At 58.9% G+C, this 230,686-nt stretch carries 192 protein-coding genes, 1 tRNA gene, 1 other RNA gene and 1 pseudogene (1 of these 195 cut by a window edge); 76 read left to right on the forward strand and 119 right to left on the reverse strand.

From position 1 onward, the window contains the following. From AAE484_RS01960 to AAE484_RS01970, 3 genes are all read right to left on the reverse strand, one after another. The coding region (locus tag AAE484_RS01960) for an NAD(P)-binding protein (RefSeq protein WP_341936648.1) at positions 1–231 on the reverse strand (231 nt) is incomplete at its 3' end. A gap of 306 nt (positions 232–537) precedes the next feature. Beyond that, positions 538–1,596, reverse strand: coding sequence for a FecR family protein (locus AAE484_RS01965; RefSeq protein WP_341936649.1), 1,059 nt, complete (start codon positions 1,594–1,596; stop codon positions 538–540). Continuing rightward, entirely contained in the window at positions 1,593–2,153 is a 561-nt protein-coding gene (locus AAE484_RS01970) for an RNA polymerase sigma factor (protein ID WP_341936650.1), read from the reverse strand. The genes AAE484_RS01965 and AAE484_RS01970 overlap by 4 nt, the downstream gene beginning before the upstream one ends. A gap of 274 nt (positions 2,154–2,427) precedes the next feature. On the opposite strand from AAE484_RS01970, the gene ppk1 reads away from it, so the two are divergent. Next, positions 2,428–4,518 (forward strand): polyphosphate kinase 1, encoded by a 2,091-nt coding sequence (ppk1, locus tag AAE484_RS01975; RefSeq protein WP_341936951.1) that lies wholly within the window; start codon positions 2,428–2,430, stop codon positions 4,516–4,518. A gap of 197 nt (positions 4,519–4,715) precedes the next feature. Here ppk1 and AAE484_RS01980 read toward each other — a convergent pair whose 3' ends face one another. Further along, complete coding sequence (locus AAE484_RS01980) at positions 4,716–6,215, reverse strand: Ppx/GppA phosphatase family protein (protein WP_341936651.1); 1,500 nt, start codon at positions 6,213–6,215, stop codon at positions 4,716–4,718. Between the two features lie 52 nt (positions 6,216–6,267). Continuing rightward, a complete protein-coding gene (locus AAE484_RS01985) occupies positions 6,268–8,154 on the reverse strand; it encodes an ATP-binding cassette domain-containing protein (RefSeq protein WP_341936652.1) in 1,887 nt (628 codons plus the stop codon). Positions 8,155–8,196: 42 nt separating this feature from the next. Here AAE484_RS01985 and AAE484_RS01990 point away from each other — a divergent pair, with 42 nt between their 5' ends. Further along, entirely contained in the window at positions 8,197–8,688 is a 492-nt protein-coding gene (locus AAE484_RS01990) for a TIGR02444 family protein (protein ID WP_341936653.1), read from the forward strand. A gap of 131 nt (positions 8,689–8,819) precedes the next feature. Here AAE484_RS01990 and AAE484_RS01995 read toward each other — a convergent pair whose 3' ends face one another. Then, complete coding sequence (locus AAE484_RS01995) at positions 8,820–9,911, reverse strand: histidine kinase (RefSeq protein WP_341936654.1); 1,092 nt, start codon at positions 9,909–9,911, stop codon at positions 8,820–8,822. Positions 9,912–10,204: 293 nt separating this feature from the next. Between AAE484_RS01995 and AAE484_RS02000 the strand changes: the two genes are divergently transcribed. Next, entirely contained in the window at positions 10,205–10,939 is a 735-nt protein-coding gene (locus tag AAE484_RS02000) for an FKBP-type peptidyl-prolyl cis-trans isomerase (protein ID WP_341936655.1), read from the forward strand. A gap of 97 nt (positions 10,940–11,036) precedes the next feature. Here the strand turns inward: AAE484_RS02000 and AAE484_RS02005 are convergent, their stop codons facing one another. The 3 genes from AAE484_RS02005 to AAE484_RS02015 all read right to left on the reverse strand — a co-directional run bounded on the left by AAE484_RS02005 (position 11,037) and on the right by AAE484_RS02015 (position 13,155). Further along, positions 11,037–12,044 (reverse strand): WD40 repeat domain-containing protein, encoded by a 1,008-nt coding sequence (locus AAE484_RS02005; RefSeq protein WP_341936656.1) that lies wholly within the window; start codon positions 12,042–12,044, stop codon positions 11,037–11,039. A 50-nt stretch (positions 12,045–12,094) separates the two neighbouring features. Next, on the reverse strand, positions 12,095–12,562 hold the full coding sequence (rsd, locus tag AAE484_RS02010) for a sigma D regulator (protein WP_341936657.1): 468 nt from the start codon (positions 12,560–12,562) through the stop codon (positions 12,095–12,097). Between the two features lie 80 nt (positions 12,563–12,642). Further along, the gene (locus tag AAE484_RS02015) at positions 12,643–13,155 is read right to left on the reverse strand and encodes a disulfide bond formation protein B (protein ID WP_341936658.1); all 513 of its coding nucleotides are present in this window, start codon (positions 13,153–13,155) and stop codon (positions 12,643–12,645) included. 112 nt (positions 13,156–13,267) lie between these two features. Between AAE484_RS02015 and AAE484_RS02020 the strand changes: the two genes are divergently transcribed. After that, positions 13,268–13,723 carry a flagellar basal body-associated FliL family protein gene (locus AAE484_RS02020; RefSeq protein ID WP_341936659.1) on the forward strand — a complete coding sequence of 152 codons (456 nt, stop codon included), beginning with the start codon at positions 13,268–13,270 and terminating at the stop codon, positions 13,721–13,723. Between the two features lie 57 nt (positions 13,724–13,780). On the opposite strand, the gene gshA is transcribed toward AAE484_RS02020, so the two are convergent. Continuing rightward, positions 13,781–15,388 (reverse strand): glutamate--cysteine ligase, encoded by a 1,608-nt coding sequence (gene gshA, locus AAE484_RS02025; RefSeq protein WP_341936660.1) that lies wholly within the window; start codon positions 15,386–15,388, stop codon positions 13,781–13,783. 59 nt (positions 15,389–15,447) lie between these two features. Next, positions 15,448–15,786 carry a hypothetical protein gene (locus tag AAE484_RS02030; RefSeq protein ID WP_341936661.1) on the reverse strand — a complete coding sequence of 113 codons (339 nt, stop codon included), beginning with the start codon at positions 15,784–15,786 and terminating at the stop codon, positions 15,448–15,450. A 309-nt stretch (positions 15,787–16,095) separates the two neighbouring features. Here AAE484_RS02030 and AAE484_RS02035 point away from each other — a divergent pair, with 309 nt between their 5' ends. The 5 genes from AAE484_RS02035 (at position 16,096) to AAE484_RS02055 (ending at position 24,094) form a co-directional block, all read left to right on the forward strand. Continuing rightward, positions 16,096–17,910, forward strand: a complete 1,815-nt coding sequence (locus AAE484_RS02035; RefSeq protein WP_341936662.1) for a hypothetical protein — start codon at positions 16,096–16,098, stop codon at positions 17,908–17,910. 283 nt (positions 17,911–18,193) lie between these two features. Beyond that, positions 18,194–19,258, forward strand: a complete 1,065-nt coding sequence (locus tag AAE484_RS02040) for a LacI family DNA-binding transcriptional regulator (protein ID WP_341936663.1) — start codon at positions 18,194–18,196, stop codon at positions 19,256–19,258. A gap of 96 nt (positions 19,259–19,354) precedes the next feature. Then, entirely contained in the window at positions 19,355–20,854 is a 1,500-nt protein-coding gene (locus AAE484_RS02045) for a xylulokinase (protein WP_341936664.1), read from the forward strand. 66 nt (positions 20,855–20,920) lie between these two features. Further along, complete coding sequence (gene xylA / locus AAE484_RS02050) at positions 20,921–22,252, forward strand: xylose isomerase (RefSeq protein ID WP_341936665.1); 1,332 nt, start codon at positions 20,921–20,923, stop codon at positions 22,250–22,252. Positions 22,253–22,669: 417 nt separating this feature from the next. Beyond that, positions 22,670–24,094, forward strand: a complete 1,425-nt coding sequence (locus AAE484_RS02055) for a sugar porter family MFS transporter (protein WP_341936666.1) — start codon at positions 22,670–22,672, stop codon at positions 24,092–24,094. A 97-nt stretch (positions 24,095–24,191) separates the two neighbouring features. Here the strand turns inward: AAE484_RS02055 and AAE484_RS02060 are convergent, their stop codons facing one another. From AAE484_RS02060 to AAE484_RS02100, 9 genes are all read right to left on the reverse strand, one after another. Next, a complete protein-coding gene (locus AAE484_RS02060) occupies positions 24,192–24,734 on the reverse strand; it encodes an NUDIX hydrolase (RefSeq protein ID WP_341936667.1) in 543 nt (180 codons plus the stop codon). Between the two features lie 39 nt (positions 24,735–24,773). Then, positions 24,774–25,091 (reverse strand): DUF3301 domain-containing protein, encoded by a 318-nt coding sequence (locus tag AAE484_RS02065; RefSeq protein WP_341936668.1) that lies wholly within the window; start codon positions 25,089–25,091, stop codon positions 24,774–24,776. A 306-nt stretch (positions 25,092–25,397) separates the two neighbouring features. After that, the gene (locus AAE484_RS02070; protein WP_341936669.1) at positions 25,398–25,610 is read right to left on the reverse strand and encodes a cold-shock protein; all 213 of its coding nucleotides are present in this window, start codon (positions 25,608–25,610) and stop codon (positions 25,398–25,400) included. A gap of 296 nt (positions 25,611–25,906) precedes the next feature. After that, complete coding sequence (locus AAE484_RS02075) at positions 25,907–26,245, reverse strand: hypothetical protein (RefSeq protein WP_341936670.1); 339 nt, start codon at positions 26,243–26,245, stop codon at positions 25,907–25,909. A 173-nt stretch (positions 26,246–26,418) separates the two neighbouring features. After that, entirely contained in the window at positions 26,419–27,171 is a 753-nt protein-coding gene (locus AAE484_RS02080; RefSeq protein ID WP_341936671.1) for an AAC(3) family N-acetyltransferase, read from the reverse strand. Positions 27,172–27,178: 7 nt separating this feature from the next. Next, a complete protein-coding gene (locus tag AAE484_RS02085) occupies positions 27,179–28,429 on the reverse strand; it encodes a UbiH/UbiF/VisC/COQ6 family ubiquinone biosynthesis hydroxylase (protein ID WP_341936672.1) in 1,251 nt (416 codons plus the stop codon). Next, positions 28,422–29,738 carry a 2-octaprenyl-6-methoxyphenyl hydroxylase gene (gene ubiH, locus AAE484_RS02090; protein WP_341936673.1) on the reverse strand — a complete coding sequence of 439 codons (1,317 nt, stop codon included), beginning with the start codon at positions 29,736–29,738 and terminating at the stop codon, positions 28,422–28,424. Before ubiH ends, AAE484_RS02085 begins: the two co-directional genes overlap by 8 nt. A 48-nt stretch (positions 29,739–29,786) precedes the next feature. Then, the gene (gene pepP, locus AAE484_RS02095; RefSeq protein WP_341936674.1) at positions 29,787–31,109 is read right to left on the reverse strand and encodes a Xaa-Pro aminopeptidase; all 1,323 of its coding nucleotides are present in this window, start codon (positions 31,107–31,109) and stop codon (positions 29,787–29,789) included. Between the two features lie 57 nt (positions 31,110–31,166). Beyond that, positions 31,167–31,766, reverse strand: coding sequence for a UPF0149 family protein (locus AAE484_RS02100; RefSeq protein WP_341936675.1), 600 nt, complete (start codon positions 31,764–31,766; stop codon positions 31,167–31,169). Between the two features lie 165 nt (positions 31,767–31,931). On the opposite strand from AAE484_RS02100, the gene AAE484_RS02105 reads away from it, so the two are divergent. From AAE484_RS02105 to AAE484_RS02120, 4 genes are all read left to right on the forward strand, one after another. Then, positions 31,932–32,141, forward strand: a complete 210-nt coding sequence (locus AAE484_RS02105; RefSeq protein ID WP_341936676.1) for a TIGR02449 family protein — start codon at positions 31,932–31,934, stop codon at positions 32,139–32,141. Beyond that, the gene (locus AAE484_RS02110) at positions 32,138–32,446 is read left to right on the forward strand and encodes a cell division protein ZapA (protein ID WP_341936677.1); all 309 of its coding nucleotides are present in this window, start codon (positions 32,138–32,140) and stop codon (positions 32,444–32,446) included. The genes AAE484_RS02105 and AAE484_RS02110 overlap by 4 nt, the downstream gene beginning before the upstream one ends. A gap of 111 nt (positions 32,447–32,557) precedes the next feature. After that, a non-coding RNA gene (gene ssrS, locus AAE484_RS02115) (6S RNA) lies at positions 32,558–32,737 on the forward strand. A gap of 28 nt (positions 32,738–32,765) precedes the next feature. Beyond that, positions 32,766–33,401 (forward strand): 5-formyltetrahydrofolate cyclo-ligase, encoded by a 636-nt coding sequence (locus AAE484_RS02120; protein WP_341936678.1) that lies wholly within the window; start codon positions 32,766–32,768, stop codon positions 33,399–33,401. A 28-nt stretch (positions 33,402–33,429) separates the two neighbouring features. On the opposite strand, the gene AAE484_RS02125 is transcribed toward AAE484_RS02120, so the two are convergent. Next, a complete protein-coding gene (locus AAE484_RS02125) occupies positions 33,430–33,570 on the reverse strand; it encodes a hypothetical protein (RefSeq protein ID WP_341936679.1) in 141 nt (46 codons plus the stop codon). Between the two features lie 364 nt (positions 33,571–33,934). Further along, positions 33,935–35,449, reverse strand: a complete 1,515-nt coding sequence (ilvA, locus tag AAE484_RS02130; RefSeq protein WP_341936680.1) for a threonine ammonia-lyase, biosynthetic — start codon at positions 35,447–35,449, stop codon at positions 33,935–33,937. Positions 35,450–35,633: 184 nt separating this feature from the next. On the opposite strand from ilvA, the gene rpiA reads away from it, so the two are divergent. After that, entirely contained in the window at positions 35,634–36,311 is a 678-nt protein-coding gene (gene rpiA / locus AAE484_RS02135) for a ribose-5-phosphate isomerase RpiA (protein WP_341936681.1), read from the forward strand. A gap of 53 nt (positions 36,312–36,364) precedes the next feature. Here the strand turns inward: rpiA and AAE484_RS02140 are convergent, their stop codons facing one another. Together AAE484_RS02140 and AAE484_RS02145 are read right to left on the reverse strand one after the other, a co-directional pair. Next, positions 36,365–37,045, reverse strand: a complete 681-nt coding sequence (locus AAE484_RS02140) for a vWA domain-containing protein (protein ID WP_341936682.1) — start codon at positions 37,043–37,045, stop codon at positions 36,365–36,367. Beyond that, a complete protein-coding gene (locus tag AAE484_RS02145) occupies positions 37,042–38,514 on the reverse strand; it encodes a hypothetical protein (protein WP_341936683.1) in 1,473 nt (490 codons plus the stop codon). The genes AAE484_RS02140 and AAE484_RS02145 overlap by 4 nt, the downstream gene beginning before the upstream one ends. 190 nt (positions 38,515–38,704) lie before the next feature. Between AAE484_RS02145 and AAE484_RS02150 the strand changes: the two genes are divergently transcribed. The 10 genes from AAE484_RS02150 (at position 38,705) to AAE484_RS02195 (ending at position 52,892) form a co-directional block, all read left to right on the forward strand. After that, positions 38,705–39,496: a response regulator transcription factor gene (locus AAE484_RS02150; protein ID WP_341936684.1), complete on the forward strand. Its 792-nt coding sequence runs from the start codon at positions 38,705–38,707 to the stop codon at positions 39,494–39,496. 24 nt (positions 39,497–39,520) lie between these two features. Further along, positions 39,521–41,203 (forward strand): sensor histidine kinase, encoded by a 1,683-nt coding sequence (locus AAE484_RS02155; RefSeq protein WP_341936685.1) that lies wholly within the window; start codon positions 39,521–39,523, stop codon positions 41,201–41,203. Between the two features lie 220 nt (positions 41,204–41,423). Further along, positions 41,424–41,753, forward strand: coding sequence for a thioredoxin TrxA (gene trxA, locus AAE484_RS02160; protein ID WP_341936686.1), 330 nt, complete (start codon positions 41,424–41,426; stop codon positions 41,751–41,753). A 532-nt stretch (positions 41,754–42,285) separates the two neighbouring features. After that, on the forward strand, positions 42,286–43,545 hold the full coding sequence (rho, locus tag AAE484_RS02165) for a transcription termination factor Rho (RefSeq protein WP_341936687.1): 1,260 nt from the start codon (positions 42,286–42,288) through the stop codon (positions 43,543–43,545). 143 nt (positions 43,546–43,688) lie between these two features. Continuing rightward, positions 43,689–45,155 carry a 4-hydroxy-3-polyprenylbenzoate decarboxylase gene (gene ubiD / locus AAE484_RS02170; RefSeq protein WP_341936688.1) on the forward strand — a complete coding sequence of 489 codons (1,467 nt, stop codon included), beginning with the start codon at positions 43,689–43,691 and terminating at the stop codon, positions 45,153–45,155. Positions 45,156–45,198: 43 nt separating this feature from the next. Continuing rightward, positions 45,199–46,413, forward strand: coding sequence for a hypothetical protein (locus tag AAE484_RS02175; RefSeq protein ID WP_341936689.1), 1,215 nt, complete (start codon positions 45,199–45,201; stop codon positions 46,411–46,413). A 285-nt stretch (positions 46,414–46,698) separates the two neighbouring features. Further along, on the forward strand, positions 46,699–47,475 hold the full coding sequence (locus AAE484_RS02180) for a ThuA domain-containing protein (RefSeq protein WP_341936690.1): 777 nt from the start codon (positions 46,699–46,701) through the stop codon (positions 47,473–47,475). A gap of 190 nt (positions 47,476–47,665) precedes the next feature. Then, on the forward strand, positions 47,666–50,803 hold the full coding sequence (locus AAE484_RS02185; protein WP_341936691.1) for a S8 family peptidase: 3,138 nt from the start codon (positions 47,666–47,668) through the stop codon (positions 50,801–50,803). 232 nt (positions 50,804–51,035) lie between these two features. Continuing rightward, positions 51,036–52,574, forward strand: a complete 1,539-nt coding sequence (locus AAE484_RS02190; RefSeq protein ID WP_341936692.1) for a methyl-accepting chemotaxis protein — start codon at positions 51,036–51,038, stop codon at positions 52,572–52,574. A 24-nt stretch (positions 52,575–52,598) separates the two neighbouring features. Beyond that, positions 52,599–52,892 (forward strand): hypothetical protein, encoded by a 294-nt coding sequence (locus AAE484_RS02195; protein WP_341936693.1) that lies wholly within the window; start codon positions 52,599–52,601, stop codon positions 52,890–52,892. A gap of 92 nt (positions 52,893–52,984) precedes the next feature. Here the strand turns inward: AAE484_RS02195 and AAE484_RS02200 are convergent, their stop codons facing one another. After that, positions 52,985–53,278: a hypothetical protein gene (locus tag AAE484_RS02200; RefSeq protein ID WP_341936694.1), complete on the reverse strand. Its 294-nt coding sequence runs from the start codon at positions 53,276–53,278 to the stop codon at positions 52,985–52,987. Between the two features lie 280 nt (positions 53,279–53,558). Between AAE484_RS02200 and AAE484_RS02205 the strand changes: the two genes are divergently transcribed. Further along, positions 53,559–53,897, forward strand: coding sequence for a hypothetical protein (locus tag AAE484_RS02205; RefSeq protein WP_341936695.1), 339 nt, complete (start codon positions 53,559–53,561; stop codon positions 53,895–53,897). Positions 53,898–53,950: 53 nt separating this feature from the next. On the opposite strand, the gene AAE484_RS02210 is transcribed toward AAE484_RS02205, so the two are convergent. Further along, positions 53,951–54,289, reverse strand: coding sequence for a P-II family nitrogen regulator (locus AAE484_RS02210; protein ID WP_024461944.1), 339 nt, complete (start codon positions 54,287–54,289; stop codon positions 53,951–53,953). Between the two features lie 179 nt (positions 54,290–54,468). Further along, the gene (locus AAE484_RS02215) at positions 54,469–55,737 is read right to left on the reverse strand and encodes an ammonium transporter (protein WP_341936696.1); all 1,269 of its coding nucleotides are present in this window, start codon (positions 55,735–55,737) and stop codon (positions 54,469–54,471) included. 348 nt (positions 55,738–56,085) lie between these two features. On the opposite strand from AAE484_RS02215, the gene prsK reads away from it, so the two are divergent. The 7 genes from prsK to AAE484_RS02250 all read left to right on the forward strand — a co-directional run bounded on the left by prsK (position 56,086) and on the right by AAE484_RS02250 (position 65,093). After that, complete coding sequence (gene prsK, locus AAE484_RS02220; protein WP_341936697.1) at positions 56,086–58,125, forward strand: XrtA/PEP-CTERM system histidine kinase PrsK; 2,040 nt, start codon at positions 56,086–56,088, stop codon at positions 58,123–58,125. 20 nt (positions 58,126–58,145) lie between these two features. Further along, positions 58,146–59,519: a PEP-CTERM-box response regulator transcription factor gene (prsR, locus tag AAE484_RS02225; protein ID WP_341936698.1), complete on the forward strand. Its 1,374-nt coding sequence runs from the start codon at positions 58,146–58,148 to the stop codon at positions 59,517–59,519. A 130-nt stretch (positions 59,520–59,649) separates the two neighbouring features. Then, positions 59,650–60,609, forward strand: coding sequence for a glycosyltransferase family 2 protein (locus AAE484_RS02230; protein WP_341936699.1), 960 nt, complete (start codon positions 59,650–59,652; stop codon positions 60,607–60,609). Then, complete coding sequence (locus AAE484_RS02235) at positions 60,602–62,128, forward strand: lipopolysaccharide biosynthesis protein (protein ID WP_341936700.1); 1,527 nt, start codon at positions 60,602–60,604, stop codon at positions 62,126–62,128. Before AAE484_RS02230 ends, AAE484_RS02235 begins: the two co-directional genes overlap by 8 nt. A 24-nt stretch (positions 62,129–62,152) precedes the next feature. Then, on the forward strand, positions 62,153–63,061 hold the full coding sequence (locus AAE484_RS02240; protein ID WP_341936701.1) for a glycosyltransferase family 2 protein: 909 nt from the start codon (positions 62,153–62,155) through the stop codon (positions 63,059–63,061). A gap of 53 nt (positions 63,062–63,114) precedes the next feature. After that, the gene (locus AAE484_RS02245; RefSeq protein WP_341936702.1) at positions 63,115–64,149 is read left to right on the forward strand and encodes a GNAT family N-acetyltransferase; all 1,035 of its coding nucleotides are present in this window, start codon (positions 63,115–63,117) and stop codon (positions 64,147–64,149) included. Further along, positions 64,146–65,093 (forward strand): sulfotransferase family protein, encoded by a 948-nt coding sequence (locus AAE484_RS02250; protein WP_341936703.1) that lies wholly within the window; start codon positions 64,146–64,148, stop codon positions 65,091–65,093. Before AAE484_RS02245 ends, AAE484_RS02250 begins: the two co-directional genes overlap by 4 nt. Positions 65,094–65,156: 63 nt before the next feature. On the opposite strand, the gene AAE484_RS02255 is transcribed toward AAE484_RS02250, so the two are convergent. Further along, positions 65,157–70,007 carry a Kelch repeat-containing protein gene (locus AAE484_RS02255; protein WP_341936704.1) on the reverse strand — a complete coding sequence of 1,617 codons (4,851 nt, stop codon included), beginning with the start codon at positions 70,005–70,007 and terminating at the stop codon, positions 65,157–65,159. 570 nt (positions 70,008–70,577) lie between these two features. Here AAE484_RS02255 and AAE484_RS02260 point away from each other — a divergent pair. The 3 genes from AAE484_RS02260 (at position 70,578) to AAE484_RS02270 (ending at position 73,485) form a co-directional block, all read left to right on the forward strand. Next, on the forward strand, positions 70,578–70,814 hold the full coding sequence (locus AAE484_RS02260; protein ID WP_341936705.1) for a hypothetical protein: 237 nt from the start codon (positions 70,578–70,580) through the stop codon (positions 70,812–70,814). 244 nt (positions 70,815–71,058) lie between these two features. Then, positions 71,059–72,171: a glycosyltransferase family 4 protein gene (locus AAE484_RS02265; protein ID WP_341936706.1), complete on the forward strand. Its 1,113-nt coding sequence runs from the start codon at positions 71,059–71,061 to the stop codon at positions 72,169–72,171. Continuing rightward, on the forward strand, positions 72,172–73,485 hold the full coding sequence (locus AAE484_RS02270; protein ID WP_341936707.1) for an O-antigen ligase family protein: 1,314 nt from the start codon (positions 72,172–72,174) through the stop codon (positions 73,483–73,485). 254 nt (positions 73,486–73,739) lie between these two features. Here the strand turns inward: AAE484_RS02270 and AAE484_RS02275 are convergent, their stop codons facing one another. Together AAE484_RS02275 and AAE484_RS02280 are read right to left on the reverse strand one after the other, a co-directional pair. Beyond that, entirely contained in the window at positions 73,740–74,861 is a 1,122-nt protein-coding gene (locus AAE484_RS02275; protein ID WP_341936708.1) for a hypothetical protein, read from the reverse strand. Positions 74,862–75,200: 339 nt separating this feature from the next. After that, entirely contained in the window at positions 75,201–76,298 is a 1,098-nt protein-coding gene (locus AAE484_RS02280) for an acyltransferase family protein (protein ID WP_341936709.1), read from the reverse strand. A gap of 341 nt (positions 76,299–76,639) precedes the next feature. Between AAE484_RS02280 and AAE484_RS02285 the strand changes: the two genes are divergently transcribed. Together AAE484_RS02285 and AAE484_RS02290 are read left to right on the forward strand one after the other, a co-directional pair. Beyond that, complete coding sequence (locus tag AAE484_RS02285) at positions 76,640–77,173, forward strand: hypothetical protein (RefSeq protein ID WP_341936710.1); 534 nt, start codon at positions 76,640–76,642, stop codon at positions 77,171–77,173. Between the two features lie 52 nt (positions 77,174–77,225). Next, entirely contained in the window at positions 77,226–78,437 is a 1,212-nt protein-coding gene (locus AAE484_RS02290; protein ID WP_341936711.1) for an IS256 family transposase, read from the forward strand. Positions 78,438–78,617: 180 nt separating this feature from the next. Here AAE484_RS02290 and AAE484_RS02295 read toward each other — a convergent pair whose 3' ends face one another. The 16 genes from AAE484_RS02295 to AAE484_RS02370 all read right to left on the reverse strand — a co-directional run bounded on the left by AAE484_RS02295 (position 78,618) and on the right by AAE484_RS02370 (position 98,566). After that, positions 78,618–79,619 carry a glycosyltransferase gene (locus tag AAE484_RS02295; protein ID WP_341936712.1) on the reverse strand — a complete coding sequence of 334 codons (1,002 nt, stop codon included), beginning with the start codon at positions 79,617–79,619 and terminating at the stop codon, positions 78,618–78,620. A gap of 16 nt (positions 79,620–79,635) precedes the next feature. Next, positions 79,636–80,706 carry a glycosyltransferase gene (locus AAE484_RS02300; protein WP_341936713.1) on the reverse strand — a complete coding sequence of 357 codons (1,071 nt, stop codon included), beginning with the start codon at positions 80,704–80,706 and terminating at the stop codon, positions 79,636–79,638. 44 nt (positions 80,707–80,750) lie between these two features. Next, complete coding sequence (locus AAE484_RS02305; protein ID WP_341936714.1) at positions 80,751–81,539, reverse strand: polysaccharide deacetylase family protein; 789 nt, start codon at positions 81,537–81,539, stop codon at positions 80,751–80,753. A 191-nt stretch (positions 81,540–81,730) separates the two neighbouring features. After that, complete coding sequence (locus AAE484_RS02310; protein ID WP_341936715.1) at positions 81,731–82,639, reverse strand: glycosyltransferase family 2 protein; 909 nt, start codon at positions 82,637–82,639, stop codon at positions 81,731–81,733. Continuing rightward, on the reverse strand, positions 82,627–83,973 hold the full coding sequence (locus AAE484_RS02315; protein WP_341936716.1) for a phenylacetate--CoA ligase family protein: 1,347 nt from the start codon (positions 83,971–83,973) through the stop codon (positions 82,627–82,629). Before AAE484_RS02315 ends, AAE484_RS02310 begins: the two co-directional genes overlap by 13 nt. Next, positions 83,957–85,096: a glycosyltransferase gene (locus AAE484_RS02320; protein ID WP_341936717.1), complete on the reverse strand. Its 1,140-nt coding sequence runs from the start codon at positions 85,094–85,096 to the stop codon at positions 83,957–83,959. The genes AAE484_RS02315 and AAE484_RS02320 overlap by 17 nt, the downstream gene beginning before the upstream one ends. Positions 85,097–85,163: 67 nt before the next feature. Next, on the reverse strand, positions 85,164–86,303 hold the full coding sequence (locus AAE484_RS02325) for a glycosyltransferase family 2 protein (RefSeq protein ID WP_341936718.1): 1,140 nt from the start codon (positions 86,301–86,303) through the stop codon (positions 85,164–85,166). 3 nt (positions 86,304–86,306) lie between these two features. After that, positions 86,307–87,782: an exosortase gene (gene xrt / locus AAE484_RS02330; RefSeq protein ID WP_341936719.1), complete on the reverse strand. Its 1,476-nt coding sequence runs from the start codon at positions 87,780–87,782 to the stop codon at positions 86,307–86,309. Between the two features lie 150 nt (positions 87,783–87,932). Then, positions 87,933–88,661, reverse strand: coding sequence for a PEP-CTERM sorting domain-containing protein (locus AAE484_RS02335; RefSeq protein ID WP_341936720.1), 729 nt, complete (start codon positions 88,659–88,661; stop codon positions 87,933–87,935). A 203-nt stretch (positions 88,662–88,864) separates the two neighbouring features. Then, entirely contained in the window at positions 88,865–91,483 is a 2,619-nt protein-coding gene (locus AAE484_RS02340; RefSeq protein ID WP_341936721.1) for a tetratricopeptide repeat protein, read from the reverse strand. 150 nt (positions 91,484–91,633) lie between these two features. Continuing rightward, complete coding sequence (locus AAE484_RS02345) at positions 91,634–92,284, reverse strand: fibronectin type III domain-containing protein (RefSeq protein WP_341936722.1); 651 nt, start codon at positions 92,282–92,284, stop codon at positions 91,634–91,636. 474 nt (positions 92,285–92,758) lie between these two features. Further along, entirely contained in the window at positions 92,759–94,096 is a 1,338-nt protein-coding gene (locus tag AAE484_RS02350; protein WP_341936723.1) for a hypothetical protein, read from the reverse strand. Positions 94,097–94,128: 32 nt separating this feature from the next. Next, entirely contained in the window at positions 94,129–94,944 is an 816-nt protein-coding gene (locus tag AAE484_RS02355; RefSeq protein ID WP_341936724.1) for a tyrosine-protein kinase family protein, read from the reverse strand. Positions 94,945–94,962: 18 nt separating this feature from the next. Continuing rightward, a complete protein-coding gene (locus AAE484_RS02360; protein ID WP_341936725.1) occupies positions 94,963–96,477 on the reverse strand; it encodes an XrtA system polysaccharide chain length determinant in 1,515 nt (504 codons plus the stop codon). 13 nt (positions 96,478–96,490) lie between these two features. Next, entirely contained in the window at positions 96,491–97,108 is a 618-nt protein-coding gene (locus AAE484_RS02365) for an XrtA/PEP-CTERM system exopolysaccharide export protein (RefSeq protein WP_445928821.1), read from the reverse strand. Between the two features lie 39 nt (positions 97,109–97,147). Then, positions 97,148–98,566, reverse strand: coding sequence for a TIGR03013 family XrtA/PEP-CTERM system glycosyltransferase (locus tag AAE484_RS02370; RefSeq protein ID WP_341936726.1), 1,419 nt, complete (start codon positions 98,564–98,566; stop codon positions 97,148–97,150). Between the two features lie 259 nt (positions 98,567–98,825). Here AAE484_RS02370 and tviB point away from each other — a divergent pair, with 259 nt between their 5' ends. From tviB to AAE484_RS02395, 5 genes are all read left to right on the forward strand, one after another. After that, positions 98,826–100,100 carry a Vi polysaccharide biosynthesis UDP-N-acetylglucosamine C-6 dehydrogenase TviB gene (tviB, locus tag AAE484_RS02375; RefSeq protein WP_341936727.1) on the forward strand — a complete coding sequence of 425 codons (1,275 nt, stop codon included), beginning with the start codon at positions 98,826–98,828 and terminating at the stop codon, positions 100,098–100,100. 34 nt (positions 100,101–100,134) lie between these two features. Continuing rightward, positions 100,135–101,142 (forward strand): NAD-dependent epimerase, encoded by a 1,008-nt coding sequence (locus AAE484_RS02380; RefSeq protein WP_341936728.1) that lies wholly within the window; start codon positions 100,135–100,137, stop codon positions 101,140–101,142. A gap of 127 nt (positions 101,143–101,269) precedes the next feature. Further along, entirely contained in the window at positions 101,270–102,175 is a 906-nt protein-coding gene (locus tag AAE484_RS02385; RefSeq protein WP_341936729.1) for an XrtA system polysaccharide deacetylase, read from the forward strand. 239 nt (positions 102,176–102,414) lie between these two features. Further along, positions 102,415–102,491 (forward strand) — tRNA-Arg (locus tag AAE484_RS02390). Between the two features lie 132 nt (positions 102,492–102,623). Continuing rightward, on the forward strand, positions 102,624–102,770 hold the full coding sequence (locus AAE484_RS02395) for a hypothetical protein (RefSeq protein WP_341936730.1): 147 nt from the start codon (positions 102,624–102,626) through the stop codon (positions 102,768–102,770). A gap of 184 nt (positions 102,771–102,954) precedes the next feature. On the opposite strand, the gene AAE484_RS02400 is transcribed toward AAE484_RS02395, so the two are convergent. The 3 genes from AAE484_RS02400 to AAE484_RS02410 form a co-directional block, all read right to left on the reverse strand. Next, on the reverse strand, positions 102,955–105,369 hold the full coding sequence (locus AAE484_RS02400; RefSeq protein WP_341936731.1) for an acyl-CoA dehydrogenase: 2,415 nt from the start codon (positions 105,367–105,369) through the stop codon (positions 102,955–102,957). A gap of 375 nt (positions 105,370–105,744) precedes the next feature. Then, the gene (locus tag AAE484_RS02405; RefSeq protein ID WP_341936732.1) at positions 105,745–107,043 is read right to left on the reverse strand and encodes an ABC transporter permease; all 1,299 of its coding nucleotides are present in this window, start codon (positions 107,041–107,043) and stop codon (positions 105,745–105,747) included. A 1-nt stretch (position 107,044) separates the two neighbouring features. Beyond that, positions 107,045–107,767, reverse strand: a complete 723-nt coding sequence (locus tag AAE484_RS02410) for an ABC transporter ATP-binding protein (RefSeq protein WP_341936733.1) — start codon at positions 107,765–107,767, stop codon at positions 107,045–107,047. A 38-nt stretch (positions 107,768–107,805) separates the two neighbouring features. On the opposite strand from AAE484_RS02410, the gene AAE484_RS02415 reads away from it, so the two are divergent. Next, on the forward strand, positions 107,806–108,408 hold the full coding sequence (locus tag AAE484_RS02415; protein WP_341936734.1) for a DUF3299 domain-containing protein: 603 nt from the start codon (positions 107,806–107,808) through the stop codon (positions 108,406–108,408). A gap of 131 nt (positions 108,409–108,539) precedes the next feature. On the opposite strand, the gene AAE484_RS02420 is transcribed toward AAE484_RS02415, so the two are convergent. From AAE484_RS02420 to AAE484_RS02455, 8 genes are all read right to left on the reverse strand, one after another. After that, positions 108,540–109,550 (reverse strand): CobW family GTP-binding protein, encoded by a 1,011-nt coding sequence (locus AAE484_RS02420; protein WP_341936735.1) that lies wholly within the window; start codon positions 109,548–109,550, stop codon positions 108,540–108,542. A gap of 93 nt (positions 109,551–109,643) precedes the next feature. Further along, positions 109,644–110,090 (reverse strand): group I truncated hemoglobin, encoded by a 447-nt coding sequence (locus AAE484_RS02425; RefSeq protein ID WP_341936736.1) that lies wholly within the window; start codon positions 110,088–110,090, stop codon positions 109,644–109,646. A gap of 3 nt (positions 110,091–110,093) precedes the next feature. Then, entirely contained in the window at positions 110,094–110,972 is an 879-nt protein-coding gene (locus AAE484_RS02430) for a DUF3034 family protein (protein ID WP_341936737.1), read from the reverse strand. Further along, positions 110,969–113,293: a putative bifunctional diguanylate cyclase/phosphodiesterase gene (locus tag AAE484_RS02435; RefSeq protein WP_341936738.1), complete on the reverse strand. Its 2,325-nt coding sequence runs from the start codon at positions 113,291–113,293 to the stop codon at positions 110,969–110,971. Before AAE484_RS02435 ends, AAE484_RS02430 begins: the two co-directional genes overlap by 4 nt. Before the next feature lie 69 nt (positions 113,294–113,362). Continuing rightward, positions 113,363–114,004 (reverse strand): methylamine utilization protein, encoded by a 642-nt coding sequence (locus AAE484_RS02440; RefSeq protein ID WP_341936739.1) that lies wholly within the window; start codon positions 114,002–114,004, stop codon positions 113,363–113,365. A gap of 106 nt (positions 114,005–114,110) precedes the next feature. Beyond that, positions 114,111–115,688: a GGDEF domain-containing protein gene (locus tag AAE484_RS02445; protein ID WP_341936740.1), complete on the reverse strand. Its 1,578-nt coding sequence runs from the start codon at positions 115,686–115,688 to the stop codon at positions 114,111–114,113. Between the two features lie 165 nt (positions 115,689–115,853). Beyond that, positions 115,854–116,492 (reverse strand): thiol:disulfide interchange protein DsbA/DsbL, encoded by a 639-nt coding sequence (locus AAE484_RS02450; RefSeq protein WP_341936741.1) that lies wholly within the window; start codon positions 116,490–116,492, stop codon positions 115,854–115,856. 120 nt (positions 116,493–116,612) lie between these two features. Further along, positions 116,613–117,299: a c-type cytochrome gene (locus AAE484_RS02455; protein WP_341936742.1), complete on the reverse strand. Its 687-nt coding sequence runs from the start codon at positions 117,297–117,299 to the stop codon at positions 116,613–116,615. Positions 117,300–117,452: 153 nt separating this feature from the next. Between AAE484_RS02455 and yihA the strand changes: the two genes are divergently transcribed. Then, complete coding sequence (gene yihA / locus AAE484_RS02460; RefSeq protein ID WP_341936743.1) at positions 117,453–118,094, forward strand: ribosome biogenesis GTP-binding protein YihA/YsxC; 642 nt, start codon at positions 117,453–117,455, stop codon at positions 118,092–118,094. Between the two features lie 349 nt (positions 118,095–118,443). Here the strand turns inward: yihA and polA are convergent, their stop codons facing one another. Continuing rightward, positions 118,444–121,194, reverse strand: a complete 2,751-nt coding sequence (polA, locus tag AAE484_RS02465) for a DNA polymerase I (protein WP_341936744.1) — start codon at positions 121,192–121,194, stop codon at positions 118,444–118,446. 353 nt (positions 121,195–121,547) lie between these two features. On the opposite strand from polA, the gene AAE484_RS02470 reads away from it, so the two are divergent. Next, the gene (locus AAE484_RS02470) at positions 121,548–121,826 is read left to right on the forward strand and encodes a hypothetical protein (protein WP_341936745.1); all 279 of its coding nucleotides are present in this window, start codon (positions 121,548–121,550) and stop codon (positions 121,824–121,826) included. Between the two features lie 152 nt (positions 121,827–121,978). On the opposite strand, the gene AAE484_RS02475 is transcribed toward AAE484_RS02470, so the two are convergent. After that, a complete protein-coding gene (locus tag AAE484_RS02475) occupies positions 121,979–122,911 on the reverse strand; it encodes a zinc ABC transporter substrate-binding protein (RefSeq protein ID WP_341936746.1) in 933 nt (310 codons plus the stop codon). A gap of 84 nt (positions 122,912–122,995) precedes the next feature. On the opposite strand from AAE484_RS02475, the gene AAE484_RS02480 reads away from it, so the two are divergent. The 5 genes from AAE484_RS02480 to AAE484_RS02500 all read left to right on the forward strand — a co-directional run bounded on the left by AAE484_RS02480 (position 122,996) and on the right by AAE484_RS02500 (position 126,372). Further along, complete coding sequence (locus AAE484_RS02480) at positions 122,996–123,487, forward strand: Fur family transcriptional regulator (RefSeq protein WP_341936747.1); 492 nt, start codon at positions 122,996–122,998, stop codon at positions 123,485–123,487. Then, positions 123,480–124,235, forward strand: coding sequence for a zinc ABC transporter ATP-binding protein ZnuC (znuC, locus tag AAE484_RS02485; RefSeq protein WP_341936748.1), 756 nt, complete (start codon positions 123,480–123,482; stop codon positions 124,233–124,235). The genes AAE484_RS02480 and znuC overlap by 8 nt, the downstream gene beginning before the upstream one ends. After that, the gene (locus AAE484_RS02490; protein WP_341936749.1) at positions 124,228–125,010 is read left to right on the forward strand and encodes an iron chelate uptake ABC transporter family permease subunit; all 783 of its coding nucleotides are present in this window, start codon (positions 124,228–124,230) and stop codon (positions 125,008–125,010) included. Before znuC ends, AAE484_RS02490 begins: the two co-directional genes overlap by 8 nt. A gap of 156 nt (positions 125,011–125,166) precedes the next feature. Continuing rightward, positions 125,167–125,370, forward strand: a complete 204-nt coding sequence (locus AAE484_RS02495) for a hypothetical protein (protein ID WP_341936750.1) — start codon at positions 125,167–125,169, stop codon at positions 125,368–125,370. Positions 125,371–125,520: 150 nt separating this feature from the next. Then, entirely contained in the window at positions 125,521–126,372 is an 852-nt protein-coding gene (locus tag AAE484_RS02500) for a UDP-2,3-diacylglucosamine diphosphatase (RefSeq protein ID WP_341936751.1), read from the forward strand. 58 nt (positions 126,373–126,430) lie between these two features. On the opposite strand, the gene AAE484_RS02505 is transcribed toward AAE484_RS02500, so the two are convergent. The 5 genes from AAE484_RS02505 to AAE484_RS02525 all read right to left on the reverse strand — a co-directional run bounded on the left by AAE484_RS02505 (position 126,431) and on the right by AAE484_RS02525 (position 130,656). Continuing rightward, the gene (locus AAE484_RS02505; protein ID WP_341936752.1) at positions 126,431–127,129 is read right to left on the reverse strand and encodes an SCO family protein; all 699 of its coding nucleotides are present in this window, start codon (positions 127,127–127,129) and stop codon (positions 126,431–126,433) included. A gap of 35 nt (positions 127,130–127,164) precedes the next feature. Continuing rightward, on the reverse strand, positions 127,165–128,094 hold the full coding sequence (gene cyoE / locus AAE484_RS02510; protein WP_341936753.1) for a heme o synthase: 930 nt from the start codon (positions 128,092–128,094) through the stop codon (positions 127,165–127,167). A 35-nt stretch (positions 128,095–128,129) separates the two neighbouring features. Further along, a complete protein-coding gene (locus AAE484_RS02515; protein WP_341936754.1) occupies positions 128,130–129,167 on the reverse strand; it encodes a COX15/CtaA family protein in 1,038 nt (345 codons plus the stop codon). Between the two features lie 20 nt (positions 129,168–129,187). Further along, positions 129,188–129,820: a hypothetical protein gene (locus tag AAE484_RS02520; protein ID WP_341936755.1), complete on the reverse strand. Its 633-nt coding sequence runs from the start codon at positions 129,818–129,820 to the stop codon at positions 129,188–129,190. Between the two features lie 92 nt (positions 129,821–129,912). After that, positions 129,913–130,656 carry an SURF1 family protein gene (locus AAE484_RS02525; protein ID WP_341936756.1) on the reverse strand — a complete coding sequence of 248 codons (744 nt, stop codon included), beginning with the start codon at positions 130,654–130,656 and terminating at the stop codon, positions 129,913–129,915. 108 nt (positions 130,657–130,764) lie between these two features. Between AAE484_RS02525 and AAE484_RS02530 the strand changes: the two genes are divergently transcribed. Then, on the forward strand, positions 130,765–130,989 hold the full coding sequence (locus AAE484_RS02530) for a DUF2909 domain-containing protein (protein WP_341936757.1): 225 nt from the start codon (positions 130,765–130,767) through the stop codon (positions 130,987–130,989). A gap of 24 nt (positions 130,990–131,013) precedes the next feature. On the opposite strand, the gene AAE484_RS02535 is transcribed toward AAE484_RS02530, so the two are convergent. From AAE484_RS02535 to coxB, 4 genes are read right to left on the reverse strand one after another with little or no spacing between them, the layout of a single operon-like run. Continuing rightward, the gene (locus AAE484_RS02535; protein ID WP_341936758.1) at positions 131,014–131,934 is read right to left on the reverse strand and encodes a cytochrome c oxidase subunit 3; all 921 of its coding nucleotides are present in this window, start codon (positions 131,932–131,934) and stop codon (positions 131,014–131,016) included. Between the two features lie 25 nt (positions 131,935–131,959). Continuing rightward, a complete protein-coding gene (locus tag AAE484_RS02540) occupies positions 131,960–132,532 on the reverse strand; it encodes a cytochrome c oxidase assembly protein (RefSeq protein WP_341936759.1) in 573 nt (190 codons plus the stop codon). Positions 132,533–132,552: 20 nt separating this feature from the next. Then, positions 132,553–134,103, reverse strand: a complete 1,551-nt coding sequence (gene ctaD, locus AAE484_RS02545) for a cytochrome c oxidase subunit I (RefSeq protein WP_341936760.1) — start codon at positions 134,101–134,103, stop codon at positions 132,553–132,555. Positions 134,104–134,114: 11 nt separating this feature from the next. Next, positions 134,115–135,257 carry a cytochrome c oxidase subunit II gene (gene coxB / locus AAE484_RS02550; RefSeq protein ID WP_341936761.1) on the reverse strand — a complete coding sequence of 381 codons (1,143 nt, stop codon included), beginning with the start codon at positions 135,255–135,257 and terminating at the stop codon, positions 134,115–134,117. Between the two features lie 399 nt (positions 135,258–135,656). Here coxB and AAE484_RS02555 point away from each other — a divergent pair, with 399 nt between their 5' ends. Together AAE484_RS02555 and AAE484_RS02560 are read left to right on the forward strand one after the other, a co-directional pair. After that, positions 135,657–137,018, forward strand: coding sequence for an MATE family efflux transporter (locus tag AAE484_RS02555; RefSeq protein WP_341936762.1), 1,362 nt, complete (start codon positions 135,657–135,659; stop codon positions 137,016–137,018). A 233-nt stretch (positions 137,019–137,251) separates the two neighbouring features. Continuing rightward, the gene (locus tag AAE484_RS02560; RefSeq protein ID WP_341936763.1) at positions 137,252–137,902 is read left to right on the forward strand and encodes a hypothetical protein; all 651 of its coding nucleotides are present in this window, start codon (positions 137,252–137,254) and stop codon (positions 137,900–137,902) included. On the opposite strand, the gene AAE484_RS02565 is transcribed toward AAE484_RS02560, so the two are convergent. Next, positions 137,892–138,446: a peroxiredoxin gene (locus AAE484_RS02565; protein WP_341936764.1), complete on the reverse strand. Its 555-nt coding sequence runs from the start codon at positions 138,444–138,446 to the stop codon at positions 137,892–137,894. The two genes, AAE484_RS02560 and AAE484_RS02565, sit on opposite strands and share 11 nt — an antisense overlap. Before the next feature lie 493 nt (positions 138,447–138,939). Between AAE484_RS02565 and AAE484_RS02570 the strand changes: the two genes are divergently transcribed. Beyond that, positions 138,940–141,132, forward strand: a complete 2,193-nt coding sequence (locus AAE484_RS02570) for an alpha-amylase family glycosyl hydrolase (RefSeq protein ID WP_341936765.1) — start codon at positions 138,940–138,942, stop codon at positions 141,130–141,132. Here the strand turns inward: AAE484_RS02570 and AAE484_RS02575 are convergent. The 8 genes from AAE484_RS02575 to AAE484_RS02610 form a co-directional block, all read right to left on the reverse strand. Beyond that, a complete protein-coding gene (locus tag AAE484_RS02575; RefSeq protein ID WP_341936766.1) occupies positions 141,113–141,850 on the reverse strand; it encodes a polysaccharide deacetylase family protein in 738 nt (245 codons plus the stop codon). The two genes, AAE484_RS02570 and AAE484_RS02575, sit on opposite strands and share 20 nt — an antisense overlap. Positions 141,851–141,852: 2 nt before the next feature. Further along, positions 141,853–143,070, reverse strand: coding sequence for a glycosyltransferase (locus AAE484_RS02580; protein ID WP_341936767.1), 1,218 nt, complete (start codon positions 143,068–143,070; stop codon positions 141,853–141,855). Next, the gene (locus AAE484_RS02585; RefSeq protein ID WP_341936768.1) at positions 143,067–144,194 is read right to left on the reverse strand and encodes a sulfotransferase; all 1,128 of its coding nucleotides are present in this window, start codon (positions 144,192–144,194) and stop codon (positions 143,067–143,069) included. Before AAE484_RS02585 ends, AAE484_RS02580 begins: the two co-directional genes overlap by 4 nt. A 35-nt stretch (positions 144,195–144,229) precedes the next feature. Further along, a complete protein-coding gene (locus AAE484_RS02590; protein WP_341936769.1) occupies positions 144,230–146,824 on the reverse strand; it encodes an EAL domain-containing protein in 2,595 nt (864 codons plus the stop codon). 201 nt (positions 146,825–147,025) lie between these two features. After that, entirely contained in the window at positions 147,026–147,664 is a 639-nt protein-coding gene (locus AAE484_RS02595; protein WP_341936770.1) for an RpiB/LacA/LacB family sugar-phosphate isomerase, read from the reverse strand. 184 nt (positions 147,665–147,848) lie between these two features. Further along, the gene (locus AAE484_RS02600) at positions 147,849–149,678 is read right to left on the reverse strand and encodes a fasciclin domain-containing protein (RefSeq protein WP_341936771.1); all 1,830 of its coding nucleotides are present in this window, start codon (positions 149,676–149,678) and stop codon (positions 147,849–147,851) included. A 183-nt stretch (positions 149,679–149,861) separates the two neighbouring features. Further along, positions 149,862–151,562, reverse strand: a complete 1,701-nt coding sequence (locus AAE484_RS02605) for a GMC family oxidoreductase (RefSeq protein WP_341936772.1) — start codon at positions 151,560–151,562, stop codon at positions 149,862–149,864. Between the two features lie 2 nt (positions 151,563–151,564). Next, positions 151,565–152,155: a gluconate 2-dehydrogenase subunit 3 family protein gene (locus AAE484_RS02610; RefSeq protein ID WP_341936773.1), complete on the reverse strand. Its 591-nt coding sequence runs from the start codon at positions 152,153–152,155 to the stop codon at positions 151,565–151,567. A 200-nt stretch (positions 152,156–152,355) separates the two neighbouring features. Here AAE484_RS02610 and AAE484_RS02615 point away from each other — a divergent pair, with 200 nt between their 5' ends. Next, positions 152,356–154,515: a TonB-dependent siderophore receptor gene (locus tag AAE484_RS02615; protein ID WP_341936774.1), complete on the forward strand. Its 2,160-nt coding sequence runs from the start codon at positions 152,356–152,358 to the stop codon at positions 154,513–154,515. Positions 154,516–154,607: 92 nt separating this feature from the next. Here AAE484_RS02615 and AAE484_RS02620 read toward each other — a convergent pair whose 3' ends face one another. The 12 genes and pseudogenes from AAE484_RS02620 to AAE484_RS02670 all read right to left on the reverse strand — a co-directional run bounded on the left by AAE484_RS02620 (position 154,608) and on the right by AAE484_RS02670 (position 161,132). Then, a complete protein-coding gene (locus tag AAE484_RS02620) occupies positions 154,608–155,510 on the reverse strand; it encodes a DMT family transporter (RefSeq protein WP_341936775.1) in 903 nt (300 codons plus the stop codon). Between the two features lie 463 nt (positions 155,511–155,973). Then, a complete protein-coding gene (locus AAE484_RS02625) occupies positions 155,974–156,681 on the reverse strand; it encodes a hypothetical protein (RefSeq protein ID WP_341936776.1) in 708 nt (235 codons plus the stop codon). Between the two features lie 106 nt (positions 156,682–156,787). After that, the gene (locus tag AAE484_RS02630; protein ID WP_341936777.1) at positions 156,788–157,021 is read right to left on the reverse strand and encodes a HigA family addiction module antitoxin; all 234 of its coding nucleotides are present in this window, start codon (positions 157,019–157,021) and stop codon (positions 156,788–156,790) included. 15 nt (positions 157,022–157,036) lie between these two features. Beyond that, a pseudogene (locus tag AAE484_RS17435) lies at positions 157,037–157,216 on the reverse strand (type II toxin-antitoxin system RelE/ParE family toxin); the annotation flags it as partial. 225 nt (positions 157,217–157,441) lie between these two features. Beyond that, positions 157,442–157,735, reverse strand: coding sequence for a HigA family addiction module antitoxin (locus AAE484_RS02635; RefSeq protein WP_339617325.1), 294 nt, complete (start codon positions 157,733–157,735; stop codon positions 157,442–157,444). Next, positions 157,735–158,013, reverse strand: a complete 279-nt coding sequence (locus tag AAE484_RS02640; protein WP_341936778.1) for a type II toxin-antitoxin system RelE/ParE family toxin — start codon at positions 158,011–158,013, stop codon at positions 157,735–157,737. Before AAE484_RS02640 ends, AAE484_RS02635 begins: the two co-directional genes overlap by 1 nt. Before the next feature lie 109 nt (positions 158,014–158,122). Further along, positions 158,123–158,425 carry a type II toxin-antitoxin system RelE/ParE family toxin gene (locus AAE484_RS02645; protein WP_341936779.1) on the reverse strand — a complete coding sequence of 101 codons (303 nt, stop codon included), beginning with the start codon at positions 158,423–158,425 and terminating at the stop codon, positions 158,123–158,125. After that, the gene (locus tag AAE484_RS02650; protein ID WP_341936780.1) at positions 158,422–158,703 is read right to left on the reverse strand and encodes a type II toxin-antitoxin system Phd/YefM family antitoxin; all 282 of its coding nucleotides are present in this window, start codon (positions 158,701–158,703) and stop codon (positions 158,422–158,424) included. Before AAE484_RS02650 ends, AAE484_RS02645 begins: the two co-directional genes overlap by 4 nt. Positions 158,704–158,867: 164 nt before the next feature. Next, positions 158,868–159,155 (reverse strand): HigA family addiction module antitoxin, encoded by a 288-nt coding sequence (locus tag AAE484_RS02655; RefSeq protein ID WP_341936781.1) that lies wholly within the window; start codon positions 159,153–159,155, stop codon positions 158,868–158,870. 9 nt (positions 159,156–159,164) lie between these two features. Beyond that, entirely contained in the window at positions 159,165–159,443 is a 279-nt protein-coding gene (locus AAE484_RS02660; protein WP_341936782.1) for a type II toxin-antitoxin system RelE/ParE family toxin, read from the reverse strand. 871 nt (positions 159,444–160,314) lie between these two features. Further along, complete coding sequence (locus tag AAE484_RS02665) at positions 160,315–160,539, reverse strand: GDCCVxC domain-containing (seleno)protein (RefSeq protein ID WP_341936783.1); 225 nt, start codon at positions 160,537–160,539, stop codon at positions 160,315–160,317. 122 nt (positions 160,540–160,661) lie between these two features. Beyond that, a complete protein-coding gene (locus AAE484_RS02670; RefSeq protein WP_341936784.1) occupies positions 160,662–161,132 on the reverse strand; it encodes a hypothetical protein in 471 nt (156 codons plus the stop codon). 339 nt (positions 161,133–161,471) lie between these two features. Between AAE484_RS02670 and AAE484_RS02675 the strand changes: the two genes are divergently transcribed. After that, positions 161,472–162,437, forward strand: a complete 966-nt coding sequence (locus AAE484_RS02675) for an integron integrase (RefSeq protein ID WP_341936785.1) — start codon at positions 161,472–161,474, stop codon at positions 162,435–162,437. A gap of 159 nt (positions 162,438–162,596) precedes the next feature. Further along, a complete protein-coding gene (locus AAE484_RS02680; RefSeq protein WP_341936786.1) occupies positions 162,597–163,367 on the forward strand; it encodes a hypothetical protein in 771 nt (256 codons plus the stop codon). Positions 163,368–163,426: 59 nt separating this feature from the next. Here AAE484_RS02680 and AAE484_RS02685 read toward each other — a convergent pair whose 3' ends face one another. Continuing rightward, positions 163,427–163,669: a YheV family putative zinc ribbon protein gene (locus AAE484_RS02685; RefSeq protein ID WP_341936787.1), complete on the reverse strand. Its 243-nt coding sequence runs from the start codon at positions 163,667–163,669 to the stop codon at positions 163,427–163,429. After that, positions 163,669–165,729 carry an oligopeptidase A gene (gene prlC / locus AAE484_RS02690; RefSeq protein WP_341936788.1) on the reverse strand — a complete coding sequence of 687 codons (2,061 nt, stop codon included), beginning with the start codon at positions 165,727–165,729 and terminating at the stop codon, positions 163,669–163,671. Before prlC ends, AAE484_RS02685 begins: the two co-directional genes overlap by 1 nt. Positions 165,730–165,851: 122 nt before the next feature. Here prlC and AAE484_RS02695 point away from each other — a divergent pair, with 122 nt between their 5' ends. The 5 genes from AAE484_RS02695 to AAE484_RS02715 all read left to right on the forward strand — a co-directional run bounded on the left by AAE484_RS02695 (position 165,852) and on the right by AAE484_RS02715 (position 169,483). Continuing rightward, entirely contained in the window at positions 165,852–166,409 is a 558-nt protein-coding gene (locus tag AAE484_RS02695) for a gamma carbonic anhydrase family protein (protein ID WP_341936789.1), read from the forward strand. 62 nt (positions 166,410–166,471) lie between these two features. Continuing rightward, the gene (locus AAE484_RS02700) at positions 166,472–166,696 is read left to right on the forward strand and encodes a putative signal transducing protein (protein ID WP_341936790.1); all 225 of its coding nucleotides are present in this window, start codon (positions 166,472–166,474) and stop codon (positions 166,694–166,696) included. A gap of 72 nt (positions 166,697–166,768) precedes the next feature. Further along, positions 166,769–168,124 (forward strand): alanine/glycine:cation symporter family protein, encoded by a 1,356-nt coding sequence (locus AAE484_RS02705; protein WP_341936791.1) that lies wholly within the window; start codon positions 166,769–166,771, stop codon positions 168,122–168,124. Positions 168,125–168,254: 130 nt separating this feature from the next. Next, positions 168,255–168,941 carry a hypothetical protein gene (locus AAE484_RS02710; protein ID WP_341936792.1) on the forward strand — a complete coding sequence of 229 codons (687 nt, stop codon included), beginning with the start codon at positions 168,255–168,257 and terminating at the stop codon, positions 168,939–168,941. A gap of 113 nt (positions 168,942–169,054) precedes the next feature. Beyond that, entirely contained in the window at positions 169,055–169,483 is a 429-nt protein-coding gene (locus AAE484_RS02715) for a c-type cytochrome (RefSeq protein WP_341936793.1), read from the forward strand. Between the two features lie 97 nt (positions 169,484–169,580). On the opposite strand, the gene rep is transcribed toward AAE484_RS02715, so the two are convergent. Next, positions 169,581–171,590, reverse strand: coding sequence for a DNA helicase Rep (gene rep / locus AAE484_RS02720; RefSeq protein WP_341936794.1), 2,010 nt, complete (start codon positions 171,588–171,590; stop codon positions 169,581–169,583). Between the two features lie 282 nt (positions 171,591–171,872). Between rep and AAE484_RS02725 the strand changes: the two genes are divergently transcribed. From AAE484_RS02725 to AAE484_RS02735, 3 genes are all read left to right on the forward strand, one after another. Continuing rightward, the gene (locus AAE484_RS02725; protein WP_341936795.1) at positions 171,873–173,573 is read left to right on the forward strand and encodes a putative bifunctional diguanylate cyclase/phosphodiesterase; all 1,701 of its coding nucleotides are present in this window, start codon (positions 171,873–171,875) and stop codon (positions 173,571–173,573) included. 48 nt (positions 173,574–173,621) lie between these two features. After that, a complete protein-coding gene (locus tag AAE484_RS02730; protein ID WP_341936796.1) occupies positions 173,622–173,864 on the forward strand; it encodes an accessory factor UbiK family protein in 243 nt (80 codons plus the stop codon). 198 nt (positions 173,865–174,062) lie between these two features. Continuing rightward, positions 174,063–175,568 carry a YifB family Mg chelatase-like AAA ATPase gene (locus AAE484_RS02735; RefSeq protein ID WP_341936797.1) on the forward strand — a complete coding sequence of 502 codons (1,506 nt, stop codon included), beginning with the start codon at positions 174,063–174,065 and terminating at the stop codon, positions 175,566–175,568. A gap of 130 nt (positions 175,569–175,698) precedes the next feature. On the opposite strand, the gene AAE484_RS02740 is transcribed toward AAE484_RS02735, so the two are convergent. From AAE484_RS02740 to hemF, 7 genes are all read right to left on the reverse strand, one after another. Then, positions 175,699–176,589 carry an SMP-30/gluconolactonase/LRE family protein gene (locus AAE484_RS02740; protein WP_341936798.1) on the reverse strand — a complete coding sequence of 297 codons (891 nt, stop codon included), beginning with the start codon at positions 176,587–176,589 and terminating at the stop codon, positions 175,699–175,701. Between the two features lie 3 nt (positions 176,590–176,592). Continuing rightward, entirely contained in the window at positions 176,593–178,167 is a 1,575-nt protein-coding gene (locus AAE484_RS02745) for a sodium/sugar symporter (RefSeq protein WP_341936799.1), read from the reverse strand. Positions 178,168–178,418: 251 nt separating this feature from the next. Next, positions 178,419–179,186 (reverse strand): SDR family NAD(P)-dependent oxidoreductase, encoded by a 768-nt coding sequence (locus AAE484_RS02750; protein ID WP_341936800.1) that lies wholly within the window; start codon positions 179,184–179,186, stop codon positions 178,419–178,421. A 1-nt stretch (position 179,187) separates the two neighbouring features. Then, entirely contained in the window at positions 179,188–180,942 is a 1,755-nt protein-coding gene (locus AAE484_RS02755; protein ID WP_341936801.1) for an IlvD/Edd family dehydratase, read from the reverse strand. A gap of 38 nt (positions 180,943–180,980) precedes the next feature. Next, positions 180,981–181,700, reverse strand: a complete 720-nt coding sequence (locus AAE484_RS02760; protein ID WP_341936802.1) for a FadR/GntR family transcriptional regulator — start codon at positions 181,698–181,700, stop codon at positions 180,981–180,983. A gap of 63 nt (positions 181,701–181,763) precedes the next feature. Beyond that, entirely contained in the window at positions 181,764–182,600 is an 837-nt protein-coding gene (gene aroE, locus AAE484_RS02765; protein WP_341936803.1) for a shikimate dehydrogenase, read from the reverse strand. Positions 182,601–182,634: 34 nt separating this feature from the next. After that, positions 182,635–183,555, reverse strand: a complete 921-nt coding sequence (gene hemF / locus AAE484_RS02770; RefSeq protein ID WP_341936804.1) for an oxygen-dependent coproporphyrinogen oxidase — start codon at positions 183,553–183,555, stop codon at positions 182,635–182,637. Positions 183,556–183,774: 219 nt separating this feature from the next. Between hemF and AAE484_RS02775 the strand changes: the two genes are divergently transcribed. Next, positions 183,775–184,878, forward strand: coding sequence for a Gfo/Idh/MocA family protein (locus AAE484_RS02775; RefSeq protein WP_341936805.1), 1,104 nt, complete (start codon positions 183,775–183,777; stop codon positions 184,876–184,878). Positions 184,879–184,944: 66 nt separating this feature from the next. On the opposite strand, the gene AAE484_RS02780 is transcribed toward AAE484_RS02775, so the two are convergent. The 4 genes from AAE484_RS02780 to AAE484_RS02795 form a co-directional block, all read right to left on the reverse strand. Continuing rightward, a complete protein-coding gene (locus tag AAE484_RS02780; RefSeq protein ID WP_341936806.1) occupies positions 184,945–188,526 on the reverse strand; it encodes a family 16 glycoside hydrolase in 3,582 nt (1,193 codons plus the stop codon). Positions 188,527–188,738: 212 nt separating this feature from the next. After that, the gene (locus AAE484_RS02785; RefSeq protein ID WP_341936807.1) at positions 188,739–189,299 is read right to left on the reverse strand and encodes a Sua5/YciO/YrdC/YwlC family protein; all 561 of its coding nucleotides are present in this window, start codon (positions 189,297–189,299) and stop codon (positions 188,739–188,741) included. 60 nt (positions 189,300–189,359) lie between these two features. Continuing rightward, positions 189,360–190,496: a DNA-processing protein DprA gene (gene dprA, locus AAE484_RS02790; RefSeq protein ID WP_341936808.1), complete on the reverse strand. Its 1,137-nt coding sequence runs from the start codon at positions 190,494–190,496 to the stop codon at positions 189,360–189,362. A 73-nt stretch (positions 190,497–190,569) separates the two neighbouring features. Next, complete coding sequence (locus AAE484_RS02795) at positions 190,570–191,604, reverse strand: LysM peptidoglycan-binding domain-containing protein (RefSeq protein WP_341936809.1); 1,035 nt, start codon at positions 191,602–191,604, stop codon at positions 190,570–190,572. Between the two features lie 188 nt (positions 191,605–191,792). Here AAE484_RS02795 and def point away from each other — a divergent pair, with 188 nt between their 5' ends. From def to AAE484_RS02820, 5 genes are all read left to right on the forward strand, one after another. Next, positions 191,793–192,302, forward strand: a complete 510-nt coding sequence (gene def, locus AAE484_RS02800; RefSeq protein WP_341936810.1) for a peptide deformylase — start codon at positions 191,793–191,795, stop codon at positions 192,300–192,302. A 33-nt stretch (positions 192,303–192,335) separates the two neighbouring features. Further along, positions 192,336–193,313, forward strand: a complete 978-nt coding sequence (gene fmt / locus AAE484_RS02805; protein ID WP_341936811.1) for a methionyl-tRNA formyltransferase — start codon at positions 192,336–192,338, stop codon at positions 193,311–193,313. Continuing rightward, positions 193,310–194,611: a 16S rRNA (cytosine(967)-C(5))-methyltransferase RsmB gene (rsmB, locus tag AAE484_RS02810; protein ID WP_341936812.1), complete on the forward strand. Its 1,302-nt coding sequence runs from the start codon at positions 193,310–193,312 to the stop codon at positions 194,609–194,611. The genes fmt and rsmB overlap by 4 nt, the downstream gene beginning before the upstream one ends. A 99-nt stretch (positions 194,612–194,710) precedes the next feature. Then, positions 194,711–196,096 (forward strand): Trk system potassium transporter TrkA, encoded by a 1,386-nt coding sequence (trkA, locus tag AAE484_RS02815; protein ID WP_341936813.1) that lies wholly within the window; start codon positions 194,711–194,713, stop codon positions 196,094–196,096. 12 nt (positions 196,097–196,108) lie between these two features. Then, positions 196,109–197,554, forward strand: a complete 1,446-nt coding sequence (locus AAE484_RS02820; protein ID WP_341936814.1) for a TrkH family potassium uptake protein — start codon at positions 196,109–196,111, stop codon at positions 197,552–197,554. A gap of 46 nt (positions 197,555–197,600) precedes the next feature. Here AAE484_RS02820 and AAE484_RS02825 read toward each other — a convergent pair whose 3' ends face one another. The 3 genes from AAE484_RS02825 to AAE484_RS02835 all read right to left on the reverse strand — a co-directional run bounded on the left by AAE484_RS02825 (position 197,601) and on the right by AAE484_RS02835 (position 202,756). Continuing rightward, positions 197,601–198,839 carry a pectate lyase family protein gene (locus tag AAE484_RS02825; protein ID WP_341936815.1) on the reverse strand — a complete coding sequence of 413 codons (1,239 nt, stop codon included), beginning with the start codon at positions 198,837–198,839 and terminating at the stop codon, positions 197,601–197,603. A gap of 109 nt (positions 198,840–198,948) precedes the next feature. Beyond that, positions 198,949–200,973, reverse strand: coding sequence for a pectate lyase family protein (locus AAE484_RS02830; RefSeq protein WP_341936816.1), 2,025 nt, complete (start codon positions 200,971–200,973; stop codon positions 198,949–198,951). Between the two features lie 472 nt (positions 200,974–201,445). Further along, positions 201,446–202,756: a GGDEF domain-containing protein gene (locus AAE484_RS02835; protein ID WP_341936817.1), complete on the reverse strand. Its 1,311-nt coding sequence runs from the start codon at positions 202,754–202,756 to the stop codon at positions 201,446–201,448. A 239-nt stretch (positions 202,757–202,995) separates the two neighbouring features. Between AAE484_RS02835 and AAE484_RS02840 the strand changes: the two genes are divergently transcribed. Next, a complete protein-coding gene (locus AAE484_RS02840) occupies positions 202,996–203,919 on the forward strand; it encodes a sugar phosphate isomerase/epimerase family protein (RefSeq protein WP_341936818.1) in 924 nt (307 codons plus the stop codon). A gap of 77 nt (positions 203,920–203,996) precedes the next feature. Here AAE484_RS02840 and AAE484_RS02845 read toward each other — a convergent pair whose 3' ends face one another. The 5 genes from AAE484_RS02845 to AAE484_RS02865 all read right to left on the reverse strand — a co-directional run bounded on the left by AAE484_RS02845 (position 203,997) and on the right by AAE484_RS02865 (position 213,243). Beyond that, positions 203,997–205,007: a hypothetical protein gene (locus AAE484_RS02845; RefSeq protein WP_341936819.1), complete on the reverse strand. Its 1,011-nt coding sequence runs from the start codon at positions 205,005–205,007 to the stop codon at positions 203,997–203,999. A gap of 109 nt (positions 205,008–205,116) precedes the next feature. Then, a complete protein-coding gene (locus AAE484_RS02850) occupies positions 205,117–207,342 on the reverse strand; it encodes a hypothetical protein (RefSeq protein ID WP_341936820.1) in 2,226 nt (741 codons plus the stop codon). Between the two features lie 110 nt (positions 207,343–207,452). After that, on the reverse strand, positions 207,453–210,629 hold the full coding sequence (locus AAE484_RS02855) for a TonB-dependent receptor (RefSeq protein ID WP_341936821.1): 3,177 nt from the start codon (positions 210,627–210,629) through the stop codon (positions 207,453–207,455). Positions 210,630–211,170: 541 nt separating this feature from the next. Beyond that, entirely contained in the window at positions 211,171–211,425 is a 255-nt protein-coding gene (locus AAE484_RS02860; protein ID WP_341936822.1) for a YidH family protein, read from the reverse strand. A 33-nt stretch (positions 211,426–211,458) separates the two neighbouring features. Next, positions 211,459–213,243, reverse strand: a complete 1,785-nt coding sequence (locus AAE484_RS02865; protein WP_341936823.1) for a sensor domain-containing diguanylate cyclase — start codon at positions 213,241–213,243, stop codon at positions 211,459–211,461. A gap of 208 nt (positions 213,244–213,451) precedes the next feature. On the opposite strand from AAE484_RS02865, the gene AAE484_RS02870 reads away from it, so the two are divergent. Beyond that, positions 213,452–215,101, forward strand: a complete 1,650-nt coding sequence (locus AAE484_RS02870; RefSeq protein WP_341936824.1) for a family 43 glycosylhydrolase — start codon at positions 213,452–213,454, stop codon at positions 215,099–215,101. A 156-nt stretch (positions 215,102–215,257) separates the two neighbouring features. On the opposite strand, the gene AAE484_RS02875 is transcribed toward AAE484_RS02870, so the two are convergent. The 4 genes from AAE484_RS02875 to leuA all read right to left on the reverse strand — a co-directional run bounded on the left by AAE484_RS02875 (position 215,258) and on the right by leuA (position 222,402). Further along, positions 215,258–215,641 (reverse strand): VOC family protein, encoded by a 384-nt coding sequence (locus AAE484_RS02875; RefSeq protein ID WP_341936825.1) that lies wholly within the window; start codon positions 215,639–215,641, stop codon positions 215,258–215,260. A 138-nt stretch (positions 215,642–215,779) separates the two neighbouring features. Next, entirely contained in the window at positions 215,780–217,393 is a 1,614-nt protein-coding gene (locus tag AAE484_RS02880) for a pectate lyase (RefSeq protein WP_341936826.1), read from the reverse strand. A gap of 191 nt (positions 217,394–217,584) precedes the next feature. Continuing rightward, on the reverse strand, positions 217,585–220,353 hold the full coding sequence (locus AAE484_RS02885; protein WP_341936827.1) for a TonB-dependent receptor: 2,769 nt from the start codon (positions 220,351–220,353) through the stop codon (positions 217,585–217,587). A gap of 381 nt (positions 220,354–220,734) precedes the next feature. Continuing rightward, the gene (gene leuA, locus AAE484_RS02890; RefSeq protein WP_341936828.1) at positions 220,735–222,402 is read right to left on the reverse strand and encodes a 2-isopropylmalate synthase; all 1,668 of its coding nucleotides are present in this window, start codon (positions 222,400–222,402) and stop codon (positions 220,735–220,737) included. Positions 222,403–222,732: 330 nt separating this feature from the next. On the opposite strand from leuA, the gene AAE484_RS02895 reads away from it, so the two are divergent. Continuing rightward, positions 222,733–223,203: an Lrp/AsnC family transcriptional regulator gene (locus AAE484_RS02895; protein ID WP_341936829.1), complete on the forward strand. Its 471-nt coding sequence runs from the start codon at positions 222,733–222,735 to the stop codon at positions 223,201–223,203. 25 nt (positions 223,204–223,228) lie between these two features. Here AAE484_RS02895 and AAE484_RS02900 read toward each other — a convergent pair whose 3' ends face one another. The 3 genes from AAE484_RS02900 to AAE484_RS02910 form a co-directional block, all read right to left on the reverse strand. Beyond that, a complete protein-coding gene (locus AAE484_RS02900) occupies positions 223,229–225,184 on the reverse strand; it encodes a sialate O-acetylesterase (RefSeq protein WP_341936830.1) in 1,956 nt (651 codons plus the stop codon). 72 nt (positions 225,185–225,256) lie between these two features. Further along, a complete protein-coding gene (locus AAE484_RS02905; RefSeq protein WP_341936831.1) occupies positions 225,257–226,015 on the reverse strand; it encodes a TVP38/TMEM64 family protein in 759 nt (252 codons plus the stop codon). Beyond that, positions 225,952–226,689 carry an SDR family NAD(P)-dependent oxidoreductase gene (locus AAE484_RS02910; protein ID WP_341936832.1) on the reverse strand — a complete coding sequence of 246 codons (738 nt, stop codon included), beginning with the start codon at positions 226,687–226,689 and terminating at the stop codon, positions 225,952–225,954. Before AAE484_RS02910 ends, AAE484_RS02905 begins: the two co-directional genes overlap by 64 nt. Positions 226,690–226,924: 235 nt before the next feature. On the opposite strand from AAE484_RS02910, the gene AAE484_RS02915 reads away from it, so the two are divergent. Both AAE484_RS02915 and AAE484_RS02920 read left to right on the forward strand, forming a co-directional pair. Continuing rightward, positions 226,925–227,479 (forward strand): Crp/Fnr family transcriptional regulator, encoded by a 555-nt coding sequence (locus AAE484_RS02915; RefSeq protein ID WP_341936833.1) that lies wholly within the window; start codon positions 226,925–226,927, stop codon positions 227,477–227,479. A 126-nt stretch (positions 227,480–227,605) separates the two neighbouring features. Further along, positions 227,606–229,645: a hypothetical protein gene (locus AAE484_RS02920; protein ID WP_341936834.1), complete on the forward strand. Its 2,040-nt coding sequence runs from the start codon at positions 227,606–227,608 to the stop codon at positions 229,643–229,645. Positions 229,646–229,745: 100 nt separating this feature from the next. Here the strand turns inward: AAE484_RS02920 and AAE484_RS02925 are convergent, their stop codons facing one another. Then, positions 229,746–230,686, reverse strand: the 3' portion of a protein-coding gene (locus AAE484_RS02925; protein WP_341936835.1) for a rod shape-determining protein. It continues 94 nt past the right edge of the window; only the last 941 of its 1,035 coding nucleotides appear in the window; the start codon falls outside the window, past its right edge; it ends in the stop codon at positions 229,746–229,748.

Genomic DNA, 230,686 nt, shown 5'->3' on the forward strand with positions numbered 1-230,686 from the left:
GTAGTCGCGCTTGAGCACCGGGTACTTTTCTTTCATTTCCTGGGTCGGTTTGTCCCGATGGGGGTAGTCCCAGGCTTCCTTGTGTGCGTTTTTGTAGTCCTTGATGTGCTCGATGTTCCGCCCGCGCTCCAACAGGAGCACGGTCAAGCCTTTTTCGGTCAGCTCTTTGGCGGCCCAGCCACCACTGATGCCGGAGCCAACCACGATTGCATCGTAATGATTATCTGCCATGGGTACTTCTCACTCTGGTTATTATTGCAACGCTTGTTATTCTGACAAACCGGCTCGCAAATCTTTGATTGAGGTTTTAACCGACGTCATCGGATCCATCCTTCCCGGATAGATCTCCTGTTCTATGACGAACCAGGCGGGGTTTTCCGCACTCTCCAGTGCGCTGACAATAGAGCGACAGTCCAGTCGATACTGCTTGATCAACGGTTGCACGGTTCCATGGTTGTCGGTCGCTGCCTACTTTTCCGAAAAGATGTCATCAAACTCGCGACGATGGCTGTGATATCCGGTATTAATCCCGTAACGTTAACCGCCATTGGGCGATTTTCCCGACTTGCGTGCAGACAAAACGACCGTTCCGTCACCAGTACGGTGGTGGTGAATATTGAAGTTTTCACGCAAAGCGAGAAGCAGGCCATCCACATCACCCGCCTTATATAGGCCGGCGATGCGTACCTGGGCGATTGCCGGATCGGCGACTTCGAAGTCTAGGGTGGTGTAGCGACTGACTTCCGACAGTGCCTCCTGCAGGGTTTCTCCCCTGAATACCAGATTGCCATCACGCCAGGACAGTCGGTCTTCAATCTGGGCTTCATCGACCGAATCGACCTGTTTGGGCTGCAGCGCCCGGATGGAGAGCTTCTGTCCCTTTTTTAGTTCCTGGACCGGCTCGTCAAGGGCATCTTCCAGGGCGGATTTCACGTGAACCACACCCTCGGTGACGATCACATCGACATCGTCGTCGTCCATCAGATAAACGTTAAAGGCTGTCCCCACCGCCTCGACCAGTTTGCCGCCGGCCTTGACCCGAAGCGGACGTTCCGGATCGTGGTCAACTTCGACGTGCAGCTCGCCCCGGCTCAGCTCCAGCAAGCGCTCGTCCGCCGAATAGGTGACCGAGACCAGCGTGTTGGTATTGAGCAGCAGGCGGGTGCCATCCGGCAGGTTCACCGTCGAGTGCGCCCCGATACCGGTTTCGTAGACGGTATTCTCCTGGGCGACCGTCGCGACCCCGGGAGTCTCTTGCGTGTCGTTCCAGGGTGAGAGTGGCGTGAACAGGCCGAAGGCGGCCACCAAGAACAGCACCGATGCGGCCACGGCGGTGGCGGCCCCCAGGCCGAACCGCTTGTGGTGACTCGACCGTGCCGGTGGATCAAACAGCTCAGAGAGTACCGCCAGGCTGTCCATCCGGTCCCACAGATCAGCCATTTCCAGCAGGCATTCGCGGTGATGGGCGTTCTGATCCAGCCAGCGGCGCAAGGTCTCGGTTTCTTCCCCGGACAGACCACGATCGAGACGAGCCACCCAGAGGCTGGCATCCTCGTACATCTGGTCTTCGGTCTGGAACTGATAAATATTGCTCATTGCTTGATTCCTTGACTCTCACTTGAGCCCGGATTCCGGCTCACTCCCGTGGGAGCCTGTTTCATATACTGCCGACACCGGTTCATGCCCCGGGCGATGTGCTTCTCGACCGTGTTTTCACTGATGCCCAGATCAAGAGCGATCTCTCTCTGTGAATACCCGTAGACCTTTTTCAATACGAACGCCCGCCGACATTGAAGTGGTAGGTGCCGGACCGCTTCGCAAAAGTGTTCAAATTCCCGCTCGGCCGATGCCTGTTCATAGACCTGATCCTGATCCTCGGTCGCCCAGTCCGGATTGACGCCCTCGTCCTCCATACTCACGCCCACCCGAGTCTCGGCACGCTTTAGGTGGTCGAGAGCCAGGTTACGAGCCGTCCTGTAGAGAAACGAATGCGGATTGCGGATCTGCTCGGTATTTTTCACCGCACAGATCCGCACGTAGGTCTCCTGGACGATGTCCTCAATCTCCTTCGGGGGCACCAGCCGGGAAACGGCCCGCATCAACCCCTTCCGGATGGAGAGGTAGGCGTTCTCCAAATTGTCTTTATTTGTCATACTTGTTCTTGCGCCTTAGATCAACTCACGCCCGCCCCGGCCAAACGAATCCGGGGCCTTGTCTGTAAGGACGACTGAGACCGGAAAATCCGCCACCGCTCTGTTCCCGAACGTCTTTTCATCGAGTTTACCCCCCGATGGGGCGATTGAGTAGCTGTTATAATGGATTGCGGGCACCCCCAAGGTCCTGTGGGCGATAGCGCGATTCCCCGGACCGACTTTGGCGCCTGACTTACGATTGTCACATTTCTGCAATAAGGTGAGCTTTTTGTCTATGACACAACAGGGGTACAGGGTGTCCAACGCCTTTTTCAATCGTGAGCTCAGCCTGCTCGAATTCCACAAACGGGTCCTCTACCAGGCCTGCGACCATTCGCTGCCTTTGATGGAACGGCTGCGATTTGTCTGCATTTTCTCGACAAATCTCGACGAATTCTTCGAAGTTCGGGTCGGTGGCCTGGTCGAAATGCTGGAATTGAACGCCTCCAGCCCCTCGGGACCGGACGGGCTCAGCCAGGAGGAGACCCTCGCGGAGGTGTCCGGGCGGGCCCACGATCTGGTGGATGAACAGTATCGTATTCTCAATGATCAGCTGCTGCCCCTGCTGGCCGACCATCAGATACGCATTCTGCGCCGGGATGAATGGAACGAGGCCCAGACTGCCTACCTGCGCGAGTATTTTGAATCCGACGTTCTGCCGCTGTTGAGCCCCATCGGGCTGGACCCGGCGCACCCGTTTCCGCGCATTCTGAACAAAAGCCTGAACTTCATCGTCAAGCTGGACGGCAAAGACGCCTTCGGCCGCAACTCCGGCCGGGCGATCGTCCAGGTGCCGCGCTCGCTCAACCACATGACGGAGCTGCCCCCGGAGGTGGCCGGTGAAGGTCGCGCTTTTGTCTTCATTTCGTCCATCATCCACTACTTCATGGCCGAGCTTTTCGTCGGCATGACGGTCATCGACAGCTACCAGTTTCGCCTGACCCGCAACTCGGACATCTTTCTGGACGAAGAGGAAACCGAGGACCTGTTGCGCGCGGTTCAGGGCGAGCTGGTGTATCGCCAGTACGGCGACGAAGTGCGCCTGGAAGTGGCCGACACCTGCCCGAAGGATCTGGAGGACTTTCTGGTCGAGCGCTGCGAGCTCAAGCAGCGCGACGTTTACCGGATCAAAGGCCCGGTCAATATCAACCGCCTGTCCGACCTGTTCGACCTGATCAAGGACAGCCGGTTTTACTTCCCGCCCTTTATCCAGGCCATGCCCAAGCTGCCCAAACGCACCAACAGTTATTTCGCCGCGTTGAAAAAACAGGACATTCTGCTCCACCATCCCTTCGACTCCTTCAATGCCGTGGTCGATTTTTTGCGGGAAGCGGCCATCGACCCGAATGTTCTGGCCATCAAGCAGACGCTGTATCGCGCCGGGTCCAATTCACCCGTGGTCGATGCCCTGGTGGCCGCCGCCAAGGCCGGCAAGGAGGTGACCGCCATCGTCGAGCTGCGGGCACGCTTCGATGAAGAACAGAATGTGGCACTGGCCGAACGCCTGCAGCGCTACGGCATCCATGTGATTTACGGGGTGGTGGGCTTTAAAACCCACGCCAAGATGCTCCTGGTTGCCCGCCGCGAGGAAAGCAAGCTGCGCTACTACGTGCACCTGGGCACCGGTAACTATCACCCGAAAACCACCATGCTCTACACCGACTACGGCCTGATGACCAGCGACAAGACGTTGGGAGAGGATGTGTACCGGGTGTTTCTGCAGCTGAGCAGCCTGGGCAAGGCCTCCAAAATGGACAGCCTCCTGTACGCGCCCTTTACCCTGCACAAGGGCATGGTGCGACGCATTCGCGCGGAGAAAGAGAACGCCGAGCAGGGCAAGCCCGCGCGCATCATTGCCAAGATGAACTCCCTGTACGAAGAGGAGTTGACCAACGAGCTCTACGCCGCCGCCCGGGCCGGGGTCAAGATCAACCTGATTGTGCGCGGCATCTGTCAGCTGCGCCCCGGCATGGAGGGACTGTCCGATACCATTGAAGTGCGCTCGATTGTCGGTCGCCTGCTGGAGCACAGCCGCGTGTTCTATTTTGAGAACGACGGGGACCCCGACGTCTACTGCTCCAGCGCCGACTGGATGATCCGCAACATGTTCCACCGGGTGGAGACCTGCTTTCCGATCAAGCACAGGAAGATTCGCGATCGGATCATCGAGGATCTGGACGTCTATCTGCAGGACAACACTCACGCCTGGATTCTGCAAGCCGATGGCAGCTATCAGCACCTTCAGCCCCAGGGCGGGGAAGAGGCGGTGGATTCACAGGCGATATTGTTGGATCGGTGGGCGGCGCGGCAGTTGACCACCAGTTGATGGTGGGCGATGGTGGGCGGAGCCCACCCTACCGGTTCGGCGCACAATGACGGTCAATTGGTGGGCGGAGCCCACCCTACGGGAACGGTCGGTGCGGTGATTGGGTCGGTGGGCGGAGCCCACCCTACGGGGTGGGGGCAATGTGGATGTAGGGTGGGCTCTGCCCACCAGGAAGTAGGCTGGGCTCCGCCCACCGCTCACTCGAGAATCAGCTCGTACCCAAGATCCTGAAGATAATTCCCTTCAATTTCCAGATCGGCGAGCGTCAGCGGATTGGCCTCGAGCCAGTCGGGCTGCACAAACAGATCCAACGTCTGCTTATGAACTTTCAGCCGCGCCGGGGGTGTGCCGCTTTTCTTCTGGGCGCGATTGAAAATGACTGCCAGACGCAACAGTATCGCCAGCCGCACCAGATCGGTGTTGTCCATGGGAAACTTTTTGGTGGGGAAGCGCTTTCGGTGGGCCAGCACCAACGCCGACAGCTGGGACTGCTCCATGCGCGAACAGCCGGCCAGATCCACGTTCTCGACAATATAGGCGCTGTGTTTGTGGTAGTCGCTGTGGGTAATATCCAGTCCCACCGGGTAGAGCCGCGTGGCCCAGCTCAACAACTTGCCCGCTTCGGCCGCGTCCAGCCCCCAGTCATCGGCCACCTGATCGAGCAGCAAGAGCGCGGTCTTTTCCACGTTCGCGGATTTGGTGAGATTGACATGAAAACGTTTGGCCAGTGCGTCCACGCTCTCCTGACGGATGTCGCGGTTTTCGAGTCGGCCTTTCAGGTCGTACAGCAGCCCCTCGCGCAGGGCCCAGTCGGCGGCCTGCATGCGTTCGATCTGTAGGCTCTCAAAGAGCGCGGACAGGACGATCACACCGCCGAGAAACACCGGCTCCCGATCGCTGGACAGGCCTTTCAGATTCAGGGTCAGATCACCCTTGTCGCGATACTGTTTGATGATTTTTTCCAGGCCCTCGGCGGTAATGCTGCCGTCGGTCCAGCCGTTCTGTTCGCAGACCTTGGCGACCGCCTTGATGGTGCCCGAGGCGCCCAGCACCTCCTCCCAGCCGCGCTCGAGAAAGGCATCACTGACCGGAGCGATTTCCTGCTGGCAGGCAATGCGCGCTTTTTTCACCAGCTTGTCGGTGACCTTGCCGTCGAGGAAAAACCGCTTGGTCAACGCGACGCAGCCCATGCTCAGACTCTCCTTGAGCAGAGGCGCCATGCCCTGCCCCAGAATGACCTCGGTACTGCCGCCACCAATGTCCACCACCATGCGCCGCCCCTCGCCCGGGGCAATGCAGTGGGCCACGCCCAGATAGACCAGCCGCGCCTCTTCCTCCCCCGAGATCACCTCGACCGGGTGCCCCAACCGCTTCTGGGCTTCAGCGAGAAAGTCGCGTGAATCGTTGATGCTGCGAAGGGTTTTGGTACCGACAATACGGACACTGCGGGAGGGGTAGTCGCGCAGCCGCTCGCCAAACCGCTCCAGGCAGGCCAGGGCGCGATCGCGTGCTTCATCGTCCAGGGTACCGTCTTCCTGCAGCCCCCAGCCCAGGCGCACCGGGTCGCGCAACCGGTCGAGCAGCGTCAGGGTGTCGTTGTCCCAGCGGGCAATGATCAGGTGAAAGCTGTTGGACCCCAGGTCAATCGCGGCGATGTGACTGGCACGCGATGAAAACAGACGGGACAGATTGAACATTCGTAGCACCTTTTCCGCTATGGCGATTGACGGCATCGGCGGTGGCCGTTTGTTAACCACCCGCCAGTTCAAGCTCCTCGGTGAGTTCCAGCCACTGCTCTTCGCATTCCTCCAGCTGGCTCTGGCACTCTCCCTGAGATCTTAGCAGTTTCTGCAGCTCCTGCTTGTTGGCCTCGTCATAGAGGTCGGGGTCGGCCATTTTGTTTTCCAGCTCACCCAGCTCGCGCGTCAGGCGCTCCATGTCCCGTTCCAGCTTTTTCAACTTGTCTCTCAAGGGTTTGCGCTGTTGGCGCCGGGCGGCCGCCTCCTGGCGCAGCGCCTTTTTGTCTTCTTTGGGGGCGGGCGCGGCCGCTTTCTCCTCGGCATTGTCGTCCAGCCGGCGCTGGAGCAGCCAGCGGTAGTAGTCGTCCAGATCGCCGTCAAAGTCGGCCACCCGGCCATCGGCCACCAGCAGAAACTGATCCACGGTATTGCGCAGCAGGTGACGATCGTGTGACACCAGAATGACGGCGCCTTCAAATTCCTGCATGGCCACCGTCAAGGCCTGGCGCATCTCCAGGTCCAAGTGGTTGGTGGGTTCGTCCAGCAACAGGACGTTGGGTTTCTGCCAGACGATGATGGCCAGCGCCAGCCGCGCCTTTTCGCCCCCGGAGAAATGGGTGATCGGCTCGAATGCCCGGTCCCCCTGAAAATCGAACCCGCCCAGAAAGTTGCGTACCTCCTGCTCGCGCGTCTCCGGCGACATGCGCAGAATGTGCTGTGCCGCCGAGGCTTTCAGGTCCAGCGCGTCCAGCTGGTGCTGGGCAAAGTAACCCAGTTTGAAGTTCTCGCCCACGTGACAGTCGCCGCGCATCAGCTGCAGATCGCCCGCCAGGGTTTTGATCAGGCTGGATTTGCCCGCGCCGTTGGGGCCCAGCAGGCCGATGCGGGTTTCGGGCAGGATGCCCAGGTTGACCTGGGAGAGGATCGGGCTGTCGCCATAGCCGATATCCGCCTGGCTCAGGTTGATCAACGGGCTCGACATTTTGCCCGCCGGGGCAAAGCGGAACGTAAACGGCGAATCGACATGGGCCGGGGCGATCTTCTCCATCCGCTCCATGGCCTTGAGTCGACTCTGTGCCTGCCGCGCCTTGTTGGCCTGGGCGCGAAAGCGACGGACGTAGGCTTCCATATGGGCCAGTTGCTCCTGCTGTTTCTTGTGCGCGGCCTCCTGCTGCGCCAGATGCTCCGCCCGCTGGTGCTCATAGGCGGAGTAGTTGCCGATGTAAAGGTTGAGCTTGCCATTATCGATGGCGACAATCCGGTCCACGACATTGTCGAGAAAGTCCCGGTCGTGGGAGATGATGATCAGCGTTCCCGGGTAGCGCTGCAGCCACTGCTCCAGCCAGAGGGTGGCATCCAGATCCAGGTGGTTGGTGGGTTCGTCCAACAACAACAGATCGGACGGGCGCATCAGTGCCTGGGCGAGATTGAGCCGGATGCGCCAGCCACCGGAGAAGTCGGACACCGGCCGGACATCGTCCCCCGGGGCAAAGCCCAGACCATTGAGCAACTGCTGGGCACGGGCCGGGGCGGAATAGGCCTGGATGTTTTCCATCTCGCCATAGAGTCGGGCCAGGGCCTCGCCGTCGTGCTGGGAGCGGTCGATGGCCGCCTCCAGGCGCCGCAACTCGATATCGCCATCCAGCACATGGTCGAGCGCACTGCACTCGAGGGTTTCCACCTCCTGCGCCATATGCGAGACGCGCCACTGTTTGGGAATATCCCACTGACCGGTGTCGCAGCTCAACTGCCCCAGTAGCAGTTTGAACAGGCTGGTTTTACCACTGCCATTGGGCCCGATCAGGCCGGCTTTCTGGCCCGGGAAGAGGGTGAGGTCGGCGTACTCCAGCAGAAACTGGGTCCCGCGCTGAAGGGAAACTTGCTGTAATTGGATCATGCCGAGTATTCTACCAGTTACGGGCGATGGGATGAGGGAAACATGAACCTGGCCATACTGAAATCAAACCTCTGGGACTTTGCCCTCTGGCTGTATCGACAGCCCGGAGTCGAGGAGCTGTGCCTGTCGCTTCAGGACCAGTGGGGAGCGGACGTCAACATCCTGCTCTGGCTCTGCTGGCTCGAGCGCGAGGGGCTGGCCCTCAATGAAACCCGCCTGCATCTGGCCCAGGCGCACATCGCCCCCTGGAAAACCGAGATCGTCCTGCCCCTGCGGCGCATGCGCCAGCACATCAAACGCCACTACGGCACCGCGATTCCGGCGGTCGAAGCCAGCCGCAAGGCGATCAAGGCCGCCGAGCTGCAGGCCGAACAGGCCGTCCAGGCCAAACTGGAAAAACTGGCGAGCACCTGGCTGGCCAGTGCCGGGCCCAGACCCGTGGCCCGGGGCGCCAACCTGGCTGTCTACGCCCGCATGTTGGCACTACCCGAAGAAGTGGAGCAGGAGGCACGGCACATTCTGATGCGGCGCTGACACATCCCGTCCTCCCGGGAACCAACGACCACACGATCGAAGTGACCCACAACAAGAAGTAACCCACAACAAAAAAGGGCCCGGAATTCCGGGCCCTTTTTAATGGTGGTTGGTTCAATTAACCGGGTTATCTAGAACTTGTCATCACTGTCGTGAAAATCCCGGTCGAACAGACTACCGGAAGACGGACGATCAGGTACCGGCTCCGCTTTGGGCTTGTCCGAAGGCTCAATCAGCTCGGTACCGCGATGCCCCGGCTTGGGCTCGCGCGGATCGGGCCGAACCGGATCGGCGGGCTTATCGGACACCGGGGGCGCTTCCGGATCGCGATCCACCGCCGGTGAGAGCGGTTCGGGCTCGGCGGGCTTGGCCGGAGGGGCGCTGGGTGTCGGCTGCGCCGGCGACTTCGGCGGTGCGGGCTGGGCCGGAGGCTTGGGCGCCGTTTTGCTCACCGGGGCTTTCTTCTGGCCCGCTTTGCTGGAGCTTTTCTTCGCCGTGGTTTTCTTCGCGGTTGTTTTCGTGGCCGAAGTTTTCTTCGTAGAGGCCTTCTTGGTAGAGGCTTTAGCAGAGGCCTTCTTGGTAGAAGCCTTCTTGGCCGTGGCGGTGGTCTTGCTGGCCGCCTTCTTCTTGCTCGGGGCCTTTTTGGCGGTGGTTTTCTTGGCGGTTGCGCCGGCCTTACTGGCTACTTTCTTGGTAGCGGCCTTTTTGCTGACGACTTTTTTCTTGGCGGCCGGCTTTTTTGCCGCCGCTTTTTTGGTGGTGGTTTTTTTGCTGGCGGATTTCTTGCGCGCCGTGCTTTTCTTGCTCGCGGCTTTTTTCTTCAACTTCTTTTCCACCGCCTTGGTGGCCTTGTTGATTTCGCGCGCGAGCTTGTCGGCCTGGGTTTTCTCGGCCTTGGCCTCGGTCAGGGCCTGCTTGGCTTCTTGCCAGGCCTGCTGGGCGGCGTCTACCACCTGCTGCTGTTTGGTCACTGCCTCAGCCGCTTTGTTCTGACGGCTCCGGGTAGCGGCGGTTTTGTTCTTTACCTTGCCGGCCGCCACCTTGCGGGCGCGCAATGTTTTGAGCTTGCTCTTGGCACCATCCAGCGCCTTTTTGGCTTTGCTCTCGGCCTTTTCAGCCTGAGTGAGTTTTTGCGCGCGGGCTTTGTCCAGCTGCGCCTGAACCTTCTCGACCTGTTTCTCCAGGTCGGTCACGCTGACAGTTGCTTTTTTTCTGGCGGCCATAGTGAAATTCCTGTGCAATTGGGAGTGAACGAAACCAGCAACAATGCTTTTCGCTATTGTAGTAGTGTCAAACAAAAATGTGTATGACCGCACGGCAATTTACGCCAAATCCAACCAAAATAGCCCTCAAATTGCCTCTTAAGGGAACCTTGCCGGCCCGCAACTGACCAAGAATGACCCTTGGGGCGGCAAAAACCCGCGAAAAGCGTACACAGAGCAGCAAGTTGAGTTACTATTGGGCGCTCTTATTGCCAACCAAATGACACTCTCCAATATAAAAGAAGGTGCACAACATGAAACGCAATTCACTACTACTGCTGGGACTCATGGCTTCCACTGCGGTACTGATTGGCTGCAACCAGGCCGAAGAAGAGCAACCGGCGAAGCTGGAAACCCTGGAACAGAAGGTCAACTACGTTTTCGGTACCAACCTGGCCGAGAACCTTGAGCAGGGCGGCGTATCGATTGAGCCGGAAGCCTTTGCCCAGGCGCTGCGCGACAAGCGCGACGGGGTTGAGCCACGCCTGAGCGAAGAGGAAATGCAGGAAGTGATGCAGACCTTCCAGGAACAGGAAATGGCCCGCCGTGAAGCCGAGACCGAACAACAGGGCGAAGCCAACCGCGAAGCGGCCGAAGCCTTCTTTGCCGAAAACATCGAAGAGGAAGGCGTGACCGAAACCGAATCCGGCCTGCAGTACAAAGTGCTGGAAGAAGGTGAAGGGGCCAAGCCCGACGCCGACGATACTGTCACCGTGCACTACCGCGGCCGGTTGCTGGACGGCACCGAGTTCGACAGCTCCTATGAGCGCGATCAGCCCGCGACCTTCGCACTGAACAGCGTGATTGCCGGCTGGACCGAAGCGCTTCAGCTGATGTCACCGGGCTCCAAGTACGAGCTGTACATTCCCGCCAACCTGGCCTATGGCCCCGGCGGCAACGGCCCGATTCCGCCCAATTCGGCGCTGATTTTCGAAGTCGAGCTGCTGGAAGTGGCCGAGCCGGAAGAAGCCCCGGCCGAAGAAGAGTAACACCCGTGCAAAAGGGGGGCTTACGCCCCACCACAAAAAAGGCCGCTCCCGGAAGCGGCCTTTTTTGTGGGTTTTTGTTTTGTGGGCCCCTGACGAGTCAGTACGTCAGGTCGTGCACAAAACCCTCGGAGCTGAGTGCCCGGTATCGGTCGGGATCCTCGGTAAAGGCCACATCGATCACCGACACCGCCGTGGGATGCCAGGCTTTTCGCTTGGGCAATTGCCAGCGGTAGACGAGACGGCGGTTGTCGATGTCCCACAAGAATACCCGACCGTTGGGCATCCCGGTGAGCAGGTAGGCCCCATCGTCGCTGAAGCGGGCGCTGATGATCCGCAAACCCCGCTTGACCCGCTCCTCTGGCAGAGGCAACTCCCACACCACTCCCTCGCGCGTCCAGAGTCTGGCCTTCTCGTAACGCCCCGAGGAGAGCACCAGCTCGCCATCCGAGCTCAGCCTGACCAGCTGCACCGGCGCATCGTGCTGCTCACTGGCAACCGGCTCGCCCGTCTCGGCATTCCACAGGGTGGCCGTGCCAGCGTCGGAGCCACTCACCGCATAGCGGCCATCGCCACTGAGCGCGACGGTCGACACCCGGTCACTGTGATGGAAGTTGCGAATGATGCCGCCACCGCCGACGTTGTAGAGCGACGCGCGGTAATCTCCCAGACCGAGCAGGGCCACACGTCCGTCCGGTCCGAGGCTGCTGGTGAGAATTTCCGAGGGGCTGCTCCAGTATTGCTCGGCCTCGCCGGTGTCGGTATTCCACAGCACCAGGGTGCGCTCATCGGTCGTGAGGGCACGGCGGCCATCGGTGGAGAAGCTGGCCGAGGTAATCAGGGTGTAACTGTCCTGTTTGTGGTTCCAGTCGTAAAGGCGCTCGCGCTCGTCCAGTTGCCACAAGCTGCCCCCATGATAGCTCGAACCGACGAGCGCCCAGTTTCCGTCCCGGGACAGCGCGCCTGTCTGCACGCTGCGTGCCGCCACCTCCAGGCTGCTCTCGGGTTTGGCGGGGCGATCGCACCCCGATAGCGCTCCCGCCAGCAATCCCGTACAGACCAGTAGTATCAGCCCTTGACGCCGGGGCCGGGCGGGTGACTTGGGCATGGCGTGTCTCTCAGGCTTTCAGGCTCCCGGGCTTCAGGTAATCCCGGGCTTCAGGTAACCAGGTCTTTGTGTGCGGTGTGCAACACTTCGATCATCCGGTCTTCGGCACTGAAGCGGATCTCCAGTGTTTCTCCAAGGCGCGACAGATCGGGCTCCAGTGCCTCCAGATCGTCAGTCTCTAAATACTTATCGTTGAAATCCAGAACTTCTTGAGTGGTTTGGTCGATGATTTTGAACAGACGACTCGCTTCCGCCAGGGCCGCCTTATCACCAAACTCGCGCCCCTCTTTGATCAGCTGGTCATACACTTCAAAGTGACCGGCCGAAACATAGTCCACCAGAGTTTCACACAATCGGCGCAGTTTGCCGCCGCGCACCTGGTCGTCGGCCTCGGGGCGTTTCAGCGCACTCAGATCGCAGAACTGCACGAGCATTTTGCGACGCGCTTCCAGCCACTGATCCACCAGGGTGCTGACCCCGCCCCAACGCTCTTTTGCATCTTTACAGTTTTCTAACATTTCGGGTTCCTTACAAATACCACTCACAAACTCAGGGACGGCCAGCGGGCGTCACACTGCATTCAGATTTCTACTTCAAATCAACGGGCCCAACCACGACTCTGGGGCGGGCGCCTCACAAACTGGTAGACATTGACCACCGCCAGCACCACAAACCCGATCAGGGTCCAGCCCGGGATGCTGATACCGAACAGCGACCAGACCACTTCGGCGCAGTTGCCATCGCCCATCAGCATAACCCGCAACGCCTCAAGAAAGGGCGCTGTGTCCAGAATAAATTCGAAACTGGGGCCGCAGGAGGGAATCTGATCTTCAGGCAGGCTCTGCATCCAGAGCTGGCGGCTCGACACCGCGCCGCCGGCAATGGCCGAGAGTATTCCGAGACCGGCATACACGCGGCGACCGATGGCGCCCGGGTTGTGCATCCAGGCCATCAGCGCCCAGACCCCCACCAGAATCACGAACACCCGCTGCCCCACGCAGAGCGGGCAGGGCTCCAGGCCCATGGCGTGCTCCATATAGAGAGCGACCGCCATCATGGCCGCGACGGCAAGGACAATCAACAGGTTGGTGGAACGGGTGGTCACTGGCATAGTCTATTCTCAAAGTATTTATCGGCTACAATGGTACGCAATAACCCCCATGGGGCGCTACTGCCAGCGTCCGATTTTGACGAAGCACTCACAAGATAAGGTGGCCACTGTCATGCAGCACCCTGCCCTTTCCCGCGCCGGTCATTTATTCCGCCACCCCCTGCCCCTGACGGCGGTCTGGCTGCTGGCACTGGCGCTGCTCCTCGCCAACGTCGACGCCCGGGCCCAGGCGGAGGATGTCGAGGACGAACTGTACATCCCTCTGGCCCAGCCTCTGGTGGTGAACTACGGCGGCCCGGGCCGGCTGAAGTACCTCAGAGCGGAGATCATCATCCGCATCGGGCAGCGCAGCGATGCCTCGGTCATCCGTCACCACATGCCGCTGATCCGGCATACGATGGTAATGCTGTTCAGCCGTCAGAGTGAGGAGGAGGTCAACTCTCAGCAGGGGCGCGAAGCACTGCGCCAGCTGGCGCTGGAAGAAATCAACCAGCGGCTGGCCCAAGAGGAAGGTCGTGAGGATATCGCGCGCGATCTGTTATTCAACAACTTTGTCGTCCAGCGCTAAGGGCTTTGTCGTCCAGCGCTGACAAGCCCTGCCAACCGGGGTCCGCCGCGAGGTAGGTCAGACGGCCCCCTGACACTCGCACTTTTCATACTGGCGGTAGTAGCGCTCCAGATAGTCCTCAAAACTGAGCCGGTCGGCCGCTTCCAGTGCGCGCTGATCCGCCAGTGACGCTTCGGCCAACTGCTCGAAGTGGCTCTTCAGTGCCGGCTCCAGCGGCCGCCGGGCAAAGACGTTGCGATGCTCCTCCGCCAGCGCCATGGCGTGCCCGAAGAAGGTTTTGCCCTCGCGCTGCATCTCCTCCAGTATTCTCGCTGAAGGGGTCAGCTCCGGCCGTGTCACCTTTTCCCGCTGATCGGCCACCGCCCGACGAAAATGGCCATCGCCTTGGCACTGATCGAGCAGGCCCGCACACTCTTCCATTCCCGCCAGCAGCTCGCCGGCCCAGTCAGCCATGGCGACCTCCTCCTCTCCGCGTTGCAGCGTCAGACCCGGCTCCCGGCCCCGGTAGACGATGCGCGACTGATTCTCCTGAATATTGCGATACTCCAGGTCGTTCGCGCGTGGGCTGTCCGCCAGCAGGCAGTAGAGCAGGAAGGCATCCAGAAAGTGGATCTGCTCGGCGCTGATGCCCAGCGGCTCGTAGGGATTGAGGTCGACGCAGCGCACCTCCACATACTCCACACCTCGCAGCCGCAGTGCCTGGAGAGCGGTTTCGCCGCGCTGGGTGGTGCGCTTGGGACGGACGCTGCTGTAGAACTCGTTTTCGATCTGCAGCAGGCTGGTATTCAGCTGCTGGTAGCGACCCTCGCTGTCTTTGACGCCAATCGCCTGATAGGCCGGGTGCGGGCGGGTAATGGCCTCACACAGGGTCTGCAGGTAGGTGGACAGGTCGTTGTAACAGATGGTCATCTGCTGCTGGGCATCGCTCTGGTAGCCCAGGTCGCCCATGCGCAGGGAGGTGGCATGGGGCGCATAGAGGCTGTGCTCGTCGTCACCGAAGGGCTGCAGGCTGTGTTTTTTGCCGCGCACAAAGGAGCGACAGACCGCCGGCGCCGCGCCGAACAGATAAATCAGAAGCCAGGAGTAGCGGCGGAAGTTGCGGATAAGATCAAAATACCGCTGGGTTTTGTAGTCCTGCAATAACTGCTCATCGCCCTCCTGCCGCTGCAGGTCGCGCCAGAAATCATCGGGCAGGGAAAAGTTGTAATGCACTCCGGCAATGGTCTGCATGGTGCGCCCATAGCGATGCCCCAGGCCCCGCCGATACACGGTTTTCATCAGGCCGCTGTTGGAGGAGCCGTAGCGGGCCACTGGAATGCCCTCATCACCCTTGAGCGAACAGGGCATACTGGCGGGCCAGAGCCGCTCTTCGCCCAGCACGCTGTAGGTATAGCGGTGGACATCATCCAGCTGGCGCAGCAGGTCACTCACCCGGTTGAACGGCTCGGTGATGAATTCCAGCAGCGCTTCACTGTAGTCGGTGGTGATGTGCGGATGGGTCATGGCCGAGCCCAGCGCCCTCGGGTGCTCGGTCTGCGACAGCCCCCCGTCCGGACTCACCCGCAGACTCTCTTTCTCAACCCCGCGAAGGATCCCCTTGAGCAGCGGATTCCCCGCCTTCGAGAAATGGGCGAGGTGTTGGCGATAGCGATGGGGGCGGGACAAATTTCTGCTCCTTTACAACGGGGCGCTGGCAACCGGCGATTGAGGCGCGGCAACCGCGATCAGGACTCGCTCGGGGGCAAGTCGTCGGTTGTTGATGCCGGGGCGTCAGCTGAGGGCGACTCTTCAGCCGATGACTCCACCTCCGCCGCTTTTGACGCTACAGGTCCGGATGATACCGCATCCGCACCGATCACGGGCAGCCCGCGCTCATCGGTCTGACACGAATGGATAGTAATACGCTGTTCAAAGTCTTTTGCGCTCACTTCCACCTTCAGATTGACCGCCTCGTCCCGGTGGGGCGTCTTGTACAGTGCCCCCCGGTCGCGGCCATCCAGCCAATCTTTCTGCTTTCCCAAAAACAGTCCTTCCTGATTCTGAAGAATATAGAGTTCTGTCATTGATCACCTTGCCATCGTCACGCAACGTGCGCCACCAAAACGCGAATTGTTCAGTGTTAGCGCGGCGAGTGCAAGGGGTTTTGAGAAACCGCTGGTCGGGCAAATACCACCTCTCGTCGCCCCTAACCCAAATGGGGTATGTGCCGGCTCAGCCGTTGGTCTAACATTTTGTGGGGAATTCAACGACATCTCCTTGCCTGGAGCCGCTGTTCCGCTCCACCGGTGCCGACAGGGAACTGACTGCCCACAGGGAACTGAATTTAAGGACCGGGATTCGGTAACGACCTACTAACAATCTGGAGCCAGATCATGCTTGTATTGCTTCGAACCCTGCTGGTAACCCTCGCCCTGATGAGCCTGGCCGCCTGTGGCGGCGGTGGTGGCGATGGTTCGACCCCTCCGACCAATAACGACGGTGGTGGCGACACCACCGATGATGACAACACTGACGACGACACCGGTGACAACAGCGACGAAGAGGAGCCCACCTCGGGCAGCCGCACCGGCACTTTTGTCGATAGCGCTGTCGCCGGGATCACCTTCACCAACGAGCCCAGCGGCATTACCGGCACCACGGATGCCCAGGGCCGCTTTACCTTCGAGCCCGGCGACACGGTCACCTTCTCTATTGGCGACCTGAACCTGCCCTCGACCACCGCCCGCGGCCTGGTCACACCGCTGACCATTGCCGGGACGGACGATCCCAATGATGTGGTGGCCACCAATATCGCCCGCCTGCTGCAGAGCCTGGATTTTGACGGCGATGCCAGCAATGGTATCGATATCGCCGGGGGCGCGGCCGACGTGGCCACCGCGGTGGACTTCTCGGCCGACGATTTCGATGATCAGGTCGCGGAGCTGGTGGCCAATTCCGGCAGCAGCAACACCAGCCTGGTTTCCGCCGAGGACGCGCGCGCCCACCTGCAGACCTCGCTGAATGAGGTCCGCGCCCGGGCCATCGGCAGCTGGTATTACGTCGACACCTCGGCGGCGGATGTTGAAGAACAGTTTGTGATCGTACTGACACTGATGAGTGATGGCCGATTTGCCCTCTTCAATGACGAAGACTGGCCTGAAATGGATGGCTTCGAAGTCGGCGATATTGGGTGGAACATCAGCAACGGGCAGATCACGCTGGACAACGTGCGTGACTACAGCGGGGAAATCGGCTTTGCCGGCGGCACCTGTGAATCAGAGGAAGACAACCAGTTCACCCTGGATCTGGTGAGCGGCAACAGCCTGGGTGACGACAAGCTATTGTTGGGAGCCGACACGGGCGTAGGCGAGGGCTGCGACGCCGAGGGCGATGGCGCCGAGGTCATTGAGTTTACCCGTCTTTACAGCGACACCGACGGCCGGGTGGGCACCTGGTTTATGGAAGATGCCGACGAGTTCCTCATGCTGCACCTTTTTGCCGATGGCATGTTCGCTTACCTGGAAGAAGATACCGACCCCCAATCCCTGTCAGCCGGGATCGAGCGCGGCACCTACAGCATTGATGCCGAAACCAACGCCGTCACCTGGACGGTGGTCACCGACACCAATGGCGACAGTGGTTTCTCCCACCCCTGTCCCGACCTGCCGGCCGGGGAAACCGGCTGCGGCCCCGACGGCGGGGACATCCAGGAAACCCTGACCTTTGACGCCGACAGTAACACCCTGGTGTTTGGGACCAATGCCCCCGACGAAGAGCCGGAAGCGTTTACGCGGGTCGGCCCCACCGGCGTGGAAGTGGGCACCAGTGGAGACAGTGGTAGCGGCGGCGACACCACGCTGGATATCAGCGGCACCTGGACCTTCGATATCAATGATTCCACTGACGTGGTCGAATGCGAAGACGACCGTATCGAGAACTTTGTCGTTGTCCAGACCGGTACCGATCTGGAAGTCACCGACGAAGGCGGCCACAATTACAGCGGCAGCCTGTCCGGCTCCAGCCTGGTCTGGACCGGCAGCTACCCGGAGGATGGCGGCACCACGGAAACCAGTCTGGAAGCCACCGTCACGGCCGATGGCGCCGGGTCGATGAGCATGTCCGGCTCCAGCGCCTGGAGCTTCACGATGGACGGCGAAACCGATCCGTACTGCTCCGGCACCAGCACCTTTACCGGCACGCTGAACTAGTACTCGTCAGCTCCGGGCCTGTAACGGGCCCGGAGCTACCCTTTTTCGCTCTTCCCTCCCTCTTCTCCTTCCCTTTCACTGACGTCAGAGCCGACCTTTCACTCTCGCCCAAATGAAAACGTTTCTATTTTTTTCACTCAAACGCTTGCCAACCACCTGAAAACGGGTTCATAATCTGCCTCATTCAGTGTCTTTACGACCATAAGACAGAATGACAACGTTTTCATAACGGCCGGCATTCCGTCGATGGTAACCAGGGGCACAGTGTTTACGGAGCGCAACCGTGTCGATCAAGCAAGTGGCCAAATTGGCCGGGGTATCCATCTCGACGGTATCCCGGTGCCTGAACAGCCCGGACCAGGTCAAACCCAAGACCCTGGCGGCGGTTCAGTCCGCCATTGATGAGACTGGCTACGCCCCCAATGCCCTGGCCCGCAACTTCCGCCGGGGCAAAACCGGGCTGGTGCTGGTGGTGCTCCAATCCGTTGGACTGCCCTTCTGGGAGGGCGTGATGCGCGGTATCAACGGGGTTGCCCGGGAAACCGGCTACTCGATCCTGATCCGGGAAACCGCCAGCAGCCAGCCCGAGCTGGATGACTACTGCAAAATGGTCATGTCCAAAGAGGCCGACGGCATCATTGTGCTCGCCAGCCCCTCGCCCATTTCCAGCACCAGCAGCAGTCACTACTCCAACCAGGCACGGCGTACCCCCATCGTGCTCGGTTGCGAGAACGTCACCGACGAGATGGCGCATATTCCCAGCGTACGGGTCGACAACCGGCGCGCGGCGAGCGAGGCCACCCAGTACCTGCTTCAGCTCGGGCACCAACGCATCGGCTTTATTGCCGGCTCGCGCGGCTCGCTCCTGACCCGGGACCGGGAGCGCGGCTACCGCGATGCCATGAAGGCCAGCCCCCGGGGCGAACATTCCGGGTGGGTGGTCAACGGCGACCAGACCATCGAGGGTGCACGCCGGGCCACCCGCCAGTTGCTCAGCCTGCCGGAGGCGCCCACCGCCATTTTCTGCGCCAACGACGAAATGGCGATGGCGGCCATCTTTGAGGTCAAGCGCCGGGGACTGCGCGTTCCGGACGACATCTCCGTGGTCGGTTTCGATGACACCCGCTATGCGGCCATCATGGACCCGCCCCTGACCACGGTGGTGCAGCCCACCGAAGAGATCGGGGAGCGCACCATGCGCCGGTTGATCAGCGCCATTGAGGGCCACGACATCGGCGAGGCGCCGGAGATTGTGGAGCACCGGTTGATTGTCCGGGATTCCACCGCCCCACCCCGTGCCGGGGAACCCGACAACCGACGGGGTCAGCCCACCGAGCAGACGGTCTGAGCCCTCACATGGACATACGGATTTACTGTTAGTCACACAAACTATAAGATGGGCCGCAGGCGGCTCAAACCCAACAAAAAACCAAGGTTAAGCACTATGCATTTTTTAGGACTGGACATCGGCAGCTCTTCGGTCAAGTTGGCCGTCATCGATGGCGATAGTGGCGAGCGCGTCGCCAACGCCACCTATCCACCCAATGAAATGGCCATCGACGCCCCCCGCTCCGGCTGGGCCGAGCAGTCGCCGGAAGCCTGGTGGGACGCCATCCGCAAGGGCTGTGAGGAAATGTGGCAGAAGCAGCCCCAGCTCAAAGACAAAATCGGCGCCATCGGCATCTCCTACCAGATGCACGGCCTGGTCGCGGTGGATAAAGACGGCGAAGTACTGCGCCCCTCCATCATCTGGTGCGACAGCCGCGCCGTGGACACCGGCGAGAAAGCCTTTGACGCCCTGGGCAGTGACTGGTGTATGGAGCACCTGCTCAACTCCCCCGGCAACTTCACCGCCGCCAAGCTGCGTTGGGTGCAGGAAAACGAGCCGGAAGTGTACGACCGCATCCACAAGATCATGCTGCCGGGCGACTACATCGCCTACAAACTGACCGGTGAGTTCACCACGACGGCCTCTGGCCTGTCGGAGGGAGTCTTCTGGGACTTCTCCGAGAACAAGGCGTCCGACAAGCTGCTCAAGCACTGGCACATCGACCCGGCGCTGCTGTCCGATCAGGTACCCAACCTGGGTGTTCAGGGCGAGGTCAATGATCACGCCGCCAAAGAGCTGGGCATCAAGGCCGGCGCCAAGCTGGCCTTCCGCGCCGGCGATCAGGTGGCCAACGCCATGAGCCTGAACGTGCTGGAGCCGGGCGATGTCGCCACCACCGCCGGCACCTCGGGCGTGGTCTACGCCGTCACCGACAAGAACATTGCCGACCCGGATCAGCGCATCAACACCTTTCTGCACGTCAACAAGGGCGACGCCCCCGTGCATCGCGGCCTGCTGGCCTGCATCAACGGTGCCGGGCGCATGAACAGCTGGCTGCGCGGCGTACTGAGCGCCGGCGGCGACGTCTCCTACCCCAAGCTGAACGAACTGGGCGAGCAGGTCCAACCTGGCAGCGACGGCCTGAAGGTCTATCCTTTTGGTAATGGTGCCGAGCGCATCATGCGCAACCGCCTGCTCTCGGCCCAGATGGACGGCCTGGATCTGAACCGCCACGGCCTGAATCATGTGGCCCGCGCCACTCAGGAAGGCGTGGCCTACGCCATGAACCTGGGCTTTGATCTGATCAAGGGCCTGGGAGCCGAAACCCGCGTCGTGCGGGCCGGGCACAGCAACATGTTCCTGAGCCCGATTTTCAGCAGCGCCTTTGTCAACCTGACCCAGGCGCCGCTGGAACTCTACGATACCGACAGTGCCGTAGGCGTAGCGCGCGCGGCGGCCTGGGGCTGCGACTTTTACAGCAGCCGCGAGGATGTATTCCGCACCCTCAAGCGCAAAGCGATTCTGGAGCCGGAACCGGCTCTGCAAAACCAGTATCAGGAATTTTACGCCGAGTGGCGCGAAGCGGTGGAACGTCGCCTCGCCCAGGCCGGCTGATCCCGACAACTGATTTCAACAACAGTCACCATCACTTTTAAACAAACGCAACACAAGGGTTACATCATGAGCATCACACTAGGCGATAGAGAGTATTTCAAGGGCGTCGACAAAATTCAGTACGAAGGCCCCGAGTCCGACAACCCCCTGGCCTTCAAATGGTACGACGAGAACAAGGTCGTGGCCGGTAAGACCATGAAAGAGCACCTGCGCTTCGCAGTCTGCTATTGGCACACCTTCAACGGTGCGGGCAACGATCCCTTCGGCCCCGGCCCCTTCGTGTTTCCCTGGAACGATTCCAGCGATGTCATGAAGCGCTCCTACCAGAAGATGGACGCCGCGTTTGAGTTCATCACCAAGCTGGGCGTGCCCTACTACAGCTTCCACGATGTCGACCTGACCGAAGAAGGCGACAGCCGCGCGGAAACCCAGGAGCGCGTCAAGAAGATGGTCGAGTACGCCAAGGAGAAGCAGAAAGACTCCGGCGTCAAGCTCCTGTGGGGCACCGCCAACCTGTTCACCAACCCGCGCTTCATGAACGGCGCTTCCACCAACCCGGATTTCGACGTAGTGGCCTACGCCGGCGCGCAGTTGAAGGACGCCATCGATGCGACCATCGAGCTGGGCGGTGAGAACTATGTGTTCTGGGGCGGCCGCGAAGGCTACATGAGCCTGCTCAACAGCGACATCGGTCGCGAGCAGGAGCACCTGGCCCGCTTCCTGACCATGGCGCGCGACTACGGCCGCAAGAACGGCTTCAAGGGCAACTTCCTGATCGAGCCCAAGCCCATGGAGCCCACCAAGCACCAGTACGACTTCGACAGCGAAACCGTCATCGGCTTCCTGCGTCATCACGGCCTGGACAAAGACTTCAAACTGAACATCGAAACCAACCACGCCACTCTGGCCCAGCACACCATGGACCACGAGATGCAGGTCGCGGCCAACGCCGGCATGCTGGGCAGCATCGACGCCAACCGCGGCGACTACCAGAACAGCTGGGACACCGACCAGTTCCCCTACAACATCAACGAAACCGTTGAAATGTTGCTGGTCGTACTGCGTCACGGCGGCTTCCAGGGCGGCGGCGTCAACTTCGACGCCAAGCGTCGTCGCAACTCCACCGACCTGAACGACACCTTCCACGGCCACATCGGTGGTATGGATGTGTTCGCGCGCTCACTGCTGATTGCCGACGACCTGATCCAGAACTCACCCCTGGAGAAAATGCGCAAAGAGCGTTACGCCTCCTTCGACGGCGGCAAAGGTGCCGATTTCGAACAGGGCAAAATGACTCTGGAGCAACTGGCCGAGCTGGGCAACGCCGGTGGCGAGCCCAAGCAGATCAGTGGCCAGCAGGAGCTGTACGAGAACATCATCAACCGTTACATCCGTTAAGACGTAACGGTCGACGTTCGATCCGGTGGGCGGAGCCCACCCTACAAGGCAGGTTCCTTGTGGGGTGGACTCCGCCCATTTTTTTGCGACACTATCGGAACGGACAATATTCGGGTCGGTGGGCGGAGCCCACCCTACGGGCAGGATCCTTGTAGGGTGGGCTCCGCCCACCTTTTTTGAAGCGCAGGCCGCCTGAGCGTCAATGATCTGGAGTATCGGGCACGGCCCTGATAAGCTAGCGGCTCTTGATCACGGCGCTCAGACCGCATCCAAAAAATCGCGGCGGGCGCCGCAGGCGCAAGGGCCGAACCTGACACGGCCCGGGCACCTGATGTTCGACATGGGGAAACAACCAGTTCAACGATAACAATCACGATCTGGCAGCGCCAGGCACCAACTTTAGTAGGGTAAAACTCCATGACTACACCAACGCACCCCGATCAGGGGAGTACCGCCTACGTCGTGCTCATCAGTATTGTCGCCACCATCGGCGGTTTTCTGTTCGGTTTTGACAGCGGCGTGATCAACGGCACCGTCGACGGTCTGCAGACCGCGTTCAACTCCGACAGTGCCGGCACCGGCTTCAGTGTCTCATCCATGCTGCTCGGCTGCGCCGTCGGCGCTCTCTTCGCCGGTGGTCTGGCTGATAAATGGGGGCGCCGCACCCTGCTGATAGTCGCATCGGTCATGTTCATCGTTTCTGCCTGGGGCTCAGGCGTCGCGGGCTCTACTGGCGAATTTGTGTTCTACCGCATTCTGGGCGGGCTGGCTGTGGGCGCCGCCAGCGTCATGGCGCCGGCCTACATCAGCGAGGTGGCACCCGCGCATTTTCGCGGCATGCTGACCTCTCTTCAGCAGATTGCCATCATCACCGGCCTGACCGCCGCCTTTCTCAGCAACTACCTGTTGGCCGATGTCGCCGGCGGCTCGCGCCAGGAATTCTGGGGCGGCTTTGAGACCTGGCGCTGGATGTTCTGGGTGGAGCTGATTCCCGCCAGCATCTTCTTTCTCGCCCTGCTGGCCATCCCCGAGAGCCCCCGCTTTCTGGTGGCGGCCGGCAAGAGCGAAAAGGCCAGCAAGGTTCTGGGCCGGCTGTATGGCCGCGCGGTTGCCGACAACAAAGCACGCGAGATCAATGAATCACTCGCCAGCGACCACCACAAGCCGCGCTTCCGCGATTTGATTGTAAAAAAGAGCGGCAAGAGCAGGGTGCGCACCATTGTCTGGGTCGGCATCGGCCTGGCGATACTGCAGCAGTTTGTCGGGATCAACGTGGTGTTCTACTACGGCGCTGTGCTGTGGCAAGCGGCGGGCTTTACCGAGAGTGATGCCCTGGCGATCAATGTGATTTCCGGCAGCATCAGCATCGCTGCCTGCTTCATCACCTTCTTTTTTGTCGACAAGATCGGCCGCAAGCCGATGCTGTGGTTCGGCTCGGCGGGCATGGCCATCAGTCTGGCGCTGGTCGCCTACGCCTTTGCCGGCGCTCCGGTGTCGGTCGAGTCCGGCAATCTGGATCTGTCCGACAATGCCGCGCTCCTGGCGCTGATTGCGGCCAACGCCTATGTGTTCCTGTTCAATCTGTCCTGGGGTCCGGTAATGTGGATCATGCTGGGCGAGATGTTTCCCAACCAGATTCGCGGTTCCGGTCTGGCGGTAGCGGGTCTGGCGCAGTGGCTGGCCAACTTTGTGGTCACCGCTTCCTTCCCGATTCTGCTGGCGGGCATTGGCCTGTCGGCGGCTTACGGTATTTACGCTTTCTTCGCAGTGCTCTCGGTGGTCTTTGTGTTGACCATGGTCAACGAGACCAAGGGCAAAGAGCTTGAGGAAATGCAGGGTTGATATCGGGCCGGGCAACGGCGGATGCGCCTTAGGCTTATCCGCCCTACGTATAGCACGGAGGTGGCGTAGGGCGGATAAGCGTCAAGCGCATCCGCCATCAACCACGCAAGGCAAGGCGCAACAACGCCGCCACCGAAATCGCATCGGTGATTTCACCGCGGTCGACCATCGCAATGGCTTCCGTCAATGGGAGCCGTTGCACTTCAATATCCTCGCTGTCATCCAGCGTCTGCTCTCCCTGCGTCAGGCCCCGGGCCACATAGATTACGGCGGTCTCGTTGGTGACGGAGTTGGACAGCTGCAGCTCCTGCAGTTTTTCCCAGTGCATAGCCGATAAGCCTACCTCCTCGCGCAACTCACGCTTGGCCGCCGCCAGGGTATCCTCCTCGCGCGGGCAACCGCCTTCGGGAATCTCCCAGGTGTACTGGTTCATGGTGTAGCGGGTCTGCCGGACCAGGTAGGTGTGGTTGTCGTCATCGAGCGGCACCACCCCCACGGCGGTATTTTTGAAATGCACCACGCCATAGATCCCGTCAGTGTTGCCGGGGGTAATGACTTCTTCGTGGGAGACTCTGATCCAGGGGTTTTCATACACACAGCGCGTGGATTTGCGCTGCCAGCCACCGATTCTGTCGGTCACAACGGGCTCCTTTCAATTCGAGCGAAGGCGGTGAGACAACTAATGCAGGCGATGAGGTTCGAGCTCCACGCCCTGAATATGACGGCCCAGCATCAGCACCCGGCCAAAATAGCGATCACCACCGGTCACGGTGAACTCGAAATAGAAGGCGCGCCAGAGACCCGGTCGGCCCCGACTGTCGCGTTTGATCCACAACCGGCGCAGATAGACGCTCTGATCGAGCATCTGCACTTCCATCTCGTCACAGTGACGACGGGCCGCCGCAAACGCCAAGTCTTTGGCCTGAAACGCGCGCCAACTGTAGTAAATGACCAGCACGACGGCGGTCAGCCAGACCAGGGATTTCAAGTCAATCATAGGGTTCAAACGTATGGGAAAACCCAGAGGATACCGTCTGCGGCTCCGGGGGGCCAGTGCAAACCCGAAAGTAGAGGCGGGTGGTGGGCGGAGCCCACCCTACGGGGGGTCGCACTCATCCGCCGGGCGCAGAAGCGTAGGGTGGGCTCCGCCCACCGGATGAATGCGACCCGGGTAGGGTGGGCTCCGCCCACCGGGTCGAGCCCGCAGTGGCTTAACGCGAACGAAAAGCAGCGGGGAAAGCACTCCGAAGCGGAACCCGCTTCGGAGTGCCAGTTGAAGCCCTGATGGGCTCCGGATGGCGAGTTACAGCGGGGTGACGTTTTCCGCCTGAGGCCCTTTCTGACCCTGGGTCACTTCAAACGTCACGCTCTGGCCGTCTTTCAACGTCTTGCGGCCACTGCCATTGATGGCACGAAAATGCACAAACACATCGGGGCCGCCTTCACGCTCGATGAAGCCGTAACCTTTGTCATCGTTGAACCACTTCACCACACCCGATACCAGATCATCTGACATACTTTCCTCGTCTTGCTTACCATTGTCAGCCGCGCTGACCTTACGTTGAACCGGCTCCTCGCGTTAACCACTTACAAGTCGAGCCAGGGCGAGTATTGCTAAGGGAAGGGTCGAACCAAGTAACGGAAGGGTGCCTCGCGGGAGCCTGGACATTGGCCGTTCACAATCTCTAGCATTAAGGGCCCTCTGGTCAGAGGGTCCTTAAAAATTAAAGCACTTCGATCTGGGCAGTTCAAGCATATTTTGATGAAATTTTGCGCTATGTCCGATCGCGGTCAAAGCTGGTGCATTTTTCATTATTGGGTGTGCTCAGAGGCAGCACGACGCCGCCCCAGAGTCTCGTGCAGATAGATGGCAAGCACCACCAGAGGGATGCTCAGCACCATCACGGCGCGCTTGAGCAATTCAAACTCCAGCCCCTCTTTGGCCAGCTGATAGCAGGCGAGCGCCCAGACCGCCGCGGCAAAATAGGCCCAGCGAAAATGCCGGAACACCCCCACGGCAATCACCCAGGCAATGGGCCCCAACAACAGACCATAGCCGGTGGTGTTGGTGACAAACACCAGCCCCACCAATACCAGGCTGACCATCATCAGAGTGTTGAGGCTACGTTGAATCACGGCTTTTCTGGACATACAACTTTCTCTCAAGCGAGCCAGGCTCGACCCGGTGGGCGGAGCCCACCCTACGGGGGGCACAGAACCGTAGGGTGGGCTTCGCCCACCATTTGGAGGCACAACATCACCCGCCGGGGCGCTTGGGGTGGTGGGCCGAGCCCACCCTACGGTCTAGTCGCTCCCCGGCTATTTTATTCCGGATCGACAAAATACATCGGATCCTGCTTCAGCGCCTTCAACCCGGCCTCCCAGGCCGCCTCGGCATCCACCAGCATGCAGTCGGCGGCCAACAACTGACCGCGCTTGATCGCCGAGTCCGGCAACAGCGACTCCAGCCGATCGTAACGCTGACGATAGCCCTTGAAACTGTGACAGCGCACCGAACTGGTCACCTGACGGCCACGGCCATCGGTCAGAATGAAATCCACCAGCTCATCTTCCAGAAGATAGGGCGGCATCACCTGCTCTTCCAGCGCGTGCATCATGGTATTCACGGTAAAGTCACACCCCAGAAACAGAATGCGCCCGCCCAGTTTGGGCAGACGCGCAAAGGGCGAATGCTCGCCGCAGGGCGTCTGATCCCGCTCGTGATCGAGCAACAGATCCGGCGACTTGGGGCCGGTGGCGGCGGCCGAATGCGTCGGGTGCAGGCTGCGCACCACCCCCTGACTGCGACGGAACGCCTCGCTCAGACTGCCCACACAGGAGGGCGTCAGCTCGGTATCAAACAGCGGATTGTCGGCGTTGACGGTTTCATAGCTCAGCGTCGGCATCGCCAGCGTACCACCGGGGCCGAGCGCGCGGCGCAGGCCCGCAATCACAATATCCGCCGGCATGGCTTCACCCAGTGAGCGCAAGGATGAATGCACCATCAGGGTATCGCCAGGTTTCACACCCAGGTCTTTCAGCAGATTGGAAAGTTCAAGGTGAGGGTTAATGTTCATAGCGTGGTTATACTCCCATAGCTTTTCGCGCTAGTGTGTTTTTTAATAATGGCAGAGAATCAACCCGACGCAAACCGGCGCTACGCGCCCAGATCAGCGGCGGGGTTCGGCTGCCAAACAATCGTTTAAAGCCTTCCATAAGCGCCATCATACCCAAATTGTCGCCCATCCGCTGACGCTGGTAGCGGCGCAACAGCGATGGATCGCTCAGCGGCAGACCGCGTTGCATCGCGCGCTGCACTTCTTCCGCCAGCGCCATGGTGTCCTTCAGACCCAGATTCACGCCCTGACCGGCCAGCGGATGAATACTGTGGGCGGCATCGCCCACCAGCGCCACCCCCGGGCGGGTATAGTCCCGGGCGTGCCGCTGATAGAGCGGAATCGCATGGCGTTGATCCGTGCCGGTCACCTCGCCCAGGGCGTATTCAAACTCGCGCCCGAGGCGCTGACAGAAGGCGTCCTCATCCAGGGCCATCAGTTCATCGGCCAGGGCCGAATCGGCGGACCAGACAATCGAGCAGTAGTGACTGTCCCAGCCCTGAATCGACCCACTGAGGGGCTCGGGCTGTTGGCAGTGCAGTGGTAAAAACGCCAGCGGGCCGGTCTGCATGAATCGCTGGCGGGCGCAGTAACCGTGCGCGCGCTCGGTGCGTACGGTGGTGACAATGGCCTTCTGCTCATAGGCCCATTCGCGAACATCAAAACCGGCGAATTCACGCACCCGCGAATGGGCGCCATCGGCGGCGACCAGCAGAGCCGTGGTCAGCACCGCGCCCGAATCCAGTTCGACGCGCACCTCGCCATCGTCTGTCTCTTCGCGCATTTCCAGGCCGGTCACCGCCGCCGGCTGAAACCAGTCCACCGAGGTCTGGTAGCTGAGCGACTGGCGCAGATGACGCACCAGCAGACTGTTCTCCACAATATGGCCCAGCTGCTCGCAGCCGAGCTCATCGGCATTGAAGGTGATCCGGCCACTGGCCTCACCGTCCCAGACGTGCATTTCCCGATAGGCGCAGACCCGCTCGGCTTCAATCCGCCGCCAGAGGCCCAGCCGCTCGAGCAGAGCGCGGGAGCCGGGCGTGAGCGCGACCACACGCGGATCAAAGGACTGCCCCTGGAACCGGGCGGGCTCCGAGCCGGCCTCCACCAGCGCCAGGCGCAGCCCGCGCTGGGCGAACACCGGGGCGAGCTGCAGCGCCAGCGCGGCGCCCACCAGTCCGGCGCCGGCAATCACCAGATCGTATCGAGTGTCAGTCATCGCGCAGCGGCTCCTGTGAATCGGGTGAACCTTGTGAACCGTGTGAACCGAAAGAGTCCAGTGGCATCAACCCGCTCGCCTCCCAGGGCGCGCGCGGGCCGGCGGTGCCCATGGTCTGGGCGGCAAACAGCGCTTTCATGCCCGGCAGCCAGTCCAGACCGAGAAAGCCCAGATGACGCAGGGCCGTGAGCGGCAGGCTCCGGTTGGAAAACAGCCGGACCAGCCGATCGCTCAGGCCCACGGTCAACGTCTGGTCATTTTCGCGCTGATCCAGATACGATTGCAGAACCGCCTGGTTGCCGGGATCTTCCCCCGCCTCCTGCGCCGGGCGCAGGGTGGCGGCCAGAGCGGCGGCATCGCGCAGGGACAAGTTGAACCCCTGACCCGCCACCGGGTGCAGATAGTGCGCACTGTTGCCCAACAACACCAGGCGGGAGCGGATCTGTTCTTTGGCCTGCACCAGCTCCAGCGGCCAGCACTGGCGCTCGCCCACCCGCAGGAAGCGCCCCAGGCGCCAACCGAACACCGCCTGCAGCTGAGCCATGAACTCATCGTCGGGCGCCTGCATCAGGGCCCGGGCCCGCTCCGGCGGCAGCGTCCATACCAATGCCGAGCGGCGGGCCTCCGGGCGCTCGTCCAGCGGCAGCAGCGCCATGGGCCCCTCGGGGGTGAAGCGCTCAAAGGCCTGGCCGCCATGGCGGCGCTCGTAGGAGAGGTTGGCAACGATGGCACTCTGGCGATAATCCCGACGCTCGATGCCGATTCCCAGATCCTGGCGCAGGGACGAGGCACCGCCGTCAGCCAACACCACCAGCCGGGCCGAAATCTGGCCGGGGCCGCCCTGCAGCTGCAATCGGGTGGACTCCGCCCCCGGGGTCAGCGCTTCCACCATCACCGGGGCCAGGTAAGTGACCCCCGGGGCGGCGCTGGCGGCTTCGCTCAGGCAGGGCGCCAGCCAGGCATTTTCCAGCACATAGCCCAGGGCCTCACGCTGCTGCTCGGCGGCATCAATCAGGCCACCGCCCAGATGGCCCCGGTCGGACACATGCACCTGACGGATGGGCGTGCAGTGCTCGCGCAAGCGGCGCCAGAGCCCCAGACGCTCCAGGATCTCGGCACTACCGGCGGAAATCGCGGTGGAGCGATTGTCGTACTGGGGCTGGTAGTGAGCACACACATCCGCGCCGGGGGAGTGAGTATCGAGTACCGCAATGCGCCAGCCGACACCGCCGGCGGCCAGCAGGTTGGCCAGGCTGGCGCCCACCATGCCGCCGCCAATAATGGCAATATCGTAATCGGTCTGGCTCATGCCTCTGCGCTCATCGGTGCCTATGGGGTTGTTACCGGTCGGCCGGGCTCAAGAATCCGCTCCGGCCATCAGGGCTTCGATCGCATCCGGGTCCTTGGGAACGTCGGAAGTAAGAATCTCGTAGCCGTCTTTGGTCACGACCACGTCATCTTCAATGCGAATACCAATACCGCGCCACTTTTTGGCCACCCGCTCATTGTCCGGGGCCACATAGAGGCCGGGCTCCACGGTCATCACCATGCCCGGCTCGAGCAGACGCCAATGGCCGTCGATCTTGTAGTCCCCGACATCGTGCACGTCCATGCCCAGCCAGTGACCGACCCGGTGCATGTAAAACTCGCGGTAGGCCTCGTTCTCGATCAGGGCGTGCACATCGCCCTCGAGCAGGCCCAGCTCCACCAGGCCCTCAGTGAGTACGTTCACCGAGACCTCGTGAGGGGCATTCCAGTGGTTGCCCGGCCGAATTTCAGCAATGGCGGCGTGCTGTGCCTTGAGCACTAGTTCGTAGAGAGTGCGCTGCTCGGCACTGAATGTCCCGTTCACCGGAAAGGTACGGGTGATGTCGGCGGCGTACATTTCGTATTCGCAGCCGGCATCGATCAACACCAGGTCGCCGCTTTTCAGGGCAGCGCTGTTCTCGACGTAGTGCAGAATGCAGCCGTTTTTGCCGCCCCCCACAATGGTGCTGTAGGCTGGGTCGCGCGCGCCCGACCGGGCGAATTCGTGCAGGATGTCCGCCTCCACCTGGTACTCCATGACGCCGGGCTGGCAGGCACGCATGGCGCGGATGTGGGCGCGGGCGGAGATTTCCCCGGCCTGGCGCATGAGGCGCAGCTCGGCCGCGCTCTTGATCAGGCGCAGGTCGTGCAGAAAGTGGCTCAGGTCGGTGAACTCGCCGGGAGGCGAGGCTCCGGAGCGCACCCGGGCGCGGATGCTGTTGACCCAGTCCATCACCTGCCGGTCAAACTCCCGGTCCTTGCCCATGGCGTAATAGACCCGCTCCCGCCCTTCGAGCAGGCCGGGCAGGATGTCGTCGATGTCATCGATGGGGAAGGCATCGTCGGCGCCATAGTCGCGGCAGGCACCCTCGGGACCGGCGCGGTAACCGTCCCAGATTTCCCGCTCCGGATCGCGCTCGCGGCAGAAGAGTACATACTCGCCGTGCTCCCGTCCCGGGATCAGGACCAGAACGGTGCCCGGCTCGGGAAAGCCTGACAGATAATGAAGATCGCTGTCCTGGCGGTAGGGGTAGTCGGTATCGCGGCTGCGCTGCCGTTCGGGAGCGCCGGGGACAATGGCAATGCTGTTGGGCTCCATCACTTCCATCAGAGCCTTGCGTCGACGAGCGTATTCCTGGCGCGTGATTTTCATAATCGGGTTCTGCTCTCCATCGGTTCCACCGGTTGGTTGAGGATCAATGAATGGCGGTCAGTGAATCGTGGGCTCCGGCCCTTCGCCCGATTCATCTTTTACCAGCTTGTCGGCCCCGAATTCCATAAACAGGGCGACCGCCGCCATGCGCACGTACTCGACCACTTCGGCGTAGTCATTTTCGGCGGCGCGGGCGGACTCCTCCTCGTCCAGATCCACCTGGGCAATGGCAGCCATGTCCTCCAGCGCCTCGCGCGCCTCCTCGGAGAGATTGGTATCGCCGGCGTGCCCGGCGCTGCCGAACCCCACCAGAAAGCCGTGGCACCAGCTGCCCAGCCGGCCCACCCGCTGGGTGATTTCCGCTTCGTCACTGGGCAGCAGCGGCTGCAGGGCAAAGCCGTCGCGGGTGAGCTGGGCCCGGGTGTCGCGAAACACCTGGGTGAGGATGTCGCGCACGTTTTCGTCCGGCGCCTGGGTGAAGTCCAACTCCTCCACCGCCTCCAGCAACCACTCGGTTTCGTCCGGATTGGCGCCGCCGCAGAATTTTCCGCACAGCAGCCCCTGCAACTCGGCCGGGTTGATGAGGGTTCCCAGAGGCTGAAGCAGTTCGCTCAGTTGTTCGTAGGTGACCGGGGTCGGTTCGGTTTCCGCTGTCATAGTTACCTCGCTGATTAGCCCGCCATGCTATCATGAATTGCGCCCGCAGGCCCGGAGAGCCAGCGTTTGTGCGCCCGTCGGTAATTCGCCGGGGCGGTGATTGACCCCCTGCAACGGGCACAATATAGTAGCTGCAAGCGAATAATGAACCCGGTTCCCAAAATCATGTCCGATGACCTACTAGAAAGCCTGGAAGCGAAAATGGATCGCCTGATTCAGGTGTGTGAACGCTTGCAGCACGAGAATGAAGAGCTGCGGGCCAAAAGTCAGGATTGGCAGCGGGAGCGGGTGCGGCTGATCGAAAAGAACGACCTGGCCCGCAGCCGGGTCGAAGCCATGATTATTCGTCTCAAGAGCCTGGAGTCTGAGTCGTGAGCAGTGAAACCGTCTTCGTAAAAATTCTGGACAAGGACTATCAGGTGGCCTGCCCGCGCGAGGAGCGAGCCGCGCTGCAGGAATCGGCGGAACTGCTGGATGAGCGCATGCGTGCCATCAAGCGCAGCAGCTCGGTCATCGGCCTGGAGCGCATCGCGGTCATGGCGGCGCTGAACCTCAGCCACGAACTGTTGCAGGCCAAACAGCACCCCACTCCCGACTCAAATCCGGAGCCGGAACAGACCGAGCTCAAGCGCCTGCACGAGAAAATCGACCGCACCCTCGCCCAGTTCGACCAGCCCTGAGTCACTATCAAAAGCGGTTCATGCGGCCATCAGCGAGCGCTGACAAGGCGCTCCGGGATTAGCGCAAATTGGCGCTTGCGAAAGCCCCCATCTTCCGGGTTATACTTAAAGCACGCCCTGGGGTGTTCGCCAGTCGACACGTCCTTGAGCCGATAACCGCAGTACAGGCCTTGCTTTGCTGATCCTGTTGAGCATTACCGCCATCGCGCGGGAAGCCTGATGGATGGCGGGCATCGCCACCTTGAGCCTTAGGGTTCAAGGCCCGCTCGACAGCGGCACCTTGGGGCTTTCTCTTCACTCGCCACAGAGACTCATACGTGTGAGCCACTCTCCCGCGAACGTTACACCCATCAACGACCATGTCTTCGACAAGACGTCCTTACGCCGTGAAATGCGCGCGCGTCGTCGTCGCCTGACAGCCCGGGAACAGAACCTCGCCGCCGAACAGTTGGCGCGCAAACTGGCCACCCTGCCCGCTTTTATTCGCAGCCAACACATCGCCCTTTACTGGCCCAATGACGGTGAGATCGATCCGCGTCCGCTGGCGGCACGCGCCTGGCGTTGCGGCAAGGAATGCTACCTGCCGGTGCTGCACCCCTTTCAGGGGCGACTCCTGTGGTTCGTGCGCTGGCGGCCCGATACGCCGCTGCACTTCAATCGCTTCGGCATTCCCGAGCCCAACTATCAGGACCAGCCCAAACTCTCGGCGCCCAATCTGAACCTGGTGTTGCTACCGCTGGTGGCGTTCGATCGCGCCGGCGGCCGTCTGGGCATGGGTGGAGGATTCTACGACCGGACCTTTGCCTTCAAACAGGAAGCGAAGCAACACGGAAGACAGGTCGGACCCGCGCTGGTCGGGCTGGCGCACGCCTGTCAGGAGGCGACGCAGGTCATGCGCGAGCCCTGGGATATTCCGCTGGATGCGGTAGTAACGGATCGGGGTGTGGTTCGCTGAAGATTGAAGGTTGAGCGCTCACGGCGCGTCAGTCGGTCGACGACTGCTGCAACACCATCGGCGTGGCGGACTCATCGTCTCCCGCCATCAGCCCACCCAGATCGAGTGCGCTCACCAGAACTCCAACACAAAAGACAACAATAACCAGAGTGACAATATCAGCTTTCATTATTCGAATAACCTTCGGGTGATTCAGTCAGGAAACAGAAACTCCCTGTGGTACTGCTTGATATCTGTGGTTGTTCGCCCGCCATGACTGCAATTCAGCGTGGTAAACCGACAACCGGGGAACTCTTCCAGAGTCACAGCCTTCAAGGGTAGAGGAAAATTACGACAGATCAAGGGAGATTGTCGGGAAATTAGACAGAATTGGGCAGGGATGTGATAAAAATCACGTTTTGGTGGAGCAAAACGGTGGGCGGAGCCCACCCTACGGGATAGAACGGCCGGAATTCACCCCACGTAGGGTGGGCTCCGCCCACCGCAGGTTTCATTCCAGCTCCGTAGGGTGGGCTCCGCCCACCACCGATCCGCTAGCCGAGAAAGAACTGATAGGCCTCATTCTCGGTTTCATCCCAATAGGGATAATTGATCTCGTCCAGGAATTTACGCACCTGCGCCCGCTCTTTTTTCGGCACCTGCATACCCACCAGGACCCGACCGTAAGCGGCACCATGGTTGCGGTAGTGGAACATGGAGATATTCCAGCGGCCGGCCACCCGAGACAGAAAGGTGTAAAGCGCCCCCGGACGCTCGGGGAACTGAAAGCGGAACACCATTTCTTCGCCCACATTGGGCGCATGCCCGCCCACCATATGGCGGATGTGCATTTTGGCCACTTCGTTCTCGGTCATATCCACGACCGCATAACCCTTGTCCTGCAGCTTAGTAACCAGCTCGGTCCGATCCTTGCCGCCGGTACCGACCTGGATGCCGACAAAAATCTGCGCCTGGGCGCTGTCGGAATAGCGGTAATTGAACTCGGTGATATTGCGCTTGCCCAGCGCCTTGCAGAAATCCTTGTAGGCGCCGGGACGCTCGGGAATGGTGACCGCCAGGATCGCCTCGCGCTGCTCACCGATTTCCGTGCGCTCGGAAATATAGCGCAAGCGGTCGAAATTGATATTGGCCCCACAGTCGATGGCCACCAGCGTCTGACCACTGATGCCCTGCTCGGCCACGTACTTCTTCATGCCCGCGACACTCAGGGCGCCGGCCGGCTCGGCGATGGAGCGGGTGTCTTCAAAGATGTCCTTGATGCCCGCGCAGATCTCATCGGTATTGACGGTAATCACCCCGTCGATGGTCTGGCGGATCACCCGGAAGGTCTCCTTGCCCACCTGGGCCACGGCCACACCGTCGGCAAAAATGCCCACATGCGGCAGTGTCACCCGACGCTTTTTCTCCATGGCCGCCTTCAGGCTGGCGGAATCTTCCGACTCCACGGCAAAGACTTTCACGTCCGGGCGGACATATTTCACATAGGCCGCCACGCCGGCGCAGAGGCCGCCGCCGCCCACCGCCACGAAAATCGCGTCGATGTGGCCCGGATGCTGGCGCAGGATTTCCATGGCCACCGTCCCCTGGCCGGCGATCACGTCCGGGTCGTCGAAGGGGTGAATGTAAGTCAGGCCCTTCTCTTCAATCAGCTTTTTGGCGTGCGCCGAGGCCTCATCGTAATTATCACCGTGCAGCACCACCTTGGCACCGCGTGCGCGCACCGCATCCACCTTGATCGCGGGGGTGGTGCGCGGCATGACAATAATCGCCTTGATCCCCAGGTGGTGGGCACCCATGGCCAGCCCTTGGGCGTGGTTCCCCGCCGAGGCGGCAATCACCCCTTTTTTGCGCTGCTCATCGCTCAACTGCAGCAACTTGTTGTAAGCGCCGCGAATTTTGAACGAAAAGACCGGTTGCAGATCTTCGCGCTTGAGTAATACGTTGTTGTTGGTGCGCCGGGACAAGAGGGGCGCGCGCTCGAGCGGGGTTTCCACAGCGAGATCGTAGATGCGGGCGTTGAGAATGCGTTTGATATAGGAGTCGGGCATAAGGGCGTTCTTCAGGGTCGATGAAAAAACAGGGTTCCATGGTATAGGAAGCCAGAAGCAATTCCCAGACAGCGGACGCGCCGACCGATACCGAAAAGCCCCTCGCCCAGACACTCTTGGCGCAAGCGGGTACTGAGCGCGTATAATCAGAGCCTATCGGACAACCCTTATAAGCGAGAACACCATGACCCAAGACGAACTGAAGCAGGCCGTGGCTCTGGCCGCCATCGACTACATCACCCCCAAACTGACACGGGACAGTGTCATCGGCGTGGGCACCGGCTCGACGGCGAAATACTTCATTGACGGCCTGGCCAACCTCAAAGGCGAATTTGCCGGCGCCGTGGCCAGCTCGGAGGCCTCCGCCCAACAGCTGGAAAAGCTCGGTATCGAAGTCTATGAGCTCAATCAGGTGAGCGAGTTGTTGGTCTATGTGGATGGCGCCGATGAAAGCAACGACCAGCTGGAACTGATCAAGGGCGGCGGCGCGGCTCTGACCCGGGAGAAAATCGTGACCGCGGTTTCCCGGGAGTTTGTCTGTATTGCCGATGAGAGCAAATGGGTCAAAGTCCTGGGCGACTTTCCCCTCCCGGTGGAAGTCATTCCCATGGCCCGCTCCTATGTGGCCCGGGAACTGGTGAAGATGGGCGGCAACCCGGTGTACCGGGAGGGCGTAGTCACGGACAACGACTGCGTGATCCTGGACGTGCACGGCCTGAAGATGGTGGATCCGCGAAAGTGGGAGTCGGACATCAACCAGATCGCCGGGGTGGTGACCAATGGCCTGTTTGCCCGACGCGGTGCGGATGTGTTGTTGCTGGGCACCGCTGATGGCGTAAAGACCATCAAGCCCAAGTACTGACCTCTGTTGCACTTAGGCTTGACGTCCTCCGGCCGATAGCAGCGGGCATTCACTCAACGCACTTCGATCAGGCGGTTCAACCGCTCCAGGTCGTTGACCACCCGCCAGCTGCCGCCGCCCTGCTCGACCCGCGCCTGCCAGTTGTCCAGACGCTCGGCGTACTCGCGCGGGTCGATATTGTCACCCCGCAGCTTGGTGACATTGATGGCCACGACATTGACCCCGTTCATCTCGATGGGGAAGTCGCGAATATGCCCGGCCTGCAGATCTTCCTCCAGATCGGAAAACACGAACAGGTAGCGCTGCCCGGCGCCGGTTTCGGTCAGGTAGTCGTGCGCCTGGATCACGCCCCCGGTGATATCGGTGTGGGCGCTGCCGCGCTTGATATTGCCGATGGCCTCATCCACGGTCTGCTTGAACGCACGCTTCTGACTGTTGGCGGTGCTGGGCCGGTCATCGAAGGTGACCTTGGCGATCAGATTTTTCTCGGTGAAGCTGCCGCTGTCGATGCGCGCCACGGCGATGGAGTCGCCGCTCTGTAGCGCGCCCAGTAAATAGGCAATGATCGACTGTGCCTTTTCCAGCTCCTCGGTGTAAGTGCCCGAGGTGTCCAGCAGCAGATAGACCGCCCGGTTGTCCGGTCGGCCCGCGTCACTGCAGGCCACCAGAAGACCGACCGACAGCAGCAAGACCGTCAGAGCTTTCACGCGCAGTCGGGACAGAAAGCGTTTCATGATTTCACCTCCGCGCTTTTACCCACGAGCTCGTCATCGTCCCAGGGAACCGACTCCGCCTCGGGCTTTTCAGGTTTGGACTTGCCGCTGTGGTTGCGTACCAGTTGCTCGATTCCGAGCGGCACCACAATCAGCATGTCGTAGAAGTGCACCAGCATCTTGCTCAGATGATTGGCAAAGCCGCCGACCATCCGCACCACCAATCGCAGCGCGCGCAGCAGGCCCAGCGTTATCAGGCCCAGGACGGTGCGCAGCGAATGAATGAACGACTCCAGCGGAATCGCCACAAACGCCAGGGCAAAGGGCAGAATGAAGCCCAGCATCATCTGACCGATGGAGGGAATCCAGCGGAACTGGGCTTCCACCACGGCGGTGCCCGCCAGGGTCTGATTGAGCGCTTCGCGATCGAGCGCCAGCAGGTCGCGCATATAGGCCAGAGAGGCTTCGATGCTGGCCAATAAGGTCAGAATGGTCAGGCTGGCGATCATCATCCGCCGGCGCATCCTGTCGTCCATGCGGCCGATCATGGGGAAGAGGTGCGTAATACGCAGTGATTCGAGCAGGAACACCCCCATGGCCACTTCCACCAGAATGATCACCAGCGCGGCGATATCCGAGGTGCGCATGGAACCGATATAACTGGTGCCGCCCACCATTTCCGACATGGGCATGGCAATCAGATGAAAGTTGATCAGTCCGCCCAGCAGCGCCACAAACAAGACCAGCCCGGCGATCAGAAACTGCGTCAACGACGAGGCGGTCAGCGAGTTCAGGGCCTGCTCTTCACCGGCACGGATGCTGGCGTACTCCTGCATCTGTTTGTCGATCGTCTGGCTGCGCTCTTCGAGCCCATCAATGGTCTGTTTCACTTTGCCCATGTTCTGGTCGAGCGCGCGCCACTGGGGCTGCATCCCCGCCAGCACACGATGCCGGTCGCGGCTGCTTTTCTGGTACAGCTTGACCGTCTCGCGGTGCGCGTCTTCAATCACCTCGCGGATATTGTCCAGCACCTTGTGCACCGCCGGATCGCTGCTGCCGGGCAGCGCGGAGACCGTCTCCACCACCTCCGACCAGGCGGGCGGCAGCGGCGGCGTGTCACTGGCCTCTTGGTAATCCTCCTCGATTTTCTCAATCGCGTCGGCAATGCGTCGATGCAGTTTCGGGTAGCGACTAAGATCCCGCTCCATGATGTCGTACACGCGATTGAAGTCGCGCTCGATGGCTTCTTCCACCTCGCGCCGGCCCATGGCGAGCAGCACATCGCGATTGCGCGCGCTCAGCCGCTGTTCGAGCTGACTGATACTGCGCGACGCGAGCCGCATGCTGCCGTGAATCGCCCGGCCGGTGGCGCGGAACAGTTGGTGCGCATGGCTGCGTCCCAGATAGAGTACGATCACCAGTATGGCCAGCCAGATCGCCAACGAGAGCGCGGGCGAGTCCGACCAGATGGTCAGTAGTTGTGTCATCATGAGGTTGTCCTCCGGTTGAATGAGATAACCAGTGCTGGTATCGCACTGGATTACCGGAGAGTGTGGCGAACGCCGGTGAAAAATCTGTGAGTTGGCAAACAGTGACCCGGATCACGTTGTGAATGGCAGCGAATGCTACACTGATCCAAGCCCGAAAAATGGTGGGCGGAGCCCACCCTACGAGAACCCTATGGCCGACATTCTATGGGTAGAGGACCAATCGCACTGGATTGAAAAATTCGAGCCGGTGCTCGCGGAAGCCGACTTTGACGGTCGGCCCACGCGCGTGCAGGTGTTCCGTTTTGCCGAGGCCGCCTGCCAGCACATCAAACAGAGCCCCGACGACAAGGCGCCCGACATCGCCCTGCTCGACGCCCACATGAACGGGCGCGACGGCGCCGGCTTTTCCGTCTCCCGCGCCCTGCAGCGCAAATGGCCCGAGGTGCCCATCGTCTACCTGTCCGAATACAGCGGCACCGACATTGAACAGACCGCCTTTGAACAGGGCGGGCTGCGCGACTTTATCGCCAAGCATCAGCGCAACGTGGAAGAGGTGCTCTGCTGGCGCATCAAAGCCGCGCTGCGCCAACAGCAGGTCAAGGGCAAGGCCGAAGACAAGCTCACCAGCGGTCCGCTGACCATCGACACCCTCACCTGGGAGGTGTACTGGCGCGGGCAACGACTGATGAACCCCACCAACGCCAAGCGGCCGCTGGCGCCCACACCGCGCAAGATCCTGCGTTTTCTGGTGGAAGCCTCGCCCCGGCCCCTGTCCACCCTGCAGATTGCCGATTATCTGGAGGCCGACCCGGAGCGCTTTTCCTACGCCAACTACCGCCAGCACATCCGGACCCTGCGCGCGGCTTTCGAGCAGGCCGAGGGTGGCCAGGGGCATTTCATGGCGCTGTGCCAGGAGGGCCAGGGCATTGTGACCTTTGGCGAACAGGGCGCCTACTGCTGGAAACCGGTCAGCGACCGCTGATCGACATAAGAAGAAGGAGTGAGCGTGAACCGCGAACCGAAAATCATCCGCCCCCGACGCGTCAGCTTCCCCTGGTTCAGCGCCCTGGCCGCCCTGCTGCTGGCCATCGGTTTTCTGCTGGCGAGCCACCCGGAGCTGCTCACCCCCTATGGACTGAACCTGGAGGCCAGCGCCTTCTATCCGCTGATGCAGCAACTCGAGGTAAAAGTGGGGGCACTGATCGGCTTCTGCCTGTTACTGCTGCTGGACATCTACCGGCACGATCGCGCCCGGCACGCCTTCGACCGGGACATCAAGCGCATGAGCGCCGAGATCACCCAGCTGTGGCAGAGCAAAAAACAGCTGCAACTCAAGGCCCACACCTATGCCGGCCACGCCGACAAACTCAAACTGTTCATCAGCGAGAAGCTGCTCGAGTACATCGAGTACGACGAGAAGTTTTTGCACTTCAAAAGCATTGCCGCCGAAGTGCGCCACAACGGCGTGATCTGTTTTGACAAGGTGCAGACCGCGCTGCAGGGCGCTCTGGCCGACCCCGAGTCGTTGAACTACGCTACCCGCGCCCAATACCGGGACGCCCAGACCGCCATGCGCTATCTGTGGGATCTGCTCGATCTGTCCACTACCGACAACATCGCGCTGCACATCGGCAACCAGCTGTGCGAGTGCGAAGAGCACTACTACCAGCTGCTGCTCAACGACAGCGAGTCCGAGGCCCTGCCCCACCGGCCGGATTACTCGCCGCGCCGCGCGGCCCTGCGAGCGCTGGCCCCGCTGCTGCAGAACTCCCCCTCCGAGCTGGAGGAGCTGGACACCACCCAACCCGAGCGTATCGCCCTGGAGGACGACGCCCAGTTCCGCGCCTATCTGGACCCCACCGATACCCTGCTGGGCAACGAAAACCACTTTGTGCTGCTGCTGGAAAATCTGCTCAAGAACGCCCAGTTCTTCACCCGCAAGAAGCCCAAGCAGAAGCACCACCGGGTGGCGCTCACTCTGAGCCAGCAGCAGGGCTATATCCATCTGGCCGTGTACAACCGGGGTCCGCGCATCGAACCGGCGAAGATGGACCAGATCTTTCAGCTCGGATATTCCACCCGCCGAGCGCGCGAGCACCACGGCAAGGGGCTGGGCCTGTTCTTCGTGCAGGAGATCGTCAAGGGCTATGAGGGGCAGATCAGCGTACAGAATGTGGAGAATGAGCCCGCCTTTTACTCGCTGCGCACCGCACTGGCCAATGGCGAGGTCGTCACCCAGGTGGTCCGGGTCACCCTGGGCCCGGAGGGCGAGCCGCGATGCGAGCGCGCCGAACCGGCCAGCGCCGATGACAACACCCGAACCGACGACTCCGGCACCGAGGCCCAGCTTGAATGGGACTTTGACAGCCCGATCACCCGGGTGGAGATCACCCCCGCCCACAGTCAGGTCACTCAGGGGCTCGATTGCGACCCCAAAGGCCCCCGGGAGACCGTGCTGGACCCGGACAACCCGGCCACCCCCCGCTGGGCCCTGGAAATCCAGCCCCGGCGCAAGGGCGGTAAACTGACCTTCATTCCGCTGGATGTGGGCGGGGTCTGTTTCGATGTCACCCTGCCCACCGCCGATGCCCGCCTGGACAGCGACGAGCAGGACCTGGACGCGCTGGCGCCCCGGGTGGAGGACCTCAACCGGCCCTTTGAGGGGCTGGAAGAGTACCGCAACGGTTGAAAAACCGCCCCACCACCCCCACATGAGTGATTAATGGCGGCTACCAGCGTCCAGAGCGGTATTGTCCCGCTTTATGGGCGCCATTGGTTTTTGCCCCTTGCCTGCCAGCACTGCAATCCTTATTATGCTGGCAGTCAATCTTGGCGATCCCGGCCCGGCCATTGCCAGAGAGCCTCGGGCCCCGCTTAACCCACATATCCAGGTTTGGAGAAACAGAACTATGAGTAGCGATGCAATTGTGCACGTCACCGACGACAACTTTGAAGCCGAAGTACTGAAAGCCGACAAGCCGGTACTGGTCGACTTCTGGGCAGCCTGGTGCGGCCCCTGCAAAATGATCGCTCCCATCCTGGACGAGCTGGCCGGCACCTACGGTGACAAGATCAAGATCGCCAAGGTCGATGTCGACGCCAACAAGGAAATCCCCGGCAAGTTCAACATCCGTGGTATCCCGACCCTGATCATTTTCAAGAACGGCGAGCCCGACTCCACCAAAGTGGGCGCCCTGTCCAAGGCCCAGCTGGTCGAGTTCATCGACGCGGCGGTATAACCGACGCACCCGCCAGATGCCGCCCCCAGGGCGGCGTCTGGGCATTCCCGGCGGATTTTCCGCGGTGACTTTGCACAAGCCGACTTTTACCGCTATACTCCGCTAATCCAATGTTTGCCCTACCCTGATTCAGCTCCTGAATACCATCCAGTCACCAGGATCGATGGGCCAGCCAGATCGAAGGGCGAGCAAAGGGAAGTCAACTGAAACACCTGATGATTTCCGCTAAATTCCCGCTTGTATTTCCTGCTCCGGCTTCGCAAGGCCCCAATCAGTTTGGCCTTGACGCGCTGTAAATGGAACTAAAAGCGATCTGCGGTACCGAACCCCGAGCGCGCACAACAGTCACAAATTCGCGCCGGCAGTAGATGACGAGCCGTAGTATTACGGTATGACCGAGGCAATCCCGAAGCGCCCATGCGCACGGACTGACCAGCGCCACCCGGCCGTCACTCAATGAATCTGTTTAGCCATTCATTAACACCAGTCAAACAAACCATTCACAACCAACCAATCACAAAAGTCACACTGTATGAACTTAACCGATCTGAAAACCAAACCCATTGAAGAACTGATCAGCATCGCGCGCGAAATGGGGCTCGACAGCATGGCCCGCTCGCGCAAGCAGGACATCATCTTCAACATCCTGAAACGCCACGCCAAGAGCGGCGAAGATATCTACGGCGACGGGGTCCTGGAAATCCTTCAAGACGGCTTTGGCTTTTTGCGCTCGGCCGACAGTTCATACCTGGCGGGGCCAGACGACATCTACGTCTCCCCCAGCCAGATCCGGCGCTTCAACCTGCGCACCGGTGACACCATTGCGGGCAAGATCCGACCCCCGAAGGAAGGCGAACGCTACTTCGCCCTGCTCAAGGTCAACGAGATCAACTTCGACAAACCCGAAAGCTCCCGCCACAAAATTCTGTTTGAAAACCTCACGCCCCTGTTCCCCGACGAGCGCCTGCGCCTGGAAGCCGGTAACGGTGCGACCGAGGATCTGACCCCGCGTATCATCGACCTGGTCTCTCCCATTGGTAAGGGCCAGCGCGGTCTGATTGTGGCACCGCCCAAGGCCGGTAAAACACTGATGATGCAGGGCATTGCCCAGGCCATCACCCGCAACAATCCCGAATGCCACATGATCGTGCTGCTGATCGATGAGCGCCCGGAAGAAGTGACCGAAATGCAGCGCTCCGTGCGCGGCGAAGTGGTTGCTTCCACCTTTGATGAGCCGCCCGCACGTCACGTACAGGTCGCCGACATGGTGATCGAACGGGCCAAGCGTCTGGTAGAGCACAAGAAGGATGTGATCATCCTGCTCGACTCCATTACCCGACTGGCACGCGCTTACAACACCGTCATCCCCTCCTCCGGCAAGGTACTGACCGGTGGTGTGGACGCCCACGCCCTGGAGCGCCCCAAGCGTTTCTTCGGCGCGGCGCGCAACATTGAAGAAGGCGGCAGCCTGACCATTGTCGCCACGGCGCTGGTGGATACCGGCTCCAAGATGGACGAAGTCATCTACGAAGAATTCAAGGGCACCGGTAACCTGGAACTGCACCTTGATCGCAAAATCGCCGAGAAGCGTATTTACCCGGCCATCAACGTGCGTCGCTCCGGCACCCGTCGCGAAGACCTGCTGATGACCGAGGACGAAATGCAGCGCTCCTGGATTCTGCGTCGTCTGTTGAACGATATGGAAGATGTTTCCGCCACCGAATTCCTGGTGGACAAGTTGAAGGATTTCAAAACCAACGACGAGTTCTTTTTGTCGATGAAGCGCAAGTAAAATTGCACGTTGGGTTATGGCGGATGCGCTTACAGCTTATCCGCCCTACGAATAGCACGGAGTTTACGTAGGGCGGATAAGCGTCAAGCGCATCCGCCGCAAATGCGCTCATCGTAACGACCGTCAACAAACAATGCCCCCATATGAAATACCGCGATCTACGTGATTTTATCGACCTGCTGGAACAACGCGGTGAGCTCAAACGCATCACCGCCGAGGTCGATCCCTATCTGGAAATCACCGAAATCTGCGATCGCACCCTGCGCGCCGGTGGCCCGGCTCTGCTGTTTGAAAATCCCAAAGGTTACGACATTCCCCTGCTGGGCAATCTGTTCGGTACGCCCGAACGGGTGGCGCTGGGCATGGGCGAGGAATCGGTCGAAGCGCTGGGGGAAGTGGGCAAACTGCTCGCCTTTCTGAAAGAGCCCGAACCGCCCAAGGGTTTCAAAGACGCCTGGGACAAGCTGCCGATTTTCAAACAGGTCCTGAACATGGGGCCCAAGGTGGTGCGCAAGGCGCCCTGCCAGAACACCGTGCTCGAAGGCGAGGCGGTGGATCTCGACAGACTGCCCATTCAGACCTGCTGGCCCGGCGATGCCGGCCCTCTGGTGACCTGGCCGCTGGTGGTCACACGCGGACCGGAAAAAGAACGGCAGAACCTGGGCATCTACCGGATGCAGAAAATCGGCAAGAACCGGCTGATCATGCGCTGGCTGGCCCACCGGGGCGGCGCCCTGGATTTTCGCGACTGGCAGAAGCGTCACCCGGGCGAGCCCTTTCCGGTGGCCATTGCCCTGGGGGCCGATCCGGCGACCATCCTGGGCGCGGTCACGCCGGTGCCCGACACCCTGTCCGAATACGGCTTTGCCGGGCTGCTGCGCGGCAGCAAGACCGAAGTGGTCAACTGCCTTGGCAGTGACCTGCAGGTGCCCGCCTCCGCCGAGTTCATTCTCGAGGGACACATTGCGCCGGATGACATGGCAGACGAAGGTCCCTTTGGCGATCACACCGGCTACTACAACGAGGTGGATCAGTTCCCGGTATTCACCGTCGAGCGCATCACCCACCGCAAAGACCCGATTTACCACAGCACCTACACCGGCCGTCCGCCGGATGAACCCGCCATTCTCGGCGTAGCCCTGAACCAGGTGTTTGTGCCCATTCTGCGCAAACAATTTCCGGAAATTGTCGACTTCTATCTGCCGCCCGAAGGCTGCTCCTACCGCATGGCCGTGGTCACCATGAACAAACAGTACCCCGGCCACGCCAAGCGGGTGATGATGGGCGTCTGGTCGTTTCTGCGCCAGTTCATGTACACCAAATTTGTGATCGTCACCGACGCCGATGTGAATGCCCGGGACTGGAACGATGTGATCTGGGCCATGACCACCCGCATGGACCCGAGCCGGGATACCATCCTGGTGGACAACACCCCCATCGATTACCTGGATTTCGCCTCGCCGGTCTCCGGGCTGGGTTCCAAAATGGGAATGGACGCCACCAACAAGTGGCCCGGTGAAACCAACCGCGAGTGGGGCAGTCCCATTACCCAGGACCCGGCGGTCAAACAACGCATTGATGACCTCTGGGATGAATTGAACATCCCGTAGGGTGGGCTCCGCCCACCATTTGGATTGGGGGACTATTTTGATTTTGAGACATGCTTTGGCCTTCCTGGCGCTACTCGCCCTTCCATCACTTGCCGACGACAAACCCGTCTACCGCCTCGATTACCACGTAACCCTGAACCCGGACGAAGACCGTGCCGAGGTGGTAATTGAAAGCGAAAACAATGGGATGCTGAAACGGCTGAATTTCGATATCGGCTCCGGGCGCTACTCCAATATCGAAGCCAACGGCGAGCTGGAGGTCAAAGACGACCGGGCGATCTGGCACCCGCCGGAAAAAGACGCCCGCCTCACCCTGCACGCCAAAATCACCCATCAGCGCCGCTCGGACGGGTATGACGCCCGCATGACCGGGGACTGGGCCATTTTTCGCGGGGATGATGTGGTGCCCGCGGCAAGGGTCCGCACCCGTCCCGGGGCCAGGGCCGAAGCCTATCTCACCTTTACCCTGCCCGAGCACTGGAGCAGCGTCAGCACCGGCTGGAAAAAGCTCAAGGACCGGCACTTTCGCATCGACAATCCCGAGCGCCGGTTCGATCGCCCCACCGGCTGGATGATCGCGGGCAAGCTGGGCACCCGCCGGGAAAAACTCGGCGACACAAGACTGGCCGTGAGCGCCCCGCGCGGCAGCGACCTGCGGCGCATGGACATCGTCACCCTGGCGACCATCGTCTGGCCGGAAATGGAAAAAGCCTTTGGCGCGACTCCGCCCAAGATTGCCATCATCGGCCACGGCGACCCCATGTGGCGCGGCGGCCTCTCGGGGCCCAACGCCATGTACCTGCACGCCGACCGGCCCATGGTGAGCGAGAACGGCACCAGCACCCTGATACACGAACTGGTGCATGTGGTGACCCGGATCAGCGGCAAAGGCAATCACGACTGGATCGACGAAGGTCTGGCCGAATTCTATGCGGTCGAGCTGATGTTCCGCGCCGGCGCGATGACCGAGTCGCGGCGCGAGCGAGTGATGGAAGGGCTGGCCGACTGGGGCGATGAGGTCGACACCCTGATCAAACGCCGCTCGAATGGTGCCACCACCGCCCGTGCCGTGGTGTTGTTTGACCAATTGGATCGGGAGATTCGGGAGGCAACCAAAGGCGAGTGCAGCCTGGATGATCTGACCCGCGAGCTGATCGAGCGGCGGGATGTGGATCTTGAGGATCTGCGGGAGGTGGCGGAGTCCATCCTCGGGCGGCCGGCGAAGGCGCTTGAGAGTGAGTTGTTGCGGGAGGGTTGAGCCGCGTTTGTGGTGGGCGGAGCCCACCCTACGTGGGTTTCGGCGGATGCGCTTGACGCTCCGATGCGTCGGACCGATCCGCCCTACGGATGGCGCCGTGGGTTGTGGCGGATGCGCTTGACGCTTATCCGCCCTACGGGCGACCTTGGCACGGAGCAATTGTAGGGCGGATAAGCTGTAAGCGCATCCGCCTAAAGCAGATTCGACGCTTCCCTTTGGGACATGACTCAAGGCACAATAGTCGACCTAACTATAAACCAAAACCCAACACCCGGAGATTCGGCAATGCTCAAAAAGTACCTGATTACCGCCGCCTGCCTGCTCGGCTTCCTGTTCGCTCACACCAGCCTTCAAGCTCAATCCACACCGCAATTCAAGGTTCTGCTCTTCACCAAAATGGACGGCTTTCATCACAAGTCCGTGAATGAAGGGGTGGCCGCCATGCGCACGATGGCGGAAAAACACGAATTTGCCATCGACTGGCACGAGGATTCGAGCCTGATCAATGACGATAACCTCGAGCAGTACGATGTGATCGTCTTTCTGTTGACCACCGGCGACATTCTGACCGACGAGCAGCAGGGCGCGATGGAGCGTTTCGTCCAGTCCGGCAAGGGTTTTGTGGGCATTCACAGCGCCGCGGACACCGAGTACGACTGGGACTGGTACACCCAGATGGTGGGGCGCACCTTCCACATCCACCCGCGCAACCAGACCGCTGAGATCGAAGTGCTCGATCGCAAGTTTCCCGGCCTGGAGCGTATGCCCGACAACTTCTGGTGGACCGATGAGTTCTACGAGTTCGGTACCGAGCGCATCGACAGCCTGAACTACATCCTCTCGGTGGACGGCGACACCTTTGACACCTACGCCAAATGGGGTGACAAAGAGAGCCAGGACATGGACTTCCGGCCGATCGCCTGGTACCACGAATACGATGGCGGCCGCGCCTTTTACACCGCGCTGGGCCACATTCCGGCCACCTATGAAGACCGGCTGTTCCTGGAGCACATCTACGGGGGCCTGATGTGGGCTGCCACGGGCAAGGGCCTGAAACAGTAAGCACCTCCCCACCGGTGACCGGAGCCCCTGAGCGGCTCCGGCATCGGCCCTCAACGCCCGCCCGGTTTCCGGGCAACCTCCCGGCGCTTCCGTTCGTATACTATCCTCACAAGGCACAATCGCACACAAGCGGTGTCTTAGTGTGCTGTAACACACTACTCGCACCAGCTGACGATAAAATGAGGATCCAATGCTGACACCCCTCGCCACCCACACAGTCAGAGCCCTGTCCAGGCCCGCAAAACTGGTAGTAAGCGCTTGCTTACTGCTGGTCATCAGCGCCTGCGACAGCGGGGGCGACAACCGGCGGACGGTAGAGGCCGAGGCGGGCGAAGGCGGCCAGCTGTCTCCCTCAACCCAGCGGGTGGAGCGCGACACCGAGGCGCAATTGCGCCTCAGCATCGAGCCCGGCTATGAGCTGGCCGGCCTCAGCGGCTGCGGCGGCACACTCAACAACCGCACCTACACCACCGAGCCGGTCACCGAGGACTGCACGGTGACCGCCCGCTTCGAGCTGGAAGAATACCGGGTGCGCACCCGCACCGACGGCGACGGCACCATCACCCCCAGCTTCGAAACCCTCACCATCGAGGACACGGCCAGCTTTACCCTGGCGCCGGACGAAGACTTTCGTCTGGCCTCGGTCAGCGGTTGTGGCGGCACCCTGGAGGGCAACACCTACACCCTGGAGAACGTCCAGTCGGACTGCACCATCCAGGTGGACTTCGAGCCGGATGTCTATCGGGTCAGCGGCGAAATCAGCGCCGCCGCCCTGACCAGCTTCGACCACACCCTGAACGACTCGACCCTGAGCGACGTGTTCGGCGCTCCGGAACCCGAGCCCAACGGTGACTTCCAGACCGGCCAGCCGATCAACAACCGGACCACCCTGAGCGGCTTCGCCTCGGCCGTGCCCACCGGTGACTATTGCGTCACGCAATTGTTCGAGCGCTTTCGGGAGTCCCCCAACCCCGACGACTTCTACCGGGTCAATCTGCAGGCCGGGCAGCTGATTCAGCTGCAGGTGGTCAACCACGACGGCCACAACGGCCTGTGTGCCTCCACCGATCAGCCCCGGCCCGCCGGCGACCTGGACCTGTATCTGTTCGCCTTTGACGGTGCCAGTGAGCTGGACAGCGCCATCGGAACCGGCGAGTTCGAAGAGATCATCGTCCCCGAAACCGGAGACTACATTCTCAACGTGCGCGCCGAAGCCGGCATCTCCAAATACGTCCTGCGCCTGCTGCCCGAGGGGACTCCGCCCTTGACCAACGTGGCGCAGAACATTACCGGCGACTTTGTGCCCGGCGAGATGCTGGTGAAAAACCGCTCGGCGTCTTCCCGTAACCCCTCTCAAAACACCACTCAAACCACAGGCCGTGATGACCACCGGATTCACCGGGAAACCCTCGCCCCACTGCAGGGCCAGGCCCGCCGGGGCCCACCCGCTCGCGCCCTGGAAGTGCTGCGCCAGCGCAACCCCGCCGCCTTTGAAAAACTGCAGACCATTCACGCCATCAAGGCCCGGCGCCAGGATCCGTCGGTCGAGTACGCCGAGCCCAACTACCGGCGCTACGTTCAGCGCGAGCCCAACGACCCGCGCTTTTTCCGCCAGTGGCACTACGGCCAGATCAATCTGCCGCGCGCCTGGGATCTCAGCGTGGGCAACACGCCCAATGAGAGTGACACGCCCATTGTGGCGGTCCTCGACACCGGCGTGGTGCTGGAACACCCCGATCTGCAGAACCAGCTCATTCCGGGCTCGGGCTATGACTTCATCGATAATGATAGCGACCCGAGCGACCCCGGCGACAGCGATGGCATCAACCCCGACAGCTGGCACGGCACTCATGTGGCGGGCACCATTGCCGCCGACAGTGACAACGGCATTGGCGGCGCCGGCGTGTCCTGGGGCGCGCGTCTGATGCCGGTGCGGGTGCTGGGTGAGGGTGGCGGCACCAGCCTTGATGTGATCGAAGGTGTGCGCTACGCCGCCGGCCTATCGAACCGCAGCAACACCCAACCGCAGCGGCGGGCCGACATCATCAACATGAGTCTGGGGGGCACGGGCTTCTCCCGGTTCGAGGCCGACCTGTATGCCCGGGTGCGGGATGAGCAGGGCGTGATCCTCGTGGCCTCCTCCGGCAACGACAACAGCACCACTCCCCTCTACCCGGCCAGCTACCCCGGTGTTCTGTCGGTGGGCGCCACCAATGCCCGGGGCGAGCGCGCGCCCTACTCCAACTTCGGCGAGACCCTGGATCTGGTCGCGCCCGGCGGCTCATTGCGCGAGGACGCCAACGGCGACGGCGTGGCCGACGGCATCTTCAGCACCGTTGCCCAGCGCGACGGCGAGATCATTGAGCCCGGCTACAGCTTCGCCTACCAGGGCACTTCCATGGCGGCACCCCATGTCTCCGGGGTACTGGCATTGATGAAAGCCGTGCACCCCGCCCTCACCCCCGACCAGGTGGACATGATGCTGGCCGCCGGCGAACTGACCGGTACCAGTGAGCGGACCAGCGAGCTGGGACTGGGCCAGATTGATGCCGAGCTGTCGGTGGGCGCGGCCTACCGGTTGGCGAACGAAGACGAAGAAGTGATCTGGCCGCCGCGCGTCGTGGTCACCCCCTCCCGCCTGAACATGGGCAACACCGCGCAGGCCCTGATCGAGCTGACCAATGAGGGCGGCAGCGACCCGCAGAACATTACCTCCACTACCGATGCCGCCTGGCTCAGCCTGGAGCCGGTGACCGTCGACAGCAGCGGTATTGGGTCTTATCAAGTCAACATTGAGCGCGAGGGGCTGTCCGACGGCTTTTACCAGGGCGATGTCACCTTCCTGGTGGATGGCGAAACGTCCCTGACGCTCCGGGTCTATATGCAGGTGGGCGAGCTCTCCACCGAGGGCGAGCTGACAATACTGTATGTGCTGTTGATCGACCCCGATACCGATGAGGTGGTGGACCAGGCCCTGGCACTGCCCGATGAGGACGGGCGGACGGCGCAATATGTGTTCGATGCGGTCTACCCGGGTCAATACCTCCTGACCGCCGGCTCGGATGTCGACGCCGATGGCTTCATCTGTCAGTCCGGTGAACAATGTGGCTCCTACCCCAGCCAGGACCGCGACCAGCCCATTGAAGTGGGTGAGCGCGACCGGGACAACCTGGATTTTGTCGCCAGCATCATCGGCGGTTTTACCGAGAGCAATGCCCTGAAAGAGGATTCCACCCCAGACGAGTCCGCCCCCCAAGGCTACCCCATCCGGCCGCCCAAAGCGCCTGAAACCGATAATACACGACAAGTTCCTCAAGACCTGCCCTGAACGGCCGCTACCCCAGACAGGGACCCGAAAACCCGCGTTTGGGTGCCCGACTTTCAGCCGAAGGTCGGGCGCTATATCCCAAACAGGGCAACTTTCTGATTTTTATGGCATTTTTATCTAGTATTTCCCGTGTTCGGGCAGAGCGCTTGTGGCAGAATGAAGATAAATCCGCCACGACACTCTGAACGGACCCAGGGCATTCGTCGGCTGATACCTATAAACGAGGGGCATCGTGAACAATCTATCTCTGAAATGGAAAATCCTGCTGAGCGTCACGCTCACCTGCATCCTGGCCGTCGTCGTCACGACGTTCGTCACCGTCCGCTCGGGCATCGCGACGACCGAGGAGACCATTCTCGAGGATACCCGCACTCTGGCGCAGGTACTCGGCGCCTCCAACATCGGAGCCATCAGCTTTGATGACACCGGCACCGTCACCGCCTCGCTGGAAGCACTGAAGGCGAGCGAGCGGGTGACCAATGCGGTGATCTACAGCGGCGGCGAACCCTTTGCCTGGTTCGTACGCGGCTCCAATAGCGATGCCTTTCCCAGTGGCATTCCCCGTCAGGCGCGCAGCCCCGGCATGGTGGAGCTGGACGGCGATGTGGTGATGACCGCCGACATTGAAGATGACGGCAACCGCATCGGCGCCATTTCCATGCGCGTCAACCTCTCGGAGCTGGATGAAATTGTGGCCACAGCGGTCAGAGACGCGGTGATCCTGGTGATCATCATCAGCCTGGTGGCCGCCTCCGTCGCCTACCTGGTCCAGGGCAGCATCGTGAAGCCGGTCAACCGGGTGGTCCGCGCCCTGCGCGATATCTCCGAGGGCGAGGGCGACCTGACCCGCCGCCTGCCGGTCGAGGGCAGCGACGAGATTGCCGAGCTGTCGACCTGTTTCAACACCTTCATCGAGCGGCTGCACAGCATCATCTCCAGCGTCGCCGACACCTCGCAGGAGGTGAGCGAGAACGCGCACATGGTCTCCCAGCTGTCCAACGAGAACGAGAACGCCATTCGCAACCAGCAGGCAGAAATCGAACAGGTGGTGGTCGCGGTCAAGCAGATGGCCAACGTCGTACAGGATGTGACCGAGAGCGTCAGCGAAACCGCCGAGAAATCCTCCCAGGCCGACGAAGCGGCGGCCAACGGCAAGGAGGTGGTGAACGCGACCACCCGCCAGATTGAAAACCTGGCCGCCGAAATCCGGCGCGCCTCCGAGGTCATCGCCCGTCTGAACAAAGAGACCGACAGCATCGGCTCGGTCCTGGATGTGATCCGCGGGGTGGCCGAACAGACCAACCTGCTGGCCCTCAACGCCGCCATCGAGGCGGCCCGTGCCGGCGAGCAGGGTCGCGGCTTTGCCGTGGTGGCCGACGAGGTGCGTACCCTCGCCTCGCGCACCCAGAGCTCCACCACGGAAATTCAGGAAATGATCGAACGCCTACAGGTGGGCGCAAAAGAGGCCGTCAACATGATGGCCGAGGGCACCACCCAGGCCGAGGCTTCGGTCGTGAAAGCCGGTGAGGCCACCAACTCACTGGAGGACATCACCGGTCTGGTGAGCGTCATTCGCGATCGCACCAATCAGGTGGCAGTGGCCTCCGAAGAGCAGAGCAGCGCGACCAAGCAGATCGAAGGCAACATCGACAGCATCTCCCAGGTGGCCATCAGCACCGCCGAGAGCTCCAGTCGCATCAATTCCAACACCAGCAGTCTGGCGGAACAGGCGGAGAAACTCACCAGCCTGGTGGGCCGCTTCAAGCTATAACCCAAGAACGAGAGAACATGGCTTATGAAAAAAACACTACACCTTTTCAGCATCTGCTTCCTTCTGGGCGGCGCGCCGCTCGCGCTGGCCTGTGACGAGCCGGGCGAAAAGCCGGCTATTCCGGATCCGAACACGGCCGAAACCGCGCAAATGGTAAAAGCCAACAATGAAGTGAAGGCCTATGTGAAAGCCATGGAAGAGTACCTGGGCTGTGCCCGGATGAGTGGCGGCGAGAAGCGGCGCTCGATATCCGAGCTGGAGGAGTTTGCCGATTCGTTCAACCAGGCCATCCGCACCTTCAAGTCCAGAAACAGCTAAGACCTACCCGAGTCCCCTCGCCCCATCAAAAAACCCCGGGCCAGCAGACGCTGACCCGGGGTTTTTTTAATGGTGTTTGTGGTGAAAACAGATTACATCAGACGGTCACTGTAGTCGGAGACCGGCTTCTTGGGGGGGGTGCTGTTCAGCGCCGATGGAATCTCGTCGATGTGGCCACCCCGGGCCAGAAAGGCGTCAATCTGCCGGGACAGCTCATCCCGCAGCCGCTGACGGGCGGCCACACTGAAGTCCTCGAGCCGGTCTTTTTTGTGGTTGTAGGCCGCAAGATCGGAATCCGCTTCATCCGATTCCTCCTCGACCGCCACTTCCTCATCATCGAGAACATCATCCACTTCATCGTCAGTGATGGGATATTGACTGGCCATAGTGACACCTCTCATACCAAAACCGTTGTTCAGGCTCGGGCGACGAGAGCCAAACCCGTGACTCCGGAATCCCCCGCTTTCACGACAGTTATAGCGCAAGGACATCACAACGTCATGACATTTTTGGGCGATTTTTAGGCTGTTTTTACCTTAGCAGCCCAAGCGGGTAAAATTTTGGTTATTAGCCTCTGGCGCTCTCAGATCGTTTGGAGATCCAGAGGGCTGTTACACTCGTAAGTCTCACAGAATTGCCACACCTACCGCCAACCGGGTCATCACTATGAATACCGCTTTACTGCTTCGCCACTTCCCCGAGCTCAAGGAGCTGCCCGCCGAGCGCCAGGAGGCCATCCTGCTGGAGGCACACGATCGCGCCTACAACAGCGAGCGCAAGCTCGAGCATTGGAAGCGCAATGTCATCAGCCTGATCTGGGTGACGGCGGTGTCCCTGTTCATAGCGCTGGTGGCGGGGCCGGCGCTGTCGCTGCCGCGGGTGGCAACGGGCGCTATCATCGCGCTGGTGGTGCTACCGGCGTTCATGTACGCACGCCACCGGCAGTACCTCGGGCTGATCCGCCCGGAGGTGGAGGAATTGCTAAAAAAAACCGGCGCTCGATGAGCGCCGGTTTTTCGCAGTGCTGAGCGACCGGTAAACCGGCCGAAACAGCGGGCCTAGATGGCGTCGGGGCCAGTCTCGCCGGTACGGATACGGATGATCTCCTCCAGCGGAGTGATGAAGATCTTACCGTCGCCGATCTTACCGGTCTGAGCCGCCTTGGTGATCGCCTCAACCGCCTGTTCTACCAGGGAGTCATCCACGGCCAGCTCGACTTTCACCTTGGGCAGGAAGTCCACCACATACTCGGCACCGCGATACAGCTCGGTATGGCCTTTCTGCCGGCCAAAACCCTTGACCTCGGTGACGGTCATGCCCTGAACCCCAACTTCGGACAGTGCGGTACGCACGTCGTCCAACTTGAATGGTTTTACTACAGCAGTAATCAGTTTCATTGTGCGTTCCTTTTAAAACAACTTATCGGTTGACGATTGACCCGGTGCGTTTGGCGGGCGATGCGGCATACCCCATAAGATACACGTTACCGCCGCTAACTTCACCTCCTGCCCGGACCCGCCACCGACAAGTGAGTGGCTTGAACATCCGGGGGCGACGCCCCCGGCCGGGAAACTACTTATTGTGAGCTGACGAATTCCGGGTAAGCTTCCATACCACATTCGGACAGGTCAACACCCTCGTACTCTTCCTCTTCGGTCACGCGGATGCCGATGACCGCCTTGAGGATACCCCAGACAATCAGACTGGCCACGAATACCCAGACGAAGATGGTCAACGCGCCGATGATCTGGCCCACAAAGGTGACACCGTCGTTGGTGAAAGGTACGGCCAACAGGCCCCACAGACCGACCACACCGTGCACCGAGATGGCACCGACCGGATCGTCGAGCTTGAGCTTGTCCAGACCCACAATGGAGAAGACCACAATGATGCCACCGATCGCACCGATGATGCTGGCGCCCAGCGCGCTGGGAGTCGAAGGTTCAGCGGTGATCGCCACCAGACCGGCCAGTGCACCGTTAAGCGCCATGGTCAGGTCGGCCTTGCCGAACAGGATGCGGCCCACAATCAGCGCGGCAACCAGGCCGGCCGCAGCGGCGGCGTTGGTGTTCAGGAACACCATGGCAACCGAGTTGGCATTGGCAATGTCACCCAGCTTCAGAACCGAACCGCCGTTGAAACCGAACCAGCCCATCCACAGGATGAACATGCCCAGAGTCGCCAGGGGCAGGTTGGCACCCGGAATCGCGCGCACTTCACCGTTCGGGCCATATTTGCCTTTACGGGCACCCAGCAGGAGCACACCGGCCAGAGCCGCCGCAGCACCCGCCATGTGGACGATGCCGGAGCCAGCGAAGTCAGAGAAGCCCAGCTCGCCCAGGTTGTACAGGCCAAACACGTCGGCACCGTTCCAGGTCCAGGCACCTTCCATCGGATAGATGAAGCCGGTCATAACCACTGTGAAGGCAAGAAATGCCCACAGCTTCATGCGTTCGGCCACCGCACCGGAGATGATGGACATGGCGGTCGCCACGAAGACCACCTGGAAGAAGAAGTCAGACGCGCCGGAGTAGATCGAGCCGCCTTCAAAGCCGCCCTCACGCTCCGAGAAGTCGCTCAGAGTCGACGCGACATCCACGTTCTGGATCCCGGACAGGAAGATCCCGCCGTCGTACATGATCGCATAACCACACACCAGGTACATGATGCAGGATATGGCAAAGAGTGAGACGTTCTTGGTCAAAATCTCAGTCGTGTTTTTGGCGCGGACCAGACCCGCTTCCAGCATCGAGAAGCCCGCGGCCATCCACATGACCAGCGCCCCGCACACTAGAAAGTAAAACGTGTCGATCGCATACTGCAAATGAAAAATATTTTCTTCCATTGCATTTTTCCCCGTCTTTATGGTTTGTGAATAAAAAGCAGATAAATTTGCCGGCCTGACCCTGGACAGTGCATAGAGCAGGCCAACAACATAAAAACCATTTATTTCAACAAGTTACAAAAGATATTCGACGGAGAGCCTTGCTCATTTGGACGACTTGGCACTATTGTGGTGCATGCACCTCGCCGGTGCGCACCAAAATTGCACCCTACTGGTGCTGTCGCCCCTTTCCACCTTAAAATACCCAGGGCACGGCGCTGAGAAGAGGGTTAAGAGGAAGGTTGCCAGGAAGGTAAAGAGACGCCACCAGTGTGTTAAGCTCACTCAAAACAGGCAGGACCCTGATTCATGGAATACGACAACGTCACCTTTATGGCTTACGTGAGCGCCGCAGTGGTTTCAGCACTGCTGACCATCACGTACGTCTACCAATACTTCAAAGAACAGAACACCGCCCTCTTCGCCCCGGCCGCCGCCGTCCATACCCTGAACCTGCTGGTGATCGTGGCGGGCATCACCCATACCTGGCCGGCCAACGACTGGGCCTTTTTTGTCGAATGCCTGCACTACGCCATCTGGACGCTCTCGATCTACCTCACGCTCAAGTCGTCGTCCTCCCAGGCCGACCTGCCCCAGAGCCTGCGCGTACTGTTCCTGCTCGGCTGGCCGATCACCCTCTTTGCCCTGATCACCAGTATCACCACTCTGGAAGTGTCATTTTCGGTCGAGGCCTGGCTGACCCTGTCTATGGCGGTAATCGGGCTGGTCAGTGTCGAGCAGCTGTTCCGCTACGCCGCCACCAATGACCGGCAGATCAAACTGCTGTGCATGAACCTGGCCGCGCTGTTCCTGTTCGACATCTATCTGTTTACCCACGCGCTGATTTTCCAGCAGATCGACCCACTGCTCTGGCAGTCCCGGGCCGCAGTGACCATCGCCACCTGCCTGTTCATGACCCTCGGTGGCCTGCTGCTTCTGCAGCGCTCGGACCGGCCGGCCAATCTCACCCTGTCGCGCCCCATCGCCTTCTATACCACCTCGCTGATTGCGGTCGGGGTGCTGATCACCGTGCTGGCCCTGGGCGGCTATTACGTGCGCCTGTACGGCGGCAACTGGGGTACGGTGATTTACAGCTTTGTGCTGATCGGCGCGATCCTGTTGATCACCACCGTGTTCATCTCCACCACCATCCGCTCGCGGTTGTCGGTGCTGATCAACAAACACCTGTTCCGGCACAAGTACGACTACCGCAGCGAGTGGCTGCGCCTGATCAATTACCTGGCGCAACCGGCCGAAAGCAGCGAGGCCACCGAGCGGGCCTTTTTTGCGGTGGCCTCGGTCACCAAAACACCCGGCGGCGCCATCTGGATTCGCAATCAGGGGTTTTATGAGCCGGTGTATCAATCCGGTCTGCCAAGCTTTATCGACCTGCCCGAAGAACCGGTGGACAGCGCCTTCTGTCAGACTTTTTTACAATCGGAGTGGGTGTTTTTCCCGGATTCAGGAGAGGACCAGGCGCTGAGCCAGTACAACGAATTCCTGCCCTCCTGGGCCTATAACATTCCGGACCTGTGGTTGCTGTTTCCGTTTATTGTGGGCGACGAACTTATCGGCTTCATGGCGCTGACCAAACCCGTGGCGGATGCCTCGCTGACCTGGGAAGATCTGGACCTTCTGAAAACCATGGGGCGCCAGCTCGCCAGCTACCTCAAACGTCACCAGCAGGCGGAACAACTGGCCGAGGGTCGGCAGTTTGATACCTACAACAAACTGGTGGCCTTCATCATTCACGACCTGAACAACCTGATCGCCCAACAGGCCCTGGTGGTGCGCAACGCGGAGAAACACAAAGACAACCCCGAGTTCATTGACGATGCCATCCACACCATCAGCAACTCCGTCGACCGGATGAACAACCTGCTGAAAAAGCTCCGCACCGATGGCAAAGATCTCGTCACCCGGCTCAACATTGACGAAGTTGTAAAAAAAGCCGTCGCCGAATGTTGGCGGCAAAACCCCTCGTTGACCGTTGAAACTGACGACTGTGAGCGGTACATTGAAGCAGACGAAGTTCGCCTGGTGATGACCTTCACCCATTTTATTAAAAATGCCCTGGAAGCGACTCCGGATGACGGCGAGGTTCATGTTACACTCAGATGCGATAACCACGATGCGGTGATCACCATCGAAGACAACGGGGCCGGTATGGATTGGGACTTTATTCACAATCGACTGTTCAAGCCCTTTGAGACCACCAAGTCCGGCAAGGGAATGGGCATCGGCGTTTACCTCTCGCGTGAATACATCAACGAGTTACACGGCACACTCAATGTCATCAGCGCCGTAGGTGAAGGCACCACCGTTACCGTGACGTTACCCATCGATTAGGGCTCAGGCAAGAAGGCGACATGAGCAAAAACAACAAACACACACTACTGATTATTGAAGACGACCGCGGCCTGCAGAGTCAGCTGCGCTGGCACTTTGACGACTACGAAACCGTGTTCGCCGAGAACCGCCAGGACGCCATTGCCGCGCTGCGCCTGCACGAGTCCTCGGTCATCATTCAGGACCTGGGGCTGCCGCCCGATCAGGACGGAGTAGATGAAGGCTTCAAGTGCATTGAAGACATCATCCGCATGTCGCCCAGCAGCAAAATCATTGTCATGACCGGCAAGACCGATCACGAGAATGCCATTCGTGCGATCGCCATGGGTGCCTACGACTATTACGAGAAACCGGTCGAACCCCAGACCCTGGACCTGATCGTCCAGCGCGCCTTCAACATCTTTGACCTGGAAGAAGAAAACCGCCGCCTCTCCCGCCTGCAGCAGACCCCGCTGGAAGGACTGGTCACCAACGACCCCCAGATGCTCAAAATCTGCCGCATGCTGGAGAAAATCTCCCCCACCAGCGTCACCTGTACCCTGCTGGGCGAGAGCGGCACCGGCAAAGAGATCATGGCCCGCGCCATTCACCAACTGAGCCCCCGGCGCAACAACCGGTTCATCGCCATCAACTGCGCCGCCGTGCCCGAGAACCTGATCGAGAGCGAACTGTTCGGCCACGAAAAAGGCTCCTTCACCGGCGCCGGCAAGCAGAGCCTGGGCAAGGTGGAAACCGCCCACGAAGGCACTCTCTTCCTGGACGAAATCGGCGACATGCCGCTGAACCTGCAATCCAAGCTGTTACGCTTCCTGCAGGAACGGGTCATCGAGCGGGTCGGCGGCCGGGAAGAAATCCCGGTGGACGTGCGGGTCATCTGCGCCACCAACAAGAACCTGCAGGAAATGGTCAAAGAGGGCAGCTTCCGGGAAGACCTCTACTACCGCATCTGCGAGATGGTGGTCGACATCCCGCCCCTCAGAGCCCGGCAAGGGGACAAGGTCCTGCTGGCCCGCCACTTCATGCTCAAGTTTGCCAAAGAGCACGACCAGAAGATCAAGGGCTTCACCCCCGACGCGGTCCAGGCCATCGAATGCTACCCCTGGCCCGGCAACATCCGGGAGATGGAGAACAAGATCAAACGCGCCGTGATCATGGCCGACAACAAACACATCACCCGAGACGACCTGGGGCTGGAAACCGACAGCGAAGACCTGTCCATCAACCTGCGCCAGGTCCGCCAGGAAGCCGAACGCCACGCCATCCTCCGAGCCGTGGCCATGACCGACAACAACATCTCGGCGGCGGCGAAGTTACTGGGAATTACGCGGCCGACGTTTTATGACTTGATCAAGAAGCATGACATCCCGTTGGCGAGTCATGCCAAAGCGGAATGAACCAGGCAACGTAGAAGCCAACAGCCAAAGGAATGAACAATGAATATCGCAAAGATATTTCGGCGTAATTTTACCTGACGCCAACACACAACAGAAACCTCGCTGCGATTGATAATCATGGAAACCGCAAATGGCTAGCCTTATCGAAACCAACCCCCTTGTTAGCGTTATCATGCCGACGTACAACAACGCGGAACTTATTGGGGAAACCATTGACTCCGTTCGAGCCCAGACCTACCAAAACCTGGAAATAATTGTTGTTGATGACGGCTCTACCGACAATACCGAGGAAGTGATCAAGGAACTGATGCAAACCGACACCCGGGTACACTATAAGAAAATAGCGAACTCCTATAGTCCAACAGCCAGAAACATAGGCTTCAAGATGGCGCACGGCGATTATGTCGCCTCTATTGATTCTGACGATCTTTGGCCCGCAACAAAAATCGAAATGCAGCTGGAAGCACTAAACAACAATCCCGACGCCGTGGTCGTCGGTTGTGTGCAACGTTTTACCGAAGATTCAGAGGGGAACAAAGAATTCGGGACCATCAGTTGCCCTCCCTCTCAAGCGGGAGACTACGTCCATAACCTACTATCAATGGACCACCAGCAAATGGTGAACCTGAACACTCTCTTCGCCAAACGATCCACTATCTGTGCTGACGGCCTCTGGGATCCGGAAGTCTGGACAGCACACGACTGGGAAGTGTGGATCCGGCTTGCGAAGAAATACCCTTTTATTCATACCAACGAAGTGCTGCAACATTACCGAAAGCATCACAGCAGTGTGACCGGTCAGCACAAATGGAAGACCGCCTTGAAATATCAGTTACTGGTGGTCGACAGGCACTCACCGAACGGGGTTAAAAATCTCTGGAAAAAGCTCTCTTACCGAAGACTGCGCTACCACTCTTACATCAGTATTCTCCTGTATGATAATCGTGTAGGTGCCGCCACCAAACTATGGTTTCGCTCCACGTTTAGATCGAACATGCTTGTATCACTATCAGGAACCAAACTTCTGGTAGAAATCGCCGCAAAGGCTGTTCGACGTCAAGTAGAACCAGAGAATGCAAAAAATGTCTAAATTGAGCCTAATGCTGAAAGGTTCAGCCCTGAGAACCGCTGAAGCTGTTGTAGCAATCATCGCTGGCTTTATTACGCTGCCGATGTTGCTTCACCACCTCGGTGAAGATCTTTACGGATTTTGGGTGCTGGCTGGCAGTTTTACAGGGCTTATGTATATATTCGATCTGGGCTTTGCCGCAGCCGTAACTCGCAACGTCACTCACGCCATATCCAACGCGGATCATACCAAGGCCAACAAGGTTATTAACTCCTCCCTTTTGATATACACGGGTTTATGTGCCGTTATCGTTCTGGTGGTAATACTTGTTGCGTTCTTTTATCGCCCCGATCTATCCGATGTTATCTCGGAACGCGAATTTCAGTTAGTGCTGATTTTGTTGGGACTCACAGTTGCTGCAGAATTCCCCGTCAAAGCCTTCGCGGGAGTGGCCACAGCCCACTACCGCTATGATCTCCTATCAACTTACCGCATTGCTTTAAAAGTCGCATCCACCATAACGGTCATCACACTGTTATATCTGGGCTATCAAGTCATTGCGATAGCAACGGTTGGCCTTATTTTTGGTGCCGTAGGCAACCTGTTATTTTACATTCTCGCAAAGGCGATTTATTCGGAGATGCGCTTATCTCGCCAATACGCCGAAAAGAAAACCATGAAGGAGTTGTTCAGTTACAGTAGCTGGGCGTTTTTGATCGATGTCAACCAGATGATCAAACAGAGAATCGATATTTTCTTTATCGGCGGTTTTATTTCGTTGGCCGCGGTTAGCGTATATTACGTTTCTGTGCGCCTGGTTGAGTATTCCAGTCAGTTATTGTTCAAAATGTTGAATATTGCCTTGCCCGTCCTCACCGATCACACGGCAAGAGCAGACAAGGTCAAGTTTCGGGACGACCTGATTCTATTCAACCGCATGAACTGCTATTGCGCCGCCATCACCATAGGCGGGTTTATCCTGTTGGGCGAACCCATATTGTACTACTGGATGGGGAGCGATTTTGACTACCAAACAGGCTACCATATTCTCCTGGTATTGCTATTTGGACGCATGAGTTCACTGGCGGCGAACGCTTTCAACACAGGGCTTCTTGCCACCAGTCAACACAAACTGACGGCAAAAATCAGCTTCTTCGAAACCTGTCTTAGCGCGCTGCTTCTGGGAATAGGGCTGCCGATTTATGAACTCGGCCCCCTATTTGCCGCCTATGCCATATCCGCTCCTTTACTGGTCGGTCGCCTCCTACTTTTGCCAATCCTCGCCGGCAAGGCGTTATCTGTGGAGAGGTTACACTCACTGATGATAGGCTCATTCCGGCCTTTACTTTTGATACCGATGGTTTACCTTTTGGATCTGTCTCTCAATAGAGACACACCTGAGATCACCTGGAACCTGGCGGCGACTGTTCTGGCTGCCGCCGGAATAGGGCTGGCTTTTCTCATATTTGACATGTCCGCTCGCGAGCGTGGCCTGGCCAAAAGGGTCACTCCCCGCTTTCTGATCAAACGCGAAGCTTAATATCAGTTTTTTAAGGCTCAGAGAATGACGCAAGAATACCCTCTGGTTACTATCGTGATAACGACGTTCAACTGCGAACAATATGTAGAAGAAACGATCCAAAGCGCGGTCGATCAAGACTACCCTAACCTTCAGATAATACTGGTAGATGACGGTTCTTCGGACAATACTATCGCACTAGCGGAGCGCTTCTTGCCTAAGATTGAGATTGTTAAACAATCCAATAGCGGCGGACCATCTAAGCCCCGGAATACTGGCCTCAAGATGGCAAAAGGAGTCTATATCTCGTTCCTGGATGGGGACGACCTATTGGAGCCGGATAGAACCCGACGTCAAGTCGAGGCTCTGGAGGATCACCCGGACGCTGCCATGTGTGTCGGCGACTATCGTAACTTCAAGAATGGCGTGGTAAGCGAAGGGCATTTTTCAACCTGCCCACAACTAAGCAAAGAATTTCAACACTCAATAACGAAAAACACGCTGATTTTTCCAAAGGGTAAGGCGGCGAACCTTCTCCTTGAAGAGAACTTTAGTATTACCGTCTCGGTCATGTACCGCACTGAACTGGTTAGAAATCAGAACGGCTTTAGTGAACAGCTCAAGGCTTGCGAAGACTATCATCTAAACTACCGTATGGCCGCCAACCACCCCGTGGTGGTAATAAATGAGTTTGTATTCAGGCGGAGAATGCATGATAGTAACGTGAGTTCAAACACATTGTCTATGCTTTACCATTACACCAAAAGCCGCATCCTTCTGATGGAGCAGGAAGATAGCCCGATTCGCGCCTTAAAGCTGAGGAATCGTGCCCGGAGCTATTTCCGATCCTTCGTGAAACTTGCCATTAAAAAGTTTCAACATGAGCGCCTACTCCAGGCTTTACCTCTAGCCGCCGACCTATACCTTAAAAGAATGCCATCCCAAAAATCATAACAGCAGGAAAAATGTAGGGTCGGAAGCACACTATATTGTGGTAATTGATAAAAATGTCCAACAATTTACACTCACATTCACAATCAGTGTTCCGCACGGAGGCTTGGACTCAAGCCTGGCTGGATACCTGGGGGAAAGACATTTCGAAGGGACTGATCGATCTGGGTGGCCGAGGCAATCCCCTGGAAATGCTTTACCGGATTCCGCACCGATTCAAGCGTGTCATGCCAGTATCGGTACTCTGTCTGGTCGGCAACGGTTTTGGCACCTTGAGCACGCCTCGTTCAGAGTACAACGATATTTCTGATCTGATACGAGAAAGCGGCAGCATACATGAACTTAGTAAAGAGCTACACAAACTGCCTTGGCAGCAGATGTGCTTAACTGACATCGCAGCCGGATATCAGGAAGAGGACGACGTACTCTCTCTGATTGACTTTGAGCCCTGGGGCAACCATCTGATCAAAGAGGAGCCAGGCTATTCAATAGAGAATATGGATTTTGATCACTATTTAGCCAAGCTTGGCAAAAGCACGAGACTCGCGTTTTTCAACCGTCGATCACGGCTCGAAAAGCACGGAGAAGTGCAACGCCAACAGTATTCTCTAATCGAAATAGAGCAGTTTTTTCAATTGCTCAATGATTTTCATATTCAGCGTTGGGGCAACCCCTGTTATTCAGGTCAGTCGATGAACTTCATGAAAAACTTTTGTCAGCGATTGATCGACAGTGGTGGAGAGGCAGTTCCAGAGGCAATCATGGTAGACGGCCAACCGGTTTCGGTACTTTTCGACGTCATATGGCAGAACAGGCGATATAATTTACAGAGTGGCTATCATGAACACTTTGCCCACAAGATTCCACTCGGGTCATTACACCTGGGTTATGCTATTGAAGACACACTAAAGGCAAGACAAAATTACGATTTTCTAGCAGGCCAGGGCAAGAAAACTGACTACAAGGAAAGGATCGCGACTCACACAACTCTCCTGAGAAGCCACATCGCCACAAGAAGCTATTGGAAAATTGTCAAGAGCGTTCAAATAAAGGCGCAACATCGCCTTAACAAAATGAGCCATCATCAATGACTAATAACACAGCTAACTCTCTTGAAAATTTGAAAGGATATCCTTTCATTTTTATTGTGGGAGCACCTCGCTCGGGCACTACGCTCCTCAGCTCTATGCTGAATTCCCACAGCGAGATCGCCATTCCCTATGAGTCGAACTTTATGGTCCATTGCTATAACAAGTATGGACTGACGCCGAATCTCACCAATGATTCAGACTTGGAGAACCTGATTGACGAGATACTTTCAGGGTACTTTGTGTCCAAGTGGGAACCACCAGTACGCAAAGAAGATCTGGACCTTGACAAGTGCAGAGATTTACCCGGATTAATCAATGAGATCTACCGTTGTTACGCAAAAAAGAAGGGGAAGCCAATCTATGGCGACAAAACGCCCGGATACACTCCCGATATTCATGTTCTTAATCGAATATTCCCGAATGCCAAGTATATTCATATAATAAGAGACGGCCGCGATGTGGCTTTGTCTTTATTGGACAGGAGCTGGGGACCGTCCAATTTTCCTATCGCAATGCAATTCTGGAAAGAGATGGCCACCCTTTGCAAAGTCCAGCTTGCCATGCTTCCACCAGACCGCTATTTAGAACTGCGGTTCGAAGACCTGGTTCGTGAACCAGAGGAGAACTTAAGAAAAATATGCTCACTCCTGAAAATAGATTTCCAGAATGAAATGGTAAGTAGCTACTCGAACGAATGGGACAGCTTACCGGATGCAGTCAAGAGAATACATGCAAATCTTCAACAAGGACCTTCGGAAAATCAATGCTATAAATGGAAGAGCGTCCTGGACGGCCCAGATCAAGCTATAGCCTATGAAATTTCTGGGGATCTGTTAAATCAACATGGTTACGACGTCTCTGTCAAACATCACAAGCTCAAACTCCTTAAGAAGCTCTACTATAGAGTACAGGAATCAGTTGCCTGGCGGTTAAAGAAAAAGTAAGTGCCCAACCACGCGGTTATGATCGGTCGGGGTTGGTCAGGCACTTACGTAGGGGGGACCCTCCTAGTCCAGAACCATGATCTGAGTGGTATCGGTAAAGCTCGAGCCTGCGGCGCTGCCTCCGCCAGCGACAATCAGCCGGTTGCCGATGGTCGCATAGGCACCGCCGTGCCTCGGCTCGGGCGCATCATCCAACTGACTCCAGTTGCCCGTGGCAGGATCGTAAACATCCACTTCGTAGAACATCTGTCCCGGTGAGTCAGGATTCTTCTCGCCACCGACCACCTGGAGCTTGCCATCGATGGCACCTATGGCGAAGGTACGCCGTCCTCTTATGACGCCGCCGTCGCGCCAGCTGCCCACTTGCGGGTTGTAGATCTCCATGGAGTCCACGCCTTCTGCCAGGGTGGAGCCGTCGGAGAGCCGGTGGCGGCCGCCCAGCACGTAGAGCTCACCGTCGATGACCACCGTTCCCGGGTTGTCCCGCTCTTGAGCCATGCTGGGCCCAAAAGACCAGCTGTTGCTGGCGATATCGTAGATCATCAGGCTCGCTACCGAGGCGCCGTTGCCGCTCATGCCGCCGGCAACGTAAATTCGCCCGTCGATCACTTCAGCCCGTATGCCGCCCATCGGTTGGGGCATGGGTGCCAGGCTGTTCCAGCTGTTGGCCGCGATGTCGTAGCGCCAGAGTTCGTCCACGGCGCCGGAGAAGGGACCGCTGGAGCCTCCCATCACGTAGAGATAACCGCCGTCGGCCGCCACGGCCGGGTTTTCAACCGCAGTTCCCGGCTTGCTGGCCAATTGCGCCCACGCATCGAAATTCGGGTCGTAGCGATAGACGTGGTTGACCGGACCGCTGGAGAGTTTGCCGGCGATACTGTAAAGGTATCCGTCGGCGCCGACACTGCCCGGGTCCAGAATCTCGACCGGCATGGGCTGGGCGGTCGACCAGCAGGCCACCGGATCCAGCCGCAGGGCGGTGACTTTACCGCCACCGAACTCGCCCACGAACAGGTCGCCGTTGCGCTCGGCAATCACGAGTGGGTCATTGAACCCGGTCGCCAGGACCTCCTGGGATTCGACCGCCAGGCCATCTCCGGTCAGCTGCACCCGCACAATATCATCACCCAGGGAGTAACGGACGATTAACAGGTCCGTCTGTAGCCTGCCACAGGCCCTGGAAGAGCGATACTCAATGATGCCGTTAGCCGAGGCGTTCATGCCCAGATCGCTCATCGGAGGCTCATAGTTGGGCAGAGGTGCCACACCTTGCAGCCTGCCATCCTGGAAGACACACTCATCACGGGAGGGGTTGGGGTGGCCATAGTAGCGGCCCTGCTGAAGCCGGACCAGGAAGTCGGGCTGTGACCCGGGGTTGTGGCCGCCCTGTTCCACAGGGACGGCGCTGGCAATGCCGCTGCAATCGGGCTCCGGCCGGGGCGGGAAGCCGCCGGTCACGCCTAGGCCATTGTCAGGCGCGTAGATCTCGCCGTTGGAGTGGAATACAAAGTCGTAGGTGTTGCGCAAGCCGGTGGCGTAGGTCACCACGTCGCAAGGGGCCGGACCGTAGATGTCCTCGTTGTTGGCGCAGCTGCCGTCGAAGCCGCCCGCAAATACATCGGCCACCAGCAGAGCGGCGGACAGAGGCTGTTCGGCCCGGTCTTTGAACTCATTGGGCTCGTCCACCACCGCGCCGGCGCCGGTGTTGCCGCCGGAGGCAATGTAAAGACGGTCGTCGGCGCCAAAATGGATGTGGTTGATGGCATGGTTGGCTTTGGCGCGCGGCAGGCCGGTGATCACCTGCTCAACGGTCCCGAAGTTGGGGCCGGACAGCCGGGTGACGGTGCTGGAGTTGGCTACGCCGTCATTGATTGAGGGGCTGGAGGAGGCGACCCATAGGGAAAAGACACTGTCGTCCGAGGGGTCGTCGTCATAGTAGGTTATGCCCAAAGTCAGGCGCTGGCCCAGGGTGTCCGTCAGGCTGGTGATCACCTCATCCGAAATTGCGTTCAGGTTTTCGTCGAAGGTGAGCGCGTGAATGGTGCCGAACAGCTCGGTAACATACAGCTTGCCGTCCGGCGCCCACACCATGGCGGTGGGAAAATCCAGCGGATGGGAACTGCGGCTAAAGGAGAAGGCCGTCTCTACCGCCTCGCTTACGGTGGCCTCCACCGCGAAGCGCTCGAACTCGTAGGTGATCGGCGCCGGGCCGTGACGATTGGTGGTCATGATGCCTGTAAAGCTGCGGGTGCCGATCTCCGGGTCAATGCCAGCGGCATCAAAACTGAAAAATTCCGGCTCAACAATAATGTTGTCCACGTGGGTGCGGAAGCCGCCGTTGATTAAGTAGTAGGCATCCACCGCCCGCGTGCTGGGGTTGGCAATCAGCTCCAGCTCCAGCCGGCTCCCACTGAGATCGCCGACCTTCCTGGCCGTGCTTTTAGTCCAGACGCCGTTCTGTTCGTAGGCGAACTCCACCACCGGGTCGGCGAGGAAGGAGTTGTACACCAGCTTGACGTAGTTGTCCTCGTTGTAGCCGAACCAGAGGCCGGCCTGCTCGTAGTTGCCGGTGCCGGGGTGCGGGTTGTTGAGGGTAGTGGTGATTTTTGTGATCTGGTTGGGGCCGGCAAAGCCCACGCCCAGCGGATTGATCTGGTTGTTCACGTCCAGATGCAGGATGCCCTTGGTGGAGGTGATATCCAGCACGCCCGCGCCGAGATTCAACTCGACGTTGTCCTGTAGGTAGGAGTCGACCTTGCTCGACGGCAACACATAGGTAAAGCCCATGCCCTGACCGAACAGGTCCAGCACACCCCCGGCACCCTCCTCGAACTCCAGGATGTAGGGTAAATTCACCCTTACTTCGGAGCATGGCACCGGACCGCAATCGGTCTGGTCGGCGACCTCCAGGGTGACAAATACCGTTGTCGGCCCGTAGTCGGTAGCAGTCAGTTCCAGCTCCGCCTTGTACACACCCAGATCCAGGCCGTTGCTGTCGACCTTGAGCGTTACCGTCTCCGGCGCGAAGCCGTCGTTACCCTCAACCGTGAGCCAGAACTGGTTGGACTGGTCGCTGTAGGCGGTGGAAGAACCGTTGCTGGTGGAAATGTCGAAGGAGCTCGTGTGGGTGCCCGAATCCGGCGGCACCGTCAGGGTGATCTGACCCGGGTTGGCCACCAGGCTGGGCAGACCGTCCAGCACGGTCAGGGCCACCGGCAGGCTGACGGTGGGCAGAGCGTCGCTGACGATGGTGACCGTGGTTTCATAGGTACCGCCGCTGAGCCCGCTGGGGTCCAGCGTCAGGGTCAGCTCCTCAGGCGCGGTACCGCTTGCCGGGCTCACCCCGAGCCAGGACACATTTTCGCTGACACTGAAATTGGGCGTAATGCCTTCGGCGCTAGCGTTCAGGCCCAGAGACACAATCACGCCCCGGGGGGAATCGCCCGAATTGGCCGACTCGAAGACTTCTTCGGGCGATAGGATAAAGGCGGGGTCAGGGTTGTTGGCCACGGTGAAATTGGCCCCGAGGGTCTCGTTACCGCCGTTGCTCTTATAGACGGCCACGGTAACAAAGTTATTGCCGTCGGCCAGAGTGGTGGTATCGAACGGCAACGCCGAACCGTTCGAGGCCGTGCCGGCCAGGTCGTAGGGGGCCAACCGCTCGATCTTGTCGGGCGTGCCGTCGACTAGGGTGTTGATATAGAACTCTACCTTACTGACGCCATCCTCCGGCTGCAGGTGCACGTAAGCGTTGCCCACCAGCTCCTGGCCGTCCAGGCCCACGGAGTGGCTGCGGTCACTGGCGGCACTCACCATCACCGTAAAGCTGTTCGAATCCAGCGTCTCGTAGGTGAGGGACACAGGTATAGTGTCGGTAACGGGCCCCTCCACCACCAGCTCCGCCTGGTAGGTGCCCGGATCCAGCCCCGTAACATCGACACTGACAGTGTGGGTGGCCGCAGTCATTTCCATATCCGGCTGCACGAGCAGCCAGCCCGCCGTGGAGGTAATGGTGTAAATCTCTTCGGCGCCCTCTGCATAACTGATATCCACGGTGGCCTCGGCGGTGGTTTCCGGATCCGTAACCGTGAAACTGAGCGAATCGGGGGAAAAGTTGAAACCCCCGCCGCTAAGGGTGAAATCGCCGGAGGCGTAGTCGAGGGAGCCGTTCGACAGCTTGAGTTCGGCGGTGACCGTGTAGTTCCCGGCGGCCAGCAGCGTGGTGTCCAGGGGTTGCGCCGAGCCATTGTAGGCCGTGCCGGCCAAGTCGTAGGGGGCCGCGCCCTCCTTCTTGTAAGGACTACCGGCATGGCCGGGGTCGTTCAAGTAGAAATCGACAGACGAGACACCGGAGTCCGGCGCGGTAAAGACAAAGATATCCCCCAGAACCGACTGACCCTGAAGCACATCGGCCGCAGAGCGATCAGAGCTGAGTGAAACCATCAAATCATAGGTTCCGCTGCTCAAGTTGAGCTCCAGCGTCACCGGAATGGTAATGGGATTCAGACTGGAGGAGGAGACGGTTATGGTCGCGTTGTGGGTGCCCGAGCTCAGAGCGCTGGAGTCCAGGGCCACATTGGTGGAAAACGGCGTGGTTCCGGAAGCGGCGCTGAACGAGACCCAACTCTGGTCAACCCCGAGGCTGACATCCACCTCGCTGCCAGCGGACGTCTCCACCGTCAGAGGGCGGGTGATGATCGACCGGCTGTGGAGTGTTTCAGAAAAGGAGGCGGGTGTTGGCTCCAAAACTGCCGTCGAGTTGTCCACCAGGATGGTGGCCGTCAGGTTCACCAACGAGCTGTCATCCAGGGTGACCTCGGCGGAGATCAGATGCTCGCCATCGGGCAACCGGGTGGTGTCATAGGGCCTGGAGTTGCCGTTGGAGGCGGTGCCCGCCAAATCCCAGGGCGCCAAACCCTCCCTCTGGTGGAGGCTACCGTTGACGTAAAAATCGACCTTACTAATGCCCGCATCTTCGTCGATAAAAGTGTATATATTTCCCGACACCTCGGAACCGTTCAACACCGTCGCGCCGGCCCTGTCAGGCCCCGGAGAGTGGACAATGCCATAACCCCAGGCGTTGGCGGCGGAGATGAGGAAAATAAGAAAACAAACGCACAGCCTTGGAAAGCTGGCCCCAACTGAATAGCCAGAGCTTAAATCCTTCATTTTCTACCCACCTATATTAAAAATCCGTCTTTAGAAGGCAGCTCAGTTGTATACTTTGCTGCCGAAGCAGCTGGCTTTGCGATTGCTAGTACAGCTCAGCAATTATTCTGCAATTGTTGCGCCACACTGGAAAATCGTCCGCAAGTCGTTGTTTTTAAAGGAGTGTCGTCTAGAACCACACCCTGAACAGGCATGCCTACGTAAAAAAAAGCTACACAAGCCAAGTCCTACCTACCCCTACGTGTCGACCTGAATCCATACACCGCATCAGGGAGTGAAACTCTATTTCAGAACCCGCGCTTCAGGAGCGTAACAATGCCCAAAACGCCATCAGACATGCATGAGAATCAAGTGACTCCCAACCCCAACCAGGAGAAGCGCACCCGGCAGCGTTTCTCGACTGACTACAAGCTTAAAATCCGGGCTGAGGCCGGCACTTGTCAGCATGGCGAAGTTGGCCAACTGCTTCGCCGGGGAGGGGGAGAGCAACTCTTCACCAGCCAGCTGGCCGCTGGAGGCGCTAATAAGCTCATGGCGCATTATCGACATTAACGGTTTAAGCAACTATTCGAATCAGATTGACAGTTTCCGGAAGGGCGACAACTAAACTCATTTGGGGCTAGTACGCCAAGCTTAAAAGCATTAATATCATCAGCTATGAGAAGACACTTTGCGATTGTTCATTAAACTCCCGAACCGCTGGAAACCGTTCTCAACGAAGAGTTAGAACGCGGGCAAGATACACAATGAGCAAAGCTCACTTTACTGAGTAAGGAAAAAACTTGGAGCCGAGTATATGAAGGTTTTTCTGGTAGTTAGATGGCCAGTGGGCGGAATACGAACGTTTATCAGCTATATCTATTCGGCGTGGAGCGACCCGGAACTCGATTTGCATATCCTAACGCCTGACATGCCACAAGTAGCTACCTTAGTGGGCCAGTTGGAAAACATTAACTGCACCTGGTATAAAACGACAACGTCGTCCCCTTCATTCAAGGAGTTTGCAGAGAAGGCGAGTAAAATCACGGGCTTGGTCAATTTTGATCTGATACACGCCCATGGTTTCACCTCGGCACTGTCAATTGGCTGGAAGCTGCCATTTCTGAAATGTCGATCAATCTTTACCTCCCACGACATACTCAACCATAAGCAATTCTCAGGTTTTAAGGGGCGAGTTAAACGTATACTGTTGTCAATTACTTTGAATAGGTACGACATAGTACAATCGGTATCCTTTGACGCTCAAAGCAATTTAATTGAGCACCTTCCTTCACTAAATAAAAAAAAATGTACAGTTATTCTAAACGGAATTGAAACAAATCGGTTTTATTGTGCGGAACCTGTCAATCTCAAAGAAAAATTAGGGTTATCTCAAGAAACCGTTCTTATAGGATTTTTCGGGCGATTCATGTCTCAGAAAGGATTTAAATATTTAGTAGGCGCCATTGAAAAGTTAGAGGCCATAAGCCCGGGTTTGTATCATGTAGCATGCTTTGGAAGCGGAGCCTTCATCCGTGAAGAAAAAATTGACATAGAGAAAAAAAGTCTATCGCATCTATTCCACTTTTATGATTCAGTTCCGAATACGGCCCCATACATAACGGGCTGTGACATCGTTGTCATGCCCTCTCTGTGGGAGGCATGCCCCCTTCTTCCCATGGAAGTCCTAGTGGCGGGTGTACCATTGGTTGCCAGCAACTGCATAGGACTTAGAGAAGTATGTGCAGAAACACCAGCCGTCATGGTAGAACCTGCCAGCTCTGAATCCCTACAGCAGGGTATCTTGAAAATAGTTTCGGGGCCCAAAAACACATTTAAAGAATATGCGTTGGTCGCAAAGGGACGCTACGGTGTCGAAGATACTAGAAGTAGTTACGAAAACCTCTATTCAACGTTGGCAATTAGATAAATGACGCACGACATTATTTCCAGAGATATAAAATCCACTAAACTAGCCTTCGCTCTGTTTGTAGTCTATATAATCAGTTTTTTCCTAAGAATACCTGCAAGAGTTTCAATACTAGGGGACATACGCCTGGATTTGCTTTTAGTCGCTTGTATATTTGTACTAATAATAGGAGCAAAATTACAAAAACCGGATGAGCAGCGGATCGCAAAATACTTAAAAATAATGTTTATTTATTCAATACTGGTGCTTCCTTTCGTCACATGGCCCGGATCAGTACTAAGTAAGGGGCTTCCAGAATTCGTAAAGGCGGTCATTTTTTTCTTTTTTACTTACAGCCTTGTTTTGAATGAAAAACGATTGAAGATCGTAGTCTACACATTCTTGCTGGCAAACACGTTTAGAATAGCTGAACCATTATACCTAAATATAACGCAAGATTATTGGGGATCAGTAACTACCTTTGGTTGGGACAGCGTCGATAGACTAGCCGGATCTCCCTACGACGTGATCAACGCAAATGGACTGGCATTTTTAATAGCAACGGTATTGCCATTTTACCACTATCTCTTTGGTAACGATGGATTTTGGCGAAAGTTGATCTACTGGTCCCTACTGCCAATCCTATTGTATACAATGTCATTGACGCTTTCTCGCTCTGGAATACTCGCAGTCGCTATTATATATGGGGTTATTTTCCTAAAGAGCAACAAGAAGTTTATTCTTTCTGTAATCGGAATATTCGGTATAGCAATCTTCTTTGCTTCATTAAATCCGGTACAACAAGACAGGTATCTATCTATCTTCGACGAAGACACAAAGAGTGCGCAATCTGCGGAAGGAAGATTGACAGGACTAAAGCGGGATTTTCAAGTAGGCATGGCCAAACCCATCTTTGGCCATGGACTGGGGACTTCACGAGAGGCAAATTGGAACATTGGAGGCCGAGATCAGATATCACACAACCTCTGGCTCCAAATATTTCAGGAATTGGGTATTGTTGGTCTAATCATATTCATCCTTTATGCGAAAGAGATTTATAAAGGATTTTTGGTTACGAATAGATCAGTCAATAGCGACCCTAATGCTTCCTCCTTCTTACAAAAATGCCTACCAGCGATGCAGGTATGGCTTGTCATGAACTTCCTGTTCAGCTTCGCTAGTTATGGCTTATCGAGCTATGAATGGTACCTATTTGGTGGATTTTCTGCTGTACTTACCAGATTGTCTTGGGGTAATTATCGCCAAAAACTCAAGTCACAGGTTAGCACTGGTTCTCGATCACCCCGAGAGGGATCTCGGAACGTATCAACTTGACTCAGAAGTTGTTTAGCAAGCGCCTAACCAACCACCCGGTTACGACAGGCGAAACCTCCCATTATTGAGAGCTGGGAGGTTATTTGGCTCGGTTTAGGTCGGGTAATGGGTGGTTGGATTGGCGCTTACGCGAAAAAACTTGACCACTACATAAGAGGTAGTAACGGGAGGGAAGGTAACTCATCATGGGCAACGTCAGTTCTGCCAAGACTTCCTTGTCAATAAGCAGGAATATATATCTAAATAACTAGCAACTAAGGGATTATAGGAGCTACAGGACATTCCGGGCAAAAGCGTAAACCTTCCGCTGTGCTAACGTTTTTGCCATCATATACGTGTAAGTATTGATTGCCGTTATTAATACTCTTGGTTCTCACCTTAGCCTTAATATATGTATCACTCCACTCTATTGGTATTTGAATAACAGATTCTGAATATTTATCGGCCGATTTAGAGTCAGTTAGCACTAGGCGATGATACGACTCATCCACATAAATATCGTCGTACATTATTTCCAACGGAGACGACAATGAATAATTACTTACTTGGTCAAAAACCAGAACCCCATACCGTTTTGGCCTATCGGATGTCCGATGCCTTGCCTCTGTCGACTTCGCATATTTTCCATTCCTAATATACTGAAATATTCCATTTTGAGCGTCTATGTTACTGGCCTCATAAATAACTTCTTCGTTTAGCCAATCAAAACCCTTTTGAGGTGCCGTGCTGCCAACCCAGTTCGTACTTTGCCCAGTGTATTCGGCATATATTCTCCCCGAATTATTCCCTTCTGTACCCTGGTACCCAAGGTAGATATTGTTGATATCCGGCGATGTATAACTAGCCCAAAGTCGCAAAACTTTTAAATTAAGTCCGCCAGAAGACCCAGTAAGCTCAGGGTCGTCAATATCGAAATTGTAATATCTCTTGACGCTAATGAAAAGTTTGTCCGAATCAAACTCAATGTCTTCAGGACCGCCAGAACCATTGCCCTTAGCATCGTAGATCAGAACGGAGTTATCCAGATTATCTGGATCACTAACTATTTTTCCATTAATATCGTCAATAGAAAGCTCTGTACGTGACAAGCTAAAATCTATTCCAGACTCAAAATCAAGCCACAGCAATGGTTTCGCATTAGGCTTGTCTCCAAAGCCACTACCGAATATTTCTATATAACCTTCGTCACTATTTAACTTAAAGTCCTCTATCACAGGATCTGCTTTTGCTCCGAAAAAGGAAAAGCTCAAAAGTATAAATGGGACCAACCTATATGGATTCATATTTAACCTCAAAATAGTATTTGCTGCCATATAGCCTTCAGCTATTAGACAGATAACTTCTACATCTTTATCCCGCGCCGGCGATTTCAACATTATACGAACGCACCCTTCTGTTTAATGCGAACGCATTCGCATAACTGGATCACTCTTTATACTCTTTCCGGCATAAAAATGCAGACTATCAGGGCAGCGGTTATAAGCGCTCGTGTTCTTGTTCAATAACGCTGAAATCTTCAAAGCCATGCGGTAATCACCTTATTTAAGGGTGTAGAGAGTGTTACTCAAAACCTAAAGGGAAGGGCTGTCGCTCATATCATCTGACTCACGCAACCTATGCTGATAGAGGCGACAACGATCCTGGCTAAGGAAGTCACCGCCAGCACTGATTAAGCGACCAACTAAATCGAGCTGCCACAACATGTGCATAAGAAGTCATTTTTTTATTACTATCCGTCTAGATAGCTTGTGGCTACTTCGTTCTATCACAATATAGAAAACATAGGCGAAAAATATGCTAGATATTACTCCTAAAGTATATACAAGAAAGGATAAATACCCATGCACCTCCTCGGGGAAAATTAGTTTAACGATAGAGATCGTCTTCCACCCGATGTCGGGGTGGGTTAAGTATAAGCTATAGGAGATAGCTCCAAGGAACTGCAAGGGCGCCCAGCTTAATCCATTCTGTAGTTTATTTATTGTTGCCATGAAGGAAATAAATATAGAAGTGGATATGGCAGCGGCCATATATGCATCTTCATCAGAATAGACAACCGTCCCCACCTCTAAAATTAGAAACACAATCAAACAGAATACATGCACTCCTTTCTTACACGTTGCTTTATACGTGAGCGAACCAAGCACAAAGAAATGCCAGTAGGGGATAAACCACCCGTTCGACTCCATCGCCAGGTAATCAGAATAGACCAGCAGTGAAACCAATCCAGTAATCACCAGGAAGAAAGAAAAGACATTGACAAATACTTCATTTACCAAGCCCGACTTTTCACTGATTTTGGATGTCACCAGTATCGATAGCACAAAAAAAAGATAAAATTGTATTTCAAGACAAAGCGTCCAAAACACAACATTTATCTTTGGATTTATGTCAAGTATATCTTGCAAGTAAAATGCATGGGCCATATAATTTTTAGCATCAGGCGTTGTTATATCAAATCCAAGCTCACGCTTTGTAATTAGAAATACTGAGGCTAATCCTATTGCTGCCCAGTAGGGTGGATCCAATCGGAGAGACCGTTTAAGTGCAAACCTCCCAAAGTATCCAAGAGTTACGCCATACGATTTTGTACTTGCAGTTATGACGAAACCACTTAAAACAAAGAAAACGGGAACACCTAAATATCCGTAGCTAGTGATCGTTATAAACCAACCCGGCGCAACTGCTGACAACTCCTCTTTCAAATTTCCAGACAAGTGATATAGCACAACCGCCAATGCAGCAGCACCTCTTAAACCATCAATACATAGATATCTGGTCGGTGACCTATCGTTTGAGGGTGAACTTATCAATATCCTAGCCCCATATAAATTAAATTGAAGTCGAGTTTAATCATAATTTTTAACATGTCCCATCTAGTATTATCACGTTAATCAACCTCTGTTTATCAGTTGTGTGGCAGGCAATTAACGAAAAAGTCTAGCACACGTTATTAATCCCCGGGACCGTTTGGCGACAACAAACTGATCCGTTGATTATTTGACACGTAATGTTTCTCACCCTGATCGCAGATGCTCATAATTCCATTATGTTATCTAAATTATTTTTTTAAAAAGCATTAAGTATTTGTGTTTTTCAAAAATGCTCTTAGTATCAATTTTAGTGCCTTGGAATTCTTCATTGGAGAAATAACATGAACAAATGGAATTCACTTATAGCAATAGGTCTTCTTTCATGTAGCGCACAGGCCTCTTTAATCAAATACGATATTTCAAGTAGAATGGACAATATCGAAAGCGGTGAAACGTTTGAAGCCAATATGGAAATTGTTTTTGATGTCGATTCTTATGACGTACTTAGATTGCAAATGGATTTCCTAGATAGATTATGGATATTCAACGGACGCGAGACTGTCCAAAAATCACCAAATGAGCTGGCTTCCGGTTTTTATGAAGTGTTCGCGCTTTTCGGCCCTCTCGATTTAATCAGCAAAGATGATGTCGGCAAATTTTTTGCCTCTGAATGGAAAGTACAGGTTTCTTCCCCCGATGTAGACGTTTTATCTGGACTAGGAACCAAGGGTCCAGATGCGTTAGGTTTTTTTAGCTTTGATGACTATCAGTTTGGCGTTTCATCCATATTTGATAGAAAAAACGTCATAACCGTAGAAGAACCCTCTGCATTGCTTCTTTTCCTTTTGTCGCTAATCTTGGTCGTTACAAGGTAGTGTTCATAAATCTGTGTCATTTCCCTAAACTGTGCAAAACAGGAGATGACACATGTCCCGAAAAGACATCGATTTTGACCTTAACCAAGCCCTGGAGGACCTGAAGGCCGGCAAGCCGATGAACGGCAAGGACGGCTTTCTGACCCCACTGATCAAGCAGCTCACCGAAGCGGCGCTCACGGCCGAGCAAGAGCAGCATATCGCCGATGACGAGCAGCCTAATCGCAAGAACGGCTACACCTCCAAGACCGTCAAATCAGCCTCTGGCAGCTTTGAGCTCGATACGCCCAGAGACCGCTCGGGCACCTTCGACCCCCAATTCATCAAGAAGAATCAGACCCATTTGACTGACGATTTGGAGCGCAAGATTATCGCACTCTACGCCCACGGCAACAGCTATCAGAGCATTCGTGAGCACCTAAAAGACTTCTACGATATCGACTTCTCCAATGGCACGCTTAACGCCGTCACCGACAAACTTCTACCGGAGTTGGAGAGCTGGCGCGAGCGTGACTTGGACCCGGTGTACCCCATTGTCTGGCTCGACGCGATTCACTACAAAGTCCGGGAAAACGGCCGCTATGTCAGCAAGGCCATTTACACCATTCTAGCCCTGAATATCGAGGGCAGGAAAGAGCTGATCGGCTTGTACCTGTCGGACGCTGAGGGCGCTCATTACTGGCTCAGCGTGCTGACTGATCTTCAAAACCGAGGCGTCAAGGACATCCTGATCGCCTGTGTCGACGGCCTCACTGGCTTCCCAGAAGCCATTGAAACCATCTACCCCGAGACCGAGGTCCAGCAGTGCATCATCCACCAGATCCGCAACTCGATGAAGTACGTGGCTTCGAAGAACCAGAAGGCCTTCATGGACGATCTCAAGGCGGTTTACCGAGCCGCTACCAAGAGCGCCGCGGAGACCGCTCTGAACGAGCTGGACGCCAAGTGGGGCAAGCAATACCCGGTAGTCATCCGCTCCTGGCGCAAGAAGTGGGACAATCTGTCTGTCTACTTCAAATACCCTGAAGATGTCCGAAAGGCCATCTACACCACCAACGCTGTGGAAGCGGTGCATCGTCAGTTCCGCAAACTGACCAAAACCAAGGGCGGCTTCCCGAACGAAAACAGCCTTCTAAAACTGCTCTATGCAGGCATCCTCAACGCTTCGGAAAAGTGGACCCATCCTGTGCAAAACTGGAACCTGACACTGTCGCAACTGGTGATTCACTTCGAAGATCGAATCGAGCCGTATCTGGATCTTTAAACCGAAATCACGCTACACTTGAAACTGGCGAGAAAATGAATCGCCTTGTCTGACACAGATTTTTGAACACCCTCCGTTACAAAACGGGGGGTATCTCGAAATATGTGCAGTGGACGCCTTACCCGAGGCCGACCCTTAGAGTGTTGATTTTTCGAGTCCTTAAATATTAATTCTTGAATACTAATTAGAGCTTCCCGTTATAGTTAGAACTAACTTATTTATATTTTTCTCGGTATAATCCCTATGGTCTCCTCGTAGCTCTTCAATTTTCTCTCTCATTCTTTTATTATTTGATATTGAATCTCGTATCGAAGTCGCTATACCCTCTGCGTCGTTGTTCGTAAAATAAAACCCTTTTGTAAATATCTTTCGCCCTTCTTCATCGTCACTCACTATCATGGGGACCCCCAACGATATCCCCTCATATGCCCCACATACCAAACAGTTTTCCCTGGTCGTCAGGTCTATAGCAGCTATAGCTTTTTTAAAAACCTGGATATATTCATCACTGCTTACAAAGCCCAGTAATTTAACGTTTTTGGGCATGGTTTGGATTTCATCATATGACAGCTTATTCTGGTAATTTCCGGTCACGTATATAGTGATTTCATTTTCCAGGCTGCGAGCGGCTTCAATCACAGCCTCATAGGGTTCATCTTCTGACCACGTACATATAAACAGTATATAATCTTCGGATACGCTACTGGTATCACCTGGATCGCACTCAAACTCTGGAATCGGATCCGGCATTACAAATGGATTTCCGCCAACTTCCCGAACTATGATCTCGAGGCTAGGATTGGTTACGATTACAATATCTGATTTTCGGCAGATTATTTTGGCAATTCTATTGAGAATTCTACTTTTCCCCGCGAGGGGATGAATCCCAGAGTTATGAGCATCCACAACCACGAATAAACGGAATATCGGTTTAACCAAAACAGCCAATAAAGACAATACAATTGATGGATTCTGGACAAACAGTACTTTTACTTTTTCTCTGGATATTACGCCAATCGTCTTTAAGCTTAGTTCTACATAGCGAACTATCCCTTTCCGTTTCGTTATTAACTCAAACAGGGGAACGCCTAGTTCGCGAGACATACTTCTGTTTCTTACCTGGATCTCCCAGGTAATCCAGGCGGCGCTTCTATTTAATGTTACTGGTTCTCTATTTCCCACTCTGTTTCACCTTGAATTAGGATTGACGGGATCCATTGATTGAATGGTATAACCCTCGGTAGTTCCTTGCCATTGCGTCTGAAGTGTACGTTTCGATAAACAGCTTTTTTGCTTGATCTTTAGCCGCTTGCGCTTGGCTGTGCTGCATTTGGCTAACTTCAATGATCTTATCTGATAGACTATCCTCCGAAAGCTTAACAATTAGTCGGCCACTTAAGACCTTTGACAAAAGCGCTCTATTAGCTGGTATATCGGATGCCACCATCATGCAGCTTTGTTTCATCGCCTCAATCAAGGTTATCGGCATCCCCTCAGATAGGGAACAATTGACAAACACGTCAATTTGGCTATAGAGCCTGGAGGAATTATCCAAGTATCCTGGTAAAAAAATATAATCTTGCAGATTCAGGTGTTTAACTAGCCCTTCGAGTTCACTTCGCTTTTGACCTTCCCCATAGATGACCAGCCTAGCGTTAGGAACTTCCTTCAGGACGTAGGGCATGGCGCGGATCAACAGCTCGAAGTTCTTCTCGGTAGACAGTCGGCCCAGTGCGCCAATCTTGAAGTCCTTGTCCGAAAAATACTCTATGGGTTCATTCTGGTTCTCCGGGGTATCTAGTGGTATCCCGTTGGGGATGATATGGAGCCTGTCCTTCAGTTTGTTACCAGGAAGCTGGTGTCGCATCCCCTCACTGACCAAGACTACGGCATCCATTCTGTTAAGAGCGTATCTGTCCAACATCTTGTATAGTGCCATTTTTCCCATTTTCTTTCCGCTGGTATAACCATGCACAGTGGAGATCATGGGAATACGGCGCCTGGACTTTGGGAGTAATCCCAGCAGTATATTGCCTTTGTATCCGTGTGAATGGATTATGTTGGTACCGGTTTCCTGATAGTATTGAACTATCTTAAGCGACTCTCTGAAGTCAGGGAGCGGCAGCATTCGCCATTTCTTGTGCGGAATTCCTTCTGACGCCAACTTCTTTTCGATTGGCTTTTCCGGGTCGCTCTTTTTGCCAATGCTGATTACCTCAACATCCAGCCCCAGCTCTTGCTGTGCTTTGCATAGGTGTATCAGCATCATTTCCGCTCCGTAGACTCCGCCGCTGTCTATAATATGAACGACCCTCACCGATACTCCCCACTGTGATTATCATTGCGACTGATGCTGTTCATAATCTGCTTAAACCGTGTGAAATCGCTGGAGGCGGCCCATCGGCCTAAGTGCATCACCCGATCAATCGATACTTTGTCTGGGTAGGCCACCAACCCGTAGTTGTATAGTTGTCTGGCAACAGACTCCACGCCTTCGGATACATCTTCCGCCATACCATTTGGGTAGCAGATGCCGTCGGGCGGGCTGCCAAGCTCCTGATGGATTCGGTTATAGGATGCTTCAAGCTCTTCTTTGAGCTCCGTTCGGGACAGAGCGCTGAGTATCGGATGCGATACAGTATGACTACCAACATCGAGCCCCTGATCCCGCATTTCTCTTAGCTGGTCCCATCCTAGAGGATTAAAGGGAGGTAAGGGATGCTGCGTCCGCGGAACGCCCAGTTTATCGCCGAGAGAATCGAGAAATTGTTTGCGGTCCGCCGGTGCGAGTTTCAGGCAGTAGTCGCCCAAGCTATTCCAGGTGTTCAATATGTCATCCCGACTCAGAGAAAGTGAGCCGATACCCTCTACCTCAATGGAGGGGACTTTGGCATTCATGAGTTCATAGCGTAACAAGTCCGGCCATAACCAGCACTGGTTATCGATGAATCCAGTCGCCACAAAAATTGATGCCGGAAGGTCATACTGTCTTAAGATCGGCCACGCATTTGTATAGAAGTCCTGGTGACCATCATCAAAGGTAATAACAACCGTATAAGGCTGGACCGTATCACTCTTCAACTCATCAATCAGTTGATTCATTGAAATGACGCGAAAGTTCCGCTTGAGATACTCTAGCTGTCTGGAAAAAACGTCTGGATTTATTCCAGGCAACAGGGGATCGCTGAGCACTCTATGATACATCAATATAATGGGGCGACTTCGGTTGAGGTACCGACTCAGCCGCAACCCCCCGCTTATTTCCAACAATCTTATCAGCTGCCTTTTGATATTCATTTTTTTCTCTGCATTCCCAGAGTCCATTTAATCAACGATCGCCAGCCGCCCCAGTATGTTGGCGACAGGGATATTCCTTTGACATACCCTTTCAAGGGCTCCCAAATTTTACCCTCATGGATAGCAATGGCATTCGCCTGATTAACATACGTATCGGCCCATGCCAGCCTCACCTGATGGGGATTAAGTTTCTCTTTGTGTTGCTCAACGAAATTTTGGAGTATTCTGAAAGCGTGTTCGTAGCGTCCTCGATAGTTGCTCGACATTTGGCCGGACCATTCTCGATATATATAGGTACGTTCTGGCGTGTAGGCGAACTCCCAATCCAGTGAGTAACGTAGCCATAGATCCCAGTCGATACCCATTCGAAACTGTTCGTCGAACACCCCATTTTTCTCGATACAAGCGCGCCTTACCACGGCTGTCCCAAATGGTACGAAGTTCTTGGTCAGCAGTTCATTGGTGACATTCCCGGTATACCTAGTATAAGCAGGGGGCGTTTCATAACGCTGGTCATGTTCGTCGATATTACTGACTTCGCTGTACACGATGCCAACATCAGGATCGTCGAAAAGAGGCATCTGGACCGTGAGTTTATACGGCTCCCAAAGGTCATCGGCATCGCAAAAGGCAATGTAGTCTCCTGACGTGTGCCTGATGCCACAATTTTTGGCTTTGGGCTGCCCCTGATTTTCATTTTTGATATAGGTTACGCGAGAATCACTCGCGTATTGCTGCATTACGGCTTCCGTGTTGTCGGTGGAGCCGTCATCTACAACAACGACTTCGATTGGCTCCCATTCCTGTTGAAGTACAGAGTCAACGGCCGATTGAAGGTATTGCCCCATGTTGTAGCTCGCCACAACGACGCTCACTAAAGGCTTATCAGACCCTACACTTTGCATATTGAGAACCTGTACTTTCCCGAAGCTTCCTGAGGGATTCTGTCAACGTCTTCAATAATCAGCTGGACCGACTCGTCAAATACTTCCCTGAATTCGTCGATGAGCAGGTCATCCGTCTCCGCTGAAAAGTCCTTTCCTTTGACACGCCTGATTTTGACTTCATGCAACTGCTCCTGGATCAGCTGCATTTGCTCCACGCCGGGAACTTTGGTCAGGGTTCGCTCGACCAGGGAAACGCCTGCCACCTGGCCACCATCGGGTTTCTTGAGAAAATCGGCCACGCGTCCTTCCAACCGGTCGAGGAGGGGCAGCGTTCTACCACACTCGCACGGCTCTCCGCTGAGCACGCCGACATCTTCCACTCGGTAGCGAATCAGCGGCATGGCGTAATTGTTCAGGTCTGTGAGGACCAGTTTCCCGGGTTCGCCTGGCTGCACTGGCTGGTCATTGGCATCCAGGGACTCGAGGATAATGTGGGGGGAGTTGATATGCATCCCCTGGTGCTTTTCACACTCCACGGAGATCAGCCCAACTTCTTCACATCCGTACCGGTTGGTGACTTTGGTCGAAAAGGCCTGTTCAATGACGCTGCGCTCATGGTCGAGCAACATCATGGAGGTGGCGACCACTCCTTTAGGTCGCAAGTCAGCGATGCCGCTTTCAACCAGAAACTTGGCAAAGATGTAGATCGAGTGGGCATGGCCGAAGATCACTGCGGGTTTAAACGACTTCCACTGTTCGACAAAAGCGCCCATGGAAGTCGGGTTGAGGTCCATCGTATCCAGGTAGATCGTTCGCTCCAGCAAATAGGAGCGCAGCTTCTGTTTTGGCGTTTTGGCCACCGGCGGATTACCCCAGACGGCGGCCACCCGGGTGCCCGGCTCCCAGCCGGCCAGGTTGTCGGCATACATCTGCGCGGCATTGCGCCATTGCTGACAGCGCTCGTCAAAATAGAGGTTGAGTGAGACGCCGGTTGACCCGCCCGTTTTGGCGCGGTTCAGCGTTTGGATATCGTAATCGTCGCTGATAAACCGCTCGGTATTGTTGCGAATGTCCGCTTTGGTGGTAATTGGCAGGTGTCGCAAGTCGCTCGGCGTGGTCGTCGCCGTCAGGTCGATTCCTGATTGTTCCATGATGGGACGGTACCAGGGGCTGGTCTTGTGGGCGTGGCGTAGCAGCGCGGTAAGCCTTTCCGATTGAAGCTGCTGGAGCTCATTGTCGCTGAGGTACTGCGCCGTCTTCAGGTGCCTGAATTCTTTCAAACGTCTACCGCCCTCTTTGGTGTCCCAAAGATGGTAGGCGAGCTTGCCTATGGTTTTATCCAGCGAATTCATTAGCACCGCCCCTTTTCTGTCGCGTGGTAGAGGAGTAGACGTCCTCGTGATGGCGAACCATGGCCGTGATGGAAAACTGCTCGGCAATTTTACGCTTACCGGCCTCGCCCATCGCCTTTTTAAGGTCGCCGTCTGAGGCCAGGTCGCTGATGGTGCTCACAAGCTCTTCTACCTGGCCTTTAGCTATCAACTTGCCGGTGACTCCATCCTCAACCAGCTCCGGGTTGCCGCCCACGTTGCTCGCCACGGCGGGAAGTCCAGCCTGCATGTACTCCATCAGAGTATTCGACAGACCTTCGGATTCTGATATCAGCAGTCCGACGTCGGCCTGCCGCAGTAGCCGGCGCGGTTCCCGTACCTGGCCCAACCAGTGTATCGCTCGCTCCAGGCCGAACTCCGCAATGTAGGCCTTGATTTGCTCCACGTATTCCTTGTCCTGGGGCTCGCCCACGAGGGCCAATTCGGCGGAATGCCCTTTTTCCATCAGGCGCCCGACAGCTTTTACGGCGTCCAGCGTACGTTTGACGGGCTTGATGTTGGCGACCAATATCAGCTTGATCGACTCAGGGGATCGGTAAATGGGTGTTCCGTCACCCTCAGATCCGGTTTCATAGGGCTCAATGCCATTGTAGGCGACAAAGCTGGCGTGCGCACTGAGGTGTTCTTTGCGCCGCACAAGGGCCGCCACGGCCCGGGAGTTGGAGATTACACCATCGGTCCGGTGGCGCAGCAGCCGGTACAGCGCGGCCGGCTTGCCTTTGTAGATCAGGCCCATGTCTCGTCGCGAGGTGAAGACCTTGAGGCGTTGGCTCTTGAGGTACAAAGGTGCCAGCAAACAGCTGTCTGGAAAGTAGGCGTGAACCAGGTCCACCGATTGGCCTTTGAGCCTCTTTCTGAGTGCAAGCATTTTCCTGGCCGCCGACAGGCTGGCGATACGGGTAACCTCTACACACTCAACCGGGCAGGGAAAGTCAAAGCCCCCTCGGGTAAACGCGGTGTGGCGCAGAAGCACCAGTTTCACCTGGTGGTTGCTGCTTACCAGACCCTCAACCAGCTTGTATATCTGTCGCTCGCTGCCGGCGGCAATGCTGTGGAGGGAATCGACCAGAAAAACGATGTTCACTCAGGATCCTTTCGATATTTGAAAATGCATGCCTGGAATTTGGTATCCGGATGGCCCCCGGGCGTTATCAACCGCCGCGCGGTTTCCACATCACGATCTTCTCGCCCTTTACGAACCGGATAAAGGCCATCATGGAGGCCAGATTGATCAGGCTGAAATAGTGCGCCAGCCCCAGCAAACGGCTCTGGCTGCCCCCGCTGGCTTCGGCGTAACCGGCCGCTCCGTAGAACACCAGCTGACCCAGCGCGGCCAGGGTGTAGAACCAGTGGTAATCCGCCAGGACCAGACTGGCCAGCAGCGCGAGCAACAGGGGTATGAAGGCCAGGTAGCGCAGCAACTTATGGGAGATGATCTGCAGGGAGAACAGCCCGTAATTCTTCGGGTTGAACAGGTGTTTCATGTCCCACATGGCCCAGTAGGCGCGGAGCGAGACTCGTACCCGCATCCGAAGCTCGGAGCCGGAATCGGTCAGGGATTCCTCCTGCAGGAGCGCATCTTCGCAGTAGACCACGCGCTTTCCCTGGCTGACCACTTTCAGCGGCTGAACAAAATCGGGGAGTTGGTCATGGGTCATCTCCTGGTAGAGATCTTTACGGATGGCGTCAATGCCGCCATCGACGCCGACCACCGAGGAGACCCGGGTTTCCAGTGCCCGAAGATGATTTTCGTAGCGCATGTAGGCGCTACAACCGTCACCGACAAGGTTGCCCTCTTCGTTGACATAAACCATTTTCCCCGTGACGTAGCCCACGCCCGGGTCATTGAAGCATCGTACCAGTGCACTTATTGCATTTTGTTCGTAGTGGCTGTTGGCGTCAGAAAAAATAATGATATCGCCATTCGCCTGTGCCACCGCTTTATTCAGCCCTGCGGTTTTGCCTTGACGAGGGGTTTGGCGGACCAGTCTGATCCTGGCGTCCTCCTCTGACAGCTGCTTGACGATATCGTCGGTGCCATCGTCGGACTCGTCCGAGATCACGATGATTTCGAGTTTATCGGACGGGTAATTCTGGGCCAGCTTGTTGCGAATGGTGCTCTCAATAACCGCCGCTTCATTGAACGCCGGAATAAGCACCGTAACCAACGGCTGTGGTGCCTGGTCATTCTCCCAGGTTAAAGGCCGTTTGGGCAGGCACCTTAACAGGAGCGGATAACCGAAATAGATATAGCCAAGCAATATGGCACTGAACCAGAATAATACTTGCATTGTTTAGTGGGTTTCCCTCAGTTCCAGGCCTTCGGCGGCCTGCTTCAAATTGGTTATTGCCTCGGAGCAGTCTGTCTCCAGGCAGGGGGCTTGTAAAGTGACAATCCGGAAATTGTTTCGGCCCTGTAAAACAGCGGGAATTTGCCAGAGCTTGGCCTGAGGAATAGAGGTGGCAACATAGCCACCCACTTCAAACCACTGCACCTGAGCGACGCGTCGACCTCCGGCCTTGTGCAGGAGGATACTCACTTTCGCGGCCTGTCCGGCAACCCGGTCGTCCCACTGCTGCTCCTGGGTCCAACTGTCGCTGTTGTAGAGTCTGACCATGGGCGGGACCAGTTTTTCGGCCGAGCTGGTACGCTGATACTCATCCACCTGGATATAAACACCGCTGGTGTTTAACAGTGCTGCCTCTGACTGCCCTCCGTCGGGTACCTGGAGCGGTGAAGGCATGTCTCTGGCCACTTGAGCGACCCCCTGGTTTGCCAGGGACGAGCGCCAGGGCGTCGCTTCGGGTTCAAGCTCGACGGCCATGCTGGCTATAGGCCCCAATGCCAGGGCGAGAACAGGCACCAAGGCGCGAACCGACAGGCCCTTTGTGGGGCTGAGCGCGGTCATACCAGCGGTTTCTTCACGCTTGACGACGGGCGCGTAATAAATTGCCGGCAGGCAGATCAACGCGAACAACCCCCAGCCAAAATACTCATGGTCCGACATCAATGGGCTTTGCATCTCGGTCTGGTAGCCAATGACGATCAATACAAAAATCCGGATCCAGTTGGTGATCAGGCCAAAAATGGCCGCGACCGCAAGCACGGCGAGCAATTGGCGCTCGGAATACCGGTTCAGATAACTGATCAGATAGCCCATGGTCAGCGCTATGACGAAATAGCGAAGCCCGGAGCAACCATCGGCAATGAGAATATGCCCATGGGGTATGAAAATACTGTTGCCTTTTATGAGTGCCGGCATGCCGGCCAGGCGCACCATTTCGCCCACCACAAAGCTGCTCATGGCCAATAGCGGATCGTTGAGATAATCCCAGACCGGGATGGCAAACAGGGGGAACAGAAGCAGTAATCGATGGTGGAATACTTGCTTCAGTCCGAAGACCGCCGCCAACAGCAAAACCAGTAAAGGAAGAAGAATCAACTGCTCAAGAATGGTGACATTGACCGCGTAGAACACATACCAGGCGGCGGAGCCCAGCGCCAACCCAACGACGCTCACCCACCAGGTTGCATTCCGGGTCGGCAGCGGTGTCCATGGCAGGCTTTTATAAAGCAGGTAAACAAACAGAATGGCTACAGGCAAGCCGTGCGCCATGCCCTCGTCCCATTTTACCCAGCGAGCATAAAGCCCTTCGAATGTTGGCCAATACAGAAGCACCCACACAGCAAGCAGGAATAGCGGGAGATATTGATGAAGAGGACGCCAAAGACTGGAGGAGGTGCCATGCGCTGAGTGCTCTACTTCCATGCGACTTAACCCGGCTGAAGATTCTTTGAAATGATACCTGAATGTCGCATTTTTGAACAGTGCACCCGGCTCGCCTTAACTTGTACTTTGTATGCAAGAAAAAGCCGGCACTGGGCCGGCTTTTCTACTGCTTAGGTGTTTGTTTACACCTTACTTGGCGGTGCGGCGACGTGCGGCGCCCAGACCCAGAAGACCCAGACCCATGAGAAGAAGGGTGCCTGGCTCTGGCAGTGTGCCCAGAGTCACGTTATCAATACCCCAGCCGTCGTTGCCTGTGCTGTTGTCAAAGACCAATGAGCCGCCCAGGATGTTTGTATCGCTGTAAATGCTGACAAACTTCAAGTTGGCGTTGACCTGAGGATACTTGATGGTTGATGAAGTGCCATCGCTGAACCACAGGGTCAGGTCGGCAGAAACGTCAGACGCATCGGCCAGCTCAAAGCCCACAGCGTTGAACCAGCTACCAGCGGGTGCACTGAAATCCCAGGTCACCTTGCGAGCGTCGTTGCTGTCCAACCAAAAGTCGTCTTCGGCCTTGGGCAGATCCTGGCGACCAAACTCACCGGTTTCCTGGCTCTCGATCATCAACTCATCGTTGTGAACGTTGGAGCCTGCCTGGCCAACTTCATTCAATGTAAACACGCCCACATTGGTATTGAAGCTAGAGGCCTTGTTTTCCCAGGAGTCATGCTCCCCGGAACCAATCACTTGAGTGCCACCCAAGCCGTCAAAATCTTCGGTCGCGACGGTGGTGCCCAAGAAAGCGTTGAAAGAGGCCCAGCCTGCAGCGGCATCATCGTGCACGTTGATTGTGACCGCTTGCGCCGATGCGGCAAATAAGAAGCTGGTCGCGAAAAGTGTTTTAGTAAAGAGTTTCATGGTGTCCGTCCTTTGATGGATACGTTTGTTCAAATGTCTAACGTTTAGGCCAGTGTCTGTAGTCAAGCCTTACCCGTTAGTCTGCAATGGCCATACCAACGTTTTTTAATCCTTTAATATCAATGAATTACAAAGTTTTTCTTTTGGGGAAACTCGGCCCATGTAAGCTTTATCGACAAAAAATGCTGCCACTTACGAGCCTCTCACTCGCTGGCGTTGCGCACGGTTTCGAGGTTTTTCTGGATCTCTTCAACCTCGGGCGCTAGCTCGGCGGCGCGCTCCAATTGCTCCAGAGCGGCCTCATCGTCGCCCTGCAGATGCAACAGCCAGCCATAGGTATCCACAATGGCGGCAGAGTCGGGTTGCAGCTGGGCCGCTCTCTCGGCCAGTGCCGCAGCGCGTGGCAACTCTTTGTCTTTGAGCAGCCACGCCAGGTTGTTCATGGCCAAGGGATCGTTCGGGTTTTGCTCCAGAAGCTGCTCATAGGCGACTATCGCCCCGGCCTCGTCACCCTGGCGCTGATACTCCTGTGCCATGAACAGCAGCCGGCGGCGGCTCTCGGGCGCCACGTCTTCCCATTGCTGTAAAATTTTGCCAACAGCCTCCGGGTCCTGTTCCCGGGCCAGACCCACCAGCATCGACGCCAGCTGGTCGTCCGGCTTCGCCTCCCAGGCATCGCGCAGCTGCTGATAAGCCGCCTCATTGCCTTTTTCGGCCTGGGTCGCGCGCGCCTGCATCAACGTGATGTCCGCATCCTCGGGGTGGCGCTCCTTCAGGTCATCCAGAAGCAGGTTGGCCTGCTCGTAGCGCTCCTCTGCCAGTTCCAGGCGGACCAGGTCCAGGTTGAGAGTCTTGCTGTTGGGGAAGCTCTCCAGCGCTTTGGAGAGGAGCGCCCGGGCTTCATCGTAGTTTTCTTCACTGGCCAGCTGCCGGGCACGGTCCCGGTAAACCAAAGCCGTCACTTGTTCAACATAGTTGTTGCGCTCGCCTTTGTAGCGGGACATCAGGTTGGCGGCGCGCTCCAGGTCACCATTATCGCGATGCAGCATGGCGCGCAATGCGGTGGTATTGGGTTTGAGCGCCTCGTTACGGTTGGCGAGGTCGCGCAACCAGGCCTGTGGGTCCATCTCCAGCTCACTGTTGGCAATGATGCCGACGCCCGCCCTCAGGGCCTGGTCATTGGCAGGCTCAAGCGCCAACAGGCGCTCCAGCGACTCCAATGCCTCGCGCGACTGGCCCTGCTCCTGATACATCTGGGTGAGCACGCTATGAGCGCGGGCATAGTTGGGGTCGCTCTGGATCAGGGCGCGAAGCTGGCGAACGGCCCGTTCCTGATTGCCGCTGCGGAACAGGTACTGACTCTCAAACAGCTCGGTCTCCCGCGCCTTGGGGGCGGCTTCTTTCAGAGTGGCGACCGCTTCGGCCATTTCATCCAGCTCCCCCTGGGCCAGCAGCTGGTTCATATAGACGTTGGTCACATCCCAGTCGGCCGGCTGATAGTTGAAGGCGCTGCGCAACTGGGCCATGGCCTGCTGAGGCTCTTCGCGGCGCAGATGGTAACGGGCCAGGGCCAGCCGGACGCCGCCCAGGTGAGGGTCTTGTGCCAGCGCCTTTTGCAGACTGAGGTAGCCATCCTGCTCATAGCCGGGGACATTCAGCGCCAGCATACCGTAAAGCGAATTTAACACCGGCTCGTCCGGGCGGGCCTTCAGTGATCGCTCCAGTGTCTGCAAGGCCAGCTCGGCGTTGCCGCTCTGGGCCTGAGCCATCGCAGTGGCGCGAATCAGCTCCGTATTGGCCGTTTCGACATCGACACTCTCTGACAGCAACGGCTCAGCCTCATTGAGATTGCCCTGACGCAGGTTGACCATACCCAATAACAAGGCGGCACGCTGGCTGTCCGGGTTTTCCTCCAACAGCTCCTGCAGCAGGCTTTCTGCCTTTTCCAGTTCCCCGGCGCCTGCCGCTGACACAGCCTCGCGCAGCTGTTGCTGGGCCTCAATGGTGTCCGGAGACTCTTCTGCCAGAACCTTGCTGTACACCAGCGCCTCAGAAGTGCGCCCCTGGGCGGTAAGCGTTTCGGATAAAAGCTCGAGAATTGCGGCCCGGTCGGGCAGCATGATGTCGGCCTCGGGAGTATGGATCAGTGCCTGAGACAGGTAATTCTCGGCCTGCTCCAGGTCGTTGGTCTGCAGCGCGACGACGGCACTAAGCTGGAGAACCTCATCATCTTCGGGATGCTCGGAGCGCAAGGTCGCCAACAACTCCCGCGCCGCATCGGCTTGTCCCCGGAACATATGGTTTTCAACCAGCCGTAACCGGATTTCCCGATCGTCCGGGTATTGTTCAAGCAACGCCCGGTAGGCTTCTTCACTCTGCTCCAGATTGCCCCGGATACGAGCCACATCGGCGCGATAGAGTGCCGCCAACCGCTCCTGTTCGGGATTCTGCGGCTCAAAGCCCTCAAGCGTTTCTTCCGCTGAGAGGAACTTGCCCTGAAGCAGGTAGGCCTCGGCGAGTGTCAGTGCCACTTCTTGAGGGTGTTCGTCCGCATAGTCTTCCAGCAGTGAGGAGGCCCGCCGGGCGGCACCGAGCTCGATATACATCTCGGCCAGCACCAGGGGGTACTGAACCTCTTGTGGTGCGGCATTCATGGCGTTGGTGATTTCGATCATCGCGGCCCGATATTGACCCTGGGTCTGATAGGCTTCGGCGCGATTGAGGTAGTCTTCGGCTTTCTGGCTGGATTCTTCTTTGCTGCAGCCAGTAACGGCGGCGACAAGAAGAACGGTCAGGAGGCAACGAGAGAGCTGAGTATGCATGGTGGTCCCTTCAGCTGGTTGGCCTTATTATCAGGCAGTTCTGAAGGAAGTATACGCCGCGAGGACGGGGGTTGAAACATGCCGGGAAATTTGACAGAAAGCGCCGGATAGGCAGGCCCAGCGCTCGATAAAATGGCCTTATTGGTGGCCTTACTGGAGAGGGCTGATGCTGACGAATTCGCTGTACAAGCCATTAGTGTCATAGGCGGCGACTGAAAACTCGTACTCGCCCTCTTCGAGCCCCTCCAGTTGATATTCAACCTCCCATTCACCGTCCAGCACGACAGACTCGGCCTCTTGCGCGCCGACCTGACGATAGCGGACTTCGTAGCCACCGATTTCTCCGTCCCGGATGAGGTCACCATTTTCGCGATAATCGGGACGGTACCACTCCAGGGTCACCGAGCCGTCTTCAACCGTTACGGACTCTTCAGAGTCAGCCACTGAATCATCGCTTGTCGTTGTCTCGTCGCCCCCGGAATCCGGCTCTGACGAGCTGGAGGAGGAATCATCGGTCGTCGGGTCGGACTCCATCTTCTCATCATCTGAAGCGGTCTGCTCCGGCTCGTTGGTGTCAGTTTCGGGGGAAGAAGCCTGTTCTGACTCTTGCGGCTCGTTGGTGCTCTGACCACCAGCCTGATCGCCAGAGGGTGGCCTCTCCGAGAAAGGAACGGTGTCACCCAAACGGGAATTATCAGTGCCAGCTCCACCGCCGCCACAAGCAGCCAGAAACAGGCTGGCCAGAGCGCAGAGGGTAACGGCCGAAGAGCGGCGAAAGATCTGTGGGGCGCGATTTGTCATAGTCAGGTCTCGGTGCTAATTGGGCATTCGTGTCAAGAATTCCGTCATGTCGGTTTTCCTTACGAAGCTTTTTACCACCGGATTTTGACTTTTTCACTACTTTTAAAGGGTTTTTGTCGCTTTTGCGCGCCAGATCGCAGCTTTTGTGACGACCAGTTTTGTGGGAATGAAGGTGCTCTAAAATTTATGGTTATAAGCAGCTTTTTGCGGTCGACGAAACGGCAACAAGGGTAATCGAAGTTATGAGGATTTTCGAGACAGAAATGTCTCTAGTGTGCGCCACCGCACAGATTTTCTGCTTGGGCGCGAAAGCGATATCACAGGGGGGGCTCGGAAACAATTGAAACGGAGGGGAAGGATAGTGACAGACACAACAACTCCCAGTGGCGTCATTGGAGACGACACAGAGAGGTTTATCGGGAGAAGCGGTCAGGCAAACAGAAAAAAGAGGGTAGAAGGAGCAAGAACGGCCAATCAGAAGCTGTAAGTCAGCCCCAGACCACCACGCAGCTCATCGTAACTGGGGGCGGGGCCGTCTGACTCGCGATCGCGCCAATTGGAGAAGACACTCAATTCCAGCCCCTGGACAAACCGGTAGTGATAGCTGACCCCCACCCGGTTGGAACGATAATCCTCTCGCGCCACGTCGGGGGCAAAGCTGTGGTTGCGACGATCCAGGGAGAAGCCCAGGCTCGCCTGCGAGGAGAGGCGGTAGTCATGGTTGATGCGTATGCCGGACTGCTGGCGATCTTCCGCTTCCACCCGGTAATCATCATCCTGGTAGTAAAACGAGACAGACAGGGAACAACGACCACACACCACCTGGGTTTGCCAGGAAAGCTCGCCTGAGGTGCGCTCCAATTGGTCCAGACTGCCGGAGGAAGCGTCGCCGGGGTTGAAGCCTTCAAAGCTTTCTTCATTACCGCTACCGGCGGAATTATCGGTAATCCGCGTGCTGGCGTTGAAGTTCCATTGATGCGGCCCTGAATCATAACCGACGTTCAACTGATAGGCGGGGCTGGACAGCCCCTCGCCCAGCTCGGGCTTGCTCTCGTTGTACCCCAGCTGAATTCGGTAGTCGAGTTGCCGCAGCTGGGTACTGTAGGCCGCGTAGGCGGCGTTGTATTTGTAGTCGGCAAAGGGGGCCGCGTCGAAACTGACGTCGGACTGCTGAGCGCTCAGGTTAAATTGACTGGTCTGAGACAGCTCTCTCTCCCAGCTCAGACTGCCGCTGGTGCGCTCTGAGTCGCGCTGGGGGGTAAACCGATACCCGATATCGGCCCAGGTAGCGCGGAGAATGACCGTGTCGGCGCCGTCGGAGCGCCAACGGGCGCTGGGTGAAACGGTAAAAATGTCCCGTTCATCGTTGTTGCGCAGAAGATCCAGATCGTCCGGAGCGTTCAGCACCATTCGCCGACTGTGACTGACCAGCAAATCCAGCGGTTGGTGGGGCTTGCCCAGCAGCAGACTGCTTTCGCCCTGAAGTTGACTTCGGTTCTCCTGGCTGTCTTTCTCGAAATAGGTCTCGCTGGCCTGATAGTTGGCGCTGACCTCCAACAGGCTGTTTTCGTAGGAGCCGCCGGTGCTCAGGCGCACTTCGTCCTGGCGCTCGGAGAGCGGGTCGGTTGCTGAGCGATTGGCGTTATCGGTGTATTCGCTCTGGAGCGAGACGCTGCTTTGCCACTCGCCATCGGCCCAGACAACGGTTGAGGGCGCCAGGCTGGCGACCAGCAGCACCATGGCCGAACAGGTTCCCGTCAGGGGCGTGGGGCGCGAACCACGAGCCCCCGGGTAATAGTTGGATGTGTTCATGAGCGGTTTCATTCCTTCGCCCGCAAAGGCGTTTAGTGGTTGAAGATCAACCCCGAAAACTTGTCGCGACCCACCGCATCAATACCGGCCATGACATCCGAGCCGGTGGTTTTGCCAAAGGGGACGACCAACAGGGCGTGATCGCAGTACTGGGCCAGTATTCGGGCCTCAGTGGTGGACTGCACCGGTGGAGCATCCAGGACGATAAAACGATCCGGGTAGCGGGTTTTGATTTCAGAAATCAGCACTTCCATGCGCTTGGAGTTGAAGAACTCCGCCGCCGAGTCACTGCCGGCACCGGAAGGGATGACCCTCAGGCGCTCGACCCCGGAGGGGTAGATGATGCGCTTGAGCGGCACCGTGTAATCCTGCAGGTACTGGGTGAGGCCATATTCAACAGGCGCCACCGTGTACGCCTCGGCACTGGAGTTGTAAGGGTTGCAGTCCACGTACAGGGCGGTTTTGTGCCGGTCGAGCGCGAAGGTGGCCGCCAGATTGAAGGCGGCGAAGGTGCCACCGCCCCCCTCGGTAATGGAGGCCACCAGGGCCACCACATTGTCGGACTTGCTCTTCTGCAACAATCGGATGCGCACTTCGCGAAAGGCGTTGAGCAGCTCGCGCTCACGCATGCCCGAGAAGATGACTTTTTTCTCGTACAGCTCTTCCTGAGTCCAGATGACCGGCGTGGCCATGCTCTTGATCTGCTCACGCTTGCGGTGCTCGGAAACAGCGTTTTTGATCAGCGGGTCTTGAGGCTGGTGCTCTTTCACGGTTTCCATCCTCTCGATAAAATTTCGCAGATTGATGCCCGACTTTTTCGCTTCAGGGCCCTGATTCTCATCATTCATAATGCGCTCCCCTGCGGGCTAATTTTTCACGTCGTACCAGGTGATTCCCAGCCCGATGTAGGCGGCCATGGCCAGAATACAGAGCACCACGAGCGCCACCATGTCCTTGCGCATCAGGCGCTTACTCAGGGGCGTGTGGTAGTGCGGCAGGACACCGATGATGTCCACCCCTTCGGGCAACTGGCTCTGCAGACTACGGGCCGAGCGGATGTGGGGGTCGAGCAACACGAACACAATCAGTAGCCCCAGCGGTGCCAGGAAGCCCAGGAAGGGTCCGGCCGAGGCAAAATGCACATAGCGCAGACCGGTAGGCTCCAGCGGGAAGCGGGCCGGATCCTGGATTTTGTAACGCACCCCCTGGCCTTCGATATCCAGAGTCATGGACAGACGGGCGGACTCCTTGCGCTGCAACATCTCTTCATACACATCCCGGTTGACGTTCATATCCCGGGTGAGCTCCGACAGCTCCGCCTGGTTGGCCGCGACCCGCTCGGCGCGCTCGTACTCCTGCTCCAGCAGACGCTCCAGGGAGTCCATGCGCCGCCTCTGGGCTCTGAGCTCCACTTCGGCCGAAGACTTCTGCTTGCGCAGCTCTTCGTACAGGGGGTTTTCCACCGTTTCCGAGCGGCTGAAAGCATCGCCGGCGAACTCGAGTTGGGCGATTTCTTCGTCCACGTCCTGAATCTGCTGGCGCAGCGTGACCACATCCGGGTAGCTGTCCTGGTAGATCCGCCGCAGCTGTGCGAGCTGGGAGGTCAGCTGCTGACGACGGTCGCGCAGCTCATCTGCTTTGCCGCGCGAACGCTGATACTGGCTTTCCTGTTCCAGTTGCTGCTCTACCGAGACAAGCCGCGATTCCGATTCCTCAATCTCCAGCTTCAGGCTCTCGATATCATTGCGCAGCTGATTGATGCGCGCGGTCACCTGCGCCTCGGTTCCGTCAGTGTTCTGGGCCCGGAAGTTCTTGAGCTTTTCTTCGGCCAATTCGAGCTGGCGCTTGTAGGACTCGACCTGGGCATCGATGAAGTTGAACGCGCCCACGCTCTCTTCCCGCTTGCGGCGGGCCGTATCCTGAATGAAAACGTTCACCACGGCATTCAGGATACTGAACGCCTGATCCGGGTCGGATGAACCATAGCTGACCCGAAAGTGATTCTTGCCCTCGGTGATGACATTCAGGCCACTGCGGATCTGCCGCACGGCGTTGCTCACCGCTTCATCGCCCGCGTTGCGCCCCACCAGGTCCGCCTGCTCGGCCGCTTGCTCCATGACCCGTCGGGTGTAGAGGGTCTCCTGCGCCTGAGTGGCCCGATCCACATCCGTCACCGAAGCGCGACCTTTGAGCAGGGGCTCGATGATATTGCTTTCGTCGGCCTGCAGCAGGGCTTCGGTTCGGTAGGTGTTGGGCCAGAAGTAGCCAGCGGCCAGAATGGCGAAGGAGACTGCGATGAACAGCAGTACATACAACACCCGAAAGCGGATCGCCTCAAACTTAAGAGCGTTGAGAAGATCGGTTATAAAAGTTTTATCCATAAATGAATCCGGTTTAAAACGCGCGCTCAGGCACAGTCACAATGTCGGAGGGCTGCAGTGGGTAATTGGTCTCCACTTTGCCCTTTTCGATCAGGTCATCAAGATGAATGGGGTAGACATTCAGCTCCCCCTCCACCTTGCGGTACAGCTTGGCCTTGTTGGCCGAGGCGAATTCGTTGGTCCCGCCCGCCATCAGCACCAGATCCAGCACCGTCATGCCCTCGCGATAAGCCACGGACTGGGGACTCTGCACCGCCCCGGTAATCCGCACCCGGCGCTGGAAGTCGGAGCTACTCGCGTTGGTCACGATGACCGTCACCTGGGGGCTGCGAATGTACTCGGTGAGCGCCTCGGTCAGGTTGGTCGACAGCTCCCGGGCCGTCAGCCCCGCCGCAGTGACATCGCCCACCAGCGGCAGCGAGATTTTGCCATCGGGCCGCACCGGAACATCGCTGGAGAGCTCTTCGTTGCGCCAGACGTTGATACGCAGGGTATCCCCCACCCCGATCTGGTATTCATCCAGGACGCCCATGTTGGTCGGGGGTGGAGTAATGGGTTTGCTGGAGCAGCCTGCCAGCAGGACAAGTAAAGCCAGACCGATAAAACGGCCTTTTCCGAAAAGCCATGTCATTCTATTCACGCCCTCTAACTCCTTCAATCCGGGGTGGTTTTAGTGTACCCCTTTACCCAGGAGTACAATTTCCACGGTTTGAATCATGATCAGCATATCCATCAGGAAGCTGTGATTCTTGGTGTAATACAGATCGTACTGTAACTTGTTCCTGGCGTCTTCTACCGAGGCGCCGTAGGGGTATTTTAGCTGGGCCCACCCCATCAGACCGGGCTTGACCTTGTGCCGGGTGTGATAGAAGGGGATCTGCTCGCCCAGATCGGCCACAAATTCCGGCCGCTCCGGCCGTGGCCCCACAAAACTCATCTCGCCTTTTAAGACATTGTACAACTGGGGCAGTTCGTCCAACCGGGTATTACGGATGAACGCGCCCACCCGGGTGACCCGGGCATCATTTTTCTGGGCCCAGACCGCCTTGCCCTCTTTCTCGGCATCCTGGCGCATGCTGCGAAACTTGTAGATCCGGAAGCTCTTGCCGTTAAGGCCGGTCCGGTCCTGGTGATAAAACACCGGCCGGCCGCCGTCGAGGAAGACCGCCAGGGCGGTCAGCAACATGAACGGCCAGAGCAGCAACACGAACAGGCCCGCCAGCCCCAGATCAAACACCCGTTTGGCAATGTTGCGCCGCTTGGAGTATTTGAAGCCGTCGGAGAACAGCATCCAGCCCGGCTTGAGCAGGGTGATGTCGATCTTCCCCAGCTCGCGCTCGCAAAAACCCAGTGCATCACTGGTGGGCACGCCCACCAGCTTACAGTCAATCAGCTCGTCCAGGGGAAAAACTCCACCATCGCGCTGGCGCCGCTCATCGGGGGCCACCACGATTTCGGAAATAGTCTGGCTTTTGACAAACCGGACCCAATCGCTCGGCGTTGGCAACACCAGGCTTTGATCCACCGCCACCGGCTCGGAGCCGCTGGGAATACAGCCTACCACCTGAACCCCCACCAGATCTTTCTCCGGCTCCAGGTTCTCCAGCAGTGTCTGGGCGCGCTGACCGGCCCCGTAGATCACAACCCGGCGCTTGAGCTCGGCGGTGTCGACCAGCATCATGAAGAACCAGCGCGAGATCAGCACCAGCACGGTGGAGAAGAGCACTCCCCAGAAAATCACGCCCTGGGCGAGCAGCTCACCCCCAAGGACCATGTTGAGCACAAACAGCGCCAGGCTGCCCAGCAGAAAAAAGCTCACCAGGGTGCGCAGGACCATGCTGGAGTAGCCTTCCCGCACCAGGGCGATATAGACCCCCATCGACAGGGTGCAGCAGCTGAGTACGACCGAAAACAGGGCCACGGATGTCCATTGCTCGGGGGCCGAGACCCACTGGCTGGCGGATTCGCTCATCACCTTATGCCAGCGTTCGGCAAACCAGGCGGCCAGAGCCAGCAGACCCAGCTCAATAATACCCAGAAACAGATAGGGCAAATGGATGTAGTGTTTATTCAGCCTTATATATGACAAACCCGGGTCCTTGAGGGGTAAGTGGACGATCGATCTAGGCTCGCATTATAGCGGTTTTCGCGCCCAGTTCTCGACCACTGACGACGCTAATTTGACCGCCCGGGTGACAAGATTTTCGACACTCGAACGGCCTTCCCGCTTTTTCGCCTCCGTGCACATAAATATGGTAAATTGAGTGCTGATCAACGCTTGCTCTGCCGGCATTTGCGACGAGGTTTGGCGCGTTTAACCCCATACTACCACTAAGGAAAGCTTCCCTATGTTTGCTAGCGAACCGACGCTGTGCATTATCGGTCTGGGCTATGTCGGTCTGCCGCTCGCGGCCGAATTTGGCAAACAGACCCGAACCCTGGGTTTTGACATCAACCCCAAGCGCATCAGCGAGCTGGGAGCCGGTCGCGACCACACCCGCGAATTGAACGCCGAAGAATTGGCGGCCGCCGAGCACTTGAGCTTCACTTCCGATGAGGCCGACATCAAGGGTTGCGATGTGTACATCGTGACCGTGCCCACCCCCATTACCGAAAGCAAACAACCGGACCTGACGCCACTGGAAAAGGCCTCGGCCCTGCTCGGGCGCGTGATCGGTAAAAACAGCATTGTCATTTTCGAGTCCACCGTGTTCCCGGGGTGCACCGAAGAGGTCTGCGTGCCCATTATCGAGCAGGGCTCGGGTCTGGTGTTCAACCGCGACTTCTTTGCCGGCTACAGCCCAGAGCGGATCAACCCGGGCGATAAGGAACACCGGGTCCACAACATCACCAAGATCACCTCCGGCTCCACCCCGGAAGCGGCGGACTATATCGACGCACTGTACGGGCGCATTGTCACCGTCGGGACCCACAAGGCCAGCAGCATCAAGGTGGCCGAGGCGGCCAAGGTGATCGAGAACACCCAGCGGGACATCAACATTGCCCTGATCAATGAATTGTCGCTGATTTTCAGCCGCCTGGGCATCGACACGATGGAAGTGCTCGAAGCGGCGGGCACCAAGTGGAACTTCCTGCCCTTCCGGCCCGGGCTGGTGGGCGGCCACTGCATCAGCGTGGACCCCTACTACCTGACCCACAAGGCGCAACAGGTGGGTTACAACCCGGAAGTGATCCTGTCCGGGCGGCGCATCAACGATGGCATGGGCCACTTTATCGCCAGCTCGGTGGTCAAGCTGATGACCCAGCGCAAAACCCATGTGGTGGATGCCAACATTCTGGTCATGGGCCTGGCCTTCAAGGAAAACTGCCCGGACCTGCGCAACACCCGGGTGGTGGATATCATCGGGGAGCTGCAGGACTACCATGCCAATATCGATGTGTACGACCCCTGGATCGACCCCGAGGAGGCGGAGCACGAATACGGCCTCAAGGTGGTCACGGAGCCCAGGACGGGCCACTACGATGCGATCATTCTGTGCGTGGGCCACAATGAGTTCCGGGCGATGGGCGTGGACGCCATCCGCCAGCTCGGCCGGGACAACCATGTACTGTTCGATGTAAAACACATTCTGCCGAAAGACCGGGTGGACGGTCGGCTGTAGCCCACCCCCGCTCACTCAACAACAGGACCCCAACATGAAAGTTTTAGTGACCGGCACCGCCGGCTTTATTGGCAACCACCTGGCCCTGCGCCTGCTCGAACGCGGCGACGAGGTGATCGGGGTGGACAACCTCAACGACTACTACGATGTAAACGTCAAGAAGGCCCGCCTGGCCCGCATTGCCAACCACGAAGCCTTTACCGATGTTCGCGCCAACATTGAAGACAAGGCCGCGATCGACACCATTTTCAAGGAACACAAGCCGGACCGGGTGGTGAACCTCGCGGCCCAGGCCGGGGTGCGCTACTCGCTGATCAACCCCCAGGCCTACATCGACAGCAACATCACCGGCTTCATCAATATTCTGGAGGCCTGCCGGCACTTCGGTACCGAGCACCTGGTGTACGCCTCGAGCAGCTCTGTGTACGGCGCCAACACCGCCATGCCCTTCTCGGTGCACAACAATGTGGATCACCCGGTGAGCCTGTACGCCGCCAGCAAGAAGTCCAATGAGCTGATGGCCCATACCTACAGCCACCTGTTCGGCATTCCCACCACCGGCCTGCGGTTTTTCACCGTCTATGGCCCCTGGGGCCGGCCGGACATGGCGCTGTTCATCTTCACCAAAAAGATTCTGGCGGGCGAGCCCATCGATGTGTTCAATTACGGCAATCACCGCCGGGATTTCACCTACATTGATGACATTGTGGAGGGTGTGATCCGCACCCTGGACCACCCGGCCCCGACCAACCCGGACTGGGACGGCGACAGCCCGGACCCGGCCACCTCCAAGGCGCCCTACCGGCTGTACAACATCGGCAGCAACAACCCGGTGGAGCTGATGCGCTACATTGAGGTATTGGAGAACTGCCTGGGCAAGAAGGCGGAGAAGAATCTGCTGCCCATGCAGCCCGGCGATGTGCCGGATACCTTTGCCGATGTCGATGCTTTGATTGAGGATGTGGATTACAAGCCCACCACGCCGATCGAGACCGGGATTGAGAATTTTGTGGAGTGGTATCGGGATTATTACAAAGTCTAGGTATAAGGTTTAGTGGTTTTGGTTGTGGCGGATGCGCTTGACGCTTATCCGCCCTACGGATGGCACGGAGGTTGCGTAGGGCGGATAAGCCTAAGGCGCATCCGCCGTCTGCAAAAAAGGTACTTCAATGGCTTCTGTTACTCATGCAATGACCGTCGATGTCGAGGACTACTACCAGGTCCAGGCACTGGCCGAAGGCGTCAGCCGCGACGACTGGGAAAAGTGGCCCTCGCGGGTGGAGGCCAATACCGACCGGTTGCTGCAGCTGTTCGATGAGGCCAACATCAAGATCACCTTTTTCATTCTGGGCTGGGTGGCCGAGCGCCACCCGGAGCTGGTCAAGCGGATTCAGGCCCAGGGCCATGAAATCGCCTCCCACGGCTACAGCCACCGATTGATCTACACCCAGACGCCTGAGGTCTTCCGCGAGGAGACCGCCCGCTCCAAGCAGATTCTGGAAGAGATCACCGGGGAGCCCATCACCGGCTACCGGGCCGCGAGCTACTCGATCACCAAACAGTCGCTCTGGGCACTGGATATTCTGGCCGAGCTGGGCTTTACCTGGGATTCCAGCATTTTCCCCACGCGGCACGACAATTACGGCATCCCCGGCAGCCCGGAGGAGCCCTACAAGATCATCACCACCAGCGGCGCCACGCTCACCGAGTTTCCGCTCACCACCGCCAAGGTGCTGGGCCAGGCGGTGCCGGCGGCGGGTGGCGGTTACTTCCGCCAGTATCCCTATGCGCTGTCCCGCTGGCTGTTCCAGCGCGCCAGCGACGGCGGTACCAAACCCCAGATTTTTTACCTGCACCCCTGGGAGATTGACCCGGACCAGCCGCGAGTGCCCAACCTCAGCTGGTTCTCGCGCTTTCGCCATTACACCAACCTGCACCGCTGCCTGCCGCGCCTGGAGCGCATGATTGCCGACTTCCCCTTCGGCACCATGAGCCAGAGCCTGGGCACCGCGGAAATCGAGAAGACCCTGGATCTGCGGGAGATGGCCGGGGAGAAAGCGAGCACGGCGTCGTGATTGATGGGCAAGTATGGATAGACGGGCGGGGTCATTATCTGTAAAATCGCGCCCTCTTCGGGCGTTGGCCCGTAGGTTCGGCGGATGCGCCTTAGGCTTATCCGCCCTACGCAAGGTTGGCCCCGGAATGGCGGATGCGCTTGACGCTCCGATACGTCGGACCGATCCGCCCTACGCAACCACCGTGCTATCCGTAGGGCGGATAAGCTGTAAGCGCATCCGCCAGAAAAACAGTTCACGCACCTGTAGCTCAGTTGGATAGAGTAGCGGTTTCCGAAGCCGTTGGTCGCAGGTTCAAATCCTGCCAGGTGCGCCATATACTATGTTGGTGCTCGCCCTACGAGGTGCGCCAAACATTAAAGAAGCCCGCTCATCGCGGGCTTTTTTGTGTCTGCTCATTTCGGAGTAGACTATAGGGCCTGAGTCTTTTGCTCAGATGAGGAGCCCTATGAAAACCACCATCACCACCTTCTTTGTCCTGTTATTGATCTCCGGGTGCACGAGCACCCTGGGGCCGGATCATTATTTCTGTAATCAGCATGAGTCCAGGGAGGATTATGAGGTTTGTATGGAGGCTGGGGAGGAGGTGGAGTGAGGGGTTGGTTGGGTTTTGGCGGATGCGCTTGACGCTCCGAAACGTCGGACCGACCCGCCCTACGGAAGGTTGTGGTTCTGGAAAGGCGGATGCGCTTGACGCTTATCCGCCCTACAGGTACCTCGGTGGTCTACGTAGGGCGGATAAGCGTCAAGCGCATCCGCCGTAAACTTTGCCCCCTCTGCTAGAGCTTATCGAAGGCGTCGGTGAGGATGCAGTCGTACCGGCGCTCGTCGTAGGCTTTCAGGCGCGGTATATCCGCCTCCCGGATCAGGCCTTTCTCGGCCGCGTCGTGCAGGCGCTCGTTCATGGTTTCACCCGTCACCTCACCCTTGGCCTGGGCGCGGATGAAGGTGCTCCAGCTCGGCTCCAGTGACAGCAGCATCTGGTAGGTGGTTTCCACCCGACCGGTGGCGTCTTCCGGGTCGTCGCTTTCGTAGACGTAGGGCGCAAACTGCTTGCGCACGGCGTTGTCTTCCATGATCAGCCCACCCAGCTCGCGGATGGAGTCGTCATCCGGCCGGTGCAGAATCCGGCCCAGCGGAAACGCCATCCATTTGATCATGCATGCCAGGGTCTTCAGGGGGAAGTTGCTGTAGAAGTTGTACAGCGCCTCCTGAGCGGTGAAGAGCGCGTGGCGCACGGCGTACTCGGCGTGCGCGTCCTCCTCCGGCGTGCGCGAGTGAGTCGAGTGGTACTTCAAAATGGCGCAGGCGATGAACAGCTGGCTGTGCACATCCCCCAGGCGGGCAGAGAGCAGCTCGCGCCGCTTGAGGTCGCCGCCCAGAACCGCCAGGGCCACATCAGAAGTCACGGCCAGGGCCGCGCTCAGCAGGTTGATACGCTGGTACCAGCGACGGCTGAACTCATCGGCGTTTTCCGGTACCGAGCTGAAGCGGGCGCGGGTGATGCCCAGTATCTTGGTGCGCAGGCTGTTGCTGAACACATGGCCCAGGTGGTGAATGAACAGCTTGTCGAAATCTTTCAGACCCTGCTCCTGATCTTCGGCCTGAATGGCCTGAAGTTCGTCGAACAGGTAGGGGTGACAACGCATGGCGCCCTGGCCGAAGATCATCAGTGAGCGCGTCAGAATGTTCGCCCCTTCCACGGTGATCGCCACCGGCACGCTCTGGTAAGGCAGCGCAAGAAAGTTACGCGGCCCGTGCTGGATGGCCCGGCCACCCACGACGTCCATGCTGTGGTTGACCACAACACGCATCATTTCGGTGGCGTGGTACTTGGCCATGGAGGTCATGACCGAGGGCGCGCCGTTCTCCAGCCCCTTGGTCACCAGCTGGCGCATGGCCTCGAGCGTGTAGGCGTAGGAGGCGATTTCAGCTGTGGCCTCCTGCACCCCTTCGAACTTGCCCACTTCCATATTGAACTGCCGCCGGATGCGCGCATAGGCGCCCACATTGCGATAGAGCATTTCGCCGCTGGCGGTGGCCAGCGCGGGCAGTGAGATACCGCGGCCGGCGCCCAGGCACTCGATCAGCATGCGCCAACCTTTGCCGGCCATGGGGGCGCCGCCAATGATCCAGTCCACGGGGATGAATACGTCCTGGCCCTTGATCGGCCCGTTCATGAAGGGCGAGCCGGGATGGTGGCGCCGGCCGATTTCGATCCCCGGATGGTTGGCGGGCAAGAGGGCACAGGTAATGCCGTAATCGGATTTGCTGCTGTCGCCCAGCAGGCCGTCGGGGTCGTGCAGTTTGAACGCCAGGCCCACGACCGTGGCGATGGGGGCCAGGGTGATCCAGCGTTTGCTGAAGTTGAGCCGCAGGCCGATGACTTCTTTGCCTTCAAACTCGCCTTTGCACACGATGCCGGTGTCGGGGATGGAGCCGGCGTCGGAGCCGGCTTCCGGGCCGGTGAGGCCGAAGCAGGGAATCTCGGTGCCGTCGGCCAGGCCGGGTAACCAGCGCTGTTTCTGCTCGTCGGTGCCGTATTTCATCAGCAGTTCGCCCGGGCCCAATGAGTTGGGCACCATGGCGCTGACGGCGGCGGTGGCCGAGCGGCTGGCGATTTTGCCCACGATGCGGCTCTGGGCGTAGGGGCTGAATTCGAGCCCGCCGTATTCTTTGGGGATGATCAGCCCCAGGAAGCCTTTGTCTTTGAGGTATTGCCACGCCGGTTCGGGCAGGTCTTTGAGGTGGTGATGAATTTCGTATTCATCGAGCATGGCGCAGAGTTCGTTGACTTCGTTGTCGAGGAAGGATTGTTCCTCGTCGCTCATTTGCGGCAGGTTGATCTGGGCAAACTGGTGCCAGTCGGGCCGGCCGCTGAAGAGGTCTTTTTCCCACCAGGTGGTGCCGGCTTCCATGGCTTCGCGTTCGGTGACGCTCATGCTGGGCATGGCTTTGCCCAGGATTTTGAACACGGGTTTGGATAGCAGGGGGCGACGCACCAGCGGGACGTTGAGGATGATGAGTATGGCGGCCAGGGGGATGACGAGCCAGAGGGACCAGAGCACCGGCGAGAGGTAGCCGAGGATGTACCAGGCGAGGGCAACGGCGGCGGAGCCCAGGGGCAGCGGTATGCGCCGGTAGATGACGGTGCCGATGACGCCCAGTAGTAGTATGAGTGACAGCAATAACATAGATTTCTCCCTTGGTGTCTGTTCAGGAGGGTTGGTCTCGGGCCCTCGCTTTCCTAACAATAGCGTAATTTGGTGTGCTCTTGGGGACTATTTGTAGCTGATTTGTGCCTGGATTAGACCACGGCCCGCTGCGAGGTATCCTGGTCCAAAGCGCGCTCCACGTACTTGTCGAGTTCTGGGGCAGGCCTTGGGCAAGGGACTCGGAAACACGCCGTAAACCCTTCCCTGGGGGCTCTGCGCCGACATCCTGTCGTCGAAGGTTTCCGAGTCCCTTGCCCAAGCCCTTTGTACCGATTGGTGCAGTTTGCACGGCTTACGGTACTGGACCAGGATACCTCGCAGCGAGCCTTGCACTTCGTAGCAACTTTTCCCTTATCACAGCCTCGGGTTCAAGCCTTCCGCCAGTGCTCGGCGGTAGGCGCTGATGGCTGGTACCAGGCCCATCAGTGCCGCCAGGCCGAGTATGCCTGCCAGGAGGTACGCGGTCTGTGCGCTGATTGGATTAATGGCGATGAATAATCCAAATTCTGTGGCCAGCCAGGGTTGGGCGATGGCGAGGCTGGCGGTCAGCAGTAGCAGGCCGGTGGCGAGGCTGAAGATTGTGAGCAGCAGCACTTCCAGTTCGATCAGCCAGAAGAGGGTGAGGCCGCTGGCGCCGACGGTGCGCAGGATGGCCAGTTCTCGTCTTCGTTCGCCCATGGAGGCGAGGAGCATGGTCATCATGCCGGCGAGGGTGGCGAGCAGGACGAGGAAGCTGATGAGGTAGAGGAGGTTTTCCGCCACGCCCAGCAGTTGCCAGAGTTCGGTGAGGGCGACGCCCGGGATGAGAGCGGTCATGGGTTCTTCGCGGTATTGGTTGATGTCGCGCTGGAGCCCGAACACGGCCGGTCGGCTTTTGAGGCCGAGGAGTACGGCGTTGATGTTGCCGGGTACCGCCTCGGCCTGCGCTTCGCCGGCGTGTGAGTGCTCACTGTGGTCGTTGTGATCGTGGGCGTGTTCGTCCGGGGAGTGGCTGTCGTGGCTATCGTGGCCCTCATCGTTGTGCAGGGCTTCCATGGCTTTGAGGGTCATGTGCACCCGACGGTCGACGGGGGTGCCGGTGGGTTCGAGCAGGCCGACGACGGTCATGGGGTGGTCGTCATGGTGGGTAAAGCTGACGCCGGCGCTGCCGTGGGCAATGACGATGTCGTCGCCCAGCTCGTAGCCAAGTTCTTTCGCCACGGCCGCGCCCAGCACCACCTCCCGGTCGCTGCTCGCGGCAAAAGGACGGCCTTCGGCGAAGCTCAGGGGCTGGCGCTGGCCGTAGCGGTAGTGTTCAAAATAGGACCAGTGGGTAGCGAAGACGGGAAAGCCCTTGAGGGTATCGCCCAGAGCGATGGGGACAGCCCAGTCCACCATGGGGTGCTCGGCCAGCATCCGGTAGCTGTCGGGGCTCAGGCTGTTGGTGGGATTGCCCATCTGAAACACGGTCGTGAGCAGCAGGTTGGTCTGGCCCCCGCGTGGGCCGACGATCAGGTCGGTGCCGGAGAGGGTCTGCTGGAAGCTGTCCCGGGCCTGGTGGCGCAGGTGGTCGATGCCGATCAGCAGGGCGACACTCAGGCTGAGCGAGACCAGGGTGAGCAGTGCGGTGCTGCGGCGGTTCCAGAGACTGAGGCGGGCGAGTTTGAGTAACATATCAGGCCACCTCCCCGGCTACCGGGCTGGGGGTCAGCTCGCGCATGTGGAGCTGGCGGTCAAAGTGCTTGGCCAGGCTGCGGTCATGACTGACAAACACCAGGGTACAGTCGCTCGCTTCGGCCTGGGCGAGCAGCAATTGCATGAAGGCGTTGCGGGTGTCGGTATCCAGGGCCGAGCTGGGCTCGTCCGCCAGCAGGATTTCCGGGCGGGTGATCAGGGCCCGGGCGACGGCCACGCGCTGTTGCTGGCCCATGCTCAGTTGGCTGGCCGGGCGTCCGGCCAGCTCCGCCGACAGACCCAGGGCGGCGAGCAGCTCGCGGGTGCGCCGGTGAAGCTCGGGCCTTTTCTGCTCCAACCGGGCGAAGTGGGCGGCCAGTTCGATGTTGTCCTGCACGCTCAGGTAGGGAATCAGGTTAAACTGCTGGAACACAACACCGATGTGGCGGGCGCGAAAGCGGTCGCGCTGGCGGTCGGACAGGCTGGAGAGATTCTGCCCCAGCAGTTGCACCTGTCCCTTCTGAGGCAGACTGACGCCCGCCAGCAGATTGAGCAGGCTGGTTTTGCCCGAGCCCGAGGGGCCGTACAGAAAGACGCGCTCGCCGCGCGCCAGAGTCAACCGGGGAATATCGAGCAGGGGCCCGCCGCCGCTTGACCAGGAAAACTGCAGGTCGCTCAGCTCGATTGCGGGTGAGGATGCGGTGTTGGTGTTGTCTGTGTGCATAAGTGCCAATTTATAGATGTTGTTGGAGTCGACTGGAAATGCCCTGGAAAATTGTATCGGTTGTGCTATTCAGCCTCAGTCTTGTGTGGACCACAAGTGCGGGCGCGGATTCCCCGCTCACCATTGAGTGGACGGATCTGATGTCCGAGGAGGATCTGCGCCTGCTTGAAACCATGCCCGTCACGGATCACGGCGACATGAGCGACGAGGAGCTGGCCCAGGACCCGCCCTCCCGGGGCCTGCGCGCCGGGAATCGCGACCTGGCGGGCGATGTCGAAAATGCCATTGCTCAGGCCATGAAGGAGCGCACCTGGGAGGATGCTCTGGAATCCACCCAGACCCGGCCGGAATTCGATGACACCGAGGTTCGGCTCGCCGGCTTTGTGGTGCCGCTGGAGTTCGATGACGAAATGAACATCAGCGAGTTCTTCCTGGTGCCCTACTTCGGCGCCTGTATTCATGTGCCGCCCCCGCCGCCCAACCAGATCATTTTTGTGCGTTACCCGGAGGGGTTGCAGCTGGATGAATTGTATACGCCCTATTGGGTGACCGGCACGCTCAACATTGAAACCGTGGAAAATGAGACGGCGTTGGCGGTTTATTCCATGGATGCCGGGGAGATTGTGGAGTATGAGGAGTAGCGACCCGGGTTTGCGGTGGGCGGAGCCCACCCAACGCGAGTTGTAGCGACCCGTGGTGGGTGGTGGGCGGAGCCCACCCTACGGGTTAGCGGCCTATGTAGGGTGGGCTCCGCCCACCTTTCCCAACCGGGTCAGGCATTGACCACCAAGGCCCGCAACTCCTGTTCTATTTGTTCCGCCTCAATGGGCGCCGGGTCGATCAACTCGATCCGGCTGTCGGGGGTTTCATCCAGCTCGTTGACGGTGACCACCTGCTCGCTGATATTGAAGCTGAAAATGCCCTCATCGGTGATCATCACCGCCTTGACCCGCTCCGCGGTCACGCCATTGAGCCAGTTGAACAGGCCATTGAAGTCAAACTCCCAGTCAGGGGTGAACACCCAGCCGCTGCTGTAATAGTCCTGCCCCCGATTCTCCCGGCGCACCATCGGCTCCCCCTCCGGCAGCGCCATCAGCTGCGCCACGGGCGGCGCCTGCAGACGCGGCTCACGATGAAAGTGACGATCGTGCAGCGGGCGTTCAAGGCGCGGGTAATCCAGCCAGGCCGGGTCAATCTGACCCTGCTCTACTCGCTCCACCCGGGCCTTGGGCGGCTCGGCGTCTGCCTCCAGCCGGGCAAAACGCTGCCAGTCTTCCGGCGCGCAGAGGTCAGCCTTGTTGGCGATGAGCACATCGGCCACGGCGATCTGGTCGCGAAAGTTGGTGTTTTCGGTGTAACGTTCGTCCGCCAGCTTGCGCGGGTCGATCAGAGTGACGGTGGCGCGCAGGTCCAGCACCGCCTGGTAAAAAGGCCCTGTAAGCGTATCGATGATCTGGGCGGGATGACCCAGGCCGGTGGGTTCGATCAGCAACCGGTCCGGGCGCTCGCGCCCCAGCAGCTGGTTCAGCGCCACGGTCATGGGCAGCCCCGCCACGCAACAGATGCAGCCGCCGGGCACTTCGCGCACCCGGGCGCCACCGTCACGGAGCAGCGCCCCGTCGATGCCGACTTCACCGAATTCGTTGACCAGTACCGCCCAGGTTTCGTCTTTGGGTTTGGTGCGCAGCAGGTGCTGGATGGCGGTGGTTTTACCCACCCCCAGAAAGCCGGTCAGGATATTGGTCGGGACGCTTTTGGGGGTACTGTTGGATGATTCACTCACGGCCGGTCAGACTCCATTCGGGATACGGACCCGGCAGTGTACGCCAATCCCCATTACCGGCAAGTGGACGATTCACCGAAAACGCTGGATTGGCTACTGGTAGACGATATCGCTGTAATCCGGCGCCAGTTGGGCCAACAGGCGGTTCTGCGCGGCGACCGGAACCTCCTGAGCTTCCATGGCCTCGATCAAGAGCTCGACGATGGTATTGAACTCGGTGTCGGTGTAGTTGTGGCCCGCGTGGACCACCTGCATGGACTCGCCGGTGTACTCGCAGGGGCCGTTGCTGACGCTGCAGATATAGGTTTCCAGCCCCTGCTGGAAGCGGGCGATGTCGACATTGTGGAACCGCTCCACTACCCGCTCGTCATCGGCGATGCGCACGATCATATCGTAGACGATGGCCTCGACGCCCGACTCGCCCCCAAGCTGCTGATAGAGGTTGGGCTTGCTCTCGGACGCGGAATTGAGCGTGCCGCAGCCAGCCAGGAGCAGTGTGCCCAGGGCCAACAGTCGGGTCAGATTTCTGGATAGCGTCATCGATTAAAAACTCCCCTGCAGCGAAAGGTACCAGCCGCGCTGGTCGGGAAAGGTGGCGACTTCACCCAGGTCGACATAGGCGCCCACCAGCGACAGCTGTTTGTTGGGAAACCAGGCGACAAAGGCGGTATGCCAATCGTCTTCTGAAATGAACGAGAGGTTGTCCGGCTTCTGCCGGTACTCGGCGCCCAGCAACCAGTGCCGATTGAGAAACACCCCGACAGAGGCTTCGCCCATCAGCTCGGCGCTGTCGTTCAGGTCGCCCCCGAAGCCCACCAGCCCGAGCTGATTGGCCTTGGTGGAGCGGAGGGTGGCATTGAGCAGCAGATTGCGCCCGGCCGCCCCGGCCAGCACCAGTTTGGTGGCGCTCACGTAAACGTCGGTGCCGGAGTCGTCCTTCGCGCCAGCGGCCGAAGGAACGAAGAAGTCGTGATTCTTTTTGTGCTGCACGCCCAGGCTGACCTGGGGCCAGGGCGTGTAGATCAGATCCCCCAACAACCGGACCTTGGCGCCGATGACGCTCTGGCGGATGCTGTCTTGCCCCACACCCAGCCGATTGGATAGCGGTTGATGGGACAGCCGCTGTTCGGTCAGGGAGACTTCCAGCCGGTTGCGCCAGCTCCAACTGCCGCCCGCGACGCTCAGCCGATACTCAGGGGTGTGCACATGGCTGGCAAAGGCGGCGCCGCCCTGCTCCTCACGGGTACCGTAACCGGAGAGTACCGCCATGGGTACGATACCGCCGCCCGCCGAGCCCTCCAGGGTACTGACACCACCGGTGGCCAGCAGTTGGCTGCGCCCGGTGTCGGCACTGGCGCCCGGGCTCAGCCCCATCGCTACCAGCATCCACGCCAGGGCGCAGGTCGCAGTCGTCAGTCTCATCGTGCGTGTGCCTTCATCCGGTGGTTGTCGTTGAGCCATTCGAGAAACTCCGCCAGGGGGACGGGCCGGCTGTAGTAAAAGCCCTGCACCCGGTCGCAGCCATAGGCCTCCAGCAGCGCCTCAATGGCCTGGCTCTCCACCCCCTCCGCCGTGATCTGCAGGCCCAGGGTATGTCCCAGTTCGATGGTGGAGCGGACGATCAGCTGGTCGTCCTCGCTCCGGTCCAGATTCAGAATAAAGGACTTGTCGATTTTGAGCTCGGAGACCGGCAGTTTTTTCAGTTGCGACAGGGAGGAGTAGCCGGTCCCGAAATCATCAATGGAAAGACTGAGGCCCAACTCGCGCAGTCGCTCCAGGTTGTTCAGGCTCTTGTCCGCCTCGCGCATGATCGCGCTTTCGGTGATTTCCAGGCACAGGCGCCCGGCGCTCATGCCCGCCTCCCGCAGGCATTGGTCAATGTAGTCGGGCAGGTCGTCATCCAGCAGATCGAGCGCCGAGAGGTTCACCGCCAGGCTGGTATCGTCGGGCCAGGGGGCGGCGTCCTTGATGGCGGCTTTCAGTACCCAGCGGGTCAGCAGCCCGATCTGGCCGGTGCTTTCGGCCACGGCCACAAACTCCTCCGGATTGATGGAGCCCAGTTCCGGATGATGCCAGCGCACCAGTGCCTCGGCCCCGCGGTGGCCGCTCCCATCCAGCCAGAGTTTGGGCTGATAGTTGAGGCTGATCTGATCTTCTTCCAGGGCCTGCCTGAATTCGCCAAAGAGGGCCAGGCGGCGCAGATGGCGCTCGTCCCAGCCGGCCTGGTAGACGGTAATGCGCTGCTGCGACAGACGGGCCTGACCCAGTGCCAGATTGGCCCGGCGCAGCAGCGTCTCGGGCTCGGCGCCGTGGTCCGGGTAGACGACCAGCCCGATATTCAGATCCACCCCCAGGTTCAGATCCTCCAGATGGATGTCGTCGGCGAAACGGGCCAGCAGCGTTTCGGCGGCCGACACGGCGCGCTCGGTATCCGCCTCCCAGAGCACCAGGGCAAATTCATCGCTGCCCAGGCGGGCGGCAATATCGTCGGTATCGGTCTCGGCCGCCAGCCGGCGGGCCACTTCCGCCAGCACCTGATCGCCGATCTCGGGACTGAGAGCGTCGTTGACCCGGGTAAAGTTGTCGACATCGATCACCAGCAGGGCAAAGCGGCTCTCGGTCCACTTGGCGCGCTCGATCACCGACTCCATCTCGGGAAACAGTTGGCTGCGATTGACCAATCCGGTCAGGCGATCGTGCTGGGCCTGGTAAAGAATCTGCTGCTCGCGCTCGGAGATGGCGGTCTGCATTTTGGTGAAGCCCTGGGCCAGCTCCCCCAGCTCGTCGCGGGAGGTGACCGGTACCTGGGTGTCGTAGTAGCCGCTCGCCATGCGCCGGGCCACATCCGCCAGCGCCCGCACCGGTCGGGTGACGCTGCGCGCCAGCAGAAAGGCCAGCGCCGCCGCCAGCAATGAGAAACCGAACACGACCCACAGCAGCTGGCCATTGAGCCGGTCAAACGGTGCCATCACCTGCTCCAGCGGGACCTGCAGCACCGCCGCCATGGAGGTTGGCTCCTGGGCCACGGGCAGCAACAGGGTCATGGTGTCATCGGAGGTGACCACCTGCTCCGGCGCGGGTTGCTGCTCGCGCAACTTCTGCAGCAGCGGCTCCCGGGCCTCCTCGGCCAGAGTGCCGCTCAGATAGCGTTCATCGCCAGCGTCCAGACTGACAAACGAGATATCCAGCCCGGTCAGACGCTTTAGGTCGCGGGTGAGCTGGTTGTCGATTTCAAACCCCAGGCCCGCCACGCCGATGGGCTCGGGGGCGCGCACGGCGGAGACCACAAACTGATAGGGCCGGCCATCGATCATCAGGGAGCTGTGGGCACTGGCGCGACCGGAAACATCGGTGCGGCGCGCCAGGTGCTCGCGGCTCTCGGGCGCCAGCGCGTGGGTGCTGGCCACCAGTTCGCCGTCGAGGTTGGTCACCAGCGCAATATCGGCCTCGATGCGCGCGGCGTGATTCTCCAGCGCCGAGCGCAGGGTGCCCTCATCGGCCAGGGCCACGGCCTCCTTGAAGCCGAAGTCATCGGTCAGGACCTGCACCGAGAGCGACAGCTGTTCGGCCCGCGCCTGCATCAGCTGGGCAAACACCTCGCCGCCGCGCAGCAGCTCGCGGCGGGCGTTGTCGGCTACGCTGTCGCGCACCACCAGACGGGTGGTGGCATAGGAGGCGAGCTCCACCAGTACCACCAGGCCCAGCAGGGAGAGCAACACCTTGGCGAGATAGCTACGGCGCATCAGTACAACGCATCGGTGAGTGGGCTCCAGTCAATCAAGATTCGGTTCTCATCAGAGGGCCTTTATCCGTCAGCGGTCGAACAGGCGCTGCAAGTCCGACTCGGGCTCGCGCGCCCGGGGGTCGGGCCCCAGCGCTTCCAGTTCGATGGTTTCGTTCAGGGTGTCATCGGCCGCGAGGCTGATACGTTGAACCAGTGGCTCCGCCAGACGGGGGTGTTGAATCTGCAGGTCGTAGTCGCCGGCGGGAATATCGGCCAACACGGCTCGACCGTCTGAATCGGACACGTCGTACCACTGGCTGTCGACCACATAAATGTAGCCCAGCATGGCATCGTGGATATTACAGCCCAGCGAGACCTTGCCCGCCTGATCAAACAGGACCGGCTCCGCGGTACTGCCGTGGTAGAGGCGCAACTCGAAGCGCTTGGCCGGCGAAAAGGAGTAGACGTGATGGCGGATATCATCGCTGTTGGGGAAGCGCACCAGGGTATTGGTGCGCACCGCCAGCACGTAGGGGGCAAACTGCCGGTCGCGCTGGTCCATGACCGCCTCGGGCCGGTCGCTGTCATCAGCCTCTGATAGCAGGGCGGCGACCGCATGCTCGAGCGCCTGGCCCTCCGGCCCCCGGACTTCAACCGTCAGCTCGGCGGCCAGACTCAGGGCGGGCAACAGCAACCCCAGGGCGCAAAGACCCGCTTTGATCGGGAACATGGACGACCTCATTGTCGCGAAATTTCTCACCGAGACTATTTTGGTGCCGGTGAAGCCTCTTATTTGGTGTCGGCAAAGCCTTGTCGATGGCGCATGAATCACTATTCTAGCCTATTTGACACTGATTGCGACCCGCTGCTTTGGCCGAATAGAGTGCCTGGTCGGCCCGCCCGAATACCTGATCCGCGCTGTCCCCCTCCCGGAACTCGGAAATGCCGATCGAGACGGTGATGGTCAGCGGCTCCTTGCGATAGTGGAAGGCGGTATCGGCCAGGGCGGTGCGCACATCATCCAGCACGCCCAGGGCACTGGCAGCACTGGTGTCGGGCATCAGCAGTACGAACTCCTCGCCGCCATAGCGGCCGAAAAAGTCCACTTCGCGCAGGCGGCGACCGATCGCCCGGGTAATGACCTTGAGCACCCGGTCACCGGCCAGGTGCCCGAACCGGTCGTTGATACGCTTGAAGTTGTCGACATCGCACACCGCCAGCGTCAGGGGGTGGCCGTAGCGCTGCCAGCGCGCCACTTCCAGCGCCAGGCGCTCTTCGTAGGCTTCCCGGTTGGGCAGCTGTGTCAGAGGGTCGTGCAGGGCCTTGTGCCGATGCTGGCTCAGACTGGCGCGATTCTCTTCGGCCTCCTTCTCCATGGTCTGCACCCGATTGACCAGCTGCTCCAGTTGTTCGGTCAGTGGTGTGCTCTGCGCTTCGCTCTGCTGATACTGGGTGAGGGTGTTGCGGATCTGACCCAGCTGGCTGGACACCCGGGATTTGAGCTCCTGCAGGTCCCCGGCCTCGTCGACACTGCCCGCCAGTGACTGGCAGCGTTCGGTCAGATCATCATGCAGGGTGCGACTGGCGCGGGTACGGTCGGCTTCGGTATTGACGGCGCCGGTGACAATCCGGGAAATGTCCGCCAATTCGTTGTTGACGGAGTTCAGGTAGCTGGCGAACACGCGGTTGGCCGCGAGCCAGGCGTGCATGATCAGGTCGCGGACCTCCTCCAGAAAGGCGGGCAGCTCATCCTGCTTCAGGCCACGATGAAGCCGCTCCTGCAATCCGGCCAGGCTGGAGGTCTCCAGGTATTCGGTGTTAATGGCGCCCAGGAGGCTTTCGAGGGACTGGTTGACGTCGCTCTGCAGGGCCGCCCCGGCCCCCGATTCCTGACTCTCGCCGCGCCAGCGCCCCAGCAGGCCGGGCCGCTTCTCGCGCGTCTGCTCGATCACCTGGTGCTGCAGCTGCGCCAGCTGGTGCAACAGGGCGGGAAACAGGCTGAATTTCTGGCTGCGCATGGGGAGCCGGTTGAGGTAGTGGCTCAGCTCCTTCTTCGTCTCCCGGGGCGGCCCCAGGCTCTGCAGCTGATTCACCAGGGTGGTGATGGCCTCGACAATCTCGGCGTTGGCCTGCTCCCGGTGCTGCTCAGACTCGTGAACCCGTTCGTTCAACTGGTCGGTAAGCTCGGTCAACCGCTCCATACCGGCGTCGCTGCGCAGGGCCCGGCGCAGCTCATCGAGCACTTCATCCAGCTGTGCGTCCTGGCCGTCGGCGACGATACTCAGCTGGACGATCGCGCGCCGCAGTCGTTGATACTGCTCTTCGCTGCTGCGCTCCAGGGCCTCCTGGACGTCCAGCGCATTGAGGTATTTCTCTCGCCAGGTATCGCTGTCTTCTGGCAGTCGGTTGGTCATAAACGCTTCCAATCAATTCGGGTATGGCGCAACAGACCTCAGTATAGCCCTTAGTGCCGGTTTCGGTAGCCTCTTATGGCTGTCGTCGGAATTTTCATTGGCCACAAAAAAACGCCCGCTTGGGAAGCGGGCGTTCGGGTGATACGACAGGCGTGTACGGCGCGATCAGAGCTCGTCGGCGCGGATCTGCTCGACCAGGTAATCGACCACCCGCAGCATGTTGCTGTGGCTGCCGGTCATACGCGAGCTGACCCGGTACTGACCGTCCACCACCATTTCGGGCGTGCCGGTGATCTTGTAGCCACGCACCTTCGAGTCGGCCTGGCGCACCTGGCTGGTCACGCCAAAGGAGTTGAAGGTCTTGAGCGCCTTTTCCTTGTCAGCGCCGTAGCTGGCGAGGAAATCGGCCCACTGCTCGGCGCTGCGGAACTGCTTGCCTTCCTGATGCAGCGCGGTGAACACCGGCATGTGCACTTCGTCCAGCAGGTTCAGCGCCTTGGCGGTGTAGAAGCCGCGGGCGTAGACTTCCATGGCGTTGTTCCACATGGCGGGCACCTGCACCACTTCCACATCGTCCTTCTGCTCTTTTTTCCAGGCGCGAATCAGCGGCTCGAAGTTGAAGCAGTGGCCGCAGGTATAGGCAAACACCTCCACCACCTCGATTTTATCGGGAGCGCTGGTGGGCACGGGCTCGGCCAGCTTTTCGTAGTGTTCCCCTTCCTCAAAACTCTGGCTCGGGGCCTCTTCCTGGGCCACTGAGGCCAGTGACAGACTCAGAGCGAGGGCTCCTAACAAAATGCGCATAGCGTTCTCCAGTTATTCGCGGTTATTCGATAAACGGTTGAGTGACTAAGAGCCACTCGGGAGCCGGTTAGTTCCTGCGGCCGCTGAGACTACCACCGTGCTGTCATTAGAAACCAGCGATCAGTTATCAGTCAGGCCCCCGATGTAATTGGCCACGGCTTCGATTTCGGCATCGCTCAGATGCTTGGCCGACAGGCGCATGGTCATCTGCTCGCCATCATTGGTCCGGTCGCCGGCGCGGAAAGCACGCAGCTGAGAGGCAATGTACTCGGGATACTGCCCGCCCAGTCGGGGGTAACCGGCCGGCTCATTGCCTCCGCCGGCGGGCCCATGACAGGCGGCACAGGCGGGAACGCCGGTTTCGATGTCGCCAGCCCGGTAGATTTTTTCGCCCAAAGCCAGAGCATCGACTTTCTCCCCGGAGTTGACCTGCACCTGCAGCTCGCTCGCACCAGTCAACTGGAGGGTCTGCTCGTCGTAATAAGCGGCGATATCCTGCAGATCCTGGTCGCTGAGGTTGCGCAGCATGCCGGTCATCTGCGGCACGGCGCGTCCGGTGCTGGCCTTGGCATCGCCCTCGGCCTGGTCCCAGGCCTGGATATCCCGCAGCTGCTTGAGCAGGTAGGGCTCACCCAGGTCGGCAATTTTGGGGAAGCTCGGCGCCGGGCTGTTGCCATCGCTGCCGTGACAGGCGGCACACATGCTCACCTTGTCGGCACCCGCTTCGGGATCGCCTGCGGCGCCGGCGGTAGGAATCAACACCAGCGCGCCGAGCGCCAGAAGCAAATGCTGTACTGAATATTTCATTGGCTAACCTGTAAAATCGATTATTGTTTGGCCCGGGACGGATTCGGGCTACAATCTCCAGCGCCTGCGGTCCTCCGGGGCGCACGCTATGCGCCGGGAGCCCGTACAGGCACCGCGCATTATATGGGATAACACAGGCTTTTGCAGGGTTTTATGACCACAGACATCAATTTTCGTGGCGCCAGTTTCGACCAGAGCGCCCCGAGCATTCGCGAGTGCCCGCCCGAAAGCGGGACCGAAGTGGCCTTTGCCGGGCGCTCCAATGCGGGCAAATCCAGCGCCATCAACGCGCTGACGCACAACTCCAAGCTGGCCCGCACCAGTAAGACTCCGGGTCGCACCCAGCTGATCAACTTCTTTCGCCTGAGCGAGCACCAGCGCCTGGTGGACCTGCCCGGTTACGGGTACGCCAAGGTGGGCCGGGAGATGAAGGAGCAGTGGCAGCGCAATCTGTCCGAGTACCTGCAGCAGCGCGAGTGCCTGCAGGGCATGGTGCTGATGATGGATATTCGCCACCCCCTGCAGGAGTTCGACACCACCATGATCAACTGGGCGGTGGAGGTGGAGATGCCGGTGCACATCCTGCTGACCAAGGCGGACAAGCTCAAGCGCGGCCCCGCCACCAACACCCTGATGGCGGTGCGCAAGCAGATGCAGGAGGCCGGCGTGGACGATCTGGTCACGGCCCAGTGTTTTTCGTCGCTCAAGCGCACAGGGGTGGATGAATTGAAGGCGAAGTTGACTGAGTGGTTGACGTTGGAGCCGGAAGAGCCGGAGGCGGCTGAAGCCGAATAGGCATAAAAAAACCGGTGGTCAAGATGACCACCGGGTTCAAGTACTGACACCCTTGGGGTGGCGTCAGTTAACGGAGGAAAGACTGCAATATGAACACGTCTTGCTCACTCTGACGCAACCCCGCTCACTAAGTTCCACTTCTTTGCCCTTTCCGGCACTATTTTGTGTTTAGTTTTGTAAACCTCGAGAACCGCGCCCGAATGACGGGCAAAAAAAACCCGGCCAATGGCCGGGGTAGCTGAGTTACATCGGGTAGCCTAGGTGGCGCGTGGCGCCACAAGTTAGGGGAGTTGCACATGAAACACCTTACATACCTACTCCGACCCGACGATTTCGAAGAAGTTCACTCTCAGTGGGCCTGATCCCAATTTTCGCCCACACCGGCCTCCACCAGTAGCGGTACCTTGAGCGATTCGGCCCGGGACATGCGCTCGATGACGCCTTCCTGGACCGCCTTCAGCTGATCTTCGGCCACTTCCAGCACCAGCTCATCGTGCACCTGCATCATGATGCGCGCATCCAGCTTTTCCGCCAGTAGCCAGCGATCCACCTCGATCATGGCGGTTTTGATGATGTCCGCCGCCGTGCCCTGCATGGGCGCATTGATCGCGGTGCGCTCGGCGCCCTGTCGCAGGTTGCCGTTGCGCGCGTTGATCTCGGGCAGATAGAGGCGCCGGCCCCGGAGGGTTTCCACATAGCCCTTGTCGTGGGCATGGGCGCGTATATTGTCCATGTAGCGCTGCACGCCGGGGTAGCGCTCGAAGTAGCGGTCGATGTATTCCTGGGCTTCCTGGCGGCCCACATGCAGCTGCTTGGCCAGGCCGAAGGCAGACATGCCGTAAATCAGGCCGAAGTTGATCGCCTTGGCCCGGCGGCGCATTTCCGGGCTGACGTCATCCAGCGCCACCCCGAATACCTCGGCGGCGGTGGCCTTGTGCACGTCCAGGTTGTGTTCGAAGGCGCGCAGCAGGCCGGCGTCTTCCGACAGGTGCGCCATGATGCGCAGCTCGATCTGGGAATAGTCGGCCGCCACCACCTTGTAACCCTCGGGCGCGATAAACGCCTGGCGGATGCGCCGCCCCTCTTCGGTACGGATGGGAATGTTCTGCAGGTTCGGGTCCGAGGAAGACAGGCGCCCGGTGGCGGTCACCGCCTGATGATAGGAGGTGTGAATGCGACCGGTGGCCGGGTTGATCATCTGGGGCAACTTGTCGGTGTAGGTGCTTTTGAGCTTGCTCAGGCCCCGGTACTCCATGAGCAGCTTGGGCAGCGGGTAATCCAGCGCCAGCTCCTGCAATACCTCTTCGGAGGTGGAGGGCGCGCCTTTGGGGGTTTTCTTCACCACCGGCAGCTGCTGCTCCTCGAACAGGATCTCGCCCAGCTGCTTGGGGGAGCCCAGGTTGAAGGCGCGCCCGGCAATCTCGTGCGCCTCCTGCTCCAGTTGCGCCAGCCGCGTCCCCAGCTCCTGGCTGTGCTCGCCCAGACGCTTGGCGTCCACCAGGGCGCCGTTGCGCTCGATGTTGGCGAGCACCGGCACCAAGGGCATCTCCAGGTCAGTGAACACTTGCTTCAGTGACTGGGTGGCGGACAGCTCCGGCCAGAAGTGGCGGTGCAGGCGCAGGGTAATGTCGGCGTCTTCGGCCGCGTAGGGGGCGGCCTGCTCGACCGCGATCTGGTTGAAGCGCAACTGTTTGGCGCCCTTGCCCGCAATCTCTTCGAAGGAGGTGCAGCGGTGGTCCAGGTACTTCAGCGCCAGAGTGTCCATATCGTGCCGGTTCGCGGTGGAGTTGAGCACGTAGGATTCGAGCATGGTGTCGTAGGCGATGCCCTGCAGATCGATGCCGTGGTTGCGCAGCACATTGCGATCGTACTTGAGATTCTGGCCCACCTTGGCCTGTTTCGGGTCTTCGAGCAGGGGCTTCATCTGCGCCAGCACCTCGTCCCGGTCCAGCTGTTCGGGCGCACCCATGTAGTCGTGACCCAGCGGGACATAGGCCGCCTGCCCCGGCTCCACTGCAAAGGACAGGCCCACGATCTGGGCCTCCATGGCATGCAGACTGGTGGTTTCGGTATCGAAGGCGAAGAGCTCGGACTGTTTCAGCTGTTTGAGCCAGTGCTCCAGCCGCTTCTGATCGGTTACGGTCTCGTAGTCGGTATCCACCACCACGGCGGGCGCCTGATCGCTGCCGGGGTTGGCATCAGTGGCGGCAGCCGGGTCGACTCCCTTCTCTTCCAGCTCGGCCGCCCAGGTTTTGAACTCCAGCTCCCGGAACAGGGCCAGCAGCTGCTCGTTGTCCGGCTCCCCGACCTTGATGTCCTCCGGCCGCAGGTCCAGCTCCACGTCGGTTTTGATGGTGGCCAGCTCCCGGGAGAGGTAGGCCTGGTCGCGGTGCTCTTCGAGCTTTTCGGGCATTTTCCTGGCACCGCGAAAGCCCAGCTCGCGCACGGCTTCCAGGTCGGCGTAGATGGTATCCAGGCCGCCCAGCCCCTCGATCAGCGCCCGGGCGGTTTTCTCCCCCACCCCGGGCACGCCGGGAATATTGTCCGACTTGTCGCCCATCAGGGCCAGGTAGTCGATCATCAGCGGCGGGGCAAAGCCGTACTTCTCGCGCACGCCGGCCTCGTCCAGATAGGTCCCGTTCATGGTATTGACCAGCGAGATGTGGTCGTTCACCAGCTGGGCCATGTCCTTGTCGCCGGTGGACACCACCATGGAGCGCCCTTTCTCCGAGGCCTGCCGCGCCAGGGTGCCGATGACATCGTCCGCTTCCACGCCGTCGATCACCAGCAGCGGCAACCCCATGGCGCGCACGATCTCCTTGATGGGTTCGACCTGCGGGCGCAGGTCGTCGGGCATGGGCGGGCGCTGGGATTTGTACTCGGCGAACAGCTCGTCGCGGAAGGTTTTGCCCTTGGCATCGAAGATAACGGCCACAGGACTGTTCGGATAGTCCTTGAGCAGCCGGCGCAACATGCTGATGACGCCCTTGACCGCCCCCGTGGGTTCGCCCCGGGCATTATTGAGGGGCGGCAGGGCGTGATAGGCGCGGTAGAGGTAGGAGGAGCCGTCGACCAAAACCAGCGGAGGTGTCTGCGTCATAGTATCTCTTATATAGAGGTTCGATGAAGTGAGCCGACAAGGATACCGTAAAACAGGCCGGTGATTCAGCCCGGGGTAACACCCCCGGCACCGGCTTCCCACCCTTTTGGGCCTCTCCCCGCACTTGTTACTGAGGTGTTACCCGCCAATTTTTCACGAAACACCTTCAATTCGGCTCCCAAGTATGCGGAATGGTTAACAAAACTCTCACATTTCCATCATCAACCTGAAATAGGACTGGACTAGAATAAAGATTGTGTTACTATAGGTAACACGAAGTAACGCAACACTCACTGACTGTTCGCCACCAAGCCGGGCAGTCTCAACGGGGAAACCCCATGGAGGGCGAAACCATGAAGAAACTTGGTCTTATAGTCGCAACATTGATTTTTTCCGCGAGCGCACTGGCCGATGACGCCAACAATGACGTTCATCCGAGCATTACCGTCGCGGCCTCTCCGGCCGGCTCGGAAATGCTGTGGGAGCTGCCTGAGAAAACCGATGGCGAGCGCGAGAAACGCGCCCTGCAGGATCTGGAGTACCGCGCCAAGGTACTGAATGACAGGGTCGATACCGAACTGAACAGCCGGTTGGATGAGAAACTCAACCAGCAGCTCAACGCGGACTTCTAAATCCCAACCCGCCCGAGCGGCGGGTGGGCTTTATTCTGGCCGTTAATCTCTTACTCTCCTCGCTTGTCTCCCCGCCCGGGTCACCCCTGGCGGGGTTTTTTATTCTGGCCCCGGCGTTTTTATTCTGGCCCCTGGATTTTTTATTCAGAGTGTTACGAATCGGCCTGCAGACACTCGAGCACGTTGTCGGCCAGGGTATCGAGTAGCCCCGGATAGTCGGTAACGGCTTCGGAGGCGCCCAGCAAATCCAGCTCACCCAGACGCAGGTCCAGCTCCTGTGCCAGATCGCGGGCGGCGCTCATATCGTAGTAGGGTTCGGTAAACAGGCAGGCGGCCCCGGCCAACCTCTGGCGCAACTCATAGAGGTGGCGGGCGCCCGGACGCCGCTCGGGGCTCTCGGTGACCGCGGTCAGCTGGTTGAGGCCATAGCGCTGCACAAAGTGGCCGTAGGCTTGGTGATACACCGCGAACCCACGTCCGGCCACGGGCTCAAGCCGCGCTTCCAGGCTCCGATCCAGCTCGTCCAGTTCGCTGACCAGCGCCCCGGCGCGGTCACGGTAATAATCCGCATTGTCCGGATCCAGCGTTGCCAGCCGATCGGCCAGCACCCGGGCGACTTTGGCGCCGTTGCGCGGGTCCAGCCACAGGTGCGGGTCCCGGCCGTGATGGTGGTGGCCGTGGTCGTGCCCACCTGGCTCTTCCGGGTGTTGAGACTCTTCTGGATACCGGGGCCAATGCAGGTCGGGCAGAGCGGCCAGCGAGAGCTGGTTCTCGGGCGCCACGCGGGCCAGCGGCCGGCTCAGAAAGGTCTCCAGCTCCTCCCCCACCCAGAGCACCAGATCGGCGTTGTTCAGCCGCTGCATATCCGACACCTTGAGCGGGTAGTCGTGGGGCGAGGCATTGGGTTCGAGCAGCAGCGACACCTGCCCCCGTTCGCCCACCAGCTCCTGCGCCAACAGCTGCAGGGGTTTGATGCTGGCCAGAACCTCCACCTCGGCGCGCGGGGCGAGCGCCCAGCCCAGCAGAACCGGCAGCAATAACAGGGGCGCGCAACGGCGGCGCCAGGGGCTAATCCGTGGGAACATGATGAAGTGGCTCTCGCGACCTGAAACAATAAAGGTTATAGTGTAACATCTTTTATTCGCTTATCTATCTGCGGGGCCCAGTGCATGACCCAGACACCCATCGCTCTTCGCCGACACAATCACGGCCTCTGCGTGCGCAGTGCGCTGGCGTCGGCCCGTGCCCTGTGCGGCGAGCGCGGCGCGCGCCTGACGCCGCTGCGCGCGCAGGTGCTGGAGCTGGTGTGGCAGAGCCACAAACCCCTGGGCGCCTACCAGCTGATGGACCGCCTGGCCGAGGCGTCCACCCGGCGGGTGGCGCCCCCGACCGTGTACCGGGCGCTGGATTTTCTGCTCGAACAGGGGCTGATTCACCGGATCAACGGGCTCAATGCCTACGTGGGCTGCCCCAGCCCCGAACACCGCCACCCCAATCACTTTCTGTTGTGCCGGGCCTGTGGCGTCGCCGTGGAGCTGGAGAGCGAAGCGCTCACTCAGACCATCCAGCAGAACACGAAGGACGCCGGCTTCTTGTTGGAACACCATTCGCTGGAAGTCACCGGCCTGTGCCCCGACTGCCGGAGCAGCGCCCATGACTGAACCGCTGATAAAAGCCCACAACCTGGGTGTCCATCGCGGGGGACGGGCGATTCTCTCCGGCGCCGACATGACCCTGGAGCGCGGCAAGATCGTCACCCTGATCGGCCCCAACGGCGCGGGCAAGACCACGCTGGTGCGCTGCGTACTCGGGCTGATCAAACCCGATGAGGGCCGGCTCGAGCGGGGCCCGGGGCTGCGCATCGGCTATATGCCCCAGCGTCTGCATATTGATCCCAGCCTGCCGCTGTCGGTCCATCGTTTTCTCACGCTGGGCGGCAAGCCGCGCGTACCCCTTCAGGAAGTCCTGGAGATGACCGGGATCGCGCATCTGACCGAGGCGGCCATGACCCACCTGTCCGGGGGCGAAACCCAGCGGGTACTGCTCGCCCGGGCGCTGTTGCGCGCCCCCAACCTGCTGGTACTGGACGAACCGGTGCAGGGCGTGGACGTGGGCGGCCAGGAGGCACTGTATCAACTGATCAATGACATCCGGCGCCAGCGTCAGTGCGGCGTGTTGCTGGTGTCCCACGACCTGCACCTGGTGATGGCCACTACCGACACGGTCATCTGCCTGAATCAGCACGTCTGCTGTCACGGCCACCCCGAGCATGTCACCAGCGACCCGGCCTACCTGGCCCTGTTCGGTGAGAGCGCCAAGCCGCTGGTGGCGCCCTACACTCACCACCACGACCACCGCCACGACGACCACGGCAATATTGTGGAACTGGATTCGGAAGACCATGCCTGATTTTTTACTCTACGCCCTGCTCTCCGGCCTGGGCGTCGCACTGGTGTCCGGCCCGCTGGGCGCGCTGGTGGTCTGGCGCCGGATGGCTTATTTTGGCGACACTCTCGCCCACTCGGCCCTGATGGGGGTCACCTTTGGCCTGCTGCTGAATATCAATCTGAACCTGGCGGTGGCCATCGGGTGTCTGCTGCTGGCGCTGATCCTGGTGGCGCTGCAGCACAACCGGTTGCTGGCGACCGACACCCTGCTCGGGATTCTCTCCCACTCCACTCTGGCGCTGGGCCTGGTGATGGTGAGCCTGTTCACCAACAGCCGCATTGACCTGCTCGGCTACCTGTTTGGCGACATTCTCGCCGCCGGGCCCGGAGATGTGATCACGATCTGGATCATTTCGGTACTGGTGTCCACCCTGCTGCTCCTGCTCTGGCGCCCGCTGCTGGCCATTACCGTGCACGAGGATCTGGCGCAGGTGGAAGGCGTGCCGGTAGCGGCCGTGCGCACCGCGCTGATGCTGCTGATGGCGCTGGTGATCGCCATTGCCATGAAGGTGGTCGGGGTGTTGCTCATTACCGCTCTGCTGATCATTCCCGCCGCGGCCAGTCGCCGGCTGACTCACAGCCCCGAGGCCATGGCGCTGCTGGCCAGCCTGCTGGGTGCCCTGTCGGTCGCACTCGGGCTGGGCGCCTCCTTCATCTGGGACAGCCCCGCCGGTCCTTCTATCGTTCTGGGTGCGACGGCGCTGTTTGTGCTGTCACTGCTGCGCCCGGCCCGATAAAGGCGGACTCCGCCCTCCCCCAAAGGCCCCGTTCGGGCCGGGAATGGACGCTCAAATTAGCAAACCGGTCAATTTGTGGGCATAATTCGCTTCACGGCGCCGAATTTTGTGTAATACTTGGAGCGTTCGTAACAAAACCGCAAAAGGAACATGCTTATGGCCAGCCCCAATGTCGTCATCGGAAACGAATCGGTCCGAGGGGACGCTATTGTCACCAAGGTCCATCAGGACATCGCGTTTCTGACCGACCGCCTCGGCCGTCTGGAGAGTCAGGCCAACCCCAATCCGCAAGTACTCAAAGTCTACCGGGACATGCTGGAGAGCCGCTACGCGGTGCTGGAGTGGATCAACACCCACTAGGCTTCAGCGCATCAGCGGGCTGTCCGCGCACGGCGGCGGCCCGCCCAGCTGTCATTGCCTTCCTGTCACCAAAAGTTCACCGGTTTGTTGTCGTTTCGTCATTTGCCCGTCCCACACTTGGGGGCACCATCAGGCAGACGGGAAACGACCATGACCGAATCGACCTTTCGCACCCGCATTGACGACCTCCCCCCGACCCATACCGCTCGACCCACCGCACTGATCAATGCCCGCACGGTCTGGATATCGGACCTGCACCTGGGTTACCGGGACTGCAAAGCGCAGTACCTGCTCAATTTTCTCGATCAGATTCAGTGCGACACGCTTTACCTGGTGGGAGACGTGGTGGATTTCTGGGCGTTGAAAAAACGCTTCTGCTGGCCCGCCGATCACTACCAGGTGATGCTCAAGCTGTACGAGCTGGCCGGCCGCGGCGTGCGGGTGATCTACGTGCCCGGCAATCACGACGAACCCCTGCGACGCTTCTGCGGTGCCCTGTTCGGCCCCATCGAGGTGGCGCTGGAGCACGAGTATGTGGGCGCAGACGGCAAGCGCTGGCTGATCATGCACGGCGACGCCATGGATGCCTACATCAACCTCACCTGGATCACCCGTTTTTGCGGCGACATCGCCTACGGTCTGCTGCTGATGATCAACCGCTGGTCCAATCGCATCCGGCGCTGGTTCGGACAGCCCTACTTCTCCCTGGCGGGGCTGATCAAGAGCAACATCAAGGGCGCGCGCGAGGCGATTGAAACCTATCAGACCCAGGCCATGGAAGAAGCCCGCCGGCGCGGCTTTGACGGGGTGATCTGCGGCCACATACACGCCCCGGCCCTGCTGGAGCAGAACGGCATGTACTACGCCAATACCGGCGACTGGATCGAGAGCTGTACCGCCCTGGTGGAGGATTTTCAGGGCGAGATCCGGCTGCTGCACTACAGCGATCAGGTGCAGTGGCACCCGGTGGCGGAAGAGGCTGTCGCCCGGCAGGCCGCCTAGCGGGCGCTCTGCCGAGGCCCACCCTTAAAAACGGTGGCGCCTTTAAAAACGACGGCGGCTAAAACCGGAAGGAATCGACAATGGTTTCGTATTGCCCGGCCATCACGGCCGGGTCAAACGGCGGCTTGAACAGGGCGTGATAGTCACCCCGGGGGTTCACCAGCGCAATATGGCCGCTGTGATCCACGGTGTAGTCTTCGTCATCACCCTGGGTAACCTTGGAGAAGGCCACGTTCATTTCGTTGGCAAAGCGACGGATGGTCAGAAATTCGCCGGTCACCCCGGTAAAATCCGGGTGAAAGTGGGGGACGTAGTCCGACAGCACCTCGGGATCATCCCGCGCCGGATCCAGGGTAACCAGCAGCACCTGGGTGCGGGGCTCCAGCTCTTCCGGCAGCTCCTCCATCAGACGCGCCAGATCCACCATGGTGAGCGGACAGATATCGGGGCAGTGGGTGAAGCCAAAAAAGATCAGGGTCCACTGCTCCTCCAGTGACTCCGGAGTGAAGGGCTCTTCCCGGTGGGTCACCAGCTCAAAGTCCGAGATGTTGCGCGGCTGCTCAAATACGATCACACCCTGTTCGCGCAGTGCCTCCCGGTCCAGCGCCGGTGCGCGTGTCACCTTGTACACCTGCAACCCGACGACCACCGCGACCACCGATACCAGAATAGCGACCGTGCGACGGATGCCGCGGCGCTGACGCGCCCGATCAACGGGGGGCCCGGACTGATCCGGGGACTGAGGCGAATCACTCACGAGGGGGTACTCCTGGGATTGGTAAGGTTGGTCGGTTAACGGGGCGTCAGATAATCACTGGGCACGGGCAGCAGGTAGTGGTCCAGCAACATGATCACAAACAGCGCCATCAGATAGACGATGGAATACTTGAAGGTGTCCATGCCCACCGAGGGTTTTTTGCTGACCAGCATCGCGATGGACCAGTAGAGAAACCCCACACCCAGCACCGAGGCGCCCAAGAGGTAGAGCCAGTTCAACATACCGGTGATGTAGGGCAGCATGGTCACCAGCACCAGAATGATGGTGTACAGCAGAATGTGCACTTTGGTGTAGTGCTCACCGTGGGTGACCGGCAGCATCGGAATGTCGGCCTTGGCGTACTCGTCTTTGCGGTGCACGGCCAGTGCCCAGAAGTGGGGCGGGGTCCAGGCAAAGATGATCAATACCAGCAGCAGCGCGTGGCCATGGATTTCGCCGGTGACCGCGGTCCAGCCCAACAGCGGGGGCGCCGCACCGGCAATGCCGCCAATCACGATGTTCTGGGGGGTGGCACGCTTGAGAAAGAGGGTGTAGATGACAGCGTAGCCGAGCAGGGAGACCAGTGTCAGCACGGCGGTGAGCGTATTGATGAACACCACCAGCAGGGCCAGCCCGAGCGAGCCTATCACCAGCGCGAAAACGGCGGCCTGCATCGGCTCCACCCGACCCTTGGCGAGGGGTCGGTTGAAGGTGCGGGCCATCTTCTGATCCACATGCCGATCCACCAGGTGATTGACCGCGGCGGCGGAACCGGCACAGAGGGCGATACCCAGGTTGCCGATCAGCAGCACGTCCAGCGGCACCATACCGGGCACCGCCAGGAGCATCCCGATGACCGAGGTGAGGATCATCAGCATGACCACGTTGGGCTTGCACAGTTCGTAGTAATCCCGCCAGCTGACGCTGGCCGAACGAGCCCGGGATGTCTCTGCACTCTTAGTCATTGCGTCACGTCGTCATTTGTCATCAAAAGGGGGCGCTAGATCCTGAGCGCGGTGTAACTTCGGTAGGCCAGCGTTACCAAGCTTAGCAACAGTAACGCACCCACCGCATTGTGAGCAACTGCCACCCACAGCGGCAGGGAGGCCAGAACATTGGTGATGCCCAGGCTCAACTGCACCACCAGAATCAGCCCGATCACCAGTGCCAGCCGGCGCGCGCCGCGCTGGGGGATCTGCCAGAGGCGCCAGATCAGCAGCCCCAGCACCAGGGTGACCAGGACCGCCCCGAGGCGGTGAGTGACATGAATCGCCGTGCGGGCCTCGCCCTCAAGCAGGCCCCCCAGATAGTTGGGGCCCACGCCCTGGGCAAAATTGAAGGCGCGCACAAAATCCATCTCCGGCCACCACTCGCCGTGGCAGCGGGGAAAATCGGTACAGGCCAGGGCCGCATAGTTGGCACTGGTCCAGCCGCCCAGGGCAATCTGCAGAACCACCAGCACCAGTGCCACCCAGATCAAGGGGCGCAGCCCCGTCACCCGACGATAGCTGTTACCCGACAGGCACCAGGGGCGATTCTGCAGCCGCAGGCTCAGCAGCCAGAGCAGGCTGAGCGTGGCAAAGCCCCCTAAAAGATGCGCTGTGACCACCTGGGGCCAGAGCTTGAGCGTGACCGTCCACATGCCGAAGGCGGCCTGAACCACGACCAGGGCCAGCAGCCCGGTGACGTGCCCGCGCGGGTAGCGCAGCGCGGGGGAGCGGGCCGACCAGCGCCACACGGCAATGGTCAGGCCCAGAATCATCAGCCCCAGAAAGCCGGCAAAATAGCGATGTACCATTTCCGGCCAGGTTTTGTCGTGCTCGACCGGCGACTCGGGGAACAGGGCCTCGGCATTGGCCACCGATTCGGCGGACTTGGGCCAGGTCAGGTGCCCGTAACAGCCGGGCCAGTCCGGACAGCCCAGGCCGGCGTCTACCAGACGGGTGAAGCTTCCCAGCACCACCACCGCCACGCAAAAGACGGTGGCGAGCAATGCCCAGCGATAACCCTGTTTTTTGTGAGTGTTCTGGTGGGTCACGATCACAGATCTCCGCTTTATCAGTCTTCGTAAGAGTAGCGCAGCAGCCGCTTGATGTCTTTGAGCAGTTGCTTACCGCGATGCTCGGGGGTATAGCCCATCATCACGAACCCTTCCTGGTCCATCAGATAATAGCGTCCGACATCGATGGGATTTTCCGCCAGGTTGGTTTTTCCGAGCGAAGCGGCCAGGCTCCCGGAGTCGGGGTAGAGCACTTCCACACCGGGATGCTCCTGCTTCAGAAACTCGCTCATCTCGTCGGAAATCCGGCCGTCGAGCGGAAGAATGAGGCGCTCGACCCGGTAGGCCTTTTCCGCCAGGCGGACATGGACCTGGCGAGTCAGGTACAGGTTGTCCTCGCAGTGACCGGTGCAGTCGGCGTCAATGGGAACCAGCAGGCGCCAGCGCTTGCGGTCTTCATCCAACGTCCAGGCCTCACCCTCCGCCGTTTCCGGCTGCCAGTCCATGAAGGGCTGGGGCGGCGACAGCAGGGTGCCCTCGTTGACACTCTCGTCGGGAACCCCCACGCCGGTGAAATACAGCACATAGGCAAGCAGCATCGGCAGCGCGACGATGGCGATCAATCCGATCGCGATAATTTGCCCCCGACGTTTCATGTGTCGGTGGCGCTGTTCCTCGGGTGCATTACTCATAACGTCTTCTAATGGTCCGTTGTGCCGCTCGCTTTGAGGCTCGCGCAGGTCATTGGGTCAAATAAGTGAGTCGTTCTAAACAGGTAAACGATTCAGCGTCGGCGCCAGAGCACCCACAGATTGGTGTTGGCCAGAATAAACCAGAGCACCAGTGCCAGTGCCATGGCGAACCATTGCACCGCATAGGCGGTGTGCTTGGTGGCACTGACTTCGGTATCGGGCCAGTCGGTCACCAGGGCGCCCCGGCTGCCCGCCTCGAGACGGGCGTAGCGTTCCATAACAGGTTGGCCCAATTGTGTTTCCATGGCCTCCGGCTCGATCGCCAGAATGACTTTGGGCCAGCCCTCTTCCGTGTTCCGCCCATCGAGCAGGGGGTGATCACTGGGCTCGATCCATTCGGCAAAGAGCGTGACCGCCCCTTCGGGCGCCTCGGGATCGGGCCGTTCGGTCCGACGGGCAGGGGCCGGCACCCAGCCCCGATTGACCAGCACCACCGCGCCGCCCTCAAGCTCGAAGGGGGTCACCACTTCGTAGCCCACCTGCCCGTCCCGATGGCGATTATCCAGAAGCCAGTTGCGATCCCTCAGATAGCGGCCCGACAGAATCAGGCGCCGGTACTCCCGTAACCCGGAGGCATTGTCCTGCGTCAGCCGGGCAGGCGGGAGGGCAAGAGTCTCGGTCAGTTGCGCCTGCTGCTGTTGCTTCTGTTCGGCCCGATCCAGTTGCCAGAAGCCCAGCGTCAGCAGCACCGGCAGGGTCAACAGGCACAGAAGGGTCACTTTCCAGTTAAGGGCGATGGTAAACTGTGCCTCGGCAGGGGATTTTTGAACGCTCACGCGACGGACCAACTTCGATTCAACTTGCACTACGCTTCGAAACCGACGGCCGCCGGGAGGGGTACCCCTGCTTCGCCCGACAACCCGATAACCTGACTGGGAGCCTCTATGTGGCTTAAAATCATTATCTTGCTGCTGTTTGCCGGTGTTCTGTTGAGCCTCAGCAGCGGCTTGCGGTTTTTACTGAAAGACGCGGGAGTGCCGGAATCCAAACGTACGCTCTATGCTCTGGGTATCCGCATCCTGTTGGCCACTGTGATGATGCTGTGTGTTTTCTACGGCTTTTACAGTGGCATTCTCTCCAGCACCGCGCCCTGGGACGCGAGCCTGTAGCTCGACGTCCCGGATGCTCCGGGATTAACCGAAGATATAGACGGCGAAGAACAGGCCGACCCAGACCACGTCCACAAAGTGCCAGTACCAGCTGGCCGCTTCAAAACCGAACTGATCCTCGGAGTTGAAGTGCCCCTTGAGCACCGAGCGGAACCACATCACCGCCAGCATGAAGGTCCCCAGGAAGACGTGCATCCCGTGAAAACCGGTGAGCATGAAGAAGGTGGTGCCATAGATGCCGGAATCCAGCGTGAGCCCCATGTGGGCATAAGCTTCGTAGTACTCGTACACCTGCAGAAACAGGAACACGATCGCCAGCACAATGGTGCCGCCCAGCCAATTGTTGAACGCGCGGCGGGCATTGTTCTTGATGGCGCTGTGGGCCATGTGCACGGTGACACTGGAGGTCAGCAGAATGACCGTGTTCCAGAAGGGGAGCCAGGTCCAGATGGAGCTGATCTCGGAGAAACTCATGTTCTGGTCCGGGCCGGTGACCGTGGCATCGGCGCCATTGACCGCCATATCCGGGGTGGTCATCAGGGGCCAGGCGGCTTCAAATCCCTTCCAGAGGTACTCGTTGGTCGCGGCATTGTTGCCTTCGCCACTGAGCCAGGGCAGCGCCAGATTGCGAACGTAGAAGAGCGCACCAAAGAAGGCGGCAAAGAACATGAACTCACTGAAAATGAACCAGCTCATGCCCCACACATAGGAACGCTTGAGCTGGGCGTTGTTCAGCCCCGCCATGTTTTCATTGATCACCGCACCAAACCAGTTCCACAGCACCACGGCAAACACCAGGCCGCCGGCCATGAACACATAGGGGCCGCTGCTGTTGCCATTGAGCCAGTTGGCGGCACCCCAGACGGTCAAAAACAGCCCGAAACTGGCCCAGAGCGGGAGCTTGCTCTGTTCCGGTACGTAATAAGTTCCTTCGCTTGTCGCCATATCATCTACTCCGCGTGTGTTTTTGTTATTGCACACTAACCAATTCGTCTTTCCCGTTCCCATAGCGATCTGTTACATCAAACAGAGTATAGGACAGGGTAATGGTGTTAATACTTTTGGGAATGTCCCGGTCGACTATAAAGTACATGGGCAATTCCGCTTCCTCGCCACCGTCCAGAGGCTGCTGCTCGAAGCAGAAGCATTCGGTTTTGTGGAAGTAACCGCTCGCCTTGAAGGGCACCAAGCTCGGGATGGCCTGGCCGATCATGGCTTTTTCAGTCGGGTTGCGCGCCAGATAATCAATGCGCTTCTGTTCACCCGGGTGCACCGTCACGCTGCGGATACCGGGCTGGAAGTGCCAGGGCATACCCTCGTTGTTGGTGGCCACAAACTGCACCTTGATGGTCCGGCTGGTATCAATGCCGGCATCGGTCGCCTCGTACCGATCCCCGGTTTTGCCGTTGAGCCCGGTAATTTCGCAGAAGGCATTGTACAGCGGCGGCATCACCCAGATCGCGAACACAAACATGCACACGGCGCCCGCGCCCAGCTTTAGGCTGAGCGCGGCGGTGGGGTTATCGGGCAGCAGTGACTTCATGGCGCTTATACCTCAGACCGTTACTTCACTTCCGGCGGTGTGCTGAAGGTGTGGTAAGGCGCCGGTGAGGGCACCGTCCATTCCAGACCTTCGGGGTTGTCCCAGACTTCGGCTGTCGCTTTCTTGCCCTTCACGATCGCCGCCACGATGACGTACAGGAACAGTACCTGGGCCGCCCCGAACAGGAAGGCACCCACGGAGGAGATCATGTTCCAGTCGGCAAACATCATGTGGTAATCCGGGATACGGCGCGGCATGCCGGCCAGACCGGAGAAGTGCATGGGAAAGAAGGTCAGGTTCAGGCCGATAAAGGCCATCCAGAAATGGGTCTTCCCCAGGGTTTCGTTGTACATGTTGCCGCACCACTTGGGCAGCCAGTAGTACACGCCGGCGGTGATCGAGAAGATCGCCCCGGGTACCAGCACGTAGTGGAAGTGTGCCACCACGAAGTAGGTGTCGTGGTACTGGAAGTCCGCCGGGGCGATCGCCAGCATCAGGCCGGAGAAACCACCGATGGTGAACAGGATCACGAAGGCGACCGAGAACAGCATGGGCGTTTCAAAGGTCATGGCCCCGCGGAACATGGTGGCCACCCAGTTGAAGACTTTGACCCCGGTGGGTACCGCGATCAGCATGGTGGCGTACATGAAGAACAGCTCGCCGGCGATCGGCATGCCCACAGTGAACATGTGGTGCGCCCAGACGATGAAGCTCAGGAACGCAATGGACGCCGTGGCGTACACCATAGACGAATAACCGAACAGCGGCTTGCGCGCGAAGGTGGGGATGATCGCACTGACAATACCGAAGGCGGGCAGAATCATGATGTACACCTCGGGGTGCCCGAAGAACCAGAACACGTGCTGGAACAGAACCGGGTCACCGCCACCGGCGGCATCAAAGAAGCTGGTGCCGAAGTGGATGTCCATCAGCATCATCGTGACCACACCCGCGAGCACCGGCATGACGGCAATCAGCAGGTAGGCGGTGATCAGCCAGGTCCAGACGAACAGCGGCATTTTCATCAGGGTCATGCCCGGGGCGCGCATGTTCAGGATGGTGGCGATGATGTTGATTGCCCCCATGATCGAACTGGCGCCCATGATGTGCACGGCGAAGATGAAGAAAGTGACCGAGGGCGGCGCGTAGGTGGTGGACAGCGGCGCGTAGAAGGTCCAGCCGAAGTTGGGTGCACCGCCTTCCATGAACAGGGTGGAGACCAGCATCAGGAACGCGAAGGGCAGAATCCAGAAGCTCCAGTTGTTCATCCGCGGCAGCGCCATATCCGGCGCGCCCACCATCATCGGCAGCATCCAGTTGGCCAGGCCGACGAAGGCCGGCATGACCGCACCAAACACCATGATCAGACCGTGCATGGTGGTCATCTGGTTGAAGAAGTTCGGATCGACGATCTGCAGACCGGGCTGGAACAGTTCGGCGCGGATCACCAGCGCGAACGCACCACCCAGGAAGAACATGGCAAAGCTGAACCAGAGGTACATGCTGCCAATGTCTTTGTGGTTCGTGGTATACAACCAGCGAGTAATACCTTTAGCGGGGCCGTGTGCCATTGCTTTACCTCCTAGTTGCCTTGCTTGTGGTTATAGACATCAATGGGCTGTGCTTCATCGCCCATATTGTTGCCCCAGGCATTGCGCTCGTAGGTGACCACGGCGGCAATATCCACCTCGCTCAGCTGTTCGCCAAAGGCCTGCATGGCGGTACCGGGAGACCCGTTCACCACGATATCGATATGGTCCTCCATGGGACCCACTGAAACCCCACCTTTGAGAGTGGGGAAAACACCACTGACGCCTTCACCGTTGGGCTGATGGCACGCGGCGCACCATTGACCATACACTTGTTCGCCGCGCTCATAGAGCTCGTCGAAACTGAAGGTTTTCTCGGTGAGCTTGGCCAGCTCCTCGGCCTCTTCTTTCTTGGCCGTCATCCATTCGCGGTAGTCTTCCTGGCTCTTGGCTTCGACCACAATGGGCATGAAGCCGTGGTCTTTACCACACAGCTCGGCGCACTGGCCGCGATAGACGCCAGGCTCTTCGATGATCGCCCAGGATTCGTTGATGAAGCCGGGGATGGCGTCTTTCTTGACGCCCAGATCCGGTACCCACCAGGCGTGGATCACGTCTGAGGAGGTGATCAGGAAGCGGATCTTCTGATCCACCGGAACCACCAGCGGCTCGTCCACTTCCAGCAGATAGTTGGGGTTCTTGGGAGCGAAGCCCTCGATTTCATCGCGCGGCGTGCTCAGGTTACTGAAGAAACTGAAATCTTCCTCCACATAATCGTATTTCCAGCGCCACTGGTAGCCGGTAATCAGCACATCCACGTCCGCTTCGGACGAGTCGTAGAGCTTGATCAGGCTGCTGGTGGCGGGAATGGCCATGATGACCAGAATGATCAGGGGGATCGCCGTCCAGAGAATCTCCAGACCGGTGCTCTCATGGAAGTTGGCGGGTTTCACGCCGCGGGATTTGCGGTGCATGATCATGCTGTAGAACATGATGCTGAACACCACCACCCCAATGGCCACACACCACCAGAACATCTCCATGTGGAGGCCCTGGATTTCGCGGCTGACCGGGGTCACCCCCTCGGTCATATTAAACTTCCAACGCTCCACCTCGTCTGCCAGCGACTGATAACTGGTCAGCAGCAAGGCAGGGGAAAGCAGCCAGGCAAACAGCCTATGCGCTCGTCTAAACATCGCCCAATTTCTCCGTGTAGCTATGCTTTATTTGTATTTCAAACAACCCCGAAACTCTGACAGCCCCGGCAATCGCGGTCACATAGGCAGCCGCCAACAGGATGACGACGCCTCCCCCGCCCTTTGTCTTTCCGCACGGCATCGACAGCACCCACACGAGGGTTTCTGTGGCTCCTGCGGGTGTCGGCCGGGAAAACCAACGGATTCAAGTCTGGCGGGATACAATAAGCGGGGCCTCGACGGTGCGTCGCCCCCACAGGCCGCTAGGAGGCCACAAGAGGGCAAAAAAGTCAATGCTTTTATGGCCTTAGGGCCCGTTTGAAGCGGCTCTCAGAGCGGGTAAACTGCGGGCTGTTTCAGCCCCACAACGTCCACCCATTGCTGGCTGTGAGAATCGCCATGAACACTCCCGCTGTGCCCGCAACTGCCACCCCCGACCACCGGCGGGTCTGGCAACTCGCCTGGCCGATCATGCTCAGCAACCTGTCCATTCCCCTGATGGGCGCGGTCGACACCGCGATTCTGGGCCATCTGCCCAGCCCGCAGTACCTGGGGGCGGTCGCGATCGGGGCCAGCATCCTGAGTCTGCTGTTCTGGTCGTTTGGTTTCCTGCGCATGGGCACCACCAGCCTGACGGCGCGCCTGACCGGAGCGGGCGATGACAGCGGCTGCCGCCTGGTGTTGGCCCAGAGCGCGATACTCGCGCTGCTTCTGGCCGCCCTGATCGTCGCTACCGGCCCCTGGCTGATTCCCCTGGCCCTGAAACTGATGAACCCGAGCGCCGAGGTGGCGGCTCTGGCGCAGAGTTACGGCCAGATCCGCCTGTTCAGTGCCCCCGCCAGCCTGATGAATTTCGCCCTGATCGGCTGGTTTATCGGCCGCCAGGACACGCGCCGACCTCTGGCGATCCTGGTGACCGTCAACGGCCTGAACATCGCGCTGGACGCCCTGCTGATTCTGGGGCTCGGGCTCAACAGTGACGGCGCCGCCTGGGCGAGCGTGCTGGCCGAGTACGGAGGGCTGGCACTGGGCCTGGTCCTGCTCAGGGGAATGCTGAAGGGCATGGAAGGCAGGCTCGACAGACCCCAGCTGCGCCATTGGCACCGCTACCGGGGGTTACTGCAGGTGAACCGGCACCTGTTTGTGCGCACCCTGTGCCTGCTGCTGGTGTTCGCGTTTTTCGCCGCCCAGGGCGCGCGCCTGGGCGACTCGGTGCTCGCGGCCAATGCCATCCTGTTGCAGTTTCTGATGCTCACCTCCTACGCCCTGGACGGCTTCGCCCACGCGGCCGAGGCCCTGGCCGGACGGGCCATTGGCGCCCGGCAGCTGGATCAGTTTATCGCCGCCACCCGCCTGACGAGCGTCTGGGCGCTGATCTTTGCCGGGCTCATCGCGCTGGTGTTCACGCTGGGGGCACCCTGGTTGCCCGGCCTGTTTACCGAGCTGGACGCGGTTCTGGCACTGGTTCGGGAGTACTACGTCTGGGTCTGCCTGCTGCCGCTGATCGGGGTCTGGGGCTACCAGCTGGACGGGATTTTTCTCGGCAGCGGCCACACCGGCGCGATGCAGTACACGGTGCTGGCGTCGGCACTGGGCGTCTTTCTGCCCGCCTGGTGGGCGCTGCAACCCTGGGGAAACCAGGGCCTCTGGCTGGCGTTTGTACTGTTTAACGGCGCCCGAGGCCTGCTGCTCGGCGCCGTTTTCTGGCACCTGACCCGCACTGGGCGGTGGATTCAGGGCCGAACTTTTATCGCCAAGTAACATCGCCAAGTAACATTATGGTGGGTCAACGCCCCCGATTATAAGCAATTGCTCTTAAAGTCGACTTGTAATTATGGGCTTTTGAATTAACTTTAGGTAATACCAATCGTCGGTCTATTGAACACTGCGACGCTGGTTCAAGCGCTGGCCATTACCAGTGGAAGCCGGACATCGACGCCACTCACCCCTCAACCAGCCACCCCTTTTGGGCGTGTCGGAGAACCCATCATCCCATGTGTCTCAAACCACTCGACGAGATTCGAGCGTTAATACGGCGGGCGAAAGCGAGGGACATCGAGACAGGACGGCTCAGTCAGGTGCTGGAACAGCGCTCGGCACGCCTGCACGAGGCCATCAAGCTGCCGCCGGACCAGGCCGCTCCGGCGCTGCGGGATTTTGTCGTGCGCTACATCGAGCATGTGCCGGAATTTGTCGGTGCCATTGATGCCATGACCCGTGAGGCCGGCATCAACCATCGGGTGGAGCCACTGCTGAACATCGCGTGTGATTATTTTCTGTCGCCGCCGGATCTGGTCCAGGACCACAGTCAGCTGGAGGCCCTTCTGGATGAGGCCTACCTGGCGCACCGGTTACTGGAGGAGGTCAACGACCGCTTTATCGGCCACTGCGGCATCCCCCTGGCACCCATGGATACCACTCGGGCCAATGTCATCGCCCACGAGCTCATCGGCGAGCCCTTCGCCAACGAGCTGGACCAGGCCGTGCTGTTTTCCGCCGAGCTATTGCTCAACGAGTACCCCTTTGAGGGCGACAACTTCGAGCGCTACATCGAGCAGCACAAAAGCCGCGGCTGGTCGAAAGAGCTCAGCCGCTGGCCCTGCCTGGCCACCGACCTGGAGATCGACCTGCGTTTCAGCTCCTGAGCTCTCCCAGAATGTCGGTCGGGTTGCGGTGCGGGGGAAACACCGGGTAATACACCTTGCGAATCACGCCATCCTCAATCAGCAGGGTCAGGCGCTTGATGTAATAATCCGATTCGTACTCGAAGGTGGGCAGGTCCAGCGCCTTCGCCAGCTTCAGGTCGCTGTCGTTGAGTAGCGTGTAATTCAGGCGCAGGCGCTCGACCGCGTCGCGCTGCTCCTCCAACGGCTGGGCACTGACCCCGAACACTTCCACCCCCAGGCGCTGGAACTCGGGGTAACGGTCGCGAAAGGCGCAGCATTGGGTGGTGCAGCCCCGGGCGCCGGGTATCTTGTTCCAGCCGATCATCGGCGGTCGCTCGGGCTTGCCGGTCATGGGGTAGAAAAACACCACCGCCAGTCCCTTGTGGCGACTCAGATCCACCGTTTCACCACTGGTGCTGACCCGCTCGACCGATGGCAGCGCCATCCCCTGAAGGTGATCACAGGCACCGTCATTCTCCGGCTCTGGAAGCCCCTCCGGCAGCATGTACAGATTTTTGGCCATACGTTTTTACCCTTTTATCATCTGAGGATCTGCCTCATGCACAACCTCGGTGGTCGATGTAAGCCTCTCTCCCGGCTCATCTTCCTGTTGAGAGTCCAGCGATCACAGAAAGTCCGCTGTCTCTTGCGAACTTCGATACCGCAAGTCTCGTGCCACTGCGCCCGCCAAACCCGCGATATACAAGGAGTTTACTCCCTGATTCACAGGGCGCGCCAGTCACAGCGTTCCAGATAGATCAAATTTACCCGACCCGCCGTGCACCAATATTGAGCACACCCATTCAAAAAGGGGACGCAAAAAGGGGACGGAGGGATTTAATTTTAACCAGATTGATCAAAATAAAATCCCTCCGTCCCCTTTTTGGCGTCGTCCCCTTTTTGGAGAGTGCATACGTATGCAGGGGATGCATACGTATGCAGGCAATTGTGCCCGGGTGAGGGCGGGCATAGCATGGCTCCGAGATAAAAAAGACAACTCTCTGGAGCGATCAATAATGACAACCCTTTTCGGTAAATTCGGTTCTGTTCTGTCCCTGTTTCTCGTGCTTGCGCTCGGATCGCTCGCCGGTTGTGGCGGTTCTTCCGGCGATGACCCGGCACCCGGGGGCGGCGATGATGTGGTCAACGACGACCCGAGCGAGGATGACGACCAGGAAGACCAGGACGACAGCGAGGATGACCCCGTCGCTGAACCGCTGACCTGCAACAACCCCACCTATGACGAGGCTCAGAATCTGCGTATTTACCAGGTGATGACCGAGTCGTTCATCAACGGCAACCCCTCGATTGGCCACGGCGTGGGCTACGGCACCAGCCACCACATGGGGGACATTCAGGGCATTACCGACAGCCTCGAGTACATAAAGGGCCTGGGCTTCAACGCCATCTGGCTCACCCCCATCTTTGACAGCGTGCCGCTTCCGGAGCAGGACCTGGCGGCCGACCGACTCGATGCCACCGGGTATTACGCCAGCAACTTTTTTGCGATCGACCCCAACTTTGGCAGCCTGGACGAGGCCCGCGAGCTGGTGGAAAAAGCCCACGAGCTCGGGCTCTATGTGTTTTTTGACGGGGTCTTCGGGCATTTCAAAAACAATGCGCAGGACTACCCCTCGCGCGAAGGCCACATTCTCAGCAGCGGGGGCGACAGTGTGGCCGGCACGGGTCAGCTGGCGCTTTATCCGGAAGATTTAGAATTTTTCAAGGAAGTCGCCACTTTCTGGATTGAAGAGCTCAAGATCGATGGCTGGCGTCTGGATCAGGCCTATCAGGTGCCACTGGATGCCTGGGTCGGCATCCGCCGCGCCGTGGAGCAAACCTCGGCCGAGGTGACCTACACCAACGCCAAGGGCGATACCGTCAACCCGCTGGGCTACATGGTCGCCGAAATCTGGAAAGGCCCCGGGGAGATTGCCGCCGAGGGCTACGGCACCGCTGAAGAGCCCGCTCTCTGCTCGGCGTTTGATTTTCCCATGCGCTACGCCCTGGTGCGCAGCCTGGCGGTGGAAGAGAACGGCGGACGCACCCCCAGCGCGGGCCAACTGAATACCGGTTTTGCCAGCCACAACAATTACCCTGAACACGCCCGGCCCAACGGCTTTCTGGGCAACCACGACCTGGTGCGCTTTGGTGACCTGCTCCAGCGGGGCGACATCGCCGGGCCGGAAGATGACAGCTACTGGCAGCGTCACAAGGCCGCCTACAGTTTTCTGGCCGCCTACACCGGTCCCATCACCCTGTATTACGGCGAGGAAATCGGCCAGGAGCTCGCCGACTATGCCGATCAGGTGACCGCCAATTGCGCGGACCAGGGCCTGTGTGACGACCATGTGGCCCGGACCGATGGCATGATCGAGGGTCTGCCCAGCGGCTCTGAGCATGCCGTGTTCACGGCGAACGAGCGCCAGGCCGATCTGCGCGGGTATCTGAGCGAGCTGATGCATCTGCGCGCCCAGGAGCCGGCGCTCTATCGGGGCGAACGCCTACCCGTCACGGTGCCGGCCGATATCGCCGGTGACCTCTATGCCAATTACAAAGCCCATGAGAATGAGGGCATCGTCTATCTGCTGAACGTCAGTGATACCGCCGTGATCGCCTCCTTCGATGCCTGCGCCCTGGGCAGTGCCGGGGACCTGACCAATCTGCTGACCGACGAGATCATCAGCGCTGAAGATGCGCAGTATCAGATTCAGGTACCGGCCACGACCGGCGTGTTTCTGAAAGTGAACGAGCCCCTGCCCGAGGGACCCGGCTGTGGTGGCAGTTCGGGTCCCGTGGGCGAAGGTCCGCTGGCCGCCTGTGACGCGCCCACCGTGGACGAAGCGGGACCGCTGGAGAACGAGACCGTCTACATTCGCGGCACCTACGCCGGTGGCAATGCCTTTGACGCGACGCCCAGTGATCGGAGCTTCAGCTACAAAGGGGACAATATCTACCAGGTGGTGGTCACTGAAGACAGCGCCACCGACTATACCTTCAAGTTCGCCACCAGTGACTGGAGCCGCGAGTACGCCGTCGCCGGCAGCGCGGCGGTCACAATCGGGCAGGAACAACCCTTGGCGACCGCCTCGGGTCCGGGGACCGAATCGGCCATCGAGATTCCCGAGGCGGCGGACTATGTGTTCAGCTTCCAGCTGGATAATGACCTGGAAGGCGGCACAATGATGGTCAGCCAGTGCGCTCCCTGATGGGGCGCGCAGGCGCCCGGTCGAACAGGGTGCGATAGTCCAGGCATTCCGTCAGCTCCGCCAGCGCCCGGGACAGGTCCCGGGCAAGCAACAGCTCGCCGTCATAGGGGTGCAGGGCCAGGCGCAGCGGCCGGCGCTCACTCGCCAGCGCCCGGTTGGCCCGATTCCACAGTCGCAGGCCGCATTGGCGACCGGCCGTATCGGCCTCAAACCCGAGCAATGGCAGGTGCCACCTGACCACTTTGGCCGCGCCGGTCACCTGGTAGAGCCCTGAGGTGGTTTCAAAATAGCGGAAGGGGGAGGCCGCCAGATCCTGGCGGTGCAGGGGACCCAAGGCCCAGGCCGGAGGGACATAGAGCTCGGGCGGCGTCAGTCGATGATGCTCAAACCAGGCATGGTTGTCCACCAGCAGCTGACGCAGAGCCCGGCGGGACAGGCTCAGGTGCTCGGCGGCCTGGCGGGAGATAAAGCGCGCGTGCCAACGGTGATACAGGCCCGCAATCCGCCCGGCCCGGTGGTGCCAGCCGTGGCCCGCCAGCTCCAGCCCTTGCTGCTGCCAGAGGGCGAGCTGCTCAATGTCACGCGGCTGCCAGTCCCGCCCGGGCACCACCAGCAGGACCAGGCCCGCTCGGGCGGCCGGGGGAATGCGCTGGATCAGATCGGCCACCCGACCCAGCGTCTCGGGCATCACATCGTGAATGGAAACCAGCGCCCGCACGGTTAGCTTGACACGCTCGCCGGGGTCGCGAGGCGGGGTTTCACCTCGGGGAGTGTGGCGCGCGCTTCCGCCGTGTGAACCAGCAGCGCCCGCCAGTGGTTGAGACAGTCGGTGTTCAGCGCCAGCGCCGCCGCTTCAGCCGACTCGGCGCATGCCAGTCGCTCCACGGGTGTCTGTTCGCCCAGGCGGGTCAGCGCCTGGGCGGCCGTTTCTCCCTCTTCCATGACACAAAGTCCCGCACGCAACTGGGGCCACTGGGTAATGCCACAGCCCGAGGAGACCAGAACCAACCGCCGGCGGGCCATGACCTCCAGGGCAATGGTCCCGAAGGATTCAAAATGGGAAGGCAACAGCAGCAGGTCGTGCCCATCGACTTCGTCTCTGAGCTGTTCCCGGCTCAGCCAGCCCAGAAGCCGCACATTGGGCAATTCGACGGCGGCCCGCTCCAGGCTCTGGCGCAGTGGACCATCGCCCGCCAGGCTGAACTGCAGGCCCGGGTGCGCCCGAGCCGCGTCCAGTACCGCATCCAGATTTTTCTCCGCCGCCAGACGACCGGCAAAGAGGACCCGTTTAAGCTCACCGCTGTAGGGCGTGCGCTCGGCCAGGGCAAAATCGGCCGACACCGGCGTCCCGATCAGACAGGTGGCCGCGGCGCCCATGCGCTCGGCCAGTGCCAGCATCGCCCGGGAATTGCCCAGCACACAGCGCGAGCGGCGAAACAGGTAGCGGTGTGAGCGGGCAAAGAGCGAGTGCACCAAACGGCCGCGCCAGGAGCCCTGCCAGTACAATTGCGTCAGCTGCTCAAAGGAGGTGTGAAACCCCGCCAGCACCGGAAGCTTCAGACCGCTGGCCAGGCGCGCGCCCAACAGGCCGTAGGGGCCCGGGGTGGCAACGATCACCACCTGGGGGTTGAGGGCTCGCAGGGCCCGACCCAATGACCGCGGGTTGGGAATGCACAATTTCTGGGTACGATCGCCCGGCAGCGGGAAGGCCAGCCCCGTCTTCCAGCGGCCGTTCTCCAATCGCGGCGAGAGCAGCACCACCTGCTCGAAATGCGGGGCGAGCTGCTCGAGCAGATCCTGATAGTAAGCGCCCACCCCGTTGCGTCCGGGGGCCGCATCGGAGATGACCGCCACCCTCAGGTGGGCGCTCGACACCGCTGGATCGAACTCGACCGTTTCCGGTTCACCCGGGCGGTTCAATTGTGTCAGTTGATTCATGCCGCCTTCTCCGCTGACGCCGAGGCCGGAATGGGCCAGACATCGGCAAAATGATGGCGCAGGTGCGCCTCGTACAAACCGAATTGCACCGCCCGGTAGCGATGGGTACTGGGCTCACGGTTGCGCTGATCCCCCAGAGTGCGCACCCGACGCTCCACGTCCAATGGCAAGGGCTGCCCGACAAAGGCATAGAGCTCGCGCAGGCCTCCTTTGAGGACTCGGGGCAGATCCTCGAGCGGCAACAGCCAGACGTCGGGGGCATCCCGCCAGCCATTCAGCCGGCAATAGTAGTGATGCAGAATGGTGGTCAGGCGTTCACGCACCAGCGCCTCGCCGGGCGTCTGGCCCACCAGCGCCAAGGCGGGGGCCAGCGAACTGAGTTGGGATGGCAGGGCCTCGACCGGGTTGCGGGCACAGGCGATAAACCGGGCGTCGGGAAATTCACCGCGCAGCGAGTCCACCATCGGGGTAAAGGAGGGGTTTTTGCTCAACAGACGTTTGTCCGTACCGTGGAAGTACAGATGGCGCTGCAGGCAGCGGTGGTAAAATCCCATCAGGCTTTTGCGCTCGGTCTCTCCGACCGCCTGATCAAAAAACGCCAGGCGCCAATAAGCGTCGGAGCGGGGGCAGATCAGCGCGGGCAGGAAACAGGCGCCGCGGTAGAACAGCAGCAGAAAATCCTCTTCCGGCTCGGTCCAGCCCAGGGGATGCCGACGCTCCAGGGCGCGCCAGCGCCAGCGCGACAGACCGCGACGAAGCGGCGCGCACAGGCGACCCAGAAACGACCAAAGGTAACGTTCGGAAATGGACGGGGCCAGCAGGCACTCCCAGAGTGTCAGGCTGGTAAAGCGGGTGTCTTCGGCCAGCAGACGCTGCAGAAAGGTCGTGCCACTGCGAGGGACTCCCACAATAAACACCGGCTGGCGCACCACCACGGAGCGGTAGCGACGAAAAAGAATTTCATCGGCGGCAAAGCCGAGCAGGTGCAACAGCGTCAACAGACCCATTCCCGCCCATAGCACAGCGAACAGCAACAAGCGTTGCGGTAATCGATACAACCCCGCCGCCGGCAGTGCGCGGCCGAGGTGCCATCCGAGTCTGATCCAGGCGATGATTAGTTGCATAGCGCCTATGCAACACTATGAGTGTGACACTGTGGTTACAGCGATTCGAGCAGGCGCGGGTCCTCGATCCATTGATTGACAGGCGCAGGCCGGCCGTAAAAATAGCCCTGAAATAACGTGCAGCCCAGCCCCTGCAGACGCTTCGCCTGCTCCTCGGTTTCTACACCCTCAGCGATCACGCTCAGCTCGAGACTCTCGCCCAGCGCGATGATCGTGCGCACAATGGCTTCGTCATTGGGGTCGGTCAGCACGTCATTGACAAAGGACTGATCGATTTTCAGCAGGTGCAGGGGCAAGCGTTTCAGGTAGGCCAAGGAGGCGTAGCCGGTACCGAAATCATCCAGCGCGAACCGCACGCCCCTTTGGCGGAGGTGCACCATACGCTCGATAGTCTGCTCCATCTCATCGATCAACAGGCTCTCGGTCACCTCCAGCTCCAGCAGGGCGGGGTTGATACCCGAGCGTTGCAGGCAGGCTTCGATGTGAGGCACAAAGTTGGGGTGCCGAAACTGGGCCGGGCTGATGTTGACCGCCAGGATCAGCGAGGCCAGAGCGGGCTGTGCGGACCATTGGGCCAGCATGTCGCAGGCGCGCTCCACCACCCATTCGCCCAGGGGAATGATCAGCCCGCAGGCTTCGGCAATGGGAATGAATTCACCCGGCGACACGAACCCCAGTTCGGGGTCCTGCCAGCGCAACAGCGCCTCCATGCCCAGGACCCGCCCGTGACTGTCCACCTGGGGCTGGACGTGTAACGCCAGCTGCTCGGATTCGATCGCCCGGCGCAGCGCCGACTCGATCCGGGTGCGCCGATTCACTTCGACCTGCATGGCCGGGTTGAAAAACTGCACCCGGTTACGCCCGGCCGACTTGGCGGCAAACAACGCCAGGTCAGCGCCCTTCATCACCGCATCGGTGTTGGCCTCAGTGTCGGAGAACATCACCACCCCCGCACTGGAGGAAATCACGTAGGGCACGCCGTCAAAATCAAACGGCCGGGCCAGAGCTTCGAGCCAATCGGTGGCCAACTCCCGCACGCGCATCAGGGCTTTGCTCCGCTCGCGACACAGATCTTCCACGATGATCACAAATTCGTCTGCACCCAACCGACCTACGGTGTCAGTGGAGCGAACATGGCGTTGCAGGCGCTCGGCGCTCTCGCGCAACAGCTGGTCACCGTAATCGTGCCCCAGGGTATCGTTAACCGTTTTGAAACTGTCCAGATCAATCACCACCAGCGCTCCCTCAAAGCCGGTGTGCGCACTGCTGATCTGGGCATGGTGGAGACGATCGAGCAGCAGGCGGCGATTGGGCAGGCGGGTCAGCGGGTCGAAATAGGCCAGCTGATGCAGCTGCTCCTGAATGTTCCGGTGTTCGGTAATATCGGTGGAAATACCGCACAGGGCCTGGGCGCCACTGTCAGTGACCGGCAAAGGAATTTTCACCGAAAGAAAGGTGTGCGGCTCGTCTGTACCCTGCAGGCGCGCGACCTCTTCGTTGGCAAAGCGCTCGCCCTTTTCCAGCACCCATTGATCATGCTTTTTGAGCATCTTGCAGGTTTCGGAATCAAAAAAGTCTTCATCGGTTTTACCGACAATCGACTCGGGCGTGGTCCCCAGAAGCTCGCACAGTTGCCGGTTGCCGTACTGATAGCGCAGTGACCGGTCCTTGATGTAGATATGGGCTTCGACGCTGTTGAGAATGGTGTTGAGACGGGCCTCGCTGGCACGCAATTGTCGCGTACGGATCGATACCTGCCGACGCAGAAACAGGCCAAACACCATCGCCACCACCAGCGCACTCACCAAGATGACGCCTGTCCACCAGATCCAGGACGGCGCCGAACTCTCATCGACGGTGGGCTCCCAGCGACGCAGTATCTCAAAATAGGGGGAGTCCGGATCGGCGCGCCAACGATCGAGATAGTCGTCAATGGTCTCTTGCACAGTCCCCAACTGCCCGGGCGCGGCGGCAAAGTAGAGCCGACTGGGTTGAAACATGACCGGTGCCGGTGTCAGGCCGAACTCGCCCGCCTGCTCATTTCCGTAGTACTGATTGGTGGCCACCGCATCCGCGCGGCCCTCGCGCACGGCCCGGAAGGCACTGTCCAGGCTGTCGACAGTCACCCACTGGACTTCAAGCGGCATGCGGCTGAACAGGTTCAACAGATACTCCTGCTGAACCGAACCATTCAATACCGCCAACCGTTGGTTCTCAAGATCGAGCAGGCTGGTGGCCACCTCGGCCCCTTCGGCCTGATAGAGCTGGGACCAGCTCAGCAGCGCGGGCGTCTCGTGAAAGTCAAAGCGCTCGGCACGGCTCTGATTGCGCGCGACATCGGGCATCAGGTCGATCTCGCCCGCCTCCAGTAACGCCAGGCACTCGGGCCAGACGCAGCTCACCGGCTCAAGCTCCCAGGCCTCGCGCTCCGCCAGGGCGTGCAGCAGATCACCCAGTATCCCGCTCAGGCGCTGCTCGTCATCCAGAAAGATCTTCGGCGGGTTGTGGTAAACCCCCACACGCAGCTCCACCGCCTCACCCTGCGACCAGCCCAGCGCTGAAGGCAACAGCAACAGGCAGGCCAGAGCGGCGGGACGAAACGTTGGGAGGGTGCGAAAACCATTGTTCAAAACTGCGATTCCTTGTAGTTACCGAAGGCACTCCTCCAAAAATGACACACCTTTGCCCTAAAAGTCACGCCCCAAAAAGGGGACGGAGGGATTTAATTTTGATCAATCTGGTTAAAATTAAATCCCTCCGTCCCCTTTTTGGGGAGCAAAAAAAACCCCCGTACGGGGTACGGGGGTTTTTGTCGCCGGTATGTCGGCTTTTTACGCGTCGATGACGCCGCGCACAAACTGCTCGAGCTCTTTGTTCTTGCCGTGCTCAAAGAAGCACTTCTGGAAGCGCTCGCCGCCGACGGCGGTTTTCACCAGCTCGGGGTCCAGCGCCTTCAGCCCGTCCAGGTAGTCTTTGGCCAGGGCGGCTTTCACGTCATTGAGAATGCCGGCGTTTTCCACCTGGGAGGCTTTGCGCTCGGGCGGGTAGCCCTGTCCGGTAACGCCGGTAAAGGCCTTTTCAAAGATATAGCGGCAGTTGAGTTCGGCGCCCCACCCAAAGCCCTTGGCGAAGGGCAGTGCCAGCGCGTTGCCGTTGTTGATCTGAGCAAACAGATAGGCATCGGACGGCTCGATGCAGTAGCCACACACCACGCCCGGATGGGCGTTCAGCGACATCAGTGTGCCCTGGCCGGTACCGCAGCCACTGACCACAAAGTCCACAGCGTTGGAGTTGAGCAACAGGCCCGACATGATGCCCAGGTGGATGTAGGTCAGACGGTGATCATTGTCGCCGTCCATGCCCACATTGAATACTTCGTGGCCCAGCTCGCCGGCCACATCGTTGAGTTGCTCCAGGATGATCGGGTTTTTGCCCGCCTGGCTGAACTCATTCATTAACGCAATTTTCATAACTCACAAACTCCCGTGATAGATTAAAAAGTTATATCGTTGTTTTCTCCATTATAGGTTTTATCCTCTTCGGGTTCAATCGACCCCAGAACGACGAAACCCGGAGTGAGTGACCGCTCGGGCCACTCACTCCGGGTATTCGGGTCGAGCGCCTGCGCGCTCGCTGTATCAGATTGCCGGTCGATTACTCCGGAATGATCACTTCATCAATGGCATGAATCACACCGTTGGTGGTGTACACATCAGCCGTGATGACCGTGGAACCGGCCACCTGCAGCTCGCCATTCGCAATCTCGATGGACGCCATCGCTCCCGATACAGTCTCGATGGACGTGCCGTTGGCGGCGTAGGCATCAATCGAGCTGATCTGGCCCGCCACCACATGAGTCAGCAGTACCTCTTCCAGCAGCGCCGGATCGGCGGCAAGTGCATCCATTGTCTCCTGCGGCACATTTTCAAAGGCCGCATCGGTGGGTGCAAACACGGTGAAGGTGCTGCTCTCATCGGCCAGGGTGGCATCCAGGCCGGATTCGACCAGAAGATCGACCAGTGTCGTAAAGTTACCGGCGGCTACGGCGGTCTCGACAATATTGTCGGTGGGATTGCCTTCGGCGGCCGGCGGCATCATCACTTTATCGATCGCATGAATGAGGCCGTTGTCAGCATCGACGTCGGCGGCAACCACTTGTGACAGATTCACCAACAGATTTTCACCCGACAAAGACAGTGCCGCCATGTCGCCATTGGCCATTTCCACCGTATCGCCGGCCAGACCGGTCGCCGTGCCAGAGTCCACGACCATGTTACCGCCGAGCACGTGGTACAGAAGAATATTGCTCAGGGTTTCGGTGTCGGCCAGCAACGCATCGATCTCGGCCTGACTGAACTCGGAGAACGCATCGTCAGTAGGAGCGAACACGGTAAAGTCGTTTTCGAGATTACCCAGGGTTTCGTCCAGACCGGTCGCTTCAAGGGCGGCAATCAGCGTCTCGAAGTTGCCCGCTTCGGTGGCCACATCGACAATGGACTGGGGCGGTTCGGGCAGCTCGACGTCACCGACAATCACGGTATCGATCACATGGATCACACCGTTGCTGGCGTAGACATCAAAGGTTTCCACCAGGGCGCCGCCGACCATGAACATACCATCGGCAATTTCCAGCGGAATCATCGCGCCGCCCACTGTTTCTGCCTCACCGCCATTCATCGAGAAGGCCGTTACCGAATCGACTTCCGCACCAGCCACCACGTGATTGGACAGTACCGCCGTCAGCGCCTCATTGTCTCCAATCAGAGCGGCGAGCGCCTCATCGGAAATTTTGTCAAAGGCTTCATCGGTGGGGGCAAATACCGTGAAGGTTTCTTCTTCGTTAGCCAGAGTCCCGTCAAGGCCGGCGGCCTGGAGCGCTTCCACTAGCGTGTTGAAGTTACCGGCGTTGATGGCCGTCTGGACGATGTTATCCATCGGCTCACCTTTCTCGGCGGGTGGCATCAGAACGGCATCGATCACGTGGATCACACCGTTGTCCGCTTCCACGTCGGTCATGGTAACCATGGACAGGTTGATCAGCAGGTTGTCGCCGGAGAGCGACAGACCGACGCTATCACCATTGGCCATTTCCTGGGTGTTACCCGACAGACCGATGGCCGTTTCGGCATCGACTTCTGACCCGGAGATGACGTGGTAGAGAAGAATATCAGACAGGGTGTCGGTATCGGCCAGAAGATTGTTGATGGTGTCTTCACCCAGCAGCGCAAAGGCATCGTCGGTGGGGGCAAAGACGGTGAAGCTGCCCTCGGGGTCGTCCAGCGTTTCGTCCAGGCCGGTCGCTTGCAGCGCCGTGACCAGGGTTTCGAAATTGCCGTTGTCGAGCGCGACATCCACTACCGTATTCACTTCAGGTTCTGGTGTGGGATTCGGGGTGGGCGCCGGACCGTCGTCATCGTCACTGCCGCATGCGGCCAGCCCTAGAGAGAGACTCAGTATTCCCAAACTTCTAGTTAACACGTTCATGGTGATAGCTCCTGATTGTTAGGGTCTTGATATGCGAACTACTTCGAGCAATACGCCAAGCCGATTACCAGGGATCACAAAAAAAAGCTATCGGGGTAATAAGTGCGACACAAAAAAAGAAAGCCAGCGAGTGCTGGCTTTCGTTAATGATGAAAAATACGACATCCAGTCAACGTTAAACCGTCACAGCTCACCCGCCTCTATCTGCTTGTGGGCGTAGTCCACCGCTCTGGCCGTCAGTGCCATGTAGGTAATGCTGGGGTTCTGCGTGCCCGAGCTGGTCATGCAGGAGCCATCGGTGACAAACACATTCGGAACATCGTGCATCTGGTTCCATTTGTTGAGCACACTCGTGGCCGGATCCCGCCCCATGCGCGCCGTACCCATCTCGTGAATACAGGCACCGGGCGCTGTGGCACTGTTGTAGTAGGTGATATTGGTGCAGCCGGCCGCTTCCAGCATCTCCACCGCCGAGCGTAAACCATCTTCACGCAGCTTCATTTCATTGTCACGGAGGCTGGCATCGAAAGTGATCAGGGGCATACCGTGCTGATCGGTTTTGCTGAAGTCCAGATACATACGGTTGTCATGGTAAGGCAACATTTCGCCAAAGCATGTCATCTTCACACTGTAGGCGCCGGGTTGGAAAATCACTTCCTTGAGGTCCTTACCCACGACCCCATCGGGCGCATTGGCAATACGCCGGGCGTCGCCCTGATAGCTGAAGCCACGCACATAATTTTCCCGACGGGTAGCGTCGTCGAGATTGGTGAAGCGGGGGATATAAAAACCCACTGGCTTATGTCCGAAATAATAGGTGTCTTTCATCCCCGGCAGAATGCCCGCCGCACCCATCCCGTAATGATGGTCCATCATGTTGTGGCCGAGCTCACCGCTGGAGTTGCCCAGACCATCGGGAAAGGTTTCCGAACGGCTGTTGAGCAGAATGGCCGTGGTCCCCACGGTACTGGCGTTACAGAAAATGATGCGCGCTGATATTTCCAGTTGCTCACCGGTTTCGGCATCCTTGATGCGCACACCGGTGGCTTTTTGGGTTTCCGGGTCGTACACGATTTCCTGCACGATGCTGTTGGGGCGCAGGGTCAGATTGCCGGTGTCCTGGGCCACCGGCAGGGTCGCCGACTGGCTGCTGAAGTAGGCCCCGAACGGGCAACCCCGCCAGCAGCGATTGCGCGACTGGCACTGCCCGCGCTTGCCTTTGTGCACCTCGGGATCGTATTCGGACAGGTTGGCCACCCGCCCGGGGGTCACCACCCGGTCCGGATACTTTTCACCCACCGCCTCACGCAGATGTTGCTCGGCGCAGTTGAGCGGAAAGGGCTTGAGAAACTTGCCATCGGGCACCTGTTTCAGCCCCTCTTCCTGGCCACTGATCCCCACAAAAGGCTCCACGTAGTCGTACCAGGGCTCGATGTCGGCGTAGCGGATGGGCCAGTCAATGGCGATGCCTTCCTTTTTGTTGGCCTCAAAGTCGATATCGCTCCAACGGTAGCAGTGGCGCCCCCACATGATGGAGCGGCCGCCCACATGGTGCCCGCGGATCCAATCGAAGCGTTGATCTTCCTGATAGGGGTATTCGTCGTCTTTGTTGATCCAATGCTTGTTGGCTTGGGTCACCCACCAGGGCAGGCGGTTCTGCTTGGGGTAGTGCTCTTCAATCTCCTCCTGGGTCACCTTGTCGCGGTGCGGCAGATCCCAGGTGTCCAGATGGGCGGTGGGATAATCCCCGTGCTCCACCATGCGCCCGCGCTCCAGCACCAGCGTTTTGTAGCCTTTTTTGCACAGCTCCATGGCGGCATAGCCCCCACTGATGCCGGAGCCGATGACAATCGCGTCGTAGTCAGTTTGTGTGGTTTCGATCATGGTTATACCGCCCAGGCTTTGTTATCAACATCGTCTACCGGAATACAGGGCTCATAGCGCCCGGGAATCGGCAGGTAATTCAGGTAGTTTTCGCCGATGGTTTCCGAGGTCAGGTAATAGGCGATGATGTGCTGTTTCACCTCCAGGTACCCGGCCCGGGCAGCGGTCAGCTCCGGCGCGTCGGAGCTTTCCAGCGCCACGAGCAATGCCTCCCGCTCCCCGGCCTCCCCCCGGGAGAAGTTACCTTCGCCCAGGTAAGTCTCCAATGCCGACCAGCCGGCCTTGAAGGCCAGCCGTGCGTCCTCGTCAAACACCTTCCCGAGCATGCTGTCCGCCGTCGCGGGCACCTCGACATCCGAAGCCGAAGGGCTCTCGGTTCGGGGCAGGAGGGTATCGGCCACCAGAGTCAGCAGGGCAAATTGTTCCGGAGAGAAATAATGCAGCACTCGACCGTCAGCGGCGTTGCTGGACGGGTCGGGCTGTTTGTCCGGGGAGGAATCGGAGCAGCCGGAGAGTACGGCGCCGGCCAGTGAGGCCGATACCGCGCTTCCGGTGATTAGCGCGGTATAGCGCAGGATGTCACGTCTGTTCATAAGAAAGGCCTATAAATGGCAATGCCTGTTATATAGTTGTCGTTCTGACAATAAGAACAATGCCACACGCCCCTGCGCCTGTAAACCGACCAAATGGACGCATTTTTCCTCATCTATCCTCCGGACTCATGCAACTCTTATTGTAAATGTTAACCATTATCATTATGATTGGTGTTTTAGATGTCATCAGGGGATTTACCATGCAGCAACAACCCGCCCGCTTCGCCCGCCGGGGGCTCGCGATCGCCTGCGCCACTGCCACCGCCACTGCAAGTTCCCTGAGCTATGCCCAGAGCGCCGACACTCAGGAGGCCAGCGGCATCAGCGAGATTCTGATCACCAGCCGCTACACCACCAATGAGCAGCTGGACACCGCCACTGGCCTGGGGCTGACCCTGTACGAGACGCCCCAATCGGTCACGGTCATGACCGCGCAGCGCATCACTGACCAGGACCTGGACTCCCTGACCGATGTGGTCAACAACGCCGCCGGTGTCTCTGCCCGCGCCCAGGACAGCACCCGCCACACCTATTCCGCCCGCGGCTTTGCGATCAACAACTACCAGCTCGACGGTATCCCCATTTACTGGGAGCCGGGCGGTAACGCCGGCGAAACCCAGTCGGATATGAGCCTGTACGAGCGGGTGGAAATCGTGCGTGGCGCGACCGGTCTGCTGACCGGCGCCGGCAACCCGTCCGCCTCCATCAACCTGGTGCGCAAGCACGCCGACAGCCGAGAGCTCACCGGCTCGCTGGACCTGTCCGGCGGAAGCTGGAACACCTACGGTGCCACCGCCGATGTGAGCACCCCGCTAAACGACAGCGGCTCGGTTCGCGGCCGGTTTGTGGGGCATGTTCAGGACGGCGAATCTTTCCGCGATCTGGCCGAGGAAAGCACCACCGTTTTTTACGGCACGCTGGACGCCGACCTGACCGACAACACCCTACTGCGCGTGGGCGCCAGCCGCCAGGACAACGAACCGGAGGGTTCCACCTGGGGCGGCCTGCCCGTATGGCACGCCGACGGCAGCCGCACCGACTGGGATCAAAGCAAAACCATCGGCGCGGACTGGACCTCCTGGTCCTCCACCGTCGAGCACTACTATCTCGACCTGATTCACGACTTTGACAACTGGACCGCCAAGTTCAGCGTGAACAACAACATCAACGCCTCCGACCAGATGCTGTTGTACCTGTTCGGCGCTCCGGACCAGGAGACCGGCCAGGGCATGGGCGCCTTTCCGCGCAACGCCGCCACCGAGCGCGACCAGACCAGCGTCAGCTTTCAGTTGAGCGGCAACTACGGATTGTTTGGCCGTGAGCACGACCTGACGTTCGGGGTGGTGGATCACAAAGACGACAGCAAAGCGACCTCTCACGCGCGGGACCAGGATACCGTTGCCCCGGTGGGCAACTTCAACGAATGGGACGGTAGCTACCCGCAACCGACCTGGCTCGAGAGCAACGTCGAGATCGACCAGACCACCGAGCAGTTCGGCGTGTACGCGGCCACCCGCCTGTCCATTACCGACCCCTTCAAGGTCATTCTCGGTGGCCGTCTGGCCGACTGGGAGCAGAACGGACAGTTCTACGGCACGCCCCGCGATTACGGCGATGACAACGTCTTTATCCCCTATGTCGGCGCTCTCTATGAGTTCAACAACCGGCACACCCTGTACGCCAGTTACACCGACATCTTTCAACCGCAGAACCTGCAGGACCCGGATGGCAACCTGTTGGACCCGATTCGTGGCGAAAGCAAGGAAGTGGGCCTGAAGAGCCTGTTTTTCGACGGCGCACTGCAGACCAACCTCGCCCTGTTCAGCATCCTGCAGGACAACCTGGGCCAGGCCATGATCGGAACCCCGATCACCGGCATTGAAGGCAGCCAGGCCTCGTTTGCCGCCGAAGGCCCCACCAGCGAAGGTTTCGAGTTGGAAGTCGTGGGTGAGCTCAACCCGAACTGGGATGTGAGCCTCAGCTATACCCAATTTGATGTGGAAGACGCCGACGGGAATCCGGTGAACACCCAGAACCCGAACGAGCTGTTCAAACTGTTCACCACTTACTACTTTGACGATCAGCTCAGTGGCCTGACCGTCGCCGGTGGTGTGAACTGGGAAGGGCGCAACTACACCGACGCCCAAAACCTGGCGACCGGGGAAGTGGAACGACTGGAGCAAGAGGCCTATGCACTGGCGAGCCTGATGGTCCGGTACGAATTGACCGATCAGCTCTCTGCTCAGCTGAACGTGAAGAACCTGCTGGATGAGACCTACTACAGCCAGATCGGATTCTTCAGCCAGCTCGAGTATGGTGCGCCGCGCAATGTCACCGCCTCGTTGAACTACCGGTTCTAGGGCATCCTATGGGCTTGCACGGATGGGGGTTGGCATCTCTCATCGGTGCAGCGCTGTCCACAACCTGAGTTAAGCAGTGGAGCCTGGGGCCCCTAGCCTTCCTCGTCCAACAAATCCGGTGGCGGCTGACCAGCATTCGAGTAAACGCTCAATGCGGTGACCGTGATCAATATCAACGCCATCCCGGCAACCTGCGCAACCACCAGGCTTTCATTCAGAACCGCCACACCAAACAGCGAGGCCGTGACCGGCTCGACCATCGCCACAATAGAGGCGACAGCCGGCGCGGTATGATTCAGGCCGATGATATAAAACACAAACGACAGACCCGCACCGAACACACCCAATGCCACGAACAGCGGCCAATCCGGCGTCGTCAAAGCCTCGATCGTCTGGCCCTTATCGCCCGGCCACACCAGAATGAGGGCGAGCACCGAAAAAGCAATGCACAGAATCGACTGGGGGCTGCCGTGCGGCGCCGCGTACTTGAACCCGAAAATAAAGATCGCATAAGACAGCCCGGCCAGCAGCCCGGCGCCCACACCAAGGGCAGTAACCCCACTGGCCCCGATGTCGTAAATCTGGGTAAGCAGCATGATGCCGAGCATCACCATTACAATCGCCGCCCACTTCACGGCCGTGGGGCGTTCGAGCTTGAGCGCGAAGGACACCAGATACACAAACACGGGGGCGCAGTACATCAAGGTCGCGGCAACGGCCACGCTGCCATTGGCAATACTCAGAAAGTAGAAGGAGAAGTTACCGGCCACCCCGAGCCCGGCCACCGCCGACCAGAACCACAGGCGAGGGTTGGACAGCCCACTGCCGCGCGGGCGCAACATCAACCAGACGAGCACGCACAGCAGGCCGATTGAGCCCCGATAGAACGACACCACAAAGGGGTCCCAGCCATCGGCCATCAGGAGGCCACCAATGCCCCCGGACAGGCCCCAGAAAAGAGCTGCCAGCGCAATAAAAACAGTACTCGCATTCACTATCAAATCTCGCTTATACCAGATTAAACAAAGGCTGAAAGCTTAAACCACCTGATCCGCTTAAACAAAGGTGATCGCCAAAATAACAGCGAACACCAGTGCCGTTATCAAAAAAATGGCTCCCAGGTTCTTGTTGGCGTGTAACCGTTCCCGGTGTTTTCGAATATGTCTTTGTAATGGTTCACTATCGGGAACGTCTTTACAGTGAGGGCAGTAGCCTAACTTTTCCTTGTAGCGCATTGTACAGCGATGGCATTTACGCGATTTATACGTTTTTACGGGAAGCATTGTTTCGGTCATGATTTAGAATATCGACTTGTTCTCTGACACTGTAAATAACCCGGCACCTTCCAAATATCCCCTCCCTGAGGCGACATCCCCCCACTTCAGGAACGACGCGCCCATTTTCAGGGACATCCGCCATCAGCCTCGATGACGTAGAAGCACCAGTTGCTTGGCATTGTTATACGCGACCTTTAGATAACAAAGAACAACGCGCCAGGGTTTCTGTCACCGCTGAGCTTTGATACCAATTATTAAAAACCAGCTCACAGCTATTAAAGGTTATGCTACCAAATAGATGATTTCGATATCGATTGCATAGATTGAAAAGTTGAGCGCCATTATTCAATGGTTTACAAAACCGGATTAGTGAGCTGTGTGCTGCCTCAATCCTATAGCGTGTATCAAGGTTTGATCTTAAACCTGATTTCAGAACCTCTTTCCTCAGATTTTTACGCAGAACCTCCAAGCCGTCACCGACAGGAAACCCCTGAATTACAACGCAGCCTGGAGACGCAGTAACGCCTCGGTATTGAACCTCTATTGGCCCAGATCCTGAAAAAACAGACTCAAAAATACGCGTATAAGAATCAACATTTATGTCTGAAAGTAAAAAACCAGGGGTGCAGGATATAACAGAAAGAATCGTCATGTGTATATCGCTTGATGGATAATAATACTGGTGAGGGTCAAGTGATTTCACTTCATTTTGAAAATTCATTATTTCGTTCAAAACCCTTGATCCATCCTGGTTCAGATAGGCCAAAGCTGTAATACCTCGGCGGTTATCACCAGGCATATCCAGAATATGAGAATCAATCTCACATTCATTTGACTCAATAGCACAGCGAAAACGACTCCACATATCATTATAGATACGCTGTATCATCAAACCTCCAGAGCGCGTAACGCCCACCATGAGCGATCGAGTGAAACGAGCGCCGTCGACCGAAGGGAGCGAATTTTGTTGGCTTGGTTACGCTGCATCTAGTGGTTTAATTCTGGCAACAGCATCTTTTGCTGACTGAGAAGCCTCCCATAAATCGACTGCTCTCTGGGCTGACCGAGCGGCGTTCGCGCAGTAGTTCATTCACTGACTGGCGAGAGACTCCAAGCAATTCAGCAAGCCTCGCAACACTCAGACCGTAATCCCGGATAAAGTCTTCCCGTAGTATCTCGCCAGGATGAGTCGGTTGACGCTGAATACCGGTAGTATTAGAAATAGCCATAGTTGCTGCCTCACCTCAATGGTAATCGCAGACTTCAACGTCGTACGCGTCACCATCCTCAAAACGGAAGCAGATGCGCCACTGCGTATTGATCGAAATGGCATGCTGCCCCTGCCTGTCGCCCGAAAGCGCATGGAGCCTATTGCCAGGGGGCCCCCTCAGATCATCCGAGCTCTCCGCCAAATGCACATAGTCGAGCTTCCGAGCGGATCTTTATGCCACGTCTGGAGGGAACTTCTAGGCTCTCCCTTTGGAATAGAGCTCTTGGGTGCGCTAATCGGCGAAAGTTTTGATCATGGCCTAAACGTATCGCGTACGTGACATGTGTGAAAGCGCTGAGTTAATGCCTGCGTAAGCCCGCCATAAGCGGCCGAGTGAAACGAGGTCCGGTGCACGAAGTGCGCGTACTTAATGGCTTGGTTATGCGGCATCAAGCTCAATTTTTTGTACCTTGTCGAGCTTAACGCTCTTCCCTGCTACCCAGAGGTCATACATGTCTTGCATCGCAAGCCAGCTTTCCGGCGTCCGGCCCAGAGCCTTGGAAAGACGCAGCGCCATTTCCGGACTAATACCGCTCTGCTGCTTGAGCAGACGGTTTAGGGTGGAAGGCGATACATCTAACCGCCCTGCCAGATAACGGCAGCTGAGGCCAAAAGGCTCCATATAGGTCGCTAGAATGAACTCGCCGGGGTGTGGGGGGTTGTACATCTTCATCAGTGGTAGTCCTCATAATCGAGCACGTAGACATTACCATCGGAGAATTCAAACGTAAGCCTCCAGTTCCCATTAACGGTAATTGCCCAGATACCCTTTCTATCACCCTTGAGAGGGTGAAGCTTATACCCAGGAATATCTAAGTCATTGATTTCATTGGCGGTATCCAGTGCTGCGAGCTGCATACGCAACCGCTTTTCATGCTTGGCCTGGATCCCCCGAGCTCTACCTGTCTCGTAGAAGCGCTTCAGTCCCTTGTGTTTGAATGACTTGATCATGAGAATATTGTAGCGTGTTGCGCAACAGTGTCAAGCCGAATAACGTCCGCCATAAACGGCACGAGAAACAAGTGTCCGGCGACCGCAGGGAGCGAATTTGATGGCTTGGTTATGTTTCTTCATAGCCAATTTCAGACATTCGCAATAATTGACTGCTACGCCGTACAGTTAGAATATCGACCTGATCTCTGACACTGTAAATAATCCGATACGCCCCAAATATCACCTCCCTGATACGACGTCCCCCCACTTCAGGAACGACGCGTCCACTTTCAGGGAAGTCCGCCAGCCGCTCCACAGTGTCAAATATGCCATCAACCCATTCAACCGCAGCACCGGGTTTATCTTCAGCTATGTACTGGGCGATATCCTCAACGCGCTCCAAGGCAAGCGGAGACCAAACAATCCTCATCTTTCCAGTCTGCCCAGAACCCGTGATTTTGCCTCCTCATGGGCGATGCCCTCCCCACTAGCTATCTGCTCTTCGGCTTTGTAAACCTCCTCAAGCAGCTCAAGGCGCTCCTGCATTCTCTCGTATTCCTGGACGTCTACCAGTACGGCAACTCCACGCCCCCTCTGCGTTAGCACCATAGGGCGGCGGGTTTCATGGATCTGCTTTACAAATGTGGCAACACCCGCCCGAAACTCAGACAGGGGGCGGATATCTTCATCGACACGAACTCTTAGCATGGGAACCACCTATGTACACCTAGTTGTACTTTTAAGTGTACGCCTACTGCGCGGGGTTGGCAAGAAGGCCGCGCTAAGAAACATAACGCCCGCCATAAACGGCCGAGTGAAACGAGGTCCGGCGACCGAAGGGAGCGGATTTGATGGCTTGGTTATGTGCTCTACTACGCGGCGACAAGCTTCTTGACCCTAAGGTCTTTACGGTGTTGCTCAGCATGCCAAAGCTCATATTGAGACTGCTGGGTTAGCCAGCTCTCCGATGAGGTATTAAAAGCGATAGAAAGCCTAATTGCCATTTCCGGGCTAACACCGGCTTTTCCGTTCAGAACGGCGCTCAACGTTTTTCGGCTGACCCCGAGCGCTTCCGCAGCTGCTGTAACAGACAGCCCAAGAGGCTCTAGGCAAAGCTCTCGTATGACTTCACCAGGATGGGGCGGATTGTGCATCAACATAGGAGTACCTCAGTGATAATCTTCGTAATTCACTATCTCGGCGTCTCCATCTTCAAAGCGGAATGTCACGCGCCAGTTACCGCTTACCGTCACCGACCAGATTCCCGACCGATTGCCGGAAAGCTCGTGGAGCCTAAGGCCCGGCAAGTCCATATCTTTGGCGCCGGAAGCCGCATTAAGCCTACCGAGAATGAGCCGAAGCCTCTTTGCATGAGCGGCCTGGATCCCTGCAGTGCTGCCGGACTTGAAGAACTTGGCCAAGCCCTTGTGTTTAAAGCTTCGTATCATCCCCTGAATGTACCCTGTAACGTATCAGGTGTCAATGCACATAACGCCGCGCACAACGGCGCGAGCTTGCGAGCGTCCGGCCACCGCTTGCGGTGGCGAATTGGTGCGCCTGGTTATGTGTTGATTGCCCCTGCTCATTCATTCCGTTTTAACAGCCCATTTAAAGCATAAGCGCCTATTCGCCAATGCATGATGAATGACGCTAACCACATTGTAATGCCCAAAACTATAAAGACGTTCTTTGCTTGCTCAAAACTCCAGTTCAGTAGAAAGCTGAGGAGGACAGTTGCTACCGCCATAGCCACCACCTGATACAGCGGGTAGACGAACAAGTAGTGTAGTAGCAATGAGGTATATCTATTCATACAAATAACGCCCGGCACAGCGGCGAGCGTAGCGAGTCCGGCGGCTGAAAGCCGCGAACTGCTGCCGCTTGTTAAGGCTGTAATTTTTTATCTTCATTTCTTGGCTCTAAATTTACTTCGGGAAGCCCTCTTTCTCTACGCGTATCTAGAGCATTCTGAATCAGAGCCGGCCCGGCTGGGCCCTCATACGTGCCACTACAGCTCTCAGGGCCTATATCCCACATATGATAAATCCGACTGTTCCAATATTTGTCCCACTGCGCTCTAGAGTACGGTTGAGTCAGAGCGCCATTGGGTGGCTCTTTACGAGACTCCCGAGCGACCGCATCCTCAAGCGAACTCGGGTAATCGGAAGACATTTGACGACAAAAGTCATCTGGACCGCGAAAAATGTTGAGCGTACTACAGCCACCGATGAAAATACTTAGAAGAAGCGCTAGAACTTTCATATGCCTTAACGCCTGCCATAAAACGTGCGAGGTACGAGCGTCGTTTTGATGGCATTGTTATTGGCTACCGGGAGAGCAGCATCCCGACCCTTTTTGGATTGGTGGACACGGCACCGTTCCGAACGAACAAAAGACACAGCAGTCTCCTACCTTTGGCTTGATCACCGAATGGCAGGATTCGCATTCATAAAAGAACTGGCAAGCATCAGTAGGCATTCGCTCAGTTTTGCGGTAGCCGCACTCTGGGCACTCGATATCTGATTCCAAGACTACAGCAGCCATAAATCAATCCTCACAAAAAAGTCTCGAATGATACATTGCCAATCACCGACTCCCGCTTAAACCGTTTGAGCCAATAACGCGGAGCTAAGCCGACGCCGAAGGCGGTCGGCTTGAGCGATTTGTTAGCACTTTTCACTTTTGGTGTACGTCCTAATAAAATTGTAAAGATCCGCAGTTTCACAGATTTTTGTAGCGGCTAAAGAAGCGCAGAACTTTAAAGCAACATCTTCGAATGATGCTTTCCGCTCTCTATCATCGTTGCTCTTCGCCAAACACGCACCCAGCATAGATATCGTCAAAAAATATTCTCTCTGAGGGGCGCCATGTTTAATTGCATTTGACGCTACAGACAGCTCATTGCCAATTACCAATACCGCGTTATCGTAGTCACTAGATTCGAAGGCTATACGGGCACTGGCGAGCGCTGAGTTGTTCACATCCGCTGCATAGCCCATAGGCATAACGTCCCGGAAACGCTCCGCCAATCCCATTTTTTCATGTTGTAGCAACGCTTCAAAGTATATGGTGAAAGATATGAATCCTACGAGAACCCCTCCTATAACACCAATAATTAGGTAAATAAGCCTCTGCACTTGTCATTCCTTTTGCTAACATTTGTATATCGAGCTGGAACGATTTTATGTTTGTTGAATCAACTGCCAAACGCGCCCAACTCATTGAAAATCAGAATTTAATCCGAACTTTAGCACAGCTTTCTGTATTGAAAACTGTGCCAACGCGCTTTGGGTACCGTTCCGGCCTTTAACCTACCCAGCATTTTCTTGTAACTACCTGATTTTTATATGTTTATCAAAAACGTCAGAAGGAAAGCGTGCTTTGTAAAGAGGCAAAATGTGCCGTGTTTTGCAATCTCTGGAATTATACTGTATATATATACAACTACCACATTATGATTACATGGAGTGATTCTGATGTCATCAAGCCCGTTTATGGAGCAGGTGCGCAATGATATTCGTCTGCGTGGCTACAGCATGAGAACCGAGAAGACCTATCTGTTCTGGATAAGGCAGTTCATCCTTTTTAATAATAAGCGCCACCCCAGCGATATGGGCGTGGAGGAAGTGAAGGCTTTTCTTACCTCGTTGGCCGTTACACGCAATGTGGCCGTCAATACCCAGAAAGTCGCCCTCAATGCCGTGGTTTATTTGTACCACAAGGTACTGAATCTGGAGCTGGGCGACATTGATTTCTCGGCCGCAAGCAAACAACGGCACTTGCCTACCACGTTATCCAAAGCCGAGGTGAAAGCCATTCTGGAAAATTTACCGGATCCACAGCGGCTCATTGTTTCTTTATTGTACGGCAGTGGTTTGCGAGTGTCTGAATGCTTGCGGCTTCGAGTCCAGGATATTTGCTTTGATCGCAAAGCGTTGACGATACGCGACGGCAAAGGCAAAAAGGATCGACAGACATTGCTGGGGCATTCAGTGGTTCCTAAACTGAAAGAGGCGGTCAACCGCGCCTTGGCCATTCAGGAACGAGACAATCAATCGGGTATCGGCCCCTCGTTGCCCGGCGTACTTTCAAAGAAGTACCCGTCGGCTTACCGCGCCCCCGGCTGGATGTTTGTCTTCCCTTCTGAATCAATCAGTGAACACCCGATTACGGGTCAGTTTTGTCGGCATCATTTGCATGACTCTATCGTCCGTAAGGCTCTACGCAAAGCGGCTCCTGCAGCCGGTGTTGTCAACAAGCGAGTCAATTGCCACACGTTTCGTCATTCTTTCGCGACGCACTTGCTGGAGGATGGGTACGACATCCGCAGTGTGCAGGAGTTGTTGGGGCACAATGATGTGAAGACAACTCAGATTTACACCCATGTGCTGGGGCAGCACTATGCGGGGACTCGCAGCCCGTTGGATTCGATAGTTGATTAATGCGACACACTGGCGTTTAGGCACGCTACCGCCCGTAGTGCGACACGTCCATGTGATAGAGAGCATGTGGCAACGGGCCTGAATTATTTTGTTCTGGCAATGTAGCAGGCAAGGCGCTGCTTTGCTAGTCTCCCGGCTTTACCGGGCGAAACGACTCCTATGCTGCACTGGTTCCAAAAACAGCTTATCACCCGCGAAGCGGCCGAACGCATCGATGAATGCGCCTTTTGGGCCATTGCCACCTTTGGGGCAAAGCCATTCTGGCAGCATACCCAGCTGATATTGCCGAATGAACAATTTTTCCCCGACAAGGTGAATGGTATTGAGCCGATGGCGCAGTATGTTCTGGCGCGAGTGGCGGCGTTGAGTGGCGTTTCTGACTGGCCCTGGCAGTTGCGCGATGGGCGCCGAATGGGTGCGGAAGCCCCACCGATTCTGGGCTTGCCGGTTGCCCGGCGCTTCGAAACCAATGCGCCAGCGGCGGCGGCCTACCCGGTCGAGAGCGAACCCCGGCTACCGGTGCCCTTTGTGGTGGACCAGGCGCGCCAGCCGCAAGACCTGGTGGCCTCCCTGGCACATACCTGCGCTCAGCATATGCTGTGGCAAAGCCAGGAAACGCCGCCGGGCGGGCTGGTTTATTTTGAGCCGGCGTCGGAGATACTCGCGCATTTTTGTGGCTTCGGGTTAATGCTGACCAACACCGCCTACACTTACCGGGGCGCCTGCGGCCGCTCCTATAACCCGCGAGCGAACCGGCAGGCCAGCCTTTCCGAGAGCGAGTCCATCTATGCGCTGGCTCTGTTCTGCCAGCTCAAGTCTGTGCCAACCAAAACCGTCTTCCAGTATCTGAAGCCGCATTTAAAGAACAGTTATAAAGTGGCGCTCAAGCAGGTCAGGGATCAGGAGCGGGCGCAGGAGTTAATCCGCTAGCCGTTATTGGCCAAGGCCGCTGTGGGCACCCAACCTCAGAGTGAGTAGCGCACGTTCGATCACTTGCTGAACGGCATGATTTTGACCACCTGCTCCTGCGATGCCTTTTCTTCCTCGGTGGTGTTGACCCGGGTTTCAGGTTCGCGCACCTGGGGCTGGATGTGCAGCTCCTGCTTGAAGCCGCAGCTGATGCAGGCGCGGTAGTCTTTGCCGTCCTCATTGAACACCTGCAGGCGGTCCATTTCCGCGCAGCGGGGGCATACGGCCCCGGCGATGAACCGGGGCGTTTTGCTGTAGGCCATCAGGCGGGCTCCTCGGTGTTGATGCCGGCGTGGCGCAGCAACGGTTCGATGCTGGGCTCACGGCCTCTGAAGTTCACGAACAGCTCCATGGGCGGGCGGCTGCCGCCCTGGTGGAGGATTTCTTTCAGGAAGCTCTCGCCGGTGTCGCGATTGAAGATGCCCTCGTCTTCAAAGCGGGAGAAGGCATCGGCAGAGAGCACTTCGGCCCATTTGTAACTGTAGTAACCCGCTGCATAGCCGCCGGCAAAGATGTGGCCGAAGCTGTTCTGGAATTTGTTGAACGCCGGCGGCTTGATGACCGCCACCTGGTCGCGCACCTCGTCCAGTAGTTGTTGCGGGCTTTTCGGGTTTTGCGGGTCGTATTCCGCGTGCAGGCGGAAGTCGAACAGGGAGAACTCCAGCTGCCGCACCATCTGCATACCGGACTGGAAATTTTTCGCAGCCAGCAGCTTATCGAGCAGATGCTGAGGCAGGGGCTCGCCGGTTTTGTAATGCCCGGAGATCATGGGAATCACTTCCGGCTCCCAGCACCAGTTTTCGTGGAACTGGCTGGGCAGCTCCACCGCATCCCAGGCGACGCCGTTGATGCCACTGACGTTGGCCACGTCCACCTGGGTGAGCATGTGGTGCAGCCCGTGCCCGAATTCGTGAAACAGGGTGGTCACTTCATCATGGGTCAGCAGCGAGGGCGTGTCGCCGACCGGCGGGGTGAAGTTGCAGGTCAAAAACGCCACCGGCAGCTGCACGCCGTCGTCGGTCTGGCGCCGGACCCGGCAATCGGCCATCCAGGCACCGCCGCGCTTGTTCTCACGGGCGAAGATGTCGAAGTAGAAGGCGGCAATCTGTTCGCCGTCTTTGTAAATCTGGTAGAAACGCACATCGGGGTGCCAGCTGTCGAAGGAGGCGACCGGCACGATATCGATGTCGTACAGCCGTTTGACCACGTCAAACAGGCCGGTAATGACCCGCTCGGCCGGGAAGTAGGGCCGCAGGTCTTCCTGCGACAGATCGTAGTGCGCCTGGCGCAGCTTTTCGCTGTAGTAAGGCACATCCCAGGACTGCAGATCGGTGCAGCCCTGCTCTTCGGCAAACTGTTTCAGTTGGGCAACGTCCTGCTCCGCCAGCGGGCGGGATTTTTCCGCCAGTTCGGTCAGAAAGCCCAGGACCTGCTCGGTGCTGTCGGCCATTTTGGTGGCCAGTGAGCGCTCGGCGTAGTTGTTGAACCCGATCAGCTGAGCCAGCTCGTGCCGCAGGGCCAGGGTCTCATCGATGATGGCGGTGTTGTCCCACTCGGCGGCGCTGCTGCCATCGGCCTTTTTGCCTTCTTTGGCAGCGCGGGTGACAAAGGCGGTGTAGGCCTCGCGGCGCAGGGCGCGGTCGTCGGCGTAGGTCATCACCGCCAGGAAAGACGGGATGTCCAGCGTGATCACATAGCCATCCAGCTCTTTCTGCTGGGCGGCCTGGGCGGCCTGCTCGAGCGCGGATTTGGGGAGGCCTTCAAGATCGGCGGCATCGGTAAAGTGTTTGTACCAGGCCTGGGTGGCGTCCAGCACGTTGTTGGAGAATTGCGTGGACAGCTCCGAGAGGCGTTTTTTGATCTCGCCATAGCGCTGCTTCGCTTCGCCCTCCAGGGCCACACCCCCAAGGCGGAAGTCGCGCAGGGCGTGATCGATGGCCTGGCGCTGGGGCTGGCTCAGCTGGTCGTACTCCGGGCTGTCGGCAATGGCCTGAAAGGCGTCGTACAGGCGCCGGTCCTGACTCACTTCCGTGCCGTATTCAGTCATCAGGGCCACGCAGGTGTTGTAGGCTTCGCGCAGGGCGTCGCTGTTGCGCACGGCGTTGAGATGGCTGATGGGCGAGAAGACTTTCTCCAGCCGGTCGTCCTCGGCTTCCAGCGGCGCGACAAAATTGTCCCAGGTTGGCGTGTCCACCTCCGCCAGCAACTGCTCCCGGTGGGCCCGGTTCTCATCGATCAACTGACGGATGGCGGGCTCCACGTGTTCCGGCTCGATGGCGGAAAAGGGGGGCAGGTCGTGTTCTTCCAACAGGGGGTTGGCCATACAGTTGTCTCTCCAAACGCGTGGTAAAACTGGCTCTATAAATACTGAAGCAGTACCATGATAACACCCACCCGACCCGGGTTTTGGGCTGTTTTCACGGTTGCTGCTTACGAGGTTTGCTTATGCCCGCATCGAATTCTCATCCGCCGGCACTTCGCACCTACCGGGGTTATACGCCCCAGGTGGGCGAACGGGTGTATGTGGACCCGGCCGCCGTGGTGATCGGCGATGTCACACTCGGAGCCGACACTTCAGTCTGGCCCTGCGCGGTCATTCGTGGCGACATGCACCGTATACGTATAGGCGAGCGCACCAGTATTCAAGACAACAGTGTGCTTCATATCACCCACGCCGGCCCCTTCAACCCGGATGGCTACCCCGTGAGCATTGGCGATGATGTGACCGTGGGTCACTCGGTCACCCTCCACGGCTGCACCCTGGGCAGCCGGATTCTGGTGGGCATTGGCTCGACCGTGCTCGATGGCGTTACGGTGGAGGACGAGGTGGTGATCGGTGCCGGCACCCTGGTACCGCCGGGCAAGACGCTCGAGAGCGGCTATCTGTACATGGGCTCGCCCTGCAAGCAAGTGCGCCCCCTCAAAGACAGCGAGCGGGACTTTTTCCGCTATTCGGCCCAGAACTATGTGAACCTGAAAGACACCTACCTGAATCACGAGTAAGGTGGACGACCCTTTCTAGTCAACTTTGCTCAACCCTGAAATCACCCCTGGAGGGTACACCGATGCAGGAAGTCTATATCCCGGAAAACAATATCGAAGCCTATTTGATCCAGGGGCTGATGGAGGCCGAAGGCATCGAGTGCGAGATTCGGGGCGAGTTTCTCGCCGGGGGTGCCGGCATGCTGCCGGCCAACAGCAATGTCTCGCTCTGGGTCAACGACCGGCAGGAAACCGAGGCCCGCGAGCTGCTCAAACGGTACGAACGGGGCGACTTCGCTCAGGACTAGTATCAGCCTGATTTTGATCCCGGGCGGCCAAAACGCTAGGGTAAAGGACTAAACCCCAACCAGGATCGTGCCATGGAATCGCTTTTTTCCGCCTTTGCCAACTTCATGTGGGGCCTGCCACTGGTGATATTGCTGGTCGGCGGCGGGCTCTTTTTCGTGCTCTATTCCCGCGGGCTGCCCTATCGACATTTCAGGCACGCTCTGCACATCCTCACCGGTCGCTTTGATCGGGACGAGGACGAAGGCGACATCCCCCACGCCCAGGCGCTCAGCACGGCGTTGTCCGGCACCCTGGGGCTGGGCAACATCGCCGGGGTGGCACTGGCACTGACCATGGGCGGCCCGGGTGCCGTCTTCTGGATGTGGGTGACGGCGGTCATCGGGGTGGCCACCAAGTTCTATACCTGTTCGCTGAGTGTGATGTTCCGCGGCAAAGACAGTGAAGGCAAACTCCAGGGTGGCCCCATGTACGTGGTGCGCGAGGGGCTGGGCCGGCGCTGGTGGCCACTGGCCGTGCTCTTCGCTGTGGCGGGGCTGATGGGCACCATGCCCGCCTTTCAGGTCAACCAGCTGGTGCAGATTGTGCGCGAAGTGGTCGCCCAACCCGCTGGCTGGGCCACCGAACAGAGCCACTTTACCTTTGATCTGGTGCTGGGGCTGATCATCGCCGCCCTGGTGCTGCTGGTCATCACCGGGCACATCCAGCGCGTGGGCCGGGTCACATCCCGCCTGGTGCCGATCATGGTGTTGATCTACCTGACCATGACCGCTGTGCTGCTGGTGCGCTTTGCCGGCGAGATTCCGGCCGCCTTCCACCTGATTGTCACTGACGCCTTTTCCGGTGAGGCCGCCGCCGGCGGCGCCATCGGGACCGTGATTCTGATGGGCGTGCGCCGCGGGGCTTTCTCCAACGAGGCTGGCATCGGCACCGAGTCCATGGCTCACGGCGCGGCGCGCACGGGCGAGCCCATCCGCGAGGGGCTGGTGGCGATGATGGGGCCGGTGATCGATACCCTGCTGGTGTGTACCTGTACGGCCCTGGCCATTCTGGTCACCGGCAGCTGGCAGGTGGATGGCGACATCGACGGGGTGACCCTGACGTCCCAGGCCTTTGAGACCGCCTTCCCCGGCGTCGGCGCCTACCTGTTGACCCTGGTGGTGGCGCTGCTCTCGCTGAGCACAATCTTCACCTTCTGGTACTACGGCAGCAAGTGCCTGGGCTTTCTCATTGGGGCGAAGCATCAGCACCATTACATCTGGATTTACGCGGCCCTGGTGGTCTTCGGCAGCGTGGCCAGTCTGCCCGCCATTGTGGGCCTGGTGGACGGCCTCTACGCCACCATGGCGATACCCACCATGATCTCGGCACTGTTGCTCGCGCCCAAGGTCAATCGGGCCGCCAAGGATTATTTTCAGCGTCACCGGTAAACTTTTACAACTTTACGACACTTATTTACGCAATTATTGGAGCGCTGTCGGGTCCAACTGAGCGATGATAGTCATTCGGGTTCGTCGCGGCCCCGAAACACCAAAGCTTATAGACACCGGGAGAGACACTATGGTTACCGACCAATTCACCGCCGGCCGCTACGGGCGGCGCCTGTTTTATGCGCTGGCCGCGCTGATTCTGGCCGGCTGCAGCCAGCAGCCCCTCTTGCCCCTGGCCAGCTCCGAGCTGACGCCGGTGGAGCCGGGCAATTTTGATCATGTGCTGATGCCTCCCGGTGAACGCCTGCCCCAGTTCAGCCGGGTGTACATCGAGGCACCCGAGGTCAGCATGAGCGACTACTGGTTGCGGGACCGGCGCACAGACTACACCGAGCGGGACCTGGACCGAATCCGGGAAGATTACGGCGAGCTGCTGACCGAGGCTCTGCGCCAGGGCCTGGAGCGGGAAACCCAACTGGTATTCACCGACACGCCCGAGGAGGCCGAGGTAGTTTTCCGGCCCACGCTGCGCGCGCTCAACATCTACGCACCGGATCTGAGCAGGCCAGGCTTCATTCGGCACTACACCCGCGAAGCGGGCAACGCCACCTTCGATCTGGTGGTATTGACGCCGGCGGGCGAAGTGCTGGGCCAGTTTATCGATCACCGTGAAACACAGAGCTACCACGGGCGGAGTCTGGAGTGGACCAACCGGGTGACCAACTACCACCACTTCAGCCGCCTGATGGATCGCTGGACCCGTAACCTCAGCACCTACCTGCTGATTGGTGGCGTGGTACCGGCCGCAGAGTTCTGAAGCGGCGTCTCAACGCTTTGTGGGGCGCGCATTGGTTCACCTGATGGGGCTTTTGCGTCTATAATGCGCGCTCGCGGCCCCAGCCGCCCGAATTTACCATGAGGAAATGCACCGTGAGTCCACTGAAAAAACGCGTCGGCCTGTTGTTGGCAATCAGTCTTGGCCTGGTCTCTGCCTTGGCAGCCGCCCAGTCCAGCAAAGTCATTGAAGCCATTGAGTCCCGCCTGTCACCGGTTGGCAGCGTCTGCATGGCGGGTGAGGATTGCGCCTCCGCACCGGTGGCTCGCGCTAGCGACGAACCGCGCTCAGGCGATGAGATCTACAGCTCAGCTTGCGCCAGCTGCCACGATTCCGGCGTCTCCGGCGCACCGATTCTGGGCGAGGCCGATCAGTGGAGCGACCGTATCGACAAGGGCACCGAGACCCTGTACGACCACGCCATCAACGGCTTCAACGCCATGCCCGCCATGGGCCTGTGCAGCGACTGCTCAGAAGATGAAATGAAGGCCACCGTTGATTACATGATCGAAGAGAGCAGCTAAGCACTCTCTCGCGCCACAGCGGATGCGCTTTGCTTCCTGATCCACTCAACGGGTCTGGGCAAAGCGCTTCGGTCGGTGTCAGGCCCCTGGCAGACGGCTAGTCAAACATTCCCAACAGGCTGCTCAGCGTCTCCTCCCCCTTGGCGACGTTTTTCTCCGGCGTCAGTTCGCCAAACCCTTCGTACTCGATATCCTCGGCCGGCAACTCCTCCAGAAACCGACTGGGCGTGGTGTCAAAAATCTCGCCAAACTGCTTTCTTTTTTGCGCCAGGGTCATGGTCAGGGTGCGCTGGGCTCGGGTGATGCCCACGTAGGTCAGGCGGCGCTCCTCTTCGATATTGCCGTCTTCGATGCTGTTGCGGTGGGGCAGCAGGTCTTCCTCCAGGCCCAGCATATAGACGTGGGGGAATTCCAGGCCTTTGGAGGCGTGCAGAGTGAGCAGTTGCACCTGGTCCGCGTCGTCTTCCTCCTCCTGGCGCTCGAGCAGGTCGCGCAGCACCAGCTTGGCAATGGCATCCTGGACATTGCTGTCGCCACCGTCATCTCCCCGCTCCAGCGTCTTGGCCAGCGACTCCACCAGGTAATTGACGTTGTCCCAGCGCCGCTCGGCGGCCTTGGGAGTACTGGCGTTCTGGTGCAGCCAGCCCTCATAGTCCATGTCTTCGAGCATCTCCCGGATCGCCGCCACCGGGTCGTCACCCTCGCAACGCCGGTGCACGCCCGCCATCCAGTGGCCGAACCGGCGTAGGCGCTCCAGCGCCTTTTCCGAAAGCTGACGATCCAGCCCCATCTCGTTCAGGGCGCTGTAAAGGCCAATATGGCGCTCGGTGGCATAGCGGCCCAGGGTTTCCAGGGTGCTGGTGCCGATCTGCCGGCGCGGGGTGTTGATGATGCGCAGGAAGGCGTTGTCGTCGTCCGGATTGACGATCAGGCGCAGGTAGGCCATCACATCCTTGATTTCGGTTTTGGAGAAAAACGACGAACCGCCGCTGATCTTGTAGGGAATCTGGTGCTGCTGGAGCTTGATCTCCAACAGGCGCGACTGGTGGTTGCCCCGGTAGAGCACCGCGTAGTCGCGAAACTTGCGCTGGTAACGCAGCCGACTGGTCAGAATCTCCGTGGCCACCCGCTCGGCCTCGGCATCCTCGTTGGCGCAGCGCAGCACGCGAATCTCCTCGCCCAGGCCCATTTCACTCCACAGGGCCTTGTCGAATTCGTGCGGGTTGTGGGCAATCAGGTGGTTGGCCACCCGCAGAATGCGGCTGGTGGAGCGGTAGTTCTGCTCCAGCTTGATCACCTTGAGACCCGGAAAATCCTCTTTCAGCAGGGCCATGTTCTCGGGCCGGGCGCCGCGCCAGGCATAGATGGACTGGTCGTCGTCCCCCACCACGGTCAGCGATCCGCGCGTGCCCACCAGCAGTTTGACGAGCAGATACTGACTGGAGTTGGTGTCTTGGTATTCGTCCACCAGCAGATAGCGGATGCGCCGCTGCCAGCGGGTCAACACCTCGGGATCGCGCTGAAACAGCTGCACCGGAATCAGGATCAGGTCGTCAAAGTCGACCGCATTGTAGGCCTTGAGCGCCTGGTTGTAGCGCTCGTAAACCCGGGCGATGGTCTGCTCGCCCGGGCTCTGGGCCATGGCGAGCACTTCATCCGGGCCAACCAGGTCATTTTTCCAGTTGGAGATCTGATGCTGTACCCGCTTGAGGTGGTCGCTGTCGAGGTCACCGTCTTTGAGCAGCAGCTCTTTGAGCAGGCCCTGGGCGTCCTCGGCGTCGAATATCGAAAATCCGGGTTTGAAGCCCAGGACTTTATACTCCCGACGAATGATGTTCAGCCCCAGGTTGTGAAAGGTGGACACGGTCAGCCCGCGTGCCGCGCTGCCCTTCACCAGGGAGGCCACCCGCTCTTTCATCTCCCGCGCGGCCTTGTTGGTAAAGGTCAGCGCGGCGATATGGCGCGCCGGCTGGTCACAACGCTCGATCAGGTAGGCGATTTTGCGGGTGATCACGCTGGTCTTGCCGCTGCCCGCCCCGGCCAGTACCAGGCAGGGGCCATCAATGTAGCGTACAGCTTCTCTCTGGCGGGGATTGAGCTGGGGCACGGAACCTCACAGTGTGCTGGGAATCGGTCAGATCGAGGGCGGGCATTTTAGCAAGGACCGGGGGGCAGTGTCCTGTGCAACAGGAGGCCGTTGCCGACGAGCGCGCCGTAACGCCGACCAAAGAGGTTTATTATGGACTATGGGTGGTGTAAAGTCCCAAGCTGGCGCGGATTTCTTCATGGCAGTGGATCCGCCCGGGTGAGAATAAACGAGTGCTGGTGATCCCGGTAACCGTCACCCCGTGGGCCCCTCAGCCTACCAGGGAACAAAGGAATTGAAGTGGTGGAACGACTTGTAAAAATTCTGTTTATCGACCGCGAGGAAGGTGAGTACCTTTTGCTCGCCGATCTGCTGTCGCAGATTCATCATACCGACTATCAACTGGTGTGGCACAACCGCCTCGATGGCGCCCTTTCCGCGATTTTCGACGATGATTACGACCTGATCCTGCTCGATTACTACTGGGAGGAGGACACCGCGCGGGACCTGCTACAGGCCACCAAAACCCAGGCCTGCACCACGCCGGTGGTGGTCATGACCAACGAGATGGAAACCGAAGTGGACCGGGAGGCCATCCGCTCCGGCGCCGCCGACTACCTGATCAAGGGCCACATCGACACCCAGTTGCTCGAGCGCACCCTGCGCTACGCCATCGAGCGCAAACGCACCGAGCAGCACCTGAGCCGGCTGGCCCACTACGATACCCTGACCGATATTCCCAACCGCATCCTGTTCCGCGACCGACTCGAGCACGCCATCCGCCTCGCCGACCGGGACAAGGGGCAGTTTGCCCTGATGTTCATCGATCTGAACGGGTTCAAGCAGGTCAACGACAACTTCGGCCACGACACCGGCGATACCATGATTCAGGTATGCGCCGAGCGCCTGCAGGAGTGCATGCGCCGCAGTGACTCGGTGGCACGCATGGGGGGTGACGAGTTTACGCTCCTGCTGGAAAACACCGAAAGTAGCGCCAACATCGCCCATGTGGCCGAGAAAATCATCAATCACATCGCCTCGCCCTATCAGATCGGCAGCCACGAGATGACCATTGGCTGCAGTATCGGCATTGCGGTCTTTCCCGACGCCGGTCGGGACGCCGACACCCTGCTCAAAAATGCCGACATGGCCATGTACCAGGCCAAACAGCAGGAAGGCAGCGGCTACCGGTTTTTTACCGAGGCCATGAACAAGGCGGTGCGCTACCAGTTGCGCATGGAATCGGATCTGCGCAAGGCCATGAACAACCAGCAACTGAGCCTGGAGTATCAGCCCCGTCTGGATATGGAAACGGGCAACATTGTGGGCATTGAGGCGCTGCTGCGCTGGCAGCACCCGGAGCGGGGCCTGCTGGACGCCAAAGAATTCATCCGGATCGCCGAAGATACCGGCCTGATTACCGACATTGGCTACTGGGTGGTCGATCGGGCCTGCCGGGACCTGCACCGCCTGCGCCAGGAATGTCAGCTGGACCTGCTGATGTCGGTCAACCTGTCGGTACGCCAGTTTCGCGACGAGCAGCTGGTGCAACGGCTGGCCTCCACCCTCGCGGAGGCCGGGATCGTGGGCGACAATGTGGAGTTCGAGCTGACCGAAGCCAGCCTGATGGACAACCTGGATCTGGTCAGCCTGTGCATGCGTCCGTTGTCGCATCTGGGCATCACCTTCTCGCTCGACAATTTTGGCAGCGGCAGCAGCTCCTTTCTGCACCTTCAGCGCTTGCCCATTCGCACGGTGAAGATCGACTCCCGATTTCTGGCGGCGCTCGATCACAACAAGGCCGACCAGCGCCTGGTCACCGCCATCATCAACCTGGCTCACAACCTGGAAAAAACCGTGGTCGCCGAGGGCGTGGAGACCCCGGAGCAGAAAGGCTGGCTGGAGGCCGCCGGCTGCGATCAGATGCAGGGTTACTACTTCTGCGCGCCGCAACCGATCAACCGGGTCTGCCAGACCATCAAGGCTTGGCGCGGCTGGTCCTGAGTAGTACCCTTTAAGGCTATCCCCGACCCGACCACCAGAGACCTTGCCATGATTACCGACTTTGCCCAGAAAGTATTCCAGGAACTGGACCGGAAACTGCCCGGTGTGCGCGATATGCTGCCCAAAAAAGAAATGCAGGCCGCCCTGCAGTCCGCCCTGAGTCGCATGGATCTGGTGACGCGCGAAGAGTTTGATACCCAGGCGGCCGTGTTGCAGCGTACCCGCGAGCGCCTGGAGAAGCTGGAGCAGCAGCTCGCGGAGTTGGAAAAAAAGACGCGCAACCCCAGTTGAGCGAATGGCGGATGCGCTTGACGCTCCGAAGCGTCGGACCGATCCGCCCTACGGATACCTCGGAGCTAATCGTAGGGCGGATAAGCCTAAGGCGCATCCGCCAAAACGGAACCGGGTTCCTTTTTTGGCGGCACCCTCTTGCGGTATAGTCCCGCCTATTCAAAACGCTAATTTCTCCACAAAAGCAAAGGATTGCCCATGTCGCTCGCCGTTGTCTATTCACGCGCAAAGCTCGGGGTACAGGCCCCGCTGGTCACGGTCGAAGTCCACCTCTCCAACGGACTGCCCGCCCTGAACATGGTCGGGCTGCCGGAAACCGCCGTGAAGGAAAGCAAGGATCGGGTGCGCAGTGCCATTCTCAACAGCCACCTGGAATTCCCCGCCCGACGCATTACCGTCAACCTCGCCCCCGCCGACCTGCCCAAAGAGGGCGGCCGTTTTGATCTGCCCATCGCGCTGGGGATTCTCGCCGCCTCCGGACAGATTCCCGAAGACAGTGTGTCCCGGGGCGAATTTCTGGGTGAACTGGCCCTCTCGGGGGACTTGCGTCCGGTCACCGGCGCCCTGCCCGCCGCGCTTGCCGCCGGCGATGCCGACCGGCAATTGGTGATAGCCGCTGACAACGCGGAAGAAGCCGCGCTGTGCGATACCACCGCCGTTTTCTCAGCCAAAAACCTCTTGTCGGTGTGCGCCCATCTGCACCAGCGGGAAACCCTGCCCCAGGCCGAAGGCCCTCTCGATACCACCGAGGAGCCCGGCGTGGACTTCGACCTGAGCGACGTCAAGGGCCAGGTTCAGGCCAAACGCGCCCTGGAAGTGGCCGCCAGCGGTGGCCACAACCTGTTGATGGTGGGCCCGCCGGGCACCGGCAAGACCATGCTCGCCACCCGCCTGCCCGGCATCCTGCCGCCACTGGAGAACCGCGAGCGCCTGGATGTGGCCGCGGTCTATTCGGTGGCGCCCGGGGCCGGCACCCACGGCAATCGGGTGCGGCCCTTTCGCTCGCCCCACCATACGGCCTCGGCCATTGCCCTGGTGGGCGGCGGCTCCAACCCGCGCCCCGGAGAAATCTCACTGGCGCACAGTGGCGTGCTGTTTCTGGACGAACTGCCGGAGTTTCACCGCCACGTATTGGAGGTGCTGCGCGAGCCGCTGGAAAGTGGTGAGGTGCGGATCTCCCGGGCCAAAGCCCAGGCGGTCTATCCGGCCCGTTTTCAGTTGGTGGCGGCCATGAACCCCTGTCCCTGCGGTTACCACGGCGCCGCCGAGGGCGACTGCACCTGCACCCCGGATCAGATCCGCCGCTACCGAGACAAGATCTCGGGCCCCCTGCTGGACCGGATCGATATGCACGTTCCGGTGCGGCTGTTGAAGCGCGGTGAGCTGCAGGGCAAACGGGAGGGCGAGCGCAGTGACCAGGTTCGCACCCGGGTGATTGAAGCGCGCCAACGCCAGCTTGAGCGTCAGGGCAAGGCCAACCATCAATTGAGCGTGCCGGAACTGGAGCGGGTCTGTGCGCTGAGTGCGGCCAACCGGAGCCTGTTGGAGGATGCGATCGAAAAGCTCGGCCTCTCCAGCCGCGCTTATCACCGGGTGTTGAAGGTGGCCCGGACGTTGGCGGATATGGCGGGGAAAACGGAGTTGGAGACGGCGCATATTACCGAGGCGTTGGGGTATCGGACGTTGGATCGAAGGGCGCGGTGAGGTTGGGAGATTTTGGAACGTTGGGAGGGTGCGGAGCCTTGGGGAACGGCGGATGCGCTTGACGCTTATCCGCCCTACGCAACCTGCCGTGGTACTCGTAGGGCGGATAAGCCTAAGGCGCATCCGCCAATTACCCTCGATAAAAATCGACAGGCAGACCTTTCACATCGGTCTGATAAATCAACAGATTCCCCGCTTCCGGCTCCTGAGCCAACTGCGCCTTGGATAAATTCTCCCGCGCGGTGGTAACGAAGAGCCAGGACAGATCCGGCCCGCCAAAGGCCACACAGGTGGGCTGGCTGACCGGCACATCGAGCTCCAACAGCACTTCGCCGTCGGGCGAATAACACACCACCTGTCCGCCGCCGAACTGAGCGTTCCAGACGTTGCCCTCGGCATCGACGCAGGCACCATCCGGGCCCACACCTTCGGGTGTGCGCGCAAATACCCGGCGGTTGCTGAAGCTGCCGCTGTGGGGGTCAAAGTCGTAGGCGTAGTAGCAGTGGCGGGCGGAATCCGAGAGGTAGGCGGTGCGCCCGTCCGGGCTCCAGCAGAGCCCGTTAGTGATGCCGAGCCCGCTCAACTGGCACGCCGCCTGCTGTGTGTCGCTCCAGCAGTAGAGCGCACCGGCCGGATCGCTCGCCAGAGGGTCACCGTGCTCCACCATGGAACCGGCCCAGAAGCGCCCCTGACGATCCACCTTGCCGTCGTTGAAGCGGTTGCTGTGCAGATCCGCCTCGGGCTGGGCCAGCCAGTGGCATTCGCCGGTCTGGGGATGGTAGAGCGCAAAGCCCAGATCGAACGCCGCAATCAGTTGCTCACTGCCCTCGATAAAGCCAAAGGTGGCCAGGCGCTCGGGCGTGTCCCAGGTCTCCAGCGCTTCAGTGGCCGGATGGTAGCGGAACAGCCGGCGCGCCTGAATATCGGTCCACCAAGCGGCCTGCTGGTCGGGGTGCCAGAGCACCCCTTCGCCCAGAAGGTTGCCCACCGGCAGACTGGCCAGGCGCTCCATCACGGGCATGGATTACCACCAGACCGTGTAGAGCACGATCAGGATCAGCACCACACCCAGGCTCAGAATATTGAAGCTTTTGGAGGTGTGGAAGTCGATGTCATCCAGGTGGATGGCATTGGGCTGCTCGCGGGTGCCGGCCAGAAGTGTGACAATCACCGAGAGCGCGATACACAGCAGGAAGACCACGCCGACCCGATCGATGAACGGGAATTCGGGGAAGAGCCAGTAGCACAGCGCCGAGAGTATGACCGAGGCGATGGCCGCGACCAGAGCCGACAGCGCCGTGGCGCGCTTCCAGAAGAAGCCCAGCAGAAAGATGGAGACAATGCCCGGGGTAAAGAAGCCGGTGAAGTTCTGAATGAACTGGAACGCCTGGGGGAAGTTACCCAGCAGCGGCCGGGCAACGATCACCGCGATCAACATGGCCAGACAGGCGACGGTACGGCCCACCACGACCTTGCGGTGCTCGGTGGCCTCGGTGTTGATCATTTTGCTGTAGATGTCCATGGTGAAAATGGTGGAGATACTGTTCACCATCGAGCCCAGCGAGGAGGCAATGGCCGCCACCAGGGCGGCAAAGGTGATCCCCAGCAGCCCCTGGGGTACCAGCTTCATCATTTCCGGATAGGCCTGGTCGGGATGGGCCAGGTCGGGCTTGAGCATGGCCGCCGCCATACCGGGGAGCACCACAATCAGCGGCATCAGCAGTTTGAGATAGGCGGCAAAGGCGATGCCCTTCTGCGCCTCGGCCAGACTCTTGGCGGCCAGCGTGCGCTGGGTGATGTACTGGTTGAAGCCCCAGTAGGAGAAGTTCATGATCCAGAGGCCGCCGACCAGCACCGAAATGCCCGGCAGGCTGATGTAATGTTCGTTGCTCGGGTCCAGGATCATGTCGAACTTGTGCGGAACGTCCGCCAGCATGATGGAAAAGCCCTGAAAAGCGCCGGCCTGCCCGGCGTTCTCGGCGATCTGATCCAGCGCCAGGTAGGACACCAACAGGCCGCCCACAATCAGCAGCACCACCTGAATGATATCGGTCAACGCGACCGCCTTGAGGCCACCGTAAATGGAGTAGCCGATGGAGAACACCGCCAGGAAGACCAGCCCGTAGATCAGATCCAGCCCGGTGATGGCATTGATGGCCAGCGAGCCCAGCCAGAGAATCGCGGTCAGGTTGACGAAGGTGTACAGCGCCAGCCAGAAAATGGCCATGACCGTACGCACCCGGTGGTCATAGCGCTGCTCCAGAAACTGGGGCATGGTGCTGATGCCCTTTTTGAGAAAGATCGGCAGAAAGTATTTACCGATGATCAGCAGGGTAACGGCGGCCATCCATTCGTAGGAGGCGATCCCCAGACCGATGGCAAAGCCCGAGCCGGACATGCCGATAATCTGCTCGGCCGAGATATTGGCGGCAATCAGCGAGGCGCCGATGGCCCACCAGGGCAGGGATTTGCTGGCCAGAAAGTAATCGGTGGAGTTTTTCTCGTGCCCGGCCTTTTCCCGGGAAACCCACCAGGCAATGCCGACAAGCAGCACGCAGTAGATCGCGAACGTCGTAATATCAAGCGGTGACAAACTCATTCTTGGTGCTCTCCATTTATAAGATTATTATCCGGCGGGTGCCAGGTTGGACGCCCCGATTGTTGTTGAGTGGGGTCGCCGAGCTGTGATTGCCGATACGACACGGAATCCGCCGGAGTTTTGCGCGGGACTATTATGCGCATAAATGGGTATGACTGCGAGTCCCGATGTAGGGCCACCGGGGCTGAAAAAGTGGCAATCGGGAGAGAAAAGTGGGACCCGGGATGTCAGGGTGAGCGGTTATGCCTCGGCTACAGACGTCCGCCGTCAATGACGAACTTCTGGCCGGTGATCATGCGCGCATCTTCGGAGGCCAGGAACAGGGTCAGGTTGGCCACATCTTCGGGCACAATCCGCTCTTTGAGGCAGACCTGGTCCATCCACCAGGCCTCGGCCTCGGGAGTGAGCCACTTGTTGAGCTGACGTTCGGTGATCACCCAGCCGGGCACGATGGCGTTGACCCGGATTTTGTCGGTGCCAAAATCCCGCGCCAGGGATTTGGTGAGCCCCAGCAGAGCCGCCTTGGCCGTGTTGTAGCTGGGCAGCTTGCTCGGGCCAAAGAGGGCATTGATGGAACTGAAGTTGATGATCACCCCACCGCCCTGGCGGGCCATGAACGGCTGCACCGTCTGGGCGGCAAAAAAAGCCGGGTGCAGGTTGACCGCCAGGCTGTTGTACCAGGCCTGTTCGGACAGATAGCGGGGGTCATAGCGCTGGTCGTTGGCGACGTTGTTGATCAGCACGGTGAAGTCACCGCAGGTATCGGCCAGCGTGCGAATAGCGAGCCTCAGGGCGTCGATGCGGGTCACATCGCAGGCCCGGAACTCCACCTGGGCGCCGAAGCGCTCCCGGACATCGGCGGCCAACTGGTTACCGGCCTCTTCGTTGATATCCACAAACCCGATGATGCTTCCCTGGGCGGCGAAGGCTTCCACCAGACAGGCGCCGATACCGGTCGCACCGCCGGTGATGAAAATCGAGCGTTGTTTGAGGCTCGCATAGCGGGTGTATTCTGTCATTTTAATGTGATTCCCGATCCACCTGGTCACCACTGGCGCCCCGCAGAAAATCCAGGTCTACCCCCTGATCGGCCTGCAGGACCGTGTCAATGTAGAGTTTAGCGTAGCCGCGCTGGTAGGCCGGCGCCAGCTGGCGTGCCTGCCACTGCTCAAGCCGACGGGCGAGCTCCTGCTCGCTGATATCCAATTGTAAAGTACGCTGGCGGCCGTTGAATTCGATCACGTCACCGTCCTGGACCACCGCCAAGGGTCCGCCGGCACTGGACTCCGGGGCGACATGCAGGATCACCGAGCCGAAGGCGGTGCCGCTCATCCGGGCATCGGAGATGCGCAACATGTCGCGCACGCCGCGTTCCAACAGCTTTTTCGGCAACGCCATATTGCCCACTTCGGGCATCCCCGGATAGCCCTTCGGCCCGCAGCCTTTGAGCACCAGCACGGAGTTTTCATCCACCTCCAGCGCCGGGTCGTCCACCCGGGCTTTGTAATCCTCGATATCTTCAAACACCACTGCCCGGCCGGAGTGTTCCAGCAGCTCGGGGCTGGCGGCACTGGGCTTGATGATAGCCCCGCGCGGACAGAGGTTGCCTTTCAATACCCAGACGCCCGAATGCTCGCTGACCGGATGACTCAACGGGCGGATGACCTCGTCATTATAACAAGCCGCCTTGTCGATCTGCTCCCCCAGGGTGGCCCCGGAAACCGTGGGCGCCTCGAGCGTCAGACGGTGAGCAATGCGCTTCATTACCGCCGGCAGGCCCCCGGCGTAATGGAAATCTTCCATCAGAAAACGCCCGGAGGGCATCAGATCCACCAGCAGGGGAATGTCCCGGCTGAGCCGATCAAAGTCCTCCAGCGTCAGATCCACCCCCACACGCCCGGCAATGGCCAGCAGGTGCACCACCGCATTGGTGGAGCCGCCGATGGCGGCATTGACGACAATGGCGTTCTCCAGCGCCGCCCGGGTGAGAATGTCCGAGGGGCGGATGTCTTCTTTGACCAGCTCGACAATGCGCCGGCCCGTCAGATGCGCCAGCGCCTGACGCCGGGCATCCACCGCCGGCAACGTCCCGTTCCAGGGCAGGCTCATGCCCATGGCTTCGGTCAGGCTGGAGACGGTGGAGGCGGTGCCCATGGTGTTGCACACGCCCCGGCTGCGGGACATGCCGCTCTCGGAGGCGATGAAATCATCGATGCTCATCTGCCCGGCGCGCACCGCTTCGGAGAACTTCCACACATCCGTGCCCGAGCCGATGTCCCGCCCCTGATATTTGCCATTGAGCATGGGCCCGGCGGAGACCACCATGGCCGGCAGATTGACGCTGGCGGCGCCCATGAGCTGAGCGGGCGTGGTTTTGTCGCAGCCGCCGAGCAGCACCACCCCGTCGATGGGGTTGCCGCGGATGGACTCTTCCACTTCCATCGCCAGCAGGTTGCGAAACAGCATGGCGGTCGGGCGCATTTGGGTTTCGCCCAGGCTCATGGCCGGAAACTCCAGCGGCAGGCCGCCGGCTTCCCAGACGCCGCGTTTGACGTAGTCGGCCAGCTCGCGCAGGTTGCCGTTGCAGGGCGTCAGCTCGGACCAGGTGTTGCACAGGCCGATCACCGGACGGCCGTCAAAGGCGTGGTCGGGCAGGCCCTGATTTTTCATCCAGGAGCGATGAATAAAACCGTCTCTATCGAGTTTTCCATAACTCCGGGTGCTGCGCCGGGGCGAGTCGGGTGGGGCCCCCCGGGGAGGCTTGGAATCAGACATAGATTGGGCTCTTGGTCACTCGTTCGGCCATTCGGGCGTTAAGGGGTGCGGCGCATTTCCAGGGAGGAGTTGATCAGGCTCAACGCCTCGTCCAGCAGGTCACACATGGTCTTGTTGGCCCGCTCACTGTCACCGGCGGCAATGGCCTCGTACACGGCCCGGTGGTCGCTCTCGCTGGCCACTTCCACCCCTTTGAGCTGGTTGGTGGAGGCGATGCTCACGCGCAGCGCCGTCTGAATGAAGCTGCGCAGCTGGATAAAAAACCGGTTCTCGCTCGCCAGCAGGATGGCGGTGTGAAAGGCGATATCCGCCTCCAGGGGGTCGTCATTGCCCCGCTCGGCCGCGTCCATCCGGGCCAGCGCCTGCTCAATGCCGGCGATGGCCTCCCGGTTCTGTTTGCGCGCCGCCAGCAGGGCCGCCTCGGGCTCGATACCATGGCGCAGTTCGGTAAATTCGCGCAACAGGTCCAGTGAGGGGCGACTGCTCAGGGTCCACTCGAGCACGTCTTCATCAAACATGTTCCAGCGGTTGTTGGGCTGCACCCGGATACCCTGACGTGGCCGCGACGATATCAGGCCCTTGGCGGTAAGCATCTTGACCGCCTCGCGAATCACGCTGCGGCTGATGTCGAACTGCTCGCACAATTCCGCCTCGGTGGGCAGAGGCTCATTCACGCCATACTGGCCCCGCACAATGGCGGCACCCAATTGATAGGTTACCTGATGGGTGAGGTTGCGGCCGCCCTCAAATCTGCTCATGGCTGACATTGCCTTGTTGCGCTGACGATTATGCGATTTATCATACCGTAAATGGGGCGCGGATTATGCCCCTTTTTTGGCACTCAATTTACGGCGCAGCTCGGTAATCACCGGGATCACCTCGGGCCTGATCTGCCGCCAGAGGTAAAAGGATTCGGCCGCCTGCCCCACCAACATGCCCAGTCCATCGGCGCGCTTTTCCGCGCCGTGGGCCTCGGCCCACTGCAAAAACACGGTCGGCTCGGCGCCGTACATCAGATCGTAGCAACAGGCGCCGGGGGCCAGCAGTGACTCCGGCAGCGGTGGCAGGTCGCCCCCGAGACTGGCCGAGGTGCCATTGATCACCAGATCAAACTGCTGTCCTTCGAGCGATTCGAACCCCGCCGGGGTAATCGCCCCCAGATCGGCAAAGCCCTTGGCCAGCTGTTCGGCCTTGTGCAGGGTCCGGTTGGCGATGGTGAGCGAGGCCGGTTTCTGCTCCATCAGCGGTGGCAGTATGCCGCGCACCGCGCCGCCGGCACCGAGTATCAGCACCCGTTTACCGGCCAGCTCCCAGCCCAGATTGTGCATGTCATTGACCATGCCGATGCCGTCGGTGTTGTCGCCCAGCACGGTGCCATCGGGCTCCAGCGCCAGGGTATTGACCGCACCGGCCCGGCGCGCACGGGGAGTCAGGCGCGCCGCGTAGCGATAGGCGTCGAGCTTGAACGGCACGGTCACATTGAGCCCTTTGCCCCCCTGGGCGAAGAAGGTCTCCGCCGCCGGTTCGAATTCGCCCTCGGGCACCTGCTGTTTGGTGTAGGCGATCGGTTCGCCGGTCTGCTCCGCGAAGTGGCGGTGAATATAGGGAGATTTGCTGTGGTTTATGGGGTTGCCGAACACGGCATAGGTGTCTGTCATAACATCGATCCAACTATTATTATTCGATCCGGCCTCATTCTATCCAGTCTCTGGGCTGCAGATAATGTTCGGTGAGCGCGGCCTCGGCGCTGCCGGGCTCGGGTTGCCAATCGTAGTCCCAGCGCACCAGCGGTGGCAGTGACATCAGGATGGACTCGGTGCGCCCCCCGGTCTGCAGTCCAAAGAGTGTTCCGCGATCATACACTAAATTGAATTCCACATAGCGACCCCGGCGGTAGAGCTGAAAATCGCGCTGCTGCTCAGTGTACGCCTCGCCCTTGCGCCGGGCCACGATCGGGCGGTAGGCGGGCACGTAGCTGTCGCCCACCGCCCGCATCAGAGCGAAGCTGCGCTCAAAGCCCAATTCGTTGAAGTCATCAAAGAAGAGCCCGCCGATGCCCCGGGGCTCGTCGCGGTGCTTGAGGTAAAAGTAATCATCGCACCATTTTTTGAAGAAGGGGTAGATGTTATCGCCAAAGGGGGCGCAGGCATCGCGCGCCGTGCGGTGCCAATGCCGGCAGTCCTCCTCGTTGCCGTAAAAGGGGGTCAGGTCATAGCCGCCGCCAAACCACCAGACCGGCTCGGCGTCCGGCTTTTCGGCAATAAAGAAGCGCACGTTGGCGTGACTGGTGGGAATGTTCGGGTTGTAGGGATGGATCACCAGGGACACCCCCATGGCCTCGAACGAGCGCCCCGCCAGCTCGGGCCGGTGCGCGGTGGCCGAGGCGGGCATCTGCGCGCCAAACACATGGGAGAAGTTGACGCCGCCCTTTTCGATCACGGCCCCCTCGGTCAGCACCCGCGAGCGGCCACCGCCGCCCTGCTCTCGTTCCCAGCTGTCTTCCCGGAACCGGCCGGTGCCGTCTTCGGCTTCCAGCTCGCGGCAGATGTGATCCTGAAGTCCGAGCAGGTAGTCTTTGACGGCCTGCTTGTCGTGGGCTGTATCAGTGGCCATGAAATCCGCCTCGCGGTCTGAACAAAAAGCCCATTGTACTCGCCGCGGCTTGCCGAGGCGAAATTCATGGCCAGAGTGATCCATCCTGGGTTATGGTCAGAATGATTCCCTGACCGGGTCACAACATCCAATACAACCCGTAGGGTGGGCTTTGCCCACCATCCGAGGTACAAATAACCGTCAAGGTGGGCGGAGCCCACCCTACACCGGAGGTTTGTCATGTCTCATTCCGCTTTCAACCGGCGCCGCTTCCTGCAGGGCCTGGGCGCCTCCACCGCCCTGCTCTCTTCCGGCTGGTCGCCCCACCTGCTCGGCAAGCCTTCGCGCAAGCTCGGCGTCGCCCTGGTCGGGCTGGGCAATTACAGCTCGACCCAGTTGGCGCCCGGATTGCAATTGACCCAACACTGCGAACTGCGCGGAATCGTCACCGGCAGCCCCGGAAAAATCCCGGAGTGGCAGGAAAAATACGGCATCAAGGACGCCAACGTCTACAACTACGAGAACATGCATACCATCGCCGACAACCCGGATATCGACGTCATCTATGTGGTCACGCCCACCAGCCTGCACATGAAGTACTCGGTGATTGGCGCCAACGCCGGCAAACACGTCTGGTGTGAAAAGCCCATGGCCATGACCGAAGAGGAGTGTCAGACAATTATCGACGCCTGCCGCAAAAACAAGGTCAAGTTGAGCATCGGCTACCGGATGCAGCACGAGCCCAATACCCGGACGGTGATGCAGTTTGCCAAAGAACGCCCCTACGGCGCGATCGAGCGGGTCGAGGCGGTCGCGGCCTATTCAGGCGGGGAAAATCGCTCGCCAGACAACTGGCGGATGCGCGCCGAGATGGGCGGCGGCGCCATGTACGACATGGGCGTGTATCCTCTGAACGGCTCGCGCTATGCGGTGGGCCGGGAGCCGGTGGCGGTATCGGGCCGCCATGAAGTGACCCATCCCGAGGTGTTTACCGAGGTGGACTCCACCACCCATTTCACCCTGGAGTTTCCCGAGGGCGCAGTGGCCGAATGTATGACCAGCTTCGTCAAATCGGGCAACAGACTGGAAGTGACCTGCGCGGAGGGCTCCTACTTTCTCAAACCCATGTCCAACTACACCGGAGTACAGGGCGAAACCAGCGACGGGCGCAAGCTGGACAAGGAAATCGCCGATCAGCAGGCGCGGCAGATGGACAACGACGCTCTGGCGATTCTGCAGGACAAGCCGGTGATCGTGCCCGGCGAGGAAGGCCTGCGCGACATCCGTATTGTCCAGGCGATTTTCAGATCCGCCCGCGAGGATGGCAAGCGGATTGAGTTGTAGCGATTAGGTGAACGGGTTGGGTGACCGCGGGTGCGGCCTTTGGCCATACCCGCCGTCACCCAACTTTTACGGCAATTCTCGCAACTTGATGTTGCGAAACCACACCGGGTCGTCGTGATCCTGGAGAACAACATGCCCCTCCGGGGTCGCCGCAAAAGCCTCCCAGTCGGCAAACTTGCTCTCGGCGATCATAGTCTCCCATTCGGGTGTACCCATCTCGGTTTCCACAACTTTAAAACCATTGAGCCAGTGTTCAATACGTCCGTCGTCGACCACCAGACGGGTGCGGTTCCACTCACCCGCCGGATTGACGGTGACCGGCTCGGCGGCAATCAGGTCGTACAGATCGGCGGCCCGATGGGTATAGATTTCACTGTCCGGGTGACCGATGTTGTCCAGCAGTTGATACTCGGGGCCACTCATGTAGGGCGCCTCCAACTCCGGGGATTCATCCACGCTGTAGATGATGCCGCTATTGCCGTTGCGCGCCAGCTTCCACTCCAGGTAGAGCTCGAAACTCGTCAGCGGCGCGTCGGTGATCACCAGATCCCCGCCGGGACGACCATCGTTGGCCTGCATATGCAGAGTGCCACCCTCTACCACCCAGCGCTCACCAAGGGTGTCAGCATTGTAATTGCGCAGCCCATTCAGGGTTTCACCATCAAAGAGCCGTTTCCAGCCTTCGGCCTGTTCGGCATCGGTCAGTTGATTGTGCTGGGGTTGACGCCCCTCAAGCTCCACCGGTTGGTCTTCGGGAAGGGCATTGAGGGTGTACCAGGCTTCGGTGGTCCACAGGCTGTTGTCAGTCTCACTGACAAAGGGCCTTGCGATGCGGAAATACACCACATGGTCGGGCTTGAGCCCGCCGAGCCTGAAGCTCACCCGCTTGCGGTCCTCCGATAGGGCAAAGCCCTCCACCGGCAACTCGGTGACGTTCTTTTTCGGACCGCCGTACTCAGCGGTGGGCTCGTAATACCACTGAAGAATCTCAAAATCTTCAGGGCCAATGTTCTGGCCCGCCTTCACCGGCTCGGTAAACTCAATCACAAAGCCGTCGGAGCGGGCGCTGACGCTGAGCATTTCAAAAGCGGTCTCGCCGTTGTAGACCAGACGCTCCAGCCCGTACCACTGTTTTTCACCATCGGCCCAGTTGCCCGGATTACCGACGCCACCGACGATCAACGCACCGTCTGAGGCCCAGTCGAGACGGTTGACCCCGGCTTCCAGCCCCTGGATGAAACGGAACACCGCCCCCTGCAAACGTCCGTTCACCCGCTCGGCGTAGACGCGCTTGATACCGCCGTGGGTCACTTCACCGTGAATCATCTGATTCTGATAGGGACCGACGTTCAGAGGCGCCGGCTCACTGGGGGAATTGCCGATTTCGTCCTGGGGCAGCCAGACCACCGGTTTGGTTTCGGTCAGATCGGCGGTGCCTTCGAAGTCCACCGAGCGCGAGCCGTACCAGGCCCCCGGCGTCAGTTCGACAATCTTACTGGATGGCAGCCAGTCGCCCTGGTTGTCGGCAATAAACAGCTCGCCATCCACACCAAAGCCAATGCCGTTCGGGGTGCGCAGCCCGTGGGCAATAAACTCGACCTCCCCGTCGCTTTTACGGATTTTGATGGCCTTGCCACGATCCGGCGCCTGAGGGTCGGCGCTGGCTCCACCGGCCAGAATCGCGGTGGCCAGGGTGCCGTAGAAGTAACCGTCTTTGTATTCCAGGCCGAAAGCGAACTCGTGGAAGTTGTCGGTCACTGACCAGTCGGCGGACACCGTGTGGTAGACATCGATGATCTCATCGCCATTCACATCTTCCAGGCGGGTCAGTTCCTGCTTTTGCAGAACGTAGATATCGCCGTCCACGACCTTCACGCCGAGCGGTTCGGCCAGGCCCCGGGCGATACGTTTGACGCTGGCCTGTTCCGGGCCCTGATCGTAGTCGCTGACGATGTAGACCGAGCCTTCCGGGTCCCAGGTGGTGATGACCATCCGGCCATCGGGCAGAAAATCAATGCCGCCGACCATGGGTTCAAACTCATCCGGGCGGGCCTGAAATCGATCGAATGCCGGGTGCACACCGGCGACTTTGGTCTGGTCGCCGGGAATGGTTTTGACCCGCTCCGGATCGGTAATCACCGGTACCACCTCCCGGCGATCCGCCGCCTGAATCTGCAACATCTTTGCCGGAATGATTTCAAACTCGCCGGTTTCGGGATTGCGCCACTGCATCGACAGGGTCGCACCACCGTGGCTCTGGAAGTGGATTAACTCCAGAGCGTGCAGGCCCGGCTCCAGGCTTACACTGGCATCTTCCGGCTCGGGGCCATGGAAACCCCAGCTGTCGATCAGCCGTTTTTCGTTCAGGTACACCACCGCGCCATCATCACTGATCAGGCGCAACTCGGTCTCCAATGCCTCATCGATCTTCAGGTGGGTCTTTACCTGCAAAGCGAAGCGTAGATCCAGCGGTTTGAAAGAAGCCTTATCCGGGAAGTGAATGCGCGAGACCCGGGCCACTTCGGACGGGGCGCTGCCGCGCAGGCTCTCAATATTGGGTTGATCGCCACTGAAGTGGTGGCGGTACACCAGCGCTCCCTCACCACTGGCATCGGCGGGGGTTTCAGCCACCAGCTCCAGTGTGTCGGTGGACGGCTGATCAAGATTCCAACGGGTCTCTCCCTCCGTCTCTTCCTGCAGGGAGAAGATGTAGTCGACCATCTGCTCAGCATCTTCCTGGCTGAGGTCCGGGTGCGGACTCATGGGTACTTCACCCCAATTGCCAGCGCCCCCGAGAATGATCTTCTCGGCCAGCATCGCCCGGTTTTCCTGGGTATTGTCATAGCGTTCGGCAATGGACTGGTAGGAGGGGCCAACGGTCTTGATTTCAGGGTTATGGCAAGCGGCACAGTCACTGCCCTCGACCAACGTCTGGCCGGGGTGGTCGCCCTCACCTGCCTCGTCGGGGCGCTCGACACGGGTCGGGTCAATGAAGGTACGCTGCACTTGAGTCACGCCGTTTTTCAGCCGCAGAGTCTGGCTGCCCTTCCACTCCCCGCTGCCGACCAGTGTCTGATCGGCCGACTCTGCCAACCCGGTCAGGGTCAGGTCCAGCCCTGTGGGCAGACCATTGACGGCAAACTCCCGAGAAATGATCAGCCTGCCTTCTTCCAGCCGGGCGCTGGGCTTTTCCCACACGGTGGCACTCCAGTCCTCACCCTCGATGTCATAGCGAAGGACCGGTTGATCGCCGGAGTAACGATGGCCACCATAGCGCACACTGGCACCTTCGGTCTGCCACCGTGCGTCCTGGGTCAGGTACAGAGCCCCTTCCGAGACCGGCTGTGGTCCGTGGCGGGTGTCAAACACGGCGCCGGTAAAGTGGACCGTGCCCTGCCAGGCCTGGTGCAAGTGGCCGGTTTCGACATCGTACGCCAGCTTGATGTCGTCGGGCTGGCTCAGGGTCAGCATGCGGGCGCGGTTGTCGAGGGTGGAGCGAAAGGCGATCATTTCGCCAGTAAGGGTCGCCGGATTGGCGGCCTGGAATTCGGGAGCCGGTTCGGTTTTCTGGCAGCCTTGGGCCAGCAACAGGCTGCTCAGGGCGCTAGCCAGCAGGCCGGTGCGGTAAAAGGTGAAAGGACGATTCATGGGACGCTCCGATTATTTTATTCGATCGATCAGCGACGCCTGAGAAAGCGGGCCGAGTTCGGGGAAAGACGCCGAAAATACCACACTACACCTTTTGCAATCGATTGAATACGTATGCAAGAAGCTTCGCCAAGAAAGTCCGGCGTTTGGCCCCTACAGGGGCTCCAGACACGCCGTGAACCCATGACCGCAATTGACCGGCGAATCGCCGGTTAGCGGATAATGTCGCCCGTAAGCAAGTCTCGAATGTCGGATGGCTGTGTCCGGTGACCCACCTGACCCGGCGTAATATCGTCCAGACGGTTCCGAAAATACCGGTGGACCTGAAGCGCGGTACGTGCGGGAGCACCACCGGCCGGGTTGGCGGAGGTCGAGACAATGGGCCCACCGAAGGCGAGACTGAGCCCCGCCGCCACCGGATGATCGGTCACCCGCAGGGCCACCGACTCGAAGCGGCCGGAGATCCAGCCTGGCACCAGCCCGGCGGTGGGCACCAACCAGGTCACCGGTCCGGGCCAGGTCTCGCGCAGTTGTTGCTGCAATCCCTTGTCCAGGCGGTCAATCAGGGGGGCAAACTGCTCAATACGGGCGGCCACCAGAATCAGCCCCTTCTCCCAGGGGCGCTGCTTGAGCGCAAGCAGGCGCGCCACCGCCCTCGGGTTGTCGGGGTCGCACCCCAATCCCCAGACGGCCTCGGTGGGATAAGCGATCACGCCGCCCGCCTGCATAAGCTGAGCGGCGCGTTGAATGCGGGGGTTGCGGGACCAGTCCATTCTTACCTCTCTTGAGGGACTCACTTGGAGACGCGAATCTAACCCAGCCAAGGGATGAACTCAACCAGAACCAGACGCTACCCGAACAAACCCCGACGCGGTTTCACTCACCACCCCCTTCAACTGCAACCCGACCAGGTGGGCGGACAGTGTTCCCACGTCCAGGTTGCTGTGCTGAGCCAGACTGTCGAGATCCTGAGGGTCGTAGCCGAGTGCCTTGACCACGGCACGCTCCTCGTCATTCAGGCCCGGCAATTCTGACGCAGCCGATTCATCGGCAAACAACTCGCCCTGATATCCCAGATACCCGCCCAGCTGCTCGACGATATCGCGAGCGGTTTCCACCAGGGTGGCGCCTTCGCGAATCAGGCGGTGGCAGCCCCGCGCCAGGGGGTTGTGAATGGAGCCGGGGATGGCGAATACCTCGCGGTTCTGTTGCAGGGCAAAGCGCGCCGTGATGAGGGAGCCGCTTTTCAGGGCCGCTTCCACAACCAGGGTTCCCCCGCAGAGGCCGCTGATGATGCGGTTGCGCTGGGGGAAGTGGGAGGCCTGGGGGCCGAGCCCAAGAGGGAATTCCGAAATCAGGGCGCCGCCCTGGGCCAGCATCTGATCGGCCAGGCGCCGGTGCCGGGCCGGGTACACCCGGTCGATGCCGGTGCCCATCACCCCGAGCGTCACGCCCTCGGCGTCCAGGGCTCCGGCGTGGGCGAAGCCGTCGACGCCCAGCGCCAGACCGCTGGTGATCGCAAAGCCGCGCGCGGCGAGAAAGGCGGAGAACTGCCGGGCATTGTCGCGTCCGCCAGTGGAGGGGTTGCGGCTGCCGACCACGGCCAGCTGGGGCAGACTCAGGGCGGTCAGGTCACCGCGCACATACAGTAGGGGCGGCGCCCGCCGGATTTCCTTGAGCAGGGGCGGATAGGCGTCTTCTTCCAGCGCCAACAATTGTACGTCCGGGTGCTGCGCCAGCCAGTCCCGATCGCGCTGGACCTGTTCCCCGAGGGCGCTCCTGGAGAGGTGATCCTGATAGTCGGCCAGGGCCTCGCGCGCTTCGGCCTCGAGCCAGGGGGCCAGGTCCGGGGCGGATTGCTCCAGCACCCGCTGGGCGGAGCCGAAGTGCTCCACCAGTCGGGCTCGGGCGGAGGCGCCGGCACGGGGCAGTCGTTGGAGTACAAGGTGGGCGTGGTGGGTTGCGTCCATGTCGGTTCCTCTTTCATCCTGAAAGCGCGGCTCCCGAAGGAGTCGCCGGTGTTCCAATGTAACTTGTTGCGCGTCAGGGGTTGAGCAGTTTGTCGTTGACCGCCAGGGGGCGCTCGGCTTCAAGCACCAGCGCCAGGCTCATTTTCTCGAAGGTGCGGAAAATCATCACCAGGCCGGCGCGCTCGTCCGGGAGGGTCACCCGCTCGCCGGTGACCGGGTCGCGGGTGGTTTCGCCGCGCTTGTGCACCGCCAGGACATTGCCGACCAGCAGGCCTTCGCGCTCACCCCGGTTGACCATCACCACATCCATCTTGCCCACCTGGGACACGCCGCCCTCAACGGCCATGATCAGGGCGTTGATCTCGTCATCCGGGGCGCTGGGGTAAAAGTTGGGATCGATCGAGCGCTCTTCGCTGGGCAGAAGACGATCGCCCATGCGTACCTCTTCCATCGAGCGGGTGACCTTGACGCGGGCCACATCGCCCTCTTCGGTCCCCAGACGCACGGCGCCGATGTTCTTGGCGTGGGTGCCCAGGTATTCACCGGTTTCCGGGTCGCGGAACCGCTCTTCTTTGCGGTAGACGCCGTAGTTGCGGAAGTCTCCTTCAAAGTCGCCGCGAGCGTAGGCTCTGTCGCCGGCACCAACGATCAGGCGCTCCTCCGGGCCCGCCAGCATGTAGGGGGCCGACTCCAGCTGCTCTTCGGTGACCACGCGGCTGCGGGACAGGAAGGTGTTGACCCGATCCAGGGGGATGGTGCTGATGGCATCATCCTTGGGCAGTACCCGGACGCTGGGATCCAGGTCGGTGACGCCGGGTGCCATTTTGACCGGGCGATCCCGGGTCAGACGGGGCTTGCCATCGACGTACACCAGGTAAATCACATCGCCGGGGTAGATCAGGTGGGGGTTCTCGATCTGCTCATTGACGTGCCAGATTTCGGGCCAGAGCCAGGGCGTGTTGAGAAAGGTATTGGAGATGTCCCAGAGGGTGTCGCCCTTCTGGACGGTGTATTCTTCCGGGTGATCACTGCGGAAAGACGCATCCTGGGCCCAGCTGACCAACGCCAGCATCGGTGCCAGCAGGAGCGCGAGCATCAACTTTTTCATAGAAACCGATCCTGTATTGTTAGGCCCGGAAGTGCTTAACCGGTTATAATCCCAAAGCAGCGCCGGAGGTTATTATTCTGCCTCCGGCAAACGTTAGCGCGATAGTTGAAGCATAGCAAGTAAACACTGTGCGATCATCATGTTAGCAGCGCTTTTTATTTCTTTACTAGAAGTTTGTCACAAAGATTATGGCGAAACTCGATATTCTGGAATTTCCCGATCCGCGTCTGCGCACGGTGGCCAAACCCGTGGCTCAGGTCGACGAACGCATCCGCCAGCTGGTGGATGACATGTTCGAGACCATGTACGCCGCTCCCGGCGTCGGCCTGGCCGCTACCCAGGTCAATGTGCACGAACGCGTGGTGGTGATCGACGTGAGCGAAGACCAGAGCCAGCCGATGGTGTTCATCAACCCGGAGGTGACGGTGCTGGACGAGGAGACCCTGCGCGAGTACGACGAGGGCTGCCTGTCCGTACCCGGTTTCTATGAAACCGTGAAACGCCCGGAAAAAGTCCGGGTGGATGCCATCGGGCGAGATGGCCAGCCGTTCAGCCTGGAGCCGGATGGGCTGCTGGCGGTGTGCATTCAGCACGAGCTGGATCACCTCAACGGCAAGCTGTTCGTGGACTACATCTCGCCGGTCAAGCGCCAGCGCATCCGCAAAAAGCTGGAAAAAGAACACCGCCTGCGGGCCTGATCTGCAGGCCCCGACAACCGACTCCGATACGCCATGCCTGAAACCAGTCATCGCGGCGGCCTGCGCCTTGTGTTCGCGGGCACGCCCGACTTTGCCGCCCATCACCTGCGCGCGCTGCTCGCCAGCGAGCATCAGTTAGTGGGCGTTTACACACAGCCCGACCGCCCGGCCGGGCGCGGCAAGAAGCTCCACGCCAGCCCCGTCAAGGAGCTGGCTCTGGCCGAGGGGCTGCCGGTGTATCAGCCCGCCAGCCTGAAGGCCCCGGAAGCCCGGGCCGAGCTGGCCGCGCTGGAGGCCGATATTCTGGTGGTGGTGGCCTACGGCCTGCTGCTGCCCAAGGCCATTCTGGAGACGCCGCGCCTGGGCTGCATCAATGTGCACGCCTCGCTGCTGCCGCGCTGGCGCGGAGCCGCGCCCATTCAGCGGGCTATTGAAGCCGGCGACCGCGAATCCGGTGTGACCATCATGCAGATGGACGAAGGCCTGGATACCGGCGCCATGCTGGTCAAGGCGACCTGCCCGATCGAGCCCACCGATACCGCGGGTGATCTGCACGACCGGCTGGCGACACTGGGCGGGCCGGCCCTGCGAGAGGCGCTGACGCAATTGGCTGAGGGCCGGGCTCAGCCCGAGACACAAGATGAGCGCGACAGCTGCTATGCGCCCAAGATCACCAAAGCCGAAGCCGCATTGGACTGGCACCAGTCCAACGAGGCCCTGGAACGAAAAGTGCGCGCCTTCAACCCCTTTCCGATTGCGCATTTCAAGCGCGCCGGTAGCGGCGACCCCATCCGCGTCTGGTCGGCTACCGCTGTGGCGGAGGACGCCTCCGAACCCCCCGGTACCGTGTGCAATCTGGACAAACACGGACTGACGGTCGCCTGCGGCCGGGGTCAGCTGCAGATTCACACCCTGCAACTGCCCGGCAAGCGCGCCATGACGGTGGAAGAGCTGCTGCGCGGCCGACCGGACCTGTTTCAGGTCGGAGAATCGCTGGAGACCGACACGTGAAAGTCCGTACCGCCGCCGCCCGCCTGCTGGCCGACCTGCTGCGCCAGAAAGGCTCGCTTTCAAGCCTGATGCCGACCTACCAGGAAAAGGTCCCGGAGCGGGACCGCCCGCTGCTGCAGGAGCTGTGCTACGGCTCGCTGCGCTGGTACCCGCGCCTGGACGCCTACCTGAGCAAGCTGCTGGACAAGCCACTGAAGGCCAAAGACGGCGATATTCAGGCGCTGCTGCTGCTTGGTCTGTACCAACTGACCCACACCCGCATTCCCGATCACGCCGCCATTGGCGCCACGGTCGAGTGCGCCCGGGAGCTGAAAAAGCCCTGGGCGACACGCCTGCTCAACGGTGTGCTGCGCCGCTTCCAGCGCGAGCGCGAGAGTCTGGATGCCCAACTCGCCAACCGCACAGAGTTTGTAAGCGCTCACCCTCACTGGCTACTGCAGCGCCTGAAAAAAGCCTGGCCCGAGCAGGTGGACGCCATCGTCAACGCCAACAACGGCCACCCGCCGCTGACCCTGCGCCTGAATCCGGCCCATCAGAGCCGGGAGGCGTATCTGGCGCGGCTGGCCGAGCTGGAGATCGACGCCCAACCCTGCGCCTTCAGTCCGGTGGGCATTACATTGCATACCCCCTGCGATGTACGTCAATTGCCACTGTTTGCCGAGGGGGGCGTGAGTGTGCAGGACGAAGCCGCCCAACTGAGCGCGCCCCTGCTGAACCTCGCCCCGGGACAGCGGGTACTGGACGCCTGCAGCGCCCCGGGCGGCAAGACCGGCCATATACTGGAAGCCGAACCGCAACTGACCGAGGTGGTGGCGCTGGACAGCGAAGCGCGGCGCCTGGAGCGGGTGCGGGAAAACCTCGCCCGACTGGGCCGCGAGGCCACCGTGATCTGTGGCGATGCCGGCCAAACTGCAGACTGGTGGGACGGCACTCCCTTTGACCGCATTCTGCTGGATGCACCCTGCTCGGCCACCGGCATCATCCGCCGACAACCGGACATCAAGCTGCTGCGCAACCCGGCGGAAATCACCAAGCTGGCACAGCTGCAGGGCCGCCTGCTGGACGCGCTCTGGCCGCTATTGGCCCCGGGAGGCCAGCTGCTGTACGCCACCTGCTCGGTCATGCCCGAGGAGAACACCGAGGTCGTCGCCGCCTTTGTCGGGCGCCAGAGCGACGCGCGCTGCCCGGCGCTGGAGGCCGACTGGGGTCTGGGGCAGCCCTGCGGGCGTCAGCTTCTTCCCGCCGAGACGGGTCACGACGGCTTTTATTACGCCCGTTTGACCAAGGAAATGGGGTAAACGGGGCAATTTGGCGAGAAATGTCGCCTTAATTGAGGCAAACTACACGCTTTGACGCATATCAGAGGCCATGTGAACAACAATGCCGACAGCTAGCCTATGAAAATCATCATTCTCGGGGCCGGACAGGTAGGCGGCAGCCTGGCGGAACACCTCGCCAGCGAAGCCAATGACATTACCGTGATCGACACCAACGAGGTGCGCCTGCGCGAGCTGCGCGACCGGATCGACATCGGGGTGGTCACCGGTGAGGGTTCCCACCCGGACATCCTGGTACAGGGCGGTATTGAAGATGCCGACCTGCTGGTGGCGGTCACCAGCAATGACGAAATCAACATGGTGGCCTGCCAGATCGCCCATAGCCTGTTCCGCACACCCACCAAAATTGCCCGGGTGCGCTCCAACGCCTACCTGACCTACGACAAGCTGTTCACCGAGAGCGCCATCCCCATCGACGTGCTGATCAGCCCGGAACAGCTGGTATCGGACTACATCTCCCGCCTGATCGATCAGCCCGGCGCCCTGCAGGTGCTGGACTTTGCCGAGGGCAAGGCCCAGCTGGTGGCGGTCAAGGCCTACCACGGCGGGCCGCTGGTGGGCCAGGAGCTGCGTTTTCTGCGCAAGCACATGCCCAATGTCGATACCCGGGTCGCGGCCATCTACCGGCGCAATCGCGCCATCATGCCCACCGGGTCGACCCTGATCGAAGCCGATGACGAGGTCTTTTTCATTGCCGCCAAGGCCGATATCCGCGCGGTCATGAGCGAACTGCGCCGACTGGAAACCGCCTACAAGCGCATCATGATCGCCGGCGGCGGCAATATCGGCCTGCGGCTGGCAAAAAAACTGGAAGGCCGCTACAACGTGCGCGTCATCGAGCAGAACAAGCTGCGCTGCAAGGGTCTGTCGGAGCAGCTTGAACGCAGTATCGTGCTCCAGGGCAACGCCTCGGACCAGGATCTGCTCCTGGATGAAAACATTGAAGACACGGATGTGTTCCTGGCGCTGACCAACGACGACGAGGCCAATATCATGTCCTCAATGCTCGCCAAGCGTCTGGGTGCGCGCAAGGTGATGGCGCTGATCAACAACCCGGCCTATGTGGACCTGGTGCAGGGGGGCGAGATCGACATCGCCATCTCGCCCCAGACCACCACCATCGGCAGCCTGCTCACTCATGTGCGCCGGGGCGACATGGTCAATGTGCACTCGCTGCGCCGGGGCGCCGCCGAGGCCATCGAGCTCATTGCCCACGGCGACAGCCAATCGTCCAAGGTCGTAGGTCGGGCCCTGGAAGACATCGATCTGCCCGAAGGCGCCAATATCGGGGCGATTGTGCGCGAAGGCGAAGACGGCAGCGAGGTGTTGATTGCCCACGACCACCTGGTGGTCGAGCCGGGGGACCATGTGATCGTGTTCCTGCTGCAGAAACAACATATTCGAGACCTGGAAAAGCTGTTCCAGGTGGGTTTCACTTTCTTCTAAACCGGGACGTCTATGCAATTTGCCACCATTGCGCGGGTACTCGGTGTGCTGTTGATGATCTTCAGCCTGACGCTGTTGGTGCCCATCAGCGTCTCCGTGTGGTTTCAAGACCATAACCACCTGACGTTTTTGCTCGGCTTTGTCATCACGTTTTTCTCGGGCGTGGCCTTCTGGTTCCCGGCGCGCGGGCGCAAGGCCGAACTGCGCACCCGCGACGGCTTTCTGATTACCGCGCTCTTCTGGTTCGTACTCGGGTTGTTTGGCGCCCTGCCCCTGTATTTTTCCGTGGGTTCGGACCTGTCGGTCACCGATGCCATTTTCGAATCGCTCTCGGGCCTGACCACCACCGGGGCTACGGTGATCAGCGGGCTGGATAACTTGCCTCCCTCGCTGCTTTACTACCGTCACCAACTACAGTGGCTGGGCGGAATCGGTATTATTGTGATCGCCGTGGCGATTCTGCCCCTGCTGGGCATCGGCGGCATGCAGCTGTATCGGGCCGAAGCGCCGGGGCCGGTGAAGGACAACAAGCTCACCCCGCGTATTACCGAAACCGCCAAAGCGCTGTTTCTGATTTACGTGATGTTTACCATCACCTGTTTTGTCGCCTACAAACTCGCCGGGATGACCTGGTTTGAAGCGCTGGGCCACAGTTTTTCCACGGTCGCCAACGGCGGCTTCTCCAGCTACGACGCCAGCCTGCGCCACTTTGACAGCCCGGCCATACTGCTGATCTGCACCGTGTTCATGTTGATTGCCGGCGCCAACTTTGCCCTGCATTTTGTCGCCTGGCGGGAAAAGAGCCTGCTGCACTACCTCAAGGACGCCGAGTTCCGGTTTTATTTTGGCTGGATTATTGTCGGTACCATCATCACCGTCGGATACCTCTACTTCAGTCATACCCTGTCCATGCAGGACAGCTTTGTGCTGGGTTTCTACAACCTGGCATCGACTCTGACCACCGCCGGGTTCGCCTCGGACTTCAACAACTGGCCCTCATTTCTACCCTACATGCTGTTCATTCTGGCCTTTCTCGGCGGCTGCGCCAGCTCCACCGGCGGCGGCATGAAGATGATCCGGGTGCTGCTGCTCTACAAGCAGGGCGTGCGTGAAATCAACCGCCTGATTCACCCCAACGCGATCATTCCCATCAAGATCAGGAAAGTCACCGTGCCCGACCGGGTGATTGAAGCGGTGTGGGGTTTTTTCGCCATGTATGTGGTGATGTATATCGCGATGTTTTTAATGCTGTTGATGACCGGACTGGATCTGGAGACGTCTTTCTCCGCCGTGGGCGCCTGCATTACCAACCTGGGCCCGGGAATGGGCGATGTCGCCAGCAACTATGGCGCCATCAGTAATCCGGCAAAATGGATTCTGACCTTCGCCATGCTGCTGGGGCGCCTGGAAGTGTTCACACTGTTGGTGCTGTTCAGCCCCATGTTCTGGCGCCGCTGAGTCCAGCGACGCCTCCCACCGCTACCGCGAAGCACTCGGCAACCGTCTACAGACAATCCGTGATCACGCCGGCTCCCGCATTGGCGGCGACGTGAGCACGCACATCGGCCAGCGGAACCAGCGCGTACTCATAAGGCGGATTGTAGGTGACGGTGGACTCCGGATTGGGGCCGGCGGTGACATCACTTCCCGAGGCGGCGACCCATTCGATGTTTTCAAACAGGTTGTCTCCCAGATCCCAGTAGCCGATCTCCGAGCTGTAGTAAGAGCCGATCGGGTTCTTGGAATCTTCAAACACATTGCCATCAATTTTTATCGTGGCGCCCATGCGGGAATTGATACCGGTGCTGATCACGCCCTCGTAGTGGTTGTTGAAGATATGGCCTTCACCGAAGCGGAACAGCGGCAGCCGGGAGTTGGCATTCAACCAGTGATTGCCGTGAAAGGTGATTTTGCGGTGTGCGTTGTCGGAATCGCTGCTGCCCCAGAGGGAGGTCTTCCAGCTGTCCCGCAGAATGTTGTAGGAAATCGTGACATTATCCACGTCCCTCTTTCCGCTGACCAACTCATCGTAGAAGTCCTTGTCAGTATTCAGATCATTGTAGAACTCGTTGTGGTCGATCCAGATGTTGTTGGCCGGGCCCTCAATGGAAATATGATCTTTATCGCCAATGGCCACATAGCGCATGGTCAGATTGCGGATAATGACGTTGTTGGCTCGCCAGATTTTGATGCCGATACCGTCGAACAGCGCATTGTTACCGACCCCGATGATAGACACATCGTTCATGTCTTTGATATCAAATTTTTGAACCGACGAGTTGTCCGGTGTGATGGTGCCATCGACAAAAATGGTCAGCGGTGAGCTGCCTTTATTGCTCAGAGCTGCCGACAATTCACTACCGGTACTGACCGTGATCTCGTCACCGCCCTGACCGCCGGTGGTACCGCTGCCCATTGCCGCAAAGCCCTGCACGGTATTGGCCTGCTCGCAGGACAGCGCTTCGCCGGATAAGTCCTCCGAACTGGACGAGCTGCTGGAAGCGCTCTCGGAAGACGACTCGGACGAAAGGCTGCTTTCTGAACTCGCTTGGGAACTCTCTTGAGAACTTTCTGAGGAGCTTTCTGAAGAGCTTTCAGAGGAGCTGTCGGATGAACTTTCAGAGGCATTATCGGAAGAGCTGGAGGAGTCGGGCTGGGTATTGGGGTTGTCATCGCTTGATCCGCCGCAGGCAGAGAGCATCAACGTCGCGATCAGAACCGTCATTGTATTCAGTGTTTTCATTTTTATTACTCTCACAAAAAACCCCGCCATACATAGTGTGGATAACACGTACAGCGGGGTTCCGGTTGTAGCGGGTGGTAATGCCCACCCGAGTCATTGTTGTGGTGGCTTACTCGGCTTCGTAGCCTGAAATATCACCCAGGGTTTCCGGCAGTGACCCTTTCAGGTCGCTCGGCAGGTAGGCGGCTTCATTGGTCCAGACCACCCAGTCGATCGTGCTCTTGTAGGGGTGGCCACCGCCATCACCGATGCGCACGAAGTTGTCGCCATCGCTGCTGGCCGCCCGCATTTCCACATCGAGCAGGCTGATCAGGGGCTCGTCGTTGCCGTCGCCAAAGATACGGACGTTGCCACGCTCTGCGCTGGTCATGGTAACGCTGACCTGGTAGACGCGATAGGCGACCATATCCATGCCATCCCCGTAATTGTCGGGAGATGCTCCGGCATTCGCGTCTTCAAGCTGGATGCCTCGGTGCCCGTCCTGATTGCGCAGCAGGGTTTTCAGACGGCTGCCCGGTTGGCCTTCATCGGCAAACGCGGTTTCGATTTCCAGCAGGCGCACATCTTCGTCGTAACCGGAAACGCCGGCCAGAACCGTCAGGTGTTTCGGATAGCCTTCCCCGACCACACCGCGATAGGTGGCATGATGGGTCAGGTTGGGGTTGGAAGCGGTGTTGAATTCCACCTCACCAGCACTGCCCAGGGAGAAGAAGTCAACCTGTGTTTCTCCACCCAGTTCGAAGCTGGCGGTTGTGTCGTCCTCCAGAACAATGGAGTTATCCGCATCCGGCAATACATTGCCATTGTAGGAGTTCCAGGCGGCCGGTGGCTCTTTCGGATCGGTATCAAACGTCGGCGCTTCATTGTCTCCCGCGACGGGCAGATCAAGACAGTCGTCCAGTGCCGCCGGGCCGGCATACTGGGTCACGTAATCCTTGACCTGGGACGCGGGCATGATCTGGTAGACATAGGGTGGAATATACTGGGTGGTTGACTCATCTTCGGCCCCCAGACATTCTGAGCCGCCTTCTATACAGGTGCCGCTCGAGGAGCTGTCTATAAAGAGGTTGTCTTCCACATCCCAGAAACCGACTTCGTCGCTGAACTGGGAAACTATCGGGTTACTGACGTTTTCGAACACGTTGCCGTCGATGCGCATCTCGGCGCCCATACGGGAGTTGATCGCAGAACCATCACCATCCTGATAATAGTTGTTGAACACATGACCCTCCCCGTAGCGGAACAGCGGCATACGGGAGTTGTTGTTGTGCCAGTGGTTGTGATGGAAGGTAATGGTGCGACCGACATCTTCGGCCGAGCTGTCAGAGGAACCCCACAGCGAGGTTTTCCAGCTGTCGTGCAAATAGTTGTAGGAGATGGTGACGTTGTGAACGGCACTGCGCCCGCTCACCAGCTCGTCGTAGTAGTTCTTGTCGAGCTCACAACCGGCGCTTTCGCCCAGATCCGCGCAGGTCGCCCCTTCCGGAGCGGTGCGGCTGTTGTACAGTTCGTTGTGGTCAATCCAGATATTGCTTACGGCGCCGCTGCGACCGTCCAGGCTGATCAGGTCCCCCGGGCTGTGCGATTGGGGTACCAGACGCAATTCCAGGTTGCGGATGATGACATTGCTCGCCCCGTCGCTGACGCTGATCCCCACGCCTTCAAATCCGGCATTGTCGCTGCGACCAATCAGGGTAACGTCGTCCCGGCGAATACTGACGGCCGAATTATTGGAGTTATCCCAGGTAATCAGGTCGTCGACATAGAGAGTCAGGGGCTTGTCCGCGTATTCGCTGTTTTCCAGAGCACTCTGTATCTGGGTCCCGGTCACTACACCGACTTCATAGTGGCCGGCGCCGACATCGGCACCGCCGGTAATGCCATCGCCCATGGTGGCAAACCCTTGGGGTTCATTGAGACGCTCACACGAGGCCCACTCACCGTCGTATTCGGTCGGGCCGCCGTCGCCGTTGCCATTGCCGTTGCCATTACCGTTTCCGTTGCCATTGCCATTGCCATTGCCATTGGCGGGCGGATCGTCAGTGTTGTTGTCACCGCCGGAGGAGGAGCCTCCACCACAGGCGGCCAGTGTGATGCTGACCAGTGCGGCCAGAGCTAGCTGATTGATTTTCATGGTTGATTACTCTCACTTCGTTACAGCGTTTTGGGTGTTGTAGTAGTTATTGGTGATCTTGGCCGGCAATCGGTGGTTGTGGTGCAGAAGGTCCTTATCGGAACGCCAGAAAGGTCCTTATTGGCCCCACAAAGGTAAGGGCTGAAGGCCGACACTATTGGAATGTTTTTGTCATGATCCTCGGCACCTCAAACGTAGAGGTTCCCTAGATTCTGGAACTGTTTTGGTGGGAGGTCAAGGCCTAATCAAGGCCTTTGTCAGCCCTCAATGAGCGAATGTAACCGACCTCACACGGCGATTGTGGGGCATGGAACCCGACCTTTGCGGGAAAGCGTCAGACTCAGTGTAACCGGTTACTCTGAATTGTCCCAGCGGGATGGGCTGAACTCGTCATTCCGGACCTCAAGTGTCAGGGTTCCCGTCCAACCACTGTCAATCAGGTCGCGATAGACCTGGACCACATCGCTGAGATTTAATAAGGCGCCACCATCACTCGGTTACGCCCTTCATTTTTGGCCCGGTAGAGAGCCTGATCGGCCCGGATAAAGGCGTCGATATAGGACTCTCCTTCCTGCATTTCACAGACCCCGAAACTGGCCGTGAGGGTGACATTCGTGTTCAGGCCCAGGGGTTCGACGGCAATCACTTCACGGATTTTATCCGCGAGGATCAGCGCGTGGTCGGCATCGGTTTCCGGGCACAGGAGCACAAACTCCTCCCCACCCCAGCGGCAGAGTATGTCCTGCCCACGCGTGTGCTGATCCAACAGCTCGACCACATGCTTCAGCACCCGGTCGCCCACATCGTGCCCGTGGCGATCATTAAACTCCTTGAAATGATCAATATCCATGACCACCAACGACAGGGGCCGGCTGGTTTCGCGATAGAGAGCCTCGGCCAGATTCTGTTCAAAGCCGTAACGATTATAGGCACCCGTCAATGGATCCCGCACCGACAGCTTCTTGTATTTGTCGGTCTCCTGCTTCAGCTCCGAATGGCTTCTGGCCAGTTGGTGCAACCGTTTGCGATGCTGAGCGGTAGCCCGATTCAGAGTCACGATCCGGTGGGAGGCCCAGACAAACAGGCCAGTCAGCCAGAGCAGCAGAATCCCCAGGTACCATTGTTCCGCCGAGACCCAGTCGCCCACGAACTCGATCCGCTCGATGCTTACATCGTAGTCACCGGGCGGCAGCGATTCGCGGTAGTCGATGCCCAGAACAATGATATTGCTGAAGGCGGGCCGCATCAGTTCCCGGGGCAGGTCCCGCTCGGCCACCCACCAGTCAGCCAGGGTAAATTCATCAAAGCCGATGGTCAGCTCTTCGGCCAGCTCCTCTGTGCGGATATCGAACTTGCTGAACTGGGGACTGTTGTCGTCGTCCGGGTTGGAGTAGCGGTGGTCATAATGACGCAGGAATATCCGCAGTCTCTTGTCATGGTTGTGCGCCTCGAGCTTCACGCGCACGGAGTGATAGCCCGTCAGATCCAGGCCGTCGCGATTATTATAGGAAAAGAGCACATTGATGCCACAATAGGTGAAGGTGCCCTCTGGCTCTATGTGACAGCGCCAGACATGCCCTTCCCTGCCCGGCCTGAGCGCCCATTGGGAATGACTCGGGCCACCTTCCAACTGATCGGAATACAGCGCATAGAAGGGCACCCCCTCCTCCGTAATGGGCACGACGGGCAGGCGCTTTTCAGGCAGATAGGGGTGCGCAACCAGAGCAAGTAGCGTCAGCACGATGGCGGCGAGCAGCCCGATCAGAGGTGTGTTTGTGCGCATGGGCGAGTCTAGACTTAGTGTTGTTTTAAGCGCCATTCTAGCAAAATTCACCCTTGCCCGCTGCCATTGATACCGAAAACTGGGACCCTGTTCAGATTTTTACGCTATGACTTCTTATTCCTTATAACTATATGAGTAGAATTAGTGGCACACCAGCCCCTCGATGAATCCGGTTGCAGCCCCTACCGGGGCTCGCTACACTTCGGGCTTACCCACAATCGACAATAATTGAGGTATTCATGGACAAGATTCAACTAGGTCGCCGCCAGCTGCTCAAGCGGGCGCTACAACTCTCGGCGGCCGCCACGGCTGCTACCGCCTTCCCCGGTTGCGCGCTGCTCGGTGGCGGAGAACCCTACCGTCTATCGCTCGCCCAGTGGTCGCTGCACCGCCGATTCTTCGGCGGCGATGCCGACCCCAGGGAGTTTGCCCAGATCGCCCGGCGCGAGTTCGACATCGACGGCATCGAGTACGTCAACCAGTTCTATAAAGAGACCCTGTCCGACCGCCTGATTGCCGACCTGCGCAACCGCGCCGCCGGCGAAGGCGTGCAGAGCCTGCTGATCATGGTGGATGGCGAAGGCGCACTCGGTGCGCCCGACGAGAAAGCCCGGGAGCAGACGGTGGACAACCACAAGAAGTGGGCCGATGCTGCCCACCAGCTCGGCTGCCACTCCATCCGGGTCAACGCCCAGAGCGAGGGTAGCTACGATGAGCAGAAGCAGCGGGCCGCCGATGGCCTGGTGAAATTGGCCGAGTACTGCGAACCCCTCGGGCTGAACGTGCTGGTGGAGAACCATGGGGGCCTGTCGTCCAACGCCCGCTGGTTGAGCCAGGTCATGGAAACCGCCAAACATCCGCGAGTGGGAACCCTGCCCGATTTCGGCAACTTTGTGATCGACCGGGAGACCGGTGAGGAATACAACCGCTATCGAGGTGTACGTGAGCTCATGCCCTACGCCAAAGCCGTGAGCGCCAAAAGCTACGCGTTCAATGAACAGGGGCAGGAAACTACCATCAATTTCCAGCGAATGATGGACATTGTCTTGGCCGTGGGTTACAGCGGCTGGGTCGGTGTCGAGTACGAGGGCGACAAGCACTCGGAGGCCGAGGGTATCCGCTTGACCCGGGATCTCTTGCTGGATATCAAAGCAACCGTGTAGCGAAACCATTGCGTTAACCCCAAAAAACCCCGGGCGGCGAAGCCCGGGTTTTTTTGGTTCAGCGATGGGCTCATTCATTATTCCACCGGGTACACCTTCGAATTGGGAGGATCGACGTAATCAGGAATGGCTTCACAATCACCGAACTCGACGGGCTCACTCTGATAGTCGATCACCAGGTCATTGATAATGGCATAACCACCACTACTGACTCGCAATTGCAGGAACGATGACTGAGAACCCACGGGCCTGTCATCCCCATCAAGCGAGGGAATGACAGCGATCGTGTCACCCGCCGGCTCTCCATCATTGCCCAACATGTAAGCATTACCGGGAACCTCGACAACGACCCGGTGACCCGCCTGAAAGGTTCCAATTTCTTCACGCAGGAGCACAGACGCCGTGCCCCATAGCGAGTCCGCCTCACGCCCGTCACTGTTGTTGTCGACGTACAGCTCCAGGTTACTGAAACCTTTGCCCCAGGGGCCATTGTCATTGATACAGAAAGACACACGATAGGGCTGACTCAGATCCAGCTCGCCCCAGCTCTCCAGTTCGGCGTCGCCCCTCTCGACCCGGTCGCTGGTGTCGCTCTTGCGGTCATTGGCATTTTCATCGGTCAGGTCGGACAGCGTCTGACCGATGCTCATCCGGGCGCCGTCAATCAAGGCCAGATGACCTCCGCTCAGTTTCCAGCTTTGGGAGAACTCTGGATCGACATGACCTGTCAATTCACCGGTTTCGGGGTCTTCTTCCCAGAAACAGCAGGTCGGATAATAGAACGACGGATGGGGGTCCACCAGTTCGATTTCATTGCCATCGGCATCGACGATGATATTGACAGCGGGAGTATTGAGCGCTTTGTAATCGGCACTGAAGAAGCCTTCCGTATCCACGGCACTGAAGTCTTCCTGCAGCGGTAAGGTCGCGTTTCGAATCTCGATCTGAGAGCCGACTTCGGTCGGATCGTCCGGCGGAGCATCGTTGCCGTTCCCATTCACACTCCCGTTACCGTTGCTGCCGTTACTACCACCGCAGGCAAAGAGAGAGCCGCCCAGCATGACGGGTGCCAGTACATTGAGTCTCATCGTGGTTTACCTCCTGGTTTTCCCTGGCGATCACGTTTTGCAGAGCAAAAAACCCCCGGGCCTCTCGGCCCGGGGGTTTTTCGTTAAGTAACAACTGGATGTTTACCTACTACGCACCAGCGTCACAATCTTCTGTGTACTCTTCAAACACGACATTGTCGTACTCAACTGTCACTTCATTGGCACCGGGAGCGCCGTAGAAGCCAAAGTACCAGCTATCGGTATCGGCTTTTGCCTGGAAGTCTGTTGTGCTGTTTGCAGAGGTCCAGGTAACGCCATCGGGCGAAGTACAGCGACGAACTCGTTTTTCTGTACCATCGTCGTATACCTCGATACGGACGTAGTCACCCACTTCCAGACCATCGATATTGGACCGGGTACGGCTACCATCGTCTTTCTTCTGACCACGAGAACCGATCAGTGCCACCGGATCGCCGTCCGCATAGAAACCGATGTCTGCCCAGGCTCCAAGGTTGGTGTAGGTATTACCAGCCGGAGACAGATCGTCCATCACCATCAGGCCAAAGCGATTGCCATTGCCCTCGGCCAGATCAGCGCCAGAAACACTCGCAATACGTGCACTGAACACGAAATCGCTGATGTCAGCCTGTTGATGGGCAAAGTAAACCATATGGTGTGAAGAGTTCACGTTACCGCCAGTCGAAGTAACAGTGGCGGAGGTTTCGGTTTCGGCATCAACACTGCCAACAACGTTAAACTCATCGTCACCCGCCAGGTTCAGCGCCTGACCATTCCAGATGCTGTCAGCAGGACCAGTGTCCTGGTAGTCGATTACGATATTCTCAATGGTGATGCCCAGATCAGAGGCGCCATCTTCCGGCTGACCACAACCGGAGTCGCAGCGGAACTGGAAGAAGGAGTTCGGCGTACCCAGATCAGAGTCTACGGTAATCGACTGACCATCGGTCAACGTATCCAGCGTGGTGGAGTAAATAGTGCAAGCTTCACCATGAACGGAGTTATCCGCGCAACCACCTGATTCGGTGTTATCCACAAAGATCATGAAGTTGCCGTCCGCCGCATCGTTCGCTTTGACCACGTCAAAAGTAATGGTGTAGGGCTCACTCAGATCAATGCCGCCAACGGCTTCAGTACCGGTACCTTCTCTATGGCCGATATAGAACCGTCCATCACCCCAGGTAATCGCGTTGTTCTCGACAAACATGCGAGATGCGCCAGCGCGGGGAGCATAGAAAGGAACGGAACGATCGTCGGGGAATGCCAGGAAGATCGAGTCTTCTTCACCGAAGAACTGCTCGAACGTCATGTCCAGATCGACCAGCAACGGCAGGCCCTGGAAGGGCACACCTTCAATCTCCGGCGCAGTCACGTACTCGGTGTTCACTGCACAGTTACCCAGTTCGACCGGATCGTCCTGGTAGTCAACCACCAGGTCATTGATGACGGCAAAGCCACCGCTACTGACACGCAGCTGCAGGAAGGAAGTCGAGGTGCCGACTGGCATGCTGTCACCATCCAGTGCCGGGATGACGGCAATGGTATCGCCCACCTGGTTGCCTTCGTTATCCATCATGTAAGCGTTGCCGGGAACTTCAACAACGACGCGGTTGCCCGCCTCAAAGGTTCCGATCTCTTCGCGCAGAAGCAGCGATGCAGTGCTCCACAGCGAGTCGGCCTGACGTCCGCCACTGTTGTTGTCGACGTACAGTTCGAGGTTGCTGAAGCCTGAACCCCAGGGACCGTTGTCATTCAAACAGAACGACACGCGGTAGGGCTGGCTCAGATCCAGCTCGCCCCAGCTACCCAGTTCGTCGTTGGCGCCTTCGGCACCGTCGCTGGTGTCACTCTTGCGATTATTGGCATTTTCATCGGTCAAGTCGGACAGGATCTGGCCGATACTCATCCGGGCGCTGTCAATCAACGCCAGGTGGCCGCCGCCGGCTTTCCAGCTTTCGGTAAACTCCGGATCGACATTACCCGTCAATTCGCCGGTATCCGGGTCTTCTTCCCAGAAACAGCAGGTGGGATAGTAGAACGACGGGTTGGGATCTACCAACTCGAATTCGTTACCGTCTTCATCTTCGATGGTATTCGTAGCCGGCGTATTGAGCGCTTTGTAGTCGGCGCTGAAAAAGCCTTCGGTATCCGCAGCACTGAAGTCTTCCTGCAGCGGCATGGCTTCGTTCTGAATTTCTATCTGAGTGCCGACTTCGGGTGGATCATCGTCAGGAATATCATTGCCATTCCCATTCCCGTTCCCGTTGCTGCCGCCGCCACCGCCGCCGCTGCTGCCACCGCAGGCAACGAGGGAGCCGCCCAGCATGACTGCTGCCAGTAATTTAAGTTTCATCATGGTTGATCTCCTAGTTTTTATCTAATGATATCTCTCTACACCCCGGCTTACCGGCGGTTCCCGACAGAGGCCTGAGCCCCTGACGCGCGCCCGCAAGCACCGAGTCTCTTTTACCAGAAGCGAACGGTCATACCCACTTGAAAGGTACGGCCCAAGCCTTCTGATTCAAACAACACAGGACCATTGGAGTACTCATTGCCCTGGAAGTAAAACACATCCACATCTTCGGTGATGTTCAGTACATCAAAATAGAACTTGATGTCGTCATTCAGGTTGTACGTTGCCTTGAAGTCCAACCCGAAAATTTCATCGTGGAAGATGTCTGCCCACTTGCGACAGTTTTCAGGATAGACCACACCCGAGCCTTGTGCACCCTCAAGTGCGTCGGGATTGCTGGCATCATTCAGTCGTGCCCACTCGGCGTCCGCCTCTAGATCCGCCTCCGAGCAGGAACCAATCTGCTTGAGTACTTCGCTGCGATAATTACCAATCAGACGCGCCGAGGCAAAGTCGTTCTCCCAGCCCAGAGTCACGTTTGCCGTGACGTCGGCCTGGTTGGGCAGTTGCACGTCGTCGGCACGAACCGTTGCGCCCGCGTCCGCCGAACTGCTCAACAAGGTCAGGTTGGTGTTAACGAACAGGTTATTCTCAAAGTAACGTGAATAGCTCAGCTCCGCACCGTACACGTTGGCCACGTCACCGTTGATGGTGGTGTTGACGTCGTCGAAGACATAATCCTCTTCAATGCGGAACACATTTTCGGTGATGCTCGGTTCGCCGCCACCGGTCGAGTCAATCTGGTTCAGGGCGGCCTGAACGGAGCCGGGCATGTCGCTTCGGGCGACCGAGGTACCCCGAACCTCCACGATAAAGTCCTGGATATTTTTGTAGAACACGGCGAGTTCGGCAAAGTGGCCGTCCGGTCCGTACCAACTGACGGAGGCGTCAAAGTTGGTCGCCTCCATCGCTTTCAGGTCGGTGTTACCCAACTCCAACGCATTGCCTTCGCAGAGGGTGAAGTTGTCGGAAATGAAGTCGACATAGTCGTCATTGGGAGCGCCCAAGTCATCCTGCAGATTATCGCTACAGTTATCGCGGCCTTCGATCGGATCGGCGGCGCTCATAAAGACCCGGCCGTCAAAGGCCGCATCGGCGCTGGCGTCGTCATAGTCCGGGCGGTTGTAGTTGGTCCAGAGTGATGTCCGAACCAACAGGTCGTCGGTTGGCTCCCAGCGCAGATGCAGACCCGGATAGACACCGTCATAGCTGTTCTGGACAAAACCGCCGGTAGAGGGATCGCCCAGGGGCATGACGATGTCCCGGGTAATGCCGTCTTCTGACAGGAAGCGATCGTGGCGCAACGTAAACCAGCCGGTAGAGCCGAACTCGGTCTCCACATAGCGGGCACCGGCAATCAGGTACATATCCTGTGCCAGGTTGAATTCAGCCATCAGGTAGGCTTCATTACTCTCTTCGTAAATCGAGTAGTTATCGCTCTTGCTGGCATGGCCACTGCGCTCAGGGTCCAGGTTCAACGGGATCTGGCGGGTGACATCCAGCAGCTCTTCAGCGCTGGAAGTGGTAATGAAGTCGTGATCGAACCGGGGATTGCGCGGCGTGTAGGTTTCAAAATCACCCCGGCCGATGCCGGTGTTTGCCCACTCCAGGCAGGCTTCGTCCCCTTCACAGGCAAACGGATAGTCACTGGGGTTGACGCTCCAGCGACCGCGATCCCGAGAACGGGTGCGCTCCTTGGAGACCAGACCGGCTTTGAGGTAGTTGACCACTCCATCCTCAAAATCACGGCGCACATTCAGTTTGAACTGCTCTACCTCGTCCTGGCGGAAACCATCTTCCAGGTAAATACCGTCATAGACAAAGGCTTCCTGGCGACGCTCGCCCAGCTGGTAACCCGGGAAGCCGGCATAGCCGCCGGTACCGGGGACGCCCGAGGTGGGAATCTCCGCACCCGCTTCTTCAGCCAGTAAGCGAATTTGGGTGCGGGACAGGATCTGAGCGCGAATATCATCTTTGAACGTCTGCGCATACATCGGCAGCGACTGGATGCGGAACTGGACACGCCGGTCATCCGGGTTGACCTGTTCGCCCACCGAGTTGTGGTATTCGTAATCCACAGTCCAGAGATCAAAATTGTTTTCGCCACCCAAAGCGTAGGTGGTCGTGGTATCTTCGGAGTCCTGAATGAAAACATGCTGCTGAAGATCGGTATCCGAGACAGCGAAAGCGTTATTATCCGGATTGATGAAGGACACGTAACGGGCATCCCCCTGACCGAAGCGGAAGTACTCGCGCAGGGTCAACTCTTCATCGGTAAAATCCGAGCGGTCGTACCGCACAAAATACTCGCTGTTGTCGTTGGGACGCCACTCGATATTGAACGTACCGGCAGTGGTGGTACGGACACTCTCGTCCTGACGGACTTCCACTTCATAGGGAGCCAGAATGCGTTCGTTATCGATGTAGGGATCGACATCGCCTTCCTGCAGGTACTCGAGAGAGCTTCGCGCATTGTTCTCACGATTGTTGCTGTCGTCGCCCAGTTGGGGCTGTGACACCCGCATGAAGCGCGGATCATTACTGCTGCTGTGACGGATCTGGTTGACTTCCGTGGCCCGCTCTTCATGGGAGAACGAGACCGCAATACCGACCGTCTCATCAAGGAGCAGTTTGGTGGCCTGCAAGGTGGCCTTGGGCGAGAACTCACCGCGCTGCTCGTGCATGGCGCCCTGAAGACTCAGACGCAACGAGTCTTCCCCGCGGGTGAAGGCGGTGACGGAGTTGACGTTGACGCGACCGCCAATAGAGTTCAGGTCCATATCCGGTGTCAGTGATTTGAACACCTCAATGGAACCCATCAGATCAGCGGGAATGGAATTCAGTGCCACGGAGCGGTTATCCGTACTGGAGGAAGCCAGTTCGGAGTTATTCAAGCTGACACCGACAAAGCTTGGGCCGAGGCCGCGCACGTTGACGAACTCGCCCTGGCCATCGTTTTTCTGCAGAGTGACACCGGGCAGGCGCTGCAGTGCTTCGGCAACGTTCTGGTCGGCGAAGTTACCGGCATCATCCTGGGAAATCACGGAACTGAAGATATCCCGATTGCGTTCGATTTCGCGGGCATTCAGTTCGGCGGAGCGAACACCCTGGACCAGAATTTCTTCCAGCATCGGCTCTTCTTGAGCGGTCTCCTGGGCCTGGGCGATAACAGGAAGGGCCCCACAGGTCGCCAGCGTTACCGCCAGCGACAGCATACGTTTCTGAAACATTTTGTCTCCCTCGACTACTTCTTTATATTAGTATTTAGCGGTTGAATGATTTCTATAAGTGGTCTTCACGCGATAACCTTATTGCCACCAAAAGACGGACGGACCTCGGGTGCGGTTAGTGCTTCAGACGCAACTCTATTGTGTTTAATGTGCTATCACTTTCTTTTTTTACTAACAGATCTTTTCGATCTTTTTATCGCTTGATGCGATTTTCTCTGCCCGGAAACGTCAAAACTCGGTTGATTGTGGTAGGTTTTTTCAGACGTTTTCGGTACTCACCTAAAGATCTTTGCACAGGGCGCGGCACAATTCAAGGTCCGATGTCGTTAAATTCTCTTTAAGGCCCAAACGTTACAAAAAGCGATCGGCCTCAGACTGTTGCCGTATAAAGAGCGCTCAACATACTCAATAATCGACCGTCGATAGGGCATTTCTCCTGCGCCACAGGCGTATAAAGAGATATATGTTATTAATAAAAACCTGGATTTTTATTCGAATGACCACCGGTTTTGGCGTCAGTCGCTCATACCGGGGTCAGTCACTAGGCCTGAACCTTGGGAATCTCTCCCCGCACCTTGAGGAAGCGGTAAGTTCCGATGATGAGAGTCAGCACCCCTGCCCCGATGGCAAACCAGGCAACGAAGATGAGCAAGGGCTGGTCGGGAAGAAACTGGAGCACCACGCCACCACCAATCAGTAGCGACAGGGCGGTCCGTATATAGGAGAGAAGCGTCCGCTCATTGGACAGATGGGTCCGCTCCACAGCCAGGTGGTCACGCAGGTCTGTATCGCTCAATGCCGCCTCCTCAGGTCATTCGGTAAAATACCCTCAACTCGTCAGGTGAGGGCCGTCCGACGTTCTCAGATCCGGCTCCACCGGGTCGTCCCGATAGATGATACTACAGTTACGCCCGGCGGCTTTACCCTGGTAGAGCGCCTTGTCAGCGTATTTCATCATCTGATTGACGCTGAGTATCCGGTCACCCTCCAGCACGGAGGTGATGCCGCTGCTGAGTGTGTGCTCGATACGCTGGTCAAGATACACTGTCGGGTGTTGCGCAAACTCCCGGCGGATCCGTTCAGCGATATGCCAGACCGAGTCCACTCCCTCCGCTCTTAGCAACAGAGCGAATTCCTCCCCACCGTAGCGGATGCACACGTCGCTGGTTCGGCAGTGGGCGCGCAGTAGCCGGGCCACCTCCCTGAGTACCTGGTCGCCCGCATCATGGCCGTAGATGTCGTTCACCACTTTGAAATGGTCCAGATCGATCATGATCAGAAACACCGGCACCCGATCGCGGGTGAATTGCTCGCAAAAGCTCTCATATTGCTTTTGAAGCTGGCGCCGATTACCCAGTCCGGTCAAAGGATCTTTGTTGGCCAGTTCGACCGCCTTGCGCCGCTCGGCTTCGACACTCAGCAACCGTTCACTCATCGCCACTGTCAGGAGTACCGCCTCGAGCAGACTCCCGAGCTGCAGCAGAGTGAGCGACTGCATCCCCCAGGGCACCAGATTCAGATAGGCGCTCGCGAGGGACAGGATCAGACTGACGGAATAAATGCTCCAGGCAAATACATACCAGCGGGCGTATCGAACCCCCTGACGCCAGGCCCGCCAGCTGATCGCGGGAATGACCAGTGCGATCAGAGTCAGCATGCCAAACGCCAGGTGCAGTATGGGAACATAGAACCCGAGCCAGCGCAGCCCGATACCTCCCAGTGCCACAAGCTGCAGGCCCTGGAGCAGTCGGTGAGTCGACGGGAATCGTTCGGCGGTTCGCAGAAAGGCTTTGGAGAACTCGCAGGCCAGCAGCGAGAACAGCAAATAGGAGATGTGAAACCCCTCGTTGTGCCAATAGACACGCTCGGGCCACAGGTATTGAAAACCATAGCCATTGAGGAGCAGCCACTGAAACCCGGTTGCGGCCAAAAACAGGGCGTAGGTATAGACACTGGTTCGGCGCAGCACCGTCCCCACAATCAGGGCGATGAGAGTGAGAACCAGTAAGATGCCGTAATAACCCCCGAAGAGCAGATTCTCCTCGCGCACCATCCGCTCGAATGCCGACTCGTCATACAGGGTAAATTGCAGACTGACAGAATCCGCCTTCTGGTAATACGCCTTCAGGTAAAGGTCGGTGTGGCTCTGTCCCAGCGTAATGTGCTCAAAACTCAGCTTGCGGTAGTCGACCGGTCGTTCGGCAAACGGAACGCGATCGGACAGCGATTGGTGTCGAAAGTCGGTGCCGCCGGCCTCCCGATAGTAAACCTCGATATGGTCGAGGTAGCTGGTTTCATGAACCAGGACCCAGTCTTTAGGAGTCTTACCGGTATTGCTGAGCCGGACCCTCACCCAGTAGGCACGGTCGCTGATGCCCTGGTTGATCGCGCCCGCATCCAGAGGCCGGTATGACGCCTTTTCCGCGTCCACCAGGGTTGAGTCCCGATCCGCCACCCAGTATTCGGCCCGATCCAGCAGTGGCAGACTCTCGAGCCGGGAGACATCCACTGTCGGCAGCGCACTCTCCGCGTAGGCATGGCCACACAGCGCCAGAACCCCGAGGACCACCATCAGCCATCGGCTGCCGAGGCGCTTACTGCTCTTCTCCGTCATTCGACCGCCAACCAATCAGGAATGAATGTAGACAGATTATAGGCGAAAAAAAGCGCCATCCCCAGAGGAGATGGCGCATTTAGGTTTCAGCCTGTTCTCCCGTGAGTCCGTATACATCCTTCCGGTTTCTGCTATATTCGATCCCGCAACCGCATAAAAACCAAAAAACCACCGGCGTCCACGCCGGGACAATGAGAGAGATCAACCTATGGCACACTGGCTCAAAACGGCCGGTCTGGCACTGCTCGTCAGCGCCTGCACCTCGGCCCCCGACCCCGACCGTCTCCAGACTCAACCCCAGAAAGACGACTGCTCCCCCCATCTGGGCAACCCCTATATCCAGAATTGCCAGACCTGGGCGATGACCCATGAAGGCCAGCGCCAGGCAGACCTGGGCGACGGCACTTACCTGAACCCGATCCTGTCAGGCGATCGCCCGGACCCGAGCATTCTCAAGGACGGCGACGACTACTACATGACCTTCTCCTCCTTCGAGGCTTACCCCGCCCTCACCATCTGGCACTCCAGAGACCTGGTGAACTGGGAGCCGGTGGGGCCCGCACTCACAAAGTACGTGGGCAGCATCTGGGCACCGGAGCTGACCAAACACGAGGGCCGCTACTACCTGTACATTCCGGCGAAATTCCCGGGCAACAACAACATCTACGTGGTCCACGCCGATAACATCGAGGGGCCCTGGTCCGAACCGGTGGCGCTGGACAATGATCTGATCGACCCGGGCCACGCCGTGGGCGAAGACGGCAAACGCTATCTGTTTCTCTCCGCCGGCTATCGCGTACCCCTGTCCGATGACGGCCTGAGCATCACCGGTGAGATGGAAAAGGTGTACGACGCCTGGGACTATCCCGAGCACTGGGATGTGGAATGCGACTGCCAGGAGGGCCCCAAGATCATGCAGCACGGCGGCTACTATCATATGATCACCGCCGTAGGCGGCACGGCCGGGCCGCCCACCGGACACATGGTGATTCACGCCCGTTCAAAATCCATTCATGGCCCCTGGGAAGACTCGCCCCACAACCCGATTGTGCGCACCGAGAGCGCCGCGGAAAAATGGTGGTCGCGCGGTCACGCCACTCTGGTGGAAGGCCCCACCGATGGGGACTGGTACATGATGTACCACGGCTACGAGAACGGCTTTTACACCCTGGGCCGGCAGACGCTGATGGAGCCGGTGGAGTGGACCGATGACAACTGGCTGGTGAGCCGGGGTTACGACATGAGCCAACCCATCCCCAAACCCGAAGGCGGCGAGGCGGTGACCCACGGCATACCGCTGTCGGACGATTTCAGCGAGAACAAATTCGGTATCCAGTACAGCTTCTTCCGCGGTGATGTCACCGAGAACGAACGGGTCAGCTATGACCATGAGGCCGGCATCCTGGAGCTGGAAGCCAAGGGCGATTCGCCCAGCAACACCTCGCCGCTGACTTTCATTGCCGGCGATCAGGCCTACCAGTTTGAAGTGGATATCGAGTTCGATGACGGCGCCCAGGCCGGCGCCCTGCTGTTCTACAACGACAAACTGTACGCCGGTGTCGGCGTCAACAAGGACACCTTCGTCCTGCACCGCTACGGCATGGACCAGCGCACCAGCCCCAAACCCGAGGGCATGGAGAACCGCCTGCGCATGCGTATCACCAATGATCGTCACATCATGACCATCCACCACAGCACCGACGGGGGCGAAACCTGGATCAAATACCCCACGCAGATGGAAACCTCCGGTTACCATCACAATGTGGCCTACGGCTTCATGAGCCTGCGCCCGGCCATTTATGCCTCCGGGGAAGGTAGCGTACGCTTCAGTAATCTGGAGTATCGGGCACTGCCCTGATCGCCGTGTAAAGGCCAAGCTGGAAAGTAAGCAGGCCAGGGGCGTTTCAGCCATCAACACCCCGGGAGATACGTCTCCCGGGGTATTTCTGCTTTACTGACCTGCTCAAAGCCAGGCGGGCCGTTCAGCTTTAGCCCTTACAGCAGGAACTCCTTATTACAGCATAGGCTCACCACGTTTACATAACTGAATGCTGAAGCCAAACGGATCGCGCATCATTACCAGGTGAGAACCATCGTCCAGCCTTACCTCCTCGACAAAACTCGCCCCCACTTTCTCAAGCTCGGCACGTTTTGATTCAGGGTTGTCACATACGAAGGCCAGATGCAGAATAAGCGGGTTCATGTCAGCATAGGGAGGCACTTCATCCGGTGGATTGTTGTAAACCTCGATCATGACCTGACCACTGGAATCCTTCAGAAAATGAGTACGGGGTCCACTTTCCATTCTGCGCGCAACACTCATTCCCAGATTTGCCACATACCAGTCAGCGACAGCGACCGGATCGGCCACGTTGTAAGCGAAATGTTCGATTTTCATATCAGTACCTCTGTCAGAAAGTTTTCAGGGTTATCCGGTCAGACAGCTATGGCCCGTTGCGTGGTGTAGCGTTACGCTCTTCGGGGAAACGCCATAGCGTCGGACGAGTGGGTGTAAGCGGAAAGTAAAAAACCGGGTTTATTCCCGGCTCTCCAAGTAGCGGATCAGAACCCCCATATTCTTGATGAACGCCCCGGTGGATATCCCCATCGCCGGCTCTTCGGCGCGGTAGGGGGAGGTATCCCAGGCATCCCCCACGTTGCGCGCCCCGAAATTCCCTTCGGCAACGGTCTCGGGTGCCGGTCCACGATAGGCGTTGGAGGTGTAGCGCAGCGGCGTGGGCCAGTAACCCTCGTCGTTCAGTGCCTCCAGCAGACGCTCGGCGTCCCGCTCCAGATCGCCGGTCTCGGGCGAGGGCTGAGAGCGGGTGTTCAGGTCCGAGACACTGACATTGCCCAGCGTAAAGTACGGGGGCAGCTCGGCGCTCTGGGGCTCGAGCAAGGGGGAGCCCGCCGTCGCCTCGGCCTTGGATAGCTGAAGCACCTGCTCATACTGATGCCGCAGGCCTTCGACGTCCACGTGTCGTGTAGAGCGATAATGCGCCAGGGTATTGTCGGGGTCGTAATCCACGTAATACTCACCATTGACGGCATTGGAGCCCCGGCGGTGGACATAGAGCGTGCGGTCGGTACCCAGCTCGACAAATGTCGGATGAGTACGGTTACCGGCCTGCTCGCTCTCGGGCAGCCGGATCTCATCCAACCAGTCCAGCGCCGCCGGAATCGGCGCCAGAAATTTGGTCTCGCCGGTGAGCCGATAGAAGTTGATCAACTGGGAAACATTGGCGGCCGTGGTGCTCGAGGAGAGCGAGTTGGGCTCATAGCCACGCGCACCGGCTGGCTTCAGCTCCAGCGTGTACTGCATTCCCCAGCCCGGCTGGGGAGGCCCCACCTGAGTCACCAGAAAGGTGTTCATGGCCCGAATGACCGGCTCGCGCACATCCGAGCGACCCAGCGCCTGGTAGCACAGCAGCAGAAATTCGATATTTTCCTGGGCCACATCGTCGTTAAAAGTGATGAAAGGGGTATAGTCCGGCCGCCCCTCTTTCACATAGTCGTCCCGCAGCGGATAGCGCTGGGGCCATCCGCCTATCGGGTACTGACTGTCCAACACAAAATCAATGGCCCGATCCAGCGCCGGGCGGTACTTGGGGTCGCGCTTGACCATATAGAGGCGCAACAGGAACTTGGCCGCCTCCATGGTGCCCGCATCGTCAAAGGTGGCGTTGCCATAATAGTGGTGGAACTCCTCCAGCCGCCAGGCGTTTTTGCCCACTGTGTCATACCACTCCTTGAGCGACTCTTCCCCGGCATAATCTGCCAGATAGTTCCAGCCACCGCTGGGGTGCTGCGCCCAGATCAGGGCACCGGCCACCTCTTCGGCGGCACTGTAGTAGAAGTCATCGTCCGTGGCATTGAACGCATCCAGATACAGATGCCCCACCGTCGCCGTTCCGGGCGGTTGAATCCAGATCATCGTCCGCTTGGCTTCCAGCTCGCCCCACATCCGGGAAAAATCCGGCAGATAGGACCAGAGGTAGCCACCCCGGTAACTGACCTCCTCGCGCATGAAGCGGGAGGCCTGTTTCATCGTATCCTCAACCGCCTCGGAGCTGGGGGCGGCCGCAAGCGGAGCGGGAAGCCACAACGCAAACACAAACAACAGGGGTTGATACCAGTCTCGTCCAAACATCTCTCTCACCTCAATTATTTTATTTACGTTTTATTGGTTATTGTCTTTCTCACATTATTTTGCGATTCATATTAGCCGACCCCCCAACGGCAATAAAAGCGTCTTTACCATAGGCGAAAAAAAGCGCCATCCCCAGAGGAGATGGCGCAATAAGGCTTCAGCCTGTTCGCCCGAGGGCGAGTAGCCGAGGGTTAGTAGTTGTAACGCAGACCCAGGTAGACCTCACGTCCGGTGGTATTGTACTCACGCACCAGGTCCATATCGCCGGTCGGCCCCGTGGTGTACAGGCGCTCGGTTTCGTTGGTCATGTTGATGCCTTCGAGGGTGATTTTCAGATCATCCGTGATGTTGTAGAAGGCGGACATGTCCAGACGGGTCGGGCCGGTAGTGGCGTGTTGAGCATTGCCGTTGCTGCCGCTTGGATCGGTAATGTAGTCATTTCGGCCATTGACCGATCCGCGAATGCCGTAACGGTCCGTCTCGTAGTACAGCGTGAAATTGTAGCTGTTCTTGGACAAGCCGGGCAGACGACTGACAACCGACCCAAAGCGCGCTTCCGAGTCGACGTAGGTGTAGTTGGCGATCACACCCAGATTGTCGAAGGGCTCGGGCAGGAAGGTGAACGGTTGCTGATACGCCAGCTCCACACCTTCAAGCTGGGCACCGTCACCATTGATGGGCTGGGAGACAAACCAGTCACTGCCATCAATGGGCACCGCGCTCTCTTCAAACTGCGGCGAATCGGGGTCATAAGCCGGCTGCAGGGCGACGATTTCACGCAGTTGCGGACTGAGCGGACCTTCCACTTCGTCACCGCTGATAAAGCTCTCGATGTCTTTGTGGAAGACCGTAGCGGCCAACAGCGCCTCGTTGTCGAAGTACCACTCAACGCCGATATCAACCGCACTGGCACGAATCGGATCCAGGTTCGGGTTACCGCGGCTGATGTTGCCGTTCAGCGCCGTGACACTGGTCACGGTGGGCGACAGGCTACCCAGTCCCGGGCGGGTCAGGTTGCGCGAGAGGTTGGCCCGCAGGAGCAGGTCGGGAGCGATTTCCCACACGATGTTGGTGGACGGGAGAACGTCGGTATAGTTGTTCTCGCCGGTCAGGGCAATCGCGTCGCCTGAATCGGGATCCTCAGTCGCACCCTCGGAGGTCATCATGGTCCGGGCAATACGCAGGCCGGTATTCACCCGCAGAGGACGATCAAACACTTCGGCTTCAAAGTCGACTTCACCATAGATACCCATGGTTTCTTCTTCCACATTCCAGGAAGCCGAATCAACCGGGGCCGGAGTGAATTGACCCGCACCATAGGCTTCAATGGTGTTGTCAAAGTGGGCGATGAGCCAGTTTTTGGGGAAGCCGTCCGGCGCGTCCAGACCGGTAGCAAAGTCATTGATGCCAATGCCTTCCATCGTGGTGGTCAGACCCGCCGGAGAGTCCGGCGCTTCAACCGTGCCCTCGGTGGGGTTGTAACGCAGCGAATCCACCTCGCGGACATTGTAGATAAAGCCGGTTTTGAAGGTGGCGCCACCCTGGTGGCTTTCCAGATCGACACGGAAAGTGTTGTTGTCACGCTCGACAACGTCTTTGCGCAACACCGGGCCGCTGAACTGGTAGGCATCCTCATCCAGGATATCGAAGCCGTAGCTCATTTCCGCGATGTTCTTGTTCTCGGTGAAATCGAACGAGAAGCTGGACGGATCGCTGGCGGTCAGGTTGAAACGGTACTGCTCTTCGTCGTGCTCAGAGGTGGCATTACCGACCATGAAGCTCAGAGAGGTCTGGTCAGTCAGGTCGTATTGACCGGAGAAAACCGTCTGAAAGAAGCTGGTCTCGGAGAACTGACCGCGACTTTCCGAGCGCGGCTGAACATTGTCAAAGCTGCCCGCGATCATCCGACGACCCTCGTCATCCAGCGTTACGCTGGTGGGAGTAATGGTGTCCTGGAGGTTACGGAACTGGGCGAAGTAGTTGTAAGACTCACGATCGTTTTCCAGTTGTGAGGCGAGCATATCCAGGCCGAGTTCAAGCCGATCGTTGGGACGGAACTGGAAGGACGCGGTGGCACCGGTGCGGTCCTGGGTGTTGCCAAAGTAGTCCATACGCGGCAAGCGTGGATGCCACATATAGTCGAGCGGATCATCACCGGCTTCAAATTCCGGATGGTTGGCGCTCGGATTGGGTGTGCCATTGACGTCGGTACCACTGGTATCCGCCCAGCCGCGGTCGCCGTTGGCGAAAGGCGAGGTCCAGCGTACGGTACCAAAACCTTCCTGGCGCACGGTGCGGGTGGAGTGCGCAATCGAGAACAGGGCCCCGAAGGTGTCGTCCATAAAGGTGTTGCTGATCAGCGCCGCGACGCGCGGGTCGGTTTCGCTGGCCACATTGTCGACGGTCGCCTGGGCACTGGCGCTCATGTTCAGCCCGGGGCTGTCAAACGGCTTGGCGGTGTGCAGCTCCACAGTACTGGCCAGACCACCCTCTTCCACCGACGCTTTGGGCGACTTGTGGATGTCGATGCGGTTGAACAGCTCGGAAGCAAAGATGTTGAAGTCCATGGAGCGGCCGCGGTTCACACCGCCGGACGAATCCAGACCACCGGCACTGCCGGGCACTTCCATACCGTTCAGGGTACTGCGGGTAAAGTCGGGGCTCAGGCCGCGGACCGTGATCTGGCGACCCTCACCGCCCTCGCGGTTGATGGCCACACCGGGAACCCGCTGCAGGGACTCGGCGAGGTTCAGGTCGGGCATTTTACCCATGTCTTCCGCCACGATGCTTTCAACGTTGTTGGCGGAATCACGTTTTATGTCCAGAGCGCGCTCCAGACTCTGACGGAAGCCGGTCACCACGACCTCTTCCAGCGCGGGTTCATTGTCTTGGGCGTAGGCAGCTGGCATAGCGGCAGCCGCCAAGGCCAGGGCTAGTGGGCTCAGTTGGTATGCTTTCATTCTCTAACTCCCTCAATGGCTTATTGTTAGAACTGTGTGTTGTTTTAGAGTTTTTTGACTCTAGGTTGAGTTCTTCAGGTTGAACTTTTTAGCTCGAGCTTTTGGGACTCTCGTTATTGTCGATGACACAGGGCGTCACCGGGCGCAAATGATTGCGTCCATCAGATCATCGCATAAGAAAACCCCATTAGCAAAGAGGAAATTATTAAAAAAGTGAGGTTAGCGGCCGGGTTGGCACAAATATCAACACAAAGGGCGATATTCAGGACGCTGGAGGACGTGTCACGGGGACATAACGGGATAAAGAGAGGGCAAAGAGGGGATAAACAGGAAGGAAAATCGCCGGCCTGCCCCAAAAGAGGGCAGACCGGCGAGCTCAGCTTAGGCCGCTGAAGCGAGGTCGCGATTGACGCCGTTGATCAACGCCTTGATGGCGGCGGCGACGATGTTTTTGTCCTGCCCCACACCAAACACCGGTTTGTGCTCACCCACCTTGACCTCCACGTAGCAGACGGCCGCCACATCCGAACCGGCGCCCAGGCCGTGCTCGTGGTAGTCCACCACCGTGATGGTCTCGCCGGCGTGCTCACCCAGGGCCTTGGCCGCCGCATCGATGGGGCCGTTACCCTTGCCGGCCAGCTCCACTTCCCGCCCCTGGTACTGGCCCAGAATCAGGGTGCTGACCTCATCGCCTTCGCCATCGCTGACCCGGCTGCTGTTGTAGCGGTAAGGGGCATCCACCTGCAGATACTCCGAGTCGAACAGTTTGTAGATATCGGCGCTGTTGACCTCTTTTCCGGTCTGATCGCTGACTTTCTGCACCACACCGCTGAACTCGATCTGCAGCCGGCGCGGCAGCTCAAACCCGGCCTGCTGCTGGAGCAGAAAGCTCACACCGCCCTTGCCCGACTGGCTGTTGACCCGGACCACGGCGTCATAGCTGCGGTTAAGGTCCGCCGGGTCCAGCGGCAGATAGGGCACTTCCCAGAGGCCTTCGGGGTCCTGCACGGCAAAGCCCTTTTTGATCGCGTCCTGATGCGAACCGGAAAAGGCGGTGAAGACCAGCTCGCCCGCGTAGGGGTGGCGCGGATGGACCGGGAGCTGGGTGCACTCCTCCGCCAACTGGCGCACCTGATCAATGTCAGTGAAATCCAGCCCCGGATGCACGCCCTGGGAGTAGAAGTTGAGCGCCAGGGTCACCAGGTCGACATTGCCGGTGCGCTCGCCGTTGCCGAACAGGCAGCCTTCCACCCGGTCGGCGCCGGCCATCATCGCCAGCTCGGCCGCGGCCACGGCGGTGCCCCGGTCGTTGTGTGGGTGCACGCTGAGCACGATGCTCTCGCGGTTGTTCAGGTTGCGGTGCATCCACTCGATCTGGTCGGCATAGGTGTTGGGCGTGGACATCTCCACAGTGGCCGGCAGATTGAAAATGATCTTGCGCTCGGGCGTGGGCTGCCAGATGGCGGTCACGGCATCACACACCTCTTTGGCAAACTCCACCTCGGTGCTGGAGAACACCTCGGGCGAGTACTGATAGACCCACTCGGTCTCCGGGTAGGCCTCGGTCATTTCCTTGACCCAGCGGGTGCCCTGCTCGGCAATGGCTTTAACGCCGGCCTTGTCGGTCTTGTACACGATTTTGCGGAAGGCCGGCGCCACCGGGTTGTACATGTGTACGATGGCCCGGCGCGCGCCCTTGAGCGACTCCACGGTGCGTTGGATCAGATCCTGGCGCGCCTGGGTGAGCACCTCGATGGTGACATCGTCGGGCACCTGATTTTCTTCAATCAGGCGGCGCACAAAGTTGAAATCGGTATCCGAGGCCGACGGGAAACCCACTTCGATCTCTTTGAAGCCGATCGCCACCAGCGCCTTGAACATGCGCATTTTGGTGTCGACGTTCATGGGGTCGATCAGCGCCTGATTGCCATCGCGCAGGTCGGTGCTCATCCAGATGGGCGGCGTGTCCAGCACGCGATTGGGCCACTGCCGGTCGGGCAATTGAATCGGCTCAAAGCGCTGGTACTTACTGGCGGGGTTGGCAATCATGGTTCGGCTCCAAAACGTCGTCTTGTGTGAGTGCCCGGATTGAGGTGGTTGGACGGTGCCGGCGGGGTAAACCGGGCGTTTTGTCGGTAGCGGAGTATCACTTGTGATGATGTTCCACTGTCCGGTCACAACAGGGCTTGTGGCCCAAAACCTCACTCAAACTCAGGCAGTGAACACAGTATAGGGGCTCGGGCGCGGCATTAAATTGCTAAGATGGCTGAAAATCTCGCTGTTATGGCATATAATTGCTGAATACAGTTTATTATTGAAATATAAGTTATTTTCTACTTAGAAGGTGGGCAGAGCCCACCCTACGGGTGGGGACAAACCATGCAACACACGCTCGATCGCTATGACCGTATGATCCTGGAAACCCTGCAAAAACGCGGGCGGATTTCCAATCAGGAGTTGGCCGAGGCCATCAACCTCTCCCCTTCCCCCTGCCTGCGACGGGTCCGGCAGATGGAGGAGCAGGGATTGATCGACGGCTATGTGGCATTGCTCAATGCTCGGGAGCTGGGGCTGAATCTGATGGCCTTTATCCAGATCAGTATGGACAAGCACACTCCGGACCGCTTTGAAGCCTTTGAGCAGACGATTGCCCAGTACCCGGAAGTCCTCGAATGCCACCTGATCACCGGCCAGTCCGCCGACTATGTCCTGAAGGTGATTGTGCGGGACATGGACGCCTACCAGCAGTTTCTGCTGCAGAAGCTCACCCGCATTGAAGGGGTCAGCGGCGTCCAGTCCTCTTTTGTGTTGAAGTCACCGATCAAAAGCACGGCCCTGCCCGTGGACTAGCGGGCCATGTTTTTAATGGCCGTCGTTACCAGTCGTCGGTGCGAAACGGCGAGGCGGGCAGCCCTTCACGATTGCACAGGTTGGCGCCCTCGGGGTTATCGGCCCAGGCGTAGCGCACCGCCTTGGGGTTGCGCACGTCATCGCTCCAGACCCGGACCTGGTTGCCCCTGATTTTGGCCTCGGCCCAGACAAAATCGCGGTCTTCCCCGGCAATGGCAAATTGCTGCAGCGGCTCGCCATCACAGCTGGCCAGCCCCGAACCCACGGCGTCGAAGCGCAGGTGCACCCGTTTGCCTTTCACTTTCATGCTCTGGTAGATCGGTCCTGAACCGACCGCGTCCGGCTCTCCATCCGACTCTCCGTACGCTACCGCCCGGGCCGATTGGGCCAGGCGTTCACCCACGGTTTTCTTGTCGAGCGGGTGGATGTCGTTCCACTCCCCTACATCGATGGCCACCGCCATGCCGGTATGGGGGGTGTTCAGGGTGGTGAGCTGGGCCTCGCGCAGGCGGGCCCAGTCGCTGTCGCCGGGTTGCTCGCGGGCCTCGAGGAAGTTGGCCAGCTGGACAAAGAGGAACGGCAGATCCTCCTGATCCCATTTGTCGCGCCAGTTGTTGATCAGCGCGGGGAACAGCTCGGCGTACTCCTCGGCCCGGCCCACATTGGACTCGCCCTGGTACCAGATCACGCCCTTGAGCGGGTAATCGGTGAGGGGGGCGATCATGCCATTGTAGAGTCCGAGTGGTTTCCAGCGGACGAAGGTCTGGGGTTCCAGCGCCGGCAGTTCGGCGCCCTGGCGCCGATGCCACTCGCCGGTCAGATCGATGGTGTCGCCCTGCCATTCGAGCTGGTAATCCTTGTCATAAAAGAAGCCGGCCCGACCCTGATTGTTGGTCAGCCGGATGGCGATGGTGTTTTCTCCCGCCTTGAGCACGCCTTCGGGCAGACGATAGCGACGCGGCGGGTACTGGTAGGTGGTTTCCCCCACCGGTTCGCCATTGAGAAAGGTGGTGTCGGCATCGACCATGCGCCCGAGAACGAGCATGGCGGGCTGGCCGGCCCAGTCTTCGGGCACCTCGATGGTTTTGCGCAACCACCAGACGCCATTGACAACAGGTTCGTCCTCTTCAGGCCAGTAGCCGGGCATCTCAACGGTGTCCCAGTCGCTGTGGTCCAGGGCGGGATCGGCCCAGAGAAATTCACCGTCTTTGAAGCCTTTGTCTTTCTCGTCGCGCTGCTGGTACCAGGCGTTCGAACGGGCCTGATCACTCTCGATGATCTCGGCCACCCGCGCATCGTCCTGAAAGCGCCGGGCTTCCTTCAGGTGCTCCGGGAAAGCTTTGAGCGCTTCTGCACTCAACCAGGATTCAGCCGGTGAACCGCCGAGCGCGGCGTTGATGATGCCGATGGGCACCTCGTACTCCGCCTGCAGGTCGCGGGCAAAGAAGTAACCCACGGCGGATATCTGGCGAATGTTGTCGGGGGTGATGCTCAGCCACTGCCCCCCTTCCAGATCCTGCTCCGGGTGTTTGAACTGGTAACGATCCGGCACCTCGAAATAGCGGATCCTGGGGTGATCGGCCTGCTCGATTTCCGCCCCGAACATCGGCTCGACCCGACCCATGGGCAGTTCCATATTGGACTGGCCGGAGGCGAGCCAGACATCGCCCACCAATACATCGTCGAGCCTAATCTCATTCTCGGCGCGAATGTGCATTTCGTAAGGCCCGCCGGCCTTCAGCTCGGGCAGAGTCACCTCCCAGCGTCCCTCCTCATTCGCCCGGGTCTGATAGCGCTCGCCCTGGAACGTCAGGGTGACGGCTTCATCCGGATCGGCCCAGCCCCAGACCGGGACCGGAGTATCGCGTTGCAGCACCACCCCGTCGCTGATCCATTGGGGCAGACGGACCTCGGCGTGAACAAAGGACGGGAGGGTTGCCAGCAGGGCGCCGGCCAGTAACAGGGGTTTGATCGGACTCACGTGCGCTTCTCCAGAATTATTATGACCTCTTATAGTCTACATGATAACAAGTGGTGCGCAAGCAAAGCGCGGTCAGCTCTCGAGACGCCCCTCGCTGGCCCGGGTTCTTCGAATAAAGACGGCCCACGCCGTCCAGAAAAACAGTGCCAGACCAATGGCCGCATAAATGGCTGGCTGGGGACTATCGAGACTGCTGCGGGAGCCCGCAAAGGCGGCAATGCTGGCGTAAGGTAAAGTGGACACCATATAGCAAGCAAAGAACCGGACAAAAGGCATACGGTTAGCGCCTGCCATGCAACAGGACACCTCCGGGAGTATCGGCATGGCCCGACAGATCAATAACAGGGTACTGCCGTGCTGATTGAACAGGCTTTGCATTTCTTCGCGTTTGTGTGATTCCGGGTATATTTTCTTCAGCAATCCGGGACCATAAAGTCGACATAACGCGTAACCGGTAACGCCCGCTGAAGCCATTCCGAGCGTCGAGCTGAATGCGCCCAATCCAAAGCCCAGAAAATAGCCGGACAAGATGGCAATCGTGAGCGTCGGCACCGCCATAAAAATATCCGCCAGAAGCAGCGCCACGATCCCGATAACGACGTAAATGGCATTGACTTCCGAAGCGGCCTTCAGGCCGGCTTCTATTCCCTCCACCGTCAGAACACCGGTTGTCGTTACCATCAGGAATGTGGAGGCGAACAGAGTGGCCAGAACCAGGGCGACAGTAATGAGTGGTTTCATGGGTCTGAACCTTTTTTCGATGAAGATCAGGCGCCTTTCATTATGGTGGCCATCAGTGTCGGGCTTATGCGCGAGAGCGTTGGCATCCATTTGGTTTTACCCACATAAATATCGTCCTTGCCTTTCTCCACCCCTTTAATGATCTCTGACACTGCCCGCCTTGCGGAAATTTTCCCCTTACCGCGCCCCTCGGTCATGGGCGTTTCGACCAGGGGCAGAATCGCGGCATGTGCCTTGATGGACGTTGTTTCCAGCTGATAACGAAAACTTCGGGTGAAGCTGAGCAGCCCCGCCTTGGTAGCACAATAAACGGTCGAGTACTTTTTCGGATACAGGCCCAGGCCAGACGTTACATTGATGTAGGCAGCCGGCCCTTCCAGATCCAGAAAGTGCCCGAGCGTCAGGGCGGATATCCAGATTTGCGCGGTCAGGTTGATCGCCACTTCGGTCTCGATACTGTCAAAGCTGAATTCTTTTTCATGGAGCATCGGTGTCATTTGAATACCGGCGTTGTTCACCACCACGGCCAGGTCTTTGTAACGCTCAAGGATATCCCCGATGGTTTCTTCAACTTCCGTTTTCCTGTCAATTGAACACTGATACGTAACGACATTTCTGTAATTGCGTTTTAGTTCATCTAACTTCACAGGGTTTGTCGCAATGACAATAATGGTTTTATTGACCGGTGCCAGTTGCGCGACCATCTCCTTCCCGATACCCGAGGTTCCCCCTGTAATCAGAATCGTCCTTTCTTTCAATTGCATGATTGATGGCTCCTGATCCGCCGCGATTGACATCAATTGTATAACCGGTGCCCTCCCCGAGGCATTAACCCATGTTAAGTGCAATGTTGTTATTTGCGACAATCCGCGTTTTTCTTGTTGAATCCACCGGATAAGCTAACCTTGGTACTATTGCGATTTGGTCGAGCATGCACATAACGCCTGGAGCGAATTTTATTCCTGCGGGTCTCGTTGATTGAATAGAGGGGTTAACCCGATGATTGAAGGCGGCCTCCTTGAGAGGATCAGTGGGTTGGGTAGCGAACGCTACGCAGCCAAGGGCACTTTTTTATTTCGACAGGGGGACCTTTCAGACCACTTTTTTATATTCTGTCAGGGAATGGCCAAGGCCTATTACGAAACCATCGATGGCAAGGAGTTCATCAAATCCTTCATCCGCGAGAATGAGTGTATCGCCAGTATGCAGGTGATTGTTGCCGGGAGTCCCAGCCCGTTTAACTTGATAACCGTTGAAAACAGCCGCTTTCTGGAAGTTCCTGGTGACCGATTGTTGGCCGTAATCAAGGAGGATGCAGAGTTTTCCAGCGCATTCAGTTCGTTGCTTTTACAGGTCGCCATGAAGAAAGAGCGGAGGGAATATGAGCTTCTTTGCCTGTCTGCGGAACAACGATATCGGTTGCTTTGTAAACGGGAGCCGGAGTTGATACAACGCCTCTCACAGACTGACGTGGCCCGGTACCTGGGTATCACGCCGGTTTCACTCAGTCGTATCAGGAGCCGAACGCCATTCAGATGTCCGATTTCGGAGTAGACCTCTTTAACCCCCCTGATTCGCAACCAGGCTAAAAGAATAAAATAAAATGAACCTGGGGAGTGAGCTCGACGACTACCTCTTCGGAAACACCCATTTTTCAAACTGTGCGAAGAGGATAACGTCATGAACAGTCGAGCCCAATACACCCACACAGGCCTCAAAGCCCTGTCTCTGGCGCTGCTTACCAGCGCTCTGATCGCCTGCGGCGGAAGCAACAGCAACGGCCCGGGCGCCAACGATGACAATGGCAACACAGACGACCCCACTCCAGTCACCGAGGTGGATCTGGATTTCAATGTGCAAAGCCACGACGGTGCCCGCCTTGAGGGCGCGAGCATCACCCTGGATGAGGAAACTCTGGACAGCGACGAGGGCGGTAGCGTCAGTTTCACGATTCCTTCCAGTGATGAGGTCGTGGTCCAGACCCGCATGGAGGGTTACATCAGCCAGTCGATCAAGGTGCCGGCCGAGGAGGACAGCATCACCCCGATTCGGCTGATGCGCGTGAAGCAGACATTGAACCTTGATGCCATCGAGGAGGCGCGTACCCTCAGCGCCAACGACCTGGGAGCCAGAATCACCTTTCCGGCCAACGCCTTTGTGACCCCCGATGGTGAACCGGCCGATGGCAGCGCCAGTGTCCAGGTGACGCCCTGGGATATCGCCAACGGCGAGCTCAACGCCATGCTGGGCAACGGCCAGGCGCTGGACGCCGGCGGGGCCGAGGCCGAGCTGATCAGTGCCGGCATGATCACCGTGGATGTTCACAATGACGACGGTGACTACCTGCAATTGGCGCCGGGCGCCACGGCCGAGATTCAGATGGACCTGCCCCATGACAGCATCAACAACGAGGCGCTGAGGGTGGGCAGCACCATCCCCATGTGGCACTTCGATGAAGACCAGGGCGTCTGGATCGAGGACGACAGCACGCTGGGTACCGTGGTCGCCTCCGCCACCTCTCCCGTAGGCCTGGCGGTACACGCGGAGGTCAGTCACTTCTCCACCTGGAACTGGGATTTCAAGTTCGAAAATGGCGGCAGTATCAATGTTGAATGTCGGCTCCTGGATGACAGCGCCGTACCCTGTGCCGTGACTGCCGACATCACCCTGGATGACGGTTCCACCTTTACCCGCAACGGCCAGGTGGCCGAAACCGGCACTACCATTGTCAACATGCCCAACAGCGCCACCATCGACTGGTTTGCCACCTCACTGGGCGGCCTGCTGGGTGAGCACACCTCGGACATGTCCGGCGATGTGATCATCGAACTCGAAGAGCCCACCACCGAGAACAACGTCCGCTGTGAACTGCCCGACGGTACCGGTGTTGACTGTGAGGTGGCCATGACCGACGGCAACGAAACCCTGACGCAGACCCTCCCCGCCCAGGGCGGCACCATCGCCACCAACTGGTCCGGTATTGATCAGAACAGCACTCTGACCTGGTCCGCTGAAGTCCCCGGTCCGATCTCGTTCAACCAACAGAATGTTCTGGCCGAAGGCAGCGCCACATCAGACGCCAGCGAAGCGGTGGTTATTGCGCTGGACACCACACCCATTGAAGACGTGGAGGTGACCTGTGCCGGCACCACTGGCGCCGCCATTCCCTGCACCCTGGAGATTGTCGCTGAAATCCCCAACGACAGCCCCTTCATCGCTTCTCACTCGCTGTTCACGGGCGAAAGCACGGTTCCGGTACCCGCCGAAGCCACCCTGGTGCACTGGTCCGCCACCTCCAACGGTGCCTACTCGCAGGACGGCCAGTTCATGCTGCTCGAAGGTAGCGCCCAGAGCGCACTGGTCACCAGCCAGACTGTCGTTCTCGATCAGGAAACCGTCCAGGGCCCGGCCCCCGAAAGTATCGATGTGAGCTGCATCAACGGTCAGGATACCTCCGCCAGCGTCTGTGAAATTGAAGTGCTGCGAGAAGGTCGGGGCACCGTGGCAATGCTGGAAGACGTTCCCGTGGGCGAGATAAGAACCGTCGACTTCCCCAATGGCATGGGCGCACAACAGGAGTGGGTATTCATCAGGGTGGCGGGTGAAGACGGTTCACACGCCAGTGAATTTTCAGCCTACCCCGACATTACCGATGGCGAGCACTTTGAGCTCGAGCTGGCCTGCGGACAGGACGCCGCTGGACAGTCACTGTGCCAGTGATCGGTTGACGCCACTGGCCACTCACAGGCCACCATTAAAAAACCGGCCCTGGAAGGCCGGTTTTTTAATGTCGGGTGCCGGTAGCTAGAGCCGGAATCGATCAGGAAGACAGCAGATCCATCTTGCCCTTATCCATCAATTCCATCGCCCGTCCGCCGCCCATGGCGACACAGAACAGCGGCTGCTCTGCCACCAGCACCGGGACCCCGGTCGCATCGGACAGCAACTCATCAATCCCCCGCAACAGGGCACCACCACCGGTGAGGACCACACCGCTGTCGGCAATATCCGCCGCGAGCTCGGGCGGTGCCTGTTCCAGGGCGCTTTTGACGACCTGGACAATGCCCGCCAGGGGCTCTTTCAAAGCCTCCAGGATTTCATCGCTGTTCAGGGTAAAGCTGCGCGGCACGCCTTCGGCCAGGTTGCGACCGCGAACGTCGATCTCGCGCAACTCGCTGCCGGGAAACGCACAGCCCAGTTCGAGCTTGATACGCTCGGCCGTGGCGTAGCCGATGATGCTGCCGTAGTGACGACGCACGTAATTGACGATGGCCTCATCGAACCGGTCACCGCCGACGCGGACCGAGTTGGAATAGACAATCCCGTTGAGTGAGATGACGGCGATTTCGGTGGTTCCGCCCCCGATGTCGACGACCATGGAGCCGTGCGCGTCGGATACATTCAGTCCGGCCCCGATCGCCGCGGCCATGGGCTCCTCGATCAGGCGTACTTCGCGCGCACCGGCACCCATCGCGGATTCACGGATGGCGCGCTTTTCTACTTCAGTAGACAGACAGGGGACGCTGATCAACACCCGCGGACTGGGCTGAAGCCAATTGGATTCGTGCACTTTTTTAATGAAGTACTGAAGCATTTTTTCGGTCACCTGAAAATCGGCAATGACGCCGTCTTTCAGAGGACGAATGGCGGTGATGTTGCCGGGCGTCCGGCCCAGCATGCGCTTGGCCTCGTGGCCCACAGCCTCCACCATTTTGCGATCGTTATGGTGGCGAATGGCGACCACCGACGGCTCGTCCAGGA

Source organism: Marinimicrobium sp. C2-29, from assembly GCF_038419845.1.
GTDB lineage: Bacteria > Pseudomonadota > Gammaproteobacteria > Pseudomonadales > Cellvibrionaceae > Marinimicrobium.

Bases quoted from the DNA above. Each gene is read 5' to 3' on its own strand.
- AAE484_RS02360 (WP_341936725.1), bottom strand. From the start codon at position 96,477: ATGGATAAAACTTTTATAACCGATCTTCTCAACGCTCTTAAGTTTGAG.
- AAE484_RS02500 (WP_341936751.1), top strand. From the start codon at position 125,521: ATGACCGAATCGACCTTTCGCACCCGCATTGACGACCTCCCCCCGACC.
- AAE484_RS02000 (WP_341936655.1), top strand. From the start codon at position 10,205: ATGAAACGCAATTCACTACTACTGCTGGGACTCATGGCTTCCACTGCG.
- AAE484_RS02665 (WP_341936783.1), bottom strand. From the start codon at position 160,539: ATGGCTGCTGTAGTCTTGGAATCAGATATCGAGTGCCCAGAGTGCGGC.
- AAE484_RS02570 (WP_341936765.1), top strand. From the start codon at position 138,940: ATGACAACCCTTTTCGGTAAATTCGGTTCTGTTCTGTCCCTGTTTCTC.
- AAE484_RS02755 (WP_341936801.1), bottom strand. From the start codon at position 180,942: ATGTCTGATTCCAAGCCTCCCCGGGGGGCCCCACCCGACTCGCCCCGG.
- AAE484_RS02080 (WP_341936671.1), bottom strand. From the start codon at position 27,171: ATGAACATTAACCCTCACCTTGAACTTTCCAATCTGCTGAAAGACCTG.
- coxB (WP_341936761.1), bottom strand. From the start codon at position 135,257: ATGTTTAGACGAGCGCATAGGCTGTTTGCCTGGCTGCTTTCCCCTGCC.
- tviB (WP_341936727.1), top strand. From the start codon at position 98,826: ATGTTTGCTAGCGAACCGACGCTGTGCATTATCGGTCTGGGCTATGTC.
- AAE484_RS02605 (WP_341936772.1), bottom strand. From the start codon at position 151,562: ATGATCGAAACCACACAAACTGACTACGACGCGATTGTCATCGGCTCC.
- AAE484_RS02210 (WP_024461944.1), bottom strand. From the start codon at position 54,289: ATGAAACTGATTACTGCTGTAGTAAAACCATTCAAGTTGGACGACGTG.
- AAE484_RS02400 (WP_341936731.1), bottom strand. From the start codon at position 105,369: ATGTTATTGCTGTCACTCATACTACTACTGGGCGTCATCGGCACCGTC.
- AAE484_RS02305 (WP_341936714.1), bottom strand. From the start codon at position 81,539: ATGAATCAACTGATTGATGAGTTGAAGAGTGATACGGTCCAGCCTTAT.
- AAE484_RS02625 (WP_341936776.1), bottom strand. From the start codon at position 156,681: ATGATACAGCGTATCTATAATGATATGTGGAGTCGTTTTCGCTGTGCT.
- AAE484_RS02760 (WP_341936802.1), bottom strand. From the start codon at position 181,700: ATGAGCAGATTTGAGGGCGGCCGCAACCTCACCCATCAGGTAACCTAT.
- AAE484_RS02615 (WP_341936774.1), top strand. From the start codon at position 152,356: ATGCAGCAACAACCCGCCCGCTTCGCCCGCCGGGGGCTCGCGATCGCC.
- AAE484_RS02410 (WP_341936733.1), bottom strand. From the start codon at position 107,767: ATGCACACAGACAACACCAACACCGCATCCTCACCCGCAATCGAGCTG.
- AAE484_RS02560 (WP_341936763.1), top strand. From the start codon at position 137,252: ATGTGTCTCAAACCACTCGACGAGATTCGAGCGTTAATACGGCGGGCG.
- AAE484_RS02825 (WP_341936815.1), bottom strand. From the start codon at position 198,839: ATGAAAACACTGAATACAATGACGGTTCTGATCGCGACGTTGATGCTC.
- AAE484_RS02185 (WP_341936691.1), top strand. From the start codon at position 47,666: ATGCTGACACCCCTCGCCACCCACACAGTCAGAGCCCTGTCCAGGCCC.
- AAE484_RS01985 (WP_341936652.1), bottom strand. From the start codon at position 8,154: ATGATCCAATTACAGCAAGTTTCCCTTCAGCGCGGGACCCAGTTTCTG.
- AAE484_RS02310 (WP_341936715.1), bottom strand. From the start codon at position 82,639: ATGCAAAGTGTAGGGTCTGATAAGCCTTTAGTGAGCGTCGTTGTGGCG.
- AAE484_RS02820 (WP_341936814.1), top strand. From the start codon at position 196,109: ATGCAATTTGCCACCATTGCGCGGGTACTCGGTGTGCTGTTGATGATC.
- AAE484_RS02785 (WP_341936807.1), bottom strand. From the start codon at position 189,299: ATGGACTGGTCCCGCAACCCCCGCATTCAACGCGCCGCTCAGCTTATG.
- AAE484_RS02285 (WP_341936710.1), top strand. From the start codon at position 76,640: ATGAACAAATGGAATTCACTTATAGCAATAGGTCTTCTTTCATGTAGC.
- AAE484_RS02750 (WP_341936800.1), bottom strand. From the start codon at position 179,186: ATGACAGAATACACCCGCTATGCGAGCCTCAAACAACGCTCGATTTTC.
- AAE484_RS02695 (WP_341936789.1), top strand. From the start codon at position 165,852: ATGCCCGCATCGAATTCTCATCCGCCGGCACTTCGCACCTACCGGGGT.
- AAE484_RS02875 (WP_341936825.1), bottom strand. From the start codon at position 215,641: ATGAAAATCGAACATTTCGCTTACAACGTGGCCGATCCGGTCGCTGTC.
- AAE484_RS02910 (WP_341936832.1), bottom strand. From the start codon at position 226,689: ATGCAATTGAAAGAAAGGACGATTCTGATTACAGGGGGAACCTCGGGT.
- polA (WP_341936744.1), bottom strand. From the start codon at position 121,194: ATGACGCAGACACCTCCGCTGGTTTTGGTCGACGGCTCCTCCTACCTC.
- prsK (WP_341936697.1), top strand. From the start codon at position 56,086: ATGGAATACGACAACGTCACCTTTATGGCTTACGTGAGCGCCGCAGTG.
- xylA (WP_341936665.1), top strand. From the start codon at position 20,921: ATGAGCATCACACTAGGCGATAGAGAGTATTTCAAGGGCGTCGACAAA.
- AAE484_RS02660 (WP_341936782.1), bottom strand. From the start codon at position 159,443: ATGATACGAAGCTTTAAACACAAGGGCTTGGCCAAGTTCTTCAAGTCC.
- AAE484_RS02880 (WP_341936826.1), bottom strand. From the start codon at position 217,393: ATGTTTGGACGAGACTGGTATCAACCCCTGTTGTTTGTGTTTGCGTTG.
- AAE484_RS02595 (WP_341936770.1), bottom strand. From the start codon at position 147,664: ATGAAAATTGCGTTAATGAATGAGTTCAGCCAGGCGGGCAAAAACCCG.
- AAE484_RS02270 (WP_341936707.1), top strand. From the start codon at position 72,172: ATGACGCACGACATTATTTCCAGAGATATAAAATCCACTAAACTAGCC.
- AAE484_RS01990 (WP_341936653.1), top strand. From the start codon at position 8,197: ATGAACCTGGCCATACTGAAATCAAACCTCTGGGACTTTGCCCTCTGG.
- AAE484_RS02425 (WP_341936736.1), bottom strand. From the start codon at position 110,090: ATGACGCTATCCAGAAATCTGACCCGACTGTTGGCCCTGGGCACACTG.
- AAE484_RS02150 (WP_341936684.1), top strand. From the start codon at position 38,705: ATGGCCGACATTCTATGGGTAGAGGACCAATCGCACTGGATTGAAAAA.
- AAE484_RS02180 (WP_341936690.1), top strand. From the start codon at position 46,699: ATGCTCAAAAAGTACCTGATTACCGCCGCCTGCCTGCTCGGCTTCCTG.
- AAE484_RS02350 (WP_341936723.1), bottom strand. From the start codon at position 94,096: ATGAACACATCCAACTATTACCCGGGGGCTCGTGGTTCGCGCCCCACG.
- AAE484_RS02105 (WP_341936676.1), top strand. From the start codon at position 31,932: ATGTCCGATGACCTACTAGAAAGCCTGGAAGCGAAAATGGATCGCCTG.
- AAE484_RS02445 (WP_341936740.1), bottom strand. From the start codon at position 115,688: ATGACCAACCGACTGCCAGAAGACAGCGATACCTGGCGAGAGAAATAC.
- AAE484_RS02230 (WP_341936699.1), top strand. From the start codon at position 59,650: ATGGCTAGCCTTATCGAAACCAACCCCCTTGTTAGCGTTATCATGCCG.
- AAE484_RS02470 (WP_341936745.1), top strand. From the start codon at position 121,548: ATGAAGAAACTTGGTCTTATAGTCGCAACATTGATTTTTTCCGCGAGC.
- aroE (WP_341936803.1), bottom strand. From the start codon at position 182,600: ATGACAGACACCTATGCCGTGTTCGGCAACCCCATAAACCACAGCAAA.
- AAE484_RS02260 (WP_341936705.1), top strand. From the start codon at position 70,578: ATGCCCAAAACGCCATCAGACATGCATGAGAATCAAGTGACTCCCAAC.
- AAE484_RS02200 (WP_341936694.1), bottom strand. From the start codon at position 53,278: ATGGCCAGTCAATATCCCATCACTGACGATGAAGTGGATGATGTTCTC.
- AAE484_RS02250 (WP_341936703.1), top strand. From the start codon at position 64,146: ATGACTAATAACACAGCTAACTCTCTTGAAAATTTGAAAGGATATCCT.
- AAE484_RS02385 (WP_341936729.1), top strand. From the start codon at position 101,270: ATGGCTTCTGTTACTCATGCAATGACCGTCGATGTCGAGGACTACTAC.
- hemF (WP_341936804.1), bottom strand. From the start codon at position 183,555: ATGGCCACTGATACAGCCCACGACAAGCAGGCCGTCAAAGACTACCTG.
- AAE484_RS02850 (WP_341936820.1), bottom strand. From the start codon at position 207,342: ATGATGAAACTTAAATTACTGGCAGCAGTCATGCTGGGCGGCTCCCTC.
- AAE484_RS02870 (WP_341936824.1), top strand. From the start codon at position 213,452: ATGGCACACTGGCTCAAAACGGCCGGTCTGGCACTGCTCGTCAGCGCC.
- AAE484_RS02020 (WP_341936659.1), top strand. From the start codon at position 13,268: ATGCAGCACCCTGCCCTTTCCCGCGCCGGTCATTTATTCCGCCACCCC.
- AAE484_RS02685 (WP_341936787.1), bottom strand. From the start codon at position 163,669: ATGGCCTACAGCAAAACGCCCCGGTTCATCGCCGGGGCCGTATGCCCC.
- AAE484_RS02085 (WP_341936672.1), bottom strand. From the start codon at position 28,429: ATGACTGACACTCGATACGATCTGGTGATTGCCGGCGCCGGACTGGTG.
- AAE484_RS02540 (WP_341936759.1), bottom strand. From the start codon at position 132,532: ATGAAGTCACTGCTGCCCGATAACCCCACCGCCGCGCTCAGCCTAAAG.
- AAE484_RS02735 (WP_341936797.1), top strand. From the start codon at position 174,063: ATGTCGCTCGCCGTTGTCTATTCACGCGCAAAGCTCGGGGTACAGGCC.
- AAE484_RS02300 (WP_341936713.1), bottom strand. From the start codon at position 80,706: ATGATGCTGATACACCTATGCAAAGCACAGCAAGAGCTGGGGCTGGAT.
- AAE484_RS02070 (WP_341936669.1), bottom strand. From the start codon at position 25,610: ATGTCAGATGATCTGGTATCGGGTGTGGTGAAGTGGTTCAACGATGAC.
- AAE484_RS02430 (WP_341936737.1), bottom strand. From the start codon at position 110,972: ATGAGACTGACGACTGCGACCTGCGCCCTGGCGTGGATGCTGGTAGCG.
- AAE484_RS02405 (WP_341936732.1), bottom strand. From the start codon at position 107,043: ATGTTACTCAAACTCGCCCGCCTCAGTCTCTGGAACCGCCGCAGCACC.
- AAE484_RS02885 (WP_341936827.1), bottom strand. From the start codon at position 220,353: ATGAAAGCATACCAACTGAGCCCACTAGCCCTGGCCTTGGCGGCTGCC.
- AAE484_RS02015 (WP_341936658.1), bottom strand. From the start codon at position 13,155: ATGCCAGTGACCACCCGTTCCACCAACCTGTTGATTGTCCTTGCCGTC.
- AAE484_RS02245 (WP_341936702.1), top strand. From the start codon at position 63,115: ATGTCCAACAATTTACACTCACATTCACAATCAGTGTTCCGCACGGAG.
- AAE484_RS02835 (WP_341936817.1), bottom strand. From the start codon at position 202,756: ATGCGCACAAACACACCTCTGATCGGGCTGCTCGCCGCCATCGTGCTG.
- AAE484_RS02030 (WP_341936661.1), bottom strand. From the start codon at position 15,786: ATGACAGAACTCTATATTCTTCAGAATCAGGAAGGACTGTTTTTGGGA.
- AAE484_RS02215 (WP_341936696.1), bottom strand. From the start codon at position 55,737: ATGGAAGAAAATATTTTTCATTTGCAGTATGCGATCGACACGTTTTAC.
- yihA (WP_341936743.1), top strand. From the start codon at position 117,453: ATGACCACAGACATCAATTTTCGTGGCGCCAGTTTCGACCAGAGCGCC.
- AAE484_RS02915 (WP_341936833.1), top strand. From the start codon at position 226,925: ATGATTGAAGGCGGCCTCCTTGAGAGGATCAGTGGGTTGGGTAGCGAA.
- AAE484_RS02795 (WP_341936809.1), bottom strand. From the start codon at position 191,604: ATGAAAAAGTTGATGCTCGCGCTCCTGCTGGCACCGATGCTGGCGTTG.
- AAE484_RS02640 (WP_341936778.1), bottom strand. From the start codon at position 158,013: ATGATCAAGTCATTCAAACACAAGGGACTGAAGCGCTTCTACGAGACA.
- ctaD (WP_341936760.1), bottom strand. From the start codon at position 134,103: ATGGCACACGGCCCCGCTAAAGGTATTACTCGCTGGTTGTATACCACG.
- AAE484_RS02395 (WP_341936730.1), top strand. From the start codon at position 102,624: ATGAAAACCACCATCACCACCTTCTTTGTCCTGTTATTGATCTCCGGG.
- AAE484_RS01980 (WP_341936651.1), bottom strand. From the start codon at position 6,215: ATGTTCAATCTGTCCCGTCTGTTTTCATCGCGTGCCAGTCACATCGCC.
- trxA (WP_341936686.1), top strand. From the start codon at position 41,424: ATGAGTAGCGATGCAATTGTGCACGTCACCGACGACAACTTTGAAGCC.
- fmt (WP_341936811.1), top strand. From the start codon at position 192,336: ATGCCTGAAACCAGTCATCGCGGCGGCCTGCGCCTTGTGTTCGCGGGC.
- AAE484_RS02480 (WP_341936747.1), top strand. From the start codon at position 122,996: ATGACCCAGACACCCATCGCTCTTCGCCGACACAATCACGGCCTCTGC.
- pepP (WP_341936674.1), bottom strand. From the start codon at position 31,109: ATGAAAATCACGCGCCAGGAATACGCTCGTCGACGCAAGGCTCTGATG.
- AAE484_RS02920 (WP_341936834.1), top strand. From the start codon at position 227,606: ATGAACAGTCGAGCCCAATACACCCACACAGGCCTCAAAGCCCTGTCT.
- AAE484_RS02355 (WP_341936724.1), bottom strand. From the start codon at position 94,944: ATGAATGATGAGAATCAGGGCCCTGAAGCGAAAAAGTCGGGCATCAAT.
- rpiA (WP_341936681.1), top strand. From the start codon at position 35,634: ATGACCCAAGACGAACTGAAGCAGGCCGTGGCTCTGGCCGCCATCGAC.
- xrt (WP_341936719.1), bottom strand. From the start codon at position 87,782: ATGGAAGTAGAGCACTCAGCGCATGGCACCTCCTCCAGTCTTTGGCGT.
- ppk1 (WP_341936951.1), top strand. From the start codon at position 2,428: ATGACACAACAGGGGTACAGGGTGTCCAACGCCTTTTTCAATCGTGAG.
- AAE484_RS02475 (WP_341936746.1), bottom strand. From the start codon at position 122,911: ATGTTCCCACGGATTAGCCCCTGGCGCCGCCGTTGCGCGCCCCTGTTA.
- ubiD (WP_341936688.1), top strand. From the start codon at position 43,689: ATGAAATACCGCGATCTACGTGATTTTATCGACCTGCTGGAACAACGC.
- AAE484_RS02440 (WP_341936739.1), bottom strand. From the start codon at position 114,004: ATGTTCCCGATCAAAGCGGGTCTTTGCGCCCTGGGGTTGCTGTTGCCC.
- AAE484_RS02235 (WP_341936700.1), top strand. From the start codon at position 60,602: ATGTCTAAATTGAGCCTAATGCTGAAAGGTTCAGCCCTGAGAACCGCT.
- AAE484_RS02045 (WP_341936664.1), top strand. From the start codon at position 19,355: ATGCATTTTTTAGGACTGGACATCGGCAGCTCTTCGGTCAAGTTGGCC.
- AAE484_RS02240 (WP_341936701.1), top strand. From the start codon at position 62,153: ATGACGCAAGAATACCCTCTGGTTACTATCGTGATAACGACGTTCAAC.
- AAE484_RS02610 (WP_341936773.1), bottom strand. From the start codon at position 152,155: ATGAACAGACGTGACATCCTGCGCTATACCGCGCTAATCACCGGAAGC.
- AAE484_RS02520 (WP_341936755.1), bottom strand. From the start codon at position 129,820: ATGAGTAATGCACCCGAGGAACAGCGCCACCGACACATGAAACGTCGG.
- AAE484_RS02265 (WP_341936706.1), top strand. From the start codon at position 71,059: ATGAAGGTTTTTCTGGTAGTTAGATGGCCAGTGGGCGGAATACGAACG.
- AAE484_RS02905 (WP_341936831.1), bottom strand. From the start codon at position 226,015: ATGGATGCCAACGCTCTCGCGCATAAGCCCGACACTGATGGCCACCAT.
- AAE484_RS02365 (WP_445928821.1), bottom strand. From the start codon at position 97,108: ATGACATGGCTTTTCGGAAAAGGCCGTTTTATCGGTCTGGCTTTACTT.
- AAE484_RS02345 (WP_341936722.1), bottom strand. From the start codon at position 92,284: ATGACAAATCGCGCCCCACAGATCTTTCGCCGCTCTTCGGCCGTTACC.
- AAE484_RS02855 (WP_341936821.1), bottom strand. From the start codon at position 210,629: ATGTTTCAGAAACGTATGCTGTCGCTGGCGGTAACGCTGGCGACCTGT.
- AAE484_RS02865 (WP_341936823.1), bottom strand. From the start codon at position 213,243: ATGACGGAGAAGAGCAGTAAGCGCCTCGGCAGCCGATGGCTGATGGTG.
- AAE484_RS02035 (WP_341936662.1), top strand. From the start codon at position 16,096: ATGCTTGTATTGCTTCGAACCCTGCTGGTAACCCTCGCCCTGATGAGC.
- AAE484_RS01995 (WP_341936654.1), bottom strand. From the start codon at position 9,911: ATGGCCGCCAGAAAAAAAGCAACTGTCAGCGTGACCGACCTGGAGAAA.
- AAE484_RS02415 (WP_341936734.1), top strand. From the start codon at position 107,806: ATGCCCTGGAAAATTGTATCGGTTGTGCTATTCAGCCTCAGTCTTGTG.
- AAE484_RS02675 (WP_341936785.1), top strand. From the start codon at position 161,472: ATGTCATCAAGCCCGTTTATGGAGCAGGTGCGCAATGATATTCGTCTG.
- AAE484_RS02650 (WP_341936780.1), bottom strand. From the start codon at position 158,703: ATGCTAAGAGTTCGTGTCGATGAAGATATCCGCCCCCTGTCTGAGTTT.
- AAE484_RS02065 (WP_341936668.1), bottom strand. From the start codon at position 25,091: ATGATTGACTTGAAATCCCTGGTCTGGCTGACCGCCGTCGTGCTGGTC.
- AAE484_RS02630 (WP_341936777.1), bottom strand. From the start codon at position 157,021: ATGGCTATTTCTAATACTACCGGTATTCAGCGTCAACCGACTCATCCT.
- AAE484_RS02745 (WP_341936799.1), bottom strand. From the start codon at position 178,167: ATGAGTTTGTCACCGCTTGATATTACGACGTTCGCGATCTACTGCGTG.
- AAE484_RS02710 (WP_341936792.1), top strand. From the start codon at position 168,255: ATGGTTACCGACCAATTCACCGCCGGCCGCTACGGGCGGCGCCTGTTT.
- AAE484_RS02380 (WP_341936728.1), top strand. From the start codon at position 100,135: ATGAAAGTTTTAGTGACCGGCACCGCCGGCTTTATTGGCAACCACCTG.
- AAE484_RS02325 (WP_341936718.1), bottom strand. From the start codon at position 86,303: ATGCAAGTATTATTCTGGTTCAGTGCCATATTGCTTGGCTATATCTAT.
- AAE484_RS02205 (WP_341936695.1), top strand. From the start codon at position 53,559: ATGAATACCGCTTTACTGCTTCGCCACTTCCCCGAGCTCAAGGAGCTG.
- prlC (WP_341936788.1), bottom strand. From the start codon at position 165,729: ATGGCCAACCCCCTGTTGGAAGAACACGACCTGCCCCCCTTTTCCGCC.
- prsR (WP_341936698.1), top strand. From the start codon at position 58,146: ATGAGCAAAAACAACAAACACACACTACTGATTATTGAAGACGACCGC.
- AAE484_RS02730 (WP_341936796.1), top strand. From the start codon at position 173,622: ATGATTACCGACTTTGCCCAGAAAGTATTCCAGGAACTGGACCGGAAA.
- AAE484_RS02830 (WP_341936816.1), bottom strand. From the start codon at position 200,973: ATGAAAATCAATCAGCTAGCTCTGGCCGCACTGGTCAGCATCACACTG.
- AAE484_RS02275 (WP_341936708.1), bottom strand. From the start codon at position 74,861: ATGTTGAAATCGCCGGCGCGGGATAAAGATGTAGAAGTTATCTGTCTA.
- AAE484_RS02455 (WP_341936742.1), bottom strand. From the start codon at position 117,299: ATGAAATATTCAGTACAGCATTTGCTTCTGGCGCTCGGCGCGCTGGTG.
- AAE484_RS02555 (WP_341936762.1), top strand. From the start codon at position 135,657: ATGAACACTCCCGCTGTGCCCGCAACTGCCACCCCCGACCACCGGCGG.
- rho (WP_341936687.1), top strand. From the start codon at position 42,286: ATGAACTTAACCGATCTGAAAACCAAACCCATTGAAGAACTGATCAGC.
- AAE484_RS02535 (WP_341936758.1), bottom strand. From the start codon at position 131,934: ATGGCGACAAGCGAAGGAACTTATTACGTACCGGAACAGAGCAAGCTC.
- AAE484_RS02775 (WP_341936805.1), top strand. From the start codon at position 183,775: ATGTCTCATTCCGCTTTCAACCGGCGCCGCTTCCTGCAGGGCCTGGGC.
- rsd (WP_341936657.1), bottom strand. From the start codon at position 12,562: ATGTTAGAAAACTGTAAAGATGCAAAAGAGCGTTGGGGCGGGGTCAGC.
- ubiH (WP_341936673.1), bottom strand. From the start codon at position 29,738: ATGAGCCAGACCGATTACGATATTGCCATTATTGGCGGCGGCATGGTG.
- AAE484_RS02780 (WP_341936806.1), bottom strand. From the start codon at position 188,526: ATGAATCGTCCTTTCACCTTTTACCGCACCGGCCTGCTGGCTAGCGCC.
- AAE484_RS02450 (WP_341936741.1), bottom strand. From the start codon at position 116,492: ATGCGCATTTTGTTAGGAGCCCTCGCTCTGAGTCTGTCACTGGCCTCA.
- AAE484_RS02565 (WP_341936764.1), bottom strand. From the start codon at position 138,446: ATGGCCAAAAATCTGTACATGCTGCCGGAGGGGCTTCCAGAGCCGGAG.
- AAE484_RS02530 (WP_341936757.1), top strand. From the start codon at position 130,765: ATGTGGCTTAAAATCATTATCTTGCTGCTGTTTGCCGGTGTTCTGTTG.
- AAE484_RS02005 (WP_341936656.1), bottom strand. From the start codon at position 12,044: ATGCCCAAGTCACCCGCCCGGCCCCGGCGTCAAGGGCTGATACTACTG.
- AAE484_RS02705 (WP_341936791.1), top strand. From the start codon at position 166,769: ATGGAATCGCTTTTTTCCGCCTTTGCCAACTTCATGTGGGGCCTGCCA.
- AAE484_RS02845 (WP_341936819.1), bottom strand. From the start codon at position 205,007: ATGAGACTCAATGTACTGGCACCCGTCATGCTGGGCGGCTCTCTCTTT.
- trkA (WP_341936813.1), top strand. From the start codon at position 194,711: ATGAAAATCATCATTCTCGGGGCCGGACAGGTAGGCGGCAGCCTGGCG.
- AAE484_RS01970 (WP_341936650.1), bottom strand. From the start codon at position 2,153: ATGACAAATAAAGACAATTTGGAGAACGCCTACCTCTCCATCCGGAAG.
- znuC (WP_341936748.1), top strand. From the start codon at position 123,480: ATGACTGAACCGCTGATAAAAGCCCACAACCTGGGTGTCCATCGCGGG.
- AAE484_RS02585 (WP_341936768.1), bottom strand. From the start codon at position 144,194: ATGCAACTAATCATCGCCTGGATCAGACTCGGATGGCACCTCGGCCGC.
- AAE484_RS02290 (WP_341936711.1), top strand. From the start codon at position 77,226: ATGTCCCGAAAAGACATCGATTTTGACCTTAACCAAGCCCTGGAGGAC.
- AAE484_RS02700 (WP_341936790.1), top strand. From the start codon at position 166,472: ATGCAGGAAGTCTATATCCCGGAAAACAATATCGAAGCCTATTTGATC.
- AAE484_RS02655 (WP_341936781.1), bottom strand. From the start codon at position 159,155: ATGTTGATGCACAATCCGCCCCATCCTGGTGAAGTCATACGAGAGCTT.
- AAE484_RS02600 (WP_341936771.1), bottom strand. From the start codon at position 149,678: ATGAACGTGTTAACTAGAAGTTTGGGAATACTGAGTCTCTCTCTAGGG.
- def (WP_341936810.1), top strand. From the start codon at position 191,793: ATGGCGAAACTCGATATTCTGGAATTTCCCGATCCGCGTCTGCGCACG.
- AAE484_RS02340 (WP_341936721.1), bottom strand. From the start codon at position 91,483: ATGCATACTCAGCTCTCTCGTTGCCTCCTGACCGTTCTTCTTGTCGCC.
- AAE484_RS02435 (WP_341936738.1), bottom strand. From the start codon at position 113,293: ATGCGCCGTAGCTATCTCGCCAAGGTGTTGCTCTCCCTGCTGGGCCTG.
- dprA (WP_341936808.1), bottom strand. From the start codon at position 190,496: ATGGACGCAACCCACCACGCCCACCTTGTACTCCAACGACTGCCCCGT.
- AAE484_RS02680 (WP_341936786.1), top strand. From the start codon at position 162,597: ATGCTGCACTGGTTCCAAAAACAGCTTATCACCCGCGAAGCGGCCGAA.
- AAE484_RS02100 (WP_341936675.1), bottom strand. From the start codon at position 31,766: ATGACAGCGGAAACCGAACCGACCCCGGTCACCTACGAACAACTGAGC.
- AAE484_RS02490 (WP_341936749.1), top strand. From the start codon at position 124,228: ATGCCTGATTTTTTACTCTACGCCCTGCTCTCCGGCCTGGGCGTCGCA.
- AAE484_RS02055 (WP_341936666.1), top strand. From the start codon at position 22,670: ATGACTACACCAACGCACCCCGATCAGGGGAGTACCGCCTACGTCGTG.
- AAE484_RS02840 (WP_341936818.1), top strand. From the start codon at position 202,996: ATGGACAAGATTCAACTAGGTCGCCGCCAGCTGCTCAAGCGGGCGCTA.
- AAE484_RS02580 (WP_341936767.1), bottom strand. From the start codon at position 143,070: ATGAATCAACTGACACAATTGAACCGCCCGGGTGAACCGGAAACGGTC.
- AAE484_RS02125 (WP_341936679.1), bottom strand. From the start codon at position 33,570: ATGAAAGCTGATATTGTCACTCTGGTTATTGTTGTCTTTTGTGTTGGA.
- AAE484_RS02635 (WP_339617325.1), bottom strand. From the start codon at position 157,735: ATGAAGATGTACAACCCCCCACACCCCGGCGAGTTCATTCTAGCGACC.
- leuA (WP_341936828.1), bottom strand. From the start codon at position 222,402: ATGATTGCCAACCCCGCCAGTAAGTACCAGCGCTTTGAGCCGATTCAA.
- ilvA (WP_341936680.1), bottom strand. From the start codon at position 35,449: ATGCCCGACTCCTATATCAAACGCATTCTCAACGCCCGCATCTACGAT.
- AAE484_RS02315 (WP_341936716.1), bottom strand. From the start codon at position 83,973: ATGAATTCGCTGGATAAAACCATAGGCAAGCTCGCCTACCATCTTTGG.
- cyoE (WP_341936753.1), bottom strand. From the start codon at position 128,094: ATGACTAAGAGTGCAGAGACATCCCGGGCTCGTTCGGCCAGCGTCAGC.
- AAE484_RS02645 (WP_341936779.1), bottom strand. From the start codon at position 158,425: ATGAGGATTGTTTGGTCTCCGCTTGCCTTGGAGCGCGTTGAGGATATC.
- AAE484_RS02495 (WP_341936750.1), top strand. From the start codon at position 125,167: ATGGCCAGCCCCAATGTCGTCATCGGAAACGAATCGGTCCGAGGGGAC.
- AAE484_RS02895 (WP_341936829.1), top strand. From the start codon at position 222,733: ATGCAACACACGCTCGATCGCTATGACCGTATGATCCTGGAAACCCTG.
- AAE484_RS02140 (WP_341936682.1), bottom strand. From the start codon at position 37,045: ATGAAACGCTTTCTGTCCCGACTGCGCGTGAAAGCTCTGACGGTCTTG.
- AAE484_RS02335 (WP_341936720.1), bottom strand. From the start codon at position 88,661: ATGAAACTCTTTACTAAAACACTTTTCGCGACCAGCTTCTTATTTGCC.
- AAE484_RS02740 (WP_341936798.1), bottom strand. From the start codon at position 176,589: ATGCCCGTGATGGAGCGCCTGGCCAGTCTGCCGGTGGGCAACCTTCTG.
- AAE484_RS01965 (WP_341936649.1), bottom strand. From the start codon at position 1,596: ATGAGCAATATTTATCAGTTCCAGACCGAAGACCAGATGTACGAGGAT.
- AAE484_RS02195 (WP_341936693.1), top strand. From the start codon at position 52,599: ATGAAAAAAACACTACACCTTTTCAGCATCTGCTTCCTTCTGGGCGGC.
- AAE484_RS02145 (WP_341936683.1), bottom strand. From the start codon at position 38,514: ATGATGACACAACTACTGACCATCTGGTCGGACTCGCCCGCGCTCTCG.
- AAE484_RS02075 (WP_341936670.1), bottom strand. From the start codon at position 26,245: ATGTCCAGAAAAGCCGTGATTCAACGTAGCCTCAACACTCTGATGATG.